At 42.5% G+C, this 196008-nt stretch carries 184 protein-coding genes and 9 pseudogenes; 78 read left to right on the top strand and 115 right to left on the bottom strand.

The window, feature by feature from the left end:
* Positions 1-51 precede the first annotated feature (51 nt).
* A pseudogene (locus HADU_RS05360) lies at positions 52-261 on the bottom strand (hypothetical protein); the annotation flags it as partial.
* Between the two features lie 219 nt (positions 262-480).
* On the opposite strand from HADU_RS05360, the gene HADU_RS05355 reads away from it, so the two are divergent.
* From HADU_RS05355 to HADU_RS05345, 3 genes are all read left to right on the top strand, one after another.
* Entirely contained in the window at positions 481-714 is a 234-nt protein-coding gene (locus HADU_RS05355) for a hypothetical protein (protein ID WP_004815850.1), read from the top strand.
* Positions 715-865: 151 nt separating this feature from the next.
* A complete protein-coding gene (locus HADU_RS05350) occupies positions 866-1249 on the top strand; it encodes a DUF2750 domain-containing protein (RefSeq protein WP_008304198.1) in 384 nt (127 codons plus the stop codon).
* A gap of 87 nt (positions 1250-1336) precedes the next feature.
* Positions 1337-1768 carry a CBS domain-containing protein gene (locus HADU_RS05345; protein ID WP_004815846.1) on the top strand — a complete coding sequence of 144 codons (432 nt, stop codon included), beginning with the start codon at positions 1337-1339 and terminating at the stop codon, positions 1766-1768.
* A 107-nt stretch (positions 1769-1875) separates the two neighbouring features.
* Here the strand turns inward: HADU_RS05345 and trpB are convergent, their stop codons facing one another.
* From trpB to HADU_RS05300, 9 genes are all read right to left on the bottom strand, one after another.
* Positions 1876-3084: a tryptophan synthase subunit beta gene (gene trpB, locus HADU_RS05340; RefSeq protein WP_008304195.1), complete on the bottom strand. Its 1209-nt coding sequence runs from the start codon at positions 3082-3084 to the stop codon at positions 1876-1878.
* A 108-nt stretch (positions 3085-3192) separates the two neighbouring features.
* On the bottom strand, positions 3193-4380 hold the full coding sequence (locus tag HADU_RS05335; RefSeq protein ID WP_008304194.1) for a vWA domain-containing protein: 1188 nt from the start codon (positions 4378-4380) through the stop codon (positions 3193-3195).
* Between the two features lie 13 nt (positions 4381-4393).
* The gene (locus tag HADU_RS05330; RefSeq protein ID WP_004815840.1) at positions 4394-5245 is read right to left on the bottom strand and encodes an AAA family ATPase; all 852 of its coding nucleotides are present in this window, start codon (positions 5243-5245) and stop codon (positions 4394-4396) included.
* A gap of 21 nt (positions 5246-5266) precedes the next feature.
* Entirely contained in the window at positions 5267-5650 is a 384-nt protein-coding gene (locus HADU_RS05325; protein WP_004815838.1) for a hypothetical protein, read from the bottom strand.
* A 21-nt stretch (positions 5651-5671) separates the two neighbouring features.
* Complete coding sequence (locus HADU_RS05320; RefSeq protein WP_026056700.1) at positions 5672-5977, bottom strand: YcgL domain-containing protein; 306 nt, start codon at positions 5975-5977, stop codon at positions 5672-5674.
* Positions 5978-6128: 151 nt separating this feature from the next.
* A complete protein-coding gene (locus tag HADU_RS05315) occupies positions 6129-7271 on the bottom strand; it encodes a ribonuclease D (protein WP_008304190.1) in 1143 nt (380 codons plus the stop codon).
* Between the two features lie 191 nt (positions 7272-7462).
* Positions 7463-8059: a recombination mediator RecR gene (recR, locus tag HADU_RS05310; protein WP_004815833.1), complete on the bottom strand. Its 597-nt coding sequence runs from the start codon at positions 8057-8059 to the stop codon at positions 7463-7465.
* 13 nt (positions 8060-8072) lie between these two features.
* Complete coding sequence (locus HADU_RS05305; RefSeq protein WP_004815831.1) at positions 8073-8402, bottom strand: YbaB/EbfC family nucleoid-associated protein; 330 nt, start codon at positions 8400-8402, stop codon at positions 8073-8075.
* A gap of 29 nt (positions 8403-8431) precedes the next feature.
* Positions 8432-9613, bottom strand: coding sequence for an O-succinylhomoserine sulfhydrylase (locus tag HADU_RS05300; RefSeq protein WP_004815829.1), 1182 nt, complete (start codon positions 9611-9613; stop codon positions 8432-8434).
* Between the two features lie 143 nt (positions 9614-9756).
* Between HADU_RS05300 and HADU_RS05295 the strand changes: the two genes are divergently transcribed.
* The 11 genes from HADU_RS05295 to yddG all read left to right on the top strand — a co-directional run bounded on the left by HADU_RS05295 (position 9757) and on the right by yddG (position 18851).
* Positions 9757-10854, top strand: coding sequence for an alpha/beta fold hydrolase (locus tag HADU_RS05295; protein WP_004815826.1), 1098 nt, complete (start codon positions 9757-9759; stop codon positions 10852-10854).
* Positions 10855-10909: 55 nt separating this feature from the next.
* Positions 10910-11782, top strand: a complete 873-nt coding sequence (locus HADU_RS05290; protein WP_004815825.1) for an NAD(P)-dependent oxidoreductase — start codon at positions 10910-10912, stop codon at positions 11780-11782.
* A gap of 109 nt (positions 11783-11891) precedes the next feature.
* Positions 11892-12134 (top strand): YARHG domain-containing protein, encoded by a 243-nt coding sequence (locus HADU_RS05285; protein ID WP_372510725.1) that lies wholly within the window; start codon positions 11892-11894, stop codon positions 12132-12134.
* Between the two features lie 31 nt (positions 12135-12165).
* Positions 12166-12579 carry an HIT family protein gene (locus tag HADU_RS05280; protein WP_004815822.1) on the top strand — a complete coding sequence of 138 codons (414 nt, stop codon included), beginning with the start codon at positions 12166-12168 and terminating at the stop codon, positions 12577-12579.
* A 315-nt stretch (positions 12580-12894) separates the two neighbouring features.
* Positions 12895-13974, top strand: coding sequence for a porin (locus HADU_RS05275; RefSeq protein WP_004815820.1), 1080 nt, complete (start codon positions 12895-12897; stop codon positions 13972-13974).
* Positions 13975-14430: 456 nt separating this feature from the next.
* Positions 14431-14622, top strand: coding sequence for a cytochrome oxidase putative small subunit CydP (cydP, locus tag HADU_RS05270; RefSeq protein ID WP_004893080.1), 192 nt, complete (start codon positions 14431-14433; stop codon positions 14620-14622).
* Positions 14622-16247, top strand: coding sequence for a cytochrome ubiquinol oxidase subunit I (locus HADU_RS05265; protein WP_004815816.1), 1626 nt, complete (start codon positions 14622-14624; stop codon positions 16245-16247). Before cydP ends, HADU_RS05265 begins: the two co-directional genes overlap by 1 nt.
* A complete protein-coding gene (cydB, locus tag HADU_RS05260; protein ID WP_004815815.1) occupies positions 16244-17389 on the top strand; it encodes a cytochrome d ubiquinol oxidase subunit II in 1146 nt (381 codons plus the stop codon). Before HADU_RS05265 ends, cydB begins: the two co-directional genes overlap by 4 nt.
* A 25-nt stretch (positions 17390-17414) precedes the next feature.
* On the top strand, positions 17415-17516 hold the full coding sequence (gene cydX / locus HADU_RS15210; RefSeq protein WP_004278713.1) for a cytochrome bd-I oxidase subunit CydX: 102 nt from the start codon (positions 17415-17417) through the stop codon (positions 17514-17516).
* A gap of 3 nt (positions 17517-17519) precedes the next feature.
* Positions 17520-17822, top strand: a complete 303-nt coding sequence (locus tag HADU_RS05250; protein ID WP_004815813.1) for a cyd operon YbgE family protein — start codon at positions 17520-17522, stop codon at positions 17820-17822.
* Positions 17823-17966: 144 nt separating this feature from the next.
* On the top strand, positions 17967-18851 hold the full coding sequence (gene yddG / locus HADU_RS05245; protein ID WP_004815812.1) for an aromatic amino acid DMT transporter YddG: 885 nt from the start codon (positions 17967-17969) through the stop codon (positions 18849-18851).
* Between the two features lie 106 nt (positions 18852-18957).
* Here the strand turns inward: yddG and HADU_RS05240 are convergent, their stop codons facing one another.
* From HADU_RS05240 to HADU_RS05210, 7 genes are all read right to left on the bottom strand, one after another.
* Entirely contained in the window at positions 18958-19311 is a 354-nt protein-coding gene (locus HADU_RS05240; protein ID WP_004815809.1) for a hypothetical protein, read from the bottom strand.
* Positions 19312-19426: 115 nt separating this feature from the next.
* On the bottom strand, positions 19427-20563 hold the full coding sequence (gene rodA / locus HADU_RS05235; protein WP_004893075.1) for a rod shape-determining protein RodA: 1137 nt from the start codon (positions 20561-20563) through the stop codon (positions 19427-19429).
* A 101-nt stretch (positions 20564-20664) separates the two neighbouring features.
* A complete protein-coding gene (gene ispD / locus HADU_RS05230; RefSeq protein ID WP_005222367.1) occupies positions 20665-21378 on the bottom strand; it encodes a 2-C-methyl-D-erythritol 4-phosphate cytidylyltransferase in 714 nt (237 codons plus the stop codon).
* Positions 21347-21733, bottom strand: a complete 387-nt coding sequence (locus tag HADU_RS05225; protein WP_005222368.1) for a septum formation initiator family protein — start codon at positions 21731-21733, stop codon at positions 21347-21349. Before HADU_RS05225 ends, ispD begins: the two co-directional genes overlap by 32 nt.
* Positions 21734-21746: 13 nt before the next feature.
* Positions 21747-23036, bottom strand: coding sequence for a phosphopyruvate hydratase (gene eno, locus HADU_RS05220; RefSeq protein WP_004893069.1), 1290 nt, complete (start codon positions 23034-23036; stop codon positions 21747-21749).
* Positions 23037-23100: 64 nt separating this feature from the next.
* Positions 23101-23958 (bottom strand): 3-deoxy-8-phosphooctulonate synthase, encoded by an 858-nt coding sequence (gene kdsA / locus HADU_RS05215; RefSeq protein ID WP_004815798.1) that lies wholly within the window; start codon positions 23956-23958, stop codon positions 23101-23103.
* 32 nt (positions 23959-23990) lie between these two features.
* A complete protein-coding gene (locus HADU_RS05210) occupies positions 23991-25631 on the bottom strand; it encodes a CTP synthase (protein ID WP_004815797.1) in 1641 nt (546 codons plus the stop codon).
* A gap of 227 nt (positions 25632-25858) precedes the next feature.
* Between HADU_RS05210 and HADU_RS05205 the strand changes: the two genes are divergently transcribed.
* Entirely contained in the window at positions 25859-26293 is a 435-nt protein-coding gene (locus tag HADU_RS05205) for a hypothetical protein (RefSeq protein ID WP_008304156.1), read from the top strand.
* A gap of 24 nt (positions 26294-26317) precedes the next feature.
* On the opposite strand, the gene HADU_RS05200 is transcribed toward HADU_RS05205, so the two are convergent.
* The 3 genes from HADU_RS05200 to HADU_RS05190 all read right to left on the bottom strand — a co-directional run bounded on the left by HADU_RS05200 (position 26318) and on the right by HADU_RS05190 (position 30246).
* On the bottom strand, positions 26318-27466 hold the full coding sequence (locus HADU_RS05200) for a YheT family hydrolase (protein ID WP_008304155.1): 1149 nt from the start codon (positions 27464-27466) through the stop codon (positions 26318-26320).
* Between the two features lie 74 nt (positions 27467-27540).
* On the bottom strand, positions 27541-27945 hold the full coding sequence (locus HADU_RS05195) for a nuclear transport factor 2 family protein (RefSeq protein ID WP_004815792.1): 405 nt from the start codon (positions 27943-27945) through the stop codon (positions 27541-27543).
* Positions 27946-28221: 276 nt separating this feature from the next.
* On the bottom strand, positions 28222-30246 hold the full coding sequence (locus HADU_RS05190) for an NADPH-dependent 2,4-dienoyl-CoA reductase (protein ID WP_004815791.1): 2025 nt from the start codon (positions 30244-30246) through the stop codon (positions 28222-28224).
* A gap of 168 nt (positions 30247-30414) precedes the next feature.
* Here HADU_RS05190 and HADU_RS05185 point away from each other — a divergent pair, with 168 nt between their 5' ends.
* The 4 genes and pseudogenes from HADU_RS05185 to HADU_RS05170 all read left to right on the top strand — a co-directional run bounded on the left by HADU_RS05185 (position 30415) and on the right by HADU_RS05170 (position 33628).
* Positions 30415-30966, top strand: coding sequence for a PadR family transcriptional regulator (locus HADU_RS05185; RefSeq protein WP_004815788.1), 552 nt, complete (start codon positions 30415-30417; stop codon positions 30964-30966).
* Positions 30967-30990: 24 nt separating this feature from the next.
* A pseudogene (locus HADU_RS05180) lies at positions 30991-31920 on the top strand (alpha/beta fold hydrolase).
* Between the two features lie 17 nt (positions 31921-31937).
* A complete protein-coding gene (locus HADU_RS05175; RefSeq protein ID WP_004893026.1) occupies positions 31938-32645 on the top strand; it encodes an SIR2 family NAD-dependent protein deacylase in 708 nt (235 codons plus the stop codon).
* An 83-nt stretch (positions 32646-32728) separates the two neighbouring features.
* A complete protein-coding gene (locus tag HADU_RS05170) occupies positions 32729-33628 on the top strand; it encodes a LysR substrate-binding domain-containing protein (RefSeq protein WP_004893023.1) in 900 nt (299 codons plus the stop codon).
* 364 nt (positions 33629-33992) lie between these two features.
* On the opposite strand, the gene map is transcribed toward HADU_RS05170, so the two are convergent.
* Positions 33993-34787, bottom strand: coding sequence for a type I methionyl aminopeptidase (gene map, locus HADU_RS05165; RefSeq protein ID WP_004893021.1), 795 nt, complete (start codon positions 34785-34787; stop codon positions 33993-33995).
* A 349-nt stretch (positions 34788-35136) separates the two neighbouring features.
* On the opposite strand from map, the gene brnQ reads away from it, so the two are divergent.
* Positions 35137-36423 carry a branched-chain amino acid transport system II carrier protein gene (gene brnQ, locus HADU_RS05160; RefSeq protein ID WP_004893019.1) on the top strand — a complete coding sequence of 429 codons (1287 nt, stop codon included), beginning with the start codon at positions 35137-35139 and terminating at the stop codon, positions 36421-36423.
* A 585-nt stretch (positions 36424-37008) separates the two neighbouring features.
* Entirely contained in the window at positions 37009-37224 is a 216-nt protein-coding gene (locus HADU_RS05155; protein WP_004893017.1) for a hypothetical protein, read from the top strand.
* 109 nt (positions 37225-37333) lie between these two features.
* Here the strand turns inward: HADU_RS05155 and HADU_RS15850 are convergent, their stop codons facing one another.
* The 9 genes and pseudogenes from HADU_RS15850 to HADU_RS05115 all read right to left on the bottom strand — a co-directional run bounded on the left by HADU_RS15850 (position 37334) and on the right by HADU_RS05115 (position 47937).
* Positions 37334-37819 carry a hypothetical protein gene (locus HADU_RS15850; RefSeq protein ID WP_008304148.1) on the bottom strand — a complete coding sequence of 162 codons (486 nt, stop codon included), beginning with the start codon at positions 37817-37819 and terminating at the stop codon, positions 37334-37336.
* Positions 37820-38214: 395 nt separating this feature from the next.
* Positions 38215-40437, bottom strand: a complete 2223-nt coding sequence (locus HADU_RS05145; RefSeq protein WP_034592326.1) for a DUF6351 family protein — start codon at positions 40435-40437, stop codon at positions 38215-38217.
* 586 nt (positions 40438-41023) lie between these two features.
* Positions 41024-42247 carry a sodium/glutamate symporter gene (gene gltS / locus HADU_RS05140; protein ID WP_008304146.1) on the bottom strand — a complete coding sequence of 408 codons (1224 nt, stop codon included), beginning with the start codon at positions 42245-42247 and terminating at the stop codon, positions 41024-41026.
* A 124-nt stretch (positions 42248-42371) separates the two neighbouring features.
* A pseudogene (locus HADU_RS15845) lies at positions 42372-42566 on the bottom strand (hypothetical protein).
* A 65-nt stretch (positions 42567-42631) separates the two neighbouring features.
* Entirely contained in the window at positions 42632-43555 is a 924-nt protein-coding gene (locus HADU_RS05135; protein ID WP_008304145.1) for a hypothetical protein, read from the bottom strand.
* Between the two features lie 73 nt (positions 43556-43628).
* Positions 43629-46268: a bifunctional aconitate hydratase 2/2-methylisocitrate dehydratase gene (locus tag HADU_RS05130; protein WP_008304144.1), complete on the bottom strand. Its 2640-nt coding sequence runs from the start codon at positions 46266-46268 to the stop codon at positions 43629-43631.
* A gap of 295 nt (positions 46269-46563) precedes the next feature.
* Positions 46564-46832 (bottom strand): annotated as a pseudogene (locus HADU_RS05125) (hypothetical protein).
* Positions 46833-47036: 204 nt separating this feature from the next.
* Positions 47037-47396 carry a hypothetical protein gene (locus HADU_RS05120; protein WP_008304142.1) on the bottom strand — a complete coding sequence of 120 codons (360 nt, stop codon included), beginning with the start codon at positions 47394-47396 and terminating at the stop codon, positions 47037-47039.
* 112 nt (positions 47397-47508) lie between these two features.
* Complete coding sequence (locus tag HADU_RS05115) at positions 47509-47937, bottom strand: I78 family peptidase inhibitor (protein ID WP_004815758.1); 429 nt, start codon at positions 47935-47937, stop codon at positions 47509-47511.
* 227 nt (positions 47938-48164) lie between these two features.
* On the opposite strand from HADU_RS05115, the gene xseA reads away from it, so the two are divergent.
* Complete coding sequence (gene xseA, locus HADU_RS05110; protein WP_008304141.1) at positions 48165-49424, top strand: exodeoxyribonuclease VII large subunit; 1260 nt, start codon at positions 48165-48167, stop codon at positions 49422-49424.
* Positions 49417-49614: an exodeoxyribonuclease VII small subunit gene (gene xseB, locus HADU_RS05105; protein ID WP_004815754.1), complete on the top strand. Its 198-nt coding sequence runs from the start codon at positions 49417-49419 to the stop codon at positions 49612-49614. The genes xseA and xseB overlap by 8 nt, the downstream gene beginning before the upstream one ends.
* A 125-nt stretch (positions 49615-49739) precedes the next feature.
* Here the strand turns inward: xseB and HADU_RS15610 are convergent, their stop codons facing one another.
* The 3 genes from HADU_RS15610 to HADU_RS05095 form a co-directional block, all read right to left on the bottom strand.
* Entirely contained in the window at positions 49740-49889 is a 150-nt protein-coding gene (locus HADU_RS15610; RefSeq protein ID WP_004815753.1) for a hypothetical protein, read from the bottom strand.
* A 159-nt stretch (positions 49890-50048) separates the two neighbouring features.
* Positions 50049-54566, bottom strand: coding sequence for a translocation/assembly module TamB domain-containing protein (locus HADU_RS05100; protein ID WP_008304140.1), 4518 nt, complete (start codon positions 54564-54566; stop codon positions 50049-50051).
* A gap of 38 nt (positions 54567-54604) precedes the next feature.
* Positions 54605-57358, bottom strand: a complete 2754-nt coding sequence (locus HADU_RS05095; RefSeq protein WP_034592315.1) for an autotransporter assembly complex protein TamA — start codon at positions 57356-57358, stop codon at positions 54605-54607.
* Positions 57359-57534: 176 nt separating this feature from the next.
* On the opposite strand from HADU_RS05095, the pseudogene HADU_RS05090 reads away from it, so the two are divergent.
* Both HADU_RS05090 and coq7 read left to right on the top strand, forming a co-directional pair.
* Positions 57535-58850: pseudogene (locus HADU_RS05090) on the top strand (MFS transporter).
* A gap of 3 nt (positions 58851-58853) precedes the next feature.
* On the top strand, positions 58854-59489 hold the full coding sequence (coq7, locus tag HADU_RS05085) for a 2-polyprenyl-3-methyl-6-methoxy-1,4-benzoquinone monooxygenase (RefSeq protein ID WP_004815744.1): 636 nt from the start codon (positions 58854-58856) through the stop codon (positions 59487-59489).
* Between the two features lie 88 nt (positions 59490-59577).
* Here coq7 and HADU_RS05080 read toward each other — a convergent pair whose 3' ends face one another.
* The 5 genes from HADU_RS05080 to HADU_RS05060 all read right to left on the bottom strand — a co-directional run bounded on the left by HADU_RS05080 (position 59578) and on the right by HADU_RS05060 (position 64130).
* Positions 59578-60279 (bottom strand): DUF1003 domain-containing protein, encoded by a 702-nt coding sequence (locus tag HADU_RS05080; RefSeq protein WP_008304136.1) that lies wholly within the window; start codon positions 60277-60279, stop codon positions 59578-59580.
* An 834-nt stretch (positions 60280-61113) separates the two neighbouring features.
* Positions 61114-61560 carry a 2-amino-4-hydroxy-6-hydroxymethyldihydropteridine diphosphokinase gene (locus tag HADU_RS05075; protein ID WP_004815740.1) on the bottom strand — a complete coding sequence of 149 codons (447 nt, stop codon included), beginning with the start codon at positions 61558-61560 and terminating at the stop codon, positions 61114-61116.
* Positions 61517-61897 carry a dihydroneopterin aldolase gene (gene folB / locus HADU_RS05070; RefSeq protein ID WP_004815738.1) on the bottom strand — a complete coding sequence of 127 codons (381 nt, stop codon included), beginning with the start codon at positions 61895-61897 and terminating at the stop codon, positions 61517-61519. Before folB ends, HADU_RS05075 begins: the two co-directional genes overlap by 44 nt.
* Before the next feature lie 148 nt (positions 61898-62045).
* Positions 62046-63344 carry an ABC1 kinase family protein gene (locus HADU_RS05065; protein ID WP_004815736.1) on the bottom strand — a complete coding sequence of 433 codons (1299 nt, stop codon included), beginning with the start codon at positions 63342-63344 and terminating at the stop codon, positions 62046-62048.
* A 57-nt stretch (positions 63345-63401) separates the two neighbouring features.
* Positions 63402-64130 carry a HesA/MoeB/ThiF family protein gene (locus HADU_RS05060; RefSeq protein ID WP_171056646.1) on the bottom strand — a complete coding sequence of 243 codons (729 nt, stop codon included), beginning with the start codon at positions 64128-64130 and terminating at the stop codon, positions 63402-63404.
* Positions 64131-65074: 944 nt separating this feature from the next.
* Here HADU_RS05060 and HADU_RS05050 point away from each other — a divergent pair.
* Entirely contained in the window at positions 65075-65587 is a 513-nt protein-coding gene (locus tag HADU_RS05050) for a pyridoxamine 5'-phosphate oxidase family protein (protein ID WP_008304128.1), read from the top strand.
* Positions 65588-65769: 182 nt separating this feature from the next.
* Here HADU_RS05050 and HADU_RS05045 read toward each other — a convergent pair whose 3' ends face one another.
* Positions 65770-66540, bottom strand: coding sequence for a 3-hydroxyacyl-CoA dehydrogenase (locus HADU_RS05045; RefSeq protein WP_004815727.1), 771 nt, complete (start codon positions 66538-66540; stop codon positions 65770-65772).
* Between the two features lie 312 nt (positions 66541-66852).
* Here HADU_RS05045 and HADU_RS05040 point away from each other — a divergent pair, with 312 nt between their 5' ends.
* From HADU_RS05040 to HADU_RS05030, 3 genes are all read left to right on the top strand, one after another.
* Positions 66853-67206, top strand: a complete 354-nt coding sequence (locus tag HADU_RS05040; protein ID WP_004815725.1) for a hypothetical protein — start codon at positions 66853-66855, stop codon at positions 67204-67206.
* Between the two features lie 301 nt (positions 67207-67507).
* Positions 67508-68479 (top strand): aliphatic sulfonate ABC transporter substrate-binding protein, encoded by a 972-nt coding sequence (locus HADU_RS05035; RefSeq protein ID WP_004815724.1) that lies wholly within the window; start codon positions 67508-67510, stop codon positions 68477-68479.
* Positions 68479-69306: an ABC transporter permease gene (locus HADU_RS05030; RefSeq protein ID WP_004815722.1), complete on the top strand. Its 828-nt coding sequence runs from the start codon at positions 68479-68481 to the stop codon at positions 69304-69306. Before HADU_RS05035 ends, HADU_RS05030 begins: the two co-directional genes overlap by 1 nt.
* Positions 69307-69360: 54 nt before the next feature.
* Here HADU_RS05030 and prmC read toward each other — a convergent pair whose 3' ends face one another.
* Both prmC and prfA read right to left on the bottom strand, forming a co-directional pair.
* A complete protein-coding gene (prmC, locus tag HADU_RS05025; RefSeq protein ID WP_004815721.1) occupies positions 69361-70179 on the bottom strand; it encodes a peptide chain release factor N(5)-glutamine methyltransferase in 819 nt (272 codons plus the stop codon).
* Positions 70179-71267 (bottom strand): peptide chain release factor 1, encoded by a 1089-nt coding sequence (gene prfA / locus HADU_RS05020; protein WP_008304123.1) that lies wholly within the window; start codon positions 71265-71267, stop codon positions 70179-70181. Before prfA ends, prmC begins: the two co-directional genes overlap by 1 nt.
* A gap of 342 nt (positions 71268-71609) precedes the next feature.
* On the opposite strand from prfA, the gene HADU_RS05015 reads away from it, so the two are divergent.
* The 4 genes from HADU_RS05015 to HADU_RS05000 all read left to right on the top strand — a co-directional run bounded on the left by HADU_RS05015 (position 71610) and on the right by HADU_RS05000 (position 74896).
* Entirely contained in the window at positions 71610-72038 is a 429-nt protein-coding gene (locus HADU_RS05015; protein WP_004815717.1) for a glycine zipper domain-containing protein, read from the top strand.
* Positions 72039-72283: 245 nt separating this feature from the next.
* The gene (locus HADU_RS05010; protein WP_004815715.1) at positions 72284-72748 is read left to right on the top strand and encodes a hypothetical protein; all 465 of its coding nucleotides are present in this window, start codon (positions 72284-72286) and stop codon (positions 72746-72748) included.
* A 169-nt stretch (positions 72749-72917) separates the two neighbouring features.
* On the top strand, positions 72918-73922 hold the full coding sequence (locus tag HADU_RS05005) for an LLM class flavin-dependent oxidoreductase (protein ID WP_008304119.1): 1005 nt from the start codon (positions 72918-72920) through the stop codon (positions 73920-73922).
* Positions 73923-74341: 419 nt separating this feature from the next.
* Positions 74342-74896, top strand: a complete 555-nt coding sequence (locus HADU_RS05000) for a hypothetical protein (RefSeq protein ID WP_004815711.1) — start codon at positions 74342-74344, stop codon at positions 74894-74896.
* 262 nt (positions 74897-75158) lie between these two features.
* Here the strand turns inward: HADU_RS05000 and HADU_RS04995 are convergent, their stop codons facing one another.
* A complete protein-coding gene (locus HADU_RS04995) occupies positions 75159-75995 on the bottom strand; it encodes a pyruvate, water dikinase regulatory protein (RefSeq protein ID WP_004815709.1) in 837 nt (278 codons plus the stop codon).
* 154 nt (positions 75996-76149) lie between these two features.
* Here HADU_RS04995 and ppsA point away from each other — a divergent pair, with 154 nt between their 5' ends.
* From ppsA to alr, 12 genes and pseudogenes are all read left to right on the top strand, one after another.
* The gene (ppsA, locus tag HADU_RS04990; RefSeq protein WP_008304115.1) at positions 76150-78522 is read left to right on the top strand and encodes a phosphoenolpyruvate synthase; all 2373 of its coding nucleotides are present in this window, start codon (positions 76150-76152) and stop codon (positions 78520-78522) included.
* A gap of 381 nt (positions 78523-78903) precedes the next feature.
* On the top strand, positions 78904-79698 hold the full coding sequence (locus tag HADU_RS04985; RefSeq protein WP_008304113.1) for an RDD family protein: 795 nt from the start codon (positions 78904-78906) through the stop codon (positions 79696-79698).
* 302 nt (positions 79699-80000) lie between these two features.
* Positions 80001-81089, top strand: coding sequence for a ubiquinol oxidase subunit II (cyoA, locus tag HADU_RS04980; RefSeq protein WP_008304112.1), 1089 nt, complete (start codon positions 80001-80003; stop codon positions 81087-81089).
* A gap of 3 nt (positions 81090-81092) precedes the next feature.
* A pseudogene (gene cyoB, locus HADU_RS04975) lies at positions 81093-83080 on the top strand (cytochrome o ubiquinol oxidase subunit I).
* Between the two features lie 4 nt (positions 83081-83084).
* Positions 83085-83705, top strand: coding sequence for a cytochrome o ubiquinol oxidase subunit III (gene cyoC / locus HADU_RS04970; protein ID WP_004815698.1), 621 nt, complete (start codon positions 83085-83087; stop codon positions 83703-83705).
* Positions 83705-84031 (top strand): cytochrome o ubiquinol oxidase subunit IV, encoded by a 327-nt coding sequence (locus tag HADU_RS04965; protein ID WP_004815696.1) that lies wholly within the window; start codon positions 83705-83707, stop codon positions 84029-84031. The genes cyoC and HADU_RS04965 overlap by 1 nt, the downstream gene beginning before the upstream one ends.
* Positions 84032-84041: 10 nt before the next feature.
* A complete protein-coding gene (cyoE, locus tag HADU_RS04960) occupies positions 84042-84920 on the top strand; it encodes a heme o synthase (RefSeq protein ID WP_008304106.1) in 879 nt (292 codons plus the stop codon).
* A 457-nt stretch (positions 84921-85377) separates the two neighbouring features.
* Positions 85378-85764 carry a 30S ribosomal protein S6 gene (gene rpsF, locus HADU_RS04955; protein WP_004278789.1) on the top strand — a complete coding sequence of 129 codons (387 nt, stop codon included), beginning with the start codon at positions 85378-85380 and terminating at the stop codon, positions 85762-85764.
* A 12-nt stretch (positions 85765-85776) separates the two neighbouring features.
* Positions 85777-86004: a 30S ribosomal protein S18 gene (gene rpsR, locus HADU_RS04950; RefSeq protein ID WP_004278792.1), complete on the top strand. Its 228-nt coding sequence runs from the start codon at positions 85777-85779 to the stop codon at positions 86002-86004.
* A gap of 9 nt (positions 86005-86013) precedes the next feature.
* Positions 86014-86460 carry a 50S ribosomal protein L9 gene (gene rplI / locus HADU_RS04945; RefSeq protein WP_004815692.1) on the top strand — a complete coding sequence of 149 codons (447 nt, stop codon included), beginning with the start codon at positions 86014-86016 and terminating at the stop codon, positions 86458-86460.
* 217 nt (positions 86461-86677) lie between these two features.
* Positions 86678-88117, top strand: coding sequence for a replicative DNA helicase (gene dnaB, locus HADU_RS04940; RefSeq protein WP_004815691.1), 1440 nt, complete (start codon positions 86678-86680; stop codon positions 88115-88117).
* Positions 88118-88346: 229 nt separating this feature from the next.
* Positions 88347-89417 (top strand): alanine racemase, encoded by a 1071-nt coding sequence (gene alr, locus HADU_RS04935; RefSeq protein ID WP_004815688.1) that lies wholly within the window; start codon positions 88347-88349, stop codon positions 89415-89417.
* 44 nt (positions 89418-89461) lie between these two features.
* Here alr and HADU_RS04930 read toward each other — a convergent pair whose 3' ends face one another.
* From HADU_RS04930 to HADU_RS04910, 5 genes are all read right to left on the bottom strand, one after another.
* Positions 89462-89890, bottom strand: coding sequence for a BLUF domain-containing protein (locus tag HADU_RS04930; protein WP_004815687.1), 429 nt, complete (start codon positions 89888-89890; stop codon positions 89462-89464).
* 73 nt (positions 89891-89963) lie between these two features.
* Positions 89964-90698: a proteasome-type protease gene (locus HADU_RS04925; RefSeq protein WP_004815684.1), complete on the bottom strand. Its 735-nt coding sequence runs from the start codon at positions 90696-90698 to the stop codon at positions 89964-89966.
* A 12-nt stretch (positions 90699-90710) separates the two neighbouring features.
* Positions 90711-91493 (bottom strand): transglutaminase family protein, encoded by a 783-nt coding sequence (locus tag HADU_RS04920; protein WP_004815683.1) that lies wholly within the window; start codon positions 91491-91493, stop codon positions 90711-90713.
* On the bottom strand, positions 91490-92092 hold the full coding sequence (locus tag HADU_RS04915) for an alpha-E domain-containing protein (RefSeq protein WP_004815680.1): 603 nt from the start codon (positions 92090-92092) through the stop codon (positions 91490-91492). Before HADU_RS04915 ends, HADU_RS04920 begins: the two co-directional genes overlap by 4 nt.
* A 23-nt stretch (positions 92093-92115) precedes the next feature.
* On the bottom strand, positions 92116-93675 hold the full coding sequence (locus HADU_RS04910; protein WP_004815679.1) for a circularly permuted type 2 ATP-grasp protein: 1560 nt from the start codon (positions 93673-93675) through the stop codon (positions 92116-92118).
* Positions 93676-93908: 233 nt separating this feature from the next.
* On the opposite strand from HADU_RS04910, the gene HADU_RS04905 reads away from it, so the two are divergent.
* Both HADU_RS04905 and HADU_RS04900 read left to right on the top strand, forming a co-directional pair.
* Positions 93909-94910, top strand: coding sequence for a helix-turn-helix transcriptional regulator (locus HADU_RS04905; RefSeq protein WP_004815677.1), 1002 nt, complete (start codon positions 93909-93911; stop codon positions 94908-94910).
* Positions 94911-95368: 458 nt separating this feature from the next.
* Positions 95369-97039: an FMN-binding glutamate synthase family protein gene (locus HADU_RS04900; RefSeq protein ID WP_004815676.1), complete on the top strand. Its 1671-nt coding sequence runs from the start codon at positions 95369-95371 to the stop codon at positions 97037-97039.
* Positions 97040-97101: 62 nt separating this feature from the next.
* Here HADU_RS04900 and HADU_RS04895 read toward each other — a convergent pair whose 3' ends face one another.
* From HADU_RS04895 to HADU_RS04880, 4 genes are read right to left on the bottom strand one after another with little or no spacing between them, the layout of a single operon-like run.
* Positions 97102-98145 carry an alpha/beta hydrolase gene (locus tag HADU_RS04895; protein WP_004815675.1) on the bottom strand — a complete coding sequence of 348 codons (1044 nt, stop codon included), beginning with the start codon at positions 98143-98145 and terminating at the stop codon, positions 97102-97104.
* Complete coding sequence (locus HADU_RS04890) at positions 98145-99278, bottom strand: YdcF family protein (protein ID WP_004815674.1); 1134 nt, start codon at positions 99276-99278, stop codon at positions 98145-98147. Before HADU_RS04890 ends, HADU_RS04895 begins: the two co-directional genes overlap by 1 nt.
* An 11-nt stretch (positions 99279-99289) precedes the next feature.
* Positions 99290-100324, bottom strand: a complete 1035-nt coding sequence (gene murB, locus HADU_RS04885; RefSeq protein ID WP_004815672.1) for a UDP-N-acetylmuramate dehydrogenase — start codon at positions 100322-100324, stop codon at positions 99290-99292.
* A 3-nt stretch (positions 100325-100327) separates the two neighbouring features.
* Positions 100328-100840 carry a low molecular weight protein-tyrosine-phosphatase gene (locus tag HADU_RS04880; RefSeq protein WP_004815669.1) on the bottom strand — a complete coding sequence of 171 codons (513 nt, stop codon included), beginning with the start codon at positions 100838-100840 and terminating at the stop codon, positions 100328-100330.
* Positions 100841-100956: 116 nt separating this feature from the next.
* Between HADU_RS04880 and HADU_RS04875 the strand changes: the two genes are divergently transcribed.
* The gene (locus HADU_RS04875; RefSeq protein WP_004815667.1) at positions 100957-102117 is read left to right on the top strand and encodes an iron-containing alcohol dehydrogenase; all 1161 of its coding nucleotides are present in this window, start codon (positions 100957-100959) and stop codon (positions 102115-102117) included.
* A 52-nt stretch (positions 102118-102169) separates the two neighbouring features.
* Positions 102170-102619: an acyl-CoA thioesterase gene (locus HADU_RS04870; RefSeq protein WP_008304068.1), complete on the top strand. Its 450-nt coding sequence runs from the start codon at positions 102170-102172 to the stop codon at positions 102617-102619.
* A gap of 3 nt (positions 102620-102622) precedes the next feature.
* On the opposite strand, the gene dnaX is transcribed toward HADU_RS04870, so the two are convergent.
* From dnaX to HADU_RS04845, 5 genes are all read right to left on the bottom strand, one after another.
* Entirely contained in the window at positions 102623-104710 is a 2088-nt protein-coding gene (dnaX, locus tag HADU_RS04865) for a DNA polymerase III subunit gamma/tau (protein WP_008304067.1), read from the bottom strand.
* Between the two features lie 128 nt (positions 104711-104838).
* Positions 104839-105288 carry a copper resistance protein NlpE N-terminal domain-containing protein gene (locus tag HADU_RS04860; protein ID WP_008304066.1) on the bottom strand — a complete coding sequence of 150 codons (450 nt, stop codon included), beginning with the start codon at positions 105286-105288 and terminating at the stop codon, positions 104839-104841.
* A gap of 83 nt (positions 105289-105371) precedes the next feature.
* The gene (locus tag HADU_RS04855) at positions 105372-106622 is read right to left on the bottom strand and encodes a serine hydrolase domain-containing protein (protein WP_008304065.1); all 1251 of its coding nucleotides are present in this window, start codon (positions 106620-106622) and stop codon (positions 105372-105374) included.
* 93 nt (positions 106623-106715) lie between these two features.
* Positions 106716-107570: a MaoC family dehydratase gene (locus HADU_RS04850; RefSeq protein WP_008304064.1), complete on the bottom strand. Its 855-nt coding sequence runs from the start codon at positions 107568-107570 to the stop codon at positions 106716-106718.
* Between the two features lie 191 nt (positions 107571-107761).
* Positions 107762-109153, bottom strand: a complete 1392-nt coding sequence (locus HADU_RS04845; RefSeq protein ID WP_004815661.1) for a 3-oxoacyl-ACP reductase — start codon at positions 109151-109153, stop codon at positions 107762-107764.
* 240 nt (positions 109154-109393) lie between these two features.
* On the opposite strand from HADU_RS04845, the gene HADU_RS04840 reads away from it, so the two are divergent.
* Positions 109394-110908: an acetyl-CoA C-acetyltransferase gene (locus tag HADU_RS04840; protein WP_034592312.1), complete on the top strand. Its 1515-nt coding sequence runs from the start codon at positions 109394-109396 to the stop codon at positions 110906-110908.
* Between the two features lie 73 nt (positions 110909-110981).
* On the opposite strand, the gene aceI is transcribed toward HADU_RS04840, so the two are convergent.
* Positions 110982-111413: a chlorhexidine efflux PACE transporter AceI gene (gene aceI, locus HADU_RS04835; RefSeq protein ID WP_034592311.1), complete on the bottom strand. Its 432-nt coding sequence runs from the start codon at positions 111411-111413 to the stop codon at positions 110982-110984.
* A gap of 98 nt (positions 111414-111511) precedes the next feature.
* Here aceI and HADU_RS04830 point away from each other — a divergent pair, with 98 nt between their 5' ends.
* From HADU_RS04830 to HADU_RS04815, 4 genes and pseudogenes are all read left to right on the top strand, one after another.
* A complete protein-coding gene (locus HADU_RS04830; RefSeq protein ID WP_008304057.1) occupies positions 111512-112402 on the top strand; it encodes a LysR family transcriptional regulator in 891 nt (296 codons plus the stop codon).
* Positions 112403-112490: 88 nt separating this feature from the next.
* A pseudogene (gene tal / locus HADU_RS04825) lies at positions 112491-113476 on the top strand (transaldolase).
* A gap of 67 nt (positions 113477-113543) precedes the next feature.
* A complete protein-coding gene (gene leuE, locus HADU_RS04820) occupies positions 113544-114194 on the top strand; it encodes a leucine efflux protein LeuE (RefSeq protein ID WP_034592310.1) in 651 nt (216 codons plus the stop codon).
* A gap of 124 nt (positions 114195-114318) precedes the next feature.
* Positions 114319-115491 carry a benzoate/H(+) symporter BenE family transporter gene (locus HADU_RS04815; protein WP_008304052.1) on the top strand — a complete coding sequence of 391 codons (1173 nt, stop codon included), beginning with the start codon at positions 114319-114321 and terminating at the stop codon, positions 115489-115491.
* A gap of 10 nt (positions 115492-115501) precedes the next feature.
* Here the strand turns inward: HADU_RS04815 and HADU_RS04810 are convergent, their stop codons facing one another.
* Positions 115502-116527 (bottom strand): alpha/beta hydrolase, encoded by a 1026-nt coding sequence (locus tag HADU_RS04810; RefSeq protein WP_008304050.1) that lies wholly within the window; start codon positions 116525-116527, stop codon positions 115502-115504.
* Positions 116528-116794: 267 nt separating this feature from the next.
* Between HADU_RS04810 and HADU_RS04805 the strand changes: the two genes are divergently transcribed.
* Positions 116795-117238: a universal stress protein gene (locus tag HADU_RS04805; protein WP_004892860.1), complete on the top strand. Its 444-nt coding sequence runs from the start codon at positions 116795-116797 to the stop codon at positions 117236-117238.
* 123 nt (positions 117239-117361) lie between these two features.
* Positions 117362-117808, top strand: coding sequence for a universal stress protein (locus HADU_RS04800; RefSeq protein WP_004815649.1), 447 nt, complete (start codon positions 117362-117364; stop codon positions 117806-117808).
* A gap of 61 nt (positions 117809-117869) precedes the next feature.
* Here the strand turns inward: HADU_RS04800 and HADU_RS04795 are convergent, their stop codons facing one another.
* Together HADU_RS04795 and pepN are read right to left on the bottom strand one after the other, a co-directional pair.
* On the bottom strand, positions 117870-118079 hold the full coding sequence (locus tag HADU_RS04795) for a hypothetical protein (protein ID WP_034592324.1): 210 nt from the start codon (positions 118077-118079) through the stop codon (positions 117870-117872).
* A gap of 200 nt (positions 118080-118279) precedes the next feature.
* Positions 118280-120886 (bottom strand): aminopeptidase N, encoded by a 2607-nt coding sequence (gene pepN / locus HADU_RS04790; protein ID WP_008304045.1) that lies wholly within the window; start codon positions 120884-120886, stop codon positions 118280-118282.
* Positions 120887-121109: 223 nt separating this feature from the next.
* Here pepN and HADU_RS04785 point away from each other — a divergent pair, with 223 nt between their 5' ends.
* The 4 genes from HADU_RS04785 (at position 121110) to thiM (ending at position 124242) form a co-directional block, all read left to right on the top strand.
* Positions 121110-121556, top strand: a complete 447-nt coding sequence (locus tag HADU_RS04785; protein ID WP_034592308.1) for a hypothetical protein — start codon at positions 121110-121112, stop codon at positions 121554-121556.
* Between the two features lie 254 nt (positions 121557-121810).
* A complete protein-coding gene (locus HADU_RS04780; protein WP_004815641.1) occupies positions 121811-122068 on the top strand; it encodes a hypothetical protein in 258 nt (85 codons plus the stop codon).
* Between the two features lie 153 nt (positions 122069-122221).
* Positions 122222-123382 carry a hypothetical protein gene (locus tag HADU_RS04775; RefSeq protein WP_008304040.1) on the top strand — a complete coding sequence of 387 codons (1161 nt, stop codon included), beginning with the start codon at positions 122222-122224 and terminating at the stop codon, positions 123380-123382.
* Between the two features lie 32 nt (positions 123383-123414).
* On the top strand, positions 123415-124242 hold the full coding sequence (gene thiM, locus HADU_RS04770; protein WP_034592323.1) for a hydroxyethylthiazole kinase: 828 nt from the start codon (positions 123415-123417) through the stop codon (positions 124240-124242).
* 26 nt (positions 124243-124268) lie between these two features.
* Here the strand turns inward: thiM and HADU_RS04765 are convergent, their stop codons facing one another.
* Positions 124269-125000 (bottom strand): hypothetical protein, encoded by a 732-nt coding sequence (locus HADU_RS04765; protein WP_008304036.1) that lies wholly within the window; start codon positions 124998-125000, stop codon positions 124269-124271.
* Between the two features lie 426 nt (positions 125001-125426).
* A complete protein-coding gene (locus HADU_RS04760; RefSeq protein WP_004815632.1) occupies positions 125427-126953 on the bottom strand; it encodes a TerC family protein in 1527 nt (508 codons plus the stop codon).
* An 829-nt stretch (positions 126954-127782) separates the two neighbouring features.
* Between HADU_RS04760 and HADU_RS04750 the strand changes: the two genes are divergently transcribed.
* Positions 127783-128247 carry a MarR family winged helix-turn-helix transcriptional regulator gene (locus HADU_RS04750; protein WP_004815629.1) on the top strand — a complete coding sequence of 155 codons (465 nt, stop codon included), beginning with the start codon at positions 127783-127785 and terminating at the stop codon, positions 128245-128247.
* Positions 128248-128340: 93 nt separating this feature from the next.
* Here HADU_RS04750 and HADU_RS04745 read toward each other — a convergent pair whose 3' ends face one another.
* A complete protein-coding gene (locus tag HADU_RS04745; protein WP_004815626.1) occupies positions 128341-129000 on the bottom strand; it encodes an SOS response-associated peptidase in 660 nt (219 codons plus the stop codon).
* A gap of 57 nt (positions 129001-129057) precedes the next feature.
* Between HADU_RS04745 and HADU_RS04740 the strand changes: the two genes are divergently transcribed.
* Entirely contained in the window at positions 129058-129711 is a 654-nt protein-coding gene (locus HADU_RS04740) for an IS1595 family transposase (protein ID WP_008304032.1), read from the top strand.
* A gap of 87 nt (positions 129712-129798) precedes the next feature.
* Here the strand turns inward: HADU_RS04740 and HADU_RS04735 are convergent, their stop codons facing one another.
* From HADU_RS04735 to HADU_RS04720, 4 genes are all read right to left on the bottom strand, one after another.
* A complete protein-coding gene (locus tag HADU_RS04735; RefSeq protein ID WP_004815625.1) occupies positions 129799-131244 on the bottom strand; it encodes an aldehyde dehydrogenase family protein in 1446 nt (481 codons plus the stop codon).
* Between the two features lie 182 nt (positions 131245-131426).
* Entirely contained in the window at positions 131427-133592 is a 2166-nt protein-coding gene (locus tag HADU_RS04730; protein ID WP_004815622.1) for a malate synthase G, read from the bottom strand.
* Positions 133593-133952: 360 nt separating this feature from the next.
* Positions 133953-135104: a cell division protein ZapE gene (zapE, locus tag HADU_RS04725; RefSeq protein WP_004815619.1), complete on the bottom strand. Its 1152-nt coding sequence runs from the start codon at positions 135102-135104 to the stop codon at positions 133953-133955.
* 84 nt (positions 135105-135188) lie between these two features.
* Complete coding sequence (locus tag HADU_RS04720) at positions 135189-136196, bottom strand: helix-turn-helix domain-containing protein (RefSeq protein WP_008304027.1); 1008 nt, start codon at positions 136194-136196, stop codon at positions 135189-135191.
* A 154-nt stretch (positions 136197-136350) separates the two neighbouring features.
* On the opposite strand from HADU_RS04720, the gene HADU_RS04715 reads away from it, so the two are divergent.
* Both HADU_RS04715 and HADU_RS04710 read left to right on the top strand, forming a co-directional pair.
* Entirely contained in the window at positions 136351-137835 is a 1485-nt protein-coding gene (locus tag HADU_RS04715; protein ID WP_008304026.1) for a flavin-containing monooxygenase, read from the top strand.
* Between the two features lie 60 nt (positions 137836-137895).
* Complete coding sequence (locus HADU_RS04710; RefSeq protein WP_008304024.1) at positions 137896-138804, top strand: lysine exporter LysO family protein; 909 nt, start codon at positions 137896-137898, stop codon at positions 138802-138804.
* Between the two features lie 155 nt (positions 138805-138959).
* On the opposite strand, the gene HADU_RS04705 is transcribed toward HADU_RS04710, so the two are convergent.
* The 29 genes and pseudogenes from HADU_RS04705 to HADU_RS04565 form a co-directional block, all read right to left on the bottom strand.
* Complete coding sequence (locus HADU_RS04705; protein ID WP_008304023.1) at positions 138960-139157, bottom strand: hypothetical protein; 198 nt, start codon at positions 139155-139157, stop codon at positions 138960-138962.
* An 87-nt stretch (positions 139158-139244) separates the two neighbouring features.
* Positions 139245-139925: an orotidine-5'-phosphate decarboxylase gene (gene pyrF / locus HADU_RS04700; RefSeq protein ID WP_008304021.1), complete on the bottom strand. Its 681-nt coding sequence runs from the start codon at positions 139923-139925 to the stop codon at positions 139245-139247.
* A gap of 250 nt (positions 139926-140175) precedes the next feature.
* The gene (locus tag HADU_RS04695) at positions 140176-140541 is read right to left on the bottom strand and encodes a lipopolysaccharide assembly protein LapA domain-containing protein (RefSeq protein WP_004815608.1); all 366 of its coding nucleotides are present in this window, start codon (positions 140539-140541) and stop codon (positions 140176-140178) included.
* Positions 140542-140556: 15 nt separating this feature from the next.
* A complete protein-coding gene (locus HADU_RS04690; RefSeq protein WP_008304017.1) occupies positions 140557-140862 on the bottom strand; it encodes an integration host factor subunit beta in 306 nt (101 codons plus the stop codon).
* Between the two features lie 163 nt (positions 140863-141025).
* Complete coding sequence (gene rpsA / locus HADU_RS04685) at positions 141026-142702, bottom strand: 30S ribosomal protein S1 (protein ID WP_004815604.1); 1677 nt, start codon at positions 142700-142702, stop codon at positions 141026-141028.
* A 115-nt stretch (positions 142703-142817) separates the two neighbouring features.
* Complete coding sequence (gene cmk, locus HADU_RS04680; protein ID WP_004815601.1) at positions 142818-143501, bottom strand: (d)CMP kinase; 684 nt, start codon at positions 143499-143501, stop codon at positions 142818-142820.
* Positions 143502-143518: 17 nt separating this feature from the next.
* Complete coding sequence (locus tag HADU_RS04675; protein WP_034592304.1) at positions 143519-143974, bottom strand: SRPBCC family protein; 456 nt, start codon at positions 143972-143974, stop codon at positions 143519-143521.
* A gap of 26 nt (positions 143975-144000) precedes the next feature.
* Complete coding sequence (gene tadA, locus HADU_RS04670) at positions 144001-144522, bottom strand: tRNA adenosine(34) deaminase TadA (RefSeq protein WP_004815596.1); 522 nt, start codon at positions 144520-144522, stop codon at positions 144001-144003.
* Between the two features lie 3 nt (positions 144523-144525).
* Complete coding sequence (locus HADU_RS04665; RefSeq protein WP_008304010.1) at positions 144526-145650, bottom strand: enoyl-CoA hydratase/isomerase family protein; 1125 nt, start codon at positions 145648-145650, stop codon at positions 144526-144528.
* Positions 145647-146363, bottom strand: a complete 717-nt coding sequence (gene ung / locus HADU_RS04660; protein ID WP_005222516.1) for a uracil-DNA glycosylase — start codon at positions 146361-146363, stop codon at positions 145647-145649. The genes HADU_RS04665 and ung overlap by 4 nt, the downstream gene beginning before the upstream one ends.
* A gap of 45 nt (positions 146364-146408) precedes the next feature.
* Positions 146409-147005, bottom strand: coding sequence for a 6-pyruvoyl trahydropterin synthase family protein (locus HADU_RS04655; RefSeq protein WP_008304006.1), 597 nt, complete (start codon positions 147003-147005; stop codon positions 146409-146411).
* A 147-nt stretch (positions 147006-147152) separates the two neighbouring features.
* Positions 147153-148100, bottom strand: coding sequence for a type II secretion system minor pseudopilin GspK (gene gspK, locus HADU_RS04650; RefSeq protein WP_008304004.1), 948 nt, complete (start codon positions 148098-148100; stop codon positions 147153-147155).
* A gap of 9 nt (positions 148101-148109) precedes the next feature.
* Entirely contained in the window at positions 148110-148745 is a 636-nt protein-coding gene (locus tag HADU_RS04645; RefSeq protein WP_008304003.1) for a type II secretion system protein GspJ, read from the bottom strand.
* A complete protein-coding gene (gene gspI, locus HADU_RS04640; RefSeq protein ID WP_171056643.1) occupies positions 148742-149335 on the bottom strand; it encodes a type II secretion system minor pseudopilin GspI in 594 nt (197 codons plus the stop codon). The genes HADU_RS04645 and gspI overlap by 4 nt, the downstream gene beginning before the upstream one ends.
* A complete protein-coding gene (locus HADU_RS04635) occupies positions 149325-149882 on the bottom strand; it encodes a type II secretion system protein (protein WP_008303999.1) in 558 nt (185 codons plus the stop codon). Before HADU_RS04635 ends, gspI begins: the two co-directional genes overlap by 11 nt.
* 9 nt (positions 149883-149891) lie before the next feature.
* Positions 149892-150506 (bottom strand): TetR/AcrR family transcriptional regulator, encoded by a 615-nt coding sequence (locus HADU_RS04630; protein WP_004892793.1) that lies wholly within the window; start codon positions 150504-150506, stop codon positions 149892-149894.
* A 40-nt stretch (positions 150507-150546) separates the two neighbouring features.
* Complete coding sequence (locus tag HADU_RS04625) at positions 150547-151320, bottom strand: TatD family hydrolase (protein ID WP_008303997.1); 774 nt, start codon at positions 151318-151320, stop codon at positions 150547-150549.
* Positions 151321-151346: 26 nt separating this feature from the next.
* A pseudogene (locus HADU_RS04620) lies at positions 151347-151687 on the bottom strand (PilZ domain-containing protein).
* 17 nt (positions 151688-151704) lie between these two features.
* Complete coding sequence (locus HADU_RS04615) at positions 151705-152688, bottom strand: DNA polymerase III subunit delta' (protein WP_008303995.1); 984 nt, start codon at positions 152686-152688, stop codon at positions 151705-151707.
* 14 nt (positions 152689-152702) lie between these two features.
* Complete coding sequence (gene kdsB, locus HADU_RS04610) at positions 152703-153464, bottom strand: 3-deoxy-manno-octulosonate cytidylyltransferase (protein ID WP_004815572.1); 762 nt, start codon at positions 153462-153464, stop codon at positions 152703-152705.
* Positions 153465-153476: 12 nt separating this feature from the next.
* On the bottom strand, positions 153477-154481 hold the full coding sequence (gene lpxK / locus HADU_RS04605) for a tetraacyldisaccharide 4'-kinase (protein WP_004815569.1): 1005 nt from the start codon (positions 154479-154481) through the stop codon (positions 153477-153479).
* A gap of 2 nt (positions 154482-154483) precedes the next feature.
* Positions 154484-156211 carry a lipid A export permease/ATP-binding protein MsbA gene (msbA, locus tag HADU_RS04600; protein WP_004815568.1) on the bottom strand — a complete coding sequence of 576 codons (1728 nt, stop codon included), beginning with the start codon at positions 156209-156211 and terminating at the stop codon, positions 154484-154486.
* Positions 156211-156633, bottom strand: coding sequence for an ExbD/TolR family protein (locus HADU_RS04595; protein ID WP_004815566.1), 423 nt, complete (start codon positions 156631-156633; stop codon positions 156211-156213). Before HADU_RS04595 ends, msbA begins: the two co-directional genes overlap by 1 nt.
* Positions 156634-156641: 8 nt before the next feature.
* Positions 156642-157280 carry a MotA/TolQ/ExbB proton channel family protein gene (locus HADU_RS04590; protein ID WP_004815564.1) on the bottom strand — a complete coding sequence of 213 codons (639 nt, stop codon included), beginning with the start codon at positions 157278-157280 and terminating at the stop codon, positions 156642-156644.
* Between the two features lie 29 nt (positions 157281-157309).
* Entirely contained in the window at positions 157310-158197 is an 888-nt protein-coding gene (locus HADU_RS04585) for a ParB/RepB/Spo0J family partition protein (RefSeq protein WP_004815563.1), read from the bottom strand.
* Positions 158194-158976 (bottom strand): ParA family protein, encoded by a 783-nt coding sequence (locus tag HADU_RS04580; RefSeq protein ID WP_004815561.1) that lies wholly within the window; start codon positions 158974-158976, stop codon positions 158194-158196. The genes HADU_RS04585 and HADU_RS04580 overlap by 4 nt, the downstream gene beginning before the upstream one ends.
* Before the next feature lie 25 nt (positions 158977-159001).
* The gene (rsmG, locus tag HADU_RS04575; RefSeq protein ID WP_004815559.1) at positions 159002-159634 is read right to left on the bottom strand and encodes a 16S rRNA (guanine(527)-N(7))-methyltransferase RsmG; all 633 of its coding nucleotides are present in this window, start codon (positions 159632-159634) and stop codon (positions 159002-159004) included.
* Positions 159635-159719: 85 nt separating this feature from the next.
* Positions 159720-160409 (bottom strand): N-acetylmuramate alpha-1-phosphate uridylyltransferase MurU, encoded by a 690-nt coding sequence (murU, locus tag HADU_RS04570; RefSeq protein WP_004815557.1) that lies wholly within the window; start codon positions 160407-160409, stop codon positions 159720-159722.
* Positions 160410-161423 carry an aminoglycoside phosphotransferase family protein gene (locus HADU_RS04565; RefSeq protein ID WP_004815555.1) on the bottom strand — a complete coding sequence of 338 codons (1014 nt, stop codon included), beginning with the start codon at positions 161421-161423 and terminating at the stop codon, positions 160410-160412.
* A gap of 121 nt (positions 161424-161544) precedes the next feature.
* On the opposite strand from HADU_RS04565, the gene HADU_RS04560 reads away from it, so the two are divergent.
* Positions 161545-164004, top strand: a complete 2460-nt coding sequence (locus tag HADU_RS04560; protein WP_008303993.1) for an LPS-assembly protein LptD — start codon at positions 161545-161547, stop codon at positions 164002-164004.
* Positions 164004-165308, top strand: a complete 1305-nt coding sequence (locus HADU_RS04555) for a peptidylprolyl isomerase (protein WP_008303992.1) — start codon at positions 164004-164006, stop codon at positions 165306-165308. Before HADU_RS04560 ends, HADU_RS04555 begins: the two co-directional genes overlap by 1 nt.
* Positions 165309-165422: 114 nt before the next feature.
* Here the strand turns inward: HADU_RS04555 and hfq are convergent, their stop codons facing one another.
* From hfq to tsaE, 4 genes are all read right to left on the bottom strand, one after another.
* Positions 165423-165944 carry an RNA chaperone Hfq gene (gene hfq, locus HADU_RS04550; protein ID WP_004892762.1) on the bottom strand — a complete coding sequence of 174 codons (522 nt, stop codon included), beginning with the start codon at positions 165942-165944 and terminating at the stop codon, positions 165423-165425.
* Positions 165945-166036: 92 nt separating this feature from the next.
* Positions 166037-166981 carry a tRNA (adenosine(37)-N6)-dimethylallyltransferase MiaA gene (gene miaA, locus HADU_RS04545; RefSeq protein ID WP_008303991.1) on the bottom strand — a complete coding sequence of 315 codons (945 nt, stop codon included), beginning with the start codon at positions 166979-166981 and terminating at the stop codon, positions 166037-166039.
* A gap of 6 nt (positions 166982-166987) precedes the next feature.
* Positions 166988-168979: a DNA mismatch repair endonuclease MutL gene (gene mutL / locus HADU_RS04540; RefSeq protein ID WP_004815546.1), complete on the bottom strand. Its 1992-nt coding sequence runs from the start codon at positions 168977-168979 to the stop codon at positions 166988-166990.
* Positions 168969-169448, bottom strand: a complete 480-nt coding sequence (tsaE, locus tag HADU_RS04535) for a tRNA (adenosine(37)-N6)-threonylcarbamoyltransferase complex ATPase subunit type 1 TsaE (RefSeq protein ID WP_008303990.1) — start codon at positions 169446-169448, stop codon at positions 168969-168971. Before tsaE ends, mutL begins: the two co-directional genes overlap by 11 nt.
* 127 nt (positions 169449-169575) lie before the next feature.
* On the opposite strand from tsaE, the gene HADU_RS04530 reads away from it, so the two are divergent.
* The 3 genes from HADU_RS04530 (at position 169576) to HADU_RS04520 (ending at position 171473) form a co-directional block, all read left to right on the top strand.
* On the top strand, positions 169576-170478 hold the full coding sequence (locus HADU_RS04530; protein WP_004815542.1) for a pseudouridine synthase: 903 nt from the start codon (positions 169576-169578) through the stop codon (positions 170476-170478).
* Positions 170479-170592: 114 nt separating this feature from the next.
* Positions 170593-170937, top strand: a complete 345-nt coding sequence (locus HADU_RS04525; protein ID WP_004815540.1) for a type II toxin-antitoxin system RelB/DinJ family antitoxin — start codon at positions 170593-170595, stop codon at positions 170935-170937.
* 92 nt (positions 170938-171029) lie between these two features.
* Positions 171030-171473 carry a GNAT family N-acetyltransferase gene (locus tag HADU_RS04520; RefSeq protein ID WP_004815539.1) on the top strand — a complete coding sequence of 148 codons (444 nt, stop codon included), beginning with the start codon at positions 171030-171032 and terminating at the stop codon, positions 171471-171473.
* Between the two features lie 10 nt (positions 171474-171483).
* Here the strand turns inward: HADU_RS04520 and HADU_RS04515 are convergent, their stop codons facing one another.
* Positions 171484-172191, bottom strand: a complete 708-nt coding sequence (locus tag HADU_RS04515; protein ID WP_004815537.1) for a pseudouridine synthase — start codon at positions 172189-172191, stop codon at positions 171484-171486.
* 140 nt (positions 172192-172331) lie between these two features.
* On the opposite strand from HADU_RS04515, the gene HADU_RS04510 reads away from it, so the two are divergent.
* Complete coding sequence (locus HADU_RS04510; protein ID WP_004645490.1) at positions 172332-172784, top strand: DUF441 domain-containing protein; 453 nt, start codon at positions 172332-172334, stop codon at positions 172782-172784.
* 240 nt (positions 172785-173024) lie between these two features.
* Here HADU_RS04510 and HADU_RS04505 read toward each other — a convergent pair whose 3' ends face one another.
* The 5 genes from HADU_RS04505 to hrpA all read right to left on the bottom strand — a co-directional run bounded on the left by HADU_RS04505 (position 173025) and on the right by hrpA (position 182736).
* Positions 173025-174740 (bottom strand): AAA family ATPase, encoded by a 1716-nt coding sequence (locus tag HADU_RS04505; RefSeq protein WP_004815536.1) that lies wholly within the window; start codon positions 174738-174740, stop codon positions 173025-173027.
* 53 nt (positions 174741-174793) lie between these two features.
* Positions 174794-176839, bottom strand: coding sequence for a hypothetical protein (locus HADU_RS04500; RefSeq protein ID WP_008303981.1), 2046 nt, complete (start codon positions 176837-176839; stop codon positions 174794-174796).
* 149 nt (positions 176840-176988) lie between these two features.
* Positions 176989-177756, bottom strand: coding sequence for a lysophospholipid acyltransferase family protein (locus tag HADU_RS04495; RefSeq protein WP_008303980.1), 768 nt, complete (start codon positions 177754-177756; stop codon positions 176989-176991).
* A gap of 15 nt (positions 177757-177771) precedes the next feature.
* Positions 177772-178884 carry a beta-ketoacyl-ACP synthase III gene (locus HADU_RS04490; RefSeq protein ID WP_008303977.1) on the bottom strand — a complete coding sequence of 371 codons (1113 nt, stop codon included), beginning with the start codon at positions 178882-178884 and terminating at the stop codon, positions 177772-177774.
* Positions 178885-178914: 30 nt separating this feature from the next.
* Positions 178915-182736, bottom strand: coding sequence for an ATP-dependent RNA helicase HrpA (gene hrpA, locus HADU_RS04485; RefSeq protein ID WP_034592320.1), 3822 nt, complete (start codon positions 182734-182736; stop codon positions 178915-178917).
* 688 nt (positions 182737-183424) lie between these two features.
* Between hrpA and ahpC the strand changes: the two genes are divergently transcribed.
* Positions 183425-183988 carry an alkyl hydroperoxide reductase subunit C gene (ahpC, locus tag HADU_RS04480; RefSeq protein ID WP_004815527.1) on the top strand — a complete coding sequence of 188 codons (564 nt, stop codon included), beginning with the start codon at positions 183425-183427 and terminating at the stop codon, positions 183986-183988.
* A 65-nt stretch (positions 183989-184053) separates the two neighbouring features.
* Here ahpC and HADU_RS04475 read toward each other — a convergent pair whose 3' ends face one another.
* The gene (locus tag HADU_RS04475; protein ID WP_004815525.1) at positions 184054-185145 is read right to left on the bottom strand and encodes a putative zinc-binding metallopeptidase; all 1092 of its coding nucleotides are present in this window, start codon (positions 185143-185145) and stop codon (positions 184054-184056) included.
* Between the two features lie 311 nt (positions 185146-185456).
* Between HADU_RS04475 and HADU_RS04470 the strand changes: the two genes are divergently transcribed.
* A complete protein-coding gene (locus HADU_RS04470; RefSeq protein WP_004815523.1) occupies positions 185457-185663 on the top strand; it encodes a KTSC domain-containing protein in 207 nt (68 codons plus the stop codon).
* A 23-nt stretch (positions 185664-185686) separates the two neighbouring features.
* Here HADU_RS04470 and HADU_RS04465 read toward each other — a convergent pair whose 3' ends face one another.
* Complete coding sequence (locus HADU_RS04465; RefSeq protein ID WP_004815521.1) at positions 185687-186277, bottom strand: O-methyltransferase; 591 nt, start codon at positions 186275-186277, stop codon at positions 185687-185689.
* Between the two features lie 30 nt (positions 186278-186307).
* On the bottom strand, positions 186308-186526 hold the full coding sequence (locus HADU_RS04460; RefSeq protein WP_004815519.1) for a DUF1653 domain-containing protein: 219 nt from the start codon (positions 186524-186526) through the stop codon (positions 186308-186310).
* A gap of 233 nt (positions 186527-186759) precedes the next feature.
* Between HADU_RS04460 and ahpF the strand changes: the two genes are divergently transcribed.
* The 3 genes from ahpF to HADU_RS04450 all read left to right on the top strand — a co-directional run bounded on the left by ahpF (position 186760) and on the right by HADU_RS04450 (position 189239).
* Complete coding sequence (ahpF, locus tag HADU_RS04455; RefSeq protein ID WP_008303969.1) at positions 186760-188325, top strand: alkyl hydroperoxide reductase subunit F; 1566 nt, start codon at positions 186760-186762, stop codon at positions 188323-188325.
* 303 nt (positions 188326-188628) lie between these two features.
* Positions 188629-188874, top strand: a complete 246-nt coding sequence (locus tag HADU_RS15200; RefSeq protein ID WP_081398998.1) for a hypothetical protein — start codon at positions 188629-188631, stop codon at positions 188872-188874.
* Positions 188875-189047: 173 nt separating this feature from the next.
* Positions 189048-189239: a hypothetical protein gene (locus HADU_RS04450; RefSeq protein ID WP_004892713.1), complete on the top strand. Its 192-nt coding sequence runs from the start codon at positions 189048-189050 to the stop codon at positions 189237-189239.
* Positions 189240-189244: 5 nt separating this feature from the next.
* Here HADU_RS04450 and HADU_RS04445 read toward each other — a convergent pair whose 3' ends face one another.
* The gene (locus HADU_RS04445; protein ID WP_004815510.1) at positions 189245-189883 is read right to left on the bottom strand and encodes a LysE family transporter; all 639 of its coding nucleotides are present in this window, start codon (positions 189881-189883) and stop codon (positions 189245-189247) included.
* 132 nt (positions 189884-190015) lie between these two features.
* Positions 190016-190582 carry an FxsA family protein gene (locus HADU_RS04440; RefSeq protein WP_008303965.1) on the bottom strand — a complete coding sequence of 189 codons (567 nt, stop codon included), beginning with the start codon at positions 190580-190582 and terminating at the stop codon, positions 190016-190018.
* A gap of 120 nt (positions 190583-190702) precedes the next feature.
* Between HADU_RS04440 and ruvC the strand changes: the two genes are divergently transcribed.
* The gene (ruvC, locus tag HADU_RS04435) at positions 190703-191245 is read left to right on the top strand and encodes a crossover junction endodeoxyribonuclease RuvC (RefSeq protein ID WP_004815506.1); all 543 of its coding nucleotides are present in this window, start codon (positions 190703-190705) and stop codon (positions 191243-191245) included.
* Here ruvC and HADU_RS04430 read toward each other — a convergent pair.
* Positions 191242-191532 (bottom strand): acylphosphatase, encoded by a 291-nt coding sequence (locus tag HADU_RS04430; RefSeq protein ID WP_004815505.1) that lies wholly within the window; start codon positions 191530-191532, stop codon positions 191242-191244. The two genes, ruvC and HADU_RS04430, sit on opposite strands and share 4 nt — an antisense overlap.
* Positions 191533-191539: 7 nt before the next feature.
* The gene (locus HADU_RS04425; protein WP_004815503.1) at positions 191540-193012 is read right to left on the bottom strand and encodes a bifunctional ADP-dependent NAD(P)H-hydrate dehydratase/NAD(P)H-hydrate epimerase; all 1473 of its coding nucleotides are present in this window, start codon (positions 193010-193012) and stop codon (positions 191540-191542) included.
* 23 nt (positions 193013-193035) lie between these two features.
* Between HADU_RS04425 and queG the strand changes: the two genes are divergently transcribed.
* Complete coding sequence (queG, locus tag HADU_RS04420; protein WP_004815501.1) at positions 193036-194130, top strand: tRNA epoxyqueuosine(34) reductase QueG; 1095 nt, start codon at positions 193036-193038, stop codon at positions 194128-194130.
* A gap of 107 nt (positions 194131-194237) precedes the next feature.
* Positions 194238-194447 (top strand): hypothetical protein, encoded by a 210-nt coding sequence (locus HADU_RS04415; RefSeq protein WP_004892694.1) that lies wholly within the window; start codon positions 194238-194240, stop codon positions 194445-194447.
* 149 nt (positions 194448-194596) lie between these two features.
* Here the strand turns inward: HADU_RS04415 and HADU_RS04410 are convergent, their stop codons facing one another.
* Positions 194597-194842 carry a hypothetical protein gene (locus tag HADU_RS04410; protein WP_008303959.1) on the bottom strand — a complete coding sequence of 82 codons (246 nt, stop codon included), beginning with the start codon at positions 194840-194842 and terminating at the stop codon, positions 194597-194599.
* A gap of 490 nt (positions 194843-195332) precedes the next feature.
* Positions 195333-195486, bottom strand: a pseudogene (locus HADU_RS15605) (aldehyde dehydrogenase); the annotation flags it as partial.
* Positions 195487-196008 lie beyond the last annotated feature (522 nt).

Raw genomic sequence — 196008 nt, 5'->3', positions numbered from 1 at the left:
ATTATTATGACATTATTTCAATGAGTTATCTATTTTTGTCGTGTACAGAGAAAGTTTGTAGAATTGTTCACGCTGATTCTCGTCTAGCTGACGGGTAAAATCATAGACTGCTTTACGCTGTGCCAGACTATATTCCCCTAGATGGATTTCTTTATGGAAAATAGCTGCATCTAATTTTTTCCGGTGCAGTTGCGCCAATGCCATTACTTGGCCAGCTGTCGGGGGAATATCAAAATCAATTCCATCTAATGTGCGCGACATGTTATTCTCCTTGTTGTTAGCTTAATAGTTACTTCTTATAGTAATAAAAAATATATTTGATGATAGTTTAATCATGTAAACTACATAACAAAAATAAAATTCGATGAAATAATTGACTTTTCACCCATTCTGTAATATTAGTTTAACATTACTCAGTTATATTTGTAGTTAGACTAAAAAGTCTATCCGTAATCATAATTAAAATTAAGGAGTTTTTATATGATTCAACAATTCTCTCCACATGAACTTGAACATCTGTATGCTGAAGCTGTGAATACAATCCAGTCACAAATGAATTTTTCAGATGCTGTCAAACAACTTGAAGATGCTGCACGTGCAGGCCATGGTAAAGCGGCGCTTTTTTTAGCTGAACTTTATTATCAAGGTTTCCGTGTCGAGCGCGACTCAATGAAAGCCCAATACTGGCAAAACATGGCCACCATGCAAGCCTAAAAAAACGTCACCCCGGTGGCGTTTTTTTTATAGTTACAATATTACTTATACATGATGAAGCATTAACATAACGATTTCTTGCAAAGCTGAAACAGTAATTTCATATAGTTTTCTTACAATGACAGCGTTGTTCTACGATAGCTTGATCATAATGAAAATGCCAAATATTAAAGATATCCAACCACTGCCTAAGGACCTTGCGGTCAAAATCACCATCCTGAAATCGATGATGTACTGCGGGGTACTTTGGGGACTGTTTCATGAAGGCTGGGGCATGATGCGCGATCAGGATGAAACCCTGTTCCCGTTCTGGCTTAATTCATCTCATGCGGCAAATTATGCCAAAAAGAACTGGCCAAATTATACTCCGCGCAAAATCACACCTGAGGATTTTGAGCGGGCACTGTTACCCACCTTGCATCGTCTGAATGTCACTCCTGTTCTGGTACGTGGCAGTGGCAAACAGATTAAGCTGACAATTGGACAGGTGCGTCATTTCTTTTTTTCAGGACAAGGGCTGCACTTCGCTGCATAACATGTTATTTATAGAGTCAGCACAGCAATTATCTGAAGATAAACAGCTTAAACTTCAGGATAAATAATAACAGCTAAGGACTTAATAATGACGAATGTAGCGCAAGTACTCAAAGACAAGCCCTCTCAAGAAATCTATACCATTCATCCAGAAGCAACGGTTCTTGAAGCCATTACTTTAATGGCAGATAAAGACATCGGTGCGATTGTAGTGGTCGAAGAAGATAAAGTGGTCGGAATTCTTTCCGAGCGTGATTACACTCGAAAGATTGTGCTGATGGAACGTACTTCCTTTGATACGACTGTCAGCCAGATCATGACTTCTAATGTAATCACGGTAGATTGCCACACTTCTGTGCCGGACTGTCTCAGCTTAATGACCAATAAACATTTGCGTCATTTACCAGTGGTAGAAGCAGGAAAACTGGTGGGATTGGCTTCAATTGGTGACTTGGTTAAAGCGGCCATGAATGATCAACAAATTTTGATTGATCAACTGCAACAATATATTTCGGGTTAAATATTAATTCAAAAAGCCATTTTGTAATGACATTAGATTGACAAAGAGATGATAGAAATAAAAAACCGCTCATATTGAGCGGTTTTTTATTTACAGCTATAGCTAGATTAGTTGAGACCTAACTTTTCAGCCACATAGTCAGAGTCTTTATCACCACGACCTGATAGATTCACAACAATTTTCACATCTTTTGGCAATTTACCTGCTTCACGAATCGCCCAAGCCACCGCATGTGAACTTTCCAACGCAGGCACAATACCTTCTACACGTGATAAAGTCATAAAGGCATCCAGACATTCCTGATCTGTTGCCGTCGTATATTCCACACGACCCAAATCTTTAAGCAGACTATGCTGCGGACCGACACCTGGATAATCCAGACCAGATGCAATTGAATGCACTGGTAAAGGTTCACCCTGCTCATCTTCTAATACATAACATGCCATACCATGAATCTGGCTGGGCTTACCTAAAGTCAGCGTTGCAGAGTGTTTGTCAGTATCCAGACCATGACCTGCCGGCTCTACACCCACCAGTTTTACTTCTGGTTCATTTAAAAACGCAGTAAATGCGCCCACCGCATTGGAACCGCCCCCTACACAAGCTACGACATAATCCGGGTTTGCACCAAAACGATCATTACTTTGTACCTTGATTTCATCACCAATAATCGACTGAAAATCACGTACCATCATTGGAAATGGATGCGGTCCGACCACCGAACCGATGGCATAGATATAATTTTTGGGATCTTTTAAATATTCCTCAAAAGCACTATCTACCGCATCTTTCAAGGTAGCTGTACCACGAGTGACTGAAATCAGTTTGGCACCGAGAATTTTCATTTTCACCACGTTCGGGTGTTCTTTCTCGATATCCACCTGCCCCATATGAATTTCACATGGAATACCAACCAATGCACACGCCGTTGCCAAAGCAACACCATGTTGTCCGGCACCTGTTTCAGCAATCACTTTGGTTTTACCCATGTATTTTGCTAACAATGCTTCACCCAGACAGTGATTGATTTTGTGCGCACCTGTATGGTTTAGATCTTCACGTTTTAGGTAGATCTGCGCCCCACCGAGTTGATCAGATAGACGTTTGGCATGAAATAATGGACTCGGACGACCAACATAGTTTGCAAACAGGTCTTTTAATTCATTCTGAAACTCAGCAGTTTGACGAATTTCCTGGTAAGCAACATTAATATCATCCATTGCCTGTTTTAGATCTGGCGGAATAAACTGACCGCCGTAGTTCCCAAAAAAACCCTCTTCATTTGGCAATGCAATACCATTAATTTGATGATCCATAGCGATCCTTAACAATCTGAACTAAATTTATAAAAACTACTTTATATTAAAATGTTTTGTTTTAAAGGACTAATAACTATAAATAAAGTCATCAATAGATAAATGGAATCAGCGCGCCAGATATTTGGTCATATCTTCAATGCCTTTTAGGGTCATTGGATACATATGCTTTTCAAAGATCTGCTGAATCAATCCGATGGTCTGCGTATAGTGCCAGTAACGCTCTTCTTCCGGATTTAACCAGGCTGTTTTTTCAAAATGCTGACGCAGACGCTGCAACCAGACCTGTCCTGCTTCATCATTCATATATTCCACCGAGCCTCCCACTGAATGCAGCTCATATGGCGCCATACTGGCATCACCAACCACGATTACCCGATAATCGCGACCATAAGTGTTCAGCAGATCCCAGGTATTCATACGGGTGCTGGAACGGCGAAAATTATCTTTCCAGACATAGTCATACAAACAGTTATGGAAATAAAAATATTCCAAAGTCTTGAACTCGGTTTTGGCAGCACTAAACAGTTTCTCACACTGGGCAATGTGTGCATCCATGGAGCCGCCAACATCAAATAGCATAAGCACTTTGATGCGATTACGGCGTTCCGGCACCAATTGCACATCCAGAATGCCCTGCTTGGCTGTTTCACGAATGGTACTGTCAATATCCAGTTCTTCAGCAGCACCCTGACGGGCAAATTTACGCAGGCGACGCAGTGCCAACTGCATCTGACGGCTACCCAAAATTTGGTCATCATCCAGATTACGGTATTGACGCTGTTCCCAGACTTTGACTGCTGAACGCTTACGCCCCGGCCCGCCAATACGCACACCTTCAGGATGATCGCCATATGCACCAAAAGGTGAAGTGCCGCCAGTGCCAATCATTTTATTGCCGCCCTGATGTTTTTTATGCTGTTCACGCAAGCGCTCTTCCAGCATTTTCATCAATTCTTCTAGTGAACCGGCTTTTTTCAGCTCTTCACGCTGTTCTGGTGTCAGATGCTTTTCCAATAGTTCCAGATCAAACCAGTCTTTGGGCAGCTTATGCACCTGATTCAGCAATTCATCCAGATCGAAAGTGGCGATCCCATCAAAATAGTCTTTCATGGCACGATCGAACTTATCGAAATAGCGCTCGTCTTTGACCATGACGGTTTTGGCCAGCTGATAGAACTCGTCCTGATCGGCAAAAACAATACCTTCAGCAACTGCCTGATTCAGGTCAATCAGCTCACGGGTAGATACCGGTACACCGTATTTGCGCAAGGTATAAAACAGTCGCACGAACATGCGTGTTTCTCCCTTAACGGCGTGACATGAATGCTAGGCGTTCAAGCAGCTGGACATCCTGCTCGTTTTTGATCAGCGCACCATACAGCGGTGGAATGGCTTTAGATTTATCGGCATTACGCAATACATCTTCTGGCATATCATCTGCCATTAACAGACTTAACCAGTCAATTAATTCAGAAGTTGAAGGTGGTTTTTTCAGGCCCGGAACCTGACGTAATTTAAAGAATACTTGCAATGCCTCATTTACCAAGGTTGCTGAAATATTCTCGAAATGCACATCAATGATGTCACGCATGGTCGCTTCATCAGGAAATTCGATGTAATGGAAGAAACAGCGACGCAGGAAAGCATCCGGCAATTCCTTTTCATTATTTGAGGTAATGATGACAATTGGACGCTGTTTTGCAGTAATAGTTTCGCCTGTTTCATACACAAAGAACGACATCTTATCGAGCTCATGTAACAGGTCATTTGGGAATTCAATATCTGCCTTGTCGATTTCATCAATCAGCAATACACAGCGCTCTTCACTGCTAAATGCTTCCCACAGTTTTCCTGGCTTGATGTAGTTTTTGATGTCATAGACACGGTCATCACCCAATTGGCTGTCACGCAGACGCGATACTGCATCATATTCGTAAAGGCCTTGCTGGGCTTTGGTGGTGGACTTGATGTGCCAGGTGATGAGTTTCATTCCCAGGCTTTCAGCCACCTGTTCTGCCAACAGGGTTTTACCTGTGCCCGGCTCACCTTTGACCAGCAGCGGTTTTTGTAAACTGCGTGCGGCTTTGACAGCCAATTTTAAACTATCAGTTGCAATATACTGACTTGTACCAGAAAACTGTTGATGATCCACAGACATGATTTAACCTTATTTTTTTATTTACAGTGGTGAAGTTTTTTTGTTTACAGCAATCTTTGCTTTATTTGTTACATAGCTTGACCAGCAATAGCCGATCAGTGAAGCAATACCAATCACAAACAGAATGAGTGAGGCATTGATCCAGACCAGTTCTTGTTCCTTGGTCAATACACCAAATATCAGTCCGAAAATCGCCGGGGCTAATGAGGCATTCGGACCTTCGGATACTGTCGGCGTTAGCAGGATGGCAAACACTAAAATCCAGAGAAAGCCACCTGCCGGTTTTGGCAGGCGCTTAGTCACGCCATACCAGCACAACAGTGCAATTATACTGCCTATCAGGTATACCGCGATGGCAATCGATTCTTCAGGAATTGAATCTAATACAGTTACATAACCATTCATTTCACAACTCCTGAATAAATATTAAGCACCACGAAGACCTTCTGGTTCTACAGCATTCGGGTTAATCAAACCTTCAGGCGGCATTTGCAGGAAGAAACCACGGGTTTCAATCGAGTCGATCACGTGCAGCACATTAGCACGTGCCAGCTTGCGGGTTTCGCTCAGTTCAAGATGCATGACAAAAGTCGCACGACCAAATGCTACGCGGACAGCTTCGCCCAGTACGTGAAGTGGATCGAAAGTTTCAGCTTCATTTTCTTCAGCTGGACGAGCCACATAAAGGTACATTTCATCCTTTTTGCTCGATTTGTAGATAGACACTTGCATGATTTTGATTTAGACAACAATTTAGAAAAATCAGTAGCAAGGATACCTTAAAACGTCACCTGAGGCATTAGCCATAATTAACGCATCAGTCGTGATTTTGTATAATTGCTCTTTCTTTAATCAGTTTTGTAGTTAAGTTTCTATCCAGGCTTTAGTCGACAACTTTCATCTGTCTAGAAAGATAGGATTCATCCTGACGTAGCAGCTCAACCAGTGGCTTGGTCAGATGATCATAACGCCAGCCAAGTAAAAATTCCGGCAAATCCTGTTCATCATTGTGGAAAACAACATGCTGGTACAACGCATTCATCCATTTTTTGCGCATCAGGACTTCTTTCGGGATAGAAGTTTCATCTACAACATTTTGAATGATGGCATCAACTTTTGTACCGACTTCACTTGAAGAATGACGGATTGGACGTGCCAGACGTAATGGCCACTCGGATTGATCTGGCAAGAATTTCAGCAGGTCCAGAATCATCTTGCCATGATCACGAATAATATTGGCACGCAGATCTTTCACAGTGCTGAGCTGGAACATATTCTTAGGGTTCTTTTCCACCAGATTAATCATGGTAGAGTTTTTCATGATGAAACTGCGCGGAATATTCAGTGCCTTGGCAATCTGCTCACGCCATACTGCAAGCTGCTGTAGCTGCATCAGCTGACGGCGTGAATGACGATAATTACCAACATCCTGATATAACAAGGCTGTTGGTGTTTCCTCACCAATTTCCCGGGTCATGAAGCGGCAATCTTCCAGTGCCAAGTCTAACAGGTGCTTTTGTTTCAACTCCTGCTTGATCTGATCACCCAAGTGCACCAGATAATGCACATCATTGGCTGCATACAACAATTGTTCATGACTTAAAGGACGTGCCAACCAGTTTGAACGGGTTTGATCTTTTTCAATTTCTACATCCAGCATCTGCTTCAAGGCATTCTGATAGCTGACCTGCAAACCATGCCCCAGAAACGCCATCCCTACTTGGGTATCAAAAACATTACTTAGAGATTTTTGCTGGGTATAGTGATAGATCAGATCAATGTCTTCTCCACAGGCATGGAAAATGTTCTGTTGTGCTGCAAAGAGACGCTTGAAGAACTCGGTCAGATCCAGCGTTGTGCCGTCGAGCAGATAGACATTGCCACAGACATTAATCTGGAACACACCAAGTTTCGGCCATAAAGTATCGACCTTAATGAACTCTGTATCCAAAGCATAAACCGAGCTTTGATCCATTTGTGCGAGTACTTGATCGAGTCCAGCTTGATCTTGAATAAATTGAAACATAAATGACTGAATCAGCGTAATGTGGATGTCCGAATATAGTTATCTTAACTGATATTTATAATATTTATGATAAAAAAATAAACATTTAGCTATAAAATTTCGAAATAACAATATCGATAAATTAAATGAATATTCTCGTATTTTTTCTAACTTGTTCTTCTTTTTAGTAAAACGCATGCAGAGAAACAGGTTTATTTCATCCGCATGCGGTTATGTACAGCCTGACTTAAGGTATGGCTGTCTACATATTCCAGTTCACCACCTTGTGGTACACCTTGGGCAATCCGGGTAATCTGAATCGGTAAATGCTTGCTGGCTTCCATGAGGTAGTGCGCAGTCGCCTGTCCTTCTACAGTTGCATTCGTAGCCAGAATCACTTCACGAATCTGACCTCTATTTAAACGCTCGAGTAGATATGGAATCCCAATTTCTTCAGGCCCAATTCCATCTAGTGGTGACAAATGTCCACCCAATACATGGTATTTACCACGAAAACTACCACTCTGCTCAATAGCCATCACATCCGCTGGTGATTCCACCACACAAAGCAGCTCATCATCACGTTCAGTTGAGGTGCAGATATTACAGACTTCATCTTCAGTGAGTGAATGACAGATTGAACATTCATGAATATGGTTGGTTGCTTCAGTCAATGCATGTGCCAGACCAATCGCACCTTCACGGTTTTTCATGATCAGATGCAATGCCATACGCTGGGCCGATTTGGGCCCAACGCTTGGCAAGATGCGTAATGCTTGAACCAGTTGATCAAAACGATCACTAAACATTGCGCAAATTTCCTTAGAACAGGCCAGCCAGACCTGGAGGTAAGCCCATGCCCTGGTTTGCAGACTTCATACGTTCTTCTGAAATTGCTTCAGCTTGGCGTGCCGCATCATTCATTGCAGCCGCGATTAGGTCTTCGATCATATCTGGATCATCCTGTAGAAGCTCTGGATCAATCTGAATGCGTTTTACCACATTACGAGCAGTCATCGTTACTTTTACCAGACCACCGCCCGCTTCAGCATGAACCTCTACCAGTGCAAGCTCTTCTTTGGCTTTTTTCAGGTTGGTTTCTACTTCCTTTTGCATGCGCTGAGCTTGCTGCATCAACATGTTAATGTTCATAAAAATCTCCGAACATAAATTTATAAAAATTAGATTAGATCTAAACCGCGTGTAATGTCACGGATAATATCATCAATATCTTCCAAACCAACAGAAACACGAATTAAACCTTCACGAATACCTGCGGCTTCTTTTGCTTCAGGTGAAAGTTTGCCATGCGTTGTCGTTGCCGGGTGAGTAATCGTTGATTTCGCATCACCCAAATTACCCGTGATGGAAATAAACTGAGTATTGTCGATGACTTTCCAGGCACCTTCACGACCACCTTTCACTTCAAATGATACGATACCACCGAAGCCGGTTTGCTGCTTTGCCGCCAGTTCATGACCTACATGCTCAGGCAGACCTGCGTAGTACACTTTTTCTACTTTTGGATGTGCATTTAAGTATTCAGCGAGTTTCTGTGCACTTGCGGAGTGTTCACGCATACGCAGACGTAAGGTTTCCAGACCCTTTAGGAACACCCAGGCATTGAACGGACTCATAGATGGGCCTGTGGTACGCACATAACCGAAAATTTCTTCAAGCAATTTGTGATTACCGACAACTGCACCACCCAATGCACGACCTTGCCCATCCAGGTACTTCGTAGCTGAATATACAACGAGGTCAGCACCAAATTTGATTGGTTGTTGTAATACAGGTGTACAGAAGCTGTTATCAATTGCCAGTAATGCATCATGAGCATGTGCAAGATCTGAAAGCGCCTGAATATCAGCCACTTCAGCCAGTGGGTTTGACGGAGATTCTACAAAGAATAGTTTCGTTTCGGGCTTGATTGCATTTTTCCAGGCATCGACATCGGTCAAGTCCACAAAATCAACTGCCACACCGAACTTGCCTACATACTTTTCAAACAGAGAAACCGTAGAACCAAATACTGCACGTGAACAGATCACATGGTCACCTGCTTTCAGGAAGGCCATTGCCACTGCCATAATCGCAGCCATACCCGAACTGGTCGCTACGGCGCGCTCAGCACCTTCAAGCGCAGCCAGACGTTTTTCAAACATTGCGACCGTAGGATTGGTAAAGCGTGAGTAAATATTGCCAGGTTCCTGACCTGAGAATTTTGCTGCCGCTTCGGCCGCATTTTCATAGACGAAAGAAGATGTCAGGAAGATCGGTTCTCCGTGCTCACCCTCAAAGCTACGTGTATGACCTGTACGGATGGCTAAAGTATCTAATTGATAATCGTCTTGTTGGCTCATCGCTCTAATTCAGCCCTGGCGGACTGCCTGTTGTAAAAAATTGCCAACATTTTGAGCGCCTATGCTATTTCAGGTCAAGGCATAATAAGCAATTATTGCCTAGACTTCGATCACTCCCTACCGCACACGGACAATTTATCTTTATGATTCAGTTAAAACAAAATCTGCAACGTCAACAGAAAAAACTCAAGCACCTGCGTGCGCGGTTTTTCAACAGCTCCTCACTGGTGCTGTCTCAAAAAAACCCGTTTGAGTACATCAAGGAAACTGAATTATATAAAGTCCGGCATTATCCAGCACCTGAAAGAAAGTTTAAGGAACCTTTGGTATTTGTTGCGCCGCTGGCGATTAACATGGGTATTTATGATCTGTATCCCTACCGTTCATTAGTAAAGCATTTCCAGCATAGCGGTTTTGAAGTATACCTGGTGGAATGGAACCGTTTCAGCTTCAAACACAAAGAGCTGAATTTTCTGTCCTTTATCGATCAATCCATTCCAGATGCCATAGAGCATATTTGCGAACATGCAGACAGTCCCTATATTTCCCTGCATGGCTGGAGTATGGCAGGTGTCTTTGTCACCCTATATACTGCGCTACACTCTCCAGAGCATGTGAAAAACCTGATGGTAATGGGCAGTCCAATTGACAGCTATGCCTCTGGCCGCATCGGTAAACTGTTTGAAACCACCAATAAACTGATTTCACAAAATCCAGCCCTGCGAAATACCGTACATAAGGGATTAATCCCCAAACACTATATTCATACGCCAGGTATTTTGAATGCCTTAGGCTTTAAACTGCTGGATCCTGTGGGTTGGTTTAAAAGTCAGAAACAGTTTTTGCTGAATCTGGAAAAACCCGACTATGTCTATGAACACGCCACCATGGGTCATTTCCTGAATAAAATGATCGATTACCCGGGTGGAGTCAATCAGGATATGGTGCTGCACCTGTGGTTACAGAATCCTCTTAAAGATGGTTCGATTAATCTGCATGGCAATAAGATTGATTTAAAAAATATTTCCTGCTCACTCATGGTCGGTGCTGGTTTGACGGATCAGATTGTTACCCGAGAAGCTGCAGAACCACTCACCCAGCTGACCAGCAGCAAAGATATTACTTTTACCATGATTCCAGGTGGGCACCTTGGTTTAATGTCAAATCAAAAGACAGCCAACACTTTTTGGCCTAAACTAACCACCTGGCTTGAGCAGCGTTCTACTCGACTAGCGCAATAATTCGAGAGATGCCCTCAAGCTTATAATTTTTAATTAAAAGATTTTGAGGGTTATCATGATTCAATCAGTTGCATTTCTTGGCTTGGGTGCTATGGGCTATCGCATGGCTGCGCATTTACCAAAGCATTTTGATACGGTCTATGTCTGGAACCGTACTGCTACCAAGGCAGAGCAGCATGCAACTGAATATGGTACACAGGCAGCAAGTCTGGAACAGGCCATCCAGGCAGATATAATCTTCTCTTGCTTACCCACCAGTGCTGATGTTGAAGCTTTAGTCCAAGGTCTGGAATTAAAAGCAGGCAGTATCTGGGTCGACTGCACCAGTGGTGTACCTGATGCAGCTCGTCGTCTGGAAGAAACTTTAGCAGATCAAGGCGTGATTTTTCTGGATGCACCCGTCAGCGGTCAGACGATCGGTGCTGAAAATGGCACTTTAACTGTTATGATTGGTGGTAGTGCAGCAGGTTTTGAACAAGCCCTTCCCGCGATTCAGGCTTTCGGCAAGCTGATCAAGCATGTTGGTGAATCTGGCGCGGGCTTTGCAGTGAAAGCAGTCAATAATATGTTAATGGCTGTAAACCTGTGTGCAGTTGCAGAAGGCTTTATGACGCTGAAAGCGCATGGTGTAAGTTTGAATGAAGCACTGGAATGTATTAATGCATCAAGCGGTAAAAGTAACGTAACTGAGACCGTGATGCCGCAGCGTATTATGAACCGCAGTTTCCCGCTTACCTTTGCATTACCGTTACTTGCCAAAGATACAGGGATTGCGGTAGATCTGGTTCGTGATGCCAAGCTGTCTGCACCATTGCTATCGCTTACCCAGAACCTGATTCAGGCAGCTAACCTTCAGGCAGAAGAAAATAGTGACTTTTCTGCTGCAATAAAAATGTATGAATCATGGAGTAAAATTACTATTGAGTAATATATCGCCATTGAATCGTGAGAACAAAACCCAATATTGTGTTTAGGTATAGACACATGATTCAACACCAGAGGAAACCCGCATGAAAAAATTGACTGTTGCGACAGTGATGAGTTTTGCAGCATTGCTAGGGGCTTCAACTTCAGTTTTAGCTTCTGAACAAGAATGCAAAAAACTGAAAAATGATCATGATGTGATTTATGCTTCCAAGGGCTTCTGTTTTAAAGATCCAGATGCCAAAGCAAAGTATGGTAATGACAATTGCTACACAACCAAGCCAAAATTTTCAGAAAAAGAGCAACAACGTCTTGACGCGATCAAAGATCGTCAGAAAGAATTGAACTGTAAATAATTTAATTCAATGACGCTCAAGGAATGCCCTCATGACTTACGATGATCAAAATATCTTTGCACGAATTCTGCGCGGTGAACTGCCTGCAATCAAGGTGTATGAAGACGACCAGGTTCTTGCATTTATGGACATCATGCCTCAGGCAGACGGTCATACTTTGGTCATTCCTAAATCGCCTGCGGTGACGCTACTTGATCTGGATCCTGAAGTGGCTGCATATACCATTCAGATCGTACAAAAGGTTGCCAAAGCCATCGAAAAAGGCCTAGGTGTAGAGGGTATCGTGCTGATGCAATTATCAGGTACCGCAGCGGGTCAGACCGTACCCCATGTACATTTCCATCTGGTTCCTACCTCTTTGCACAATCTGGGCAAACATGCCTTGGTCATGGGTGATCAGGAGAAAATCAAGGCGCTAGCTGAGAAAATCAAAGCAGCGTTATAATGCTAGATTAAACCGATATAGAAATGGAGCTTTGGCTCCATTTTTTTTATCACCCAAAAATGAAAAATATTAATCTTGATGAAAGCCGATAAACAAAACAATTTAATATATTGATAAATAATAAATTTCTTAAAATAAAACATATACTATTCATATTTTTACATAACGAAACATTTAATATATTTGAAATATTTCCTTAATCTTATTGTCTTATTTGTAATCGATACTTAGCACCAATACAGGACGGTAGCAAAATTTAACAAAGCTACCACAACATCCTTGTTAGGACCAAAACAAGTCTTATTGGAGCTACACATGAAAAAAACTCTTTGCGCATTGGCAGTTGGGGCAACAATTTTAACACCAGTAATGGCAGCTGCTGCTGACGTTAAAGTATATGGTCGTGCACACGTTTCTCTGGATTATCTGGATGACGGCAAGGACTATAATGAGGTGGCTTTATCCTCAAACTCATCACGCTTAGGCTTTAAAGTCGATCACAAGATTAATGAAGATCTGACTGCATTCGCTCAGATCGAACAGCAAATCAACTTTTCTAGCGGATCGGATGATAGTGAGGATTCTATAAACTTCTCTACCCGAGATACTTATGTCGGAGTCAAAGGTAACTTTGGTCAAGTTAAAGTGGGCCGTTTTGACAGCCCATTTAAAGCGGCACGTGGTCCGGCAAACTTCTTTGGTGACCAGGTCGGCGACTTGCGTAATATCACTCGTGCTTACAATCACCGCTTCGATGAACGTAACCCGAATACGATTGAGTATAAAACACCAAAATTTGGTGGTGGTTTCACTGCAACAGCAGCTTTATCTTTACATGATGGCACGATGATCAGCAATGATACGACTGAGGATAGTAATGAAAAATCTCAAGCGTATGACCTAGGTTTAAATTATAACGCGGGTAACTGGGATGTCGCGGCTGCTTATGAACATTATGCAGAAGATGTGAGCCGCGGTGAACGAGATGGTATCCGTTTAGCAGCAGCTTATAAATTAACGCCTGAACTGAATGTGGGCGCACTTTACCAGTTTACTGCACTGGATGATGGCAGTGGCACCAATGCGGATGCTAATGTTTTCGGTGTAGGCGCGGAATATAAACTAACAGATAAAAATACATTACGCGGTCACGTTTTCCACCGTGATATTGATACAGCTGATGCTAACTCAACCCTACTTGCATTGGGCTTAGAGCATCGCCTAGATAAACAGTTCCGTGTTTATGGCAACCTGGCAGCCATGCTGAATGATGACGCTGCTAACCTGACACCTTGGTCACAAGCACGTAGTAATAAAGCAGGTTCATCCCAAGGTGTAAATGCAGCAGGTGAAACTGCAATGGGCTTGTCTGTAGGTATGCGTTACGACTTCTAAGCTCTACTCTCCTCCAAAAGCTTAAAAAGAACATGCTGCATGTATGTTCTTTTTTTTGCCTGCTTTTTCTCAATAATAAGAATCCACCTCACCTTTAGATTCCACGAAATACCCTTCTCGTTTTAATCCCTAAAATTTTAATCTATTCTCATTTTCAATAAAAATATAATAAACCAAGTAAAATAATCAAGATTTAAAATATTATTTTTTTCTTAATCCAACCATTTTAATAGGATATTAATTTTTAAATATAAGTAAAAAAGTCGGATTTAAAAATAATTATGTTTACACAAAATAATCACAAATATTTTGATTATTCTTTAAAAAACTATAATTTTAATTATTTAATATTCAAATAGTTATAAATATATGTTTATTTAAACTGTTTAGTCTATTTATTTTTTATCATATTAGATTAATAATAAATTAACACGTTATAAAGACAGGCTTATTTACATGAGCTTAGTTCCAGAAAATCTAAATCAAAAAGTTGTAAGAGAGATCACTTTGATTTTAATCATCAAGGTCATTCTACTACTGACAATCAAACATATTTGGTTTGATGCGCCTACGATTCCCAAAAATTTTGACTCTCAAGTTGCCGAGCGTATTGCCGGCAGTCCTTCCCAAATCAAGGAGACACGTTGATGATTGCTGAAAGCGTGGTCGATCTTTCGCGGTTCCAGTTTGCTATGACTGCGATGTATCATTTTATTTTCGTTCCGTTGACCTTAGGCCTGGCCTTTATCCTGGCCATTATGGAAACCACTTATGTGATTTCCGGTAAGGAAATTTATCGGGACATGACCAAATTCTGGGGGAAACTCTTCGGGATTAACTTTGCACTCGGGGTAACTACCGGTCTGACCATGGAATTCCAGTTTGGTACCAACTGGGCCTACTATTCGCACTATGTAGGTGACATCTTTGGTGCACCACTAGCGATTGAAGGCTTAATGGCTTTCTTCCTGGAATCTACTTTCATTGGCCTGTTCTTCTTTGGATGGGATCGTCTGTCTAAGGTTCAGCATCTCTGTGTAACCTGGTTAGTGGCACTCGGCTCCAACATGTCTGCATTGTGGATTCTGGTTGCCAATGGCTGGATGCAAAACCCGGTGGGTTCTAAATTCAACTATGAAACCATGCGTATGGAACTGGTTGATTTTGGTGCACTGATCTTTAACCCGGTCGCTCAAGTAAAATTTGTTCACACTGTTTCTGCAGGTTATGTAACAGGTGCGATTTTCGTTCTGGCAATCTCAAGCTTCTATCTGCTAAAAAAACGTGACTTGCCTTTTGCCCGCCGTTCTTTCGCTATTGCTGCAGTTTTTGGTCTGGCCTCTACACTTTCAGTGATTTTACTAGGTGATGAATCTGGCTACGAAATTGGTGATGTACAAAAGACTAAACTGGCTGCGATTGAAGCAGAATGGGAAACAGAACCAGCCCCAGCTGCATTCACTTTGTTTGGTTTCCCAAATCAGGAAACCATGCGTACAGATTATGCAGTCAAAATTCCTTATGTCATGGGGATCATTGCAACCCGTTCAATAGATACTCCAGTGATAGGGATCAAGGACCTGCTGGTTGAACATGAAGGTCGTATCCGCAACGGTATGCTGGCATACGAACAGCTTGAAAAATTACGTGCAGGCGATCAATCTCCTGAAGTAAAAGCAGCATTTGAAAATACCCAAAAAGATCTTGGTTATGGTCTGCTTCTGAAAAAATACACTCCAAATGTCGTCGATGCTTCTGACGAACACATCAAAGCTGCTGCCAAAGACACTATTCCACATGTACCAAGTCTGTTCTGGGCATTCCGTGCCATGGTAGGTTCTGGCTTCCTGATGTTGCTGCTGTTCGTATTAGCGACTTTTGCTGTAGCGAAACGCAATGCTGAAAACAAACCTTGGTTATTAAAATTTGCCCTGTTTGCTTTACCACTGCCTTGGATTGCTGCACAAACTGGCTGGTATGTGGCTGAAGTAGGTCGTCAACCCTGGACCATTGGTGAAGTATTACCTACCCACCTGTCTGCATCTACTTTAAGCACAGGCGATGTTATGGGTTCAATCCTGGCACTGGCAGCGTTCTACACAGTATTACTGATCATTGAAATGTACCTGATGATCAAGTTCGCTCGCCTGGGACCAAGCTCATTACATACTGGCAAATACCATTTCGAAAAACCTAATTCTCAAGTAACTGCCGAGCAAGAAGACGCAGCTGCAGCTCTTCCAGAAGGTGCAACTGGCGAGGTGAAATCATGATTGAATATGAACTGCTCAAAATTATCTGGTGGGTATTGGTTGGCGTTTTGCTGATTGGCTTTGCACTGACTGATGGCTTCGATATGGGCTCAATGGCGATCATGCCATTTGTAGGTAAAAATGATCAGGAACGTCGTGCGGCAATCAATACAATTGCCCCACACTGGGATGGTAACCAAGTCTGGTTCATCACTGCAGGTGGTGCCCTGTTTGCAGCATGGCCAATGGTCTATGCTACTGCTTTCTCTGGCATGTACTGGGCGCTACTCTTAGTACTATTTGCATTGTTCCTGCGACCTGTCGGCTTTGACTACCGCTCCAAGTTGGAAAATACCAAATGGCGTAATTCCTGGGACTGGGGCCTAGCTGTTGGCGGTGCGGTTCCTGCATTAGTCTTCGGTGTCGCTTTCGGCAACATGTTCCTGGGCGTACCATTCACTCTAGATGAAACTGTTCGTTCAACTTATTCCGGCAGTTTCTTCGCTCTTCTGAATCCGTTTGCTTTAGTGTGCGGTATTGTAAGCTTGTCTATGTTGTGCGCACACGGTGGCGCTTGGTTAATGCTGCGTACTGATGGTGCATTACGTGAACGTTCTGCTCAAGCAACCAAAATTATGGGACTGGTTTATCTGGTGACTTTCCTTGCTGCTGGCGCATGGTTATATTTCGGCGGTATTCAAGGTTATACACTGGTGACTCCATATGACACCAATGGTGTTGCAAATCCACTGGCTAAAGAAGTACTGATCAATAGCAACCCTGGCTGGATGAATAACTATACAACTTATCCAATTACCATGATTGCGCCAATTATGGGTATCCTTGGCGGTATTATTGTCGTGCTGGCTGCATCTAAAGCCAAAGCAGGCCTGAGCTTCCTAGGTTCATCTATGGCGGTGATCGGTGCAATCCTGACTGCCGGTTTTGCCCTGTTCCCATTCTTAATGCCATCTAGCATTAACCCTGTTGCCAGCTTGACCATGTGGGATGCAGTATCCAGTAAAAATACCTTGACGGTAATGACTGTCGCTGCATGTATCTTTGTTCCAATTATCCTGCTTTACACCACTTGGTGTTACTACAAGATGTGGGGCGTAATCACCAACAAACACATTCAAGAGAATTCACACAGCCTGTACTAAGACTGTGTCCTAAGGAGACGAAATTATGTGGTATTTTGCATGGATTCTAGGGGTACTTATGGCGTGTTTTGCCAGTGTGATTGCTGCAATTTACATGGAACAGCACCAAGACCTGGATGAGGAATAAATCATGACTGAAGCTGCGCTAGAGAAACCCGTTATAGACAAGAAACCCAACAAATTTGCGATGGTGATTTCCTGCCTGCTGGCATTTCCACTCGCAGCGGTGTTACTGGTACATCCAGCTGCGATGCTGGATGACAATGGTGCATATAGTCATCGAGCCATGATGTTTATTATGATTGGTATTTCTGGAGGCTTTGTTCATGGTGTAGGCTTTATGCCACGCCACTGGTTCTGGAAATGGCTCTTTAGTCCATTTTTAGCATGGCCTTTAATGATCTGGGGCTATTACACCTGGTTCATCGCCTGAGCATTCAAACAAAATTTAAGCTCTTTTCGGAGAGCTTAAATTTGATAAATACAAGATCTTTACTCTCATATTTTTAAAAAGAACAATGATATTTTTATCAATTTTGGCCTAAACTATCTTCTAAATTTATCCTGAACAAGAGTAATGAACTCAAACAAAGCGACATTGATTGGTCTTACGGCAGTTTTCTTATGGAGTCTCATTGTTGCTCTCATCAAAGAAGTCAGTCATTACTTTGGACCGATCGGGGGAGCTGCGTTAATCTATTCATGCGCCTCGATTATTCTATTGTTCTCATTTGGCTGGACACATCTGAAAGAATTCCCCCTTAAATATCTGATTTGGGGAAGCCTGCTTTTTGTGGCTTATGAAATTTGTCTTGCCCTGTCTATAGGTTATTCAAGCAATAACAGACAAGCCATAGAAATCGGAATGGTGAATTATCTGTGGCCGACAGCCACGATTCTATTTTCAATTATTTTTAACAGGCAAAAAGCCAATTTTCTTATCTTTCCCGGGATATGTTTATCTGTGGCAGGGATCTGTCTGGTGCTTGGTGGTGAAGCTGGATTTAGCTTTAAAACAATGCTGTCCAATATACAGGCCAATCCACTGAGTTATGGACTGGCTTTAACCGGTGTCTTTCTATGGGCTGCCTATTGTACCCTGACTGCTCGTGCTGCCAATGGTAAAAATGGTATTACCTTATTCTTTATTTGGGTGTCGATTGTACTATGGACCCAATGGATTTTCTCTGCTGAGCCTATACCGAATTTCGAATTGAATTCCAGCATTTATCTGGTATTAGCTGCTTTTGCAATGGGCATTGGCTATGGGGCATGGAATATCGGAATTATGCATGGAAATGTGACTGTATTGGCAACAGCTTCATACTTTATCCCGGTTTTTTCTTCTGTGGTTTCAGCATTGATTTTGAGCACACAATTAACCTTCAGCTTCTGGAAAGGTGCATTGATGGTGTGTTTTGGTTCACTGCTTTGCTGGATGGCGACTAAAGCAAAATCATAGAACCGAAAAAACCAACCAATGCAAAGCCTAACTTTTAATCAAATAAAAATGCCATTTTTAAAGCGTCTTTAGAGCCTTTGTGAACCGTATAGGTAGAATTCACCCCCTACCGTTTTAGGCACCCCATTTCATAAGTAGTACCCAAATCAATGAAGGACTGATTAAAGCTTGTATCCAATAAATGAACAAATTGCAGTTCATCCTTGGCTTCAGCCAGATGCAGATTTTGTTCGGAAAAGTGCTTAAGCTGTTTTAGACCTTTAGAATATTCACATGTTTTAGCAATCATAATTGCTGGATGCTCGCGACGATCCACCGACACATTGAGTGCAGCCTGTTTCAATTCTAATGCATCATAATGCTGCTTAACTTGAGATTTAAATTCCGCTGAACTCAATGGCTTTGCCCATATAGTTGCTGACAATCCTACAAGTCCAATCACCAACATTAACTTCTTCATCTTGTCCCCAATATGCAAATATAGTTATTTATCTAAGTTATTGAATATTTATAACATAAAATCTCAAGTAATAAAAAAGCCAGAATAAATCTGGCTTTTTCTTTTCTTCTATTATTTAGCGATGGGTATGGATTGACATCACAATACCCATACCGGCGAGCAAAGAAATCACAGCGGTTCCGCCATAACTCATCAGTGGTAATGGGTCGCCTGTCACTGGAAGGATACCACTCACCATGCCTGAGTTCAGGAATACGAAAAAGAAAAAGGTTAGACCTGTAGCACCCGCATATAGACGGCCAAAGTTATGAAAGCTGTTCATTCCGATCATCAAGCAACGAATAATAATAGCGGTAAACAGACTAAATAATAAAAATACACCGATAAAGCCAAATTCTTCGGCATAAGTCGACATAATAAAATCAGTATGATGCTCTGGCAGATAACCCAGATGTGACTGTGTCCCTTGCGAATAACCTTTGCCAGTCATTCCTCCAGAACCAATGGCGATTTTAGACTGGATAATATTCCAGCCTGCACCGAGTGCATCTGATTCAGGATCAAATAGCGTCAAGACACGTTTTTTCTGATATTCCTGTAACAGGAACATCCACATTAATGGTGCGACCACAGCTAATGCTGCCATTGCACCACCAATCAAGCGCCAGGACATACCACTCAGAAATAAAACAAAGATCCCCGGAATCACCAGACCGATATTCAAGTCAGGCTGCAATGCCACAAGCACAAAAGGAATACCCAACAAAATTAAGGCACCGATGATATGCATAAACTTGGGTGGAAATGGCTTACGCGCGAAGTACCAGGCCATCATCAGTGGCATGGCAAATTTCATCACTTCACTCGGCTGCATACTTCCCACGCCCGGCAAAGTAATCCAGCGTGTTGCTCCAAGTCGCCTTTCCCCAATCACAAAGACCAGCAATAGCATAAAAATCCCGAAGGCATAAAAATACGGGCTTGCGGCTTGATACACTTTTGGCGGAACCTGCGCACAGATAAACATCACCACAAAACCGACACCGAAACTGATTGCCTGACGGATTACCATGCCAGAATTTTCAGAGGTTGCACTATAAACCACCATCAACCCCAAGGCAGCATTCAGTAACAGGAAACATAGCAACCACGGGTCCAGATGTAGCTTGGTCCATCTTGAGGAATCGTGTTTTATACTCAATCCATCACGTGCGGATTGTCGTAAAAAACGATACTGCTGTGAAGGTATCATTGTGACAAAAGGTTCAAAACTAACAATGGCGAAATTATAAGTGAAAGCAGCGGAGAATTGATCGCCAGTGCTCTATTTATTATGTATTTCTTCAAATAAATTTAGGCTTGTGCTGCCAGAATCAGACGAGCCATTTCCAGGTCATCCGGATAGGTAATTTTGAGATTATCAGATCGCCCCTGTACCACACGTACGGTTTCACCTACATGCTCAAGTGCACTGGCTTCATCGGTAATATTGGCACCATCTTGTAATGCCTGTTCAATAGCATGTTTTAACCGGCCCAGTTTGGCCATTTGTGGTGTTTGAGCCTGCCAGAGAGTCGAACGGTCTACTGTAGTTTCGATATCCTGACCTTGTACGACGCGCTTTAAGGTATCGCGGACTGGAATTGCCAAAATGGCAGCTTGATCAGTTTCAGTCGCCGTATTGACCAAATCAATCAATGCATTTTGACTGACACATGGACGTGCCGCATCATGTACCAATACCCAATCTTCTTCTGAAGTGATTTCAGTTAGGTAAGCTAAGGCATTGAGGACAGAATTGACCCGCTCTGTACCGCCGGCACAAAAATGGGCTTTATCCTGATTGGAAAATGGCAAGGTTATAGCAACATCATCCTGACTACCGATCGCCAGCACATAACCGGTCAACGGAAGTTGATTCAGACGTGCAACCGTATGTTCAAGAACAGTACGCTCCTGAATCATTTGATATTGCTTTAGTTCTGTTTTAGAGAATCTGCTACCCGAACCTGCAGCTGGAATGATAGCCCATAATTTATGGTGTGCTTGAATTTTCAGCTGACTCATTGGTACGCAGGTCTACTTTAGAATTTTGATCGAGATAAATCGGTTTATATTGGGTACTGATGGTACTCATCTGCACAAAAGTCTCATGCGGCTTAATTAAACCCAGATCCAGACGTGCATGTTCTTCAATGGCTTGATCACCATTTTTCAGATCATAAACTTCAGCTGCCAGCACACGGTTGCGCTCTTTCAGCTCTTCATTCAGTTCTACTTGTTGTTGTATTTTCTGTGTCAGTGCCTGATGGTCTTGATAGCCACCCTCACCAAACCAGTATAAATATTGAAACCCTGCGATCATAAGGATCGCAAGGCCCAACAGTACTTTACTCATCAAAGAGTCGAATACATTTAACATCAACGATAATCGCTTAGTTCAAACCTTTGAATTCAGCTTTACCGCGATATGCAGCATTAGTCAATTCTTCGATACGAAGTAATTGATTATATTTCGCTACACGGTCAGAACGGCAAAGTGAACCAGTCTTGATTTGACCTGCTGCTGTACCTACTGCAAGATCCGCAATAGTTGAATCTTCAGTTTCACCTGAACGGTGAGAAATTACAGTAGAGTAACCGTTTGCTTTTGCAAGGTAGATTGCATCTAAAGTTTCAGTCAAAGTACCGATCTGGTTGTACTTGATTAGAATAGAGTTACCTACTTTCTCATTGATACCACGTTGCAGAATCTTAGGATTCGTAACGAACAGGTCATCACCAACCAGCTGGATCTTGTCACCCAGAATCGAAGTCAGGTAAGACCAGCCTTCCCAGTCAGATTCATCTAGACCATCTTCAATCGAGATAATCGGGTACTGATTTACCAGACCTGCAAGGTAGTCAGAGAATTGGTTGCTTGTGAATGCTTTATTGCCTTCACCTGCAAGAATGTACTGACCATCTTTGTAGAATTCTGAAGACGCACAGTCAAGCGCAAGCATGATGTCAGAACCCGCTTTGTAGCCAGTTTTTTCAATTGCTTCAAGAATAACAGTGATCGCTTCTTCGTTTGAACGTAAGTTCGGAGCAAAACCACCCTCATCACCAACAGCAGTATTTAAACCCTGTTTTTTAAGTACTGATTTAAGTGAATGGAAGATTTCAGCGCCAGCGCGAAGTGCTTCAGAGAATGAAGTGAAACCTACAGGCTCAATCATGAACTCTTGAATGTCAACGTTGTTGTCCGCATGTGAACCACCATTCAGGATGTTCATCATTGGAACAGGCATTGTCAGAATGCTGTTGTTACGAAGGTCTGCGATGTATTGGAAAAGTGGGATTTTCTTTTCTTCAGCCGCAGCACGTGCAGCAGCAAGAGAAACTGCCAGAGTTGCGTTTGCACCTAGTTTTTCTTTGTTTTCAGTACCATCTAAAGCGATCATCGTGTTATCGATGTCTTTTTGTTCAAATACTGATTTACCAACCAAAGCTTCACGGATCAAAGTGTTTACGTTGTTAACCGCAGTTTTAACACCTTTACCCAGGTAACGTGCCTTGTCGCCATCACGAAGTTCTAAAGCTTCACGAGAACCAGTTGAAGCACCAGATGGTGCACATGCACGGCCAACTACGCCAGATGCTAAGATAACGTCTGCTTCGATGGTTGGATTACCACGAGAGTCCAAAATTTCACGTGCACGAATGTCAACGATTTGACTCATGAACTATTCCTCAGTTGATTAATAAAAATGATGCGTCAAAAAAGACGCATCAATGTGTATTGAATTAATGTGTATCTAGCTTTGCGAAACCTTTGACCAAGGTATCTAATTCTTTCAGCTGCGCCAGGAAAGGCTCAAGCTGTGACAGGCGCAATGCGCAAGGACCATCACACTTGGCTTTTTCCGGATCCGGATGTGCTTCCAGGAACAGGCCTGCAAGACCTGTTGCCATACCCGCGCGCGCCAGTGTCGTGATCTGGGCACGACGACCACCAGCAGAGTCAGCACGACCGCCCGGAGTTTGCAGTGCATGGGTAACATCAAAGAACACCGGTACATTCATTTCCTTCATGATGTCGAAGCCCAGCATGTCTACAACCAGATTGTTATAGCCAAATGCTGAACCACGTTCACAAAGAATCAGTTTGTCATTCCCGGCTTCCAGACACTTGTGCAGAATGTGGCGCATTTCATATGGAGCAAGGAACTGGGCTTTCTTGATGTTGATAATAGCATCAGTTTTTGCCATTGCTTCAACCAGATCAGTCTGACGACTTAAGAAAGCTGGCAACTGAATAATGTCGGCAACCTCTGCCACAGGAGCCGCTTGATACGGCTCATGTACATCGGTAATGATCGGCACATTAAAGTGTTTTTTAATGTCCGCTAACCACTCGAGACCTTTTTCCAGACCTGGGCCACGGAAAGAGTTCAAACTTGAACGGTTGGCTTTATCAAAACTTGCCTTGAATACGTATGGGATTCCCAAACGTGTGCAGATATCGACATAAGTCTCCGCGATTTCAAAAGCCAGGTCTTTAGATTCAAGTACATTCATTCCGCCGAATAATACAAATGGCAAATGATTTGCCATTTGTATATCGCCCAAACGTACAATTTCTTGTGGTTTTAATTGCGACATTTAAACTTCCCTAGTTGTGTCCTACACACCGATTATTTGGTTTTTTGGTACTGCTTTTTCGCAGCATCAATGAAACCTGCAAACAATGGGTGACCATCACGTGGCGAGCTTGTAAATTCCGGGTGGAATTGTACTGCAATAAACCAAGGATGTGCAGGAATTTCAACAGTTTCTACTAAATGTTGGATCGGTGAATAACCAGAAATCTTCATGCCTTTCTCTTCCAGCACTGGGATATAACGGTTGTTCATTTCGTAACGGTGACGGTGACGTTCGATGATTTCATCAGAACCGTACACAGCAGCAGTCTTGGTCCCTGGTACCAGTTCAGACTTCTGTGCACCTAGACGCATTGTACCGCCAAGGTCAGAATCTACAGAACGCTGTTGCACTTCACCACGCTCATCTAACCATTCAGTGATCAGACCAATCAATGGAGATTTAGTTGAACGGTTGAATTCAGTCGAGGTTGCGTCAGCAATACCAGCCACGTTACGTGCATATTCAATTACCGCAAGCTGCATACCCAAGCAGATACCCAGGAACGGTACGCCATTTTCACGGGCGTATTTGATTGCCTGCATCTTACCTTCAGTACCACGTTCACCGAAACCACCTGGAACCAGGATAGCGTCAGCATCTTTTAATACTTCGTTTACATCCTGACTTTCAAGCTCTTCAGCATTCACATAGTCGATCTGAACTTTAACGCGGTTTTGAATCCCTGCGTGTAAAAGTGCCTCATTCACAGATTTATATGCATCTGGAAGTTCAACGTATTTACCGACCATTGCTACACGTACAGTGTATTCAGGATTCAGTAAAGCTTCTACAACGTTATCCCAATCTGTTAAGTCAGCTTCAGGAAGGTCGTTATAACCAAAACGTTCACAGATTAAATCGTCAACATTTTGTTCATAGAAAGTACGTGGGATCTGATAAATCGTACGCGCATCTTTACATACGACAACTGCACGTGCTTCAACGTTAGTGAACAGTGCAATTTTACGCGTAGTATCTGCATCAACATCGTGTTCAGTACGACAGATCAGAATATCTGGCTGAATACCAATCGACAGAAGTTCTTTAACAGAGTGCTGTGTTGGTTTGGTTTTTAATTCTGCTGCAGACTTAATGTATGGGAGTAACGTTAAGTGCATAAGCATCGTGCGCTTGTGACCAAGTTCAACCATTAACTGACGTACAGATTCCATGAATGGGAGAGATTCAATGTCACCTACTGTACCGCCGATCTCAACGATCGCAACGTCATAACCTTCACCGGCGCGAAGTACACGTTCTTTAATATTATCAGTAATATGTGGAATAACTTGCACAGTACCACCCAGGTAGTCACCACGGCGTTCTTTATTCAGAACATCCTGGTAAACACGACCTGATGTGAAGTTATTCAGTTTGGTCATTTTCGCACGACGTAAGAAACGTTCGTAGTAACCCAAGTCTAAGTCTGTTTCAGCACCGTCTTCTGTAACAAAAACTTCACCATGTTGGAATGGGCTCATGGTCCCCGGATCGACATTAATGTATGGATCCATTTTTACCATGGTCACTTTTAAACCACGGGCTTCTAAAAGTGCAGCAACAGAAGCAGCTGAAATACCTTTACCTAGTGATGATACAACACCACCAGTAACGAAAATAAAATGGGTCATTGGGTTTCTCGTACAATCGAGCCTAAATAGGCCTGCAATGTTGCGCAATTTTACTTTACCTTGCACCTAGAAAGCAAAGTCAATCCGCATCAATTCAAAGAACAATAAACAATTGACTATTCTAGCAGCATTTCCGATAAAAAATTAGAGTAAGTTCAGATCATTTCTATCTGCTAATTTACTGCTATAATATTGTAATCCCCTCTACATTTACCTATGAAGTAATGATGAATAAGAAACTTTTAATCTGTGGCGCGCTTGCAACCGGACTTTTACTTACTGCATGTGTAAAGAAAGAAGCTCCAAAGGAAGAGGAACAGACTGAAGTTGCTGCAGCATCGGAAGCAACCCCAGTAGAACAGCCGAATTTCGAAACACTGGAACCAGCAGAACAAGATCAGCCTTTAATTGAAGAAATTCCTGAAACAGTTGAAGTGATTCGTGAAGAAACGCCGAATACCACAACTGAAATTCGTCGTGAAACTCGACCTGCTCAAAGTACTCCTGCTACAGCACCGGCAGCATCACAACCTGCTCAAGCACCAAACACCCAGGATTCTGAGACTGAATACAAGCCTAAAACCAATTCAGGTGCAGAACAGTCAGAGGATGATGCTGTGGCAGAAGCCATTGCAGCTGCTACGCCAGCACTTGAAAACTGATTATTTTTCAGTTAAAAACCCAGCTTATGCTGGGTTTTTTAATGCTACGTATTCAGGTTCTGCTTCTTCTATTTCTGCCGCGGCCATAGAAAGCTGCTTCAGATACTGTGCCATAAGACGAGTAGCCCATGATTCAGTTCTGGTGAAGCCCTGATAAAAACCGCAATGACTGCCCCTTTTCGTAGTAACTACAATAATATTCGGCATGGCACGAATACGGTCTTTATATGGATGCAGATTGTTAATATGACAGACTGGGTCGTCTTCTGCATTCAGAATCATCAATGGGATTTTGACATTTTCAAAGACATAAATTGGGTTCGTGGCCTTGGTATAGGTTTCATAGTCTTCATAGCCAGCCAACTGAAAATACAGCTTCTCAAAATCGGCCAGATTTTGAACGGAAAGAATCTGCTCCCAGGAAGGTATATTTTTCCAGGTGTCCTGATAAGGATGAATAAATTTTTTCAGTAATTTTTTAGCCATAACCTTGCTATAAAATGGATGCACATAAGCAAAACCACTTTCAGTGTTATAGCCCGGACACAGTGCAAAAGCTGCTTTGAGTGGGGTTTGCTCACCCTCTTCCCCCAGATAGCGCACCAACAAACCTGTTCCAGCGGAAGAACCTACACCATATAGTTCGGATTGCGGGAATTTATCCTGAATATAAAGTAACTGTTCACGTAAATCTTGAGTGGAGCCAAACAGGTTCATTTTCGGAACAGGCATCGGTAAATTGGCATGACCACGGCGTAAACATAATGCCACTCGCCAACCCGTGTGCAGATGCAGATCTCTGACCAGCTCACCCATTGATTCTGGTGAACCGGTAATGGTATGTAGTAAAACAATCGTTGGCGTATCTACTGGCAGGTCGAGTCCATACCAGGCAATACCAGTGATTCCGCCATCAGACATGTTCAGCTGCTCAATTGCATCATATTTTAGTTTGATAGTTTTCTTTTTGATCAAGTCAAAATACAGAATATGGGCATGCGCATTGCATAGCCACGGTGTAGGACGGTATTTTTGCTTTAATTGTGGTAAATGATCAATCAGGTTCTGAAATACGCCATTTGGGTTGTAATATAAAGTAGGCGTGTCCGCACCAATCACACGGTCCAAATATTCACCTGAAAGCTGAACTACTTTTTTTATCAACATTTTCATTTGTCTTTCCATCCAGTTGTCCTTCAGTGACTTACAAATTTCATGCCGGGTTATATGATGGCTCCTGAATCAGACTAGTTTTGGAAGGCCATCATCCGCTGTCCCATTTGTGCAGCAAGCGCTTCAAGACCTGACTTCGGCCGAATCATCACTTCGAAGTCGATAATTTTTCCTTCATCATTGAACTGAATCATATCGATACCCTTTAATTTCTTATCCCCCACATTGGCAGAAAACTCAAGTACAACATGGTTACCGTCTTCTGAATAGAAAGTACGGTGATAAGTAAAGTTCTCGAATACCTGAATCACATTAGTCAGAATAAAAAAGACTACAGGCTTACCTGAGTATGGATTAAATGCCACTGGTGAACGAAATACCACTTCATCTGCCAGCAGTTCATTCAGAATATTCATGTCACGGCTTTCCAACATTTCGTGCCAGAATACGAGTGAAGTTTTGGTGGTTTGTAGAGTCATTTTTGGGTCCTTTTTTGTTATTCGTATTTTTTAATTTAGAGCTCCTCCCTGAGCAAGTTTTAAAGCAGTGCTTTAAAATGAAGCGCAAGAAAGGGAGGTTGGAAGGGATTTTTCATATTTTCAATCCCCTTAAATCCCCCTTTTTCAAAGGGGGACTTCCTTAAGCATTTTATTTAAAAGTAGTTCCCTCTCCTTTAAGGAGAGGGTCAGGGAGAGGTAAAGAATTCAATTACCCTCTCCTAAATCCTCTCCCAGAGGGAGAGGACTTGAAAGCTATTAAATCACCGCTGCCAATTCAGCACCTTGACGAATCGCGCGCTTGGCATCCAGTTCACCGGCTTCTTTAGCTCCCCCGATCAGATGCACGCTCTTGCCTGACTGTTTCAGCTCATCAAACATGGCAGTATAAGATTCCTGACCTGCACAGATGATGACATTATCTACTTCAAGCAACGTTGGCTGACCGTTGACTGTAATATGCAAGCCCTGATCATCCACTTTTTCATAGCTGACACCAGGGATCATTTTTACGTGGCGGTGTTTCAGACCTGTACGATGAATCCATCCGGTTGTTTTACCCAGGTCTGCGCCCACGGATTTTGCTTTACGCTGCATCAAGTAAATTTCACGACTTGGCTGCTCTACACTTGGCTGTTTTAAACCACCGACATTGTCATAATCGGTATCGATTCCCCATTCATCATAGAATTTCTGCGGATTGACGCTGCCACTTTCACCTTCATGGCTTAAATATTCCGCGGTATCAAAACCAATACCGCCTGCACCAATAATGGCAACATGCTGACCCACAGGCTTACGCTCTTTTAGCACATCCAGATAAGACAGCACTTTTGGATGATCAATGCCTGGAATATCCAGTTGACGTGGATTCACCCCAGTCGCTACGACGATTTCATCAAATTCTGAAGACAGCAGCTGCTCAAAAGTCGCTGTATGATTCAGTTTGAGCTGAATACGGGGTTGCAATTCGATCTGGCGTTTAAAGTAACGAATGGTTTCGTAGAATTCTTCTTTGCCCGGAACAGTTTTGGCAATATTAAACTGACCGCCAATCTGATTGGATGCCTCGAAAACAGTGACATGATGACCACGACCTGCAGCATAAATCGCGAAACTTAAACCAGCTGGACCCGCACCAATTACTGCAATATTTTTTGGTGTAGACACTTCTTTGAAAATTAGTTCAGTTTCATAGCAGGCGCGCGGATTGACCAGACAGGTCGCAATTTTCATCGAGAAAATATGATCCAAACAGGCCTGGTTACAGCCAATACAAGTATTGATTTCATCACTACGGCCCTGCTCGGCTTTCACGACAAATTCGGCATCCGCCAGCATCGGCCGCGCCATGGAAACCATATCCGCATGACCGGCAGCCAGGACATATTCTGCCATTTCTGGAGTATTGATACGATTTGAGGTAATTAAAGGAACTTTGACTGAACCTTTTAGCTTTTCAGTTACCCAGGTAAAAGCTGCACGTGGCACTTTGGTCGCAATGGTTGGAATACGCGCTTCATGCCAGCCAATCCCTGTATTGATAATTGTTGCACCTGCTTTTTCGATTTCCTGTGCCAGCTGAATCACTTCTTCCAGCGTTGAACCACCTTCAACCAGATCCAGCATCGACAGACGATAGATGATAATAAAGTTCTCACCTACGCTTTCACGGGTCCGGCGCACAATTTCAATCGGGAAGCGGATGCGGTTTTCATAACTGCCACCCCACTCGTCATCACGATGGTTGGTACGTGCGGCAATAAATTCATTGATCAGATAGCCTTCCGATCCCATGATTTCCACACCGTCATAACCGGCATATTGGGCTAAGCGTGCACAGTTGGCAAAATCATCAATAGTCTGCTGGACTTCACTCGAAGTTAGGGCATGTGGTTTGACCGGATTGATTGGCGCCTGAATCGCAGACGGCGCGACATTTTCAGCCTGATAGGAATAACGTCCGGTATGCAAAATCTGCATGGCGATCTTGCCGCCAGCTTCATGCACTGCTTGAGTAATTACCTTGTGCTTCTCAGCTTCTTCTATCGTATCGAGCTTAGAGCCACCTTGGAAAGTCACACCGTGATCATTTGGCGAAATGCCACCAGTCACAATCAGGGCCACACCCCCTTTGGCACGTTCAGCATAGAATGCCGCCATACGATCATAACCACCCGGGGCTTCCTCCAACCCGACGTGCATAGAACCCATCAGAACCCGGTTTTTTAATGTGGTAAAACCCAGATCTAATGGGGCAAGTAAATGCGGATACTTTGACATTTCGACTCCTTAGCGTGCCTGTCAGCTGGCTATTTTTTATATCGGCTGATGTGAAATTCCCCTCAGTCATCAGCTTTTATGCAACTTGTTGCATTAATTTATAGTTCAGAATTGATTTTTATGCAACATGTTGCATAATAATCCCGAGTCATTTTTCTTGAGACGTTTATGTCTTTATCGCATGTTCTATTGACCAGTTTACTGGAAAAACCAAGTACCGGTATTGAGTTAGGACGCCGCTTTGACCGTTCGATGGGCTTTTTCTGGAATGCCACCCATCAGCAGATCTATCGTGAACTGAATGCCATGTTACAAAAAGGCTGGATTTCTACCATAGAAGATGAAGACAGCAGTTCACGTAAAAAGACTTATCAGGTAGAACGTCCAGGACGTGAAGAACTGGCCAACTGGATGCTGGAACAAAGTCCACCGGCTCAACTACGTGAAGAATTGATGGTACGCTTACGTGCTGAAGCCCAAATGGGCAGCAATACTATCTTGCCAGAACTGGAAAGGCATCTAGAGTTGCACCGGGAAAAACTGAATATTTACCGACAGATTTTTGCCAAAGATTTTGCAACAGCTGACGAAAATAACCGCACACTGTATATTCATAAAATGATTCTGCAACTGGGTATCGATCTGGAAGTAGGCTGGATTAGCTGGTTAGAAATCATGATTCCAAAATTAAAACAATTTAATAATGCAGCTGCTGGCTAGCATATAAAAATAAGGACTCAGTCGATGTCATATTACAAAATGCCCGATGGCGAAATGCTTTTTGTACGCGAATATGGACAGGGTCAGCCGGTAGTGGTGTTGTCCGGCCTGGGGATGTTGAGCTAGCAATGGGCGGCTTTCCTCTATCCGCATCGGCATCAGTTCAGATTTATTATTCCGGAGTGGCGCGGTTTTGGGGCTTCCAGTAATTGCAAGATTCCAGATATGAATGCAATTTCCAGTCACTGGCTGGATGTGCAATCGGTAATCCAGCAATTACATCTTGATAAGGTGATGGTGATTGCATATTCCATGGGTGCCACTACGGCCATGCATGGTATGCACTATGCTAATTTCGCCGAGCATATCACTGCTTATCTGCATATTGACCAGACCCCAAAAATCCCGGTAGATGACAGTTGGAGCTATGGCCTGTTTGGTGAACATCATCCGGTATTTATTTCTATTCTGACCCAGATTTCAGAATTACTGGCAACACATCAGAATGTAAAATACATTAAAGATTTGGACAGTAACACTCGCCATCAGATTGCCAAACTTTGGCTGCAGTTTATTGGCTTGCAAAATAACAATAAATACAGCCTGAAAGCCTTTGAATGGATTATGAATCAGCCACGCCTGCAAAGTCTGCTATTACCATCAAACCGGGTCGACTATATGGCCTGGTATATCAATAATTATCTTTACCATCGAGAAGATTACCGTGCGGCGATTCAGACACTCAAATGCCCGGTGACTTTCCTTAGCGGCTCACAATCCAAACTTTATCCAGTTGAAGGTCAAACCCTGATTGCCCAAAGCATTCCACATGCCAAACAGGTACGTTTTGAAAAATCCGGGCATACTCCACTTTTGACTGAACCGGTAAAATTTAGCAAGGAAATCGCGGCATTCTTAAAAGCCAGTGCTAAGCACAGCAATCACGCAGCTTAGAGGAAAAAAGAAACAAAATGAAAAAACTGGTGGTCTTTTCTGGTGCAGGTATGAGTGCTGAAAGCGGAATCAATACCTTCCGCGACAGTGATGGTCTTTGGGAACAGCATCGCGTAGAAGATGTGGCAACACCAGAAGCATGGCGACGTGATCCCGAACTGGTACAGCGCTTCTATAATGAACGGCGCAAAAAGATTCTGGCTGCACAACCCAATGCTGCGCATCAAATGATTGCTGAATTGGAAGTTGCTTATGACATACATGTGATTACCCAGAATATTGATGATCTGCATGAACGTGCTGGAAGTTCAAAAGTTATTCACCTGCATGGCAATATCCGGCTGGCAAAAACGTCTGGACCAAAAGCGCAATACACCACCGAGTTTTATCCAATTGATGGAGCTGAACTGGATCTCAATAAACACCTTTGTAAGGATGGCTATCCACTGCGTCCGCATGTCGTGTGGTTTGGTGAAGCTGTACCTGCTTATGCAGAAGCACAGGACTGTGCGCAGGATACTGATATTTTCATTGTGATTGGTACCAGCTTGCAGGTTTATCCGGTTGCTGGCTTGATTCATGAGATTTCATCGAATTGCAGCGCTTACTATATTGATCCTAAAGCCAATCAGCAGCACTTACCTCCTCAGTTTGAGAAAATTGCCATGACTGCTACCCAAGGCATGCAATATCTGAAAGATAAACTGCTCAATGAAGCTAGATAGTCAATAAAAAGACAAAGTCAGCATTGACACATTGCAACAATAATTCTTTAATCACCTTATTGTTGCGTATATGGAATGAACTCATGCTGACAGATCTGGATGACTTTTATTGTTTTGCCCAAGTGGTGGAACATGGTGGCTTTAGTGCAGCAGAACGCGCCACTGACATTCCCAAATCCAAACTCAGTCGCCGGGTTTATAATCTGGAAGAACGTCTCGGTGTTCGGCTAATTCAACGTAGCTCACGTCATTTTGCTGTGACTGATATCGGTATGAACATTTACCGTCATGCCCAGGTTATGCTCAGTGCCGCCCAAGCCGCCCATGATCTGGTCGATCATCTCAGTACTGAACCACGCGGCATTATTAAACTCAGCCTGCCAGTTTCTATTGCACAAAACGAAATCGCACGGATTCTCCCTGCATTTCTGAAACAATATCCTGAAATCAAAATTCAGATGATGGTCACGAACCGTCGTGTGGATATCATCAATGAAGGTTTTGATATTGCCCTACGCGTCCGTTCCAGTCTGGATGATGATCCAAATCTGGTAATCCGTCAGTTTGACCAGATCGAACAGCATCTATTTGCCAGTCAGGGCTATCTGAATGAATTTGGTCATCTGAAAAATCCGGAAGAATTGTCCGAGCATAAAATCCTGAGCATGGCGGATGAACATACTGAACAGTTTTTGATATTACACAATAATATGCAACAACAGAAAAAGATCCGCGTTATGCCGACAGTGCTTGGTTCCGATCTAAGTATGCTGGCACAACTGGCTGCTTCAGGCTGTGGTATCACCCTATTACCTGATAACGTCGTGCAGCAATATGTGGAACGTGGTGAACTGGTACGTGTACTTCCGGAATGGAAAGCAGCACATGGTATTTTCCATATGGTTTATCCGTCACGTCGTGGCTTGTTACCTGCTGTTCGGGTCTTTATCGATTATCTGGTTGAGCACCTGCATCATGATTAGATTAATGAGCATCTAAGTAAAATAAAATAATAAGTAAAAAAAGCTCATCTACGGAGGATGAGCTAGTCAGAGTCACTACAGCATTAAGGGGTAACAATATTTACTCTGTAAATCAAAAAATATATCGCTTAGATCATTATCTTGGCTCTTAATCAGTTAATTATACGAGCAAGAATAAATAAAAGAGATTGATACAGCTTATCTATCTAACTCATATAAATATAGAGAATGAATCTCATTTGCACCACTGCAAGGCGTAATATTTTGTATTGTTTTGAAAACGTATGTGTATGCTCATTTACAATTAAAAAAACACTGATTTTTTAAAAATCAGTGTTTTCACAATCAGAGATTTATCTTTTATTTAAATTGCAGGATAAGAGCCCGTGCCTTCTGGCCATGGAGATAACAATTCAAAGCCAGTGTCAGTCACATAAACCATATGCTCCCACTGCGCAGATAACGATTTATCTGCAGTCACCACTGTCCAGCCATCTTTAAGTTCTTTAACACGCGCTTTACCCAGATTCACCATTGGCTCAATAGTGAATACCATGCCTTTTTTTAGTACCAGACCCTGACCCGGTTGACCATAGTGCAGAATGTTTGGCTGTTCATGGTACACCTTACCTATGCCATGACCACAGTATTCACGTACGATACTATAACCTTCACGATGTGCCACAGACTGGATGGCATAACCAATATCACCCAACGTTGCACCCGGTTTAACCGCATGAATACCGGCGACCATTGCTTCATAAGTGGTTTCAACCAGTTTTTTTGCTTCAGCCGAAGGCGTACCAACATAGTACATTCTACTAGTATCACCAAAATAGCCATCTTTAATAATCGCAACATCGATATTGATGATATCGCCATCTTTTAATACGGTAGTTGCTGATGGAATGCCATGACACACCACTTCATTAGGTGAAATGCAGGTAGTCTTGGTATAACCGTAATACCCCACATTCGCCGGAATAACATGGAGTTTATTCACAATAAAATCATTACAGATGTCATCCAGGTATTCTGTCGTGACACCTGGCTTCACATGCTCTCCGATCATTGCTAAAACCTCAGCAGCCAGACGGCCCGATATACGAAGTTTTTCGATATCCTGTTCAGTTTTAAGACTTATCGTCGAAGCTCTCATGTGTTCATCCTCTTGGTCAATCCTTGAATTATAGACCCTTTTTTCGAAAGATGCGGTGAATTCCTTCAATAACAGTGATCGGAAAATGTATATTTAAAACATGTATTGCTTATAGATTAAACAAATAAAACTATTCAGGATTTTTTAAAAATATTGATAATTTATGATGATTTTTATGAATTATAAATTTATTTGATTGAATTCATAAATTTATTTTCACCAAAGTTCTACCTATCAGTTAAACAGAAAATTACTCAAGGAAATTCATCGAGGCTCAAGCCAAAAGGTGCTCCAAAAATCAGCATATTTCCTTTAAAATCGCTTTCTTTTGTGCGTTTATTCTCCCTCTATGACAAGTCTCCGTACTCGGGATATTGTTGCCTTAGGTTTTATGACCTTTGCACTGTTCATCGGTGCCGGCAACATTATCTTTCCACCGATTGTGGCTCAACAAGCCGGTGAGCATGTATGGTTAGCTGCTCTAGGTTTCCTGGTTACTGCAGTTGGCCTGCCTGTTATCACCATCGTGGCACTGTCTCGTGTTGAAGGTTCAATCCAGATCTTAAGTTCACCTTTAGGTAAAGCCGCAAGTCTTTTACTGACCGTGGTTTGTTATCTCACTGTTGGACCTTTATTCGCAACACCACGTACTGCAACCGTTTCCTATGAAATTGGTTTCTCCTCTTATTTTGGTAATGAGCCAAGTAATCTGCTGATCTATAGTGTGATCTATTTTGCTGTAGTGACACTGGTTTCGCTGTACCCAAATAAAATTCTGGATACTGTGGGTTACTTCCTGTCTCCATTGAAAATTATTGCCTTGGTCATTTTAGGTGTAGCTGCAGTTCTTATTCCTGCCAGTAATCCACCTGCTGCGATTGGTAATTATGTTTCTAGCCCGGTCACTGAAGGCATCGTCAATGGTTATCTGACCATGGATACTTTGGGTGCCTTGGTCTTTGGTATCGTGATTGTGCGTGCAATTACTTCTCGTGGGGTCACTGACCGTAAGCTGATTACCAAATATGCGGTAAATGCTGCCATTATTTCCGGGATCGGCCTAACCTTGGTTTACCTCAGCCTGTTTAAATTGGGTCTGGGTAGTCATGAAGTTGCCCCAAATGCTGCCAATGGTGCGATTATTCTACATGCTTATGTACAACATGCCTTTGGTGATATGGGTGCCTATTTCCTTGCAATTATGATCTTTGTTGCCTGCATGGTAACTGCGATCGGGCTGACCTGTGCATGTGCTGAATATTTCTCATCGATTACTCGTTTACCATACAAAGCCTTTGTATTTGTTCTGGTTGGCTTCTCGCTGGTGATTTCAAACCTCGGTTTGACCAAACTGATTGCCGTTTCTGTGCCTGTACTGAGCGCGATTTATCCGCCTGCAATTGCATTGATCCTGCTGAGCTTCTGTGGACATTTCTTTAAAAAGCCTGCTCAAGTTGTTGCACCAACCACACTGGCTGCATTTATTTTCGGTATATTTGATGGTCTTAAAGTTGCCGGTTTTGATTTACCTGCTGCACTTCAGAATTTGCCGCTTTCTGAGCAAAACATGGCATGGCTTATCCCAGCCCTGATTGTTCTCGTGATTTCAGCTGTAATTGACCGTATCAGAAACTAATCTTTCTGCGCAGTGTCAATAAATCGTCTTTTTACCCAGAATACGATTTAAGCATGATCAATAATTGTCAGGTTTTACCCAAACGGACATTTATTGGTTCAATTCACTGCATGATTATCACTAAGCAAGCGTTCAGTTAAAAGTAGATAAAATTTAGCTGATACACAATTTAACCATTCGTTTAGCTAAACTACCCTAATCATTTCCAAAATTATTCAATTTCATTTACTTATATCAATATTCTAACAAATTTTATAATTCTTCAGCATCCCGCATACACGTGCTTACATTCTCTGTCGAGTAAACTACATATTGTGGCGTAAAATTTGCATTTTTCCGCTTGTGCCATTTAAGTTTTATCACCCAGCACTGCCTTAAACCCTAATTTAAGCATTTAAATGGTTCAGGTAAATTGCTGTACTTTGATAATTTTTATAGCTCTACGACTAAAGTTGCTGTATTTCACCAGAACAGTCATCCGGAGCTATTGAAAAGTTCTGGTATTCGAAGTACAACTGTATGTTCAATTCTGATCAATCCACTCAGTTTTGGACATCAATAACACTAAAAATAGGAGGGATGGAGATGTTATCAGTACATTTCAAAAAGCAAGTCTTCATTGACGCTCTTAAAGCCAATTCTAACCTTGTGGTGTTTCTAAGCACTACCTTTGCGCTAATGTTGACTTTAATCGTTCACTGCGTAATTCAAGGCAATTTAAAGCCAGAGTATTTAGCGTATGCGCTGATCGTCTCGGCTGCATTTTACCTATGGGTGGTCATTGACCAGAAATATCGCTAATTAACCTTGATGTTGAACCACATGGATGACTTGGCCACTCATCCATGTGGTAGAAGAAAAAGAAAAGTCCAATTCAAGTATTTCTCCTTCCAATCAGAATAAAAATAATCTAAAACAGCCCCTGTGTTGCGCCCCAAAGTAAGATTCCTGTTCCACCTAGTTCTGCCACAATTAACCCGATCATCGCCAAAGTCATTAATATGCCCGGTAACTGAACCTTGCCCAATTGATGCGGTTTTTTGAATTGGTTGGTGGTGTCTTTCAGCACGCCATGCAGAATATAAGCCCCAATTGAGAAGCTGAAAAAAGCAAGATTCAATACTACACAGATCAGATTTATAGTTTCTGAAAATTGAGAATAATAAGCCAATACCGCAAGAATTAGTGTGGCTGGTGCATACAACAAGCTGCTACGATGATGATATTGAATAATAGTGACCGAAATTGCCTGCGGGTCATACAGATATTTCTTTAGCTCCTTTTCACAGGTTAACGTAAACACCTGCTGATCAAACTCGGCAATTTTTTCAAAAAAATAATCTTGTTGTTGTGTGGATAAGGCTTTGAAGTCAAACACCGTCTCAGTGATATCCATAATCCTTCACCCTATGATTGTTTTAATTTTTCAGACTCATTTTAGTGTCACAACCCGGAATCAGTTATCACTATTTTCCTGGATTTGTCCATTTTGTGATAAATCATTGTAATTATATGAAATAATTCATATTAATCAAAATAATTGTGAGTAAATTTAATCTAATGATTTTACAACGCTTATCTGGGCTTTCTCGCTAAAAAACCTGATAATTCAGCGAATTAATGAGATCTGGTTAACATTTTAATTCGACCAAAGGTTATCTGCCTGCCATCTACACAACGGCGAAATAACCGTCGTTATATTACATGAATTTTCAACTAAAAATCAAAATGAATCATAAAAAAACCAGTGAAAAATCACTGGTTTTTGTGAAACAAAAAATGTGTGAAGAATTAAAACAACTGGAAAGCTTTAGATGCCCAGCCGCGTGCAGCCGATGAACTGACCGCAGGCAAAGGTTGTCCTCCATAAACTACGCTGCCCTGCCGATCCTGATAACTCATCCAGCCAATGGTGTCAGCAAAGCCAACTGGGGCTTGGCTATAGTCACACACGCCTTGCGGGAAAACCCGATGCAATCGCTGGAGCTGTTCATTGCTAAAGCGGACCGTATTGCCATAATCCGAAACATTTAAAGGTTTCAGCTGACACTTGTTGGCATAGGTGGTCAGGCTGTCCCCGGCCACCATACGCGGTGTGCTATATACCGGTAATCTGCGCGTGCTGCACAGATTCTCGCGGTTAATGATGCCGGCAGTAATACAAGCATCTTTTACATCTGCCGGTTTGTTTTGGGTCAGTTTGGTGGCAATAGGCAAATCACTTAAGTCTTTTTCGACATTGCTTAACCAGCGGTCCATATCATTAAAGCTGATTTCCAGACAATTGACACTGGCAATCATGACCAGATCACCGCCATAAATCACATGGTTATTATAATTGCCATGCGCTTTTTCCAGTCGCGCCCGAATGGCAAAGGTACGATAGGAATCATGGAACAGCGCCGGGTCCGGACCTCGACAGTCAATAATCGCCACTTTATTCAGGTTGTTCCCAACATTAATTAAGCCACTGCGATAGGCATTATTCAGCGCCGTATAATTGGCTTCTAGACGTTCAGGCACATCCTGAATATCAATATCCACACCGCCTATTTTTTCGTTTAACTGTACAAACTGTTCTGGGGTAATGATATTTTTCATCAAGCTGTCTAGGCCATATTGTACCCCGACATTATCTATCGGCAGGCCGGCAAAACCGCGACCAATCCGTTTTTCAGTTTCGGTCCACAGCTCCGTTGGACGTGGGGCTAGCAAATTAATTGCCGCATCCTGAATCGAGCAACGAATGCCTTGAGGATTATTGGTGGCATGATATAACTGCGCCGATGAAATTCCCTTGCAGATGGTATTTGGCCGCGCCACATCAAACTGGGCCAGCTCACTGACATAGCCATTAATTTCAGAAATATGTCCCTGAACATGCGCAATCTGATGCGGCAAGAAGCTTAAACGGCCTTCTGGAGTCTGGAAATAATTAATCATCAGGTGATAATCGGCGAACTGTGAAGCGGTACTCCAGGCATCAGGGAATGAGCAAGTGGGTAAAATCCCCTGATAAATTCCCGGATAGGCATTGGCCACCCATTGTGCTGCCAGCGCACCACCTGAACAGCCCTGCCCGATGGTATAGCGCAAGGTGCCATACTGCTCAATAAAACGTTCTTTGGCCATAATCAGCGATTCAGCCTGAATTGCCAGATTACAGTTATGACCACTATGAGACAGTGCAGTCGACATCACCCCAAAGCCGCGGCCTAAAGCCAAAATGGTGACATCAGGCAAAATGGAACTTGAAGTGGCAATGACCGTTGGCGCAGAGGCAGACTGGTAATCATTACCACAGCTTTGGCCATGCGTGACCACCAGTTTATGGTTAAATTGCGCTTGTGGCTTTAAGGCGGTCCACGGCTGGTTCGGATCATACAACACCGCAAAACGGTATTCATCGCGGTTCTGATAGCCCACTTCCTCACGCACAATAAATGGCACCGTTAGTCCTTCATCGGTAGTGGTGGTGGCAATATTCTGACTGGCCGGCGGTTGTGCCGGGTCATAACTTTTAATGAGTCCCAAGCGATCTTTATAGTAATAGTTATATTGCACAGCCTTTTGACAGAACTGATCGGTCGACGCATTAGTACAGGTCCAGGGCTTTAACTGCGGGCCAGACAGTAATGGTCCACTCGAAGGATGATTGATCAGGCTTAAATTCTGATAATAACGCCCTGCTTCAACCTTGAGTTGATTATCGCCCAGTTTAAGTCCTTCAACTAAGGCTTGGCGCTGCTCATTGGCAAATGCATCACTAATATTTTGTCCATTCAGGGACACTTTCAACGCCGTAGTTTGAATATCATCGGGCAGATCCAGTTTCAGCAATACATCCGAGTCTGTAATTAAATCTGGCCGGGTGGATAACACCTCCACCATTTCCCGTTCTACTTTTGAAGATGTTCCTGAACCGGAAGAATCTCCACCTCCGCCACCACAGCCATACAATATGACACTACACACCGCAATATTGAGGCTATTGAATACCAGTTTTCCTTTCATACGCTCATCCATAAATTATTATTTTCTGAAGTTTTTATCTGTATAACTTCATTCATGAGCATAAAGATAATTTAACAACAACCATTGTCATTATTGTTACTTATTGTTTTATGGGCTATTTGAAAAAATCACCAAAATCAGGGATAAAAACTCAATTAAGCGTTTAAATATTTGATTTAATTTCAAGCTATTTTGCATGACTTAAAAGATGAATAGTTATATAAATTTTACTTTAATTAACTTGGTAAATGATTAAATTCTTTTATTCTTGTGTAATATTTTCCATCTTATTGGAAAACTTTTGTAACTATTTAGCGATGAAATGAGAAATTCAAAACATCCAAATTTCAGATAAAAATGCTTAATTTTGAGCGATAAAACTTGCTCCTCCCCCCACTTTTGACTATGACCTTCCATTTATAACCAGCAGATCAGAAAAACTTTCGTAGGTTTAAGTAAAAGAATGTGCTTTAATACGCTGAGTATGAGATGAGCCTCTTACAGTATGTGCCTCAGATGTGCATACGACTAGCCCCTAACCATGGGGCTTTTTAATGTCTATATGATTTTGAAGTCGTATTAAAATTTAACCGGAAAATGCAATGATACTCTGAATCACCACAGCATTCACAATATCAATAAAAAATGCACCACACAGCGGTACGATTAAAAAGGCTTTATGTGATGGACCATAGCTATTGGTGACCGCCTGAATATTGGCAATCGCAGTCGGGGTTGCTCCCATACCAAAACCACAATGCCCTGCTACCAATACGGCTGCATCGTAATTTTTTCCCATGATTCTAAAGGTCACAATTGCGGTAAATAAAATCAGTACCGCTGTCTGCGCAAACAAAATGGTAATGAGCGGGCCTGCCAAATCGGCCAGCAACCAGAGTTGCAGTGACAGTAAAGCCATAGATAAATACAGGGACAATGACGCGTTGCCAAATACATCAATGGCACGGTCGAAAATATCGACTTTCAGTACATGCTCCAGAAAGTTACGTACAATTACTCCTGTACCTAAAGCCCAGACAAAGGTCGGCAGTTCAAACCATCTTCCCTGACTGATCTCTGTCATTTCATTCGCAACAAAAATACATAGCGCAAACATCCCCAAAGTCGACACTGCATTACTGGCTGTAATCAACCGGGTTTTCTTTGGATATTCGAAGGGTGCGGTGTTGATGCTAGTATCGAGTTGTTGTTCATTGGTCTCTTGCGCTACTGTCTCTGCCAACTGATTTCGTTTAATCAAGAATTTGGCAACCGGACCACCCACAAGCCCACCAATAATCAAACCAAAAGTAGCACTTGCCATTCCGAGGACAATTGCCCCCTGTATTCCATATTGAGTTTCAAGCACTTCACCCCAAGCACCGGCAGTACCATGTCCACCCGTTAAGGTAACAGAACCGACAATCAGACCAATCAATGGATCAAGCCCAAGTGCTGTGGCTAAACTCATGCCAACCGCATTTTGTACAACTACAAATAGAATGACACAGACCAGAAAGATCAGCAGTGATTTCCCACCTTCTTTGAGCTTGGTAAAGTCTGCACTTAAACCAACAGAGGTAAAGAACATCAGCATCAGAATGGTTTGAATTTCTGAGTCAAATGTGGCACTGATATTAAAAAATTTATAGAGAATAAAAGCTGTAATCGCTGCGATTAGACCGCCGATTACAGGTTCAGGTAAGTTATAGTTTCTAAAGAAGCCAATTTTACTAACAAGATACCGCCCAATAAAAAGAAAAAATACTGCAATCACCAAGGTGCCAAAGGCATCGATTTCATAATTCATAACATTCCCTATTAGCTTTATTTTCATACAGTTTTAGGAAAACAGTATGAAAAATCAATTTTAGAAATGTTATGCAAGTTATTGTTTCTAGTAATTGTTTAATTTATGTCCTAAATAGATTCAATTAATACGATGGAATATCATAAACCCAATTGTGTGCTTGCTGGTCTGTCGTACTTTCACAAACATAATAATCATGATCCCAAGCGTCTTGATGGAAGATTTCCTTTTTATGGTAAGTCACCTATTTACCATTTTCGATACACACGAAACTATCGCCTTGGTCTTTCACTTGGGTTGCGTTTAGGAAGCCACCGATACAGAGAAAGCGGGATTATTTGGGCATGTATCTACATCAATAATTGAAGATATTAATATTATAATTTAATTCTTAACATGATAAACGTTTAAAAGAGAATCATTTGGCACTTCCATTTTTATATAAACCCCATTCTTTAAGAAGCCTATTAATGTATTTTTACCTCCGCCCCTAAAAAGAATATCAACATTATTAATTCTAGTATAATTTATTTTATTTCCCCCCATACTCTTCATTAATATCAACTGTGCAAAATCATTTTTAATATAAATACTAGTTTTCATGACTCTCACATTAGTTTTTTCCATTGAAAAGTTAACTATTTTTTCAATTACATTATATTGACCACCCATTAAAAATGGTATGATCAAAAAAGCCCCCATAAGAATAGATAAAGCATTTTTTCTTTCTCTAAGTTTATTTTTGAGAATTTTTTCATAAGCATTTTCAATACTAGAATTATTATTCAATATTTTAGATAAATATTTATATTCTAGAGAGATATTATAGATCAATATATAAAAGATATATAAATAAATACATACAATTATATAGTATAAAAATTCAGCAGATTCAAGACTAAAGGAAACAACTAAAAAAATAAAAAATGATATTAGACAAATAAGAAAACTAGTAAATTTATCAAATTTAGGAATAATTAATTTAATATCTCCAGCTACTTTCCTGCTAATAATATTTTTAACTATTTTAGGTGATTTTTTATAAATTAGAAAAAATACATCAAATATTAATTTTCCTTGAATCCATAGTAATAAAAAGATTACGCAACATATCATACCAATTACTATAGATAGCATAAACAATAGCAATCCATCGCCAATTGCAAACTCATTTGGTAAATAACTTATAAGTAAAAGATAATATATTAAACTCAATCCCCCTATACCTGCCCCAAACTTTATTAAATTAAGAAATAAATTGGTTAATTTTGTAAAATTTTCTATTAATAATAAATGCAATGGATTCATAATTTAAACTTTAGATTTATAAAAAAATAAGGGCTGATAAATCAGCCCTTATTCTAAACTACTTTTTGATCAATTAAGCTAATTGAGCAGCAGCAATTTTCTTAGTATCGATGTCTTTAGCAGCATCTGTATACTCGCTCATCTTGTCGAAGTTCAAGTATTGGTAGATGTCAGCAGACATGCTGTCGATTTGAGCAGCGTACTGTTGGTATTCTTCTGGAGAAGGTAATTTACCCAATACAGCAGCAACAGAAGCAAGCTCAGCAGATGCCAGGTAAACGTTAGCACCTTGACCTAGACGGTTCGGGAAGTTACGAGTAGAAGTCGATACACAAGTCGTGTTCGGCGCTACGCGTGCCTGGTTACCCATACATAGTGAACAGCCTGGCATTTCTGTACGCGCGCCAGCTTTACCATAAGTATTGTAGAAACCTTCTTCCATCAACTGGTGTTCATCCATACGAGTTGGAGGAGCCAACCATAGACGAGTAGATAAAGAACCACCAGGTACTTTGTCTAGAAGTTTACCAGCTGCACGGAAATGACCGATGTTCGTCATACAAGAACCGATGAATACTTCATCAATTTTCACACCTTGAACGTCAGAAAGAAGTTTTGCATCATCTGGGTCGTTCGGGCAGCAAAGAACTGGTTCTGTGATTGTAGAAAGGTCGATTTCGTACACTTTAGTGTATTCAGCATCAGCATCAGCTTTAAGAAGTGATGGGTTTTCCAACCATTTTTCCATGTTCTCAACGCGGCGCGCCATAGTACGAGCATCGCCATAGCCTTGTGAAATCATCCACTTCAGCATAGTGATGTTAGAACGTAGGTATTCAGCAACTTTCTCTTCAGAAAGCGTGATCGCACAACCAGCCGCAGAACGTTCAGCAGAAGCATCAGAAAGTTCGAATGCCTGCTCAACAGTCAGGTCAGTTTCCATTTCTGTCAGGTCGATCTCAAGGATACGGCCAGAGAAGATGTTTTTCTTACCTTTCTTCTCTACAGTCAGGTCACCTTCTTGGATCGCTACGTAAGGAATCGCATGTACTAGGTCACGAAGCGTGATACCAGGTTGCATTTTACCTTTGAACTTCACAAGAACAGACTCTGGCATGTCAAGTGGCATAACGCCAGTTGCAGCAGCAAATGCTACCAGACCAGAACCCGCAGGGAATGAAATACCGATTGGGAAACGAGTATGCGAGTCACCACCAGTACCAACTGTATCTGGAAGAAGCATACGGTTTAACCAAGAGTGGATAATACCGTCACCTGGACGTAGAGAAACACCACCACGGTTCATGATGAAATCAGGAAGCGTGTGTTGCATTTGAACGTCAACTGGTTTTGGATATGCAGCTGTGTGACAGAATGATTGCATTACCAGGTCAGCAGAGAAGCCCAGGCAAGCAAGGTCTTTAAGTTCGTCACGTGTCATTGGACCTGTTGTATCTTGAGAACCAACAGTTGTCATACGTGGTTCACAGTATGTACCTGGAACAACACCTTGACCTTCTGGAAGACCACAAGCACGACCAACCATCTTCTGAGCAAGCGTGAAGCCTTTGCCAGTCGCAGCAGGTTGTACAGGCGTACGGAACAAGGTAGATACAGGAAGACCTAACTCTTCACGTGCTTTAGTTGTCAAACCACGACCAATGATCAGGTTGATACGGCCGCCAGCGCGAACTTCGTCTAGAAGTACTGGAGTTTTCAGTTCAGCTTCAGCGATTTGAGCACCGTCTTTGAACGCAGTTACTTTAGCAGCAGCTTTGTCGATCTTCAGGGTGATTTCATCGCCCATGTTCATGTTTGCTACGTCGATTTCAACTGGTAATGCACCAGCATCTTCCATCGTGTTGAAGAAAATCGGAGCAATTTTAGAACCTAAGCAGTAACCGCCTTCTTTCTTGTTCGGAATATGCGGAATTTCGTCACCGAAGAACCAAAGTACAGAGTTAGTAGCAGACTTACGAGAAGAACCTGTACCAACAACGTCACCTACGTAAGCAACCTGGTTGCCTTTCGCGATCAGTTCTTTGATCTGGTTTAATGGACCAACTTCACCAGGAACTTCTGGGTTGATGCCATCACGTACGTTTTTCAACATTGCATTTGCGTGCAATGGAATGTCTGGACGGCTCCAAGCGTCTTGTGCTGGAGACAGGTCATCAGTATTCGTTTCGCCAGTTACTTTGAAAACTGTCAGTTTGATTTCTTCAGGAACGTCTTTACGGTTTGTGAACCATTCAGCGTCAGCCCAAGATTGAAGAACTGCTTTCGCATTTGCATTGCCTGCACGTGCTTTGTCGGCAACGTCATGGAACGCATCAAATACAAGAAGCGTTTTTTTCAAAGCTTCAGCAGCAAGACCACCAAGCTCTGTGTCTTCTAGAAGTTCAACTAAAGGAGCAACGTTATAACCACCAAGCATAGTGCCCAGTAAGTAAACCGCACGTTCTTTAGAAACTAGTGGAGAAGTCGCTTCGCCTTTTGCCAATGCAGCTAAGAACGCAGCTTTTACGTATGCAGCTTGGTCAACACCTGCAGGAACACGGTTTTCAAGCAAGTCAACTAGGTATGCTTCTTCACCCGCTGGTGGATTTTTTAATAATTCAACTAATGCAGCAGTTTGAGCATCGTCAAGTGGCTTCGGTGGGACTCCGAGTGCGGCACGTTCTTCAACGTGTTGGCGGTAAGCTTCTAGCACGGTTTATTCCTCTTTTTTAAAAAATTATCTGTGAATTCCTACTTTATAAAGCTTCACAAATAATATGGACTCTCAAATTTTACTAAAATTCCAGTTAAAAGTTAATGCAAGTAAAGTGTTTCTTTGTGATGCTCATTATTTTGTAAATAAATGATGTGCATAATGATTATTTGATAATCAAAAATCTGTTTTCTTGCATAAATTAAGCTCCAATTGAGCACTTTTAGGTGAATTTCACTTATAAAAAAAGGCAACACGAATGTTGCCTGAGTTATAAGAAAAAAGATACTCCACCTTAGTGTACTGTGCTTGTGCTCAAATATTGATTAAATGCATCACGACAGCCTTCAAATTTAAGTACACACTGGTCTTCATAGGTGCCGTTATGATTATTACTGGCAAAGGAAATATCGACCAGATAGAGTTTTTATTTTGATCAAGAATACGTTTTAAACTGACTTTATCACCGACGCTCAGCACGTAGTTTCCACCACCAATGATCGCCATGCCCTGTTCGTCTTCGAGCAACAGATCTGCATGATGTAAATATCCCACAACGTTCATAATGCTGCTCCTTTCTAATTATTTTGGAGATATTTTCATTATTCGATATTTAGATAAGTATTGCTATATTTTAGATTTAGAATTTGTCACAAATTGTACAAAGGGCTTAGGCTATTTTTATAAGAAATCAGCAGTCAGATAAATAACTTCTTCACGCTTGCATTAAATAATTTGAATATGGCAAAGCTATAAAAAAACCGTTCCTTAGAACGGTTTATAATCTGGCAATTCGTCATGCGGTGTCGCAATACATTTTTCAGTATATTCGGCACGGATTTTTTCACGCGATTCTTTCACATCTTTGGTGATTTCATCCAATGGCATTTTATAGACGTCATCAATAATGGTCATGACGAAGGCTTTGGTGGTTTCATCTTCAACCTTGCTGGCATGTTCAACAGCTTTTTCTTTCTCAATGCCATTTTGACGGTCCAGCATGATACTGCGTGCAGCATTGCCCACACTACGACAATAACCTTGCCACTGCTCTTCAGGGGTAAGTGGTTTCTTTTCGGCACAGCCAGCCAAAGCCAGCATAAACGATAAAGCCAATAACTTTTTCATGAATTTCTCCTTCCGAGGGGCAATATAAAAGATCACAGCGCATTTGTCATTTAATTTGCCAAGTCCGGCTGCAACAAAAAAGCCCTCTACAGGGCTTTGTTGTCAAAATGATTTAACCACAGCTGGACTGAACAATTTTTCCAGTTTTTGGATCTACGGTGACCGTAACACGGTCTTCACGGAAATCCATAGTTACTGCTTGTCCCGGTTGTATCATACGCACAATTTTAGCTTTGGTTTTGGCTTTGATTTGCGCTTCACTCAGACCAGACTGACCGATCAGACTATGTGCTGCTTCAGACAGACAGATGTCCTGATTGCTACGATACAATGCCCACTCCTCTACCACTTTACCATCTGGTAGATGGCAATAGGCCACCTGACCATCCACTTCATTATGGATATCAAGCTTCCCACCTTGATCCACACAATAAGCACTGGCAGGATTCGGCATGCCAATACGCGGTGTTTCTTCCGGCTGCTGTGCTGCACATCCTGTTAATACGGCGATCAACATACCCAGATACATGATTCTTTTCATTGGCGATCTTCTTCTAAAGGACCATTCCGACTTAATTTAACATAGTCATACCCAAGAAAGTTTATCTAAATATATGTAAATCAATGCTGAAGCTACTATCAGCGATAAATCATGATGCTTTTATATTGCCCTGCTGCAATTAAGCCACAAGAATACTTAGTAATCTGGTTTGAGTGATATGCAGGTTTAAGCTAAAATTTGCTTGAATTTTAAACTTTTCTGCGGCTATGCAAGATCCCCAATTCTCGCTCAAGGAATATCTCTCTACCGTGCAGGAGGTGGTTAAACTCACTTTCGATACACCGGTATGGGTCAAGGCAGAGATACGCAACCTGAATATCAAGGCAGGTCATTACTATCTGGAACTGGCAGAAAAAGATCCAGACAATGATCAGGTGATTGCCAGTTGCCGTGCTACCATCTGGAAATTTGCTGCACAGAAAATTGTGACTCCATTTGAACGGGAAACCGGGATTGAGTTAAGTCGTGATTTAAATGTTCTGATTAAAGTCAAAGCCAGTTTTGATTCGCAATATGGCTTTTCCCTGAATATCGTTGAAATGGATTCCAGTTATACCCTCGGTGATATTGCCCGACGTTATCAGGAAATCCTACAGCGACTCACAGCAGAAGGTTTGATTGAACGCAACCGGCAATTACCGACACCATTCGACCTAAACCGGATTCTGGTGATTGCTCCTGAAAATGCTGCTGGTTTAGGGGATTTTAAAAAGGATGCAGATGCACTTGCGGACGCACAGGTATGCGAGTTTGTTTATCACTCGGCGACTTTTCAGGGAAATACTGCACCGCTAAGTATTCGCCAAAGCCTGGCACAAGGGCTGAAACAATGGGCAGAAGATTACACAAGGGCGCCTGATTTAATCGTGATTATCCGCGGTGGTGGTGCGGTCAATGATCTGGCCTACCTGAATGATTATGAACTGGCTGCCCTACTGTGTAAGCGTAGTGTGCCAATCTGGGTTGGTATTGGTCATGAAAAAGACAGAACCATTCTAGATGAAATTGCACATCGCTCCTTTGATACCCCGAGTAAAGTCATCGCTGGGATTCGCAATCACATTGTGGAGCGTGTGCAGGATGTTATTACCAATCTGCAAATTATTCAGCGTAGTTCCCGGCAGCAGATTCAGGCCTATCAAAATCAGAATGATCAATTGATGACATTGATTCAAAGTATTGCCAATACCAAAGTCTCGGATGCTTTCAAAGAAGTTACCCAATTGAGATCCAATATCAGCAATTTGGCCCGCCAGCAAACCCGAATTGCACAACAACAGATTGAAGCCTTGTTACGCGAAACGCTGATCCAGAATCCGAAAACAGTACTTTCCAAGGGCTATGCCATCGTCCGGCAACAAGGTCATGCTGTGCGTTCTGTTCATGAACTTGAAAGTGAGGTTCAGGTCGAAATGCAAGATGGAACTTTTGTAGCCAATATCACACAGGTAAATCTACATGAATAATGACAATACTTTGAGTTTTAAAGAAGGTTATGAAATTCTGAAACGAAATGCGGAATTATTGGATGCCCAGCACGAACCGGATATTGATAATCTGATGAAGATTGTTGAGGAATCCATGGCAGCCTATAAAGCCTGTAAAACACGTGTCGATGCAGTACAGCAAGCATTAGATGATACTTTTAAGGAATAAACTTTAGGTTCTATCTCCTGTTATGTTTATTTTCTAGCGCAAGTAATAAGGTTTAAAATAGAACTTAGGTTATTTTCAGAATATGAAAAGCCTTCATGAAGAAGGCTTTTTTAGATAAGAACATTCTATTTTTGTTCTCTCAAGGGATTTTCAGGCTCTGTATTGGGTTTTTTCTCAGGCTTAACATTCTTGTAAGAAGCCTGATTGCCTTTATCATCGTTGGATTCTTTATGTGGCGTAACATCTTTATCTGATTGCTCTGATAGATTGGTCATATGTGTTCCTTTACTCAATATGCTTAACCCATAGATATGACAGATTGGAACCCAACATCAAGGCTAGAAATGTTATACATCTTTATCATTTTAAAAAGACAAGAGTTGCTTCAACTCCACAATTAAAAAAAAGCCCTCACTTGAAGGGCTTTTTTTCTTTTAGAAACGCCAGTTATAGAACAAGTCGATGGCTCGTTCGAGAGACTGACTCGCTTCCAGATATAGACGCTGATTCATCTGATAACGCAAGGTCAGTTTATTCACTGGGGTAAAGACGCCTACACCATAGCGAATATACAGATCTGGCGTAATATAACCAGTGACTGATACCTGGGTGTCATCGCCTGTGCCCTGTGCATCCAATGCCAGACCGCTCAAACCGAAAGTACGACCAATCTGATTGGTCAATGCCCGTGTACCACCTAGACCCAAACTGATCCCCGCAGCGGCAATCGTGTTGTTAACATCAGACCTGAAACTTTCAGACTGGCTTAATGCTGAACTACCTTCATTGATCCGGCCAGTGATCAAGGCATTTAATGCTTCCTGTTCAGACAAGCCGGCATCGTTATACACCTGAATCGCAGGACTTGAGGCTGTACCGGTAACACGTACACCTACGACACTACCCTGAACAGATTTGTTGGCATCAACATCCAGGGTCGGATTAGACAATGGACCGTTAAAACGGGCAATGGCACGGTTCAGATCCAGACTTTGACCATACGCTTCGATTTTTACCCGCTGGGACACACCAATCGCACCATTGGCACGCATTGCTGTTTCCAGACCACGTTGAGACAGGTTAACCCGTCCAATCAATGGAATACGGCTATCAAAGCCCTGGAAGATCACCTGATTACCCAGTGACACCGCAACATCAGCACGAATATCCCATGGACGTGCGGATTTTAGAATTGCCAGCTGATCCTGACCTTCCTGTACGACACGGACATCTGAAGAAATATTAACGACCGGTTTAGACGCTTCCGGCATGGAAATCAAAGCACGTGGAACTTCTATTGAACCATTCAGGCTGAGTTTCTTGTTAAATGGATAAAAGTCCAAAGCCAAATCTGGCGTAACGACAGCTGTAATCAGTGGTGCCTGGCGTATCAGCAGATTTTCACCTTTGAGACGTAACTGAACACGCGGATCGTTTTTCCAGTCCACCGAACCAGTCAAGCGGCCTACACCGCGACCACTGTTAAATGCACCATTAATTGTCGCAGAATCCTGACGTACAGATGAATACAGTTGCACATTGGTCAGATTCACTGGCAGAGAAATCATACTGATCGCCCCATCTTTTACGCGAATCTCACCGTTTAATAATGGCTGGGTTAGTGTACCGCCGATCTTACCCGCATAAGATAAGGTGCCTTCCAGCGTACGCACATCCTGAATAAATGGCTTGAATACTTTTAGCTGTACTTCGTTAAAAGCGACTTCACCACGCATCGGTTTACTGTCACGATATGGATCAATAATGACATTGGCATATCCCGTTCCGATATCCGGTGTTTTCACATCCAGACGAATTTGCAAGCCATCTGCAACACTTTTCGCGACCAATCCGACTTCATCATATTTCAGGGTCTGCCCTAGATATTGCGGATCTTCAGCAGCTAGCCCCACCACACCATTTCGGGTGACAAGTCGCGCATCAATCTTCGGTTTCGCACCTTGCGCCCATGTTGCACGCGCGTAGCCATTGACCTTACCGGTAATTGCCAGCCCTTCAGGCATGAACGCACTAAAATCATTAAGATCCAGGTTCTGGGTCTGGAATGAGACACTACCACGTGTCTTGTTGACACGTATTGGCCGGTCAAAGCACAACTGACTTTGCTGGCTCATCCAGCAATGCGCACCGACAAACAGATCTGACTGTGCTGTGTTATAGATTACAGAAGCATTCTGACGCTGTACCAGACGCGTACGCAGAGAATCGAAATCACCATTTTGGATCTGCCCCAGCCAATTGTTTTGTGCATTAAAACCACCGGCCAACTGTACATAAAACTTGGTCAGTTTGTTTTCTGCCTGAACTTTTAAGATATGCGCTGCACGTGTCCCAGCTAGAGATATTTCACCGCGGGTAATCTGACGATTACCACTACGCAGGTTATCCATGGTTGCGGTGAGCAGGGTTGGTGTGCTTTGTGAAGTCGGCAACTGGCCTTGTACCCGGATTTTCTGCACGCTAAACAGATTATTAAAGGCAAAATCATCGACTGCAAGGTTGGTTGAAGCACGCAAACGTGGCTGCGCCTGCATATTGATATAACCATATGCACGACCACGCAGTCCTGGATATAACTCATAGAGCGCTGGCGCATTCACCTTGAGTTGAAGATTCTGTGCATTACCGGTTGCCTGAATCTGGTTACTGGCATAAGACAGGAACAGATTATTGGCTTCAAACTGCTGTGGTACAAATCCGCTCTGTTTGTTATCAATAATCATCGACAGATTACCTGTACCACGTACCGGCTTGTTATTCAGTATTCCGGCAAGATTCAGACGTTCAATCTGAATACGTTTCAACGCATCTGACCATACGCCACGGGTTTTCACATTTCCCGATAGCTCACCTTTGACACTGGACGCAAAATATTGTGGCTTAAAGCGAACCAGTGAAGCATTGATATCCCAGCCAAAACCATTCGCCAGATTCACCAGACCACTGGCATTGATCTTGCCCGCAATACCATCATGCCTGAATTCATTGATTTTCAATAATTCAGGTGTACCGGATACCTTGAATTTGAGTAGACCTTTACTTGCAGCGAACTGGCTGGCATTTAAATTGCCATCATAATTTACTGCATAGCCCTTGAAGCCACCGCCCCGTTTTTCATCATGGAATAACAATGCTGCCGTACTGCTACCGGTCAGTCGCACTGTCTCATTTTGACCAGCAAGGCGTCCTGTCAGATCGATCGCTTTTAAGTTGATAATCTGCTGATTTGGCTTGGCATAACCACTCGCTGTAACGCGACCATTGAGGCGATCGACTGGTGATGCCGCTGCCAGTGCTTGCGTATTCAGATCCTTGGCATTTAGCACAGCGCTCCATTTTAACTGGCGTTTTTTATCCGGCAGCTCTACTACGGCGTTACCGGTGAGGCCACCACTTTGCGCAGCATAATTGAAGCTCGGCACTTTGAGAATGTTATTCTTCAGATTCAGTTTCGCCTGATACATACCTGTTGGCAGCATACCTTGCTCATGGGCAGCCACCTGCGTTGCCACAAAGATGTCCTGCTGACCTTCGGTTAGCGCCAGATTTACATCTCCGGATTCGCTCTTTAACCAGCCGACATAAGGCACTGCACGGTCGATATTCTTCCATGCCACATTCATCAGCATCGGCTGGGCTTTTTTATTTTTCGCTTCGTTCTGATCCAGCTTGATGTTCCAAGTTTCATAACGATCGAAATCAACCAGCGCTGTCAGGTGTAAACCTTTTTCCAATGTCCCTTTAGAAGCGATATTTCCATCCAGACTTGGTGGCAGAAAGTCCTGCACGACCTGTGGAATCACTTTATCTTTAGGATTAAGACGATTCACACGGCCAGACACATCCCAGGTCACCTGATCATACCAGCCGACCATACCTGCCAGACTGACTGAACCTTTCATTAATTGTCCATTAAAGTCAGTAATATTCAGCTGATTGACCAGATCTGTATGCATCATGGCATTGTACTGGCCTTCCGGAATATCCTTGCCGCTCAGGTCTGTATTGAGATTAATATTCAGTTTTTTGATATCGCCATTAAATTCCGCTATACCATCTTTGGAGAATAGTTTCTGATCTTCTAATATTGGCCAGTGATACTGATCAAATTTAAGTTTACCAAACATCGGCACATGTGAATTCATCGGATGAATCACGGCCCAGCCAGTCAGCAAGTCTGGCGTATAGGTGGCAACACCGGCTTCAATAGTTTCTAAGGTGCCTCGGGCTGCTATACGAATATCACGAATATTCAGGCTATTGTTTAATGATGGAATGTTCAGTACGCCAGTCGCATTCAGTGGATATTTACCATGGAAGTCCATATCACCTGTGGCATCATAAACATACAGATAGCCCATATTCATGCGCGAATTTTCGAAGGTCAGCTTGGTTCCCGACCAGAGTCCCTCATTAATCACCACATCATAAAAATCAACTGAAGAGCTATGTGTTTTAATCAGCAGGTGATCCAGATCCAGATGATCGACCCGCAATACAAATGGCAAACGAATATCATTATAAGAAAACGGCTTATCACTTGGCGGATTCTTGCTAATGACCTGCAGATTGCGCATATCTGCATTATTTAAATGAATTTCCCGTTTGAGAATTGCCCGCCAGCCTAAAATGACATCGGCACGGTCAATTTTGACATCAACCGATTTGAGCGTCACCAGCACATTGCGCACAATAATCCCGCGCCACAGATTACCGCCTTCATATTCATAATGAATAATCTGCTGACGTTGCAGTACCTGATCCAGTAAAAACTTGCTGCCACGATCCGTCGAGAACATGATCGCCAGTGCCGCGAGTAAAAACAGAATAGAAAACAGCACCGACAGTAAGATGCTTCTTAAAATACGGCGCTTTTTAGGTAAAGGCGTATTTTCCGGCTCTGCTTCTTGTGGTTGCTGGTTCTCGACCATGTTCTTCCCAAATATCTAAAATTTTTAATCAGTTTGTTTTATAGCTGTGAGCCAATAAAGAAATGCACTCGGATTGGATGGTTATCATCCGAAATGCCTGAGGCCACATCAATACGAATCGGACCAATTGGCGATGCCCAACGCACGCCGAGACCTACCCCATATTCAGTCGGATTACTAAAGTCCTTGTCATAAGCATTTCCGGCATCTGCAAATACTGCCGCACGCCAGCCTTCCCTGAATTGATAATTATATTCCAAGGAACCAATGGCCAGGGCCTGTCCACCTACTTTAAAGCCATCGATTTCTGGTGACAGACTCTTATAGTCAAAACCACGAATACTTTGGTCACCGCCAGTGAAATATCTTAAGTTATACGGTACTTTGGTAAAATCTTCAGTAAAAATATAGCCTGCATCGGCACGACCGACAAACTGATGATCAGCATTTTCACCCAGTGAATAGATAAAGCGCCAGCCAGCATTGGCAATGGCCATATCTGCATCGGATAACAGTGCCTCACTTCCCAGTTCAATCTTATAGGTCTGTCTAAAGCCTTTGGTTGGGTTTACCCGACGGTCACTGGTGGTACGAGCGATTTCATAACCGAATAATAAAGACTCTTGGGTTTCTGCAGTACTGACCAGGAAAGCATCTGGAATATCATCGGCATTCACAGTACCGTCCTGAGTCAATTGATCCAGACGATAACGCACGCCATAAGTATGCTGCCAGCTTCCTCGTGGATTTTTAATATAACGATCGGCACCAATTACGGCAGATTCGATCAAGAGTCCATCGCCTTGTGCAACATCATCACGTTCTTCACGCTCATAACCACCGACAATACTGATGTAATCATTGAGCGGATGTTTATACGGAATATTATAGCGGCCATCAATAGACTGACGGATTCCTGAAAGCTCGAGGTTGGCATCAAAAGAATGTCCACGTTTGTTAACGATGGCACGGCGGTACTGACCCCGTAGACGTGTCCCAGTATCGGTTCCATAACCTAGACCGACTTCAGCGCTGTTTTTCTTGTCATCATTCAAAGTCACAATCACCGGAATCTCTTTCTCTTCACGTGCTTGGGCTTTTAAACGTTCCTGCTCATTGGCCTTGGTTTCCTGCGCAGTACGCATGGCGCGTACATCTGGGTTTTCTTCCTCACGGCTACCAGCAAACTGGCTTTCATCAACCACGTTCTGGGTAACTTCCCTGGAAGAAGCCTCGGCTTTTTTCTCCTGGGCCAAAACCCCTTCAGAGATTTTTTGCTGATCGACCAGCAATTGCAGATCAGGCGCCAGTTCAAGTTCCGCTTCGACTGGGTCCGGTTTCACCGCATCAACCAAGGTATAGTTAAAATATCGTGAGTTAGTCAGGTTATTGGCTAGTGTGTTTACCCGCCAGAAACGGTAATCGGCACCATCTTCCCAAGGCACCAGACTTTGCAAGATATCTGGATCTAGCGGGAATTCCTCATCCGGATCACTCATCCGGAAGGTCACCGGTCCAAGTTTGTAAGGATCGCCAGTTTCATAACGCAGATTTACTTCTGCCGTATTCTGTGGCTGTGCGACCTTGACATCATGCAGCCGCCAGTGCGCATCGAAGTAGCCGTTATTACTCGCTGCTTCGACAATTCGCTCCTTGGTTTTTTCATATTCACCATGATTAAACACATCACCCACTTCCTGATCTGGCAATACACTAATCACCTGGAACTGTGGTTGCTCAGCACCAGCACCGGTAAATTCCAGGTTGTGGCTTTGAATGATGACTGGCTCATTCGGAGTCACATGCACTCTAACACGTGATTCAGAAAGTTTTTCAAAACGGAATTCGGTATTATAGAAGCCAACTGCCTGAGCAGCCTGGTTAGACAGACTACGCAATTGTGGCAATGCGGATGGGAAATCGCTAAAGGATTCCTGAGTGAAACTCGATAGTTTATTTTCAATATTCTCTGCCAGGTTTTCATAGGCCTGTATACGTGCAGCCGAACTTAATCCATTGCTCGTTTGAGTACTGCTTTCACCATTATGTATAACCACGTCTGCATCAATCCGCGGCACACTCGCTGTCATGATCTGGCGTGGCGGACGAATTTTATAAAAAAGTCGTTTAAAAATATTCGGTTTCTTGTCATCTGCCGGCGTAAGTTGTTGTGGAGGAATTTCCGGCAAGGTACTGCCTGTTTCATTCGCCTGCACAATGATCTGGCTGTCAGATTGGATACTTTGCATCAGCTGATCAACATTGACTGGTGCCTGATTGATTTCTACCAGTTCCTGCTGGCTGATATCGGCAACTACGGTTTCTGTCTGCTGGGTCTGGCGATAGCTTTGTGCTTCCTGCTTGGCTTGCTCAGCCACGCGGTAAATTTCATCCGCCATTGCCTGATCGATCGGTTGAACCGGTAATTCTTCTAGGTCTTCAAACTCGATCGGCTTAAATACATCCAGCTGTGCGCCTTGCTGTTCCTGCTGTTGCAGCATTTCCAGGCTGTCTATTTCATTTTCTGGCTGCAAAGCCTGTTCAATTTTCTCGGCAGCTTCGTCTTCGGAATTAGCTACCCCCTGTTGCACCGCCTGCTTAGACAGTTCATCAATCATTTCTGCCTGCGAAACTGCCACGGGCGTTTCCGTTTCTGGAGTTTGTGCCATGCCATGTTGGGCCAACATCATCAAGAAAATACTCATGCACAAGCGACTGCCTGTAGGTGCAGATATGAGTGGACTCATGCTCTGACTCAGTACCGTTTCTTTAAATTTTATTTTTGCAGGCATAGCAAACTCTAAACAAATACATTCTTTAATTGATTATTTGACCGAAAAATATAAGCTAAGAAACTTGAATCTATAGGATTTTGCCATTTCCGTGGTCAAAGGTATCTTACATGATTTTTCAAGATGTTCACGCATCACTGACATTTCTTAATAAATCTTAATGTAGCACGTCCAATATGAACAATAACGAACATTTGTTAGGCTCTCGTCGCTTTTTACCCATGTTTTTGACGCAATTCTTCGGGGCGTTAAATGATAATGTATTTAAACAGGCATTATTACTGGTCATTACGTATGGATGGATTCAGCAAAGTGCGGGCATTAGCACCTTAAATAATCTTGCTGCATTACTCTTTATTTTGCCTTATTTTATTTTTTCTGCGACTGCCGGACAAATTGCCGATAAATATGAACGTTCCCAATTGATTCGTTATTTAAAGATCCTGGAAATCGTGGTGATGATTCTCGGTACTATCGGTTTCCTGATGGGTAATCTATGGATTCTACTGTTTGCGCTGTTCTTAATGGGGACGCAATCGACTTTCTTTGGTCCGATTAAATATGCAATTTTGCCAGAAGTGCTGAAGAAAGAGGAATTGATGTCAGGTAATGCACTCTTTCAGTCTGGAACTTCCCTGGCGATCCTATTCGGTATGATTCTGGGGGGGCGGTGATTGCAGCATCGGCTGGCAATTTACTCTGGATCAGCTTAACCGTAGTGGTTATTGCCATCCTCGGTTATTTATCAAGCCGCTTTATTTTAAAGCAAAGCATTCCTGCACCTGATATTCAAATTGACTGGAACTTTTTCCGTACCAGTTTTCAAACCCTGAAATATGCCAAAAGCCTGCCTTTGATCTTTCTGATTCTGCTTGGTAACTCCTGGTACTGGTTTTATGGCGCGACCTATTTAACCCAGATTCCACAACTGACCCTGCAGAACCTGCATGCTTCTGAAAATGTTGCAAGTTTACTGCTAACTTTCTTCTCGATCGGGATTGGCTTGGGATCTTATCTGTGCCGTAGATTAGGTGGGACTGAAGTTAATATTCGTATGGTGCCAATTGGTGCAGTTGGACTGACCGTCTTTGCTATTTATCTGGCTGTCAGCATGGCCTTTATACCTGAGCGTACTGGCGAATTGCTGGGTCTGGCAGATGTATTCCGTCAGGGCTGGAGCTATTACCATGTGATGTTTGCCGTGACCTTATTGGGTATCAGTGGTGGTTTTTATATTGTTCCACTGTACGCCATGATGCAGGCACATTCTCCCCGCTCACATCGTGCACGGGTGGTTGCAGCAAATAACATTCTGAATGCAGTTTTCATGGTATCTTCTGCTATATTTTCGATTATTATTTTAAGTGTCTTAAAGTTTGATCTTAAAATACTTTTCTGTATTACAGCGGTCTTAAGCGGCATATTTACCTTATGGTTATTACTGCGCCTTAAACCGATGATCAACTCTGCACAAGCATCATTGGAGGATTAATGCATGCGTCAATTTACAGGTGTCGATAAGCTCATTCATTCTTTTGACCAGGCATTACGTAGTCTTGTCCCAGGTACGACTTCTGCACAGCGCACTAATCCTGCTGAAAATACTGATAGCCAACTGGCAGTTTCTGATGCTCGTCATGTTGCGGGTCTGATGCGGGTGAATCACAGTGGTGAAGTCTGTGCACAGGCGCTTTATCATGGTCAGGCGATGACCGCCAAACTGCCAAATGTCCGTCGTGAAATGGAACAGGCAGCAATTGAGGAACAGGATCATCTGGCCTGGTGTGAAGATCGTTTAAAAGAATTAGAAAGTCATACCAGCTTGCTGAATCCGGTTTGGTACGGTCTTTCTTTTGGGATGGGTGCCATTGCCGGAATTGCTGGCGACAAATACAGCCTTGGCTTTGTTGCTGAAACAGAACGTCAGGTCAGCCTGCATTTGCAACACCATATCAGCCAGTTACCACCGCATGATGAGCGTTCACGCCGTATTCTGGAACAGATGAATGAAGATGAATTGCATCACCGTGATACAGCATTAGCAGCGGGTGGTGTAGATCTGCCTTTACCGGTCAAAATTGCCATGACCGGCATTTCTAAATTAATGACCAAGACCAGTTATTATATTTAACCATTTAGCTAGAAAAGCCCACATTGACGTGGGCTTTTCTATGAGTATTCAATCCACAAAATACTACAAAGGTTTCAGGCTCCTATACTTAATACTTCTTACTCATCTCGGAAAGCAGATCGAGTTGTATTTCCTGTATCTGGGCCAGTCTTTCCCACTGATGCTGAAGAAGATGATCCAGTTTTTCATGTAAATGCTGGATTTCAAGTTCAGCTTTGAGGTTGATTTGATAATCATTTTGGGAACGCAATCTGTCTTTGGCTTCTTGCCGATTTTGGCTCATCATAATGACCGGCGCCTGAATCGCTGCAATACAGGAAAGTATCAGATTTAAAAGAATAAAGGGATAAGGATCAACCGGTTTGGTTACGATAACCATCGTATTCATTCCGATCCAGAAAGTAATAAAAACAGTAAAACAGATCAGAAATGACCAGCTTCCACCAAAAGAAGCAATTTTATCAGCCAATCTTTCACCAAAAGTCCACTTTTGCTCCAGGGAGGCTTCTACATCTTTGGTAATCAGCTCATGATGGCGCATGCTCTTGATCACTTCATATTCAAGATTAGTGACTTCACCCTTTTCAGACTTTAACAATGCATGAACATACTGTACGCGATATTTGGTCAAATCTGTCTGGCAAATATAATGGTCAGGTGACCAGTCTGGAATATCTTTAGCAATCTCTTCGGTAATGACTTTTCTCACCGTTCCCATCGGGGTAAGATTTTTTAAGGAATAATATTTTCCACATACCAAGCATGGATAAGTTGCATTTTTTTCTTTCATGATTATTCTCTTTATCGTGACGCCAGCTCAACAATAAATTTGCTCTAAATTATTATTTGTATTGGTAATTTTAGTAACAAATATAAAAGTTAAGCTCTGTTATTCGTTTATAAGTCGTATAGATAAGCGAGCTTCTAGCCCACCTCTTCATAGACCGTCACATGTTCTTAAAGAAGAGGGTTGATAATAGATGTTATAATTTTACTATCTTCAAATATCCTGTTTTTTCCGGGAGTGCTAATAAAATAGATAAGGTTGCTGGTCATTCACATCCTTTTATTGCTAATTTAAAAGCTTAAAATAAAAATATTCATTAAGGTCATGTTATGGAAACAGTTATAATTCTTGTCATATTAGCGGTCATTACCATACTACTGATTATTTTTTACAACAAGAAAAAATAATCAGCGCGCTTTTCTTTAAATTTACCAGTGTTGGTCAATTCTTGTTATTTAATATATAAAAATGCGCTGATTAGCCAAGCTTAGATTTTAAGCGTGCTCGTCTAGGCCCCACGTCATACTAATTGAATTTGATCCGTTCCAGTTGAATTTTCAGTTCATACATATAGCCAATATCACCATCGCATTCTTCTTTAGACAGTTGTTAAACCAGCATATATATCTGACAACTTTCTAATTTATGAAACCATTTATCTTTTGCTTTTATAAGGGACTAATCTGATAGCAACTCGCTTTAGACTGACAAAACATGTGCTACACATCAGCATAACTGCTAAGGGTTTAACCCTAGAAAAAACTTCGTTTAATATACCAGCATATGCTTCCACTCCTCTTTTTAAACCTTATTTTGCACAAGGTTTAGCATCGGGATTTATAGCACTGCGTTAAGTTTAACCTGTGGGTACTGTAGTTGATGGTCATATTCAAATGCCGGATGTGACCAGATCTCATGCATTGGAATTTTGACATCTAAAGCCAACGGTAACTTTTTTGGATTAAACTGCATTTGACTTAAATCACTGCCCCAGGCAATCAGATCGATATCCAGGCTGATCTGATGTGAGGGACGCACTCGTCCTGAATCAGCTTCCATCTGTTTAAGCTGCTGAAGCATTTCTTCAACTGTCATTTCAACCTGCAATAGACATGCTGAATTCCAGTAATTCTCACCAATCCCGTCACGACACGGAATAATATAGATGGGAGAGAATTGAACGCCCCCCCAAGTGGAAATACGTTGTTGTGCAGCTTGAAAATGTTGCTGAGGATGACAATTACTCGCCAGTGCTAAGGCGAATATCGTTTCGGTGGCGTTCAAGACGTATCCCTACAGAATTGGCTTGCGCGATAATGGCAGGCTTACGAATAGTAATTTTAATCGATTCAATTGCTGTAAAGGTAGTAAAAAGTGCGTTTAACACTAACTTTGCTGCATGTTCAATCAATTCTGGCTGTGCCTGCTGAATTACCTGTGTAGAAATTTCACAGATCTCGGCATAATTTAGTGTATCTGCCAAGGCATCAGAATTGGATGCCTGTTCCAAATCTGTCTGAATAACCAAGTCCAGCATTAAAGGCTGAATAATCTGACGTTCCCAGTCAAAACAGCCAATTACTGTTTCAACCTTCAAACCTTCAATGATAATTGCGTCCATATTTCTGCTCAGGAGTTTTAAAATCACTTCAATAATCTCCCTAAGTCCCTCTTTATGAAAAAGGGACTTCTACATCTCGAAGTATTTTTATAAGCGTGTAGCTCCTCCCTTTTTCAAAGGGAGGTTAGGAGGAATCCATCTTTTAGAATTAATGCTTCAACAATAAATTCGGGTCAATTGTCTGAATCATCTGTAAGCGCTGATCCGCATAGATATCGGTATATGGCGCAAGGATACGCATGAAACGGTCGAAATACAGCATTTGCTTGAACAGCAAGGCGAAGTCACGCGGGAAGCGAATGCCATGACGTTCACCAACGGCGACCATATCCATCATGACGTCATTAAGGTCACTTGGATTGGAACTTAGCAATTCTTGTGGATCTGCCATAATTACACCACTAAATAAACGCTCAAGATCTGCGGCCAATACTTTCGTGTCAATGGCAACTGCAGTCATGCCCATTTTCAGCATGTTTTCTGCCATCAGATCATAATTGGTATTTTGCAGTGCATCCATAAAGGCCATACATGCTGTCCATACTTCCGGATTCAGCTGACCGACAATACCAAAATCGATAAAACCAACACGGCCATCTTCGAGTAGCATCAGATTACCGGCATGCAAGTCTGCATGGAAACTTTCACACATCATCAGGCTGCCAAACCAAGTATTCATTGCAGTAATCAGCACCTGAGAAGGATCTTTAGCCACTTTCTTTACTACATCAAAATCGGTCAATGACACGCCATACAAACGCTGCATGGTCAGTACACGACGTGTGGAATACTGATGATAGACTTTTGGTGCTGTCGCTGCACGATTATTGGTGACATTCAGATAATTAACGAAGTCATCCAGATTTTTAGCTTCTTCAATAAAATCAACTTCACGCACCATACGTGTTTTGATTTCTTCAACGATATCTGCCAAAGATGCAAATTTCACTTTCGGCACTGCTTTCTCAAGCAACTTGGTTGCCCAGTGCAGTACGTTCAGATCTGTATAAAGAATGGTTTCTACACCTGGCTTTTGTACTTTAATCACCACGTCTTCACCAGAAACCAGTTTGGCAGCATGCACCTGTGCAATGGATGCTGAAGCCAATGGCGTTTCCTCGATCGAGGCAAAGATTTCATCCAGATTACGGCCTTCAAACTCAGATGCTAGCACCTGCTGTACATAGCTAAATGGCAGGCTTGGAGTTTGATCTAGACAACCCTGAAATTCCTCGACAAATTCACGAGGAAATAAAGAGGGTGTAGAGGCAATAAACTGCCCTAATTTGATATATGTTGAACCTAAGGATTCAAAGGTTTCACGCATCAGTTTAGCATTACTCGGTTTTTCAGTCGCATACTTGATGCCTGCACGTGCAGCAATGACGGCGGTTTCACCGACACGTGCCACAGAACGCAAACCATCCAGGAAGATATTATTTTTCATAATGTCAGCGTAATTTCAAATTTTCTCGAGTGTAACAAATATTCAGGCTGATCTGTTCTATCTTGCCTGACAAATTGGACAATTCGTATCTTTCTCAAATTTGAGAATACGTTGCTGCATACTCTGACCATCCCATAACAGCAGCTTTTGTCGCAATGGCATTTTTCCAAGTCCCAGATAAAGCAAAGCATGATGTGCTTGCAGACTTGCCATGACATTCGGTGTTGTCGCCAGTACGCCAGAATCCGCACAGCGCATGGCTGTATCAGTTTGATCTTCTTGCGGGAACAGGCAGTTATAGCAGGCAGAATCACCTTCCACCATAAACAGTTGGCCTTGTAGACCAATCGCAGAGGCGCTGATCAATGCTACATCAAACTGTCGGCAGGTTTGATTCACCAGATAACGGGTTTCAAATTGATCACATCCATCCAAAACCAAATCTTGGTGCTGAATCAGGACTTGTGCATTATCGATAGATATTGCCTGATTATAATATTCAATTTGCACATACGGATTAATCTGTTGCAAACGTTTCGCTAGCGTTTCTGCTTTATAAAAGCCAACATCTTGTGGGGTAAATGCGAGTTGACGCTGCAGATTACTGATCTCAATCGTGTCCGGATCAATCAGGGTAATTTTTCCCACACCTGCACGGGCAAGCAACTCCGCGAGTGCGCAGCCAATTCCCCCACAGCCAATAATACAAATATCGGAAAATTTTAGTTTTTCCTGTGCTTCGATGTCCCAGCCTTCTAACAGGATTTGACGTGCATACAAATGCATTTCCGCATCGGTGAGTTCGAATTCAGTGTTTAAAGCGTCTACCACTATACCGTCCGTGTTCTTTAAAAGATGAATCTATAATTTCAATCCATCTTGTTGATTTAAAATAATGAATAACATTTAATAAAGCATTCAACAAAAATAACTTAGATAAAATGAAATTTAATTTTTCATTAGATGCTGCCTTGATCATTACTGCTTTAACTGCACTACTTTATCTTGTAGCTCAGGTATTTCTTGCAGGTTATATCAGTATATTTGGCGCCGACATTACTGTACTAAATCTTACCGTTCAAGATAAATTGTATTATGGCTTTTTAAAGAGCCTTGTTCATACACTGTATTTTACTTTGGCTTTATTTGTACTTTTTATTGCTGTACCTTCCATCTTTAATAATTTTGGAGGCAATATATGGTTCCATAAAAAATTATAAAATTTAAGGGTCGCTATTCATACGGATACAAAGCATAGACCAGTGATCCATAACAGCTCTTTTAAATTAGAAAATTAAAGACAATTTAATCGTAAGCTTTTTGCTTCCTACCTTAAAGAATGAGTACTTAAACTAACTAAAAGTCTCTTTTTGAAAAATATAAAATCAGGTATTTATTTTGAAACACTTAAAAACGTCTACAATTTGTAATTACAATGCAATATCAAAATTGACTCATTAATTTAAATTACAATGAGGTTGCAGAATTTATCATTATTTTTAGGCCTTGCTTACTCCGAATCTCCTATTAGCTTCTATCTAAAAAATTTATCGGATAATTTTTACTGTGCTGTAACTAAAACCTGTTTAATGGTAATTCGTGTAGTGCTCTTCTCAATTTAAGTATGTAAATGTACGAGTTCAGTGAGAGTTACAGCATCCTGCTATAAATATGATTAAGCTGCTTAACGTTATCCAAATTTAACCTTTAACAAGAATATGGAGCAGCATATGACACAACAATATTCAGAACACAATGACCGTGAAAAATTATGGGAACTCATTAAAGATGTGCGTTTCACTATGATCAGCCATCAGGCTGAAACTCAAGAAATTCACTCCCAGCCAATGACCATGCTTAATTCAGAAAAAATGCATGAAAGTCAGAATCTGTATTTCATCATGAAAGACACTAATGATATTGTCCAAGCAATTAATGCAGGTCGTCAGCATCTTGGTTTGTCCTTTGCCAAACCATCAGATGATATCTATGTCTCTATCAGTGCTCATGGCGAAATCAGTACCGACCGTATCCTGATTGAAGAATTATGGAACCCTTGGGCAGAAAACTGGTTTGAAGGCAAGGATGATCCGAGTGTACGTGTGCTTATTGCCAAAGCAGTCAGCGCAGAGTACTGGAATGTGAAGGACAATAAAGTTACTCATCTACTAAAAGTCTTAAAAGGCAATATTACTGGCAAGCCTGAAGAGCCAGATACTGATCATGCAAAAGTACAATTATAAAAATTAAAGCGAATTTATTTATCATTTAGCCTCTTATCTAAGAGGCTAAATTTTTGCATGTTGAAAGTATATTTTTAGTTTAGTAGAAGCTCATTTCGAAAAAAGTTGAATTCTTTTTAATCCATTACACTTATTTTAGGATCAGCATTAACCGGTAACTTAAGGAATCAATATAGCTTAGGCTATTTTGCTGCCATCCGGATTGCTCCATCTAAACGAATGACTTCACCATTCAGATAGGTATTTTCAAGAATATGCCCGACTAATTTTGCATACTCAGATGGCTTAGCTAAACGTGGAGGAAATGGTACCATCTGCCCAAGAGAATCCTGTACATTCTGCGGCAAACCTTTTAGCATCGGCGTTTCCATAATTCCCGGAGCAATCGTCATGACACGAATCGCATTTTTAGCGAGTTCACGTGCCAGTGGTAAAGTCATGGCAACTACTGCCCCTTTAGATGCGGAATAAGCAGCCTGTCCAATCTGTCCATCGAATGCAGCTACAGAGGCGGTATTGATGATCACACCACGTTCCTCTTCGCCCTGTTTTAATTCATATTTCGAAATTAGCTCAGCAGCATAGCGCAGCATATTAAAGGTGCCCGTGACATTGATATTCAGCACACGCTGGAACATTGCCAAGTCATGCAATCCATCACGACCAAGTACTTTAGCAGACGGCGCAATACCGGCGCAGTTTACCAATCCATTGAGTTGCCCATGCGTCTGTTCTAATGCCTTAAAAAATTCACTGACAGCTGTTTCATCAGTCACATCTAATTGCTGGAATTGCGCCTGTTCCCCAAGTTCTTGTGCGAGACTCTGCCCAAGTTCAAGATTCATATCGACCAGTACGACTTGAGCGCCCTTCTCCACCAGATAGCGTGATGTTTCGGCACCGAGTCCTGAAGCTCCGCCCGTCACTACAAAGACTTTATTTTGAATATCCATAGCTCATCCATGTCATTTTGAATTTTTACTAGACTAATCTTTGCCCAAATAGGAAGCAAATCAAACTATGACCACAGCAGTTTAATTATCAATTAAAAATATTTTATTAGACTTAAAAACGATTAATATCAGCTTTTTATATTTAAGTTTTTAATTTTACAGAACATCTGGTTTTCAAGCTTTATCACCAAATAAAATGAGACTCTACGGTCATCCCAATATCTTTGTATTTATCGTTAATTTAGATTATTTTTCACACAATTTGATGCATCTATTTAGTTGCTCATTCCTCTCCCTACTTAAGGTACTCTTATGTTAAACATGACTGATGTTCTTGGCCAAAACCTGGTTCAAAACTTCTCTAATGCTTTATTTCATTCTGCGGACCTTCTTTCTGAACAGCTCAATCAAGGGATTTTGAACGCATCTGATTCAGCTTTGAAAGATGCAGTGGTGACTTTCCTCAATCGTATCGATGTTCTTGACGCGGCGGCGGCACTTGAAATCTCTGCTGAACGTATTGAAAGCCTGAAGCAAGGGATTGCATTGAAAGATGAACAGTTCATTGCAGATACATTAAAAGTGGTAACCCTATGTCTGGCAATGGAAACCAATACACTAGATCAGGTCGAAGTTTCTGACTGTCTACAAGATTATCCAATGTAAAAATATAAATAAAAAAGCGACCTTAAGTGTCGCTTTTTTATAGAGGTTTATCCTGTGCAGAATCAATGCAATGAGATTTAAAAATATTTGCTTATCAAATCCAGCCATAATCTTGTAGAAATTTCAGCTAAGTCTAAAAAAGTCACCTTCATTACAATTAAATTAATTATAAACAATAACTTATTAAAATTTACACCTTTATATTTTATTTGTTGATTTGATTATCTGTTTTTCTTTTTTGTCTGTTTATTCATTTACCGCTATTTATGTCGAAAATTTCCTAAATAAATTAGAGCTCCTCATGAAAAAAACTTTAGCAACAACAAAATTAGGCTTAATTACTATTTCTATCTCTCTAGTGAGCGGGTTGACAGCAGCAGCAATTCCAAGCGAATTAAAACTGGATTACGCTTATTATGCACCTACCAGCTTGGTGGTTAAGGAGCAAAAACTACTGGAAAAAGCATTGCCTAAAACCAAAATTAAATGGGTATTTAGCCAAGGCAGTAATCGCTCGCTTGAATATCTGAACAGTGGTAGTACAGATTTTGCTTCAACCGCAGGTTTGGCGGCAGTACTTAGCCGTGCCAATGGTAGCCCAATCAAAACGGTTTATGTTCAAAGCCAGCCTGAATGGACTGCGTTGGTCGTTAACAAAGATTCCAATATCAAATCTCTCAAGGATTTAAAAGGCAAGAAAATTGCTGCCACCAAAGCCACCGATCCATTTCTGTTTACGCTACAGGCTTTAGATACCGTCGGCTTGGGTAAACGTGATGTTGAGCTAGTACACCTGCAACACCCAGATGGAAAAATAGCTTTAGAGCGTAAACAGGTCGATGCTTGGGCGGGTCTTGATCCGTTGATGGCTTCTGCGCAGGTGCAGTCGGGTGCGAAATTGCTGTATCGCAATGTCGGCTTTAACTCATATAGTGTACTCAGTATTAAAGAAAACTTCGCCAAGCAAAGTCCTGAAGCCGTTGATGCAGTCATTAAAGTCTATGAACAGGCGCGTAAATGGGCCAAAGCCAATCCGGATAAGCTGGCCGAACTGTTAGCCCGTGAAGCCAAACTACCAATTGAAGTGGCGAAATTACAGCTGAGCCGTACCAATCTGGATCAAAACATTCCAACAGCAAAACATATTGCTGCATTACAAAAAGCAGGTTCTATTCTGACTGAAGAAGATTTGGTACGTAAAGGCACCAATGTCAATCAGGTCGTAACTCAGCTCTTTGATAGCAAATATGCGCAAAAGGTTGTTAAGAAGTAATGTCTGCACCAAACACTATCTCCGAACAACTTGTGAAGGAAGATCAACCTAAATCTGTTGCCCTTCCCCGTGGTATTCGTCTGTTGAAAGGGATCACCATTCCGGTGATCCTGATCTTGTCATGTGAAATTCTGGTTCGCAATGGTGTAATTGAGCCTTATTTACTGCCTGCACCCAGCAGTTTATGGCAGTCTCTGACCGAACTGGCTGAAGGTGATCTATGGCAGCATCTCTGGGCAAGTAGCTGGCGTGTCTTTTTAGGCTTTGGCATTGGGATTGGCTTGGGCTTAGTTTTTGCGATCTTAGTCGGGTTAAATCGTCATGCCGAAGACTTCCTGGAACCAACATTTTCTGCAATCAAATCTATTCCGAGTTTGGCCTGGATTCCACTTTTGTTACTATGGTTAGGTATTGATGAAGGCTCCAAGATTACCTTGATTGCAATTGGTGCCTTCTTCCCTACTTATACCAATACCGTTGCCGCCATTCAGGGTGTGGATCGCAAGCTGATTGAAGTGGCCAGAGTCTACCGGCTGAAATATTGGCAACAGATTCATCAGATTGTGTTACCTGCGGCATCACCGGGAATTCTCACAGGTTTAAGAAACAGCTTAAGCTTGTCCTGGATGTTTATGATTGCAGCAGAACTGATTGCAGCGACTCAAGGGATTGGCTATTTACTCAGTGATGGCCGGGAGACCTCTCGACCGGATATTGTAATTATTGCCATTATTCTACTGGCAGTGTTGGGTAAGATTACTGACAGTATTATGAAGTTGTTTGAACATCGTCTGCTGCGCTGGCGCGATGTCATCAAAAAATCCTGAAACTAAAAAGCGACCTTAAGGGTCGCTTTTTTATTAAAAACAAGATTTGGAAAATCAATGAGGCCACTGAGCTAAGGTCACTCGGTCATTACCACCATAATCTTTAACAGTACGCACCTGTTTATAACCAGCCTGGGTAAATAGATGACGCACTGCATCCCCCTGATCATAACCATGCTCAAGTACTACCCAACCATTTACAGTCAGGTTTTTTTTGCCTTGAGCGATGATCTGTTCTAAATCAGCCAAACCTTTATTGTCTGCTACTAAAGCACGTTTTGGTTCAGTCGCCAGATCCTGCATATGTTCATCGGCTGCATCAATATACGGTGGATTGGAAACAATCACATCAAAGAACTGACGACCCAATGGCTTGAACCATGAACCCAATACGAACTGTACCTGCGACAAGTCATGCTGTTCAGCATTGAACTTGGCCACCTCTAGAGTCGGTTCATAAATATCAGTTGCAGTAACTGACCACGCTGGACGTTCCGAAGCCAAGGATAAGGCAATCGCACCAGTACCTGTCCCCAGATCTACCACACGAGCATCTTCAGGCAAGTCCAGCTTAAGTACAGTTTCAACCAATACTTCTGTATCGGGACGTGGCACCAATGTGTCTTTGGTGACTTTCAGATCCAGTGTCCAGAACGGTTGTGAACCAGTGACATAAGCCAAAGGCTCACCCGCAGCAATACGCGCCAGAGCATCAACATAAGCCTGTTCCTGTTCAAGCGTCAGTTCCTGATTCTTTTTCATCACCAGATCAAAAGAATCAATCTTGGTAATGTGTTCCAGCAACCAGGCATTTTCCTGACGTTCATAGCTCTCTGGTTCACCACGCAAAGCCAGCGCTTGTAAAATATTCATTATCCACCATTCTGCTGTGCGAGCATGGCAAGCTGATCCGCTTGATATTCACGGTGCAGACTATCGAGCAATTCAGTCAAATCACCTTCCATCACCGCATCCAGCTTATATAAAGTCAGGTTAATACGATGATCAGTCATACGACCCTGTGGATAGTTATAAGTCCGGATACGTTCTGAACGGTCACCCGAACCCACCAGGTCACGACGCATTTCAGAAGTTGCCGCATCTGCAGCTGCACGTTTGGCATTTTCCAGACGTGACACCAGAAGCGCCATCGCTTTAGCCTTGTTCTTATGCTGTGAACGCTCATCCTGACATTCCACCACAGTCCCCGTTGGAATGTGGGTAATACGTACCGCAGAGTCGGTTTTGTTAATGTGCTGACCACCGGCACCTGATGCACGGTAAGTATCAATACGCAGATCAGCCGGGTTAATGTCGACTGATGTATCTACATCCACTTCTGGAAGAATTGCCACAGTACATGCTGAGGTATGTACACGACCTTGCGATTCTGTTGCAGGCACACGTTGTACACGGTGTGCACCACTTTCAAATTTCAGGCGACCATAGACGCCTTCACCATTGACCAGGCAGATCACTTCTTTATAACCGCCGTGTTCACCTTCATTTTCAGACAGAATTTCGATACGCCAGCCTTGAGATTCCGCATATTTGCTATACATACGGAACAAATCACCCGAGAAGATCGCAGCTTCATCACCACCGGTTCCGGCACGGATTTCCAAATAAGCAGAGTTGGCATCATTCGGATCTTTTGGAATCATCAGGATGTTCAGGTCAGCTTCAAGCGATTCAATTAAAGCTTTATTCTCTTTAATTTCTTCCTGTGCCATTTCTTTAAAGTCAGGATCGCTCAGCATGGCTTGAGCAGTCTCAATATCTTCTTCAGCCTGTTTATACTTGGTCCATACTTCAGTAATTTCGGTCAGATCATTGTGCTCGCGGGAAAGCTGGCGAAAGCGTTTATTATCTGAAATGACTTCCGCATCTGCCAATAAGGCAGTGAGTTCTTCGTGACGGTCGGAGAGCTGGTCTAATCGTAAACGTAACGATTCTTTCATTTTTTAAAGTATCTCAAACAAAGGCTATAGCTAAATAAAGGTCTTAGCACAGCGAAATCAAAAATTGCGCCTAGTTTAACGATTCTCAGGCATAAAGAACATCTTTATTCAGTACAAGCTTTCTGCGGCTAAAGCATCCAGATAAGCATCTCTCTTAAGATCCAAATTAAGGCTAATGCCTCTTTTTTAATCAATTTAATCCGCATTCTTTACTTATTTTACAAACTCGCAAATAAAGCATCTAAATATGGAGATCTTTCTTCACAATGTAATGACGATTTTTTGTTACATTTTCCGCCATCGAAACACAATATAATCCGATCACGGATATGGAGTTCCAGCATGAAACTGAGCGCAGTTTTATTAAGTACCGCTTTAGCCGCAGGGTCAATGATGACCGTTAATGCTCATGCCGACAGCACTGCTCGTGTTGCTGCTGCAAGTGCATTAGGTAGTGTGGCTGGTACAGCTTTGGGTAAAAACATGGGGGGCAACACAGGTGCAACAATTGGTGCAGCACTTGGCGGTGCTGGTGGTGCAGCTGTAGCAAGTAACAAGAAGAACCGTACTGAGTCTGCCATTGGTGGCGCTTTAGGTGGCGGTGCAGGTTATAGCGTAGGTAAAAGCATGGGTGGCTCTAACGGTGGTTACATCGGTTCTGCGTTAGGGGCAGCAGGTGGTGCAGCTTTAGGCAATAAAATTGCCAAAGACAAAACAGCAGACCGTCGAGCTGAAAAACGTGCGAAACATTGGAAAAAACGTTACCGTTAATTCAGTACTTATAGTCTCTCAATCGCATCTTACATTTGACGTAAAAAGCACCTTCGGGTGCTTTTTTAATTGCTTCTAAATGAGTCTAACTAATTGTAATACTTGAAAAATATTGTTTAGTAATTATGAATAAATTAAGGAGAGAAAAAACACATTTCGTCTACAGACTCTCCATGCTATTTCGCTCTTGCTAGATTAAATTTAACTCATAGACAAATACAGCCATATATATAAAAGGTGTACTCATGAACTACAAATCTCTAATGATCGCGGTTGTTGCTACCTCAGCTATGGGCATGGGTATGACAGCAGCGAATGCGGGTAATACAACGAATACTGCTCTTGCTTCTGCACTTGGTGGCGTAGTTGGTGCTGCAGTAGGTAATAGAGTTGGTGGCACAACTGGTGCAACAATCGGTTCTGCAATCGGTGGTGGTGCAGGTGCAGCCATTTCAGCGAATAAACGTGACCGCAACGGTGCCATTATCGGTGGCGCACTGGGTGGCGGTGCAGGTTATGCCGTAGGTAAAAATATGGGTGGTAACAATGGTGGCCTGATTGGTGCAGCATTGGGTTCTGCGGGTGGTTCTGCTCTTGGCAAGAAAGTAAGTGAAGACCGTCGTTATGATGACCGCTATGACCGCCGTTATAATTCCTCACGTAATTACCGTTATAACGACTATCGCTATAACAACCGTGGCCGTCGTTAAGCGTTCAATACAAAGCTTAATCTCTTTTACAACCTTCCCTCTTTTAAGCATCTTCGGATGCTTATTTTTTTGCCTATACATTTCGTTTACACTTATATCGTTTTTTTTCGATATACAAATCCGGTTGAACATCGTATGCTCTTAGTCATGTCAAATAAAGAGTAATATTATGCGTACGCTTAACGATACTCAGTTCTCCATTCTTGAACTGGTTCCTGTTCGTGACGATAAAACCATTCAATTCTCCCTGCAACATGCTCTGGAACTGGCACAAACTGCAGAAAAGCTGGGTTACCGCCGCATGTGGTTAGCTGAGCATCATAATATGGATGGTATTGCCAGTTCAGCAACCGCTGTCTTGCTTGGCTATTTACTGGCAAATACTAAAACCTTAACTTTAGGCTCAGGTGGCATCATGTTGCCGAATCATGCACCTTTAGTCGTAGCTGAGCAGTTTGGTACTTTAGCGACTTTATATCCTGAGCGCGTTGAACTTGGTCTGGGACGTGCACCCGGCACCGATCAGATGACCATGCGTGCTTTGCGTCGCGGTCGTCAGGAAACTGAAGATCAGTTCCCTCAAGATGTACTAGAAATTTTGCAGTACCTTAAAGATCCGATTCCGGGCCAACGCATTGTAGCTACTCCGGGTCAAAGTACTCATGTTCCGGTTTGGCTGCTTGGTTCTAGCCTGTTTAGTGCTCAGTTGGCAGCGAAACTTGGCCTGCCGTATTCCTTTGCTTCGCATTTTGCCCCACGTATGCTGGGCCAGGCTATTCAATTATATCGTGAAAACTTTGAACCGTCTGAATACCTGGATCGTCCTTATGTTTCTATGGGCGTACCGACCTGTGTCGCAGATACGGATGAAGAAGCTCAATATCTGGCAACCAGCGCCTATCAACGTGTACTTTCCCTGATTCGTGGTCAAAGCCTGAAACTGAAAGCACCTATTGATTCAATGGAAGGACTCTGGTCACCACCCGAAAAAATGTCCGTTGATAATTTCTTTGCCATGGCACAGGTCGGTTCCAAGGAAACAGTCAAGGCAGGACTGGAAGCACTTTTAGCTAAATATGATGTAGATGAGTTTATTTTTACTTGTGACATCTATGACACTGACAAACGTCTATATAACTTCGATTTGTTAATGCAGGTTAAGCAGGACTTATAAAATTTCCCTTTTATAAATATCTTTCAATAAACCGCTGCCAGTCAGCGGTTTCTTTTTAGGAGGTAATCCATTGCTTTATTAAATGCAATCTGCATTCAAATAAAAAAACTAACAATTATACGTTCAGGATAAAAACATCAATCATTATATTAACAAACCGACTGCAACCTTTGTTGCAGCAGGTTGGACACTTTAATTATTGGCGCTATTACTTACGGTATTAAACTGTATGAACACAACCTTTAAAAAGCTCAAGAAAAATTACATCAATATAATTCCGAAAATCCATAACTGAAGTGGATTTTAAAATGTCGAATTATTGATGACTCGAGATTCCATGAAAGTGACTTTACGCCCCTGCCGATATTGTCTATATCTATCACAACAGAATAAAAATTAAATAATTACAGGATATCAATATGGGCGTTAAGCAGGATACAGGTGCCGGTATTTTTCAAAACAACCCTGAGCACTTTAAAAGCTTTAATGGGACTAAAGTCGATTCTGCCGCCCTTAAAGATATGGATTTTCAGGATTTAAATGTGGCAGTAATTGGGCTTGACCAGTTTAGTGTGAGTCATCTTGACCGCATTTGCCAGCAAGCGGCATCTGTTAAAGTCTTTCAGATTGAACCGCAATTTGTGATGCCGAGTACCAGCCGCACGCTTCAACGCGTATTGAATCATCCGCTAATCAGCAAAAATAAAAATCTCATTAGTAACCGGATTAAAGGGTTATTGTCTTTACGCTTTTTAGAACAGCAGGTCAAAAATCCCTGGTTAAGACGCCAGCTCATGCCTAATCTGGCAGCCTCTAATCGTCATTACTTTAAGTCAGATAGCTTCTATATCGCCCTGCAACGTGAAAACTGCCAGCTTATTACTTGGCCAATTTTGAAAATTTCTGATCATGCAATTCATTGCATACATGGTGAAAATTATCCGGTTGATGTCATTATTCAAACCTTTAAATAAAAATCTATTTATTTTTTTTTGTATATATATTCCATAAAAAATACTAAAAAAGAATAAAGCCCTAAATTTTATTGATCAATTTTTATACAATTTTAGCATCAAAATACGTCTATATTTTTTCTATGAGGTATTTCGTAGCGAAATAGTACTGATTGATATCAACTATCTTATCATCGTTAATTCCTATCATTAATTATTTTAATATATAAATTTTGATAACCAATGGAGTCAAAAACCAGCTTTGACTCCATGAACTAGGACCTTATCCAATACGACGTTTTAAACCAGTCATTTGCAGTACACGTGTCGAGATTTCTTCAATCGACATCTCGGACACATTCAGATATTTAATACCCTCTGAAATGTAAATTCCTTCAATCGCACGCAGTTCCATCTGGCACTGACTAAAGCTGGCATAACGGCTATTTGCCTTACGTTCAGTACGGATTGCCACAAGGCGATCAGCATCAATCATAAGGCCGAAAAGCTTGTTTTTATGCGGGCGCAGCACAGCTGGCAGACGGTTATCATCCAGATCTTCTTCAGTCAGTGGGTAGTTTGCAACACGAATTCCAAACTGTAGAGAAAGATAAATCGAAGTCGGTGTTTTACCAGAACGTGATACCCCAATCAGGATCAGATCGGCCTTGTCATAATGACGAGTACGCGCGCCATCATCATTATCCAGAGCAAAATGTACAGCATCAATACGCGCTTTATAGGAAGCAGAGTCGGTTACCGCATGAGTTTGTCCTACCAGCGTCGTTGGATCTGTACCTAGCTCTTCGGATAGTTTACTAATAAGCCCTTCAAATACATCAAGATTTACTGCATTAGCCGTATTAATAATATCACGCACATATGGGTCCACCAAAGTATCAAAAACCAGTGGTTTCTGTCCTTCCTCGTGGGCACGTGCATTGATCTCGGCTACGACATTGGTCGCAGCTTCTTCAGAGCTTATATAGGGAATGATATGTATATCAAAATCGACATGAGGGAACTGTGCCAAAAGTGAGTGTCCCAGCGTCTCTGCGGTGATCGCAGTACCATCAGAAATGAAGAAAACACTACGCTTTATCTGTTTACCTTCCGACATTAAAATTCTCCTCAAACATTTGTCTTCGTACTATATAATCTTTATAGTAAACCGATCTTACATGACTGTCGCTTAGTAAAATCATCCACCTAGGTGATTTGCTATACTCTCATGCCAAGATAATGATTAATACTGCAAAAGTGGAGTAACAACTTTGGAAGCGCGCGTAATTGGTCTGGAAAAATTAGGGAAACACGATGTTGAGCTTGTTGGTGGGAAAAACTCATCTTTGGGCGAAATGATCAGCCACCTAGCAAACGCTGGCGTATCTGTACCAGGTGGTTTTGCAACAACTGCTGGTGCATATCGTGAATTTCTCGAGCAAAGCGGCCTAAACGCTAAAATCAATGCAGAGCTTGCCAGCCTAAACGTTGATGACGTAAACGCTCTTGCTGAAACTGGCGCTAAAATTCGCCAATGGATTGTAGAGACTCCGCTTACTGCAGCATTAGAACAAGAAGTTCGTGCAGCATTTGACGCACTTTCTAACGGCAACCCTGACATCGCGGTTGCTGTTCGTTCATCTGCAACTGCAGAAGACTTACCAGACGCGTCTTTTGCTGGTCAGCAAGAAACTTTCTTGAACATCCGTGGCATCGACAATGTATTGATTGCGATCAAAGAAGTTTTCGCATCTTTATACAATGACCGCGCAATCTCTTACCGTGTACACCAAAACTTTGCCCATGACGTGGTTGCCCTTTCTGCTGGCGTACAACGTATGGTTCGCTCTGAAACTGGCGCAGCTGGTGTAATGTTCACACTGGATACTGAATCAGGCTTCCGTGATGCAGTATTCATCACCGCTTCTTACGGTCTGGGTGAAATGGTTGTACAGGGCGCAGTTAACCCAGACGAATTCTATATCTCTAAACCACTTCTAAATGCTGGTAAGCACGCGATCCTGCGTCGCAATCTTGGTTCTAAACACCAGAAAATGATTTATGGTGAAGAAGGCGCTGCTGGTAAATCAGTAGTTGTGGTAGATGTTGAAAAAGCTGAACGTCAACAGTTCGCTTTAAATGACCAGGAACTTCAAGAACTAGCTAAACAAGCACTGATCATTGAAAAACACTACGGTGCGCCAATGGACATCGAGTGGGCAAAAGACGGTGATGACGGCAAACTGTACATCGTTCAGGCGCGTCCTGAAACTGTAAAAAGCCGTGAAAACGTTGGTACGATGGAACGTTACCTGTTGAAACAGAAAGGTACGGTAGTATGTGAAGGCCGTTCAATCGGTCAACGTATCGGTTCTGGTAAAGTTCGTATTGTTAGCTCTATTAAAGAAATGGACAAAGTACAAGACGGTGACGTACTTGTATCTGACATGACTGACCCGGACTGGGAACCGGTGATGAAACGTGCTGCTGCAATTGTGACCAACCGTGGTGGTCGTACTTGTCACGCTGCAATCATTGCACGTGAACTGGGTGTTCCAGCAATCGTTGGTTGTGGTAATGCAACTGAAGTACTGGTAGACGGTCAGGAAGTGACTGTATCTTGTGCTGAAGGTGATACTGGTTTCATCTACGAAGGCGCGCTTGATTTTGAAGTTCAAACGAACTCGATCGAATCTATGCCTGAACTTCCATTCAAAGTCATGATGAACGTAGGTAACCCGGATCGTGCATTTGACTTCGCACAAATTCCGAACGAAGGTATTGGTCTTGCTCGTCTTGAGTTCATCATTAACCGCATGATCGGTGTACATCCTAAAGCATTGCTGAACATTGACAGTCTGCCTCGTGAAACGCGTGCTGCTGTGATGGCGCGTACTGCGGGTTATGCATCTCCAATCGAGTTCTATGTGGAAAAACTGGTTGAAGGTATTTCTACCCTTGCTGCTGCATTCGCTGACAAGCCAGTGATCGTACGTATGTCTGACTTCAAGTCAAACGAATATGCGAACCTGATTGGTGGCAAGTTGTATGAACCAGAAGAAGAAAACCCGATGCTGGGCTTCCGTGGTGCAAGCCGCTACGTTTCTGACAACTTCCGTGACTGCTTCGAACTTGAATGCCGTGCACTGAAAAAAGTTCGTGACGAAATGGGTTTGACCAACGTACAAATTATGATTCCTTTCGTACGTACTGTAAACGAAGCGAAACGTGTCATTGAGCTACTGGCATTAAATGGCCTAAAACGTGGTGAAAATGGTCTAAAAGTTATCATGATGTGTGAATTGCCAACTAACGCGCTGTTAGCTGATCAGTTCCTTGAACACTTCGATGGCTTCTCTATCGGTTCTAACGACTTGACTCAGTTAACACTAGGTCTAGACCGTGATTCTGGTATCGTATCTCACCTGTTCGATGAACGTGACGCTGCTGTAAAAGTCCTTCTTTCTATGGCGATCCAGGCTTGCCGTAAAGCAGGTAAATATGTAGGTATCTGTGGTCAAGGTCCTTCAGATCACCCAGATCTTGCACAATGGCTGATGGAACAAGGTATTGAATCTGTATCTTTGAATCCAGACTCAGTATTGGATACCTGGTTCTTCCTTGCTGATCAAGAAGCTAAATAAGCTGAAATTCAGTAAATAAAAAAGACCCTCAAATGAGGGTCTTTTTTATTTCAGTAATAAATTTTACATGAATTTAAGATATTAGATTTAACTAATCATCCCTTTGATATTTATCAGCAGAAAATTCTTCGTCATTACATTAAAATTACAGTTTTTAAACCATCAATCTTGGATACTTTATTTTTTGTAGATGGCTAAAAATTTGGATTTTTTTAGTTTCCTAAATCAAATTCGTTTTCTTTTGTGTTGTTTTGGTTGTACTTCACCTAAAAATGTCCGACATATGCGCATGTTTAGCTTAAGATTTTGTTTGTGTTATGGCTATAATTCAATAAAATCGAAGCTAAACCTTTTCAACGTACATTTTGAGATTCAGTCTTTATGCAGATTTACCTGGCACGAAATAATCAACAAGCTGGACCATATACGCTTGAACAGCTAAATCAGATGCTTGCAAGCCAGCAAGTATTATTGACTGATTTGGCCTGGCATCAAGGCATGACCGAATGGAAAGCTTTGGGTGAGCTCACGCAGGGTAAATTCGTTTATGAACCTGAAGGTTATATTCTACCTGCACCAGTTGCCGAGCCAGCAGCACCATTTGAGCAGCCTGCAGCACAAACCAATACTTATGCACGTCCTGCACCAAAAGCGAATACATCTGAACTGGCGAGTATTCCTGCACGTATTTTTGCCAAGTTCGTCGACCTGCTGCTCTGGATTCCAGCAACTTTCATTTTGACTGCCTTCTTCACAGCTGAAGAAAAACTGCGTTTTACCCAGCTAAATGAGCAGATCATGACGCAGGCTATGGGTGGCAGTGCAGATCAGAACCGCGTGCTGGAATTGCAGTCTCAAATGCTGGATATGTTCTCTACTCAGGCTTGGACAGCAGCAGGTTTATATGTGCTGATCATGCTGGTTATCCAAGGTTACCTGATTGCAAAATCTGGTCAAAGCATTGGTAAAAAACTGACTAAAATTAAGATTGTAGATGCTGAAACTGGTACTCAAACCTCACTCATGCGTGCCTTTACTTTGCGCAGTATCGTGTTCATTTTGCCTACAATTTATTTTATTCCATTGTTCTCGCTTGTGGACTGGATTTTCGGTTTGGGCAAAAACCGTCAGACTTTGCACGATAAACTGGCGAAAACCAAGGTGATCAAGCAATAAAATTAAGTTCTCTTTAAAGGTATGCTCTGAATCCCTTTTTTCGCTCATAACTTTGAAATTAAAATAAAATTACTATAAATATTCGACAATCCCGAGCAGTAAAATCGGTTTTTATTACAGTCATTTAAAGCCTCTTTATATATAGCTTAGTTTGTTGTAATCAGGCATAATGCCCTACAACGTAGCGGTGTCTCATGATTAGGAAGATTTTTTGTTAACAAATGAATCTTTTTAATCATGCGACACTTTAATCGCTATCCCATATTAATTTAGGGAATGGGACTCTTCACCGAGGTTGTAAAATGAGACAAACGATTTTAGCTGTATTGTCTTTATCTGCGATGTCCGCACTTTTAACAGGGTGTGGTGGTGATTTAGTACTTCTGAACTCTAAAGGTCCAGTTGCAGCAGGCCAAAGTAGCCTGATGATGACTGCGATTTACTTAATGCTTCTGGTGGTTATTCCATCAGCAATCATGGCATTATGGTTCGGTTGGAAATATCGCGCATCGAATAAAGACGCAGACTATAAACCTACTTGGGCACACTCTACTGCAATTGAAATTGTAGTTTGGGGTATCCCAGTTATTATTATTGCTATTCTTGCCTGGTTAACTTGGTGGGGTTCCCACAAGTACGACCCGTACCGTCCGCTTGAGGCTGACAAGGCACCATTGACCGTTCAAGTTATTGCTGAACAGTTCAAATGGGTCTTCATCTACCCAGAGCAAGGCATTGCGACTGTTAACGAAATCCGCTTCCCTGAGAAAACTCCGGTTAGCCTTCGTATCACTTCTAACTTCACGATGAACTCATTCTTCATCCCTGCGTTAGGTGGTCAGATCTATGCAATGGCGGGTATGCAAACTCACCTGAACCTGTTGGCAGATGAAACTAGCCCAGCTGAAGGCTACCGCGGTTTCTCTTCTAACTATTCTGGTTATGGCTTCTCACAAATGCGCTTCCGCGCTCACTCTGTGACTGACGCTCAGTTTGCTGAATGGGTTTCTGCTGTTCAAGCAGGTAATGGTACTTCAGTAAATCCAGAAGCTGTTCAGAAATCTGTATTAGACCAGGCTGAATTCGCATCTCTGCGTGACGGCAACCGTGGTAAACACCAGATTGAAGCCCTGATCGCAAAAGCAAATACTCCTGAAGAGAAGGCTGCTGCTGAAGCTATGAAGCCTTACCCAACTAAGCCACATCCAGTGACTTATTACTCTTCTGTAGAGCAAGGTTTGTTTGAATCTGTGATTAATCACTACATGAGCAACTACCATGGTGCTGACCACTCAGCTCCTGCTGCAGAGCACGGTGTTGCGCACGAAGAAGCTGCTGCTTCTGAAGCACATGTAGCTGATGCACATGCGACTGCTTCTCAAGGGGAATAAGACATGAACTTATTAGGTAAGTTAGGTCCAGATGCAATTCCTTACGATCCAATCGTATTGGTTACTGTTGCAATGATGATCTTAGGCGGTATCGCAGTTGTTGCTGGTATCACCTACTTCAAAAAATGGGGCTACCTGTGGAACGAATGGTTCACATCTGTAGACCATAAAAAATCGGTATCATGTATATCTTCGTGTCGATTATCATGCTCGTGCGTGGTTTCGCCGATGCGATCATGATGCGTCTTCAGCAGTTCCTTGCAAAAGGTGGTGGTGAAGGTTACTTGCACCCAGAACACTATGACCAGATCTTTACCGCGCACGGCGTGATCATGATCTTCTTCGTAGCAATGGGTCTTGTAGTTGGCTTAATGAACGTAGCTGTACCGCTTCAAATCGGTGCACGTGACGTTGCCTTCCCATTATTGAACTCTCTAAGCTTCTGGCTATTTGCTGGTGCTGCGGGTCTGATGATGGTGTCTCTGGCTCTTGGTGAATTCGCTGCAACTGGTTGGATGGCATACCCTCCATTATCAGGCATTGAATATTCTCCAGGTGTCGGTGTTGACTACTATATCTGGGCACTTCAGGTTTCAGGTCTAGGTACGCTTCTTACTGGTGTTAACTTCTTTGTTACCATCATCAAAATGCGTGCGCCTGGCATGAAGATGATGGATATGCCGATTTTCACTTGGACTTCGCTTGTAACAGTTGTGTTAATCGTTGCAACCTTCCCAGTGTTAACTGCAACACTTGCAATGCTGTCTCTTGACCGTTACTTCGGTTTCCACTTCTTCACAAATGACATGGGTGGTAGCCCAATGTTGTACGTGAACTTGATTTGGACTTGGGGTCACCCAGAAGTTTATATCTTGGTATTACCAGCTTTTGGTATTTACTCAGAAGTAACTTCAGTGTTCTCACGCAAAGCATTGTTCGGCTACAAATCTATGGTGTACGCAACTGTAGCAATTGGTGTTCTTTCACTGGTTGTTTGGGTTCACCACTTCTTTACAATGGGTGCTGGTGCCAACGTTAACGCGTTCTTCGGTATCATGACCATGATTATTGCGATCCCGACTGGTGTAAAAATCTTCTCTTGGTTGTTCACCATGTACAAGGGCCGCATTACTTACACTACTCCAATGCTATGGACACTTGGCTTCCTTGTGACTTTCGGTATCGGTGGTTTAACAGGTGTATTGATGGCAGTTCCACCAGCGGACTTCCTGGTACATAACTCTTTATTCCTGATCGCTCACTTCCATAACGTAATTATTGGTGGTGTAGTATTCGCAATGTTCGCAGGTATCATTTACTACTGGCCAAAAATGTTTGGTTGGAAACTAAATGAAACTTGGGGTAAAGCAGCATTCTGGTTCTGGTTCTTCGGTTTCTACTTTGCATTCATGCCACTTTATATCCTTGGTTTCATGGGTATGACTCGTCGTCTGAATACATTTGACAACCCAGAATGGGACCCATATGTAAATATCGCGATGTTCGGTGCGATTCTTATTGCACTAGGTATTGCCTGCTTCATTATGCAGATCGTTGTTGGTTTCTTGCAACGCGAACAAAATATGGACTATACAGGCGATATCTGGGATGGTCGTACACTTGAGTGGGCTACTTCGTCTCCATCTCCATTCTATAACTTTGCTTACCTTCCAAAGATCAATGGTATTGATACTTTCTGGACTGACAAAGAGAATGGCGTTGCATACGCAAAACCAACCAAGTACGAAGACATCCATATGCCGACTAACCGTGCTGCTGGTTTCGTTATCGCCATGTTCATCACTGTTATGGGCTTCGCGTTAATCTGGCACATCTGGTGGTTAGTAGTTGTTACTTTCGTTGCATCTATCATCAGCTTCATCGTTTCTTCTTTCACCAAGAAAGTGGATTACTATGTCCCAGCTGCTGAAGTTGAGCGTATCGAAAGTGAACGCTATGCGATCCTTGAAAAACACTTGAAGAAGGACTAAGACCATGGCTGAAGTACTTCATCACGACAACCACGGACACGATGAGCATCATCATCACGATGATACTGACATCACTGTCTTTGGTTTCTGGACTTACTTGATGAGTGACCTTGTCCTTTTCGGTACACTCTTCATTGCATTCGCTGTTTTGAGTAGCCACATTCCTGTGGGCACTCCAAGTGCGAAAGATCTGTTTGGCGATTCTTTAGGTTTCGTTCTTACTGAAACCTTCGCCCTTCTGATCTCTTCTGTAACCTTTGGTTTTGCAGTTCTTGCTGCATACAAAAAAGACGTTGCAAAAGTACTGACTTGGTTAGCGATTACTTGGGTATTCGGTGCTATCTTCATCGGCATGGAACTATATGAGTTCAATCACTTAGTTCATGCGGGTCACGGTCCAAGCACAAGTGCGTTCTTATCTGCGTTCTTTACTTTGGTAGGTACGCACGGTATTCACGTAACTTCTGGTCTGGTCTGGATGATCGTGCTTATGATTCAAATCAAGAAATATGGTTTGACTCTTGCAAACACGCGTCGTCTAGCTTGCCTAAGCTTGTTCTGGCACTTCCTTGACATCGTATGGATCTGTGTATTCAGCGTAGTTTACTTGATGGGAGTTCTGTAATGAGTCATGATCATAACGCTGCTGGCGAATCACACGGTAACGTGAAGCAATACACTATCGGCTTCATTCTGTCTGTTATCCTTACTGTAATTCCATTCGGTATGGTTATGGCGGGCGGTTTTGGCCGTGGTATCTTGATTACTGTCATCGCGATCACTGCGGTTGCTCAGATTCTTGTACAGCTGATTTACTTCCTGCACATGAACTCTTCTTCAGAGCAACGCTGGAACGTAATTGCATTTGTGTATACCATCTTAACCATTGCTATTCTTTTAGTAGGTTCTGTATGGATCATGAACTACCTTCACTACAACATGATGATCTAAACTGGTTGTCATGCTGAAAAAGTATTTATTCCTGACTAAGCCAGGAATTCTCTTTGGTAACTTTGTTACCACTTTGGGCGGCTACTTTGTAGCCGCTCAAGGTTCTGTAGATTTCCTTCTCCTGCTCCTTACCCTTTTTGGTACTACATTTGTTGTAGCATCAGGATGTGTGGTCAATAATGTAATTGACCAGGACATCGACCAGAAAATGCAGCGCACACAAAATCGTGCTCTTGTTAAAAAAACCATTTCTGAACCTGTCGCACTTGCCTTTGCTTTTGTATTAGGCCTGGTCGGTTTTAGTGTTCTCTGGTTTTGGGTAAATGCATACGCTTTCTTATTCGCAGTTATTGGTTTTGTCGTATACGTTGGTTTTTACAGCTTATGGACAAAACGAACAACTATTCACCAGACTCTGGTAGGCAGTATTTCTGGCGCAGCTCCGCCTGTGATTGGTTATACCGCAGTTGCAAATCAGTTTGACTTAGGTGCCCTGCTGATCTTCGTTGGGTATGCCTTTTGGCAAATGCCTCACTCGTGGGGAATTGCAGTTTACCGTTTTCAAGATTACAAAAATGCAAGCATTCCAATCTTGCCTGTAGCACGTTCAATTCACCGCACCAAGATTGAATCGCTGATCTATGTGGTTCTGTTTGGGGTTGTCATGAATGGCCTGTTTTTCTTTGGCTATGCCAACTGGCTCTATATGGTGGTGTTGAACATCTTAACCCTATACTGGATTTATTTAAGTATTCAGGGCTTTAAGGCTGAAGATGATGAGGCGTGGGCCAAGCAGTATTTTATGTATTCTGTGAAGCTGATTACTGTGATCAGTATTCTGTTCTGCTTTACATCGACTGCTCCAAAGATGCCTTATATCATTTTTTAAAAAGATAGAGTTTTACTCTATCTTTTTTATTTGAGCCTGTTATTTCTCCGACTCTCTTTTAAATACTTCTGCTCTTATCTTTATAAACCCTGTCCTTCTGAAACCAACTGCAAAAATACACTTCAATCTTTTTAAAGTGCATTTAACGCATAAAATAAGAATTCTACTTGAATAAAAAGATACTCATTATGGCGAGATTAGAATTATCTCATTACCAACCATCATTAAATCACCAATTAATTAATCTCAGTCAATTTTCTCTTCTCTTTTCTGTGCTACTCATTCCAGCCCGTACAAAACTGCTGTTTAATTATGCAATTCTTGCCAATCTGGTTGTATTTCTCCCCAAAACCCACTAAACTTCACGCTTCGCAAATATTGCGACACAACCTTGGTTGTGACTCCTTGCTTCAATTGACTTAAAAATTGGGGCTGTTTAAACCGTAAGGAGCTGACAATGCGTCACTACGAAATCGTACTATTGGTACATCCAGACCAAAGCGATCAAGTTGTGGGTATGGTAGAACGTTACCTAACTCACATCAAAGAAGCTGAAGGTCAAATCCACCGTCTTGAAGACTGGGGCCGTCGTCAATTGGCTTATCCAATCAACAAGATCCACAAAGCTCACTACATTCTTATGAATGTTGAGTGTGGTCAAACTACTCTTGATGAGCTTGAAGAATTATTCCGTTATAACGACGCAATCATTCGTAGCCTTATCATCCGTCGTGAAAACGCTATCACTGAAGAGTCACTATTGGCTAAGAGTGCTGAAGAAAAACGTGCGCGTAAAGCTCAACGTGAAGAAGCACAACACGCTCAAGACTCTGCTGAAGCATAAGGAGAACCTAACATGGCACGTTTTTACCGTCGTCGCAAGTTCTGCCGCTTTACAGCTGAGAACGTTACGTACATCGACTACAAAGATATCGACACTTTAAAACAGTACATCACTGAAAACGGCAAGATTGTTCCTAGCCGTATTACAGGTACTAAAGCTCGTTACCAACGTCAATTAGCGCTTGCTATCAAACAAGCTCGCTACTTGTCTTTGATCCCTTACACTGACAATCATAAGTGAGGTTGAGCTGTGGATATTATCTTATTACAACGCATTAAAAACCTTGGTAAACTTGGTGATAAAGTTTCAGTTAAAGCTGGTTACGGCCGTAACTTCTTGATCCCACAAGGTATGGCAGTTGCTGCTACTGAGTCAAACACTGCGGCTTTTGAAGCTCGTCGTGCTGAACTTGAGAAAGCTGAAGCTGATATTTTAGCTGCTGCTCAAGCACGTGCTGACCAATTGAACGAAGTAAATATCGTAATCACTGCGAAAGCTGGTGATGAAGGTAAACTGTTCGGTTCTATCGGTACTCGTGACATCGCTGACGCGTTGACAAATGCTGGTCTTACAGTTGACCGTGCAGAAGTACGTCTTCCAAATGGCGCACTTCGTAACACTGGTGAATTCAACATCGCAATCCAATTGCACCATGATGTTGTTGCAGAAGTTCTAGTTACTATCGTAGCTGAGTAATTTCTCACCAAGAAAAAGAGCATGCTTTGGCATGCTCTTTTTTTATCTAAAATAATTCGAAGATATGGCATATCTCACTTTCATTTTATTATTCGCGTAATTTTAAAAATACACTTCGCATTTTTTAACGGAACGCGTATTATTTCACTTCGTAGTTGATAGTTGCTATCCATCTCCGAGAATATTTAAACCATTGTATTAAAATTCAGGGCTTTATATGTCACAGGCGAATGCCAGCACTAAGCACAACAGCGCTAAACCAGAAATTGTTGCTGATACTCAGCTCAAGGAGTTTCGCACGCCTCCACACAATTTAGCGATTGAACAAGCTGTACTTGCTGCCTTAATGACGGTTGCCGAATCTTTTGAACAAGTCGGTGATGTGCTTACTGAGAACGATTTTTATGCAACCCGTCATAAATATATCTTCCGTGCGATTGATCAGCTGTCCAAGGACAACTCTCCTTACGATGCCGTATTGGTGCATGACTGGCTAATTAAACAGAATCTGCTGGATGCCATTGGTGGTGAAGAATACCTGATGCAGCTCATGGCTGACTCGCCATCAAGTTTCTACAACCTGGAAACTTACGCCAACAAGATCAAGGAATTCTCGACCTTACGTAGCATGATTAAAGTCAGTTCTGAAATCCTGCAAAATGCCTATGACACCAAAGGTCGTAGCGTCAGTGAAATTCTGGATCTGGCAGAAACCAATATTTTTTCGATTGCCGAGCAACATAATAATAATGCCAAGGCACAAGGGCCGAAGGCAATCAATACCGTCGTTGCAGATGTCTTTGATAAGTTGAATGAACTTTCACAAATGGAAGGTTCGATTACTGGTCTCACCACCGGCTTCGTCGAACTCGACAATAAAACCTCCGGCATGCAATCCGGTGACCTGATTATTGTTGCAGCCCGTCCATCGATGGGTAAAACCACGTTTGCCATGAATCTGGTAGAAAGTGTGCTGTTTAACAACAATCTGCCTGCCCTGGTTTACTCGATGGAGATGCCAGCCGACTCGATCGCGATGCGTTTGATTTCATCCTTTGGTCGTGTGCATCAGGGTCATTTACGTGCTGGTAAAATGGACAGTGATGAATGGTCTAAAGTCACCAGCACCATTGTGCATTTGCAGGAAAAGAACCTGTATATCGATGACTCCTCTGCTCTGCCACCAACGGAAGTTCGTGCACGTGCGCGTCGCATTGCCAAAATGCATGGCGGTAAGCTCGGCTGTATCATGGTCGATTACTTGCAGCTCATGAAAGTGCCTGGCATGGGTGATAACCGTGTCGGCGAGATTTCGGAAATTTCCCGTAGCTTAAAAGCGCTCGCTAAAGAAATGCAGTGTCCTGTCATTGCCTTATCGCAGTTGAACCGCTCTCTGGAAAACCGTCCAAACAAACGTCCAGTCATGTCTGACTTGCGTGAATCTGGTGCGATCGAGCAGGATGCCGATTTGATCATGTTTATTTACCGTGATGAAGTCTATAACAAGGAATCTAAAGAAGCCGGGACTGCCGAAATTATTATCGGTAAACAGCGTAATGGTCCAATTGGTACTGTGCGTCTAGCCTTCGAAGGTCAGTACACGCGCTTTAGTAACCTCTCTCCTGAGTTCTATGCGCAGTATGACGATGAAGAATAAACCTTGTGTTTGAAACTGATTAAAAAAAGAGACCCAAATGGTCTCTTTTTTATTGCTTAAGCATACCTTGGAGGAAATTATATAAATGAGCATGTCCATTTGTGGCAGATAGGACTACAATATTTACAATTTTGAAATGACTGATTTTGTTTTATCAATACAGTTATTTCTCTCCCTCTTTTGTGTATTTCACACAACATCATTTTGTCATCCCGAAGGAGTATCTAGGGTGCGCCAAGCAACAGTTTATATTGACAGTACAGCACTGCAATATAATTTAAACCGTGTCAAACAACTTGCCCCAACCGCTAAAATCGTCAGCATGGTTAAAGCCAATGCTTACGGACATGGAGTTAAAGACTGCTTAGCAGCCTTAAAAGATAGCGATGCCTTCGGTGTCGCCTGCCTTCAGGAAGCACTGGAAATTCGTGAACTCGGCTATCAGCAACCGATTACGCTGATTGAAGGTGTTTTCTCTGCTGATGAAATTCAGATCGTGATCAATCAGAATATTGAAGTTGTGGTACATCATCAGGCACAGCTTGACTGGCTACTGGCTCATAAAGATGCTTATATCACTAAAGGCCTTAAAGTCTGGGTGAAACTGAACAGCGGCATGAACCGTCTGGGCTTTAAAATTGATGTGATTAAACAGGTGATCAATCAACTCAAAGCTGAAGGTTTTACTTGTGTACTTGCGATGCATTTTGCCAATGCAGATGCTGATCACCCATTGAATAAACAGCAAATCCAGCAGTTCCTTGAAGTAAAAAATGACTGTGCCCCACTCATGGGGTCATGCTGTAATTCGGCTGCGATTTATAAATATCCTGAACTGCATTTTGACTTTGTCCGTCCAGGTATCATGCTCTACGGCGCGACCCCATTTGCAGATAAAACGATTCATGATCTGGATTTAAAACCAGTGATGACTTTCACAGCTGAAGTCATTGCGCTAAATCATATTAAAGCGGGTGAACACGTCGGTTATGGTTCGACTTTCACCGCAGATCAGGACATGACATTGGCCATTGTTTCAATTGGCTATGGTGATGGTTATCCACGTGCCTTCCCGAAACAGAATTATGTTGCAATTAATGGACAACAGACTCGCGTGATTGGTCGTGTCGCAATGGATATGATTGCGATAGATGCAACTGATCTTAATCTGCAGCTTGGCACTGAAGTAGAACTGTGGGGTAAAACCCGCCTGGTCGATGATGTCGCTGAAGCAAATGGCACTATCGGCTATGAATTGCTGTGTCGTATGTCTGCACGTCCAGTCCGAAAACTAGTTTAAAATACCGTGCATTAAAAAGCCCAATATTAATTGGGCTTTTTAATTTAATTTTCTGTAGTTTCTTCTTGGTCTTGAGTTTGTAGCTGAGTTAATAGCGCGTCTACATGCACTTGTTCAAAACTATGTGGTGTAAAGTCATTAAAACCCATATTTGTACAAAAGTCCCGGATTTCATCGCGTCGTGAAATATACTTCATCGACCAGCCGGCAAAATTAATCTGCTCAAGCGGGCGCATTTCAAAACGTTTGATATTCTCATGCCGTGGATCTTTACTTAGCTTTTCAAATAATACATTCAGATGTTCCAATTTGCCTTCAAGACATTGAAAAAAATAGCCATCTGCAAAATATAACGCCCCAGTAATATCGTGACGATAATTAAAATCTCGTGCCTCGGCCAGAATATCCGTTAAGTCATCGAGCAAATTCGACTTATCAGAGGTACTCTGACTGGCATAACAAAAATGATGCATGCTAACCTCTGTAATTTAAATTTTCTTAAATTTAGCATGCCACTGTAACCTGATATCAAACAGATAGATAGTTTTATTGAAAATAATCTAAAGTTGGCTTAGGTAATTCCTGCAAACCTTTCTTTAAAGTATCCGACCACTGCTTACTGATTTTGGTGAAATATTCATCATCTTCCTGAATGCGTTTACCTACCGGAATTTCAAATGTGTCTTTATGATAAACCAGCACATCCAACGGCATCCCTACGGAAACATTGGAACGTAAAGTCGAAGCGAAGGAAATCAGTGAACATCGCAGTGCTTCATCTAGTGGCATATCATAGCTGAGTGCCCGATCCAGAATCGGCTTGCCATATTTACTTTCCCCGATCTGGAAATACGGCGTATCACTGGTTGCACAGATAAAGTTGCCTTGCGGATAAATATGATAGAGCTGCATATCTTGTCCGGCAATCTGACCTCCCACCAATAAGCTGCAATAATAGTTGCTTTGCTCCATGGTATCTGTAGTTACACTTTCAATCACATGCTTCAAGGTGCGACCGACCAGTTCCGCGACTTCAAACATGGTATGCAAACTGAGAATATTAGGTTCCTGATTCAGTTCCAGCTGATTTTTAATATGCCCGATCACCGCTTGTGTCGTAGCCAGATTTCCCGATGCCTGAATAACAATGACGCGCTCACCCGGAATACCAAAGGTATATAATTTGCGAAACACCGAGATATGATCCACACCTGCATTTGTGCGAGTGTCACTAATGAACACCATCCCCTGCTCCAAACGAAGCGCACAACAATAAGTCATTTTTTGTCCTTACTAACAACTTAGAACCTGGACGATGGAATGCATGGATTCCACTCCGCCCTTTTCTCTTACCCCACGTACTGGCGCGACGTCCCAATAGTCACGCCCAATGGCAACATAAATATGTGCACTAGGTACAAATAACTGATTACTTACATCAAAGCAATACCAAGCCTGGTCAATAAATACCTCTGCCCAGGCATGACTGGCCAGATGAGAAGTATTTTGAGCATACAGATAACCCGAAACATAACGTGCCGGTAAGCCCAGATATTTGCACATGGCAATGAAAATATGTGCATGATCCTGACAGACACCCTGTTTCGCCTCAAAAGCATCAATGGCGGATCCATGTACCGAGCTACTATTTGTTATATACGGTACATGCTCCAATACCGCCTGAGCCAAGGCGATCAGATTTAGACGTGTTGAAGCTGGCACATACTGTTTTACAAAGTCCTTCATTTCCTCATTACACTGAGTAGTTGAAGTCGGCTGCAAGAACAGGTTTGGATTGATCTGGTCATTCATTCCCTGATCATTATTCAAGGGATTTAAATCGACTATACCTTGCGCCATAATGGTTAAGTACTGATAAGGTGTGCGCTGAGTACTGGTAATCCACAAATTATGAAAGGCATCCCGGCTTAGCTCCCGACTGCCCAGCACGCTGACATCCCAGGAATGCACTTGCTGATGTACATTACTGGAAGGCATCATCTTAATGTACTGAATACTACTGGTGACAGTTTCGGTATAGCTATAATGCGTTTGGTGATTCACCATCAACTTCATACATTAATCTCAAACATATGATGAATATAATCACTGAATTGGTAAAAATTGATCAGGTCAGTATGGTCACGTAGCTGGTTCCAGTATTCATTCAGATCTGACCAGCCCATCTCCACCAAGGATTCAATCACATAATCAATTTTTGCAATTGTAGTGATGGTATCTTCACCTAGACGTAGCTCCTGATCAAGCTTTTCCAGACATTGACCCAGACTAAAAAACAGAAACACATCCGGAGCTTCACCTTCCAGAATATCCTGACAATCTGTCACGACATCACAGATATAACCGGCATTCTGATCAGCAGTACGAATCAGGCGGTTCAGTTCTGCATAAGCTTTGGCAGACAGTACACCACGTAGTTCCTGAATATTGTCACGCGCCACTTTAAACTGTTGATGGAATGAATAAGGTTGAGCCGGATCCAGCACCAGTTCATTTAGCGAACTGGCATCAAAGGCTGGCAGGCAGAATGCATGCGCATACGCGACTGCCGCATCATCTTCTAAAAATGGAAAATGGGTACATAAAAACTGCGTTCTTGATAAGTAGCGACCCAACCAAAAAATATGTTGCGCATTGGAATTAAGTAAAAGCATGACAAATTCCTTCTTTGCTATTTTTATGAATGGAGATTATCGACAATCCAGGTGTCCTTAATGCCACCGCCTTGGGAGGAATTTACGACCAGCGAACCTGCTTGCATTGCTACACGTGTCAGTCCACCCGGTACGATTTCAGTACGATAAGGTGAGCTGAGTACAAATGGACGCAAATCAATATGACGTTCTGCAATGCCATAATTGGTTAAGGTTGGGCTGACGGACAGATCCAGGGTTGGTTGGGCAATATATAAATGTGGCGCAGCCATGATTTTCTCTCTAAAGGTTTCAATCTGCTGTCTAGACGCCTGTGGACCGATCAGCATGCCATAGCCACCTGAACCTTGGGCTTCTTTCACAACCAGCTCATCAAGATGTGCCAATACATAACTGAGATCTTTAGCCTCACGGCATTGGTAAGTTGGAACATTCTTCAGAATGGGTTGTTCACCAAGGTAGAAATTGATCATCTTATCCACATAAGGATAGATCGACTTGTCATCTGCTACACCGGTTCCCGGTGCATTCGCAATAACAACGTTGTGCTGCAAATAGGCAGACATCAGGCCTGGTACGCCAAGGGCGCTATCAGGTTTAAAACAAAGCGGATCGAGATAGGCATCATCGACACGTCTATAAATAACATCTACTTGCTGACGACCACGTATAGTTTTTACATAAACTTTCGCGTTCTCTACATAAAGGTCACGTGATGTCACTAATGGCACATCCATTTCCCTTGCCAGGAAAGCATGTTCATAGTAAGCACTATTGAAACGACCCGGAGTCAGAACCACGATAAAGGGATTATCGACAGCTGAGTTTTCTGCCAGAATTTCTTTGAGTAAATGTGGGTATTGCTCTACACCAGCAATAGGTGTCTGTTCAAACAGGCCTGGCATCAGTTTTTCACTAATCTTGCGGCTTTCCAGCATATAAGACACACCTGAAGGGGTCCTTAGGTTATCTTCAAGTACATAGAATTCACCCTTTGAGTCACGGATAATATCAATGCCACTGATCTGACTATAAATGCTGCCTTTCAGACTATGCTGATACATGTGTGGCTGATAAGCCTCATGGCTCAGTACTTGCAGTTCAGGCACAATCCCTGCTTTCAGGATGTCCTGCTGATGATAGATATCATGCAAAAACAGGTTCAGCGCTTTAACACGTTGTTCACAACCGAGTGCCACCATATTCCATTGCTTGCGCGCAATCACGCGTGGAATAATATCAAAAGGGATAGTACGTTCGGTGCCTTCTTCATCTCCATAAACCGTAAAGGTAATTCCTTCATAAAGAAAATGTTCTTTTGCCAATTTATTCAGGGTGTTAAGCTCATCTAAAGTATGATTTGACAGCCACTCTTCGATTTTTTGCCCAGCCAGACCATTCATATTCTGGTCATCACGCATTTCATTAAAGAATTTAGATGCCATTTGCTGCAGCACTTGTAGAGGTTTGCCTGTGTGAGTTACTACCGTGTCCTTCGCTTCTGTAAAATTAGTGTTAATCGCCGTTGTTGTAAAATTTTCTATAGTCGTTGTGATATTTGTATCCTGGGTTTCTTTTAGCATACAAACCTCGTCGTATTGTAATCAAATTGTATATTTAACAAAGCAATATCCATGCCATGCGGTATTTTTGTACCTACCATTAATCCCTTTATTTCCGAGGGACTCAATGGCATTTTTGCACCAATGTGTATCTATTCTGCTATCCTCGATTACTTAAAATACTTGCGAAAAAAATAGAGATTTTTTATTGTGTTAATGATTTTTTCTCAATTTGCAGATCCTGATTTCAGCTTATGACCGCACAAGAAAAAGAAACTTCGAATAGCCTTTATCGCCAATGGCAAATTTTATCGCGCCTGACGACCGGGAAATGGATGGGCACTCGCGAATTGCAGGAAATCCTGGAACGTGAAGGTGTGGAAATTAGTTTGCGCACTATTCAGCGTGACCTGAATCAGATTGCGCAGCGTTTTCCCATTGAAAGCAGCAAAACTATTCCACAGGGCTGGCGTTGGCGTTCCGATGCACCGATTCAAAGTCTGCCGCACATGACCAGTTCACAAGCAGTGACGTTTATGATGGTTGAGGAACATCTCAAACATCTGTTACCACCCAGTCTGATTGAAGAAATGAATCCCTGGTTTGATCTCGCACGTCGCAGCCTGTCAACCCAGAACAATGTACGACAATGGATTAACCGGGTCCGTATCGTTCCTGCGACTCAGCCGCTGATTCCACCTGTTGTCGACCGTCAGGCACAACAGGCGGTTTATGAAGGTCTGTTACAGGACAAGCAGCTGGAATGTATCTATCAGGGTCGTGGGCAAAATAGTGAAGAAAAAACCTATATTCTTAATCCGCTGGCATTAGTACAGAAAGGTTCGATCATTTATCTGGTATGTACCCGTCATGACAAATCCGATATTCAGACCTTTGCCTTGCACCGCTTTAAGTCTGCGAATGTTTTAAATACGCGTGCCCTGCATCCGGTGAACTTTGATATTGATGAATATATTGAATCCGGTGCTTTGGGCTTCCGGGTCAACTTTGACCAGCCTACTGAAAATGTCATGCTGAAGCTGCACATGCCTGAAGCAGATGCACATTATTTTGAAGAAAGCCAGCTCAGCCGCGACCAACAGATTGAAAAACTTGATCATGGTATGGCTCTTATTAGTGCCACGGTTCCTTTTACTTCACAGCTGGTATGGTGGCTACGCAGCTTTGGTAACAAAATTCAAAAAATTGAACCTGAGCACGTTTTCCGAGCCGTATATCAACAAGACGAAGCATAAAAACTGACATAAAAAAGTCCCATTCCCGGGACTCATAATTTTTTATATTGTTTTTGTTATTGTTCTGGTTAATCGGCTGCTGATCCTGCATATATCTGTCTTGTTCCCCCAGATATATGCAGTAAGGAAGTTTCATAGTTAAGGGCATTACATACATGAGCACGCCAGCTCTGCAGTATTGAACCGGATTGATTTCTTCGTCATACCATCTCCCCCGCTATTGGATAAAATAACTTTAAACCAGCTTTTCCTGCATGTGAAATAAAAAGAAGCGATGCCTTTTGCAGATTTTTTTCATAGGATTTTTCCTGCTAAACATATTATTTTGGTTAATTTTTAATCTAAACCATCTTTCCAAGTTAAACCTATAAAATCGAATAACAATTTTGTTCTTGTATAAAACCGCCAAGCCTTGAAAATCTGAAGGTCTGATAAGAACAACAGGGAATCAAGATTTTATGGCAAATCCAGCTCAACTTGTCCGGCATAAACTGCTGAATACCTTCTTTTCACGCTATTCCATCTGGTTCCTTTGTATCTTTATTGCGTTGGTATTTACCGGCTTTCATATCGGCTATTCGCCCCGCTATATTTACTATTTCATGCCTCAAACGCTGGTCAATACGCTGTGGATTATTAGCGCTGTTCTGAGTGTGGTGGGGCTATATGATGTACTGCAACACCGGCATTCTATTCTCAGGAACTATCCGATTATGGGTCATTTCCGCTTCCTCTTTGAAGAGTTCCGTCCTGAAATTCGCCAGTACTTTATTGAAGCCGATCAGGATGCCCTGCCTTTTTCCCGTATGCAGCGCAGTCTAGTTTATCAACGTGCCAAAAATGAAAATTCTGACAAACCTTTTGGTTCGATTATCGATGTCTATAACCATGACTATAAGTTTGTCACGCATTCGATTATCCCTTGCCCACCCGCAGATCCAGCAACTTTCAGGATTACGATTGGCAATGAACAATGCAAGCAGCCTTATAGTGCTTCAATCATGAATATCTCCGCCATGAGTTTTGGCAGTATGAGTGCCAATGCCATCCGCGCGCTTAATCTGGGTGCCAAAATGGGCAATTTCTACCATGATACGGGTGAAGGCAGTATTAGCCCTTATCATCTGGAAAATGGCGGAGACCTAGTTTGGGAAATTGGTAGTGCTTACTTTGGTTGTCGTACACTGGACGGCCAGTTTGATCCGGTCAAATTTGCGGAGAAAGCCAAAATTCCACAAGTGAAAATGATTGAAATCAAGTTGTCTCAAGGTGCGAAACCAGGACATGGTGGGATTCTTCCAAAAGCCAAGATTTCTGAGGAAATTGCGGAGATTCGCGGAGTTAGCCGCGAACATGACTGTGTTTCACCAGCCAGTCATCCTGCGTTTGGCACACCAATTGAAATGATGGAATTCATTCAGCAATTACGTGAGCTATCTGGTGGCAAACCGGTTGGCTTTAAGCTATGTCTGGGGCAGCCCTGGCAATTTATGAGTATCGTCAAAGCGATGCTGCATACCAAAATCCTGCCGGACTTTATTGTGGTCGATGGTTCAGAAGGCGGTACAGGTGCAGCACCGATTGAGATGATTGATAATATTGGCGTTCCCCTGCGTGAAGGCTTATTGTTCGTTCATAACACATTAGTGGGTGCAGGATTACGCAAACAGATCAAAATTGGTGCAAGCGGCAAGATCATTAGTGCATTCGATATCGCCAGTACGATCGCCATTGGTGCAGACTGGGTCAACTCAGCGCGTGGTTTTATGTTTGCTATTGGCTGTATTCAAGCGCAAAGCTGTCATACTAACCAGTGTCCGGTTGGTGTCACTACTCAGGATAAGAGCCGCCAAAAGGCGCTACATGTGCCAAGCAAGGCAGAACGGGTTTATAATTATCATAAAAGCACCCTTAAAGCCCTCTCCGAAATGATCGCTTCTGCTGGTGTTTGTCATCCATCTGGTATTAAACCTCATCAACTGGCTCAACGCATCAACAGCCATGAGATTAAAAACTATGCACAATTGCACTTCTGGATGAAGGAAAATGAGCTCCTCCATTGTGAAAATCGTGATGAAGAAAACTTTTATTACCGTATGTGGAATATCGCAACTGCAGAAAAATTTTAAGTACTTCTAAATGAAAAAGGCGATTCTTTAGAATCGCCTTATCTACTATTCATCATCTGAACTTAATAATAAGTTCGACCACCCTGCGCATGCAGAAAGGCTGGAATCAGACCGGTCAGTGCCGCACGAATATCAGCGCGCTCATTAATCAACTGATGCGAACCTTCCTCTAACATCAACAAGGTTTGCAGGCGGAATTTACGCCGAATAAATTCGATATTATAACGCCAATCCACCGTCTGATCCTGCGCACCCTGTGCCAGCCATACCGGAATACGGCAAGCTGGCCGGTCTTCCATCTGCTGCATCCAGCGTGACATCGCGAGAATCCAGTCCATGCCCATCATACGGGGTTGTAATGGATCTTTTAAACGTACAAAGCGCAGGAATTCAGGGTTATGGTTATTACGTCTGAAATGGCGTGGTACTTCACGCTTAATCCGGCGAATAATCCCGAGACCTACAGAGTTATGCCACCATGCTGTTTTAGCTGGACGAATCAGTGGTGAAAGTAGCAGTACGCGATCTACAAAGGGATTTTCACGACGTTCTGCAAACTCCAGCAAGTGGTGCATCCAGATTGCACCACCAGTACTTTGTCCGATACCTAACCATGGTTTTGACAACTGCGTTGCATGACGTACATAACGGTGTACTGCATGCAATACCTGCTGATAATGGTCAAAGTTCTGAATATTGGCTGATGAACCATTACTCAAACCGTGCCCCGGCAAATCAAAGGTGAGTACACTAAACCCTTCTTCCAGTAGCTCTTTGACAATTGGCTGATAGATCCCGCTATGTTCTAGATAGCCATGCAATAGAAACACCGTTCCCTGAATTTTATCAAAACGGCTTTCGGTCAGATCCGGCTCAAAGACTTGCACATGCAATTTAAACAATGGCATTTGCACATAACCTTGCCAGTGTTTCGCATTGAGCAGGTCAAAACCATACAGTTTCCGGTAAGCCTGTAATTCCAGCGTAGACTGCATGTCCCGATTCAGATTTAATGGTTGCAACAGCTGTGGTGTAATATCCCGGTTGGGGACTGGTAATTCCAGCTGTTTGAGAATTGTCGGGTTTAAAAATGGGATATCTGACATTAAGGTACCTCCCGACAGTCACTTGATCCAAACCACACATCCCGAAGTGTTGCTAAGAGTTCATAGTTAGCCCGTCGGCTATGATCATAGTTTTTAATACTTGGACGCCATGTAGTAAGTGAATTTGGCATTGGCGCTTCCACCGGAATGGTCTGAATACCGTTAAGTGCGAACAGACGGCGTGTACGCGGCATATGATAGCGGTCCGTGATCAAGATCACCGTAGGGGCTCCACCCTTCTTCTGTAACAGCAATGAGCTGAAACGGGAATTCTCACAGGTATTCATACTACGGTCTTCAAGAAGTTTGGCATCTACGTCATAGGCCTGCAACCAGCGTTGCATATACGGTGCTTCTACACCACTCAAAACAATCGGCAGATCATACTGTTTTTCGGTTTCCAGGGTTTTTTCCAGGCGCAGACGAGTATAGTCATTGACGATAATATCTTTGCCATTTTCATGCAGGGTCAAACCGCCGCCCAAGACCACAATAGCATAAGGTTTGGACATCTCATCCTGCACTGGCTGAGTTTGGTCATGATTTAAAGTCGCGAGGTCTTCGGCAAATTCCACATTGGTCATTTGCGCAATATTTTGCTGATGCTGTTCAACATCATAGCTTTTCAAGAATTCTATAAACTGTCCCATCTGGGCAGCATTTTCATCACTGCTCAAGCTTAACAATTCAGTCAGATCATCTGGTTCTACTACATCAGCTGCTTCTGTTTCAGTCACCAGCAATGGTACCTGAACTTTCTGCTGTTCAGATTTTTCTGCCTCAGCTTCACGTTCATCTTCAAGTAACTGCTGTAAAGCTTTATAGCGTGCCTGAATCAGTGACAGGTTCTGTGACTGATTTTTGGAAATATCTTCTTCCATCACCTTGAGATAGGCCTGACGCGCAATCCATAGCTCAGAACCTGGCTCCAGTGTTTCATTAACACTTAAGGAAGCCTGTTTCTGGCTTTCAGCCGCGATCTGATTGACCTCGACCGGAACAAAATAGTTCAGTCCTTTGACCACCAGATGTGAATAAAACGGCGAATAAAGAAAGACTACGAACAGTGCGCACAGCACAAATAGTACTGAGACTACTTGAACTATTCGAACCATCCAGTGTGCTTTATCCATCTATTTATCCTTTAATCCTGATGTGAGCGGATCATGCCATTTTCAGCAAATAAAACTGGCTCCGGTTCAAGCAGAACCCCAAATTTTTCCTGAACATCCGCCTGTACGGCTTGGTAGGTTGCACGCACGTCCTTGAGCGAGGCATTGGCATAATTCACCAGCACCAGCGCCTGCTTATGGAACATACCGACTGACCCCAGCTGTTTACCTTTCCATCCGCTTTGGTCAATTAACCAGCCGGCTGCCATTTTAACTTGATTATTTGGCTGTGGATAATGAGGTAAATTCGGGAATTGTTGAGCAATTTGGTCAAAGAATTGTAAATCAACTACTGGATTTTTAAAGAAACTACCCACATTTGGATATTCTTTAGGATCAGGCAATTTGCTCTGACGAATCTGAATCACTTGGCGCTCCAGATTTTCTGGCGTCTGTTCCTCACCCACTGCTGTTTTCAGGTCACCATAATTGAGTTTAAGCTCCGGCTGTTTCAACAGACGGAAGATGACATGGGTAATAATGTAACGACCCGGATGATCTTTAAAGATACTATGACGGTAGGCGAAGTCACAATCTGCTGCTTTGATTGAGCTAAAACTGTGATTTTCACGATCATAGACTTCAACGCTTTCAATAAATTCCCCGACCTCTACCCCATAGGCACCAATATTTTGTACTGGCGAAGCACCAACAAGACCTGGAATTAAAGCCAGATTTTGCAGGCCATAAAAGTCTTGCTGTGTGGTCCATAATACAAAATCATGCCAACTCTGGCCTGCTCCAACACGAAGGCGTTGCACCTGATCATCCGCATCCAGCAGTTCAATGCCCTGAATGTCCATATGCAATACCAGTGCATGAATCTGTTCCGGTAAAAGCATATTGCTACCACCAGACAGAATCAGAACATTCAGCTGTTGCTGTTTGGCAAAATCCAGAGCCTGAATCAGATCATCATTTGATTGAATTTTGCAGTAATGTGATGCAATTGCATCCAGACTGAGAGTATTAAAAGGTTTAAGTTGAACCTGTGTTTGGATTTGCATGACTTAAACCTTAAGCTCTTTTTGTTGCATTTTAAAGACATCGATCCACGCAAGACTGCTGGATTCACACTGATTGAGTACACGTTCAAAACCCTCAGCACCGCCATAATAAGGATCGGGTACTGCCTGTTTTGGATAGTCAGAATCATATTCACTCATCAGGGCGACTTCAGCACGTAATTGGCCAAGTTGTTGTTGAGCACGTTTCTGAAGTGCAAGAATATCCCTAAGATTGTCTTCATCCATCGCGAGCATCAGATCAAAACCAAGGAAATCCTGTAGAGTCAGCTGACGGGCACGCAATGCAGACAGATCATAACCCCGCTTTAGGGCATGTTCCTGACTGCGCAGATCAGGCGCTTTACCCGGGTGATAATTACTGGTTCCCGCCGAATCAATCATGATATTGAGATTATGTACATCGCAATAATGTCTGAGGACCACCTCTGCCGTGGGAGAACGACAAATATTTCCCAGACAAACACATAACACCTTAAATGGCGTTCTGGATGACATAAACAACCTCAGCACTACTTTATTTTCAGGATTCTTATGTTAAGTTATTTGTATAGTGAATCCTATATCACAACGCCACAATAATATGAATTTGGATAAAAATTAAGGAAGCAGCCATGCAAAGATTTCAATTTCAGACTGTTCCCAACATCATTGCCGGACTTGGCACGATTCGTGAGCTGCACCAAATTCTACAGAAAGGCAAATATGTCCGCGTGCTACTGGTGACCGATCAAGGCATGATTACGCAGAATCTACATGAGGAAGTTTTATACATTATCAATGAAGCAGGTCTGGATTATGCTATCTATGCCGATGTGCAGGCAGATCCGCCAGAACATATCATAGCGGATGCCATTTCTTTCGCCCGTCAGGAACAGATCGATGTGGTGATTGGTTTTGGTGGTGGCAGTTCACTGGATGTGGCCAAGATTATTGCGGTCTTGAGCCATCCACAGCAAACCCAATGCCTGAATGAACTCTATGGTATCGATCAAATTGAAGGCCCACGTCTACCACTGATCCTGATTCCGACTACGGCAGGAACCGGTTCGGAAGTCACCCCCATTTCAATTGTGACCACAGGTGAAACCACTAAAACCGGAATTGTTTCGCCTTTGCTGTTTGCTGATATTGCAATTCTGGATGCCAGCTTTACCCGTGGTTTACCTAAACATATTACGGCAGCGACCGGCATTGATGCGATGGTGCATGCCATAGAAGCGTATACATCGAAAATCAAGAAAAATCCCTATTCGGATATGCTGGCCAAACAGGCATTAAAGCTTTTGAACAACAACCTGACTCGTGTTCTAGATGATGGAGATGACCTGGAAGCACGCCAGAATATGCTGGTCGGTTCCATGCTGGCTGGTCAGGCTTTTGCCAACGCACCTGTCGGTGCGGTACATGCACTGGCTTATCCACTTGGCGGGCATTTTCATCTGTCCCATGGGCATAGCAATGCGATTGTGCTGACAGAAGTACTGAAGTTTAATGCCCCTGCTGCCAAACAGAAATATGCCGAACTAATGACCTGGCTCGATCCCCACAGTAAAGGCTGTCATGATGGCTTAACTGATCTGTTCATTGATCATTTTAATAATCATCTGCAACGTAGTGGTTTACCTTTAAAACTTGCTCAGCTGGATATTCCTGAGCATATATTGATGATATTGGCTAAAGATGCCATGAAACAGACTCGACTGTTGCAAAACAACCCGCGTGATATGACTGTAGAGGATGCTTTACAGATCTATCAGGCGATTTATGCCTAATGTTTACCAATTAAAAGCTTAAATTAATCTCAATTTTTATAAGAAATGATTCATGAGCAAAGCACCTGTCAAAACCCGTGAGCAATATACTTTTTTCCTCAGCATCCAGACCCGCTGGGCGGACAATGATCTATACGGCCATGTCAATAATGTCACCTATTACAGCTATTTTGATACCGCAGCCAATGCCCTGCTGATCCAGCATGCCGGTTTTGACCCACGAACGTCTCCGAATATTGGTTTGGTGGTGAATTCCTGCTGTCAGTTCAATCAGGAACTGTCTTATCCTGAAGTGATTGAGGTCGGTGTCAATATCGCCAAACTAGGAGGTTCTTCCCTGACTTATGACCTGGCTATTTTTAAGCACGGCAATGACCAGGCTGCTGCCCAAGGCAGTTTTGTACATGTTTTTGTCGATCGTCATACACGAAAAAGCACCCCAATTTCAAATGAAATGCGGGATGCCTTATGTCCTTTTATGCACAGTAGCTGTGAAATCTAGAACTTATTTCAGCTGAATGTTTTTCAATTCTGCATCGAAGTTTTGTACCAGATCTTTCACAGCAGGTTCTGCATTTAGCAACTCCTCAGCGCGTTTAAATGCACGCACTTTACGTTCACGCTGCATGGTATAAGGTGTCAGTTCATTGACATCTTCAAACTTCACTTTGAATTGCGTACCTGTCCATTGCTGTTTTAAAGCTTCTTCTAGGGTATGTTTCAACTGACCGAGTAACTGCTGGTAACGCTCTGGAATATGAAAAACTGATTCTCCATCAATTTGCCCGGTCATAATACCGTACTGTGCCAGCTCCTGTACCGCTGGTGAAAGCTGGCTATTGCGGAACCAGAATTCCCATTTTTCTACAGTCCATTCACCCTGCATGTCCTGTACCGGAATTTGCAGGATATCCTGTGGCATCAGATTACGATCTGTTGAAATATCTGTATTTGCTGTCTGGATATGTACAACTTCTGTCGGAGCTATAGGCTCTGCTTGAGAATAAACTTCAATATTTTCAACATTTTTTGTTTCAGGTGTTGCTGCAGACAAACTGAATTCAGGCTCATTCTGTTCTACAGGCGCAGCAGTACGATTTTCAGGAAGATATTCTTCTAACAGGAAATCATCACTACTGGCTTCTGTGCTTGCTGTAGCTGGTTCCGCCGGCACATCATCAAAACCAAACAGTCCATCATCCACACTTGGGTCAAACATAATCTGATCCGTACTTGGTTGCTTAACTGTCGTAGGTTCTGCTGCCTGTGCTGGCGCAGCATGTAAATCTGGTTCATCTTCCACATCGAGAAAATCATCAGAAGATGATTCAGACTGTGCAGTGGCTGGGCTATATTCTGGCTCATCCTCATAACCATCATCTAATGGAAAATCTTCGACCACCGGTGATGCAACTGGAGCACTTTCCTGTTGGGGGACAATACTTGGCTGTGCAGCTACAGGTGCCACTTGTTGTACTGGTACAGTATTGGCTGGAATCTCATTTGGCTGTAATGGACGGAAAGCCAGCAAGCGCAGCACCATCATTTCAAAACCCTGCTCCTGCGTTACTGCCATTTGCAGATCAGCACGACCCTTACAGGCAATTTGATAATACAGCTGCAGATCTTGTGCTGAAATCAGTCCTGAGAGCTGCATGATTTTCTGGTTAATCTCAGCACTATATTTCAGACTTAAATCTGGCAAATATTGTAAAAGTGCCAGTTCATGTAAGGTCGAGATCAGCTGATCTAATACTAGAGATACATCTAGTGCCTGCTGCCGGAACTGGAGTAAAAGTTCACTGACACGGGCCTTCTGATTCTGGTGAACCGCCAAAATCAGGTCATAGATAATGGTGCGGTCAATCAGGCCCAGCATCTCTTTCACGTCCTGATGCTGAATCGCACCCTGACCATAAGCAATGGCCTGATCGGTCAGCGACAGTGCATCACGCAATGAACCTTGTGCAGATTCAGCAATTTGCCAGATTGCATCTTGGTCAGCCTGAATACTTTCTTTTTGTAAAATATGCCCTAGGTGATCAGTAATTTCATCGACTGCTAATGGACGTAAAGTAAACTGTAAACAACGCGAAATAACCGTAATCGGGAGTTTTTGCGGATCTGTGGTTGCAAACAGGAACTTCACATGTTCAGGAGGTTCTTCCAGCGTCTTTAACAAGGCATTGAAAGAATGGGTGGAGAGCATGTGTACTTCATCGATCAGATAGACCTTGAAGCGCCCTTGAGTGGGTGCATAGGGAACGTTATCTAACAGTTCACGTGTATCTTCAACTTTTGTACGGGAAGCTGCATCGATCTCGATCAGGTCAATAAAACGGCCTTCATTCACGGCAGTACAGGTTGGACAGACCTCACACGGCGTTGAAGTCACCCCTGTTTCACAGTTCAGGCATTTTGCAAGAATACGTGCAATCGTCGTTTTACCCACACCGCGCGTGCCCGTAAACAAATAGGCATGATGCAGACGGCCACGTTCGAGCGCACTGGTTAAGGCACGAGAAACATGGTTTTGACCCACCAATTCATTGAAATTACGAGGACGATATTTTCGTGCAAGTACCTGATACATGTATGCTCCTTTTCACAGGTCTAAGCATACTGTTTTTTTGATAAATAGTGAAATAAATGCAGGAATTGAATAAATAAAAATCCCTTTTTTATTCAGATAAAAAAAGGGATATAAAACAAAAACTTTTATCAAGAATTTAGGCTTTCAGCTAAAATAAAATCACTTTGCATCTGATAGCGTTTGCCTGTTTGATCTTCACGAATTTCGAGTAAACCCTTTTCCAGATCAACAAACAGTAAATTTCGTTTAGCGACGTTGAGCAATTCAATCTTCTGTCTACTGTCATCCTGAAAACGGATTTTACCGCTAATCGTTTCAATCTCATTATGACCGCTCAGACTCTCACGTTCCAGCACAAAGGTTTCATCTTCATTTAGTCGAAGTTTTACAGCCATTCCCGGACAATCTTCACAGCTGGATAAACATCCCATACACGGTGTTGTGCCCTGATATTCACCCGTCCAGGCCGTTTGCATCGCCTGAGCTTCAATTGCAGTTTGGGCTTTATCCTGTTTGGTATCCTGACAACCCCATAGTGCCGCCGTTGCCACGAGTGGAATCAAAATAACTTTCTTCATGATTCTAGATTCAGCATGTTGATTATGCGGCAACATACCATAGTGAATACCGTGAGGTAAATTGCATTAATTTGTCGGGAATCTTAAAACCAGCCCTTACGTCCGGTCTGGATCTGATCAGCGCAACGTAAGGCTTCCTGAGTTAAGCCCCACAGACGGTAATCTCCAGTAATGGAAGCAGTAGGAAAATTATGGGTATAAGCAAAACTCAGTTTACGTTCCGGATCACACCAGGCTCCAGAGCCATTAAAACCGACATGACCAAAGCCTTTTGTTGATTTTCCTAAGGTCAGGATGCGGTGATAGCCTAGACGCCAATGCATCGGAAACGGCATAATCCGGTCACGATGAGTATATTGCACCGTACTTAAACGTGTAAAAGTCTGTTGGGAAATAAGGTCTTGTCCCTGCCATTGGCCTTGTTGTGCCAGCATGGCATAGACTTTTGCCAGACTCTGAGCAGTAAATACCCCGGTTGCTGCAGGAATAATGGCTTTAAGCCCTTCATCACTAAAGAAGTTGAGATGCTTCATACCTTTAGGAATCATGGCATCCTGAAAATCCTGCGGATTTTGACCACTCAGCTCTAAGGCGCGTTCCATCAGATTAGGCTTCCTTGGTTGATGAGTTTGATCTGCGCGTGACCGAGTCTGTTCTTTTTTCCGGTGAATCGGACGAGCAACACGTAGCAATTCATGCTCAGGCACACCAAAGTAAGCACCATCTAGCTGTAATGGTTGCACCAGATATTGCTCCATCAACTCAGCAAGTGTTTTGCCAGTCGCTTTTTCCAACGCTCCACCGACCTGCCAGCCAAAAGTGAGCGGCTGATAAGCTGCATCCGTTCCTAAAGCAAAACGTGGTCTGGCTGCGGCAACGCGTTGCAGTATATGCGGCCAATCTACCATTTCCCGGGCATCCTCGATGATATTGCGAATATCATACAAACCACTTTGATGACTGAGCATATGTGCCAGCGTGATCTGGTCTTTGTCTTGCTGGGCAAACTCTGGCCAGTATTCTACTACAGGTGTGTCATAGCTGATCAGCCCATGACTGACCAAGATATGTGCCAAGGTCGCTAAGACACCTTTGCCTGTGGAATAACACACTGACAGCGTATCCGGTTGCCACAGTTCCTGTTCAGATTTTTTGCCGGTATAAATATCCAGGACTTTTTCACCCTGATGATAAACCACCAGTGCAGCACCCCCCTGTTCGGCACGTGCATCCTGAAAACGACTAAACTGCACGGCCAGATCCTGAAAGCGAGGATCAACATAACCTAGATAGTTTTCGGTACTGGCAGATAGATATTGTTTAATCGGTTTCATGCGTCCTTCCTTGATACATGTTTCAAATGAGATCTAATATTTGTACAGGCTGAAATAAAAAAAGCCTAAATCAAGTTTAGGCTTTTTAGATCATTATAAAGCTTTGATGCTACCTGAAACATGCGGTTTCTGGCTTTTCGCATTACGGATCAGGAATTCAGTATCATTGTCTGATTTCGCAGTCGTGAACTGCACTTTAGATGGCAAGTACATCGGTAGCTTAAACCACACGTCCGCTTCATAGGCATCTGGCAGGGTCAGGCTGGCTAAAGCTCTCGCCTTACTCCACATGCCATGGGCAATCGCCTGTTTAAAACCGAAAGCTTTAGCTGTTAGTGCATGAATGTGAATCAGGTTAAAGTCACCTGAAGACAGAGCATAGCGACGACCAGTATTTTCAGAGATATCCCATTCCGCATTCACTTCATAATTCGGTGTTTTGCTTTCTATGGTTTTTGCAGATGCTTTTGCATCAGTTTTTTGACGTGACAAATAAGTGGTTAATGCTTCAACCACGACATCATTACCGACTTTCACTGTAGTAATGAAATCAAACTGTACGCCTTTGTCATGTGGCTGCAACTCACCGAACGTGCAAGATAAAGTCAGCTGTTCATTCACACCCACTTTACGGTATTGCTTGACCTGATTGCGGATATGCACCAATCCTAGAATTGGAAATGGGAAAGCTTCCGAGGTCATCATATGCATTTGCAGGCTTTGTGAAAGTACTGCCAGATAGATCGCCGGGATATAACCATTATTCTTAAAACCACAGACGGCGTTGTAAGCTTTTAAATGCTTTTGATCGACCTTGAATGAATCTACCACGTATTCAACTTGCGGCAGGACCTTTTCACCCTTTGGTTTTTTTGAAATGAGACCCTGAATGATTTTTGGATAAGCAAGATACGGCTTTGGAAGTTGATTAAAATGGCGAGTATGCATACTGAACCTTTGGAATATTTTTATTTCAATTTGGATTGAAAGCCCCTTCTCCCTCTGGGAGAAGGCTGGGATGAGGATAATATCTCATCCTACCTTCTATTTAATTTATTTAACCTTTCCTACGAGGAGAGGGAATTCTTGATCTACTCTACGGGTTAACGTAGAGAGAGAAAAGAACTTTTCAGAAAGAATTAAGCCCCTAACAGGCTCTGACCACAGACACGAACCACATTGCCATTCAAGCCTGTAGATGCAGTTGAAGCGAACATTGCAATCGTTTCAGCGACATCGACTGGTAAACCACCTTGACTCATTGAATTCATACGGCGGCCAGCTTCACGAATTGCGAAAGGAATTGCAGCAGTCATTTGAGTTTCAATAAAACCAGGAGCAACGGCGTTAATGGTAATACCATTGCTTAAAGTTGGAGCTGTATATTTCACAATACCGACTACACCTGCCTTAGAAGCTGCATAGTTAGTTTGCCCCAGATTACCCGCAATACCAGAGATTGAAGATACACAGATAATACGGCCGTTAGCGTTCAGACCATCATTATTCAACAGGTAATCATTAACGCGTTCAATCGCTGACAGGTTGATGTTAATTACCAGATCCCAAAGCTCAGGCTTCATGTTTGCCAAAGTCTTGTCACGGGTAATACCGGCATTATGCACGATAATATCTAAACCGCCCTGCGCAGCTGCCGCAGCTTTGATTTTTTCACCAGCATCAGCTGCAGTAATATCAATTGCCAAGGTAGAACCATCAATCTCACCTGCTACACGGTCAAGATCTGCTTGCTGCTGCGGAACGTCCAGACAAATCACATGTGCACCATCACGTGCCAGTACATGGGCAATCGCTTCACCAATACCACGGCTAGCACCTGTGACTACAGCTGTCTTGCCTGCCAAAGGTTTAGTCCAGTCTACATCTTGAGTCGCTGCTTGAGATACGCGAATCACTTGACCAGACACATAGGCAGAACGTGGAGAAATCGCAAAGCGGAGTGCAGATTCGAGATTTGCTTCAGCCCCATTGTCCACATAGATCAGGTTCGCTGCGATACCTTTTTTGAATTCTTTACCCACTGATTTTACAAAACCTTCAAGCGCACGTTGTGCAATTGCCTGCTTCACTGAAGTTGCTGATTCAGGAGTGGTTCCTACAATCACCACACGACCAGATGCCTGGATTTGACGCGCGATCGGATTAAAGAAATCATATAACGCTTTTAAATCGTCCGAATTCTGAATACCAGACGCATCAAAAATTGCTACTTTAAATTTTGATTCTTTGTCGCCCTGATTAAATGCACCCAGGTTCAGACCCGCTTGTGCAGCTGCCTGTTGCAGTTCAGCATTATTTCCCGCATAGCTATTGGCATGAATATTTGCCAAAACTTGTGCAATTGAACCAGTCAAAGTACTGCCAGGTGCAGCACCTACTAAAACGGCGCCTTTGACTACAGGAGTTGCAGAGTCATAGCGCTCAAGGAAGGTTGGGGATGGAAGACCCAGGTTTTTAATGACAAATTTACCAATAGGAGATTTTGCGAACGCTTGGTACTGGTCAGTCATGATTATTATCTCTCATACAAATTAATTTTTGATCGATCTAAAGTTATGCTTTAACTTCAATATAATGTCAGATACTTATAATTCAATAGATCCATCAGATTCTGGTCAATAATACTTGAGATAATAAACAGATGACTTGACCTAAGCGCACTCTGTAATGTCATTCTAGTCAATTCAGCCTATAGCCTTCTATGTTAATGTAGCGACCAAGAAGATGATCAATTTGCCTGGTAAAGCCTTATGAGCAAAACAACTCAAGAAAATCCAGCGGTCGAGAATCCTGTAGCCGAAAGCGTGTCAAAACCATCAACAGCACGCAAGCGCACAAGCAAAACGACGAGCGCAACGTCTGCAGAAAAAAGTCCGACGAAAACCACGCGCCCCCGTGCTGCGTCTAATCGTGCGGAAAATACGACTTCAAGCAATAAAACCTTAACACCAAAAACACAGATTTCTGTTCAACAGGACCAAGACATGAGCCAAAATACAGTTCGCCGCGTTGCTATTATCGGTGGTAACCGCATTCCATTTGCACGTTCTAACGGTGCTTACTTTACGGCATCCAATACTGATATGTTCACCGCAGCCCTGAATGGCCTGATTGAACGTTTTAATTTACAAGGTCAACGCCTGGGTGAAGTCGTAGCTGGTGCAGTATTGAAACACAGCCGTGACTTTAACATGACGCGTGAGTGCGTACTGAACACTGCCCTTGCACCTGAAACTCCGGCTTATGACATTCAGCAGGCATGTGGTACTGGTCTGCAAGCTGCATTCCTGGTTGCCAATAAAATTGCATTAGGTCAAATCGAAGTCGGTGTGGCTGGTGGTGTAGATACTACCTCTGACGCGCCAATCGCATTTGGTGATGGTTTACGTAAAGCTTTACTTGAACTGAACATTGCTAGAACAGCAAAAGATCGTTTGAAAGCTTTAACCAAAATTAATGTGAAAGACCTGATGGATGCACCGAAAAATGGTGAGCCACGTACCGGCCTGTCTATGGGCGACCATCAGGCAATCACAACACTGGAATGGGGCATTTCTCGTGAAGCACAGGATGAACTGGCTGCATCTTCACACCAGAAAATGGCAGCAGCATACGAAGAAGGTTTCTTTGATGACCTGATCACACCATTCCTAGGTCTTGAGCGTGACAATAACCTGCGTCCAGATTCTTCAGTTGAAAAACTGGCAAAATTGAAACCTGCTTTTGGTAAGGGCGATGCACGTACCATGACTGCAGGTAACTCTACTCCGCTGACGGATGGCGCATCTTGTGTACTGCTAGCGTCTGAAGAATGGGCGAAAGCCAATGGTCATGAAGTACTGGCTTACTTAACTTTCCAGGAAACTGCGGCAGTTGATTTTGTAGAGAAGAAAGAAGGCCTGTTGATGGCACCTGCTTATGCCGTTCCACGTATGCTGGAGCGTGCTGGTCTGAAACTTCAAGACTTCGACTACTATGAAATCCACGAAGCATTTGCATCGCAAGTACTTTCAACCTTAAAAGCGTGGGAAGATCCGAAATTCTGTAAAGAACGTTTAGGCCAGGATGCACCATTGGGTTCAATCGACCGTGCCAAACTGAATGTAAAAGGCTCTTCACTGGCAGCGGGTCACCCATTTGCTGCGACAGGTGGCCGTATCATCGCGACTGCTGCGAAACTATTAAACCAGAAAGGTTCAGGTCGTGTACTGGTGTCGATCTGTGCGGCTGGCGGTCAAGGTGTGACTGCGATTATTGAAAAATAATCTTTACACCTGATTTAAAAAAGCACCTCATATGAGGTGCTTTTTTATTGGTCACGCAATGCTTTAAGACAAATCAACTTTTAGCATATTCAGGACGAATTCCCATTTTTATTTCAATCTGGTCATAGCACCACTGGAAAATAAAGGTATAGACCAGAATACATAGCGTTAAACTCAAATCTGTCAAAATTGCCTGCCACAAGCTCATCTCTAAGGCATATGCCACCATCGGAATGGTCGCCAGCATCAAGCCACCTTCAAAACCGATAGCATGCGCAATACGCACCTTAATGGTTCTTTTTAGCTGATGTTTCGCCTCGATCTTTTCAAAATAATGGTTAAACAGCATATTCCAGACTACGGATGTGACTGCCATGGCAACACCTAAAGTTCCGGTCACTTCCATCGGCAACTGAAAGATATAACTCAGGGTAATGGCAATGATAACCAACAGAATGATCTCATAGCTCAGCGCATGCACTATCCTTCTGCTTGAAATTAACATCTCTGCTTACTCAAATAGCTTAATAATAGTGCCTAGTTTATTTTCAATTATGTGATTATTCGAGTTAGAATCTTTCAAAAATATTGACAGATTAAAATATGAATATTAATCAGGAACAATTACTGCTGTTTAAAGCAGTGATAGAGACTGGCTCCTTCTCGGCAGCCGCACGCAAGCTTGGCAAAGTGCCCTCTGCTGTAAGTATGGCCATTGCCCACATGGAAATTGATCTGGATTTACAGCTTTTTAAACGGATTGGCCGTGAGCCACAGCCTACAACAGCAGCTCAAGTGCTGTATGAAAAGACTGAACAACTATTGGTAGAAATGAATCAGTGGAAGCAACATGCTCAAGCATTAAGCTCAGGGCTAGAATCTGAACTGAATATTGTCATTGTATCTGAGCTCCTACATACACGCTGGACCGATTATGTAGTCTTACTGGAACAGCAGTTTCCGGATTTACAAATCAATGTATTTTCTGCCCCGCAAGAAGATGCTCACCGGTTGTTATTTGAAGGCGCTGCCCAACTTGCATTGATGTTTGAACGAGAGCAACTGGAGACCCGAGAGCAGTTTGTAGAACTGAAAAAAGAAACGCTGGTTGCCGTTGCCGCGAAATCCCATGCTTTAAGTCAGCTTGATCAGGTCAGCTATGAGCAGATTCTGAATAGTCGCCAGATTGTAGTTGCCAGCCGTGATCATCAGATCAAGCCAGAACTGTTATTTTCCAGAAACTATTGGCGTACCGACAACCATCACTCCGCCTATCGATTAATTAAACAGGGTTTGGGCTGGGGAATTTTACCGATGGAAATGCCGCATGAACATCCACATATTCAGGAACAACTGCATATTCTGGATCTGTATGATTTCACCCCAAAGTTTGATTATTTTGTCGATCTGGTCTGGAGTCGTGAAACAAAACTCGGTCAGGCTGCACATTTTTTGATTAATCACATCAGAAATCAACGCAAAAACACAGATTAGTTACTGAAAATAGTCGGTGAACACTTGGGAAATAAGCACTTTGTGATATAACAGAATGCATAAGCAATAACCTAAGAACTAGATCCAAATGACACAAAGTGCGTTAAACCAACTAAAACAATTCACCACCATTGTTGCGGACAGCAGCGATTTAGCTGCGATTGAAAAATTCCGTCCACTCGATGCAACCACCAATCCTTCACTGATTACTGCTGCCGCCAATCAGGCTAGAAAACAAAGCTCTGATTGAAGACGCTTATGCGCAGGACTAAAACCGAAGGTTATATGGGTAATGAACTGATTGAACGTACTATTGACATTCTTACGGTTAAATTTGGTGTGGAAATTCTTAAACTGATTGAAGGCCGTGTTTCTACTGAAGTGGACGCCTCCCTGTCTTATGATACTGAAGCGACGATTGCCAAAGCCAAAGAATTACTGGCACTGTACGCACAGTACGGCGTTGCTTCAGATCGTATCCTGATCAAGATTGCATCGACCTGGGAAGGTATTCAGGCCGCACGTGCGCTGGAAGCCGAAGGCATTCATACCAACCTGACCCTGCTCTTTGGTCAGCATCAGGCACATGCCTGTGCAGATGCCAAAGTTACCCTGATTTCGCCATTTGTTGGCCGTATTCTGGACTGGTACAAAAAGGCTGAAGGTGTAGATCAGTATCCGATTGAAAAAGATCCAGGTGTGTTATCGGTAAAAAGTATTTATAACTTCTACAAATCACACGGTATACAGACTGAAGTGATGGGTGCCAGCTTCCGTAGTATTGATCAGGTGCTGGGTCTGACTGGATGCGACCTGTTAACTGTTGCACCCAACCTGCTCGATCAGCTTGAACAGGATAACCGTGTTGTTGAGCCGCAGTTGTCTTCGGATCATGTTCCAAAGCAAGGGACTTTAACTCCAATTAGCCAGGAAGACTTTAAACAGCAATTAGAGCAAGATCCAATGGCTTCCCAGTTACTGGAAGCGGGTATTCAGGGCTTTATTAAAGCACGTGAACAGCTCTCTACCCTGTTAAGCCAAAGTTTTACAACAGATTCAGAAATTAAGGCTTAAATCTTAATTCAGCTCTAAGCCGATGCAGGTATAATGCCGCATCGGCTTTTTTGTATGTGGATTTTGCGTGTTTGGTATCACTGATTTAACGACCTTTATCATTGGAACAGCGTTAATTGTGATGTTACCCGGACCGAATTCCCTCTACGTCATGTCGGTAGCTTCTCGCTACGGGATTAAAACTGGATATCGGGCCGCATTCGGTGTCTATGCTGGAGATATGGTTTTAATTTTCCTGACCGCACTCGGTGCAGCATCTTTACTGCATGCTTTTCCGGTCCTGTTTACTATTCTGAAAATTATTGGTGCGGTGTATCTGAGCTATCTGGGTATTAAATTGTTGATTGCGGCTTACCACACCTGGAATATCGTACATAGCAATGCACAGATCCAGCAAGCCGAGCAGAATCTGGAGCAATTACATCCCTTCCGTACGGCGATGACCATCAGCATTTTGAATCCCAAAGCGATTCTGTTTTATCTTTCTTTTTTTGTGCAGTTTGTTGATCCATCCTATTCATACCCTGCACTGACTTTTACGATTCTGGCAATTATTTTGCAGATCATCAGCATGTCTTATCTCAGTATTCTGATTTTTTCAGGTGCTACGCTGGCTCAATTCTTTGGGCATCATTACCGTCTGACTTCACTTTGTGTAGTCAGTGTGGCAATCCTGTTTTGTGGCTTTGGGCTAAAACTGGCGACTTCAACTTTATGAAATGCATGACGTCCCAACAACTTATAACCCTACGTGATTTAGGTTGTTTTTACCTTTAACAGCATTACTGAAGCGCGTATGATAAGTGCACTTTTCACTCATACTGATTATCTCTGCAACGGATATGCAAAAACTCCTTCAAGACTTCTCCCTACCCGCAGCATTTGCCGGTTTTATTACTTTTTTAGTTGGGATCAGTGTTTCCTCTGTGCTGGTAATTCAGGCTGCACAGCTCTTAGGCGCGAACACAGCTGAAATTACTTCATGGTTCTGGGCCCTAGGGATCGGGATTGGTCTTTGCGGACTTATTCTTTCCTGGAAGTTTAAATATCCAGTAGCAACCTCTTGGTCAACCGCAGGTCTGGCCTTAATCCTGGCAACCGGCACAGGCTATAGCCTGCCTGAAGCTTTGGGCGCTTTTCTGGTGTGCGGCCTTGTCACTGCCGTATTGGGGTTTTTAGGTATTTTTGAGAAAGTTCTGCATGCGATTCCGCAAAGTCTAACCAGCGCAATGCTGGCAGGAGTCTTACTTAAATTCGGGATTGGTCTGTTTGCCAGCTTGCAACATGAGCTGGGCTTTATCCTGTGTCTACTCGCTGCCTATATCATTGCCAAGCGGCTATCGCCCCGTTATAGCATTGTGGTTACCGTGATTGCTGGTGTCGCCCTATGTCCCATATTTCTGGACTTTAATCCACCGAGGCTGCATTGGTCACTGGCTCATCCAGTCTGGGTGAGCCCTGAATTTTCCTGGACTGCGATTCTTGGTCTGGCCTTGCCACTCTTTGTTATTAATATGGCATCGCAATATTTACCCGGCTTGGCAATGATTAAAAGTTATGGTTATACGCCACATGTTAATCAGCTGATTGGCTGGACCGGCACTGCTCAAACCTTACTGGCTCCTTTTGGCTGTTTCGCCGTCAATATTGCAGCGATTAGCGCAGCGATCAGCCTCGATGATCAGGCCCACCCGGATAGCAAGAAACGTTATATCGCTGGTATGAGCTGTGGTTTCTTCTATATCCTCATGGGCTTATTTGCAGCCACACTGACCAGTATTCTTTTAGCCTTCCCTGCCGTTTTTATTACTGCACTGGCAGGGATTGCCCTGTTGGGCACCATTGGACATAACATTACACTTGCTTTCAGCCACATGGATGAACGCGAGGCGGCATTATTAACCTTCCTGTTTAGTGCTTCAGGAGTGCAATTCCTTGGCATCGGTTCAGCATTCTGGGGACTATTGTTTGGCCTGATAGTACATCTGTTCTTTAAATGGCGTAAAACTTATTAAGAGTCTTATTTTAATTAAGGTTGGATAACACACCAGTAGGTGATTGCAGAAATTGAAGTGTCTGTTCAAAGGTTTGCTGGCTTTCTTTTTTACCCATATAAAACTGATATTCATGGATCAGCCATGTTTTTGATTCTGGATAAAAGATCTCCTTTACCGGCACCTGATTCGCTTTCAAAACCTGCACAAATGGATAGGACTGCGTTTCTGTGAGAAAATCCTTGTTTCCGCCACTGATCAGCACAGGGGGATAATTTGGAGTGATGTGCTGAATAGGTGAGATCTTTTTCAGGAACTCCGCATCATGCCGGCGATCGCCTGTATAGGCCTGCACCATATTATGAACTCCCCATTCAATCAGTTTGATTTTTTCTGGTGCCGTATCCACAAACGCGTTCAGGTCATAAATGCCACAGTGTAGAATCAGCCCTTTAAGCTGTGCAGGCTGGATTGATGACACAAAGTCAGAGTTACGGGCAAAAACCGGATTGGTTAACAAGGCCGCATAATGACTGGCGAGATTGGCACCGGCAGAATCTCCAGCCAGATAAAGCTGATCTGGATCAATCTTGTATTGGGAAGCATGCGTCTGGAGATAAGCCAATGCCATATTAATTTGCCGTAGCTGGCTTGGATAAGTTGACTGAGGAGCAAGCTGATATTGCACAGACACCACGTTATAACCTTTTGATGCCAGCAGTTTAAAATAACCCCGTGCATGTTCGCGAGATCCGGAAATCCAGCCACCGCCATGAATCCAGATTACTGTTGGGCTTTGTTCCAGTTGAGTCATATTTTGTGGCTGGTATAAGTCCAAACCCAGCCGCCGATCAGAATCATAGAGAATATTTTGCTGCACAATGACATCATCCGGTGCATAACGATCCATGATTTTCTGCTGTACAGCTGTCGTCATATTAAAAGCAGTGGCAATAATTTTACTGTTCTGTGCCGTACTCTGACAGCCATATAACCCACATAAAAAGATTAATCCTAATAACCCTTTTCCAGCTTTGACTATATGTGTATTCACCATATCTTGAATATTTCCACTAATTATTTTCCAAGTTTCAACGCTCTATATATTTTAACCCAACCAACTTAATAGAGATTGAGCAAACCTGCTTAAAATCCGGGTATTCCAGTCTGTTTTATCTGCCAATCAGTCTACAGTTTTTTGTAAATATATCACTGTAATTTAATGAATTTTCAGATTTTTTTATATTTTGCAATTGAACCCCCTCCATCACTGTGCTATCAATAGTTTAAAGCAAGACAAAAACGAAACCGGAGTATAAATAAGATGGCCTATCAACATATTTTAGTCCCTGTGGACGGTTCAGAAATTTCCTTTTCAGCAGTACGTCATGCTGCAAAAATTGCGAAAGCTTTTGGTAGCAGACTGACACTCGTCAGTCTGATTGCAGAAAATCCTTTTACTGAGGCAGATTTCTACTATAGCTCTGCCATTATGAAAGAATATTTTGTTGAAGCACATGCCAATGCCAAAAAAGCATTGAAACAAGCAAGCATCATTGCCCAAGAGGAAGGTGTGGAAGCCGAAACACATATTGTGACTGGTTTGGTCAATGCCGAGCATGTCGCAAATACTGCAGAAGAAACTGGTGCAGATTTGATTGTGATGGGTTCACATGGTCGTAAAGGCTTCCAGAAGATCATTCTGGGCAGCTTTGCACAAGATGTTCTTGGTGTGTCGGAAACTCCAGTGCTGATCATTAAAAAATAATCTGGTTCTGCGCATCCCTTGATGCGCATGACAATAAATCATGCTTTAAAGCACTGCTATTATTCATCACGCCAGCTACAGCTGTATTCTGTTTCCAAGCGTGCATCATTATCAGGAATTTTTATGAAGCATTATCAACATATCCTGGTCGCAATTGATGAATCGCCTATCTCTTATGCGGCTGCAGAACATGCGCTCGATATTGCAAAAGTTTTTGGCAGCAAAGTGACCTTAATCAGCGTCATTGCAGTTGATCCTTTTTCTGGAGTAGATTTTTACAAGGTTGCCCCAGCTGTTACCGATTATTTTATGCAGGCCGAGCAAAATGCACTGGATAGGCTTAATGATCTAAAACATACCTTTACGCGTGAAGGTATAGATCTGGATATTCGGATTCTACACGGCATGTCACCCTCGGAAGGCATTCTGCAAACCAGCCATGAATTACCTGTAGATTTGATTGTGATGGGTTCACATGGGCGTAAAGGATTACAAAAACTGATTTTAGGCAGCGTGGCACAAAATGTACTCGGCTTGGCTGAAACGCCAATACTCATCGTTAAAGAATAAATGCCCTTCCTTGCTCATCAAAAAGCCTGTCTTAATGACAGGCTTTTTGATTTTCTAGAAACTAGCGAATTTTCTGGTTCAATTGGTTGAGGAACATTTCCGCTTCCAACTGGGAGCTGAACACTTTGATATATTCACCAGATTTCCGTACCGAATTTGGCGTGTATTCCAGATGAAGTTCGAATACTCCACGCGTACTGTCCTTGATGACTCGCACAGCAATAATGTGTTGAGTATTTAAATAAAATCCATCCTCAATTTTAAATAACATTTCAATTTGCCCAATTATCAGATCATCTTGATCTTTACATTGTGAGCGCCTGAAATTGGCGTCACACATACTTCGATATGTGTTGCTATAGTAAAGCAAAATTTAATACATACTTTCTTTAACAACATATTGAATAAATATTACTGATGTTCTAAATAAAAAAGCCGGATATTAAACCCGGCTTTTTCAACATGGGTTAATTAAACACTGAGCATACTGTTCAAGGTTTCACAAACATTTTTAGATTTTACCAGGGGTTTCAGAGCTTCAAGCTGAGCTTTCACTTCACTACGTTGCGGTTCAGCCAGAGTATACCAACGAGAGAGAACTTGAAGCAGACGTGAACCGACAATCGGATTTTTCTCATCCAGATATTTCGCCAAAGTAATATAGTGCTGTACACCAAAACCCCAGGTATTGACCGGATTTGCATTCAAACCCCCACTTACAGCACGAATACGGTTCGGCACAGCCAGATCATAATCAGGATGCTGTGTCAGATAAGCAATCGTTTCAGCAGTTGCTTGAGGATGCGCCGCCTGAACCATAAACCATTGATCTAAAGATAAAGCTTCATCTTCAAAACGGCTATAGAAGTCTGCTAGAACTTCTTGGGCTTGTGGTGCATCATTCCAGACCAGGACTTTAAGCGCTCCCAGACGTTCAGACATGTTCCCGGTATGATACTGCTCATAAGCCAAATCAAAAGCAGAGTCATCCCCTTGGCGTGCGATCATGGTAAGCATGATATTTCTTAATGCACGGGTACCCATTGCCTGAGAGAAATCAGATTGCAGATCTGGATCAAGTGACAGGTAAATTTCTTTGGCAGTGTCAGCAAAAGCACGTGCCAATTTATTCAGTAAGGCGTTACGTTTTTCCTGAATTTTGCTTGGACGATAGTCCACATCAATACGGCTGCCAAGATACCCCTCAGTTGGCACATCAAACAGACGAGATGCCAATAACGGATCCTGTTCAATCACCCCCGGCAAGGTATTCAACATCGCCTGCACATAAATGTCCGCAGGCTGATCATTCAGGAGAATACGCTCAAGTAAAGTCTGGGTCGCCTGCCAGCGATTAAAACCATTGGTTTCATACTGTAGCAAGAAGGCCAGCTCTTTATCCGAATAGTTAAATTCCAGATTGACTGGTGCCGAGAAGTTACGCAGTAATGACACCACTGGTTTTGCTTTTACCCCAGTAAATTCGATACGTGCCTGCTCCTGATCAAACAGGTACACCCCATCTTTGACACCATTTTCAAACAGCGCTGTTGAATTCAAGGTCAGCTGTTCACCACTCTCTGCATCAAACAGGGCCAATGCCACAGGAATCGGGACTGCTTGCAGATCTGGATATTTCGGGTGTGCTTTCAGGCTTTGTTTAAAGTTCAGGCAATAGGTCTGTGCTTCTGCATCATATTCACCATGCACTTCCAGCTTTGGGGTACCTGGCTGGTTATACCAGATCAGGAAGCTGGACAGATCGACACCAGAACCTGCGCTCAATGCTGCAACCCAGTCTTCCACCGTCACTGCCTCACCATCATGTCGGCGGAAATATTCATCTGTACCCATACGGAATTTGGCTTTGCCCAGCAAGGTCGCCATCATGCGGTTAATTTCCGCACCTTTTTCATACACCGTCGCAGTATAGAAGTTATTAATTTCGACAAAATGGTCTGGACGTGGTGGATGCGACAATGGACCTGAATCTTCAGGGAACTGATGCGCCTTAAGCACTGCAACATCATCAATACGCTGCACTGCTGCAGACTGCAGATCTTCAGAGAAAGACTGGTCACGGAAGACAGTCAAACCTTCTTTTAAACATAACTGGAACCAGTCACGGCAGGTAATACGGTTACCGGTCCAGTTATGGAAATATTCATGTGCGATCACTGACTGTACCCGCATGATTGCAGCATCAGTGGTAAATTCTTCATCTGCCAGTACACATGAAGTATTAAAGATATTCAGACCTTTGTTTTCCATTGCGCCCATATTAAACGCGCTGGTGGCAACAATCATGTAATTATCAAGATCATAAGGACGGCCATAGTGTTCTTCATCCCAACGCATAGAGTGCTTTAAGGCTTCCATGGCAATTTTACACTTTGGAATGTCTTTCTCTTCAGCATAAATTTCAAGTGCTACATCACGGCCTTCAGAAGTGGTATAGCGATCTTTCATCACCGCCAGATCACCGATCACGCAGGCAAACAGGTAACTTGGTTTTTTGGTTGGATCTTGCCAGATTGCATAGTGACGGCCTTCCCCCGCTTCACCCGTTTCAATCAGGTTACCATTGGCAAGAAGTACCGGGAATTTCTTGTCTGCTTCAACACGTGTAGTAAAAACAGACAGGACATCCGGACGGTCCGGATAGAAGGTAATTTTACGGAAGCCTTCTGGTTCATTCTGAGTCACAAACAGATCCGAACTGGCTTGATACAGGCCTTCTAATTGGGTATTGGATTCAGGATGAATACGAACAACAGTTTCAATCGTAGCCTGATCCGGTGCATTGCCAATCACTAACTGTTCAGTATCAAGCTTGTACTCACTTTCAGAAAGTGGCTTACCATTAACATGAATTGATTGTAATTCCAGATCACGACCGAGTAAAACCAGCTCACCTTCAGTCTGACGCTGCATTACCAGTGTAGCGCTGACCAGCGTATGATCTGCATAAACCTGAATATTGAGCTCAACCGAGTCAACGATATAAGAAGGTTTTTGATAGTCTTTTAAATAAATGGTTTGATCTGCTTCAATCGCTGGATTAGCCGCAATATTCATATTAATGTCCTGATCTTTTTACACCGCTTATGTAAAGCAAAAAATGTTAATCATATTGATCATACGACAACTTATTCTGCCTGTCTGTGCATTTCATTGTGTTTTTATATATGGGACTAAACTGGAGTTATTTCAATTCAGGTATTTAAATTACTGAAAGTAATTGACTTATATTTAAACAATAAACAAAAATATGCCGTCTTAAGATATTACTAAAATAAATATGAAAAAAATTCTAATGCTTGCCGGCTTTTCTGTTTTCCATATCGCTTCTGTTCAGGCTGCAAACTATTCAGGGAAAATGCCCTATCAATGTCTGGCTTCCACACAAACCAATACAATTCTAATGATCAGTGTCGCCAATTCTGAACCTGACCAGATTCAGGATGTGATGTATTTTCCACATTTAAAGCAGATTGATTTATCGTACGATTCTGCTATGGGTGTGGGGAACCCACCCTCTCTCATACATTATAATTACTTTGAAATGCTCAGAGAAAAACAAACAGGTGAATATACGTTTGCTGTAAATAAAGACAATAAAATTCTTTTTGCCGTGTATACCAGCCCACAACTGAATATGCCAATCTCGTTTGGAATACAGCTAAATCTGGCAAGAAAGGAAGCACTGAATCGCAAGCTAGCCAATCAGTTGCGTGCATGTATTTAAGCCTATGTACATTTTCATGCACAAGGCTGCATTGAAAAGCACATTAATATGGAATTAAGTATCTCCAAGCCAGGAACCATTCATTTCAATAATGATTTTAAATATTTTTAATATTAAATAAATCAATATCCTACATTCAATTTATTCTGTATTTCAAAAGTTCAATACATAAAAACAGTTTTGTGCATACTTCTTGCTTTTATTTAAACGTGCAGATTACACAACTATATCTACAATAAAAAATGAGGTGAACTATGTATCTTAAAGAACATATCGTACGTGTTGAAAACATCAAGACCCTGCAAGCACTCGATCAAGCCAATATTGACCATAAAGTAATTGCACTGTTTATGAGCTGTGAGGGCATCAAGATGCAAGCCTATGAAGTGGGTGCTATTCTGAACAGCTATAATGCACTTGGTTCCAAAAAGGTTCAGCCTAAAAAAGTCCAAGCTTTAATTAATGCCAAACATCTGGGTGAAGAGGACGAAACCCTGCCTTGCCCAGTCTAAAGACCATTTTCAACAATGCAAGAAGGCCACTTAAGTAGTCTTCTTGCATTCCTGATTATCAGCTCATGATGAAAACTTTAGCCTGAACCACACTTGCCCAAGCTGCACTGTGTATAATGATTTTCCTTCTTCATTTTACGATTGCTAGTTGATATGACGCTTAATGTTTTGCAGAAACAGCTTGATGAAAGTACCGCATGTCCCTTGTGTCAGGCAGCAATGTACTGGGTCGAAGCAGAACAATTTGATCAGGAACTGAATTATCACGAATGCAGTCACTGTCATCATCAGCTTTATCCTGACCAAAAACATAATTGCTTCTGTGAAAAATGTCTGGCCAATCGTAGACGTCAAATGAAGGAAACACGTCTGCAGGAAAATCGCCAGCATCAAAGTAAAAAAGATGTACATCAATATGAATTAGGCCAGCTCAGCTTTTTAAACAAGTTATTTCTGCTGGCAATTCTGGATGATCATGTACATGAGCACAGCCAGCACGCTGAATATATAGACTGGGATCAGATCAAATATCACAACATCAGTCCAAATTATCTGATGCAAAATGCTTTGGTTAAACGCCTCAGCAAGGAAAATATTCTGAGTCTGAAAGACTTTAATGCCGATCAGCAGCACTATTATATTAATGTGCGTCTGGATGGTTATTCAGAGCCGAGCCTGTTCAGCATTACCCAGCAATTACGCCATTGGTTCTTTGAGAACTTAAGCAAAGGCGTGCCTTTTAAAAGTGCAGATGAAGTTAAAGAAACCCTATATTTTCTGCTGTATCAGGAAGTGATTCAATTTGCCCAGTTTTATTGTCGTAGCTGGGGCATTCAGATTGCGGGTAATAAAAGTTTTCAGACTTTCTGCTACCGCATGCTGGATGTATTGGCAGTCGGCCAGATTTATTATCTAGTACAAACGGCGCTGGAATACTTATACAAACAAAAAGCCTTGCAAGCCCGCAATGAAAATTTCATCAATACTAATTTGCTGAAAAAAACCCTGCAGCAGTACCGTGAACGTGCCATCAACGAAAAATGGGAAACCTCTACCCTGCCGCGTCCACCACAATTGCCTTTAAGCAAAATGAGTGCAATTCTGTTCTTTCATTTTCTTGGCTATAATGAAAATATTTTCTTCCAGCCAATCTGGCGTTCATGGCAGCAGATTGAGCCTCGTTTAAAATTCTATTCCAATAAACGCTGTATGCATTGTGGGTCCGAGGAACTGACCGTGGATTATGATGCCACGGACTATGTCAGTCTCTGCTGCCGCAACTGCAAACATCAAGACCATTATTTTACCCGCTGATGGATTCAGCCAGACGCACTGTGAATATCAATATGAATACCAATCTTTCTCAACTGCACCATGACATTCTAGAAGGTGTTTGTGATGCCTGGACAGCATTACAACAACAGCAACCCTTAGTGCATATCATGACCAATGCTGTTGCCAGTAATTATGTAGCGAATGTTCTACTGGCTGCGAATGCTGCACCTGCCATGATTGACAATCCTTTTGAAGCTGAAAATTTTGCCCGAATTGCAGCAGCCGTCAGTTTGAATCTAGGAACACCAACATCTGAACAAGTTCAGGCCATGCTGATTGCTGCACAGACTGCGAATGCGATTAAAAAACCCTGGGTGCTGGATCCCGTTGGTTATGGTTCAATTCTGCACTGGCGCTCAGAAGTGACTGACCAATTAATGGCATTTCAGCCAACTATTGTACGTGGCAATGCCTCCGAGATCGGTACTCTGGCAGGCAAACAGGTTACAGGCAAAGGTGTAGGTACGACATTAGACAGCTCAGAAGTCTATCAACAAGCTAAATCATTGCTGGCACAATGCCAGTGCATCGCCATTTCCGGAGAATCAGATTACATCATCTCCCAGGATTATCCTGTGATTAAGGTGATGGGCGGCTCAGAATTACAGCCACGTGTGACTGCAACAGGTTGTGCCTTGGGTGCATTGATTGCAGCTTATAGTGCTGTGGCTAACCCAGTAATTGCGGCAACTGCTGCACATCTGCATTTCGCGATTGCCGGTAAAAGGGCTGCTGAAATTACCTCTACACTGGGCAGCTTTAATGTTGTCTTTATCGATCAGATTCATCTGTTGAATCCTGAAATTATTCAACAATATGCTGATTTTGAGCTGCTTTGATTTATTATCATTAAGGAAAGCTGTGTCTAGTGCACAGATTTCCCGAAAGCCAGATTCATAATTGTTTCAGAAATTGTTTTGAAATCTAAGCGGCAAACACACATCAATCCTTTCCCATCAAAATAGTCTGGCACGTGCTGCATAAAGAACTGGTAATGAACATCACTGCGTTTGCGCAGTCGAATCAACTGATCTGGCGTGACTTTAGGCATCAGTGCCGGTGCAACATAAATACCCTGCCCACGTTTATCTACCTGAGACTTGTATCTGTGCATCAGCTCAAGTACGGATTGATGAGCAGTCGGCATGGTGTAACCTTTTCTTGGATAGAAATAACGACTACGTGAGGCAAACAAGGTATAGACCTTCGGTTGCATCAAGGTGGTGACAAACCAAAGTGGAATGGCCGGATAACGTAAACGATAGCGCAAAGCCACACGAATGGCAGTCTTTAAAGTCAGATTACTACGACGATACTGTTCCAGTACTCCGGCACGTGAAGTCACCACAAAAATAGGTTTGTCCTGCAGCTGCAATTTGAGAATTGGCATAATATTCTGGCCAATCAGCTGCTCTCCGACGAAATACTGTATGACTGGTACAGAGACTGCTTCTGGATCATGTACATATTGATATAGCTGTTCAACAGACGCAAAGGGAAAAATGAGTTGATCAAATTCCAGCATCTGCTGAAAAAAATCATGTTTCTGCTGGGCTGGCAAAGTTGCAAAATCAATGATGGTTTCTCTGATTTTCATGTATGTCATCCATTGAAGCGGCAGGCAGATCAGTTAATTCATGATACTTTTCTACTGATTCCGAGCTAAAAGCGTGTGATTAGTAAATCTTCTGATTTGGCAGATTAGCATAGGATTTTTAAGTTCTTATACACAATATCAGACTTATCATTTACCAAATAGTTCACTATAAATTTAAGTTATTGAATTTAATAGTTATTATATATAAATTATGAGACATGTATCAAGCTTTTATTTAATTATGTATTTTTAACCTCGATTTTTTTGAAGAAAATAAGCAATTTTTATAGTTTTTAGCTGACTGACTAATTTCCAAGCTTAAAATTATTCTACTGTCTGTATCACAGTATTTAGGCATAAAAAAGCCAGCAAGTAACTACTTGCTGGCTTTTCCTAGATAAACCAGTTTAAGTCAGAACATCAAACTTAACCTTGGTAATGGATATTCACCGACTTAATACGATTGTTTTCCATTTCAGTCACTTGGAAAGTAACCTGTTGATGCTCCAGTGTTGTACCAACTTCTACATGACCATTGGTTTTATCCAGAATCAGACCTGCAACACTGATATAACCAGCATCTTCTTCAATTAGATCCAGCATACCTAGCTCTAGTTCCAGCTGATACAAATCCAGCATGCCTGAAGCAATCCAATGCGTATCATCCACACGAACTAAATCCAGCTGTTCGTCTGCATCCGGGAATTCCCCTGCAATCGCTTCAAATACATCTAGTGGTGAAATCAGACCCTGTACATGACCAAACTCATCACTCACCAGAACCAAAGAACCTTTAGAAGTCCGCAAGGTATTAATTGCATCAATAACCTTCATATTTTCAAAGATAAAGATAGGACGATGACGCTTAATCAGTGCTTTTAACGCTTCTGGTTCTTCCAATACATCCAGCAATTCTTTGGCACGAACAACGCTGATCACCTTATCCAGACTGCCACGACAGACTGGAAACAGACTATGTGGTACCGACAAGATTTTTTCACGAATCTGCTCTGGGCTATCATCAAGATTTACCCAAGAAATATGGCCCCGCGGTGTCATAATAGATGCTACAGAACGTTCCGCTAAAGTGAGCACGCCACCAATCATATAGCGCTCTTCATCTGCAAAGGTTTCTTGTGCTTCAGCATTCATATCTGGACTGCTGGTTTCTACTCGGCCGCCCATCAATTTTAAAATCGAGTCGGCAGTACGATGACGTAATGGAATTTTTGCTTCATGTTTTGCAACATTGCGCTGACCAAACTGGTTAAACGCCTCAATAGCAATAGCAACACCAATACCTGAATAGATATAGCCTTTTGGAATATGGAAGCCAAAACCTTCTGCAATCAAGCTGATACCAATTAACAGTAAGAAGCTTAAACATAAAATTACCACTGTTGGATGACGGTTTACGAAAGCAGTCAATGGCTTAGATGCAAGTAACATCACCAACATTGCGACAACCATTGCCACCATCATCACATAGATGTTGTCGACCATACCAATTGCGGTAATGACTGAGTCTAAAGAAAAAACTGCATCTAAAATAATAATTTGCACTACAACTGCGGTAAAGCTTGCATAAACTACATTTGTCGTGACTTTGACTTCGGGTTTACCTTCCATCTTCTCATGTAGTTCTCCTACTGCCTTATAGACAAGGAATAAACCGCCTCCCAAAAGGATGAGGTCACGTCCTGAGAAGGTTTTTTCAAATATGGTAATTAACGGTTCGGTTAAAGTAACCAACCAAGAGATTGCAAATAACAATCCTAAACGCATAAGTAACGCTAAAGATAAACCAATAACACGGGCTTTATCACGCTGTTCTGGGGGTAATTTTTCTGCAAGAATTGCAATAAAGACTAGGTTATCAATACCTAATACGATTTCTAGAATAATAAGCGTAATCAAACCAACCCATATCCCCGGATCTAATAAAAACTCCATTAGTTCATATCTCCGAGATAGTTAGCTGAAATCGAAATATAAAGTAGACCTGCGCACGGCGACGGATCCATAAAAGTAACCTTTTTGACTTAAGACTCTCTTATTATGCACAAAGCTTTTAATTTGTAATGGTCTTTTTATATTAATTCCGTAAATACTTGTTTATATAGAAGTCTATACAAACTGGTTAATGATTAATAGCCAAGATTGTTCTTCAGTGCTTCACTTAACCCCTGTCGTCGTATTAGTTTAGCTGATATGCGAAAAAAAGCGTTGCTTTCCAAGTCACTCATCAGTTTTCGTAAACAATCACCCTATCATCATCAATATCAGTACCAGCTTTTCTCAGATATATCCCTAAATAGAGATAATGCTTAGAGATATTTTCATAAATAGTTTTAGTAACGAATTTCTTCATATCATCGGAATGAAGAATGACTTAATAAAGACGCCACTATCCTCCAATCACTGATCTTTCCCACGCTTTCCTTATTTTATTTTAAAAATTAAAGTGACATTCATCGGGTTAAATACACCTTCAAGTTTAAATCTTACTACTAAATCTTTCTTTCCTATAATTTTATTTATAATTGGATCAAAATTCATAACAAATTTCCCGATGTATGGCAGAAGTGAATAGGTAACAGATGAGTTAAAAATAGGTAAACTTAGGTCTTTCTCGACCAGCCGGTAATTTGTGTCAATTATTAGCATTATTAAAAACATTGATTCACATTTTGTCGCATTTTTTAAAAATAATGGTTGAAACTTATATAAACATTTTCATAGAATGTAACTGCCTTACAAAAATAAATACAAGGAATCTACCATGACTAAAAAGTATGCGAAGTTTTTACCTTCAACAGAAGAATTTACTTTAGAAAATTTTCCCTACTATTGGGTTACTCAAGTCCACGCACAATATGTTTTAAATGTTGACCACGCGCTCAAGAAATATGGCGTTGACAATTCACGTCGCCGTATTCTGCTTGCCTTAAAAGCGAAACCACATGCGAGCGTGTCTGATCTTTCTGAGATGGTGGTTTCTAAAATGTCGACCACCACAAAAATCGTCTATCGTCTTAAAGACGAAGGCCTGGTTAATACTTATTCTTGTGAAGACGATGCACGTATTACGCGTGTGGTTCTTACAGAAAAAGGACATGAGATGTTCCATAAGATTAATGACCTGACTAACATTGTTCTGGAACAGTCATTTGAAGGCCTAACACCACTTCAAATCGAAAAAACCATGGAAAGTTTACGTCACATCTTCAAAAACCTTGCGCGCTGATCTAAAAACTATAAAAAACTGATCAGGCACTAGCGTGACTTAAGCAGAAAGATGAATTCATAGACTAGCTTTATCTTTCTGCTTCTTCAGAAATCATTCAAAAAAATTCATTTGGGGACTGAATTTTTTGATCACCTCCTTGGGTACATGTGAACACTCAAACTCTTCTACGGGAAATCCCTCAACAAAAGACTGTATATTCGATGATTTCAGATTTAGCCATTCATCCATACGCTGATGTGGAATCACAATAACAGAACGCTTGATATTTCCCGGTTCATGGAAATCCTTCATCATAGGATGATCAATTGCGTCCATGGTAATCATAGTGCTTGAACGTACGATCTCATCCTGCACACGTGCAATTTCATATAGGGCAGCAATATAAAATGCTTTCCCATCCTTACGTCTTACACCCCAGCGCTGTGGCTTATTATCAAAATATTTAGACTCATAAAACTCTGTTACCGGGATTACGCCAAATTTACATTTCGCTGTTGCCTCGGCAAAACTAGGCTTCTGCAGCAAGGTTTCGTTACGAGCATTATAGGTGCGAGTTCCGATGGTTTTATCCTCAGCCCATTTTGGAATCAAACCAAAATTCACCGAGCGCCATTCCAAACCAAATTCTGACTTGAATAACAAAGGCAGCTGATAATTGGGATAGACTTCTTCCGGATATTCAAACGGAATTTCAGGAAGATTAAGGTCATGCAGTTGCTGTAAGGTGAGCGGTTTAAAGTTAGCGCACATAAAATCTTTAAAAACAAAAGGGGCTGTAGTAGATTAGCTTTGTGATAGTCTAATTTTATGAAGATAACTAGATGTAAATTAAATAAAAAAACTCAAAGAAAGCTATTGGAGTTTTTTATTGCTGAAGTAACTGCTAGAACTGCTGCTGATTTACTTGGGATACAACCCAATTCTGCAGCATTGTTCTATAAGAAAATTCGTCAAGTCATTATGTTTCATCTTGACCAAGATGCCATTGAAAGATTTGAAGGGCTTATCGAACTTGATGAAAGCTATTTTGGTGGTTCTCGTAAAGGTAAACGTGGTCGGGGAGCTGCAGGTAAGGTGATCGTGTTTGGCTTACTAAAGCGACACGGGAAAGTGTATACCATCATTGTTCCTGATACCAAATCAATAACACTAATGCCTGTAATCACAAAGAAAATTACTCCTGATAGTATTGTTTATACTGATCATTGGCACAGTTACAATGCACTCGATGTTGCAGGTTTTAGCCATTATAGAATCAATCATTCAAGCCATTTTGCTGACGGTCAAAATCATATCAATGGTATCGAGAATTTTTGGAATCAAGCAAAAAGAATCCTTCGAAAATATAATGGTATTGACCGAAATGCCTTTCCATTGTTTATTAAAGAATGTGAATTTCGATTTAACTATGGCAGCCCAAAACAACAGCTTAAAACTCTGTTAAATTGGACTGGAATTTAATCTTATCTACTACAGCCCCAAACAAAAAATCACCGAAATATTATAATACTTCGGTGATCACAGACCTGTGTGTTTTTGCTAACAGGACTATTGTTTTGGCAAGGTCATCCAATGTGTACGGGTAAATTCCTCAAAGATCCAACGTCCATTAAAACGCCCCAGACCTGAGTTTTTCTCCCCACCAAATGGTGCATTCGGTTGGTCTGCAACCGTAATTCCATTAATGTGCGTCATACCCGCATCTATTTGAGCAGCAAAACGTTCACCACGTTCAATATTTGAGGTACAGATTGCGCTGGAAAGCCCAAAGCGAGAGTTATTTGCCAAATTCAGTGCATGTTCTTCATCATCTGCTTTTAGGATCGGTAGAATCGGACCAAAACTTTCTTCCTGAGCGATTTCAAAGTAAGGATCGACATGAGTAAAGATATGCGGTGCCACTACATTTCCTTCTATACCGCCTTCATAGACCAGCTGTGCATCTAGTTGTTTAGCATGTTCGATAATCTTACAATGCTTTTCAACTTGGCTCTGATTAATAATTGGTCCAATGATGGTTTCTGGCAAATTTGGATCACCAACAGGGATGGTTTTCACGCGCTCTATCAGTTTATCTACATAAGCATCATGCAGGCTCTGATCAACAATGACCCGATTGGTGCTCATACAGATCTGTCCTTGATGCATAAAGCGTCCCATAACAGTAAGTTCTACTGCCAGATCCAGATCCGCATCATCCAGAATTACCAGTGGTGCATTACCACCCAATTCCAGTGCAAGACGTTTCATACGCGAACTTGACAGTGCTTTACTTCCCACACCCTGCCCAACTTCAGTTGAACCGGTAAATGAAATCATTTTTGGAATAGGATGTTCGACAAAATAATCACCGATTTCTTTACCAGCACCGACTACCACATTAAGGACGCCATGTGGTGTACCCGCTTCTTCAAATAATTTTCCAAGCAGTGTTCCACCCGTGACTGGCGTATCGCTGGCCGGCTTGAGTACCACCGTATTTCCGCAAGCGATTGCGGTAATGACTGAACGCATGGATAAATGAAAAGGGAAATTCCAAGGGCTAATTACTGCAATCACACCAAGCGGTTTACGTATCACAATACTTTTACGTGCAGGATCTCGACTTTCCAGCTCTTCTGGCTGGATTAGATCCGGAAATTTAGCACTTTCCTGAATGATTCCCAGCGATGCATCTACTTCAAGATTTGCCTTAAAGCGCGTACTACCAGATTCCTGGATCAACCAGTCTACAATCTCTTCACGGCGTCGCTGAATGATATTGGCCAGGTTTTGGATCAGCCCTTTACGCACCTGAACCGAAGTTAAGGCACCTTGCTCAAACGCTGCAAGCGCTGCCTGATAAGCACTATCTACATCTTCAGTACTTGCTGCCTGCAAGGTAAAAATTTCCTGTTGAGTATAGGGATTAAAATTTTGAATCGTGTGGATCGAGCCGCCTTGCTGCCATTGCCCGCCAATAAATTGTTGATCTAGATTTTGATAGGCTGTCATTTCCATCCCTACAACTTGTGAATTTTTCTCTACTTTATCAGAACAATTTTATAGATCAGAGCTGAGCGACGAATTGTTACGCTTTTATCGACAAATTTATATGTTCTCTATTTTTAATAACTGATTCATTTTAGACAGCCAACAAAAAAGCCTCCGAAGAGGCTTTTTTAGATCAGACAGGATTAGTCACCTGTATAACCTTTCAATTTTAAACGCGCTGCATGAAGTAAAGGCTCTGTATAACCTGCAGGTTGCTCACCACCCTTGAAAATCAGGTCAGAAGCAGCCTGGAATGCAATATTGTTATCAAAGTCAGCCGCCATTGGCGTGTAGAATGGATCATTGGCATTTTGCTCATCCACAATTTTTGCCATACGCTGCATCACTTCTTCAACCTGTTCACGAGTTACGATACCGTGACGCAACCAGTTTGCAACGTGTTGAGAAGAGATACGTAAAGTTGCACGGTCTTCCATCAAACCTACATCGTTGATATCAGGCACTTTTGAACAACCCACACCCAGATCAACCCAACGAACCACATAACCCAGGATACCCTGACAGTTATTTTCCAGTTCTTTCAGTTTCTCTTCTTCTGTCCAGTTGGTGTTAGCTGCCAATGGTGGTGTTAACAAGTCATCAAGAGGCAATGCTTCAGTTGCAAGTAATTCTTGCTGACGGTTTGCCACATTAATTTGATGGTAGTGAATCGCGTGAATCACTGCGCCTGTTGGAGACGGTACCCATGCACAGCTTGCGCCTGCTTCTGGATGCTCAGTTTTGGTTTTGTACATGTCTAATAGCATATCCGGTTTCGGCCACATACCTTTACCAATCTGTGCTTTACCACGCAAACCTGTTTGCAAACCGATCATTACGTTACGGTTTTCATAAGCCGGGAACCATTTTTGACCTTTGATTTCACCCTTACGAACGAATGGACCTGCTTCCATGAAGGTATGGATTTCGTCACCAGTACGGTCCATGAAACCGGTATTAATGAAGATCGTGCGGTCTTTGGCCTGAGCAATACAGTTTTTCAGGTTAACAGAAGTGCGGCGTTCTTCATCCATAATCCCGATTTTCAGGGTTTTTGCAGGTAAGCCAAGCGCTTGTTCAGCACGCTCGAACAGTTCTACTGCAAATGCCACTTCTTCTGGACCATGCATTTTTGGCTTCACGATGTACATCGAACCTTTACGTGAGTTCTTGATCGTGTTTTCACCACGAATGTCAGCAATCGTAAGAAGCGGAGTAACCAATGCATCCATGATGCCTTCATAGATTTCTTCGCCATCTACCAAGATCGCCGGGTTAGTCATCAAGTGACCTACGTTACGAAGTAACATCAATGAACGGCCGTGAACTTTAGTCTCACCACCTTCAAGATTTTTGAAGGTACGGTCAGCATTCAGTTTACGGGTAACTGTCTTACCGTTCTTTTCAATTGACTCTTCAAGCGTACCGCGCATCAAGCCTAACCAGTTACGGTAGCCTTCTACTTTTTCTTCTGCATCAACGGCTGCAACTGAGTCTTCCAAGTCTTGGATTGTCGTTACAGCAGCTTCAAGAACTACGTCTTTTACGCCAGCTGCATCAGTTTGACCAATTGCGCTTGCTGCATCAATTTGGATGATTGCATGTAGACCATTGTTTTTAAGTACAACTTCTGTTGGTGCAGCAGCTTCGCCGTTATAACCGACGAATTTAGATGCATCTGCAACAGTTGTTGTAGAGCCATCTTTTAGCGTTACAACAAGCGCATTTCCTTCAACCGCATATTTGGTTGCATCAGCATGTGAACCATTTGCCAATGGGAAAGTTTCGTCTAAGAAGTTTTTCGCAAATGCGATAACTTTTTCGCCACGTTTTGGATTATAGCCTTTACCCTTTTCTGCGCCATCTTCTTCAGAGATTACGTCAAAACCGTAAAGTGCATCGTATAAAGAACCCCAACGTGCGTTTGCCGCATTTAAGCAGTAACGTGCATTACGTACAGGTACCACTAACTGTGGGCCTGCCAATAGTGCAATTTCTTCATCTACGTTTTCAGTCGTAATTTGAAAATCTTCTACTTCTGGTAGCAAGTAGCCAATTTCAGTCAAGAAAGCTTTGTAAGCTTGTAATTCAAATGTGTTATTGCGGTGCCATTCATCGATTTTCGCCTGAATGTCATCACGCTTAGCCAAAAGTGCTTTGTTTTTAGGGCTAAGATCAACAACGACTTGTTCAAAGTTTTTCCAGTATGTTTCGCTGTCCAAACCAGAACCTGGTAGTGCTTCATTTTCGATAAAATCGTAAAGTTCTTTAGCAATCGCTAACTTGCCTTTTTGAATACGTGCAGTCATTGTCTTTCCTGATATTGCTACTTTTTATACAAGAGATTCTAGTATAACGATTAAAATTTAGCTGAATAGTACTATCACATTCCTAAATAATGATCATTTTATTTAGCGTCACCCTCATGTCCGCTAATATTGATCGGAATGTTTCGTTATCAATTCACTAAATACCCTAATGACAGTGTATAAAGTTTTCGAAATGTAGAAATTAGACTTAAGTTCAGATTTTCGCGCAAAAATCACGCATTTCCATATACATTGTCATTCTTGAAGTCCGATTAAGCCATGAAATGTGCTTATTGTCGATAAACTGCCCAGTAATTTTGCATAAAAAAAAGCGCCGGTTAGCCGACGCTTTTTGAAACTTTATTCAGCATTGCTGGAGGCAATTTTCTCAATCTGGCGATGCTCCGAATGCAAGTATTCATCTGATTGCATTTCCAGCAGACGTGAACGGGTCCGTTCAATCTCGAAAGCCAGTTTTTCACCTTGGTAAATGTCAACGATATTGTCTTCAGAAGTGAGTAGTAATTTCACACCACGGTCATAGAATTCATCTACCAGGTAAATGAAACGGCGTGTACCATCATTCAAGAAGTCGGTCAGGTGCGGCACATTGCTGACCAGCACAGTATTATAGATATTGGCGATTTCAATAAAGTCAGCCGGACTACGCGGTTTCAGGCACAGTTCTGCAAATTCACACCATAATACATCTTCGGTATGTGCCACAGTTTCGACAATACGGTTATTGATGATGATCGGTTCATCAGAATGCTGCTGGGTCTGGGTTAGTGCGCTAAAACGCTGTGCCATCCAGTTTTTATTATCATGCGTTAACGGGAACTTGAATAACTGTGCCTGTTTGAGTACACGCAAACGATAATCCACACCTGCATCGACATTTAGAATTACACAATTCTTTTTTACCAGCTCAATGGTCGGAATAAAACGGTCACGGTGGATGCCATTTTTATATAGGCCATCTGGGGCAATATTCGAGGTCGCGACCAAGGTAATGCCGCGCTCAAACAGTTTCTGAAACAGATCACTAAGGATCATGGCATCGGTTACATTCGATACGAAAAATTCATCAAAACAGATGACCACGGCATCTTTATAAATCTGGTCTGCCACCAAATCTAGCGGATTACGTTGACCAGATAATTTGTTCAGCTCACGATGCACATGCTGCATAAAGTGGTGAAAATGCATGCGGATTTTACGGCGAAATGGAATGGAATCGTAGAACTGATCCATCAGCCAGGTTTTACCACGACCTACACCACCCCACATATACACACCCTTCGGTGAGGTCTGACGGCGAAAACGGCGAAATGCTTTCTTGGAAGCCTTAAAGCGTTGAATTAACTCCACCCAAACACGGTCTAGCTCATGTACTGCAATCGCTTGTGCATCATCCGGCATGAACTGCCCCGAAGACAGTGCCTGTGCATAACGTTCTGCAGGAGATAAGGGGCTAAAGGCGTTGTGCTGATGTGAATTTAAGTCGGACATAAGGTTCATTACTATTGAGATTCATAAAAATTATAGCGAAGATTTAACTTCAAGCCATAACACTTTGGCATTAGCAAACTTAGGCTATTTTACATATTGGCGCGGACTCTGACCAAACCAGCGTTTAAATGCGTGATTAAACGCCGCCGGTTCAGAATATCCTAGCAGTTCTGCAATCATTTCAATTGAATATTGTTTATATTCAATCATTCTTAAGGCTTTATCCTTAATGATATCCTCACGGATCTGCTTATAGCTGGTATTCAGCTGCTGTAGCTGGTGCCGCAAAGTCCGTTCTGGAATATTCAGGGCTTGCGCGGTTTCTGCCATGGTCGGCATTCCTCCACTTTGCAGCTCCAGATAGTCCTGCACCCGTTGGATTAGTGAAGGTGTCTTTTCATCTTCACGCAATCGTTCCAGTTCAGCAATACACTTCCTTTCATACAGCTTGAAGGTCATCTCATCTGCTGAAGGAATCTTGACATTTAACACCGCTTCATCAAACCAGAAAGCGGCCTGATCGGCATTGAACTGTACTTGATGCCCATAATAATCATGGTAAAACTGTAACTGTTTTAACTCTTCCGGCTTTGGAAATGGCAATTCAATCCTTACTTCAGGCACCGAAAGCCCCATCATCTTGTACAGGTCCTGAATAAACTTGTAAGTCCCAGAGATTTCAGCCTGCGCGACCAGCTGACCTAATTGGTCCTGCACATTACTTGGACAATAGCAAAGTGCAATGCGATGCCCAGCCTGCTTGAAACTCATTTCCCCAGTCAGATGGGTTAACTGCTGAAAACGGATACCATGAATTAGTGCATCTCTCACCGTAGGGCTAGTCACCAGTAGCATGAGCAGCGGGCCATATCCTGCCAGTGCATAATGCTGTCCGATCAAGATCCCTTTTTCTGGTGCAACTCCCTCACCTACAACTTTGAGTACATCATATTCCAGACTGGGATGAATGATCGACGTAGGATCGAGGTCATCTATACGCAGCCCGATATTGTCCAGCTTATGCTCCAATGCAATGCCTGCCTTGCGCATCCCCTGAATCAAGTACATCAAACTGAGTATCGATCTCTTCATTGCGATTTGAATTTAATAGGATTGTTCCTGTTTTACTATAAATTTTACAAATTCTCTATTGCCGTTTTGATCAATTTTGTCGTCTTATTAATCATGTTTGATCTTAGAACTTTACAATATTCTAATAAATCTGGATATGCACGGATTGCACAGCATGAATACTACAAAGAAAAATCACATAACCAAAATTGCTATTATTGGTGCAGGTTTTGGCGGAATTGCAATGGCCATTCGTTTGCAACAACAAGGCATTACAGACTTTATAATTCTTGAAAAGTCCAATGATTTTGGCGGTACTTGGCGTGAAAATCAGTATCCAGGTGCAGCCTGTGATGTGCAATCTCACATGTATTCTCTATCTTATGCACCGAAAGCTGACTGGTCAAAAAGATATGCGGAAGCGCCGGAAATCTTTGCCTATATTCAACAACTGGTCAAAGAATTCAATGTTCCTGCATTTACCCGTCTAAATACCGAAGTTAAAGCTGCACATTATGATGAAAAGCGTTGTCGCTGGGCATTAACTTTAAATAAAGATGAACAGCTGGAAGCACAATATGTCATTTTTGCATCCGGCCCTTTGCATGTACCGCAAATTCCGAAGATTAGCGGAATCGAAAAATTTAAAGGTAAAATCTTTCACTCCTCTCAATGGGATCACAGCTATGACCTCACTGGTAAAAATGTCGCTTCGATTGGAACAGGTGGCAGTGCCATTCAGTACATTCCAGAAATCGCTCCACAATGCAAACAGCTCTATGTGATGCAGCGCACTGCAGCCTGGGTGATTCCACGTGATGAGCGGCTGTATCATGATTTGGAAAAGAAGCTTTTTGCACGCTTTGACTGGTTTCGTAAATTACATCGTATTCGTCTGTACTGGTCGAATGAATCCCGTGTCGTCCCTATCGTAAAACCGACCGTGATGAAATATACACAGAAACTGGCTGAAGCTTATATCCGCTATCAGGTCAAAGATAAGGAAGTTGCACAAAAACTGATTCCAGATTACATCATGGGTTGTAAACGGATTCTGGTTTCCAATAAATATTTCCCCACCTTTAATCGGTCTAATGTCGAACTGGTCACTAACACAATTCAGGAACTGACGGAAGACAGTATTATTACTGCAGATGGTAGAAAACGGCCGATTGACTGCCTGATTTATGGCACAGGTTTTATTACTGATCCGCGTATTTATCTGAAAAACTTTGAATGCACTGGTTTAAATGACATCAAGCTCAATGAGGTCTGGAAAGATGGTGCAGAAAGCTATTATGGTATCTGTATCAAGAGTTTCCCGAATTTGTTCCAGCTGCTTGGTCCAAATACTGTGCTGGCGCATAACTCGGTCCTGTTTATGATCGAGTCACAAGTAGAATATATTCTGCAGTTAATCCAGATGGTTGAACGATCGCATACCGAGGCAATCTTGGTCAAAGATGAAGTACATGAGCAGTTTAACGCACAGGTACAACACATGATGGAGAATACTGTCTGGCAATCGGGCTGCGTGAGCTGGTATCAACAGGATGGTGGCAAAAATTTTGCCTTATGGCCCACCTATACCTGGAAATACTGGCTGAAAACCAAGTGGGCTAATCCATCAGATTACCATTTACTGAGTAAAGCCAGTTAAAGCAACAACATATTCGTTAAAGGGATGGCATAATATGGAAAATTTTTATTTTTCCTGATTATGCAATCCTTTTGGCTTATCTTCCAATTACTGTTTTGTCTGGCGATCGGCTTTCTGTGTGCCAGAAAGTTGCCTCAAACTGTTGTTAAAGTATTTTTTGCCGTTCTACCCTATTTTAGTTATGTGCTACTGATCGCGATTGCTTTTGAGTTTTCACAACTTCTCGATGAACTAAAGCATCCTTATCAAATTCTGAATATCTCTCTCAGAATTGCAGCGATCACTTCACTCGGTGCCTTTACCTGTTGTTATCTGCTGTTTAAGTGGGCAGGTTATCAACCTTCCTCAGGACGGGTTTCTACACAACTGGTAATTAAATCACTCATCAATATCAGTTATGCTTTTATTGCGCTCGGTATTGGTTATTTGCTGCATGCAGGTTTAGGTAGCTTAAATATTCAGGCACAAATCAGTACCTGGCATTTACTGCTAGTATTTATGTTCCTGATCGGACTCGATCTTGCCTATTCCCCACTCGACCGCTCATGGCTAAATTGGAAAATTCTGCTGGTACCACTCGGTTGTATTCTCGGTTCACTACTGAGTGTACTGCTCTATGCGATATGGCAATCTGATATCAGACTTCAAGACCTGATTATGCTATCGCAAGGTTATGGCTTCTACTCGATGAGCGGTATTGTGGTAACTGAACTCAGGAATGCTGAATTGGGCAGTATTGCACTGATGACTGATCTGTTTCGGGAAATTTTTGCAATTTTACTGATGTATTGTCTTGGCTGGCGCTATCCACGTGCTGCAATTGCAGCTGCAGGTGCAACATCTATGGATGTCACCTTACCGATGGTAAAACAGGCCTGTGGTAATGATTTTATTCCGCATGCCATGTTGAGCGGCTTTATTTTGTCGGTATTGGCACCGGTGATGGTCAGTGTTTTAGCAGCCATCTAATTCATTAGCTCTCTTTAAATCTCTCCCAAAGGGAGAGAAGCGAAGCTTTTAAAATAATAGAAGAAGCCCCCCTTGGGAAATGAAGAATCTCAAAATATATTTTGAGTTCGCAAAGGTGAGGGAAAATATTGAAGAATCATGTTCAAATACTTAAGCTAATCTCCCAATAGTTCTTCCACTGTATCAACCATCTCTGAAGCCAGCTCTACAATATCAACACCATCAAGACGTGCCATCCAATTCCATGAACTCGCAGAGTTATACTGTTTCTGAAGTGTTTGCTGTTCAAGCTGATCCGCTATTTTTTCCAATTCATGATTTTGTTCCAGTAATTTTTGTTCTCGCGTTTTCATTGTAAATTCCTTTTTTATTTTTATACTGTTTTTTCAATGTATAAAAAAAGCCTTTCGTTTGAAAGGCTTTTTATCGGATTGATAGAATTACAAGGTTGCCAGAATATCTTTTAAAGTCTGACGCATATTTTCAGATTTGGTAATCGGACGACCAATCACCAAATGTGTAGAACCATCCAACATTGCTTGTTTCGGTGTCACAATACGCTTTTGGTCGTCTGCATTTGAGCCTTCCGGACGGATCCCCGGCGTTACCAATGCAAAGTCTGCACCAAGCGTTTCGCGCAGCATTTTTGCTTCTTGCGCAGAACACACCACACCATCTAGACCACTGTCTTTGGTCAAAGCAGCAAGACGTTTCACATGCTCAAAGGGTTCAATATCCAGACCGATATCTTTTAAATCTTCACGGCCCATTGAAGTTAATACCGTTACCGCGATCAGTTGAGTATTATAATTCCCAGCTTTAAGACGCTCAACACAGGTTTCCATCATTTTACGACCGCCAGAAGCATGTACATTCACCATCCATACACCCAAGTCTGCGGCTGCACATACTGCCTGCGCAGTAGTATTTGGAATATCGTGAAATTTCAAATCAAGGAAAACTTCAAAACCTTTATCTTGCAGTGCTTTGACGACTGATGGGCCTTCATGGGTAAATAACTCTTTACCAACTTTTACACGGCAAAGCTCAGGGTCTAATTGCTCAGCAATCGTCAATGCGTCATATTGGCTTTTTGCATCCAAGGCAACGATAATACTCATAACAAGACCCTTTAAATTGACAAAATTAAGGCATTATACGGATTTCAGCTGTATGAACAAATATATAAATTATGAAAACTGTTTCTTAAATCAATTTAAATCTCTTATTTCTAAAACAATTTTTTTAATTAATTTTATTTTTAATGGGTTTATAAAACTTAAAGCATAAAAAAGCACCCTGAGCAAGAATCAGAGTGCTTTAAATATAATCAGGAGAAGTTTAAATAGTCAAAGTTATGACATCACATCCTTATAAAGGTGTCGAAGGTCGATCCTGAGGATGGATATCAACAACTGTCTTTTCATGGCGTGAATGAGCAGCCGCTTCTGCTGCCATCAACTTCGCTGTATTCAGCTGCTCTTTACGCAGGTGGTCTATGTCTTTACGCAATCGCTTAATTTCCCAGCTGTTTTGGAAAACTTTAAATACCTGTACACCTAGCAGTAGGCCAAGAATGACACCCAATGACAGTGTCAACAACAATAATAGGCCTAAACGCATTGCAGGAACCTGAGTAAATAACAGGTCTACAGATAGTTCAGTTCCATTTTGCAATACCAGTGCCAGTGAATACCCAAATACAACGAGTAATAAAACGACGAGTACGTAACGCATAACACGCCCCTTGAATTATTTGTTTGCTGATTCGTTTACAGCATCACGTAGTGCCTTACCTGGTTTGAAGTGTGGAACTGCTTTTGCTGCGACTTCAACAGACTTACCGGTTTTCGGGTTTCGGCCAATACGTGGCTCGCGATGATGCAATGCGAAGCTGCCAAACCCACGAATCTCAATACGGTTGTCTGTCGATAATGCTTCGATCATTTGATCGATCATGATCTTCACAGCTTCTTCAACTAAAGGCTCAGCTAAATGCGGGTTCTTTAGGGAAATACGCTCTATTAAATCAGACTTATTAAGTGCTTCAATAGTCATCTGCGACCTCTTTAATTATCAAGCTACTTGGACTCTCTATGGCGATAATAACCTGTTTAAATACAAAACGGTAGCGCAATAATTAAATACTACGCTACCGTTTACAGTAATCGTTCAGAAAATATTAGTTAACTTACATTAACAATACATTTCCTGTGCTTACTTAGTTGCTCATTTGCGCCTTGATCAGGTCACCAATAGTCTTAGGACCATTTTCTTGACCAGCAGCAGCTGTTTTCAAGTTAGCAACAGCTTCTTTCTCTTCAGCTTCGTCTTTCGCTTTGATAGACAAGTTGATAGAGCGAGATTTACGATCCACATTGATGATCTTAGCTTCAACTTCTTGACCAACTTCAAGGAACTTAGTTGCATCTTCAACGCGGTCGCGGTTGATTTCAGATGCTTTAAGAGTCGCTTCAACTTCGTCAGCTAACTTAACTGTAGCGCCTTTAGCGTCAACAGCAGTTACAGTACCTTTAACAAGTGCACCGCGTTCGTTAGCAGCTAAGAAATCGTTGAATGGATCGCTGTTCAATTGTTTGATACCAAGGCTGATACGGTTGCCTTCAGCGTCTACAGACAAGATAACCGCTTCAACTGTGTCACCTTTCTTGTAACGACGAATCGCTTCTTCGCCTTGTTCGTTCCAAGAAATGTCAGACAAGTGAACTAGACCATCGATACCGCCTGGTAAACCGATGAAGATACCGAAGTCAGTGATAGACTTGATCGTACCAGATACTTTCTCGCCTTTGTCGTGGTTCTTAGCAAACTCTTCCCATGGGTTAGCACGAGTTTGTTTGATACCAAGAGAAATACGACGACGCTCTTCGTCTACTTCAAGAACCATAACGTCAACTTCGTCACCGATCTGAACTACTTTAGATGGGTGGATGTTTTTGTTAGTGTGGTCCATTTCAGACACGTGTACTAGACCTTCAACGCCTTCAGCGATTTCTGCGAAACAGCCGTAGTCAGTTAGGTTAGTTACGCGAGCTTTAACGATAGAACCTTTAGGGTAACGGCTCATGATCGCTAACCATGGATCTTCGCCTAATTGTTTAAGGCCTAAAGATACGCGGTTACGTTCGCGGTCGAATTTAAGTACTTTAACAGTAACTTCTTGACCAACTTCCACAACTTCTGATGGGTGCTTGATACGTTTCCAAGCCATGTCAGTGATGTGAAGAAGACCGTCGATACCGCCAAGGTCAACGAACGCGCCGTAGTCAGTAAGGTTCTTAATCGTACCAGTAACTGTTTGACCTTCTTCAAGCTGAGCAAGAAGCGCTTCACGGTCAGCTGAAGATTCAGCTTCCATAACAGCACGACGTGAAACAACAACGTTGTTACGTTTAGCGTCAAGCTTGATTACTTTGAATTCTAGCTCTTTGCCTTCTAAGTGAGTCGTATCACGAATAGGACGAGTATCAACTAAAGAACCAGGAAGGAACGCACGTACTGGACCGATGTCAACAGTGAAACCGCCTTTAACTTTACCAGAGATAACACCAGTAACGATTTCGCCGTCTTCAAAGATTTTTTCAAGTTTAGTCCAAGTCTCAGCGCGTTTAGCTTTTTCGCGAGAAAGAACAGTTTGACCCATACCGTTGTCAAGTGCTTCAACAACTACGTCTACAGTGTCGCCAACTTGAACTTCAAGTTCGCGTTGTTCATTTAAGAACTCAGCACGGTCAACAACGCCTTCAGATTTAAGGCCAGTGTCAACAGTTACCCAGTCAGAGTCGATGCTTACTACAACGCCTTGGATGACTGCACCCTTTTCAACGTTGAGGTTTAATTCGCTTTCTTCAAAGAGGGCTGCAAAAGATTCGGTCATGATATTTCCGATAAAGTCAGCGGTCTTGGATCAGACAAGGCCGGTTTAGTTAAGCGTCTACATAGTCCCATATAAAACTGATCGAGCTATGCGTCTGCTGAATTTGATAATTCGGTTAATGAGCTAACTGGCTGTCGATATAAGCGGTCATCAGATTAAATACCTCATCGATACCCAGTTCTGAGCTGTCGATGATATAAGCATCTGCTGCCGGCTTGAGTGGAGCGACCGTGCGTTCCATATCTCTTTTATCTCGAGCCTGTATATTAGCTAAAATGTCGCTTATTTTAGCATCCAGCCCCATGCCCTGCAACTGCTTTACTCGTCTGTTCGCACGTGATTCAGCCGATGCGGTCAAATATATCTTGGCTTGGGCATTCGGAAAGATGCTGGTTGCCATGTCACGACCATCTGCCACCAGACCTGGTGCTTGTGCAAAAGCATGCTGGCGGCCCACTAATGCAGCTCTAAGTTCAGGAATTGCGGCAACTTTTGAAGCAAACTCACCAACACGTTCAGTACGGATGGTGTGGGTCACATCCTCACCTTCTAACCATACCTGTATTCCGGTTGCAGTACTTGTAAACTGGATGTCTAAATTTGTAGCAATGTGTACGCATTTTTCCAGTTCACTATCTAATGATTCCAGCAAATCCTGCTGCTGCAATGACAATCCAAGCAAGCGATATAACGCACCTGAATCTAACAGATGGAAACCATAATGTGCTGCAATTTTCGCAGCGAGTGTCCCCTTGCCCGAACCACTTGGTCCATCAATGGTAATAATTTGAACTGTCATTGCTTTTCCATTGTTGTTTAAACAGATTTTGCGAGTTTCGCGAAGCCTAGTTTAATCCCTGCTTTTAGCTGTGCAAGGATTAATTTGCTGACAAAGGGTGCACGAGCCTGCAATTCAATGGTATAGGTCACCAGCGTTTTATCATCTGAAACTGCTTCAAACTCGATAATACCCAAGTGATGTTTCACCAGCGGATTTTTAATAATTTTATATTCAATCCGCGAATTCGGCTCAAGCAGTGTGATCTGTTCCTTTAACGGCTTGATCGGCCCAATGCCCAAGCTACGAATTGACCCCAGACCATCAGGACGTTCAGGATCCGCAGAATCCTTGATACGTTCCACCTGAATCGGGGCAAAGGCTACATTATAAGTTGCGTGTTTAGACAACAGGTCAAACACCTGCGCTAAAGGTGCAGGAAATTCTTTTTTTACTGTATGGCGTTCATCATAAGTCCTGGTTGGGGTTGTTATTTTTAAGGGCTAATATTAAACAGAATTCAGGCCTGATTCTGAGCATTCATTTGCCTTTCTTGTAACTTTAATTGTCTTTTCTGTTCCCGGCGCATTCTAAAGAAATCGCTGAGCTGCCCGGCACACTGAGCTTGCAAGCATCCCGATTCAAACTCAAAAACATGATTGTAGTAGCCAGTCTCAAAGAGCTTACGTGCACTGATCAGTGAGCCTGCTTTCGGCTCTGTAGTACCAAAAACCACGCGGGAAATCCGTGAATGTACCAGTGCTCCTACACACATGGTGCAAGGCTCCAAAGTCACGTAGAGAACTGCATCATCAGGCAGGCGGTAGTTTTGAATGGCCTGACAGGCTTCACGGATGGCCACAATCTCTGCATGTGCGGTAGGGTCATTCAATGAAATTGGAGAGTTGAAGCCTTGACCAATAATCTGGTTATTACTGACAATAATTGCACCCACAGGAATTTCTCCCTGCGCTGCCGCTAATGCAGCCTGCTCGTAGGCAAACTGCATCCATTCTGCATCGGTTTTAATATATTCAGTCATGAATCAGCTGATGACACCATACTGTCTTAATAGCACATTCCAGCTGTCAATTTGAGTAACTGGCGGATTATTGCCAAAGATACCTTTCAGACTCAGGTCAGTACCTTTCTCCCATTCCGGAGATAGATCTTTATCGACCAGACGTGCACGCACACCTTCGACAAAGTCCGGATGACGGATTTTCCAGTCGGAAATCTGGATTTCCAGCTCAAAAACTTCATTCCAGGAATGTACCTGTTTACCCCATTGCCATAATAACCAAGTTAAGGCAGCAGTCGCTGGAGAACCTTTTTGAAGATTTTCACTTGCTTGACGCAACCAGTCGCTGCGCGCATCCTTTAAACCAACAATAGCTTCATAATCATGTTCAAAGTTAACGCCACGGCAGACACTATGAATGACATCAAGTGAATTTTGCAATGGTCCAGGCCCTACAGGACGATGCATACTGTTTAACGTATCATCAATAGCGCGGAAATCTCCCGCCGGATAATGCTCCCAGTCAACATTGACCATTTTGTGCAGAACAGCATCACGCTGCATATCGCAGATATGGGTAGCCCAGCCAATACCATACGCGCCAGCCGCGGTCATGATTGAACCTGTTAAACCGGTAAATAAACCAATTGCACCACGATCTGCCAGGAAACGCGTTGCACCAACGTCTGGATACAGACCGATATTGATTTCAGGCATTGCCAGACGGGAATATGGCGTTACCAGACGGAACGGTGCCGCCATAAATAAACCTAGACCACCACCCATCACATAACCTTCGCCCCATACCAGCACTGGTTTGGCATAGTTATGTAGCAACAGATCTAAAGCATATTCCTGCTCAAAGAATTTGTTCGCAGTTGCAACTTCGTCATTGATGACTAACTGACGCAATTTACGTACATCTCCACCTGCACAGAATGCTTTAGGGGTGGTCGAATCGAACCAGATTGCTTTTACATTGTCATCGTGATGAAAATCTTCAAAAACCTCAAGCAAGGCCGATGCAATGGTTTCATCCAGTGCATGTAGTGATTTCGGACGATTTAATCGAACGATGCGCCATCCATTTTGGGCTTCTTCGACAATCAAATCCGAGTGATATTGTTTTGATACAGGAGAATATGTCATGCGTCCAGCTGCCAATCTATAGGCTCAATGCCATGTTGTTTAAGATAATTGTTTGCTTTGGAAAATACTTTACAACCAAAGAATCCGCCACGGTTTGCCGACAACGGCGACGGGTGTGCGGCTTTAAGTACAAGGTGTTTATTCTGGTCAATGCGTTGTCCTTTACGCTGCGCGTAAGCACCCCAAAGAATAAAGACTACATTTTCACGTTGTTCATTAATGACATCAATTACGTGATCAGTAAATTCTTCCCAGCCACGTTTTTGATGTGAAGTCGGCTGGCCCGCTTCTACGGTTAATACTGCATTCAGGAGCAATACACCTTGCTCTGCCCAATGGGTCAAGTTGCCATGTTTAGGAATAGGCACGCCCAGATCCGAGTGCAACTCATGAAAAATATTACGCAAAGATGGAGGCAATGCAACCCCTTTTTGCACCGAGAAACTTAAGCCATGTGCTTGATTCGGGCCATGATAAGGATCCTGTCCTAAAATCACCACTTTCACCTGATCCAGCGGTGTCGTATTTAGCGCATTAAAAATCAGATGATTCGGTGGATAAATAACTTTGTCTGCTTTTTTTTCTTCAATCAGAAAATTTTTAAGTGCATCCATTTTTGCACCGAGTAAAAAATCACTCAGGCTATATTTCCAGCTTTCATCCAGCTGGACTTTATTCAGTTTTGCAATTTGCTGTTCAGTTAATAAAGACATTTTTTCATCCTAAATTGATGTCATGCAGTTTAAAACTGAAACAGCTTAAACTTTTACCTGTAAGTCTACGGTTGGGTTGTGGAATGGAATCCCCTGTTTCAACTTGTTGAACATATCAGGATCGGTCCATTCAGCTTGTACCTGTTCAGAAAATTCAATCTGATCCAGGTTAAGTAGCCCCATTTGCTCATTTTCGATATCTTCCAAAAAGCTTTGCGCGTAACCGGTATCAGTTTCATGCACAATCACGGAATACACATCAACCTCTCCTTCACCATTCTGGGTAATGGTTGAAGCCAGCACTTGCTGTGCTAAAAAGAAGAAAATACGGGAGAACTGTTCAGCAGACGGCGATACTGGCAATGACACCCAACGTGCACTAAAATTCTTGCAGGCCCGAATGTATTCGGGATTATCATCCTGCCAAAAGCAGATAGCATGATCGAATGAATCAAAAAAGTCCTTGATGACACCTTTTAGCAAGCCAAAGTCATATACCATCTGACCATGATCGAGCTTAGAGGCTTTCAGTAATAATTCTACTTTATAACTATGACCATGGATCGAACGCTTACAGCGATCCGATGTGCAATTTCGCACGATATGAGCATTTTCAAACTTAAATAGCTTACGAATTAACATGTGCCGTAATGTCGTCAAAAAATAGGTGAATTCACTACAATTATAAAGCAAAACTAGAAGAAGGAGGATTAATTTTGCAGTTCACGTTAATAGACAAAACGGATCATATACAGCTTCTACGCACTCTGGCTGAAGTATGAAGATAATTTAAAATGGCGCCATACTGCGATACGAGACATAGACTTGCTTATCTTGCCGTATCAGATCACTGCTAAACTGACGCTTACGTTCACTCAGCATCACTTCAATCCGTGCTTTAAAGAACTGGGACTTTACGCCCAATAGCTTGGCAAACTGGTTACGATTTTCAGCAGCTACCTGATCAAAAGGAGCGACTTGCCAAAGTTCAGATATATTAGCAAAGTACTCCTGTTTACCAAATTTAAGATCCAAAGCTTGTTGCACAGCATTCACATCCAGCTTGTCATCCAAACTTGCCAGCAATGCCGCTGGTGCCGTATTGATATTCACTTGCGTATCCTTTAGCGGGGCTGCCGTTACGTATGGTAGCAGCAGTTTATAGCGGTTCTCTTCAAAACCTCGTACCAGCTTGAGTTGTTCTATACTATGAAAATTGGCATTGGGTGGCAATGCAGCATTTGGCAAACCTTGATAATGAATGGATTCTGCTCCCATAGCACCAATTGGCAGTTCATCTTGATCCTGCCAGTCAATCACTGCTTCACTTAATTGTTCCGGTAAACCAACCCGTTTCAAAATCAGTTCAAACCATTTTTTCGCCGGCTCATTTACAGTTCCATCTTCAGCCACCAGACTGTTCAGATTAAACTTGCCCGACTCATCCTCTAGCCTGCCAGCAATATAGCCATCCTCCACAGGAAAAGGAGGCATCTGTTGTGCCCAGGTTTCATTCAGATGATCAATATCAGCGGCATTTTCAGCATCATCTACAAGCAACTCGGAAAAGAAGGCTTCAGCACTTTTGGCATACATTAAGGACTGATTCTGGCGCATCAGATAAGCTGTACTTTCCGCAGTCGCTGCCTGACGTTTGGCAATCGTTGCCGCCAGAATAGTTGCCAGTGCAACCATGACCAGAATGGTTATTAATGCGATGCCCTGTTGCTGCTTCATACTTTGATCCTATGAGCTGCCTATATTATTGGTATTATTTGACAGATAATCTGTGTTCAGCAGACTGAACAACCATTCATATTGCACACCCTGTACAATCAGATTGATCTTGATGCCTTTCGGTAAAAGCTGCTTGTTTTCAGTACGATTTAAATCCAGTCCACTTTCCGGCCATTGTGTGATTTCATTTGGATTCAGTGCAATAATTTGAAACTGTTCTACATCGCTCAGCAATATGCTCGATTCCGGTTGATCGCGTCCGGTCTGGTTCAGGTTCCTGAATTTAAGCCGATAGACTTTTTGCTCATCCGCCCGATATTGATATTCCACCCGCTCATCCGGCGCGATGCCTTGTTCCAGCGGATCCGTAACACCAGTCTTACTAAAATTAAAACGACCATCTTGCAATACTAAAGCTGGCTGAATATCACCATTTACATTTGCGGTTAAGGGTACTGTTTGCACCATATCACGCAGAATCTGCTGATAGCCCTGCTGTAATTGATTTAGCTTTTGTTCATGAAGGGTATTTTGATCGCGCGTGACCCGGATATGATCAAAGACCTGCCATCCCAATGCAGACAATACGGCAAAGATCGCAATCGCAACCAGCAGCTCGACCAGGGTAAATCCATTTTTTTTCATTGTGTCTGATTCACCCGATGATTAAAAAACACCAGACTGCTGACACCAGATTCCAATTGTCCGATATCGGCATTGACAATACCGACCTGTATATCAACACGCTGTACATTTGGGCTAATGGTTGGTTCAGATTTCTTATCAATCTGCCAGGACTCACCCTGCTGGGTAATTTGCCGGGATGAAGTTCCTGTTAGCCATTCCTGATTGATTTCCATTTGTGCTGCTTCATTTAAAGCAACAAACTGAGCTTTGGTGCGTAAGATGGCATGGGAAGTCGACTGGGTATATTGCATTGCCACTTTAGTCAGTGCCATGGCTGCGGTAGCAAATATTGCCAGCGCGACCATGACTTCCAGCAAGGTAAAACCTGAGGCACGATTAAGTCGAGTAACACTCGACCTGAGCGGCATCGTCGCGCAAGAAAGTCCGAAAGCTATGCTTGAGGAACTGCGATGAGTGTAATGCTGCTTCACCGCTGTGTAAGATAAAGAGCTAAGCTCGAGGTACACATAATGAAATCGATCAGCACTCGCCTTAAATGGCTTGATTGCATCAGCTCCAGCACTCTGCTTGAAATATTTAAATTTCATTGATTTTACCCAAGTGGTCGATTTCAATTGCAGAACCGACTTCATTATTATCAAGATAAAACTGAATCCGTACCGGCTTCACTTCCCCATTGCCGAGCCAAATCAATTTTGGCGCATCCTGCATGGTCAAATCCCGGTTTTGTGCATTTTCATAACGCTGATCCAAGGGCTGAATCTGCAAAAATACTTTATCTGGCAAAGCTTGGGTCTTAAACTCAGTATAGTCAATCCATTTCTGTGATGTGCTACTTAAGCTAAAATCGGTATTGGTGGGCTTTTTTTGATATTCCACCACAGTGTACTGAAATGGGCTGACATCCGTTGCCGGCTGGGTCTGCAAGGCGAGTACCCGAGCCTGATCATTCGCTTCACGTAAAATGCGTTGTAAATCCAGCATAAACACTTCACGTGCCTGCATCGCTTTACGTTGATCTACCCCACCTATATTCAGCATCACCAGAGATGTCAGAATTCCCATAATAACAATCACCACCATCAATTCAATGAGTGTAAAACCACGATTTGATGATAGAGACTGGATTTTCATGGAATGCCTTTAAGCAAACTGCTCAACCGAATTAATTTTCTTGGGTAAAGCCAGAGCCTGGTCGATATAGGCCACACGTAAAGTATCACGAGAACCAAGGTAACGCTGATAGAAACTGGAGTTCAGGATTGCAGCTGCACCATGAGTCAGTGACCAAATCGAAGCAAGATAATCACGTACTGGCATACTGCTTTGAATTGATTCGAGATAGCTTTCTGTCATGCGAATAATCAGACGTAAACGCTGTTTCCGGATCTGGTAAAGCTCAGTAAATAATTGCTGAATGCCCACCCCAGTCGTCGATAAGCGTTCCTCAATCTGATGAAACAGTACCGTACGCTCCGGATGGTGCAAATGATGCAACATGAAGAAAGCCAAATGTTCTGGAAAAGCCTTTTCCGCATCCTGGATCATTTCCAGCAGCATACGTTCATTACGGATAATGAGCAGCATGTACAGCTCATCTTTGCTTTGGAAATGTTTATAGAGTGTGCCTTTAGCCAAATCCAGTTCTGCAGCCAACGCATCTAGCGTCATACCGGCTTCACCATTTTCAAGTAGCAGCTGTTCTGCCACTTGAAAAATCAAGGTTTCTCTTGCTCGAAACTGAGCCTGACGATCCATCTTCACCCTATAACTCTCTTCTGCTCTTATTTAATTCGTATTACTTAAAACTTAGAAGATTTTCAAAATTCTGCATTGTGATTGCAGCCATTTCTTCCAAGCTCTTATCATATACATCACATAAGGCTTTGGCTACAAATGGAACGTATTTCGGTTCATTTGATTTACCGCGATAAGGTACGGGTGCCAGATAAGGACTATCTGTCTCTATCAACACGCGATCCAGTGGAACCTGTTTCGCCACATCACGTAAATCCTGCGCATTCTTGAAAGAAACAATGCCTGAGAAAGAGACATAATAACCACAGTCAAGAACTGCTTTGGCTGTTTCCCAGTCCTCAGTAAAACAGTGCAAGATGCCATGTGTAGATTTTTCAGCGCGAATGATATCTACTGTGTCATGCTTGGCTGAACGGGTGTGGACCACCACCGGTTTTTTCACGACTTGGGAAGCATGAATATGACGCGCAAAACATTCTTTCTGTTCCTGGATAAAATCAGTGCTATGGAAATAATCCAGACCTGTTTCGCCTAAAGCCCAAACTTTTTCTGGCTGTGCCAGCTCAACCAGATAATCCGTAGTTGCGCGTGCCATAGTTGCAGCATCTTCACAAGGATGCACACCCACGGTGTAGCCTACATCAGCATGTCGTGCCGCAATCTTGGCCAGTTCGATATGATCATCAAGATCTACCGAAATACTCATAAACTTGGAAACACCTGCTTCACGTGCCTGTGCCAGTGCCAGATCCAGATCACCGCTGTAAGATGTTAAGTCGAGTAAAGTTAAATGACAATGCGTATCTACAAACACGGTGTAGTCCTTTTCAGCAGGGAGAATTACATAGTGTAGCTTCTACGCCCTGCAGATTTAAGCCCCGTAATCAGTCGTTCGGCCTCATTTTTAAAGAAAACGCCTTTATCACCACTTAACTGGATGCCAAAACCTTGTGGTTTAATACCATTTTGTTTTTGTGATACCCAAATAACTTTACCAGTTAAAGGAATTTTTGTGATTGTTCAGGTAAAGTAGTCAGCACGAAAACCTCATCTCCGAGCTTTACTGTCTGATTGGAAGGAATAAAAAGACCACCGCCTGTAACAAATGGCATATAACTGGCAAATAGAGTTTCAATATCAGGAATATTCGCCTGAATAATACCCCCCATACGTGATTGCATATTCTTCTCCTTCTTCGTTAAAGATTCATCAGTCGAATACAGAGCTGGTCCAGAACCAGATTGCTTTGTACATTCTGTTCCAGATACTGCTTGGACTGCTGAAATTCCCCATAAATATCAAAAAGCTGTTCTAATGAATAATATTCAGCCAATACGTCAAATTCCAAATCGATGTTTTTAATGGCCTGATTTAGCTTGACACAAATCAAATCCGACAACAAGTATTCAAACATCTGCCCAAAATCATTAAAACTTAGGCTTTTATTCCATCTCGTCGCGATTGCGATCGGCATATTTTTTTCTATGACTAATTTTTTCCAGTCTTGCAAAAAATCCTGACGCATTGGCATCCAGGCACTCTGAGCCACTTCAATCGCCTGTAACGGCATCTGATTGGCCAGATTCATTAATAATTGTTGTTGGGAAGATCCTGCATCTGGTAAATATTCGTTTAAATAATTTGTGGCCTGATCTGATGTAATGCGATCCAAAGCAAAATGCTGTAAACGGCTACGAATTGTCGCGGGTAATTTTAAGTAATGATCAGCCAGCAGAATAATGACAATATTTTCACCCGGCTCTTCCAGGGTTTTCAGCAAAGCATTGGAAGAGGCAATATTCAGTGCTTCAGCAGGCTCTATGACAATAACACGCCAACCATCAACAGTTTGCTGCACAAATGGCAATAAATCCCGGATCTTTTCAATCTTGATTTTGGCATTCTGTTTTTTGTTTTCTTCATCGGTACTGATATAAACATAATTGGGATGAGTATCTGCTTTAAGCCACTGACAACTGCCACATTCACCACATGGCAAATTGCGCATATGACGATTTTGACATAATACCCATGCTAGAAATTGCTGGGTAAAAGCTTCCTTACCACAACCCTTTTTGCCATAAAACAGTAGTCCATGCCCAAGCTGGGGAAAACGCCCAGTAAGCGTATCCCAGACTTGTTGTTGCCAAGGATAAATTTGTGCGGTGGCATCAAGCGGCATGCTAAATTCTCAAATTAGGCGAATACAGATGGATCAAGCTGGTTCAGACGATCCAGATCCTGCTGGGTATCTACACCAGGGGGCAAACTCACTTCAGCAACAGAGATGGCAATACGGTGACCATTTTCCAGCACACGCAACTGTTCTAAAGATTCTAGTTTTTCCAGAACACCCATTTCCCAGGTTACATATTCCTGAAGCAACTTCACCCGATAAGCATACAGCCCCAAATGGCGATAAGCCTGATCATGCAGTTTCTGCTCAGCTTGTTTTGCTTCATCACGGTCATAAGGAATCGTTGCACGGCTAAAATACAGCGCCTGATTGTGCTTTGACATCACCACTTTCACGATACTGTCACGCTGAAATTCTTCAAGCTGATGAATCGACTCACAAAGTGTCGACATAGACGATTCTGGCTGATCGACCAGTAGCTGAGCCACCTGCTGAACCAGTTGCGCAGGTAATAACGGCTCATCACCTTGGACATTAACGATAATATCATCACTTGCCCAACCTTTAATTTTTGCTACTTCACTTAGGCGGTCGGTTCCCGATGGATGATCAGGTGAAGTAATGACAACATCCACACCTTCAGCACGACATACGGCTGCAATATGTTCATCATCTGTCGCTACACATAGATCATCAAAACCTTTTACTTTACGCGCCTGATCGACCACACGCAGAATCATTGGACGACCATGAATCTCTAATAAAGGTTTACCCGGCAGACGTGAGCTGGCAAAGCGTGCAGGAATGACAATGTGTTTCATAATGAATAAACCTTAAGAAATAGAAATACCGTATTCACCAAGTTGTTGCTGCAAGATCGCATAACAGGCTGGCGATAATATTGCCTCAACAGGCACCACCCAGATATCACGATTAAATGCCGGATTCTGTTTGAGTAAAGTCATAATCTTTACTGCATCTTTCTCAGTGGTAATGATCGGATAATTATCTTCAAACTGCAGATCTTTAATTTCATAGTCATGATGATCCGGAAATTCATGGCACTGGAATTGCTGAATACCCAAGCTTTCCAAGGTCTGATAGAAACGCTGTGGAAAACCAATCCCGACGACGGCATAAAAAGGTAAGTTCGGATCAAAAGCCTGCGACCCTGCCCGATTGAGTAAATACGGCTGTGAGGGAGCCAAATGCATATGCAAGTCAGATTGCGGATAAGCCGTATGCTCAATTACAGTACCAGTTTCTAGACGTTCAACCGGCTCACGTAAATAACCTTCAGGCAGAAGTTTCTGATTGCCCAGACCACGATTATTATCCAGTACGATCCACTCAATCTGACGATTCAAAGCCCAGTGCTGTAAACCATCATCACAAATAATCAAATCCAGATTATGTTTGGACAATAGCAGCTCTATACTCTGCTGACGATTAGGACCAACAGCCATCGGTACACCCGTCGACTGGACAATCAGTGCGGGTTCATCCCCCACACTTTCTGCGGTCGCCTGCGTATCGACATAGCAAGGAAATGGACCTTTACCTCCATAACCCCGGCTGATCACGCCAACCCGGACATTTTGTTTTTCTAGATATTCAACCAAATGGATCAGTAATGGAGTTTTCCCACTCCCACCCACAGTAATATTACCAATCACCATCACAGGTACAGGTGCGGTATAACTTGCTTTAAAACCTTTATCATATAAAGCTTTATTTAAGCTAAATCCGATCTGGTACAGCCAGGACAATGGCCGAAATACAATCAGCCATTTAGCCTGTGTATTCCAGGCATCCTGAATGACCTGTGCCAGTGACATACTTATTGTTCCTCGAAGTTGCGTTGATGCAACTGGTAATAAGCACCCTTGCGGTTGATCAATTCCTGGTGGGTTCCCTGCTCCAGAATGCGACCTTGATCCATGACGACAATACTGTCGGCATTCTCAATCGTTGATAAACGGTGAGCAATAACGATAGTGGTACGATCCTGCATTGCCGCATCAAAAGCACGCTGAATAAAGTATTCAGATTCATTATCCAGCGCACTGGTTGCTTCATCCAGAATTAGAATTGGTGCATTTTTCAGAATGGCACGCGCAATCGCAATACGCTGGCGCTGACCGCCAGACAGATTCAGACCTTGTGCGCCCAGCTCGGTATCATAACCATTTGGCAAAGCCATAATAAAGTCATGGGCATAAGCAGCTTTAGCCGCGGCAATAATATCTTCTTCTGCAGCATCTTCCAGCTGACCATAAGCGATGTTTTCACGCACGGTACGGTTAAACAGCACCACCTGCTGGTTTACCATCGAGATCTGGGTACGCAGAGCATTCAGCTCAAAATCTTTAATGTCTTTGCCATCAAACAGGATTTGACCGGAGCTTGCTTCCTGATAGCGCATTAAAAGGTTCACCAGTGAAGTTTTACCTGCACCTGAGCGACCTACCAATGCTACTGTTTGTCCGGCTTTTACATCAAGATTCAGATCGGTTAATGCCTGATACCCATCAGAATAAGTCAAGTTCACATTTTTCAGCTGGATATTACCTTTTAAAGTATCTTTAAAAGTACCTGCATTTTTTTCTTCCGGCATATCCAGTAATTCAAACACTGAATAAGCTGCCGCCATACCACGCTGAATTTTTTCATTGACTTCAGTGAGTGCCTTGATCGGTTTGGACAACATGCCTGCCACGGTAATATAAGCAACAAATTCACCAGCAGTCGTATCACGCAAGATTTCCGGGCGCAAAGCCAGAAACATGACAATACTCAACGCAATAGACATAATAAGCTGTACGATCGGGCTGTTGAGCTCTTTCACTACAACCATTTTCAAGCCACGACGCAAGTTTTCTAGAGAGTGCTTTCTAAAACGTTCCTGCTCGTACGTTTGACCGCCAAAAGCTTTTACCACCATATTGGCATTTACAGACTCCTGTACCACATGGTTCACATCACCCATGGTGTTCTGCACTTGCTTGGACAGCTTACGCATACGCTGTGCAGCTTTGCGAATAAGCAGACCAATGATCGGTGCAAAAATCAGAATAATTAACGTTAAACGCCAGTTTGTATAAAGCAGATAACCAATCAGCGCGATTGTGATCAGACCTTGCTGCACAATCACCTTAAGTGAATCACTTGAGGCAGCAGTCAACTGCTCAACGTTATACATAATTTTAGCAGTAATGTGACCACTGGTATTATCCAGAAAATATTGCGAAGGCAGACGCATTAGCTTGGCAAAGACTTCCTGACGAATATTAAAGACCAGATTTCGGGAAATGACTGCAGTAAAATAGCCACCCAAAAACAAACCTACACCGCGGAAAAAGATCAGCAAGACCACCAGAAACGGGAAGATCGTTGTAAAACCCTGATCACGAGTCTGAATCGCTTCAATAATATATTCCAGCAACTTGGCAACGGAGACTTCTGTTGCAGCATTGATGGCGAAACCCAGGATAACCAGTAAGGCCAATCCCCAAAATTGTTTTAAATAACTGAGAAGACGTAAATAGACTTTTAAATCTTGCTTCACTAATAACCTCGGGTAGGTACTTTCGTACTAATGTTGATGTTCACAAAGCCAAGTTGCCCTGCAACATCCATAACGCGAATCACATCCTGATGTGCTGCTTTTGCATCAGCAGCAATCACAAACATTAAATCACGTCGTTCGTTAGAAATCTGTTTAATTGCGGTATTTAAATCAGCCACTTCTTTGCTCGCCAATGACTGCCCATTCACTGCATAGTGCCCATTTGCATCCACAGTAACTTCAACCTTTTGATCAAAGTTTTTCGGTGGAACTCCTTGCGCGTCTGGCAAGGTCAAATTCATACGGCTGAGTTGACTGAAAGTCGTAGAAAGCAATAGAAATACCAAGATAAATAACAGACAGTCAATCATCGGAGTGAGGTTGATATGAACATCTTCAACCTGATTGCGTTTGAATTTCATGACTCACCTCAGCTCGCCTTCTGAAGAATTTCATCCGCTTCTGAAGCATGCGAATAAAACAGGTCAGCATGAAATAAAGTCGCCTGCTGCTCCAGCTCAGCTACATATTCCTGTACCAGACGCTGGAAATAACGATGTGCAAATAAGGCAGGGATCGCGATCAGCATCCCGGCAGCTGTCGTAATTAACGCCTTGGAAATCCCCGGCATCATCAGCACTGGATCGCTGGTAGTACCCACGTCAATCATAAGAAAAGATTCAATAATTCCGATCACTGTACCGAGCAAACCCAGCAAAGGTGCAACTGCACTTAAAGTTCCTAAAAAATTAATATTTCTTTCCAGATAACCAATTTCCTGCGAAGCAACGACTTCCATCTGGGCACGTGCATATTGCTCGGTCTGTTGCTGGCTGGCAGCACCTGCTGCAAAAACACGGCCTAATGTACTCCCTTGCAGGGATTTATCCATATTTAGTTTTTGCATCACATGATTGGCATTTTGCCCGGGACCCATCAAAAGCGCTTTAGGTAATATCAGGCTCTTTTTCAGGCGAATAAATCGCTCTAATGAGATGGCCACCATGAAAATCGAACATAATACGAGGGGTAGCATCAGCCACCCACCTGCTTTTACCAATTCCCACATCTGATTTGTCCCCAATCAAGAATCAAGTTTTATTCGTCATCCAGGATCGAAAGAATACCGTCTAGCTCTTCCAGTGAATGATAGCTAATGACCAGTTTGCCTTTGCCCTGCTTGTTATAATCAATTTTTACTTCTGCACTAAAACGTTCTGACAGACGTTGTGTTAGTTGTTGAATATCCGGCGCTACGACTGGCTTTGGTTTATCCTGTTTTGGGGTATTGAAATCACGCACTAATTGCTCAGTCTGGCGTACGGACAGGCTCTTCTCAATTACCATTTCAGCCACTTTCAGCTGGTCTTTGGCTTTCAAAGTCAGGATCGCACGCGCATGCCCCATATCAAGCAGCCCTTGCTGCATAAAGTCTTTTACCTCTTCAGCCAAGGTCAGCAAACGCAGTAAATTACTGACTGTCGTACGCGCCTTGCCTACAGTATCGGCAATTTCCTGATGGCTCAGACCAAATTCTTCATGGAAACGTTGCAGCGCCATTGCCTGATCAATTGGATTCAGATCCTGACGCTGGATATTTTCAATCAAAGCCAGCGCAATTGCTACCTGATCATTCAGATCACGCACAATCGCAGGAACTTCAGTGAGGCCTGCCAATTGTGCTGCACGCCAGCGACGCTCACCCGCAATAATTTCATAAGGATGACGTTCATCATCTACCGGACGAATGACGATCGGCTGCATGATGCCATGCTTCTCAATTGAAGCAGCCAGTTCCTGCAAATCCTGTTCATTGATATAGCGACGTGGCTGGTATTCACCACGTTTCAACAGATTCACATCAATCTGCTTCAGCTGACCATGATCCAGACCTTGTGCTTCAAGCTGTAATTTTTCTTTTTGAATTGACCCCAGTAATGCATCCAAACCACGACCTTTGGCGAGTCCACGTTTCTTCACGGTCATGCTTTACTTCCTTTTTTCACTTTGCTTTTCTTTAACATTTCAGCCGCCAGATTGAGGTAAGCAACTGCACCCTTGGAACTTTTTTCAAAATAAATCACTGGCAAGCCATGTGCTGGTGCTTCAGCCAGACGGATATTACGTGGAATCACGGTATCGTAAAGTTTCTTGCCAAAATATTGTTGTAATTCTTCAGAGACATCACGTGTCAGTGCATTACGCGCATCATACATGGTACGTAATACACCCACGATTTGTAGATCAGGATTTAAAGCCTGCTGAATCCGGTCAATGGTCTGAGTCAAATCAGCCAATCCTTCTAATGCATAATACTCACATTGCATTGGAATAATTACGCCATCCACGGCAGCCAAGGCATTTACGGTAATCAGGCTTAAACTTGGTGCACAATCTACAATAATATAATCAAATGATTTTTCAATTTCCTGCAGGGCATCACGCAGAATAAATTCACGGCCTTCCTGTTCGGCAATTGCCAGCTCTACACCAGCCAGATCACGGTTGGCGCCTAATACTTTATATCCAACTTCCGCCTTGGTAATTGCCGTTTCAATCGGCACTTCACCAAGCAACACATCCGTTACTGAATAAAGTAAATCATTTTTCTGTATGCCCGAGCCCATCGTAGCATTACCTTGTGAATCCATATCCACAAGCAGCACACGTTTTTTTAATACTGCGAGAGATGCCGCCAAATTTACTGCGGTTGTGGTTTTGCCAACGCCACCCTTCTGGTTTGCAATCGCAATAATTTGTGCCATGTTGAACCCAATTCCTTTGAAAATCTTAAATACGTTTTAATAAAAGTAAATGACGTTGTTCGTCTAATCGCGGAACTTTTAGTTCAATAATCTCACAACTGAATTCATCTTTTAAAGCACTAACTTCATCTTGTGGAATCAGACCTTTCATGGAAGCAATAATACTTTGCTCATGCATATAAGGTTTTGATGCGTTTACAAAATCGGTCAATGATGCAAAGGCACGACTGGTAATCACATCAAACTGACCGAGTTCATTAATACTGTCTTCATTTTCAACACGTGTTTGCACCGCAATCACATTTTTTAGCTTCAAGTCAGCAATAAACTGCTTCAGGAAACGGATTTTCTTGCCATTTGAATCTAATAGTACGCAGTTACGTTCCGGCTGACATAATGCAATGATCATGCCTGGCATCCCGCCGCCGGTACCAATATCGAGCAGACGGCCTGATGGCAGATCCTTTAAAATGCTTAAGCTATCTAGTAGATGCTTGACCAGCATTTCTTTCGGATCACGAATGGCAGTCAGATTGTATGCCTTATTCCACAGCACCAAAGCGTCCTGGTACTTGAGTAATAAATTTAAAGTTTCATCACTCAATGCTAAACCTAAAGCCTGGCTACCCTGCTTTAATTCCTGAAAAAACGTATGCATAAACAATTAACGCTCGAAAAAATTAGAAGAAAGTATACCGCTTTCTCTATATTGGCACAGTAGGGAGTGCTTAGTGAATATTCACTTAAGCATATTTCCCTTCACGAATTTCAGCATCCAGTGCAGCCAAACGCTCTGGCGTCCCTACATCAACCCAGTCACCAATCAACTTTGAGGCAGCGACTTGATTTGCCAGCATCGCCTTTTTGAGTAATGGCGCCAGTGGACGCTTACCTGCTTCCAGACCTACAAACATTTTTGGATCAATCAAAGAGACACCACTAAAGGTCAGATTTTCACCCTGAACACTCTGATCAAAGGTATAAGCTTTACCTTCAACCAAGCTAAAATCACCTTGTGGGTGCTGAGGTGGGTTTTGCACCAACACCAGATGTGCCAGGTTTTCACCCAGCTCCACTGTCAATAATGGCGCAAAATCCATGGTGGTCCAGACATCACCATTCACCAGAATAAAAGGCTGACCCCCTAATAAAGGCAAAGCGTTGATAATACCACCAGCAGTTTCCAGCCCCTCACCTTCATGTGACCATAAAATCTTGACACCAAACTGCGAACCATCACCCAAAGCTTCCACAAGCTTTTCACCGAGCCATGCAGTATTAATGACAATTTCATTCACACCGATCGCCGCCAGCTTTTCGATATGCCAGACGATCAGAGGCTTGCCCCCAACTTCCAAGAGTGGCTTTGGTGTATGCAGCGTTAAAGGGCGCATGCGATTACCTAGGCCTGCAGCCAGAATCATCGCTTTCATTTATGCAGCCACCTCATATGAACCATATTTTTCTTCAAAAGCTGGCAATACGCGCTCATTGATAAATTGCATAAACGGCTGCAATTCTGCATAAGGTTTACTTTCTTCCAGCAGATACCACATCACACGCGGCAAATCTTTCAAATATCCCGATTTACCATCACGTTCAAACAGGCGCACAAAAATACCTAAAATCTTGATATGACGTTGAATGGCCATCATGTCGGCATCTTTCTTGAACTGACCAAAATCACGACCCTCTTTGGCAGAAGCCGGCAATAAGTTATAGAAAATTTCAAACCAGCGATAGACACGGTCAGCATTCCACTGCACATAGGCATCGCGGGTAATCGAGATTAGATCATAGGTATCCGCACCAATCACGGCATCCTGAAAATCGATCACGCCCAGATCTGTTTCACCTGCAATCTGCATCAGGTTACGGCTATGGAAATCACGGTGCACAATCACTTGAGGTTGAGCTAATGCTGCATTCGCCAGAATAGCAAAGGTACGCTTAATCAGCGCACTTTCCGCTGCGGTCGGAATGACTTTTAAAGCCGGTAACATCCAGTCAGTCAGCAATTCCATTTCCGAGATCAGTTTTTCATAAGAATACTCAGGGAAATGCCCTATACCTTGAATAGACTGCAACTGAACTAATTGTTTGAAACTCTGCTCATAATAAGCATCCACAGTGGCGTCATTAAGCAGATCAGACAGCATCACATTGCCGAAATCTTCGAGCAGTAATAGACCATTTTCCAGATCCTTCGCCACAATGTGCGGCACGCGAACACCATTCGCATCAAAAAATTCATCTATCGTCACAAAAGGCACACAATCTTCTTTTTCTGGTGGTGCATCCATTAGCATAAATGTTTTATTATTCAGTTTGATTCGTGCATAACGACGAAAACTGGCATCGCCTGCTAAAAAATGAGTTTCAAATTGATCTGAACCGAGTACAGAAGCAATCCAAGATTGTATCAATTGTTCGCGTTGAGTATTCATTTGCAATAAATTCTAGTACAGGCTGAGTTTTTAAAGTACTAAGTGTAGCTACTTATCAACTTTTTCTCTATGATGCGACAATAATTAATTGCGATAAAAGCATGATTGGTTAATGAGACAAATGAAGCATCAGTTTAAATATAATCCTTTAGCGACTGCGATCTTAACTTTGTTATGTGGTAGCTCAATTTCAAGCTATGCTACAGAAAATGACTCATCCAACAGCAACAATCAGCAGCTTAAACAAAGCTTACAGGAAACCTATCCTGGTGAAGCATTTTTCTCTCAATATTATGTTGACAAAGCCACGCCTGAAGCACAACAACGACAGGGACAGTATTTAAGTTCTGCCTATTGTCAAGGCACCTGGATTACTCCGGTTTCACCTGAAGTTGAAGCAGTTGCTCCAGATCAAGCAACCTCTACTGTTACTGCTGACTATGGCCACTATAATCCCAATGGCGATTCCTACTTAGAAGGCAATGTCATCATTGATCAGCAAGGTCGTCAGATTCGTGCAGATCAAGTGACTATTGACCAGACCCAGACCTACGCAAAAGCTCAAGGTCGAGTACAGCTGGCACAAGCAGGTCTGCTCTCACAAAGTGATGATATTAATTACAACCTAAAAACCCAACAAGGCGACTTAAATAACAGCTTTTATATTGCAGAAGAACAACATGCGCACGGGCGTGCAGAAAAGATCGCCAGAACTTCCACTGAAACAGTTGAACTGGAAAATGCGACCTATACCACCTGCCCACCTGAACAAAAGCCAACCTGGAAAATTCAGGCGGATCGCATCAAGCTGAATCAGGAAACAGGTCGTGGTGAAACTCGTAATACCAAAATATACGTTAAAGATGTGCCTGTTCTTGCAGTACCTTATTTTAACTTCCCGATTGATGATCGTCGCACCACCGGGATTCTGACCCCTAGTTTTGGTTTTACCAATGATGGTGGTTTAGAACTGGGCGTTCCAGTATATTTAAATCTTGCACCAAATTACGATGCTACCATTACACCACGTTATATCGCTGACCGTGGTGCAATGCTGGATGGTCAGTTCCGTTATCTGACCGAGAACTTTGGCTATGGTCAAATCTGGGGGGGCATTTTACCTTCAGATCGTAGCTATGATGATCAAGACCGTAAAGACCTGCATTTCCGTCATGACTGGCAGATTAACGAGCAGTTCTCAACCAATCTTGAATATAACTATGCTTCAGATAAAGATTTCTTCTCAGATTTAAATAACAACCCAAATTCTAAAACTGATCTGAATTTACGTCGTGCCTGGGAAATTAACTATAAAAATGGTATTCCTGGCTTAAAAGCACAGTTAAAAGTAGAAGATTTCCAGACCCTAGACCCAGAAGTTGCAGATGAAGACCGTCCTTATGCGCGTTTACCGCAATTCCTGGTCAACTATAAAACGGGCAACCCATTTGGTTGGCAATTCGAAGCCAATCACGATACTGCCTATTTCAAAAAAGATGTTAATAATATAAATCCAGCTACAGGCAGTTACGAACCGAGTGGTACACGTATCTATAACGATCTGGCAGTTCGCTATAATCATCGAACACCTGGTTTATTCCTGCTTCCTCAATTGTCCTTGCGCAACATTAATACCTTCTATGACAAGGACACAATTGATCTTTTAGACCAGAACCAAACTAATTCTTCAAGTGAAGATAAATCTATTGTGGTGCCAGAATTCACTCTCGATGCTGGTTTGATTTTTGAAAAAGAAGGACGCTATTTACAGACACTAACACCTCGTCTGTTTTATGCTTACGCACCTTACGAGAATCAAGAAGGTCAGCCAAATTTTGACTCAGTGAATGCTTCGATCAGCTATGATCAGCTATTCAGCCCACGTCGTTTCTATGGTCATGACCGTTTAGAAGACAATAACTTTGCATCCGTAGGCTTAAGCTACAGCCTGTTCAATGATGTTGGTTTAGAACGCCTGCGTGCCAGTATAGGCCAAAGTTTCTTCTTCGAAGACCGTCGCGTAACTTTAGAACGGGGTATTGATGAATATGACCGTGAAACGCATACTGGTCCTGTAATTCAACTATCCAGCCAGCTTTCCAATAATTTCCATGTCAACTTTAACTCAGCATGGATGTCGAATGGTCAGAATGCACAGCGCGATGTGCAAGCCTATTACACTGGTGAACAAGGTAATCTCTACAATGTAGGCTATTTCTATCGCAATGAAATTACTGACCGTCAAAAAAGCTATGATCAGGTGGTTGGTTCATTCATTCAGCCTGTTTTCAATAACTGGCGTCTGATTGGTCATGCTCAATACGATCTGGAAAACAACGTTGCACGTGAATATTTACTTGGCGTGAACTATGAGTCATGCTGTTGGGGTGTTTCCGTCTATGGCCGCTCATATTACAATGATCTGGATGACATCAATGAAGCTGGTGTTAAACCAAAACGCATGATCATGGCAGAACTCAGCCTGAGAGGCCTGGGTGGATTCAACAATAAATTGGCATCACTACTGGAAAACCGTATTCTGGGCTTTAATAATATCAATCAGACTTGGACAGAACGTTAATGAAGACAAAACAGTTAAAACATTTTTTTAAAGCAACCACACTTGCGCTATGCCTTTTTGCAGCAATACCTACTTTTGCTGTTGCACAGACCAAGGATGAAGTTGTAGCTGTTGTCGACAATAGCGTGATTCTTCGCAGTGACCTGGATCAAAGCATTGCAGAGATTTCTCATCAACTCGAAAAGCAAAAGAAGCCTGCGCCGTCACAACAAATCCTGCAACAACAAGCTTTGGAACAACTGATTTTGCGTCAGGCTCAACTTGAACAGGTAAAGCGTTATAATGTTCGTCCTGATGAAAAAGCGCTTAATGATGCAGTATTAAAAGTTGCACGCGACTCTGGTTCTTCCAGCCTGGAAGCTTTCCAGCAAAAGCTGGATTCAATTGCACCAAATACTTATGCTGCTCTACGTAACCGTATCGCAGAAGACCTTGCGATTAACCGTTTACGTCAACAGATTGTGACTTCCCGTATCAAAATCAGCGATCAGGATGTGGAAAACTTCCTGAAAACCCCGCAAGGTCAGGCATTACTCGGCAGTCAGGTTCATGTACAACATGTCCGTGTTTCTGGTGACAATACAGCTCAAGTTGCAGCAGAGGTAAAGAAAGAGTTAGAAAGCTCTACCGACCTGAAAGCAATTGAGAAGAAATACTCCAAAAATGGTGTCAAAGTTGAAGCTGCTGACATGGGCTTCCGTAATATTTCAGATATTCCAGATGAGCTCGCATCACGTGTAACCAGCCTTCAGCCTGGTCAAACTTCTGAACTGATTGAAGCCCGCGATGGTGCTCACATCCTTAAGCTGATTGATCGTAAAGCGGGTGAAAAGCGTGCACTCGTACAACAATATCAGACGCGTCATATTCTGATTCAGCCTTCGGAAGTAGTGAGTCCTGAAAATGCCAAACAGATGATTGACAGTCTGTATACCCGCCTAAAAAATGGTGAAGACTTTGCCGTACTGGCGGCTACCTTCTCCAATGATCCTGGTTCAGCACGTGACAGTGGTAGTCTAGGCTGGGTGAATCCAGGTGTGATGGTCCCAGAATTTGAAGAACGTATGAAAAAAACACCTGTGGGCCAAATCAGTGAACCGTTCCAGTCTCAGTTTGGCTGGCATATTCTACAGGTGACAGATACGCGCCAACAGGATATGACTTCAGAATACCAGGAACGTATGGCACGTCAGCTTTTAGGCGAACGTCAGTTTGATACAGAACTGGATAGCTGGTTACGTGAGACCCGCAGTAATGCCTTTGTTGAGATTAAAGATCCACAACTGGACCGTAAAAAGAATTAATATTCAGCATCTTTAAAAAAACCGGCTTTTGGCCGGTTTTTTATTATCTATATAAGACTATTACCATAAAAAAACCTCTCATTTCTGAGAGGTTTTTTAGATTCTTAAATCAGATTAACGGTTGTTTTCGTCATCTTGAGAATCTTCGAATTTTGCATCGTCACTAAAGCCAGCACCTTGACCACCAAAGCCGCCTTGACCACCGAAGCCGCCTTGACCACCAAAGCCGCCAGGTTGACCGCCACCGAAGCCACCTTGACCACCGAAGCCGCCAGGTTGACCGCCACCGAAGCCACCTTGACCGCCGAAGCCGCCAGGTTGACCGCCACCGAAGCCACCTTGACCGCCAAAGCCACCAGGTTGGCCGCCACCGAAGCCGCCTTGACCGCCGAAGCCAGCACCTTGAGGACCAGCAGGAGCACCAGCAGGACGTGGGTTACGTGCAGGAACTACGGTAGAAATTGCATGTTTGTAAACCATTTGGCTTACAGTATTTTTTAATAATACAACGTATTGGTCAAATGATTCGATATGACCTTGTAGTTTGATACCGTTAACCAGGAAGATAGAAACAGGAATACGTTCTTTACGTAGGGAATTCAAGAACGGATCTTGTAAAGTTTGACCTTTAGACATGTTATAACTCCAAAAAATTTTAAAATCAGCGCAAAAAACTATCTTTATTTTTCAATTAAAAATTATAAAAAAGATAGTCTGTAAATTTTGCTTTATCCGTAACAGTTTCGCAAGTCTTCTTGAGCCTGCTGTGCGGTAAAATATGTAGTAAATTTATGCTTATCTTGCAAAGATCTTAACCATGTGTATTGACGTTTAGCCAGTTGTCGTGTTGCAAACAATGCCTTGTCTTCCATTTCTCGCTGTTTTTCAATACTTCGCTCACTGTTTTTTATAAATTCGATCGCCTGACGGTAACCAACGGAACGCATGGATGGAAGATTTTCATCAAAATCGTATTTTTTCATCAAGTTTTCCACTTCATTTAAAAAACCGATTTCCCACATAATTTCTAATCGTTTTTCAATACGCTTGTGTAATTCTACTCGGTCTGGGATCAGCGCGTAATTATGAAAACTGTAACGATATGGTTGATTTTTTGGTTGTTCTGCTTGTAGTTTTGTTATAGCTTGGCCAGTCAGCTTATAAACCTCTAAAGCACGAATAATGCGCTGTTTATCGCTTACTTTAAATTTTTGCCCTGCAATTGGGTCTACCATACATAATTCTGCATAAACTGCTTCCCACCCTTCCTGTTCGGCTTTTGCTTCAATTTCCGCACGTACCTTATAATCTGCACTAGGTAGATTATCAGATAATCCTTCTAACAATGCTTTGAAATAAAGCATTGTTCCACCAACCAAAATTGGGGTTTTGCCACGTGCATGCATATCATCAATCAGGCGACAGGCATCTTCGACAAAATTGGCTGCTGAATAGACTTCTAAAGGACTAATAATATCAATCAGATGATGCGGATATTGCTCTAATTCTGCTTTGGTTGGCTTGGCTGTACCAATGTCCATTTCCCGGTAAACCAGTGCAGAATCGACGGAAATCAGCTCAAAATTTCCTTGCTCATAGAGTTCACATGCCAAAGCGGTTTTACCACTTGCAGTTGGTCCCATTAAGTTGATGACCGGCAATTGATTTGACATGTACCACTACTCTCCTCGAGCAAAAAGTTTATCTAGTTGAGCCAGTGGGAAAGCACGCCATGTTGGACGTCCATGATTACACTGGCTGGCAAATTCAGTTTGTTCCATCTGACGCAATAAGGCATTCATTTCAGACAGGCTTAAAATACGGTTTGCACGTACCGCACCATGACAGGCCATGCCCGCCAAGATCTGGTCACGCTTTTGCAACAGGCCTTGCGCCTGATCCGTTGGGTCCAGATCATTCAGCAATTCAGGAATCAAGGCATCAAAATCTGCCTTGTGCAGGATCGCAGGAACTCCGCGCACGATCACCTGTTCATCACCATACTGGTCAATCTCCAGACCAAATCGGGCCAGCTGTTCCTTCAACTCTTCTACACGCATGGCCTGCATACGACTGATAGACACCACTTTAGGAATTAAAAGCTGCTGCGACGTCCAGAACTCCGGTTTATCCCAGGCAGACTTCATTTGCTGCAAGACGATACGCTCATGTGCTGCATGCATATCTACAATAATCAGACCTTCTGTGTTTTGTGCAAGGATATAAATCCCATGCAGCTGTGCAATCGCAATGCCTAAAGGATGCTCATCTATTTTGGCCTGCACATGTGTCTGAAAAGACTGCTCAGGGCTCAGCTGCTCAGTTTCGGAGTTTACTCTAAGTGGTGCCAAATAGCTTTGTAAGGCATTGTTAAGCTGCTGTGAACCACTATAAGGCTTGGTATAATCCTGCACATAATGCACAGTTTGTGGACGCGATGATTCAAAGTCAGCCAGCACATCCGAAGCTTCAGCTTCTATATATTGATGCGTATTACGAGGATGTAGATGCTGCTGAACTGCATAAGGTCCAGGAGGGGACTGCGGTGCAGCCTGATGCAGGCTAAATTGTTCCTGATAACGCGGCTGAGGCGTAAGTGGTACAGGTTCCTCAGTTTTCATTGCATCAGCCAGATTAGCTGTTGCGGTCTGGAACTGTGCTAGCGTTTCTTTGGCATAATGACGTACAAACTCATGTACTTCACGCTGATTTAGGAAACGGATTTCATGTTTGGTTGGATGTACATTGACATCAATATTTTCCGGATCCACTTCCAGAAACAGCAAATAAGCTGCATGCTGGTGTCCATGCAGAATGCCGTCATACGCCATACGCAATGCATGAGAAATGGTCTTGTCTCTTACGATACGACCATTTACATAGACATATTGCATATCGGCTTGCGCACGCGCATCCGAAGGATGACCGAGCCAGCCAGACAAACGCATGTTGATACTGTCTGCATCCATCCAGTAAGCATTTTCAGTAAATTGGCGCCCCAATAACTGCTGCACACGCTGGAAACGTAATGCTCCACTGTCTGCCACAGGCAGATTCAGCTTGATACTTTCATTATGTTCCAGCACAAAACGGATATCGAAATGGGTCAGTGCCAGACGACGTACAATCTCTTCAATATGACCAAATTCGGTGCCCGGTTTTTTCAGAAATTTACGACGTGCCGGTACATTAAAGAACAGATCCTGCACCCGGATATGGGTACCACGTGAAGTGGCAACTGCCTGAATTTCCTGATGGTCAAAAGCAGTACCATTCACTTCAACCTGATAACCAATGCCATCTTCGCTTTGGCTACTGGTCAAGGTTAGACGCGATACGGCTGCAATCGAAGCCAGCGCCTCACCACGAAAACCCAGACTGGTGATGGCATGCAATTCCTCTGCTGTCTGAATTTTACTGGTGGCATGACGCATGACCGCCAGCGCTAAATCTTCCGGGTGAATTCCTCGACCATTGTCAATAATTTCGATCAGTGTACTACCGCCCTGTTCTACACGAATCACCAGTTCAGTCGCACCAGCATCAATCGAGTTTTCGAGCAGTTCTTTCACTACAGATGCAGGTCGTTCAATCACTTCACCCGCTGCAATCTGGTTCGCCAGTGCAGGATCAAGTGAACGGATACGGCGTACGCTTAAATCATTCGACATGTGGGAATTGCTGCTCCAAAGCCTGCTGTAATACTGAGTTTGATGAAGTCAACGCTGCAGTACGAGTCAACTCATCTTCGGATTTAAGAATTTCGATGATCAGATCTGCTTCAGGTATTTCATCACCACCTTTAGATGGCCATTCAAACAAGAATAATGCCTTTGGGGTTTCAAGATAATCCCGAATACCCATCAGTTCCAGTTCATAGGGATCATTTAAACGGTACAGGTCAAAGTGGAAAATATCCTTCCCTTGAATATTATAAGGTTCTACCAATGTATAGGTTGGACTTTTGACCGAACCCTCATGACCGAGCTGTTGTAAATAATAGCGCGTCAATGTCGTCTTGCCTGCTCCCAGATCACCGATCAGATAGATCACTCCCGTACTAAAATTCGCGGCCAATACCTTAGCCAGCTGTTGGGTATCTTCTTCATGATTTAAGGTGACAGTAAATGAATAAGGCATATGACTCACGACATGATTCAAAGGAACAAATATGATAGCATCGCCGCAGTTTAAAAGCCTATTCTGCCGCATGAGAAACTGTATTTTTTCATAGCATTTGTTTCCTGAATGAGATCCACTTCCCCATATGAATACTTCTGCTGAATTTATCCCACCGATGATCAACGGCGTCAGTGCCAGCAAAGTTTTCTTGCAACCGTCCACTGCTGCAACAGTCTATGACTATTTATGTACACAGTTTCCACATATCCAGACCAGTGAATGGCAATCCCGTTTTCAGGAGGGCCTGGTTTATGATGCACAGGGAAATAGCTTAAATCTAAATAGCCCCTATCAGGCGAATAGCCACTGTTTTTATTATCGCTTTCTGGCACACGAAGTGCATGTTCCTTTCGAACACCAAATCCTGTTCGAAAATGAACATTTTATGGTAATTGATAAACCACATTTTCTGACCATGAGCCCGACCGGACAATATGTACAGGAAACCCTGCTGGTTCGTCTAAAGAAACAGACCGGAATTGAGCACCTAACTCCGATTCACCGACTGGATCGGGAAACGGCTGGCGTAGTGCTTATCTCTAAAAATGTAGCATCGCGTGGACTTTATCAGCAGCTGTTCGCAACACGCCAAGTACAGAAAACCTATCATGCGATTGCAGGTTATCGTGAAGAACTTCGCTTTCCGCAAATTGTGCGTTTACGCATGGATAAAGGCCAGCCTTTCTATACTATGCAGGTTTTAGAAGGTGAGCCTAATAGTGAAACCGAAATCACCTTATTAGAACAGCAAGATCATGTAGCCAAATACGAACTGAAACCGCATACTGGCAAGCAGCACCAATTACGTGTGCACTTAAACTTTTTGGGTATACCGATTCTGAATGATCCGTTTTATCCTAGCGTTGCACATAAAGCAGATAATGATTTTTCTGCGCCCTTACAGTTATTGGCCCGACATATCCAGTTTATTGACCCTATTACCCAGCAATTGATGCAGTTTTCTTCTGAGCAAGTACTAACATTGTAATGCAGCTGTCATTACGATTTATTTTCAGAATTGATTCGTATAAGGATTGTATTTCAAATGTAATGGATTAAAATGAATGCGAAAAGTTAAGTATTTTAAAGTCTTGAATATATTATGAGAAAAACTGAAGTCTACCAAATACGCCTGGATTCTCAAGAAAAGAAACAAGCCTTTGCCGTATTTAAGCAATTGGGAATCACACCAGCTCAAGCAGTCCGCTTGTTTTTCAAACAGGTAGTGCTGACTAAATCCATCCCCTTCTCTATTGAAAATCAGAATATTAACATTGAACAATTAATCAAGCTGCGCAAACTGAAGCAAAGTGAATCTAAACCTGTAACTGCCGGATTGATTGCAGACACTACAGAACAGGAAGCATTGGATCTACATGCTGATGATGATCATTTTGATTTATTTGAAGAGCTGAATGCCATTCTGGGTGAAAGTGACAAAATTTAACACTGTCGCATTTTCAAACAATTTCATACGCTACACCTCCCTAAACTTCGTTATGCTCCATGAATACATAATAATAAAACATGGAGTAATTAATGCTTGTTCGACGTGCTCAGGTAGAAGACCTACAACAGCTTTCAGTTTTATTTGATGAATATCGCCAGTTTTATGGAGCTTCCTCAAATCAGGAACTTTCTTATCAGTTTCTAAAACAGCGATTTGAAGACCAGCAAACAGTGATTTTTATCAATACCAAGGATGATATTTTTACCGGATTTATTCTGCTTTATTTAAGATTTTCCTCAGTAGCTTGTTCAAAGTTTTATGTGCTGGATGATGTGTATATCACTCCACTGTATCGCCGTCATGGCGCTGCACGACAACTGATTGATACCGCTATTTTATTTGCCCGACATGAAAATGCACTGCGTATTAGCCTGGACACCCAGAAAAACAACCACCAATCGCATAAACTCTATGAATCAATGGGATTTATGCGAGATGATGAATTTGTCACTTTTCATTGTTTTCTCAAGTAAATCCAGCGCTTTATTCGGCACGGTATTTAGCTTGAATCACTTGATCTTCAGTTAAATAAATCCACTCACCTTCTGGCAAATCATTCAAAGTCAATTGACCTATTTGAGCCCGATGCAGTTTTTCAACTTTATTCCCCACAGCTGCCAGCATACGTTTCACCTGATGATAAACACCTTGATGAACCGCCATTTGCAAGCGCTTTTCTTCAAGACGAATGACATCTGTAGCAGCATACATACCTTTTTCATTGCGTAGCTCAACACCTTGTTCTAGCTGCTTGATCTGCTCATCCGTAACAGGGTCTGCGGTATCCATCTGGTAAACCTTGGCAACATGCTTTTTAGGATGAGTTAATGCCTGCAAAAATTGACCATCATCAGTCAGTAACAGCAAGCCTGTCGTATCCTGGTCTAAACGACCTACACACTGGATTCCACGATTCATGAGCAAGTCATCAAACAGCTCAAAGACACTAAAATGATGGGTTGCCTGATGCGAACACTCATAACCTTGTGGCTTGTTTAAGGCAATATAGACTTTTTCCCGATATTGATAAGTATCGTCATATACATTGAACTCTAGCTGATCCAGATCCAGTTTATGCTTTGGGTTATCAATGATTTCACCCTGAATGCTCACAGCGCCATTCTTGATCAGTTGCTGGCAATACTTACGTGAGCCAAAACCTTGTGACTGCAACATTTTTTCCAATAGCATCTATTCATACCTGTATCGAGTGAAGACCTGTGCATTCTATCCTGAAACAATCATGATTTTGTTTTCTTCCGCTGTTTTCTAGGTATCATGCGTTGAAAAGCTCTACAATAGCTTTATTTTTCACTCTATCTCTCCCACTTATGTCGCAACTTGATCTGAATCTGATTGTTCTTTTGGTTTTACTGGCTTGCGGTATTTTTAGTCATAATAGTGCCGTCACCATTGCTGCAGCGGTGTTAATCGTTTTAAAAATCACGCCTCTCAGCAGTTTATTACCCTATGTACAGGCGCACGGTTTAAATATCGGGATTATTATTCTGACCATTGGTGTTCTGACACCGATTGCCAGTGGCAAAATTTCAGGAGAAAGTATTCTCAAATCTTTCCTGAGCTGGAAGTCTTTACTGGCAATCGCCATTGGTGTCTTTGTTGCTTGGCTGGGAGGACGTGGAGTGAAGCTGATGTCCAATCAGCCAGATGTGGTAGCCGGACTATTATTAGGCACAGTAGCAGGTGTAGCAGTATTACGCGGTGTTCCAGTCGGGCCGTTAATTGCCGCAGGAATTTTATCATTATTGATTAGTACGCAATAAGTTTGAAATAAAATTTCTATTTAGTTAACCCTAACTCAAACATCCATTCTCCCAGGATTTCTAAAAATATTTCGATATCAAATCATATGAATAGCGGCATTGAGGTCGCACATTGATTGCCTTGCGCAAGCTATAAAGCAGTACTTAAAGCTTGCTCAGGATATGCTGTCAGATCAATAAAGGGCTTTTATCTTGCGAAACGATGTTTCTCATGGCCTGTCAAAAGTAAGATAGCTTTTCTTATTCCACAAATAGTAGCGCCAAACGCACCTGGTCATAACCCATACGTGGACTGGTTAACTCGACAATCGGACGCAGTTTAATAGACCCATCATCATTGAAATGATCGGTATCCTGTCGCTTAGTCAGACGTTTATAGATCTTACGCACTTGTTCAACCACTTCCTCACCCGGATGAGCTACAGATATATCTAAACCTTGCTCTTTATGCAGTCGACCTAAATGGTTAATAATCGTTGCCGGTGTTAAGCCACGCTCAGTGGCGATATCGGCAATATCATAACCTTCTTCAAACAGTTCACGCGTTTCATCCAGCGTTGCGGCAGCATAATTCTGCTTGCCGCCATTTTTCGCCAGTTTTTTTTCATTACGCTGAATTTCAGTTTCATTCAGCGTACCGCCGCAATGACGGATAAAGGCATTGTGCTGCTTGGTTAAATCAATATTTTCAAAGTGTTCTTCGGCTTCACTCGACAACTCCTGAAAACGGCGGTCTGCCTTAATTGCCAGACTATCCAGTTCCAATGCCTGCTCATTAAAACCTTTTAGACGTAGACCATCTAAAGTTTTTAAACGCGAAAGTGCCACATAGCCCTGTCCTTTTTCAAAAGTATGACTCAAGTCAATTTCGGCAGCTTCTAAGGTCATACCTTGTGATTTATGAATCGTAATCGCCCATGCTAGACGTAAGGGAATTTGCTGGAAACTGGCAATAGTCTTACCGGCTTCATTGTCTACTGACCAGGTTTCTGGTTCAACCAGCAACGTCGTCCCATCTGTGAGTTTGACTTTAGGCAATACCCCAAATTCATCATCTTCTTCAAAACCAATAACTTCACCCAAACTGCCATTGATATAGCCCAGATCAAAGTTGTTTTTGACAAACATGACTTTAGCATGCTTTTTCAGCGTTAAGGTTTCTGGCGCACGCACTGAAGATTTCAGCGTTTCGATCAACTTGTCATTGCCGTCGCACTGGGCATCAAACTGGCGCGGCTCATTATCAATTTCATTTAAATGCCGGAAGTTGATACTGTCCACATCCATATTATGCGTATACAGACGCGTATAAGTGTCGCCAATCTCCTGATGACGTGTTCCTTGCAAGGCATTTCGATGTTCTGTACCAATCGCCTGTGCACGGATCGCATTTAGAATATCATTTAGATAATCATTGCCCTGACGGTGCTGCTCAGTCAGATAACAAACGCGAAATTTGGCTTCAACCCAGGCATCTGACATAAAGCAGAATTTATCCCGGTTGCGTTCATCATTTCTGCCCACTGGAGGCAACTGAAAGAAATCGCCAGCAACAATCACCTGAATGCCACCAAAAGCTTCATCAGATTCTTTGAAATACTTTAATACCTGATTAACCAGATTTAGCTGCTTGGCATGCAGCATAGAAATCTCATCAATAATCAGTACCTGAGCATTTTCCAGATGCTCTTTCAGATATTTGCGCTCTTTCATACGCTTCAGGTCTTCTTCTGACAAGAAGTCCTTAATCCCGATACCGGCCCAGGTATGAATGGTCATGCCATTCATGTGCGTTGCCGCGATACCTGTAGACGCTGTAATCGCAACAGATACCTTACGTGCTTTCAAATAATTGATATATTGATTCAGGGTATAGGTTTTCCCTGCACCAGCCGAGCCTGTTAAAAATACATTTTCGCCCGCTTTGAGTAACTTAAGTGCAGTTTCCTGTTTCATATGACCTATACCGTGAAAGAACGGCTATAGCCTAACGACTTTTCCGGCAAAAGTTAAGTATTCAGGTCCAAATCAGAATCTATACACGACGTATGCAGTCGTCTGTTAAACCAGCTGGTGAAATGAATTGCCATATCGATATATTGCGGATCTGCTTTTTGGTTATGGGGATATTCCAACTGATCGAAAATAATTTCCTGATCGTGTATATGACAACCCAAGAGCAGTGGCGTAGATAATTCTGCATGACTGACATGAAAAGCAACGTATTCCCCTTCTATGATCCGCTGTGCATAACTGGCGGCCAGACAGTTCTGAAAAATCCGAGCTTCCTCAATAATCTGGTCTATATTTTTTAGCTCTTCAAATTTCCAGTCAAAATAATAGAAATGTGCTTCATTCGTCAGACTTTTCCAGTCCTTAAGTGCAAAGTCCTTTTTCAGTCGGGCAATAATTTCCTGCTTCTGAATCTGGTCATGCCAGGCAATGGCCTGAATAAACAAACCCTTCCAGGTCAGACTTTTTGGAATATTTTTATGTAAAGCAAAATATTCTGCCAGATAGTCACGTACATAACTGTCAAAAATTGATTCGCGCACATTGGCATCTTGCAGATAAAACAGCTGTCGAAACTCAGTCAACTGAATCCGATAACGCTGCAACTCGGTATAAAAATCGCGATTTTGTTGAGTAGCTGGCCGGATATATTGCTGTACCGCTTCAGGCAGATGAGAAGTTGCTTTATGTAAATGCTGCATATAGGCCTGCATGACCCGGCTTAAACCCATATATACCTTCTTGGTGGTGCAATCCTCCATCTTGACTACTTCGCGCATCAGGCCGATCCACTCGTCCAGATACAGAATTGATGGACTGATAGCGATACGGTGGTCATTAATCGCCTGACGTGTTCCTTTTAATACTACCGATTTGTTATCCGGATGCGTGAACCATTTATGCTGTATGGCATGCTGATGCATACTGTGAATAAATAACCGCGCTGAAGCATATTGAAAATATTGCAAGGTCGCCAGCAGCACCTGTGGATGTACCTGATGGGTATTCAGAAAACTGATCGCCGTGACTGTAACCCGTACACTACTGTGCTGGATATTCGTGCTAATCCAGTCCAACACTTCAGCAGACTGCTTGAACAGCCAGTTGATCGCCCGATTACAGTCAAACAACGGCAGTTTCGCGACTTTTTTCTGCCATAACTGATGATTATTTTCCAGAAAATGCTTCTTGCTCAGCAGATCATCTCGTCCCCAGGTATCACGGTTCATCAAACGCACGAAACCCAGCATATTGCTATGCTCCAAGGCGTGCCTGAACAGGAGTTCAATATCGTTTACATGATCATTCAGTTCATGCAGATTAAAGCGTTCCTCAAAGGACAAACTCATAATACGGTAGATTGCCGGATGCAAAAATTGTGCTGCGCTAAAACAGAATTCATCCAGACTGTGCATAAGTCCCTGAATCGAAAGAAAGTCAGCGGGCGCTAAATATTCTAAGGAAAAAATCTTCTGCATTTGCTGCAAGATGTTTTGAGGTGGTTCTTTTCCGTATAAGATACAGTCACTCATTACTGGCGTGGTATACAGACCTGCTCTTCTCATCAGATGATCAATGATTTCTGCCTGCACAGCGGAAAGCTGCTGCACGAATTTCAGCACACGTGCAGGCCCATTGACCCATTGATAGACCTGTTCGATCAGCAGCTTACGTAACTGTTGCGCTTTATCACGCAAGAATAGGGAATGCTGGGGTTTTAAATCACCAGTCAGGAAATGGATATCCTGTAAAAAGAACTCTTCCAGAGTGTCTGACTTGTGATGCTGCACACTAAAATGTAGTTCTGCCAGCAACTGCGCTGTGCCCTGCTGAATATGCTGAGGCGTATGCAGCTGGATATGAAACAGGCCATTTGCCAAGACGATCCGATATCTTTCATGATCCAGCTTGAACATATTCTGGGCATTTAAATTCCCCACAATGTCCCACTGATCCTGATAAATATCATGCAAGCAATCTGAAATACGAAGCAACTGCCTGGCGAGCTGCTGATACTGCGGTACTAAACTCTCCTGTTCCATACACGCACCTAAAATGGACTATAAACTCATTTAAGCATATTCAAGTCATCTGACACAGACCAGTAAAATAGCTCATATAGAAAAATAATTCACAAAATAAAATAAATCAGATAAACAGCCCGCATTTAAACCCAGTTCATTTTTATTTTTCAGGATTTAGGTGATAGCTCGGATGCCCGGATATTTTTTAATTCTTCAATTGCCTGATAGATCTGTTGCTGAATCTGATCACGGAATAGTGTCATATCTTCTTGGCTTTGGATATGAGAGACAGATAAAGCTGGCTGGAACTGAAAATAGAAAGGTAACCGTTTTGGAAAAAGACTTTTCGGCAAGGAAGGAATGACATCCCCTTTACGCAAAAGTTTATTGAGCGCTGAAACTTTGAGTAATTTCTGAAAGTATTTATGTTCTACAACCTGACGGGCATCAAAGCCAATTTCGAAAATTTCATCACCGCCCAGAGCAGCAAACGGTATGATATCGTAGGCAAATTCTTGCGCCAGCCTTAAGAAGCCATAACGCTGTTTCCAGATCAGCTGGTACTGCTCGCCTTGGCGTTTCAGCACTTCTCGTCCTCCACCCGGAAAGACCAGAATCGAATAACCTTGGCGCATAACTTCACGCACATATTCCTGCACACCATCAATCGCGCCAAACTTCCTGAAGATTTCACGCCAGAGCGGAATATAAAAGTGGCTGTGGTCCGCAATACTGACCACAGCCACTTTATGTTCGTTGTACAGGTAATCAATAATCATGGGTGAATCAAATACCCCATAGATCGAATGATTACCGACATACATTGCAGGTCGCGAAGCATCAATGTGCTCAGCACCGAAAAAGGTCGGCGTAAAATACAGTTTGGACAATCCGCTTAAGCGTTTGATCCAGGCTGCATCATGCTTAACCTGCAAGATGTCTGCTCCCGCTTAAGCGACGTGCTTTTTCACCAGGATTGAGCCTACAGAGTAGCCCGCACCGAATGAACATAACACCCCATATTCGCCGTCATTTACTTCATTTGCCGTACGGTGCAATGCAATGATGACACCTGCTGAAGATGTATTTGCAAACTCATCCAAAATCAATGGTACCAGTTCTGATTTTGCGTGTTCTTTACCTACGATCAGTTTCAGAATCAGCTCATTCATGTTCACGTTCGCCTGGTGCAACCAGAAACGTTTTACATTGGTCGGTTCAATCTGGTTCTTTTCCAGCTGCTTGGTGATCATCTTCGCAACCAACGGACAAACTTCTTTGAACACCTTACGACCGTCCTGACGGAAACGGTTGTTATCGATATCAGCATCCACTTCGCTTAGGTTCAGGTAACCAAAGTTATTGCGAATGTTGTTTGAGAACTGGGTGAACAGTTCAATATCTTCAATTTCGAAACCAGTTTTAGTTTCAGTCTCTTCAATGATTGAAGCAGTAGCGACATCACCAAAGATGAAGTGACAGTCACGTGAACGGAAATCGGTATGACCAGAGGTGATTTCAACATTTACCATTAATACGCGGCGCGCACCAGACTTGATCGCATCAGCTGCCTGCTTAATCCCGAAAGTCGCTGCAGAACATGCTACGTTCATGTCATATGCATAGCCTTGAATACCCAAAGCTGTCTGAATTTCAATTGCAAGTGCTGGATAAGCACGCTGAATATTCGAACATGATAGAATCACAACATCGATGTCTTCTGCAGTCACACCTGCATTATCCATCGCCTGTTTCGCCGCAGCTACGCCCCACTCTGCCTGAATAGACAATTCGTCATTTGAACGTTCATGCAGTAAAGGACGAAGACGTTTTGGATCCAAAATACCGGTTTTCTCAGCGACATAACGGCGTTTGATGCCAGAAGCTTTTTCAATAAATTCTGCACTCGAACCACGCAATTCTTCAATTTCGCCCGCAGCGATTTTGTCAGCATTCTCGAGGTTATACTGTTCCACATAAGCATTTAAACTTTCAACTAACTCTTCATTGGTAATGAAATCTGTTGGATGAAACAGACCAGTACCTGTAATGCGGATGCCCATGTAAAACTCCTTTTAGAAATTACCTATATGTTAACTGATTCCAAGACGATCCCATACTTTTTGTAGGCGATTCGGAGAAACCGGTGCTTTAGTTTTCATCGGTTGTGAAAATAAAGAGATCCGCAATTCCTCAACCATGAAATACAGTTCTTTCAGGCGAGCGTCATTTTTAAACTGGAACAATTTTTCCATCCAAGGGTCAATTTGATCAATGGCAGAATCATCCCTTTGTAAATTATTTGGCAAACGGTCAAGACGCAAAATCAGTGCCTTGAGATAGCGTGGAAATTCAATCCAGACATCCGCCGGCACAGAATAAACAAAGTCAGAAAGATTCATCAAATCTAGCTGATCCTCAATGTCATCAATGTTCTTGCCAAACACAGAACCGTCTAAAACCAACAATTTTCGGCGTATTTCCTGCCACTGGGTATAAATATCGGTGATATCCCGTAAAGCAGCTTGACCATAAGTCAGGAAAGATTTATTTACATCTTCTAACAACTTTTGGAACTCTTGCGCATTGACAGGAAGCTCTTTTATTGCCATCTGGAGTGTGGCATAAACTAACATTTGTTCCAGTTTAGCTTTATCACCCAAGGGTGAATAGGCCAATGCCAGTGGTTTAGAAATCTGTTTTTTCAGTTGGCGAATCAGATCACCGAGCTGCATATGCACCAGACGGATTACCCCGGCACGATGCTGACGAATCGCTTCAGCCTGATCATTAAAGGTCTGAATTACCACACCAGATTCATCTTTCTGTTCCAGGGCAGCAAAGTCTTTAGTGGGTACCAGAGCCTGGTATTGTTTCACCACCACACCTGTCACTTTTTGCGAAGCTTCAAATACAAAGCTTTCCGGGAAAGTTTTGTATTCACCTTTCAGCTGTTTGACTGGACTATGTGTTTCAGTACGGCAACGAGCTTTCAGCTCTTCCAGATCGCGGCCCTGTTCAATGACACGGCCTTTCTCATCAATCACCTTAATTAAAGGCAACAGATACTGCTCAACGCGTTCCAGTGAAAAGTCTTTTTCGGTAATCTGTTCACCACGCAACTGGAATGCCAGAAAACTAAAGATATGCTTCTGCAAATCAGTCGCATCAATACGTGCCATTAACTTACGTGCAGTATCCGGAATTGGTACCAGATTACGTCGTTTATCTTTTGGTAAAGCTTTTAATAAAGCTTCGATCAGGTCCTGACGCCAGCCTGGAATCCCCCAAGACCAGAGATTTTCATCTACCTGAGGCAAGGCTTGTAGCGGAATACGAACGGTCGCGCCATCTTCATCATGGCTTGGGTCAAAACGATAACTGGCTGCCAGACGTAACTCACCATTACGCAAATAGTCCGGGAACTGCTGCGTGGTCGGACGGTCATTCAACCATAATGCATCATCATCAATAAACAAATATCGCGGATCTTGAGGTTCTACCGTAGCACGCCAGTCTTCGAAACTACGGCGACTTGCCACTTCTGGCGGTATTTTGGAAGCATAGAACTGATAAATGGTTTCTTCATCCACTACCAGATCACGACGGCGCAGCTTGTCTTCAACCCGTTCCACTTCTTCAAGCTTGAGCAGATTATGCTTCAAGAATGGTGGCGTAATTCCCAGATTGCCTGTGGTCAGTGCATCACGCAGGAAGATTTCATGTGCAGCTTCCTGATCTACTTTCTCATAATTAATCGGACGCTTAGGTTCAATGATCAGACCAAACAGTGAAATCTGGTCATAGGCGTTCACTACTCCGGCTTTTTTAGACCAGTGTGGTTCAAAGTAATGGTGTTTTACCAGATCACGTGCAGCGAGCAGAATCCATTCCGGCTCAATTTTGGCAAGCGTCCGTAAATACACCTGTGAGGTTTCCACCATTTCAAAGGCCATCACCCAAGGGGTATTGGTTTTATGCAAGGTCGAAGCCGGAAATACACGCGCCTTCTGCTGACGCACCGCCATAAACACATTACGTTCATCAGTCTTGTTGGCAATGAAAGACAACAAACCGGTTAATAAGGCACGGTGCAGATTTTCATAGCTGGCTTTCTTTTCATTAAAAGACAGATTTAAGCCCTTAGCGAGGTCAACCAACTGTTCATGAGTTTTTTTCCATTCACGTAAGCGCAGCCAACTGAGGAAATGATTCCGCGCAAAAGTACGGCGCTTGTTCTCGCCCATATTTTCACGATTGGCGTGCAGGGTTTCCCATAGCTTGATATAAAACAGGAAATCTGAATCTGCTTCACGGAACAGCGCGTGTTTTTGATCAGCCTGCATCTGCTTGTCAGCTGGACGTTCACGTGGGTCTTGGACAGCCAGCGCAGCAACAATCACCAATACTTCATTCAAAACGCCGAAATGCGCTCCACCGAGAATCATCCGTGCCAGACGTGGATCAATCGGCATTTTTGCCATTTGATAACCAATCTTGGTCAGCTCATTTTTCTTCTCGGACATTGCTCCAAGCTCAATTAAGAGCTTACGACCATCATTTACCAAACGGTGATCCGGTGGCTCAATAAAGTCGAATTCTTCCAGTGAACCCAGTTTCAGACTCTGCATTTGCAAGATGACTGATGCCAGGTTAGTTCGCTTGATTTCCGGCTCAGTAAACTCAGGACGACTTAAAAAGTCTTCTTCTGAATACAGGCGAATACACACACCCGGCGCAATACGACCACAACGACCTTTACGCTGATTCGCTGCGGCCTGGGAAATCGCTTCAATTGGCAGGCGCTGTACACGTGAGCGATAGTTATAACGCGAGATACGGGCAAAACCGCTATCAATTACATAACGGATGTTCGGCACTGTCAGTGCAGTTTCCGCCACGTTGGTCGCGATAATAATGCGTCGACCACCACCAGATGAACTAAAGATTTTTTGCTGTTCAGCTAAAGCCAGCCGCGCATACAACGGTAAAACTTCAGTATGTCGTGGACCATGCTTGATCAGAGTCTCCTGAAGCTCACGAATTTCCTGTTCAGTACTGGCAAAAATCAGGATATCGGCATGTTCAGGATGACCTTTCTCTTGCGCATCCTGAAAACATTCTTCTACGGCGGCTACGACTGCACGGGGCAGGTTTTCTTCAAAATCATCAAATTCGTCGTCATCACTACCGCCAATCGTCATTTCAGAAATTGGACGATAACGCAGTTCAACCGGATAGCTACGACCTTCGACTTCAAAGATTGGTACACCATTAAAGTAGTTACTAAAGCGGTTTACATCCAGTGTAGCTGAGGTAATGATAACCTTCAGATCTTTACGACGTGGCAGTAACTGCTTTAGATACCCCATGATAAAGTCGATGTTCAATGAACGCTCATGTGCTTCATCGATAATGATGGTGTCATATTTGGTCAGGAAGCGGTCATTGGCCAGTTCAGCCAGCAAGATACCGTCCGTCATCAAACGAACCAGAGAATCCTGTGAACCCTGCTCATTAAAACGAACCTTAAAGGAAATTGACTCGCCGAGCTTTTCCCCAACTTCTTCTGCAATACGTTGCGATACACTACGCGCAGCTAGACGACGTGGCTGGGTATGACCAATCAGGCCGGTCAGACCGCGTCCGGCCAGCATGGCAATTTGGGGTAACTGCGTAGTTTTACCGGAACCCGTTTCACCAGCAACAATAATAACTTGGTGTTCTTGAATCGCTTCAATCAGTTTATCGGCATATTGGGTGACCGGAAGTTCCTGATTCAGTTTGATATTCGGAATACGTTCAACACGCTCTAGAACTTTTAAATGCGATTTTTCGAATAATTCTCGGTATTGTTTTTCATTGGCATCCTTACCCTTACGTAAACGATTTAAACGGTGGAGGTCACGTGCCATCACCCAGTTTTCGACATTTAAACCCTTCGCAGCCAAGTCAGCGCCCTACAACTATTCTAAAACATACTATTCTACTCACTTTCATGCATTTTCCCAATGTACTTATGCGCACTTAGATCGTAATTCAGTTGTCGCAGCGTGACTAAAAGCTATGATTTACATTGCGCTCGATCTGGAGCTGATTCGTATTTTTAAAATATTGCCAGCAAGTAAATAAATGCTCAGGCTTCTCTCACTACCCAGAGCTATCCATTTCACGTCAGAAGTTTAAAATAAGCTATAAAATGCTTAGGCTATTTAAACAAGACACCTTTGCTTACGACTGATACGGTTGACTTTTCACGTATCACTAAATTACAAGATATTTATAAAATCAGGAGCTTCGCAGTCTTCAAATTCTCAAATTAAATCAATTTATTTGAAAAAAATAAGATTTTTTAAGCTTTACCCTTGAATTTTGTCGCGTAAAACATCATGTTCTTATGCAGGTTGATGACCGAACATGTTTTGTCATCCAGGCAGCTCTAGCTATGCCGAATGTACATAAAGATGACTTGGGTAAACTGGCAGTCAGTTACATAATTCGGTTTTTCCGATTTTTGTAATGTAAAAATACCATTTTAGCTAAGACCCAAAGTTCGATACTCTTATTCAAAATTAAAGACTAACCTCAATCATGGAGACAATGATGAGCTTGATTAATACTGAAGTTAAACCATTTAAAGCAACTGCTTTCCACAATGGCCAATTTGTTGAAGTTACTGAAGCCGACCTTAAAGGCAAATGGTCTGTAGTATTCTTCTACCCAGCTGACTTCACTTTTGTTTGCCCAACTGAACTTGGTGACCTTGCTGACAACTACGCTGAATTCCAAAAACTAGGTGTGGAAATCTACGGTGTTTCTACTGACACTCACTTCACTCACAAAGCTTGGCACGATACTTCTGACGTAATTGGTAAAATTCAGTACCCATTAATCGGCGATCCAACTTGGACTCTTTCTAAAAACTTCGAAGTTCTAATCGAAGCTGACGGCCTTGCGGACCGTGGTACTTTCGTTATCGATCCAGAAGGCAAAATCCAAATCGTTGAAATCAACGCTGGTGGTATCGGCCGTGATGCTCAAGAACTTCTTCGTAAAGTTAAAGCAGCTCAGTACGTACACGCTCACCCAGGCGAAGTTTGCCCAGCTAAATGGAAAGAAGGCGAAGCGACTCTTGCTCCTTCAATCGACCTAGTTGGTAAAATCTAATCTGTATTAGATTGCACTGATTGAAAAAAGCCACGCATTTGCGTGGCTTTTTTATTTGAACAGTATCAGGCAACTTTACGCTGTGCACCAGCTGTCGTCTGAATCACATCATGGATGAATTTCAATTTCTGTTGCACGATCGGATTAATCAGGAAGGGATAAAAGTCATCCTGCCCCATACTGCGGTTCAAGCCATTCATGGCAAAAGCTACGGGTAACCAGGCCTGATAAATTTCATCAAAATTACAGGTGTAATAAGGATTTATCCGCTTTACCAAGGTCATGAACTGATCATCACGTTCTTCTACTACATGTGGATGGATCTGCATGCCGAAGGAATCGGCAGTTTCCAGTACATCGACGATGTGCAGATAGTGTGCCCAGGTTTCGGCCCAGTCCTCCCAAGGATGCATGGTGGCATATGTACTAATATAACGCTCCATCCAGTCTGCGGGCGGTCCTTGATGATAATGCCGATCTAAAGCTTCCTGATAGTCCATGCGCTCGTCCCCAAACAGTTGCCGGCAAGGCTCCAGAAATTCGGTGTTATCTACCAGTACATCCCAGTAATAATGTCCAATTTCATGCCGAAAATGCCCAAGCAAGGTGCGATAAAGCTCCTCCATATTCTTGCGTTCCATGGCACGTTCGACATCATCTGCTTCTGCAATATTAAGGGTAATCACTCCATTATCATGTCCAGTCATGACTTTAGGTTCATCCGGACTATTTGGATTGGCCTTAAAATCAAAAGCTAAACCAGATTCAGGATTTTCCTGCCGAGACTGCAACGGCAACTTCCAGCGCAATAAAGAATAAACCAGGCGATGTTTTGCGAGTTCAATTTTATGCCAACGCAGTCGATACTGGGGTTCATTTAAATTGGGAATCACACGATTCAGGCGACAAGCCAGACAGAAGTCATGCGGATCTTCTTGCGGAATTACCCAGTTACACACCGCATACTCGGCATTAGCACAATAACGGTATTTGGCCTGTGTATCTGGTTCTGTCAGTATTGATCCATCTGCATTGGATTCTAAAGCCACCATCAACATGGTTGAGCTATCAAACCCCAGCAGATGTTGACATGCAGTACAGTAATTATTATCAAAATAAACAGGTTGATGGCAGTGGGAGCACTTAAATAATTGCATGTAGAAATAACTCTGCTTCGTTATTGTTTTCCCCTCATCTTAAAGCAGTTTTTTTTAACTACTTTAAATTTTTTGTAGCATTTTCTTGCAACAGGTATCAAGAGTTTGCATATTTTTTGCTTAATTGAAATGTATCGTTTCTTGATGAAGATTTTACCCTGAGCTATTGATTGAATTGATCATCTTGGAAAGGGTGAGAAAGAGAATAAATTTACAAAGCAACTATATAGAACTCAGTGCCCTTGAATTAAGTTCAAGAGATAGACCAATAAGAATTAAATCTAAATCTTCCTGTCTATTGGAGGTGTAGTATGGCTCTACTTTTAACAGTAATTTCCTGGAAATATAATCCTTCAAGCCGCCATCTTAAAATTTTCTATGACAATGGTTTAACCGAGCTCTATCATCCAGTGCCCGAATATATTTATGACAATTTACTCAGGCGTCATGACAAGGCGGCCTTTGTGAAAAAATACCTGGAATATGATCTTAATTTTACCCGGATTTACAGTGATTAAAACGGACTATTTACTCGAAACTATTATTGAAAAGTAATCAGGAGTAAGCCTGCACCGATATCGACTGTAGAAGATACAAAACGCTTATCCAGATCGACCAATGCTTTGAATACTGCCACCTGTTCTGCATGAGAAAGCACATTATCCACTACAAGTAACCCACCCTGCTGTTGCAACAATTGCGGCAGGTAGCTCCAATATTCAACATAAGCATCACGCTCAGCATCCAGCAGAATAAAATCGAACTGCTGCTGACAGGATTGTAAATAATCCAATGCATCTGTTACCTGAAAATCAATATGACTGTCCAGCTTTAAATGTTGAGCATGTAGCTGGGCTTCTTTCGAGCGCTCTGCATCAATTTCCAGAGTCACCATGTGACCTTGCGTGCTTGATAAAGCTTCGGCCAACCATAAAGTGGAATAACCTGTAGATGTTCCGAGCTCAAGCACACATTTAGACTGTTGTGCACGAATAAGTATAGAGAGAAACTGCGCTGATGCAGGTTCGATATTACGATAGCGCTGTAACCGATCACTCAGACCAGCATCATGCGCACTAAAGCGAGCATATAATTCACGAACATAGTTTTGAAAATGACTTATGTGTTCCACGCTCTACTCTCTTATTCAAATGATTAGGTTTTATAGTGCTGTGATCAGTTTAAAGCGCTCTAATTCACGATCGTCATCTAAAGTTATCACCTCAGTAAACATGCTGAGTGGACGCACCCAGATTGAATAGTCACCGTATAGACATTGATAAACCACCAGCTTTTCTTCAGTCTCACTATGCATGGCGACATGCAGGACCTGGTATAATTGACCTTTGTAATGCTGATAAATTCCGCGTTGAAGTTCCATTATTTTACTCACTCGATTGAAGCAGATTCATCTTAACTGAAAATTATCACAATACTGCTAGATCACTTGAAAATTCCATTATTAGTCCAATATAAGCTTGATATCAATGATGAAATTCCCATTTCATCTAAATTTCCGATTGAATAAATAAAAACTACCTGTTTTACCTATTCATCTATTTCACTTAATATTCTTTCATCGAATAAATTATTACTCCTTTGGAGACGTTAGCAATGTTAGATCAAAATACAGCAGCCCAATTAAAAACCCTTTTAGAGCGCCTTGAAGGACCAATCGAACTGGTAGCCACTTTAGATGCTTCAGATAAATCTGCAAAAATCAAAGAACTTGTAGAAGAAATCGCTGCACTGTCTGATTTAGTGACTGCCCGTTTTGATGGTACCAACAAACGTGCACCAAGTTTTGGTGTGGCTAAAGCCGGTGAACAGCCTCGTGTTTTCTTCGCAGGCCTGCCAATGGGTCATGAGTTCACATCGCTGATTCTGGCATTGCTGCAAACTTCGGGTTATGCACCGAAAGTATCGAATGAAGCTCTTGAATCGATCAAAGGTTTAGGAATCAAGTCTGACTTTGATGTGTTTGTCTCTTTAAGCTGTCATAACTGTCCGGATGTGGTTCAGGCACTCAACCTGATTGCTATCTATAACCCGGGTACAACAGCAACCATGATCGATGGTGCTTTCTTCCAGGAAGAAGTGGAAGAACGTAAAATCATGGCTGTACCTATGGTGTTCCAGGACAATGAACACATCGGTCAGGGTCGTATGACTTTGGAAGAAATCATTGCCAAGCTGGATACGGATTCTGCTGCCAAAGATGCGGAAAAGCTGAATGCCAAAGAAGCGTTTGATGTTCTTGTGATTGGTGGTGGTCCTGCGGGAAATACCTCTGCAATCTACGCAGCGCGTAAAGGCATCAAAACCGGGATCGTGGCTGAACGTATGGGCGGTCAGGTCATGGATACCATGGACATTGAGAACTACACTTCAGTGCAAAAGACCCAAGGTCCAAAATTTGCTGCCGAGATGGAAGCCCACGTACGTGAATATGGTGTCGACATCATGAACCTGCAACGTGTATCTGACATCAAGGGTGCAGATGAAACTGCCAACGGTCTGGTTGAAGTGACTTTAGAAAATGGTGCCAAGCTTGAATCTAAAACCGTGATTCTGTCGACTGGTGCACGCTGGAGAGAGATGAATGTTCCGGGTGAGCAGGAATACAAAACCCGTGGTGTTGCCTACTGTCCACACTGTGATGGTCCATTGTTCAAAGGCAAACGTGTTGCGGTGATTGGTGGGGGGAACTCAGGTGTAGAAGCTGCAATCGACCTTGCTGGTATTGTTGAGCATGTCACCCTGGTGGAATTTGATACCAAACTTCGTGCGGATCAGGTACTTCAGGACAAGTTGAACAGCTTGCCAAACACCACGGTGATCAAGAATGCGCTTTCAACAGAAGTAGTGGGTGATGGTTCACAGGTAACTGCACTGAAATACAAAGACCGTGCGACCGATGAAGAACATACGGTTGAACTTGCAGGGATCTTCGTTCAGATCGGTTTGTTACCGAATACGGATTTCCTGAAAGAAACCAAAGTTGAGTTAAGCAACCGCGGTGAGATTGTGATTAACGAGCGCAATGAAACCAATGTGAAAGGTGTATTTGCTGCGGGTGACTGCACCACAGTACCTTACAAGCAGATCATCATCGCCACAGGTGAAGGCGCGAAAGCATCACTGTCTGCATTTGACTACATCATTCGTTCAGGTCAGTAATCATTTGAATTAAATAAAAACAGCCTGCTTTATGCAGGCTGTCTGCAATTTAGAGATTACGTTAAATAGGCGATATGCTTGAATAGAGTCATTAAGAATTTTTAGAGGGAATTCTGTTCATCATCAGATGATTTAAATAAATTAAAATTCTTTCTGGATAAAACATTGTCCACAATTGCTTACATGTTTAATCTCACGATGCACTATCGAATACAAACATTTCCTCACATAATATAAACACACAATTCAAAATTGATGTTTAAAAATAATAACCATAAAAACTAGTAAAATAAGGAGAAGAATATGCAGTATCAATATCATTGTGCATGCTGCAATAAAGCTGTTTCATCTACCGATACCTCATGTCCAGCTTGTGGCTCACACAGCATCAGAAGTCCTTATAGTTTCTGGATGTTGTGCCTATTGGCCTGCTTAGCTGCAGCAGTCATATTTAAAGTGGTTCATGTCTCTTCACAAGCCCAACAGGATGTACCCACCAAAGACACTATTTTCAATGCATTACAACTCGAAGTAAAACAATCTTCTTAATTCAAACAGTGATGATTTTCATGGTTCATTTTCCTCAGGGGCCTGATATTCAGTATCAGGCCGCATCATTTTATAAACACTGATTCTTGCAAGACTAGGTATATATCTTAGAAATTCCGCAATGCTCTGCCCAGTTGATTTACAATAATACAAGTCTTGTAGAGGTTTTGAGTATGGTGCAGTTAATTCGCAAAGGTGGTTTAAGAGAACGTGCGAACCGCAGTCGCAGTTATCAAGGTTCAGAAAATACAGAAGCCACGTTAAAACCAAACCGTTATAGCTCTTCACAAAAAACAGATGAAAAAAAAGAGGAAACTACTGTTTCCCCTATTTTAGTTGACCAAGATCTCTCTCGTCAGGATTGATCTTCTTAATTCATTAAAACCAATGCGTCATACCAAAGCCAGATTGCAAAGATCAGGAACAGTATGCCCGAAATCAAATCTATATAGTTGCCTGCACGTTGGTACAGCACTTTGATTTTCGGCTGAGAGATGAGTAGCATCAGCAAAGCAAAAGTCAGGAAAGTTTGTAGTGGAATAATCACTGCCAGCTGTGATTTCAGATAATCTGAAGCTGATGAGCTGAGGGCCAATGAAAAAACACTGCTAAAATAAATCAGTGTTTTGGGATTAGACAGATTGGTCAATAAACCCAAAGTAAAATAATTTTTCGCTTCATTCATCATTATTTGATCATCGCTGGCTTCATGGCGCTGTTTAAATGCCTGTAATCCGCCTTTGAGCATCGCCCAGCCCATTCTTGCCAGAAATGCTCCACCCACAATCATGAGTACTTGCTGAATCCAGGGGAATTGATCAATCAGCACGGTAAAACCAGCCAGGGTCAGTACCACCCAAACCACAATCCCAGCCGAAATGCCGGCAATAATTTTTAAGGTATTGGAACGATTAGTAGATGCTGCACTTCGTGCAATCAGCAGGACGTCCGGTCCGGGGCTCAGTTGAGCAATAAAATGCAAACCACAAATGGTTAACAACAAAGACATATTTCTTCTATTAGCGATGACTAAAACCGCAGCATTATAACTTTTGTTTAAATTTTCGCAGTACTTTTATCTTAATTTACTCACATAAAAAAGCCGAATCATGGGATCCGGCTGCATAAATGTAAATCGAAATTATTTTGGATTCACATCTTTCATTTCAATCTTTTTCGCCTCTGGCGTCACTTCACGTGCTTCACCATCAATAATGGTTGAATCGCCACGACCACCTTGCTGATTTTGCATTTCCTGCATCTGACGCATCATTTCTGCAAATGGATTTTGACCTTGAGCGCCGCCCATATCGCCCATCATGCCACCCATCATTTTTTCCATCATGGCTTGCTGGCGTTTCATCATGACTTTCATCATCGCTGCTTTAAATGCCTGCTGTACAGCCGGGATCAGCATTAATACCGCCAGCACGTCTGTAATCAGACCTGGAATCAGCAGGAAAAACCCAGCCAGAATTTTCGGCAGATTATCGGTCATGGCCGGATCGGCACTCATCTGGCCCATTTGCATTTGTTGCATCTGCGGCATGAGTCCGGTGGCATATTTGCGAATCAGGTTCATACCGATAAAGAATGCGGCCACAAACCAGAAAAAGACGTACCACATGCTCCCGACGAGGTCGCCCACGCCAATCCACACAAATACTTCCAGGATTACGCCAGCAATGATAATAAGAAATAATTTCATGAAAATTAATCTAATCTCTATTCAATAATTAAGGATGTAATCAACTGCTTCATCAGGATCAAGCTTTTTTGATACGCTTATGTAACAATATGGGCATTATTTTATTTTTAAAGTGCAGGCATGTCATTAATTATTGGGATTGACCCAGGTTCACGTCTTACAGGGTATGGCATTATTCAAAAAGAAGGTTCCAAACTGTCTTTTGTGGATGCAGGAACCATCAGAACGGAAACTGCGGAAATGCCTGAGCGATTAAAGCGAATTTTTGCCGGGGTTGAACGTATTGTTAAATTCTATGGTCCGACAGAAGCGGCCGTAGAACAGGTCTTTATGGCACAAAACCCGGACTCTGCCCTGAAACTCGGCCAGGCCCGTGGTGCAGCCATTGCAGCATTGGTTAATCTGGATCTGCAAGTCGCTGAATATACGGCACGTCAGATCAAGCAGTCTGTCGTTGGCTACGGCGCGGCAGAAAAAGAGCAGGTACAGATGATGGTCATGAAAATTTTAAACCTCAGCATCAAACCCCAACAGGATGCAGCGGATGCCTTGGCTGCGGCAATCTGTCATGCCCATGCTTCGGGTAGCATGAGCAAGATGGCTGTGTTAAATGCGCTTGGAGGTATGGCACGTGGGCGTAGCCGTGTCAGCAGACGTCGTTAATCATTATATGAATATTTGATCTGAAAATTTTCAAACTGATATTCAGCAGGATTTAATTCAAGTTGTTGAATATCAGCCAAATCTGCATAAATTAGTCCCTTTTGACTACGTATAATCATCTCTTGAATTTTTCTCTCATCTCCAACCACTACAGCCTCTACCGGTGCAGTTGGCAGATTTTGTACATAGCCTTTTAATTCCAGTTCTACTGCCTGAACTGCAAACCAATTTCGATAGCCTACTTTCTGCACTGTTCCTGAAATAATCAGTTTCGCGGCCTGTATCATGACTTCCCTAAAGATTAACCACTTTATAAATGGCTTGTTTCATATCCTGTGCCTGCAAACCACGCTGACCATATTTTGCCAACTCATCTCCGGCCAAGGCATGTAAAGTCACGATTTCATGCAGATGAATATTCTCATGGAACTGGGCTTTCAGACTGGCAATCATGCCAGCCAGTACATCGCCCATCCCTCCAGTGCCCATACCCGGATTACCCGCAGTACAGATATACAGCTGATCTTCCAGAATCAGACTGCCCGAGCCTTTCAAGACCCACTGTCCTTTGAATTTCTGCTGTAAGGTATGAATGGCAGCGATTCGGTCAGCTTCGATATCTTGAGTTTTATATCCTAATAAGGTTGCTGCTTCGCCCGGATGAGGGGTGCAATAAGTTCGTGGATTTAATTGTTCTGGGCGCTTTGCCAGGAACCACAGCGCATCTGCATCTAGTACGATCTCCAGCTGAGATTGCTGAATGGCACTAAACCAGAACTGATACTGCTGTTCAGCCCAGAGATCACGTCCCAAGCCCATACCAAAACAAACGGCATCTACTTGCTGTAACAGATTATCACGCTGATCTTCATCTAGGGCATTCATATCTTTGAGCATGATATTTGGTGCCCGTGAAAGGATTGCCGTATGATGTTTAGCATCACAAATAACAGTCACTTTACCCGCTCCTGCTGCAAATGCAGCTTCAGCTGACATGATTACCGCCCCGCCCATATCAGCATGACCGCCAATCACCAGTACATGTCCATAACTGCCCTTATGTCCAAAGGCCTGACGTTTGGGTAAATGGATGTGAGTACCAGATAATTGAGCAACAGGTTTCAATTCAGCATCGATTGGAATTGCAGATATACATTCTACCTGCCCAGCATAGGCTTTCCCCTGCCCGGTAAACAAACCTGTTTTAAGCCCCAGTGCCGTGTAAGTATAATCAGCCTGAATAGCGACTGGCAAAGGTTGCCCAGTATTAGCATGGAGACCACTTGGAATGTCGATTGCGATTTTTAAGCCCTTTTGAGCATTAATCCTTAGAATCATCTGTTGCCATGTGTCATTCAGATCACGGTTAAGACCTATCCCAAATAACGCATCAATATAGGCATCATATTCAGTCTGAAAATCAAAATGCGGATAGACTTTTATGCATGCATCAAGTGCTTCCTGACTCGCCGAAGCCAGATCCTGTGAACCACCCTTTTCTGCTGCATAAATCTCTATCTCAAAACCAGCCTGCTGTAGGTACTTCCCGACCAGATATCCATCTCCGGCATTATTACCCTGCCCACAACAGACCGCGACCTTTTGAACATTTTCTTCAATAAATAAAGGAATCAGGCACTGCACAATGCTCCAGGCGACTTGCTGCATCAGACCATAAGAACTGTTTTTTTTAGCAAACCAGCGCTGCTCCCAGGCTTGAATACTTTGGCTATGATAAACGGGGCTATGGTAAACTTGTTGCTGCATTTTTTATTCCCTGTTCCCGGTTTATGACTACACCCGATTCTCCCGCGCAAATTCAGGTTTTTCAAGAGGATCCAGAAGCCCTCAAAGCATGGATCAAAGTACAAGCGCTGGAATTGGGTTTTTCTGATTGTGTCATTGCCCGGCCGGATGCTCAAGCAGAATTGCCACGTCTGCAGGAATATCTGGAGCGTGGTTATCATGGCGATATGAAATTTCTGGAAGAAAATCTGGACAAACGTGCTAATCCAACACTATTAATTCCAAATACTCGCTCTGTGATCTGTGTGCGTATGGATTATCTAGTCGAATCACCTGAACCGAGAATGGTTCCCGATGCACCAAATTCTGCAATTATTGCCCGCTATGCCCGTGGTCGTGATTATCACAAGACCATGCGTGGTCGGCTAAAAATGCTGTCAGCTAAAATCAAAGAAAAAGTCGGAGAATTTGAATCACGTCCTTTTGCCGATTCAGCACCCGTTTTTGAAAAGTCTCTGGCTGAAAATGCCGGTATGGGCTGGACTGGTAAACATACGCTGCTGATTCATAAAAAATCCGGTTCCTTCTTTGTACTCGGCGAACTGTTTACTTCACTGGAACTGCCATTTGATGAACCGACGACCAAACACTGTGGTTCTTGTACGGCCTGTATCGATATCTGCCCGACACAGGCGATTGTTGAGCCGTATATGCTGGATGCACGGCGCTGTATTGCCTATCTTACCATTGAGTATAAAGGCATTATTCCTGAAGATCTTCGTCGTGGCATTGGTAATCGGGTATTTGGTTGTGATGACTGTCAGTTGATTTGTCCCTGGAACAGCTTTGCCAAGACGACGACCATTGCAGACTTTCATCCACGGAATGGACTGGATCAGGCCAGCCTGCTGGATTTATGGCAATGGGATGAGCCCACCTTTTTAGCTTCAACAGAAGGTAGTCCGCTACGGCGTACCGGTTATCAAAGCTTTATGCGCAATATTGCTATTGGTTTAGGCAATGCGCCATTTAATCCAGCGATTATTCAGGCCTTGCAAAACTCTCGCGCTCAACATGATGAAGTTGTACAGGTACATATCGATTGGTCGATTCAGGAACAACTTTCTAAATCCAGATAATTGTCTATTTTTACCTGGTGTCACAGATTCCCTTAAAAAGCCTTACACACCTTATTTTCAGACTGTGGCATAAATTTAAATAGTCTCAGAAATGAAATGGAGGGACGATGATGTCATCAAAAAATCCAAATCAAGAGTTACTGGAACAGCTGCAAAATGAACACCAGAATCAAATTCAGCAACAGCAGCAACCTCAGCAGCATGGGCCAGTCAATTCGCCTAAGAACAATCAGCACGAGCAGGATGAACGGGTTTTAAATAAACAGCATCGAGCAGATCTGCAAAATCAGAATATTCATGGCAATCACCGTGAATAGGAATAAATCGATTCTGAAGTTAATAAAGCCCGCCTTAGGTGGGCTTTATGATATGAGTTTAAAATTTATTTATTTTTTACTTCATAAACCTTTTTAATTAAAGATTTTCTATTTATCAGGTCAGATTCAACTCCAATCACGTAAATAGATTATTTTTGATCGAAGTTAGAAGTGTCAGCAAAATTGTGTGCCGTAATCAGGATGCCATATTTCGCATTGAGGTAATCCCCTATCCGAATGACATCACTGCCATTGGCATGTTCTACTGTAAGTGTCTGAGTAATGGCATCATAATGCAGTGACTCGAAACTTTCCTGATGTAGACTAAGCCAATGTAAGGTATCTGCGAGATTTTCATCAACAATATAAGTTTCAGCCTGAAAGTCTTTAGTCATTATGCCCCCCATTGACGTTTTAACAATGCCATATTTTAACGGAATATTCTTAATTTCAGGCATAAAAAAGTGAGCAAATGCTCACTTTTCTGGGGGGTAGGTATTAATCTTTACTGATACCACACTTGCGACATTCTCGCTGTGTGCCAATTTCTTCCATGTGTTGATATTCATAAATGTGCAAGCAAAATATTTTTTTCAAAAGCTGAAGCATTGTTAAAACTCCTGTTTCACCATTATATAAATACGCTTCTGTAGTTCACTCTTCCTGAGTGTCTATTGTTGTTTTGATTAAAAAACCACCATTTACTTATAAACATAATTTTTCAAAATGTAAAATCAATTTCATACTTTTTTTAACTTTCCGATAAAGTTAAATTTCAATTGATTCATACTTTTAATCATCTGATGTGATGTATATCGCAATTTCGCCATCTTTGGAAATGATATCTTTAAAAAAAGCGAACCAAAGTCCGCTTTTCAATGAAATTTAGAAGAAACCGGCTGGCTTGGTTAAATAACTGACCAGTAGATTTTTGGTTTACTGAAATGATCCAGCATCATTTTGTGGTTCTCTCGGTCAATAGCTGATTTTTATAACCGCCGAAAGCTGCATGCGCCGGATAGATATGATAACAGTTGCTTCATACAAGACCTACCTCGATGGTAGACCAGCCCGGTAAGCGGTAATCAGAAAAGTCTTAACGAATTTTTTACATAATCATCTAGTTATAAGCTACCTATTTCAATTACGGATTATTAAAAGTCAATTACACCGGAAATTTAATCTAGTTTGTTTAAATTTAATAAAATAAAAAATCTACATTTTTCTAGCTTTCCTGTTAATAGGCTTATAGCTTACTTAAATGATGAGACATATATGCGAGGTATAGGGTCTTGTCATTGAAATCAGGCATTTCAAAAACCCAGAATACATAATTCTTAGATCTAAACTTAAATTTTATATTTACAGCAGATCTCTTTCATAAATCAAAAAACGATCTTCTTTTTGGTTAATATTTGCACTCCGGATTTCTTGGCATTCGTGCATAAACTGCGGATGAAATACATCGATTCAAACAAGCTTTCTGATCCTCAGTTCAAGCGATACACAGGCATCTCATGGTCAACTTTCTATTTGATGGTTGAGCAATTGCAGAAGCATG

Source organism: Acinetobacter sp. HA (assembly GCF_000264725.1).
In the GTDB taxonomy this organism is placed as follows: domain Bacteria; phylum Pseudomonadota; class Gammaproteobacteria; order Pseudomonadales; family Moraxellaceae; genus Acinetobacter; species Acinetobacter schindleri.
The sequence above is the reverse complement of the archived record's forward strand: the minus strand, read 5'-3'. Positions and strand labels throughout refer to the sequence as shown.

Bases quoted from the DNA above. Each gene is read 5' to 3' on its own strand.
- HADU_RS04440 (WP_008303965.1), bottom strand. From the start codon at position 190,582: ATGAAATTATTTCTTATTATCATTGCTGGCGTAATCCTGGAAGTATTT.
- HADU_RS04470 (WP_004815523.1), top strand. From the start codon at position 185,457: ATGGCTCTACTTTTAACAGTAATTTCCTGGAAATATAATCCTTCAAGC.
- HADU_RS04555 (WP_008303992.1), top strand. From the start codon at position 164,004: ATGAAGACAAAACAGTTAAAACATTTTTTTAAAGCAACCACACTTGCG.
- zapE (WP_004815619.1), bottom strand. From the start codon at position 135,104: ATGTCCGACTTAAATTCACATCAGCACAACGCCTTTAGCCCCTTATCT.
- HADU_RS04905 (WP_004815677.1), top strand. From the start codon at position 93,909: ATGACCGCACAAGAAAAAGAAACTTCGAATAGCCTTTATCGCCAATGG.
- HADU_RS04920 (WP_004815683.1), bottom strand. From the start codon at position 91,493: ATGAAGTTGATGGTGAATCACCAAACGCATTATAGCTATACCGAAACT.
- HADU_RS05250 (WP_004815813.1), top strand. From the start codon at position 17,520: ATGACTGAAGCTGCGCTAGAGAAACCCGTTATAGACAAGAAACCCAAC.
- HADU_RS05095 (WP_034592315.1), bottom strand. From the start codon at position 57,358: ATGCCTGCAAAAATAAAATTTAAAGAAACGGTACTGAGTCAGAGCATG.
- HADU_RS05330 (WP_004815840.1), bottom strand. From the start codon at position 5,245: ATGTCTGTGGATCATCAACAGTTTTCTGGTACAAGTCAGTATATTGCA.
- HADU_RS04750 (WP_004815629.1), top strand. From the start codon at position 127,783: ATGACTAAAAAGTATGCGAAGTTTTTACCTTCAACAGAAGAATTTACT.
- HADU_RS04765 (WP_008304036.1), bottom strand. From the start codon at position 125,000: ATGAAAATCAGAGAAACCATCATTGATTTTGCAACTTTGCCAGCCCAG.
- HADU_RS05035 (WP_004815724.1), top strand. From the start codon at position 67,508: ATGAAAAAAACTTTAGCAACAACAAAATTAGGCTTAATTACTATTTCT.
- dnaB (WP_004815691.1), top strand. From the start codon at position 86,678: ATGTCACAGGCGAATGCCAGCACTAAGCACAACAGCGCTAAACCAGAA.
- HADU_RS04870 (WP_008304068.1), top strand. From the start codon at position 102,170: ATGAGCAAAGCACCTGTCAAAACCCGTGAGCAATATACTTTTTTCCTC.
- HADU_RS04695 (WP_004815608.1), bottom strand. From the start codon at position 140,541: ATGCGTTACGTACTCGTCGTTTTATTACTCGTTGTATTTGGGTATTCA.
- HADU_RS05240 (WP_004815809.1), bottom strand. From the start codon at position 19,311: ATGAAGAAGTTAATGTTGGTGATTGGACTTGTAGGATTGTCAGCAACT.
- HADU_RS05210 (WP_004815797.1), bottom strand. From the start codon at position 25,631: ATGACCCATTTTATTTTCGTTACTGGTGGTGTTGTATCATCACTAGGT.
- tsaE (WP_008303990.1), bottom strand. From the start codon at position 169,448: ATGCCTTATTCATTTACTGTCACCTTAAATCATGAAGAAGATACCCAA.
- HADU_RS05305 (WP_004815831.1), bottom strand. From the start codon at position 8,402: ATGAACATTAACATGTTGATGCAGCAAGCTCAGCGCATGCAAAAGGAA.
- HADU_RS04460 (WP_004815519.1), bottom strand. From the start codon at position 186,526: ATGGAACTTCAACGCGGAATTTATCAGCATTACAAAGGTCAATTATAC.
- HADU_RS04710 (WP_008304024.1), top strand. From the start codon at position 137,896: ATGCAATCCTTTTGGCTTATCTTCCAATTACTGTTTTGTCTGGCGATC.
- HADU_RS04430 (WP_004815505.1), bottom strand. From the start codon at position 191,532: ATGATACAGGCCGCGAAACTGATTATTTCAGGAACAGTGCAGAAAGTA.
- HADU_RS04875 (WP_004815667.1), top strand. From the start codon at position 100,957: ATGCAAAGATTTCAATTTCAGACTGTTCCCAACATCATTGCCGGACTT.
- HADU_RS05280 (WP_004815822.1), top strand. From the start codon at position 12,166: ATGACTTACGATGATCAAAATATCTTTGCACGAATTCTGCGCGGTGAA.
- brnQ (WP_004893019.1), top strand. From the start codon at position 35,137: ATGACAAGTCTCCGTACTCGGGATATTGTTGCCTTAGGTTTTATGACC.
- HADU_RS04890 (WP_004815674.1), bottom strand. From the start codon at position 99,278: ATGGATAAAGCACACTGGATGGTTCGAATAGTTCAAGTAGTCTCAGTA.
- HADU_RS04795 (WP_034592324.1), bottom strand. From the start codon at position 118,079: ATGTTATTTAAAATTGAGGATGGATTTTATTTAAATACTCAACACATT.
- gspI (WP_171056643.1), bottom strand. From the start codon at position 149,335: ATGAAATTTAAATATTTCAAGCAGAGTGCTGGAGCTGATGCAATCAAG.
- gltS (WP_008304146.1), bottom strand. From the start codon at position 42,247: ATGAATTATGAAATCGATGCCTTTGGCACCTTGGTGATTGCAGTATTT.
- rpsR (WP_004278792.1), top strand. From the start codon at position 85,777: ATGGCACGTTTTTACCGTCGTCGCAAGTTCTGCCGCTTTACAGCTGAG.
- HADU_RS05120 (WP_008304142.1), bottom strand. From the start codon at position 47,396: ATGAAAAAGTTATTGGCTTTATCGTTTATGCTGGCTTTGGCTGGCTGT.
- HADU_RS04580 (WP_004815561.1), bottom strand. From the start codon at position 158,976: ATGGCACAAATTATTGCGATTGCAAACCAGAAGGGTGGCGTTGGCAAA.
- lpxK (WP_004815569.1), bottom strand. From the start codon at position 154,481: ATGTCACTGGCACAGGTCATTCAGGATGCCTGGAATACACAGGCTAAA.
- HADU_RS04815 (WP_008304052.1), top strand. From the start codon at position 114,319: ATGCAAAAACTCCTTCAAGACTTCTCCCTACCCGCAGCATTTGCCGGT.
- HADU_RS04450 (WP_004892713.1), top strand. From the start codon at position 189,048: ATGGTGCAGTTAATTCGCAAAGGTGGTTTAAGAGAACGTGCGAACCGC.
- HADU_RS04780 (WP_004815641.1), top strand. From the start codon at position 121,811: ATGTATCTTAAAGAACATATCGTACGTGTTGAAAACATCAAGACCCTG.
- HADU_RS05205 (WP_008304156.1), top strand. From the start codon at position 25,859: ATGAATAAGAAACTTTTAATCTGTGGCGCGCTTGCAACCGGACTTTTA.
- cyoA (WP_008304112.1), top strand. From the start codon at position 80,001: ATGAGACAAACGATTTTAGCTGTATTGTCTTTATCTGCGATGTCCGCA.
- HADU_RS04995 (WP_004815709.1), bottom strand. From the start codon at position 75,995: ATGTCGGAAGGTAAACAGATAAAGCGTAGTGTTTTCTTCATTTCTGAT.
- prmC (WP_004815721.1), bottom strand. From the start codon at position 70,179: ATGAATATTTTACAAGCGCTGGCTTTGCGTGGTGAACCAGAGAGCTAT.
- coq7 (WP_004815744.1), top strand. From the start codon at position 58,854: ATGCGTCAATTTACAGGTGTCGATAAGCTCATTCATTCTTTTGACCAG.
- HADU_RS04445 (WP_004815510.1), bottom strand. From the start codon at position 189,883: ATGTCTTTGTTGTTAACCATTTGTGGTTTGCATTTTATTGCTCAACTG.
- ahpC (WP_004815527.1), top strand. From the start codon at position 183,425: ATGAGCTTGATTAATACTGAAGTTAAACCATTTAAAGCAACTGCTTTC.
- HADU_RS04530 (WP_004815542.1), top strand. From the start codon at position 169,576: ATGAATACTTCTGCTGAATTTATCCCACCGATGATCAACGGCGTCAGT.
- xseB (WP_004815754.1), top strand. From the start codon at position 49,417: ATGAATAATGACAATACTTTGAGTTTTAAAGAAGGTTATGAAATTCTG.
- HADU_RS04735 (WP_004815625.1), bottom strand. From the start codon at position 131,244: ATGACAGCCTATCAAAATCTAGATCAACAATTTATTGGCGGGCAATGG.
- hrpA (WP_034592320.1), bottom strand. From the start codon at position 182,736: ATGGCACGTGACCTCCACCGTTTAAATCGTTTACGTAAGGGTAAGGAT.
- HADU_RS04690 (WP_008304017.1), bottom strand. From the start codon at position 140,862: ATGACTATTGAAGCACTTAATAAGTCTGATTTAATAGAGCGTATTTCC.
- HADU_RS04740 (WP_008304032.1), top strand. From the start codon at position 129,058: ATGAAGATAACTAGATGTAAATTAAATAAAAAAACTCAAAGAAAGCTA.
- HADU_RS04720 (WP_008304027.1), bottom strand. From the start codon at position 136,196: ATGAAGAGATCGATACTCAGTTTGATGTACTTGATTCAGGGGATGCGC.
- HADU_RS04510 (WP_004645490.1), top strand. From the start codon at position 172,332: ATGTCGCAACTTGATCTGAATCTGATTGTTCTTTTGGTTTTACTGGCT.
- HADU_RS04560 (WP_008303993.1), top strand. From the start codon at position 161,545: ATGAAGCATCAGTTTAAATATAATCCTTTAGCGACTGCGATCTTAACT.
- tadA (WP_004815596.1), bottom strand. From the start codon at position 144,522: ATGACTGAATATATTAAAACCGATGCAGAATGGATGCAGTTTGCCTAC.
- HADU_RS05315 (WP_008304190.1), bottom strand. From the start codon at position 7,271: ATGTTTCAATTTATTCAAGATCAAGCTGGACTCGATCAAGTACTCGCA.
- map (WP_004893021.1), bottom strand. From the start codon at position 34,787: ATGAGAGCTTCGACGATAAGTCTTAAAACTGAACAGGATATCGAAAAA.
- HADU_RS04805 (WP_004892860.1), top strand. From the start codon at position 116,795: ATGGCCTATCAACATATTTTAGTCCCTGTGGACGGTTCAGAAATTTCC.
- HADU_RS05200 (WP_008304155.1), bottom strand. From the start codon at position 27,466: ATGAAAATGTTGATAAAAAAAGTAGTTCAGCTTTCAGGTGAATATTTG.
- cyoC (WP_004815698.1), top strand. From the start codon at position 83,085: ATGGCTGAAGTACTTCATCACGACAACCACGGACACGATGAGCATCAT.
- HADU_RS04505 (WP_004815536.1), bottom strand. From the start codon at position 174,740: ATGAAACAGGAAACTGCACTTAAGTTACTCAAAGCGGGCGAAAATGTA.
- HADU_RS04860 (WP_008304066.1), bottom strand. From the start codon at position 105,288: ATGAAGAAAGTTATTTTGATTCCACTCGTGGCAACGGCGGCACTATGG.
- HADU_RS05190 (WP_004815791.1), bottom strand. From the start codon at position 30,246: ATGTCAAAGTATCCGCATTTACTTGCCCCATTAGATCTGGGTTTTACC.
- HADU_RS05175 (WP_004893026.1), top strand. From the start codon at position 31,938: ATGAAAAAACTGGTGGTCTTTTCTGGTGCAGGTATGAGTGCTGAAAGC.
- HADU_RS05050 (WP_008304128.1), top strand. From the start codon at position 65,075: ATGACACAACAATATTCAGAACACAATGACCGTGAAAAATTATGGGAA.
- HADU_RS04880 (WP_004815669.1), bottom strand. From the start codon at position 100,840: ATGTCATCCAGAACGCCATTTAAGGTGTTATGTGTTTGTCTGGGAAAT.
- pepN (WP_008304045.1), bottom strand. From the start codon at position 120,886: ATGAATATTGCGGCTAATCCAGCGATTGAAGCAGATCAAACCATTTAT.
- HADU_RS04525 (WP_004815540.1), top strand. From the start codon at position 170,593: ATGAGAAAAACTGAAGTCTACCAAATACGCCTGGATTCTCAAGAAAAG.
- rsmG (WP_004815559.1), bottom strand. From the start codon at position 159,634: ATGCATACGTTTTTTCAGGAATTAAAGCAGGGTAGCCAGGCTTTAGGT.
- HADU_RS15610 (WP_004815753.1), bottom strand. From the start codon at position 49,889: ATGACCAATCTATCAGAGCAATCAGATAAAGATGTTACGCCACATAAA.
- HADU_RS04410 (WP_008303959.1), bottom strand. From the start codon at position 194,842: ATGACTAAAGACTTTCAGGCTGAAACTTATATTGTTGATGAAAATCTC.
- HADU_RS04415 (WP_004892694.1), top strand. From the start codon at position 194,238: ATGATGTCATCAAAAAATCCAAATCAAGAGTTACTGGAACAGCTGCAA.
- HADU_RS05285 (WP_372510725.1), top strand. From the start codon at position 11,892: ATGAGTTTTGCAGCATTGCTAGGGGCTTCAACTTCAGTTTTAGCTTCT.
- hfq (WP_004892762.1), bottom strand. From the start codon at position 165,944: ATGTCTAAAGGTCAAACTTTACAAGATCCGTTCTTGAATTCCCTACGT.
- mutL (WP_004815546.1), bottom strand. From the start codon at position 168,979: ATGTCGAATGATTTAAGCGTACGCCGTATCCGTTCACTTGATCCTGCA.
- HADU_RS04910 (WP_004815679.1), bottom strand. From the start codon at position 93,675: ATGCTAAAAGAAACCCAGGATACAAATATCACAACGACTATAGAAAAT.
- HADU_RS04850 (WP_008304064.1), bottom strand. From the start codon at position 107,570: ATGCATACTCGCCATTTTAATCAACTTCCAAAGCCGTATCTTGCTTAT.
- cyoE (WP_008304106.1), top strand. From the start codon at position 84,042: ATGCTGAAAAAGTATTTATTCCTGACTAAGCCAGGAATTCTCTTTGGT.
- ispD (WP_005222367.1), bottom strand. From the start codon at position 21,378: ATGAGTCAGCTGAAAATTCAAGCACACCATAAATTATGGGCTATCATT.
- HADU_RS04595 (WP_004815566.1), bottom strand. From the start codon at position 156,633: ATGAAATTCAAACGCAATCAGGTTGAAGATGTTCATATCAACCTCACT.
- kdsB (WP_004815572.1), bottom strand. From the start codon at position 153,464: ATGAAACACATTGTCATTCCTGCACGCTTTGCCAGCTCACGTCTGCCG.
- HADU_RS04585 (WP_004815563.1), bottom strand. From the start codon at position 158,197: ATGACCGTGAAGAAACGTGGACTCGCCAAAGGTCGTGGTTTGGATGCA.
- cmk (WP_004815601.1), bottom strand. From the start codon at position 143,501: ATGACAGTTCAAATTATTACCATTGATGGACCAAGTGGTTCGGGCAAG.
- HADU_RS04490 (WP_008303977.1), bottom strand. From the start codon at position 178,884: ATGGGCATCCGCATTACAGGTACTGGTCTGTTTCATCCAACAGATTTC.
- HADU_RS04855 (WP_008304065.1), bottom strand. From the start codon at position 106,622: ATGAAACCGATTAAACAATATCTATCTGCCAGTACCGAAAACTATCTA.
- kdsA (WP_004815798.1), bottom strand. From the start codon at position 23,958: ATGTCGCAATTAAAACCACAAGAAATTGTACGTTTGGGCGATATACAA.
- HADU_RS05010 (WP_004815715.1), top strand. From the start codon at position 72,284: ATGAACTACAAATCTCTAATGATCGCGGTTGTTGCTACCTCAGCTATG.
- HADU_RS05060 (WP_171056646.1), bottom strand. From the start codon at position 64,130: ATGCATTTGTATGCACGTCAAATCCTGTTAGAAGGCTGGGACATCGAA.
- rpsA (WP_004815604.1), bottom strand. From the start codon at position 142,702: ATGACCGAATCTTTTGCAGCCCTCTTTGAAGAAAGCGAATTAAACCTC.
- HADU_RS05000 (WP_004815711.1), top strand. From the start codon at position 74,342: ATGGGCGTTAAGCAGGATACAGGTGCCGGTATTTTTCAAAACAACCCT.
- HADU_RS05100 (WP_008304140.1), bottom strand. From the start codon at position 54,566: ATGGTCGAGAACCAGCAACCACAAGAAGCAGAGCCGGAAAATACGCCT.
- trpB (WP_008304195.1), bottom strand. From the start codon at position 3,084: ATGGATCATCAAATTAATGGTATTGCATTGCCAAATGAAGAGGGTTTT.
- folB (WP_004815738.1), bottom strand. From the start codon at position 61,897: ATGGACGCAATTATCATTGAAGGTTTGAAGGTTGAAACAGTAATTGGC.
- HADU_RS04810 (WP_008304050.1), bottom strand. From the start codon at position 116,527: ATGGTGAATACACATATAGTCAAAGCTGGAAAAGGGTTATTAGGATTA.
- HADU_RS04425 (WP_004815503.1), bottom strand. From the start codon at position 193,012: ATGCAGCAACAAGTTTACCATAGCCCCGTTTATCATAGCCAAAGTATT.
- miaA (WP_008303991.1), bottom strand. From the start codon at position 166,981: ATGTCAAATCAATTGCCGGTCATCAACTTAATGGGACCAACTGCAAGT.
- HADU_RS05355 (WP_004815850.1), top strand. From the start codon at position 481: ATGATTCAACAATTCTCTCCACATGAACTTGAACATCTGTATGCTGAA.
- HADU_RS04715 (WP_008304026.1), top strand. From the start codon at position 136,351: ATGAATACTACAAAGAAAAATCACATAACCAAAATTGCTATTATTGGT.
- HADU_RS04965 (WP_004815696.1), top strand. From the start codon at position 83,705: ATGAGTCATGATCATAACGCTGCTGGCGAATCACACGGTAACGTGAAG.
- prfA (WP_008304123.1), bottom strand. From the start codon at position 71,267: ATGAAAGAATCGTTACGTTTACGATTAGACCAGCTCTCCGACCGTCAC.
- HADU_RS04635 (WP_008303999.1), bottom strand. From the start codon at position 149,882: ATGAAAATCCAGTCTCTATCATCAAATCGTGGTTTTACACTCATTGAA.
- HADU_RS04515 (WP_004815537.1), bottom strand. From the start codon at position 172,191: ATGCTATTGGAAAAAATGTTGCAGTCACAAGGTTTTGGCTCACGTAAG.
- aceI (WP_034592311.1), bottom strand. From the start codon at position 111,413: ATGTTAATTTCAAGCAGAAGGATAGTGCATGCGCTGAGCTATGAGATC.
- HADU_RS05295 (WP_004815826.1), top strand. From the start codon at position 9,757: ATGATTCAGTTAAAACAAAATCTGCAACGTCAACAGAAAAAACTCAAG.
- HADU_RS04730 (WP_004815622.1), bottom strand. From the start codon at position 133,592: ATGACTGCACGTATTCAAAAAGGCAAGTTAGCGATTGCTAAAGAACTT.
- HADU_RS04630 (WP_004892793.1), bottom strand. From the start codon at position 150,506: ATGGATCGTCAGGCTCAGTTTCGAGCAAGAGAAACCTTGATTTTTCAA.
- HADU_RS04925 (WP_004815684.1), bottom strand. From the start codon at position 90,698: ATGACTTATTGTTGTGCGCTTCGTTTGGAGCAGGGGATGGTGTTCATT.
- HADU_RS04500 (WP_008303981.1), bottom strand. From the start codon at position 176,839: ATGGAACAGGAGAGTTTAGTACCGCAGTATCAGCAGCTCGCCAGGCAG.
- thiM (WP_034592323.1), top strand. From the start codon at position 123,415: ATGAATACCAATCTTTCTCAACTGCACCATGACATTCTAGAAGGTGTT.
- HADU_RS04760 (WP_004815632.1), bottom strand. From the start codon at position 126,953: ATGGAGTTTTTATTAGATCCGGGGATATGGGTTGGTTTGATTACGCTT.
- HADU_RS05320 (WP_026056700.1), bottom strand. From the start codon at position 5,977: ATGCAAGTGTCTATCTACAAATCGAGCAAAAAGGATGAAATGTACCTT.
- HADU_RS04800 (WP_004815649.1), top strand. From the start codon at position 117,362: ATGAAGCATTATCAACATATCCTGGTCGCAATTGATGAATCGCCTATC.
- ruvC (WP_004815506.1), top strand. From the start codon at position 190,703: ATGTCATTAATTATTGGGATTGACCCAGGTTCACGTCTTACAGGGTAT.
- cydB (WP_004815815.1), top strand. From the start codon at position 16,244: ATGATTGAATATGAACTGCTCAAAATTATCTGGTGGGTATTGGTTGGC.
- HADU_RS05335 (WP_008304194.1), bottom strand. From the start codon at position 4,380: ATGTTCGTGCGACTGTTTTATACCTTGCGCAAATACGGTGTACCGGTA.
- HADU_RS05300 (WP_004815829.1), bottom strand. From the start codon at position 9,613: ATGAGCCAACAAGACGATTATCAATTAGATACTTTAGCCATCCGTACA.
- HADU_RS04785 (WP_034592308.1), top strand. From the start codon at position 121,110: ATGAAAAAAATTCTAATGCTTGCCGGCTTTTCTGTTTTCCATATCGCT.
- HADU_RS04475 (WP_004815525.1), bottom strand. From the start codon at position 185,145: ATGCAATTATTTAAGTGCTCCCACTGCCATCAACCTGTTTATTTTGAT.
- murU (WP_004815557.1), bottom strand. From the start codon at position 160,409: ATGAAAGCGATGATTCTGGCTGCAGGCCTAGGTAATCGCATGCGCCCT.
- HADU_RS05145 (WP_034592326.1), bottom strand. From the start codon at position 40,437: ATGAAAGGAAAACTGGTATTCAATAGCCTCAATATTGCGGTGTGTAGT.
- dnaX (WP_008304067.1), bottom strand. From the start codon at position 104,710: ATGTATCAGGTACTTGCACGAAAATATCGTCCTCGTAATTTCAATGAA.
- HADU_RS04665 (WP_008304010.1), bottom strand. From the start codon at position 145,650: ATGACATATTCTCCTGTATCAAAACAATATCACTCGGATTTGATTGTC.
- ahpF (WP_008303969.1), top strand. From the start codon at position 186,760: ATGTTAGATCAAAATACAGCAGCCCAATTAAAAACCCTTTTAGAGCGC.
- recR (WP_004815833.1), bottom strand. From the start codon at position 8,059: ATGTTTAGTGATCGTTTTGATCAACTGGTTCAAGCATTACGCATCTTG.
- HADU_RS04645 (WP_008304003.1), bottom strand. From the start codon at position 148,745: ATGAAAAAAAATGGATTTACCCTGGTCGAGCTGCTGGTTGCGATTGCG.
- HADU_RS04915 (WP_004815680.1), bottom strand. From the start codon at position 92,092: ATGCTTTTACTTAATTCCAATGCGCAACATATTTTTTGGTTGGGTCGC.
- HADU_RS04900 (WP_004815676.1), top strand. From the start codon at position 95,369: ATGGCAAATCCAGCTCAACTTGTCCGGCATAAACTGCTGAATACCTTC.
- HADU_RS15850 (WP_008304148.1), bottom strand. From the start codon at position 37,819: ATGGATATCACTGAGACGGTGTTTGACTTCAAAGCCTTATCCACACAA.
- HADU_RS05290 (WP_004815825.1), top strand. From the start codon at position 10,910: ATGATTCAATCAGTTGCATTTCTTGGCTTGGGTGCTATGGGCTATCGC.
- gspK (WP_008304004.1), bottom strand. From the start codon at position 148,100: ATGAAGCAGCAACAGGGCATCGCATTAATAACCATTCTGGTCATGGTT.
- HADU_RS04655 (WP_008304006.1), bottom strand. From the start codon at position 147,005: ATGTTAATTCGTAAGCTATTTAAGTTTGAAAATGCTCATATCGTGCGA.
- HADU_RS04775 (WP_008304040.1), top strand. From the start codon at position 122,222: ATGACGCTTAATGTTTTGCAGAAACAGCTTGATGAAAGTACCGCATGT.
- HADU_RS05040 (WP_004815725.1), top strand. From the start codon at position 66,853: ATGTTAAACATGACTGATGTTCTTGGCCAAAACCTGGTTCAAAACTTC.
- HADU_RS05080 (WP_008304136.1), bottom strand. From the start codon at position 60,279: ATGAAAGAAAAAAATGCAACTTATCCATGCTTGGTATGTGGAAAATAT.
- HADU_RS15200 (WP_081398998.1), top strand. From the start codon at position 188,629: ATGCAGTATCAATATCATTGTGCATGCTGCAATAAAGCTGTTTCATCT.
- queG (WP_004815501.1), top strand. From the start codon at position 193,036: ATGACTACACCCGATTCTCCCGCGCAAATTCAGGTTTTTCAAGAGGAT.
- HADU_RS04705 (WP_008304023.1), bottom strand. From the start codon at position 139,157: ATGAAAACGCGAGAACAAAAATTACTGGAACAAAATCATGAATTGGAA.
- rodA (WP_004893075.1), bottom strand. From the start codon at position 20,563: ATGATACCTTCACAGCAGTATCGTTTTTTACGACAATCCGCACGTGAT.
- rpsF (WP_004278789.1), top strand. From the start codon at position 85,378: ATGCGTCACTACGAAATCGTACTATTGGTACATCCAGACCAAAGCGAT.
- HADU_RS05345 (WP_004815846.1), top strand. From the start codon at position 1,337: ATGACGAATGTAGCGCAAGTACTCAAAGACAAGCCCTCTCAAGAAATC.
- eno (WP_004893069.1), bottom strand. From the start codon at position 23,036: ATGAGTCAAATCGTTGACATTCGTGCACGTGAAATTTTGGACTCTCGT.
- HADU_RS04565 (WP_004815555.1), bottom strand. From the start codon at position 161,423: ATGAATACTCAACGCGAACAATTGATACAATCTTGGATTGCTTCTGTA.
- HADU_RS04985 (WP_008304113.1), top strand. From the start codon at position 78,904: ATGCAGATTTACCTGGCACGAAATAATCAACAAGCTGGACCATATACG.
- HADU_RS05030 (WP_004815722.1), top strand. From the start codon at position 68,479: ATGTCTGCACCAAACACTATCTCCGAACAACTTGTGAAGGAAGATCAA.
- HADU_RS05350 (WP_008304198.1), top strand. From the start codon at position 866: ATGAAAATGCCAAATATTAAAGATATCCAACCACTGCCTAAGGACCTT.
- HADU_RS04830 (WP_008304057.1), top strand. From the start codon at position 111,512: ATGAATATTAATCAGGAACAATTACTGCTGTTTAAAGCAGTGATAGAG.
- HADU_RS05135 (WP_008304145.1), bottom strand. From the start codon at position 43,555: ATGAATCCATTGCATTTATTATTAATAGAAAATTTTACAAAATTAACC.
- HADU_RS05115 (WP_004815758.1), bottom strand. From the start codon at position 47,937: ATGAAAAGAATCATGTATCTGGGTATGTTGATCGCCGTATTAACAGGA.
- murB (WP_004815672.1), bottom strand. From the start codon at position 100,324: ATGCAAATCCAAACACAGGTTCAACTTAAACCTTTTAATACTCTCAGT.
- HADU_RS04590 (WP_004815564.1), bottom strand. From the start codon at position 157,280: ATGTGGGAATTGGTAAAAGCAGGTGGGTGGCTGATGCTACCCCTCGTA.
- HADU_RS05065 (WP_004815736.1), bottom strand. From the start codon at position 63,344: ATGAAAAATAATATCTTCCTGGATGGTTTGCGTTCTGTGGCACGTGTC.
- HADU_RS05225 (WP_005222368.1), bottom strand. From the start codon at position 21,733: ATGTTAAATGTATTCGACTCTTTGATGAGTAAAGTACTGTTGGGCCTT.
- HADU_RS05015 (WP_004815717.1), top strand. From the start codon at position 71,610: ATGAAACTGAGCGCAGTTTTATTAAGTACCGCTTTAGCCGCAGGGTCA.
- HADU_RS05155 (WP_004893017.1), top strand. From the start codon at position 37,009: ATGTTATCAGTACATTTCAAAAAGCAAGTCTTCATTGACGCTCTTAAA.
- HADU_RS05005 (WP_008304119.1), top strand. From the start codon at position 72,918: ATGCGTACGCTTAACGATACTCAGTTCTCCATTCTTGAACTGGTTCCT.
- HADU_RS05185 (WP_004815788.1), top strand. From the start codon at position 30,415: ATGTCTTTATCGCATGTTCTATTGACCAGTTTACTGGAAAAACCAAGT.
- ung (WP_005222516.1), bottom strand. From the start codon at position 146,363: ATGTCTTTATTAACTGAACAGCAAATTGCAAAACTGAATAAAGTCCAG.
- HADU_RS05325 (WP_004815838.1), bottom strand. From the start codon at position 5,650: ATGAATGGTTATGTAACTGTATTAGATTCAATTCCTGAAGAATCGATT.
- HADU_RS04615 (WP_008303995.1), bottom strand. From the start codon at position 152,688: ATGCCGCTTGATGCCACCGCACAAATTTATCCTTGGCAACAACAAGTC.
- HADU_RS04745 (WP_004815626.1), bottom strand. From the start codon at position 129,000: ATGTGCGCTAACTTTAAACCGCTCACCTTACAGCAACTGCATGACCTT.
- HADU_RS04895 (WP_004815675.1), bottom strand. From the start codon at position 98,145: ATGTCAGATATCCCATTTTTAAACCCGACAATTCTCAAACAGCTGGAA.
- HADU_RS05265 (WP_004815816.1), top strand. From the start codon at position 14,622: ATGATTGCTGAAAGCGTGGTCGATCTTTCGCGGTTCCAGTTTGCTATG.
- HADU_RS05275 (WP_004815820.1), top strand. From the start codon at position 12,895: ATGAAAAAAACTCTTTGCGCATTGGCAGTTGGGGCAACAATTTTAACA.
- pyrF (WP_008304021.1), bottom strand. From the start codon at position 139,925: ATGAGTATTATCGTTGCCTTGGATGCAAAAAGCCAATATGACGCATTG.
- cydP (WP_004893080.1), top strand. From the start codon at position 14,431: ATGAGCTTAGTTCCAGAAAATCTAAATCAAAAAGTTGTAAGAGAGATC.
- HADU_RS04930 (WP_004815687.1), bottom strand. From the start codon at position 89,890: ATGCATCATTTTTGTTATGCCAGTCAGAGTACCTCTGATAAGTCGAAT.
- HADU_RS05045 (WP_004815727.1), bottom strand. From the start codon at position 66,540: ATGGATATTCAAAATAAAGTCTTTGTAGTGACGGGCGGAGCTTCAGGA.
- HADU_RS04845 (WP_004815661.1), bottom strand. From the start codon at position 109,153: ATGACTGACCAGTACCAAGCGTTCGCAAAATCTCCTATTGGTAAATTT.
- yddG (WP_004815812.1), top strand. From the start codon at position 17,967: ATGAACTCAAACAAAGCGACATTGATTGGTCTTACGGCAGTTTTCTTA.
- HADU_RS04520 (WP_004815539.1), top strand. From the start codon at position 171,030: ATGCTTGTTCGACGTGCTCAGGTAGAAGACCTACAACAGCTTTCAGTT.
- HADU_RS04840 (WP_034592312.1), top strand. From the start codon at position 109,394: ATGAGCAAAACAACTCAAGAAAATCCAGCGGTCGAGAATCCTGTAGCC.
- xseA (WP_008304141.1), top strand. From the start codon at position 48,165: ATGCAAGATCCCCAATTCTCGCTCAAGGAATATCTCTCTACCGTGCAG.
- cydX (WP_004278713.1), top strand. From the start codon at position 17,415: ATGTGGTATTTTGCATGGATTCTAGGGGTACTTATGGCGTGTTTTGCC.
- HADU_RS05195 (WP_004815792.1), bottom strand. From the start codon at position 27,945: ATGACTCTACAAACCACCAAAACTTCACTCGTATTCTGGCACGAAATG.
- HADU_RS05170 (WP_004893023.1), top strand. From the start codon at position 32,729: ATGCTGACAGATCTGGATGACTTTTATTGTTTTGCCCAAGTGGTGGAA.